The following is a 223,482-nucleotide window of genomic DNA, read 5'->3' as shown; positions in this document are numbered from 1 at the left end:
CTGCTGGCGCGTCACTACGGCCTGGCCCTGGTTGCAGTCCTTGGCGTCAGCGCCGTGGCGGCGGCCTGTGGTGGTTGGCGAGTGGCGCGTATCCAGGCTTCTGAAGGAATCAGAGATGTATAAGTTACTGGGCGCCTGTGTGGCGCTGAGCTTGGCGTCGATGGCGTGGGCCGATGAGGCCAGCGACAAACTCGACAACCCCAAACCGCTGCCGGACGACGTCAGCCTGCCGCTGCCCTGCGAAGGCAACATGGTGTTCCGCTATGCCTACGTGCTGGCCCAGGGCACCTTGGATGACCGTGAGATCAGCCTCGGCTACCCCTTCGCCGAAGGTGAGGCGGGCTATCAGCAGTCGTTTATTTCCGGCTACCGCCGCGACTTCATCAACGGCCAGTTCACCCTCAAGGATTTGCCCAAAGACTGGAACAAAGTCATCGCGCCCTTGATGCCGAAGACCGACGCGAAAACCCCGCTCAAGCCGATGCTGTACTTCATCGGCAAGTACGAAGTGACCGCACGCCAGTACGCCCAGGTGATGTCCCAGGCGCAGTCGTTGGCCAGCGGCGAGCCGGCCCCGGCCTGCGATTTGCCCACCGGCATGGCCGCGCGTTTGCCCAAGGTGAAACTGTCGCGCTTTGAAGCCGAGCGCTTCTCGGCGGTGTACAGCGCCTGGCTGATGAAATACCACCGTGACTTGCTGCCGGTAAGCGGCCGTGGCTCCTCGGCGGAAGACGGTGGCCTGGGCTTTGTGCGCCTGCCCACCGAAGTGGAATGGGAATACGCCGCGCGCGGTGGCCAGGCAGTTAGCCGCCAGGACCTGGAAGGGCGCCTGTTCCCACGGCGCGTCGAAGGCAGCGAAAGCGACGGCCCGCTGGCGGATTACGCGGTATTCAACCAGGTTGCCGGCGGCACTGGCCAGGCCGCGCGCCTGATGCCCATCGGCACCAAACTGCCCAACCCGATCGGCATGTTCGACGTGATCGGCAATGCGGCGGAAATGGTCCAGGAATCCTTCCAGCTGGTGCATGCCGGGCGTCGCCAGGGCACCTACGGTGGCTTTGTGGTCAAGGGCGGCAATTACCTGGAAGGCGAGGGTACGCTGTTCACCGGCATGCGCCGCGAGTACCCGCTGTTCGCCGCTGACGGCACCGAGCAAAGCAACGAGACCACCGGTTTTCGCGTGGCGGTGGGGGCGTTGTCGGCGCCGCGCTCGCGTTACAAGGAGCTGTTCGCCCAGTGGCAAAAAGAGGGCCGCCTGGCCTCGTTGACCGACGCGATTGACGATGCCCAGGACCCGACCAAGCGCCTGGACAGCATTATCTCGGCCAGCGTCGATCCCAAGCTGCAAGCCGAACTGGGGCTGGTCAACGAAGAGCTCAAGCGCAACGTCTCGCTGATCGCCCAGCAACGCGAAGAGGCGGCGGGCAACCTGATCCAGTCGGCCGCGTTGGTGGCCGAGACCATCAGCAACTACAACATTCGCCTGACCAACCTGCAGAAGAGTCGCCAGCAGGCCTTGGACAACAAGGACACGGCCAGCGCCCAGCTGTTTGCCACGGCCATCGACAATGGGCGTAGCGCGCTTGATGGCGCGGTGGCGATCTACATCGACAACCTGGCCACCGGCACGCGCTACACCGATGCGGTTATCCAGGCGCAGTTTCAACGTATCAAGGAAGAGTTGGATCGCAAGCCAGTGCTCGGTAAAAGCCTGGTGACGCGCGCGACACTGTTCGTTCGCCATGTCGGCAACTACCGCAAGCAACAGCGGGCCGACCCGGCAACGATATTGAAGGAATTGCTCGCAGCGAGCGGTCAGCGGTCTTGACCGCTGGTTGTATGGCGAGCTTGGAAGGGACTCAGGCGGCGGTGGGCCGTGCTGGGCAAGTCAAACTTAAAAGAGAACACACCTATGCTTTTTTCCCGTAAGGCGGTTTCCAAGCGTCACCTGCTGCTGATCGCAGCCGGTTTTAGCACCGTGTTGACTGGTTGCGCCACGTCGCCGGCCTCCAAGGTCGCGTCAAGCACCAAGGTCGAGTACTACCCGAACTGCTACGAGCCGGTGCAGCACTTGCGCGCAACCGATTCGAACATGACCAAGTCGGTTGTGACCGGTGCGGCCCTCGGCGCGGCCGGCGGTGCTCTGTTGGGTGCCCTGACCGGCGACTCCGAAAAGCGCGGCCGTAACGCCGCTATCGGTGCAGCGGGCGGCGCCCTGGCCGGCGGCGCAGCGGGTTACTACACCGAGCGTCAGAAGCAGATCACGGATGACAACCAGCGCATCGCGTCCTACTCCACTGACTTCAACAAAAGCGCTTCCGACATCGACCGGAGCACCGCCTACGCCAAGGCGTCCCAGCAGTGCTATCAGAGCGCGTTCACCAAGCTGGTGACCGATCGTAAAGCCAAGACCGTCAACGACACCGAAGGCCGCAAGCGCCTGGCGGAAATCGTTGCAGGCTTGAAGGAATCCAATGACCTGATCGTTGCGGTCAACGGTAAAGCCAGCGAAGACCTGAACAACTACACCCAGGCCTACGAGAAAGACCTGCAGCAAGTCGGTGTGCAGCGCAACGACGTGGTAACCGTTGCCCAGGCAGACGTGACGCCGCCAGTCGTGCCGGCCAAGAAGGGCAAGACGCCGGCAAAAGTTGCGAAGAAGCCGGTATTGCCAACCGTGCCGAAAGAAGCGGTGACCACCGAGAAGAGCATCCAGACCGTCCAGGCCAAGCAAGCTGAAAGCAAGCAGGTCGCCAGCGCCGGTAAAGCACAGATCGAAGGCACTTGCCGCGATCCAAACCTCGCCGACTGGGCGCCGGTGCCTTGCCCTAACGTTTAAGTAACATGTTGCTATAAGCGTTAAACGCTAACCGATCTCCTGCTAAAGCACGAGATCGGTGGCGTTCCTTCTGCAAATCGTTACACTGCTGCGGCCACTTAATAAATACACCGAGGCCGTGTGCATGAAATTTCGTCTTCTGCTGTGGGTGCTTGGCCTGATGATGGGCAAAGCCAGCCGCACCAACCCCGCTTTCCAGCAACAACTGGGTGACAAAGACCTGGCGTTCCAGTTGCAGACCCTCGACGGCAAGGTTGCCCGTCACTTCATCGTCAAAGACCAGCGCATCACCAGCCGTTCAGGGGTTCACCCTGCACCGGCATTTGCCATTGCTTTCAAAGATGCGGCCTACGGCTTCGCCACGATGCAGGCGAAGAACAAGCAACTGGCGTTCATGACGGGGATTCAGGACAAGTCGATCCAGATCAAGGGCAACCCGGCGCTGGTGATCTGGTTCCAGGGGCTGACCAAGTATTTGAAGCCGAAGAAAAAGAAGAAGGCCTGAAGGGTTTCTTCAGGGGTACCGAGATGAATTCATCGCAGGCAAGCCAGCTCTCACAGTTGACTGCATTCCAGGGTTGGAACTCGGTCAACTGTGGGAGCTGGCTTGCCTGCGATAGCGGTTTATCAGGCGACGGTGTCAGCCCTGGCTGAACTGCGATGCCAGCTCACGCAACAGCACCTCGGCATCCAACACCTTGCCGACCACTTCTTCAGCCTTGTCACGGCTCAAGCCCAGACGCTCAAGCAGCGCATCCGGAATCGCCTCATCCGGCCCGGAGCCAATGCCACGGCTGCGCAACAAGCGCACAGCCAAACACACCAGATTCGGATATTCAGCATATTGCCCGTCATAGGTCGGGTCGTGCTGGAAGCGCAGGGCGGTGGACAGCTCGTCCGGCATGTCCCAATAGCGCATCAACCAGGCGCCGATCTGCTCGCGGCTGATGCCCAGCAAGTGTTGCTCGACATAGCTGTGGCACAGGTGCGGGTTGACCTCGAGGTGGCGGCAGATCAGCGAAAAGTGCGGTGGAAACACATGGGCCAGCAGCAGATAACCGAAGTTGTGCAGCAAGCCGGCCAGGTAAGTCAGGCCGGCTTCCGGGCGCTGGGCGCGGGGCATGGCGCGCGTCAGGCCTTCGATTACGGCGGCGGTGTAGATCGACTGGTGCCAGTACGGCGTGGCCTGGTGCGGGTGGTCTTTCGGCAGGCTCAGGGTTTTGCCCAAGGCCAGGCCCAGTGCCAGGTTGATCACCAGATCAAAGCCGAGCACGCGCACAATGGCGTCTTCCACTGAACGAATCTTGCCTGGCGACGCGTAGTACGGCGACGCCGCCCAGCTCACCACTTGGGCGGCCAAGGCCGGGTCGGTCTCGACTACGCCGGTGATGTCATCGATGGTGGCGTTGGGGTCGACACGTAGCTTGATAATCTTCTGCGCCGTGTCGGCCAGTGGTGGAATCTCGATAGTTGCTTCCAGGCGCTGCTGGATTCGGCGAGCGGTGAAGGCCTGCATCGCCTGGGTGATTTCCTCGCGGTCATCATTGGGGCGGTCGAGGTTGGGGCGGATGTTACTCAACGGTTCGCCGAAGTGCCCGGCGCTGGCCTTGGTGAGCATGGTCTTGAAGTCGCCGCTGGCGATCTCCAGCAGCAGCCCGGCTTCGCCTGAGTGCACCAGCAGGCTTGGCTCGCTGAGCAGGCTGCCTTCGTACAGGCAAGGCGAGCTGGTCAGTGCCGGCAGGCCGGGCAGCAGGTTCAGATCATGCTTGGCCAACATGCGCTCGATGCGGTCCGGCGACACGGCTATGAGGCGGCGGCCGGTCAGTTCGGCGAGACGGCTGAGGTCAAGCAACTGGCTTTGCGGGAACAACACCATGAGCGCGCCAACGGCGTCTTCCAGCAACACTGCCTGGACTTTTTGCGCGGGATTCAGGCCAGGCTGTTCGACAACCTCCGTGTAAGGGATGGCGAGCTTTGCGAGCAGAGCCCGAATGACCGGCGGGGCGGTCAGTGGGGCTGTGGCGAGGGCGACTTCTGACATGGCCTGATCCAATTTCTTACAGTCATCGAAGTATAACCAGCTTGATACAACTGTTGGTTGGATAAGTGAGTCAGGCGTCACACTTGGCCGTATTGCTGCCCATGCCTGAGCCAACGATCGAGCAACGGGCTGACGTGATCCGGCCAGCGTTCAAGCAGTGCTTGCGCCGCATCACGCACGGCGGGCAAGAGGTCGGCGTCGCGCATCAGGTCGGCGACCTTGAATTGCAGCAGGCCGGTCTGGCGGGTGCCGAGCATTTCGCCGGGGCCGCGCAGTTCAAGGTCTTTTTCGGCGATGATAAAACCGTCGTTGGTTTCGCGCATGATGCCCAGGCGCTGACGGCCGATCTGTGACAGCGGCGGGTGGTAGAGCAGCACGCAGTGGCTGGCGGCGCTGCCCCGGCCAACGCGGCCGCGTAACTGGTGCAGTTGGGCGAGGCCCAGGCGCTCGGGGTTTTCGATAATCATCAGGCTGGCGTTGGGCACGTCCACACCGACCTCGATCACGGTGGTGGCCACCAGCAGTTGCAGGTTGCCGGCCTTGAATTCGGCCATCACGGCGGCTTTTTCCGCTGGCTTCATGCGGCCGTGGATCAGCCCGACCTTGAGCTCGCCCAAGGCACTGGTGAGGTCTTCATAGGTGGTTTCGGCGGCCTGGCAGGTCAGTTCTTCGGACTCTTCAATCAGCGTGCATACCCAGTAGGCCTGACGCCCTTCGGCGCATGCGCCGCGCACGCGCTCAATCACTTCCACACGCCGCGTGTCGGTGACCAGCACGGTGTTGACCGGCGTGCGGCCCGGCGGCAGCTCATCCAGAATTGACGTGTCGAGATCGGCGTAGGCACTCATGGCCAGCGTGCGCGGGATCGGCGTGGCGGTCATGATCAGTTGATGCGGGTTCATGCGCCCGCCCACACCTTTCTGGCGCAATGCCAGGCGCTGCTGCACGCCGAAACGATGCTGTTCGTCGATAATCACCAGTGCGAGGTTCTTGAACTGCACTTCGTCCTGGAACAACGCGTGGGTGCCCACCACCATCGGTGCACCACCGGCGATCTGTTCCAGTGCCGCCGCGCGGACCTTGCCCTTGAGCTTGCCCGCCAGCCACGCCACTTCCAGGCCCAGCGGTTCGAGCCAGCGCTTGAAGGTGATGAAATGTTGTTCGGCGAGAATCTCGGTGGGCGCCATCAGCGCCACTTGGTAACCGGCTTCCAATGCTTGCAAGGCGGCGAGGGCGGCGACCACGGTCTTGCCCGCGCCCACATCGCCCTGGATCAGCCGCAGCATCGGTTCGTGCTGGCTGAGGTCATAGGCAATTTCATTGCCCACACGTTGCTGGGCGCCCGTTGGCGCAAAGCCGAGGTTGGCCAGGTATTGCGCCGGCAGGCGCGTGGCCTTGGGCATCGCGGGGGCGCGCAGCGAACGCATGCTCTCGCGCAGGCGTTGCTGAGACAGCTGGTGGGTCAGCAGTTCTTCGAAGGCCAGGCGGTGTTGTGCCCAATGATGACCGAGCGCGAGTTCGTCGACATCAGCATCGGCTGGCGGGTTGTGCAGGTAGCGAATCGCATCGTCCAGCGGCGCCAGTTGATAGTCGCGGGCCAGTTCCAGAGGCAGCCAGTCGGGCAGGCTTTTCGGGCCGAGCAGGGTCAGGGTCTGCATGCACAGTTGGCGCAGGCGTTGCTGTGTCAGGCCTTCGGTCAGCGGGTAGATCGGCGTGAGCGTGGTATCGACCGGAGGCGGCTCGTCGCCGGTGATAGCGCGGTACTCCGGGTGATAGATTTCCAGGCCCGAGGCGCCAGGCCGGGCTTCACCGTAACAGCGCACGCGGGTGCCACGCTTGAGGCCTTCCTTTTGTGCATTGCTGAAGTGATAGAAGCGCAGGCTCAGCCCGCCGGTACCGTCCTGCAGCCGTACGACCAGACTGCGGCGCTTGCCCATTACCACATCGGCACCGCTGACGGTGCCTTCAACCACGGCGTCCTGCCCCGGGCGCAACTGGCCGATGGGCACCACACGTGTGCGGTCCTGATAACGCAGGGGCAGGTGAAACAGCACGTCCTGGAGGTTCTCCAGGCCGACCTTGGCCAACTTCTCGGCCATGGCTTCACCGACACCTTTGAGTGCCGTCACCGACACTCGCGACAGCTCAGTCATACGCTTGCTTAGCTCGCAGCAGGCGGCTTGGCCACCGAGCACAGGCGGATCGAGTCGGCGAGGATCTCAATGGCCTTGGGCCGCGGGAAGCTGGCACGCCAGGCAATGGCCACGGTACGGAACGGCACGGGCGGCGTGAGTGGGCGCACAGCGATCACGCCAGGGGCGTAGTGATGGCTGTCCACTGCCGACAGCGGCAGGATCGAGATGCCCAGGCCGGAAGCCACCATGTGCCGAATGGTTTCCAGGGAGCTGGATTCCACGGTGGTGTGCTTGGCGCCGTCGTTGCCCTTGGCCAGGGTCGGGCAGGCTTCCAGTACCTGGTCGCGGAAGCAGTGGCCTTCACCGAGCAGCAGCAAGCTCTTGTCGTTGAGCAGGCCGGCGTCGATGGTGTCTTTCTGTGTCCACGGGTGTGAGGCCGGCATCAATACATAGAACGGCTCGTCGTAGAGCGGCAGGGTCAACACGTCTGCCTCGTTGAACGGCAGGGCAATGATGATCGCGTCCAGCTCGCCGTTGCGCAGTTTGTCGCGCAGTACGTGAGTGAAGTTTTCTTCGATATACAGCGGCATCTGCGGCGCAACGCGGTGCAGTTGCGGGATCAGGTGCGGGAACAGGTACGGGCCGACGGTGTAGATGGCGCCGACTTTCAGCGGTGCGGTCAGCTGGTTCTTGCCGGCCTGGGCCAGCTCGCGAATGCTTTGGGCTTGTTCCAGTACCTTCTGGGCCTGGGCAACAATGCCTTCGCCCACTGGCGTGAGGCGCACGGCGCTCTTGCTGCGCTCAAAAATCAGCACACCGAGTTCGTCTTCAAGCTTTTTCACGCCCACCGACAGCGTCGGCTGGCTGACATGGCAACGCTCGGCCGCATGGCCGAAGTGCTGTTCTTGGGCGAGGGTCACGATGTAGCGTAATTCTGTAAGAGTCATAGCGGGCGTCCATGAGGTTGCGGGCCAAGCATACCGGCTGCAATCGATAGACGCACGTTATCAGACACGGTGGTGTTTACGACACCCAGTAATCGAGTGTCGTAAGTACGCGTTTAGCTCTGTGGGTACTTGAATGTAAAGGTTTCGGTGAAGGGAGACCACCACTCGGGCACACCGGTTTCTTTGTCGACATGGTGGAAGAAACCCTTGATTTGCGGGCTTTCGTAGCGCAGTACGACGGTGTAGGTGCCAGGGCCGTCCATCTTCACGTTGTTGGCGTAGTGTGCGCCGTCTTTGGCGACCATTGGCAGCAGGGTGCCAATCTCCTTGTAGTCCGGCGCGCCTTGCTTGACCAGGGAGTACGTGATGGTCAGGTACGGTACCCATTCTCCGTTGGCCAGGCCGTACTTGTTGTCGGCGGTGGCGTGGACGTCGGTTTCCAGGTGCACTGAATCCTTGCTCATGACCATGCCTGGCGGCATAGGCGCCATCTCAATGCCCACCAGATAGGACGATGCGATTTCCATGTCGTTGGCTTGTACCGGCCCGCCAATCGGGTATTCGCGGGCCTGGGCCAGGGCGGATACGGACGCAGCGCCGACGAGCACCAGCGCGGTGGCCAATGGTTTACTCAGGTATTTCATGTGGCAGCTCCTTTGGAGGGGGAACGTGAATGAATCAATCGATTACCCGTCACCAGGAGTAGCAGCGTGACCACCCAGGCAACCAGCTGAACGCCAAGCGGTCGATCGGTGTAGCCCACCAGCGCTTGCAGCGCTCTGCCGGTGAGGCTGGCATCGGAAACCAGCCAGGAGGTGTCCCAGAGCTGATAGCCCCAGGCAGGAATCAGGTCGATACCGGCCAGTATCGCGGCCGCGCGCCCGGCCATACCGGCAGCGAGCAGGGCGATCATCCAGGCGGTAATCGAGAACAGACGCTTGAGGCTGACGGCGATCAGGCCGCGATACAGCAGCCAGGAAAGCGCTGCACCGGCGATGATGCCGAGCACGCCGCCGGTCAGCATTGTGAGCGGGTCGGTCTGGGTCGAGGCGGCAATGCCATAAAGGAACAGCACGATTTCCGAGCCTTCGCGCAACACCGCCACGGTGATCACGACGGCCAATGCCCAGAGTGATTTTTCGCCACGCAGTACGGCACTGCCAGCGCTGCGCAGTTGAGTCGCCAATTCGCGACCATGGGTGGCCATCCACAGGTTGTGCCAGCCGAGCATGATGACCGCGACAATCAGAATCGCCGCGTTGAAGATTTCCTGACCGAACCCTTCCAGCGCCTGGGTGATTGCTCCGGTGAACAGGGCGAGGAGGCCTGCACCCAGCACGCCGGCGGCGATCCCGCCGCCGATAAACAGGCCGCGTCGTGCCAGGCCCTGGGTGGCGGCCATGATAATCCCGACCACAATCCCGGCTTCCAGCACTTCACGAAACACAATCAATAAACAAGCGAGCATGGCCTACTCCTTCGGCGCGACGGCGGTGACCGTGCCTTTGGCCTGGTCCGGGTGGTAGTCATCGAAAAAGGTGTAGGTGCCGGGGTGCAGCGGGCCGGCGAAAACGGTGACGGTGTTGCCGGGAACGATGATCTTCTCGAACTTCATGTCATAGCTTTCGAACTCATCGACGCTCTCGTCATGACTGGTGAGCTGGATGCGAAAACGTTCGCCTGCCGGCACCTCGATGCTTGAGGGTGTGAAGGTGTGGTTTTGAATGCCCACTGTGACCAGTCGATCCGCATGGGCGGCGACAGGTAGCGCGAGCAGGGCGAGAGTCAATCGGGCAAGGTCGGGCATGCCGAATATCCACTAATGAGAACCATTCGCGAATAATTGGCTTCGTATTGAAATGTTACAAGTGAAGATCGAGCGCACGCTTAACCTGTTCAATCTCTGTTCAGGTTTGAAGCGATGGGATTGGGAAAAGCAACCGTGGGCACCTGGAGTGCCCACGGAGAGGGTTATCGGCGACGCTTTTCGATGTTGTAAACAAACGGCGCGACGATTTCGACGCTGCCACCTTTCAACATATCGGCCGGTGGTTTGGGCAGTGGCTGGGCACGACGGATCATGTCCAGGGTCGCTCGGTCCAGGTCAGCGTTGCCGGAGCGGCCGACCAACTCGTAAGACAGCACGTTGCCTTCGGCATCGACTACAAAGCGCAGGCGGTTCAAACCTTCCTTGCCACGCTGTTGGGCGCCTGGCGGGTACTTCTTGTACTTCTGCAAGTGCGCCAGCAGGGTGCCTTCCCAGGAAGCTTTGGCCGCTACCTGTTGTGGCGATGGGCCAGGAGCTGGCTGCGCCGATTTTTCAGCCGGTGTGTTGGTCGGTGGGGTTTCGCTCGGCGGCTCCTCGGAAGGTTTTTCCTTGGGCGGCTCGGGCTTCTTCTCCACTGGCTTGGGTGGCTGAGGCTTCGGTTTGGGCTTGACCGGCTTGGGTACCTGGATTGTTGGCTTGGGCGCCTCGGCCATTTTCGGCAGGGGCAGCTCTTCCACCGGTGCCGGCGGCTGCGGCGGCGTAATCACCTTGGGCGGTGCCGGCGGCGGCGGTGCGGGCATTGGCGCCAAGTCGATGACCATGGCGGCCGGTGGCAGTTGCACCGGATGTGGCGCGGACCATTGGAGCGCGATGATGATCGCGACGGCATGCACGCCCAGCACGACGGCGAGGCTGGTGCCATAACGCGTCAGTTTGTGGCGCGTCGTGATCATTTCTTGGCTGCCGTCTCAAGTCCGACCAGGCCTACCTTTAGGTAGCCGGCTGCCCGCAGGGCATCCATCACGCTCATCAGGTCGCCGTAGTCCACGCCCTTGTCGGCCTGGAAGAATATCGTCGTGTCTTTCTTGCCCTGGGTCTTGGCGTCGAGTACCGGGCCCAGGGTTTCAGTTTTGACTTCTTCTTCGCCCAGGAACAGGCGCTGGTCCGCTTTGACGCTGAGGAAAATCGGTTTTTCCGGCCGCGGCGCAGGTTTTGCGCTGGACGCGGGCAGGTCGACCTTGATGTCCACGGTGGCCAGCGGTGCCGCCACCATGAAGATGATCAGCAGCACCAGCATCACGTCGATAAACGGCGTGACGTTGATTTCGTGGTTCTCGACGAGTTCGTCGTCGCCTTGATTCAAATGCAGGCCCATGGCCGATTACCCCACTTTCACCATGTGCGGTTGCGAGCTGCGCTCGGTAGGCAGGTGATCGAGGTCGCGGCTGACCAGCAGCAGGACTTCTGCCGATGCGTCCGATACCTGGGCCTTGTAGCCGGCAATCGAACGGGCAAAGACGTTGTAGATCACCACCGCAGGAATCGCGGCAACCAGGCCCAGAGCCGTTGCCAGCAGGGCTTCGGCGATGCCGGGGGCAACGACGGCGAGGTTGGTGGTCTGGGTTTTGGCGATGCCGATGAAGCTGTTCATGATGCCCCACACGGTACCGAACAGGCCGACGAAAGGCGCGGTGGAGCCAATGGTGGCCAGTACGCCGGTGCCGCTGCTCATGTTACGGCCACAGGCTGCAACCAGCCGCTCCAGGCGGAAGCTGACGCGTTCCTTGATGCCTTCTTTTTCGCGGGTGTTGGCCGACAGGCGCATTTCTTCCAGCGCGTCCTGTACCAGCAGGTTGGCCAGGGTGCCCTTCTTGGTCGCGGTTTCGCTGGCTTGCTTGAGGGTGGTGGCCTTTTTCAAGTGGACGATTTCAGTGCGCAGGCGGCGCTTGGCGCCCAGCAGCTCGAAGCCCTTGGCGATCCAGATGGTCCAGGTAATGATCGAAGCGATGGCCAGGCCGATCATCACGGCTTTCACCACGATGTCGGCGTTTTGGTACATGCCCCATGGCGATAGGTCATGGGCCATGCCCAAGGTGTTGTCTTCTTCGAGTACCACACCGGAGTCGTCGGCAGGCGCTGGGTTTGCAGCCTGGGCAGGATCGGTGGCGACCGGCGCTGCGACAGGCGCAGTCGGGGTTGCAGGCGTGTGCTCGGCAGCAGCCGGAGTGGCTGGGGCGGTGGCATCAGCGAATGCGGCGGTCGGTGCCAGCAGTACGCTGAACAGCAGCGCAGCAATCGCACGCCAGGCGCGGGATGGGCTGTGAAGCTTGGTTGGCGAAGCGGGGTTTGTATTACGTGTCATGCTGGCCGGACCTGAGAGAGAAATGAGTGATCGTCCTGCCAGACCCTTGGAGGCCGAGGACAAATGGGGGGGTTATTATTGCAAGTAATTCTTGTTAACAAAAGTAATACAGTTACTTAATTTGTCCTTTTGCTGGCCGCTGGTCATCTCTGGCGGCTAATCTGCGCCTTTAAGAATGGAGTTTTGTGATGTCTGCGCCTTCTGTTGTAATTGCCGGTTGCGGCGATGTGGGTAGTCGGCTGGCTAGCCAATTGCTGGCCTCGGGATGGGAGGTTCATGGTCTGCGACGCGATATCTCGCGGCTTCCCGACGGTGTAATCGGCATTGCCGGCGACCTGTTCAAAAAGGATTGTCCTGACACCTGGCCGATCGGCGGGGTGGATTACCTGGTGTACTGCGCTGCTGCCACGGACCACGATGAAGCCGGCTATCGCGCGGCGTATGTGCAAGGGTTGCAGCATGTATTGGAGTGGCTGGGCGACTACGGCCAGGAACCCAAGCACCTGCTGTTTGTGTCCAGCAGCAGTGTGTACGGCCAGCAGAATGGGGAGTGGGTCGACGAAACCTCCGACACCCTGGCGAAGGGATATTCGGGCCAGGTGATGCTGGAGGCCGAGCAAGTGGCCCTCAACAGCGGTATTGCGGCGAGTATCGTGCGGTTGACCGGGATCTATGGTCCCGGCCGCGAATGGCTGTTGACCCAGGTGCGCCAAGGCTATCGCGTGGCGGTTGATCCACCTTTATATGGCAACCGGATTCATGCGGATGACGCCGCTGGCTTGCTCGCCTTTTTGTTGCGGCATGTGGAGCAGGGCGGTTCGCTGGATAAGATCTACATCGGCGTGGACGATGCGCCTGCGCCATTGGCGGAAGTCGTGGGCTGGTTGCGCGAGTACCTGGGCGTGACCGAGTGGGCGGATGACGCAAGTGTAAGGCGGGCTGGTAGCAAGCAATGCAGCAATGCCCGAGCCAAGGCGCTGGGCTGGGCGCCGACGTATCCGACCTATCGCGAGGGGTATGCAGCGATCTTGAAAGGCTAAAACGCGGTCAAAAATGTGGGAGCTGGCTTGCCTGCGATTGCGGTGTATCAGTCACATCGGCGTTGGATGTGACACCGTCATCGCAGGCAAGCCAGCTCCCACACTCAGATCTACGTGATGCTATTTATTACTTTTCAAGCAACCACTGTCGCGGGCCGGGCGTAAACGAAGGTACTTCGTCCGTATGCGCGGTATTCACCGCCTGGAAAATTTCCAGCTGCTTGCCTTTGCGCACGAAGATCCACGGGTTGCCCTGGCCGTTCAGTTGCAGCCAGATACTGTCATAGCCACCGCTCATCGAGGCGCAGTCTCCCGCCAGGCACAGCGAGTACCGGTCGACGCCTGGCAGGCCAGCGACCTTGCCGTCGGCCTGGAACTGTACCGTGGCACCGTCGCCGTTGCCGTCGGTAATCTTCCAATCGCCGCCCATATAGGCCGCATACAGCGCCCGCTCGAAGTTGGCGCCCAATGGCGCGCCCTCCGGGGCTGGGTCTTTGGCGCGGGCGAACACTTGTTCTGGCTCGTTATCGTTGGCCACTTGCAGCAGTTGTTTGCCCTTGCGCTTGAGTTCGGTGGCCGAGCTGCCGTAGAACTCGACGCTCCAGGCGCCGGATTTCTCACCCAGCAACTTGCCTTCCGCTACTTCAAAACCGTTGTAGTAGCGTGCCTGCGAAGCCTTGGTGTTGACCTCCCACTCGAGGTTCGGGCCAAAGGATTGCAGGGCTTCACGCAAAGGGCCGCCCTTGGCTGCCGCGTTGATGGCGGCCTGGTTGATCCAGGTGCCGCTCACATCCAGGTCGGCGGGGTTGCTGGCGCAGCCGCCGAGCAACAGGGCGAGCAACGAAGAGGCTACAAGCGCTTTGCGCATTACGAAATCCTTCTGAAACGAAGTCGGCGCAGCCCTTGGGGGCTGCGCCGGGTGTTTTACTCGATGACCAGAATCGCGTCCATCTCAACCTGTGCGCCTTTAGGCAAGGCAGCAACGCCGATGGCGGCGCGGGCTGGGTACGGTTGTTCGAAGTACTTGCCCATGATCTCGTTGACCTTGGCGAAATGGCTCAGGTCGGTGAGGAAGATGTTCAGCTTGACGATGTCCTTGAACGAACCGCCAGCGGCTTCGGCCACGGACTTGAGGTTTTCGAAGACTTGTACGGTTTGTGCTTCGAAGCCTTCAACCAGTTCCATGGTCTTTGGGTCCAGCGGAATCTGGCCGGACATGTAGACGGTGTTGCCCGCCTTGATCGCCTGGGAGTAAGTACCGATGGCGGCCGGGGCCTTGTCGCTGGTGATAACAGTCTTGGTCATGAGTGACTCCTTGTAAGAGAACGGCTATGCACGCATGCGGGTGATGCGGATCACTCCCGTCAGGGCGCGCAGTTTCTTGATCACGCGGGCCAGGTGCACGCGGTCGTGAACGCTGACCACCAGCTGGACCACGCTGATGCGGCCATCGCGCTCATCCATGCTGATTTTCTCGATATTGCCGTCGGCCGCGTTGACGCTGCTGGCCAGCAGGGCGATCAGGCCGCGCTGGTGCTCCAGCTCCACCCGCAGCTCGACGTTGAATTCGCCGGTGACATCCTTGGCCCACGAGAGCTGGATGCATTTTTCGGGGTTGTGACGGATTTCGCTGATATTGCGGCAGTTGTCCAGGTGCACCACCATGCCTTTGCCGGCAGACAAGTGGCCGACAATCGGGTCGCCCGGGATCGGCGTACAGCACTTGGCGTAGCTGAGCACCAGGCCTTCGGTGCCGCGAATCGCCAGCGGGCCTTCGGGGCTTGGCAGCTGTTCGCCTTCGCCGAGCAGGCGGCGGGCGACCACATAGGCCATGCGGTTGCCCAGGCCGATATCTTCCAGCAGGTCTTCGATGGTTTCCTGGCGGTACTCGTGGAGCATCGCTTGCACGCGCTCGGCCGGGATTTTTTCGAGGGCGCTGTCGAAACCGTTGAGCACCTTGTTCAGCAGGCGTTCGCCCAGGCTGATGGATTCGGAGCGGCGTTGCAGTTTGAGCGCGTGGCGGATGTGCGTCCGCGCTTTACCCGTGACCACGAAGTTGAGCCAGGCCGGGTTCGGGCGCGCGCCGGGTGCACTGACGATCTCGACCGTGGAGCCGCTTTGCAGCGGTTCGGACAGCGGCGCGAGGCGACGGTTGATCCGACAGGCAATGCAGCTGTTGCCGACGTCGGTGTGCACCGCGTAGGCAAAGTCGACCGCCGTGGAGCCTTTGGGCAGCTCCATGATCCGGCCTTTGGGCGTGAATACGTAGACCTCGTCCGGGAACAGGTCGATCTTCACGCTTTCGATAAATTCCAGGGAGTTGCCGGCACGTTGCTGCATTTCCAGCACGCCTTTGACCCACTGGCGGGCGCGGGCATGCGTGCCTTTGGGTTGCTCGTCGCCGCTGGATTTGTACAGCCAGTGGGCGGCGATCCCGTTGTTGGCCATTTCTTCCATTTCCCGCGTGCGGATCTGGATCTCGATCGGCACCCCGTGCATACCGAACAGCGTGGTATGCAGCGACTGATAGCCGTTGGCCTTGGGAATGGCGATGTAGTCCTTGAAGCGGCCTGGCAGGGGTTTGTACAAATTGTGTACAGCGCCCAGCACGCGGTAGCAGGTATCGACCTTGTCGACGATGATCCGGAACGCATACACGTCCATGATCTCGTTGAAGGCCCGGCGCTTGCCGCGCATCTTCTTGTAGATGCCGTAGATGTGTTTCTGCCGGCCGCTGACGTCGCCTTCAATCTCGTCGATCGCCAGGCAATGGCTCAGCGACTCTTCGATCTTGTTGACGATTTCCTTGCGGTTGCCACGGGCGCGCTTGACCGCCTGGTAGATGCGCGCCGAACGCATGGGGTGCATGGCCTTGAAGCCGAGGTCTTCGAATTCGATACGGATGGTATGCATGCCCAGCCGGTTGGCGATGGGCGCGTAGATTTCCAGGGTTTCCTTGGCGATGCGCCGGCGTTTTTCACCGGACAGCACTTCCAGTGTGCGCATGTTGTGCAGCCGGTCGGCCAGCTTGACCAGAATGACCCGAATGTCGCGGGCCATGGCCATGGCCATCTTCTGGAAGTTTTCTGCCTGGGCTTCGGCCTTGGTCTCGAAGTTCATCTGGGTCAGTTTGCTGACCCCGTCGACCAACTCGGCCACGGTTTCGCCAAATTGCGCGCTGAGCGCTTCCTTGGCGATGCCGGTGTCTTCAATCACGTCATGCAGCATCGCAGCCATCAGGCTCTGATGGTCCATGTGCATGTCGGCCAGAATATTTGCCACTGCAAGAGGATGCGTGACATACGCCTCGCCGCTACGGCGGCGTTGGCCGTCGTGGGCTTGCTCGGCGTAGAAATACGCTCGGCGGACCAGGTTGACCTGGTCTGGGCCGAGGTAGGCCGATAAGCGATCGGCGAGGGCGTCTATGCTCGGCAAAGTGTTAACTCCTGCCGTTGGCTGTGACCCCGCGCCGTGCTACGTCGACCAGGCATAGGCTTAGACGGCCTCGTTGGACTCGTCCTCGAACGCTGCAAACAGCGGTTCGTCTTCAACGATTTCGGCGTTGGCGATGAACTCGTAGCTCATCAGGCCTTCAGCGATTTCACGCAGGGCTACAACGGTAGGCTTGTCGTTTTCCCACTGGACCAGGGGCTCTTTGCCGCCAGTGGCCAATTGACGGGCACGCTTGGTAGAGAGCATGACCAGCTCAAAGCGGTTATCCACGTGTTCTAGGCAGTCTTCAACGGTTACGCGGGCCATGGTATTCCTCGGAGCGAATGCAAGATGCGCGCTGCCCGGTTGGGCGAGCGGACTAAACAGTTTAAAAAATCACCAGCGTTTAGGGAAGCGCTGATTTTTCGCAGGCCCTCGCAAAACCGCTACAAGTGCCAATGTAAAGCCCTTGCAGCGGTTTTGGGAAGAGCCAATCAACCGAGCAGTTCGGCCAGTAATTTACCGAAACGCTGTTGTTGGCGCTTCTGCTGGAGCTGATTGGTGCGGAAAATCGCCTTCAAATCGTCCAGGGCGTGCGCAAAATCGTCGTTGATGATCAGGTAGTCGTAGTCGACGTAGTGGCTCATTTCGCTGACGGCCTCACGCATGCGGCCTTCGATGATCTCGTCGCTGTCCTGGCCACGGTTGGTCAGACGCTGATGCAACGCTTCCAGCGACGGCGGGAGGATGAAGATCGAGCGCGCCTTGGGCATCAACTGACGCACTTGCTCGGCGCCTTGCCAGTCGATTTCCAGGATCAGGTCGTGGCCTTCGTCCAGGGTCTGCTGCAAATGGCTTTGCGAAGTGCCGTAGAGGTTGCCGAAGACTTCGGCACGCTCAAGGAAGTCGCCGTGTTCGATCATCTTCACGAACTCGGTGCGCTCGACGAAGTGATAGTGCACGCCGTTTACTTCACCCGGGCGCATGGCGCGGGTGGTGTGCGAGACCGAGATGCGGATGTGCTCGTCAGCGTCGGTCAGGGCCTTGACCAGGCTGCTCTTGCCCGCGCCCGAAGGGGCGGAAATGATGTAAAGGGTGCCGGTGCTGTGGGTCATGGAGGTTGCCTTACTCAATATTCTGTACTTGTTCGCGCATCTGCTCGATCAACACCTTGAGGTTGACCGCGGCCGTGGTGCTGCGCGGATCAAACGCCTTGGAGCCCAGTGTATTGGCTTCGCGGTTGAGTTCCTGCATCAGGAAGTCCAGGCGCCGACCGGCGGCACCGGCGGACTTGAGCACGCGGCGCACTTCGAGGATGTGGGTGCTCAGGCGGTCGAGCTCTTCGGCCACGTCACTCTTCTGTGCCAGCAGGACCATTTCCTGCTCCAGGCGCACCGGGTCGAGGTCGGCCTTCATGTCAGTAAAGCGGTCGAGGACCTTCTGGCGTTGGGTGGCGAGCATCTGCGGCACCAGCTCGCGCAGGGTGACTACGTCGGCTTCAATCGAGGTCAGGCGCTCATTGATCAGGCGGGCCAGTTCGGCGCCTTCACGCTCGCGCCCGGCCTTGAGCTCCTTCAAACCCTGCGTGAACAGGGCGAGGGCTTCGGCGTTGAGGGCTTGCGGGTCGGCGGCGTCGGCCACGAGTACACCGGGCCAGGCCAGTACTTCCAGAGGGTTGAGTGCGGCGGGCTGCTTGATCAGGCTGGCGATGGTTTCGGCGGCGGCAACCAGTTGCGCGGCGCGGTCGCGGTCAACTTGCAGTGGCTTGCCGGTGGTTTCCTCGGTAAAGCGCAGGGTGCATTCCAGCTTGCCACGGGAGATGCCCTGGCGCAGCGCTTCACGCACGGCGCCTTCGAGGTCGCGGAAGGACTCCGGCAGGCGCAGGTGCGGCTCCAGGTAACGGCTGTTGACCGAGCGCAGTTCCCAGCTCAGGGTGCCTTGGACGCCGGCTTTTTCGACGCGGGCGAAGGCGGTCATGCTGTGCACCATGGAGGTACCTCGCGATGCAGTCCCACAAATGCGGACTGATGGGTAAATTGAAGCCGACAGGCTGCGAAGGCGCAGGATTGTAGCGCAGTGGGGCGAGCGCGCCCAAACAATGGGCAATAGGCTAGCCATTCGTAACCGAATTTTTTAGAAGTGCCCCGAATCGGTTCGCGGCTCTATAATGCTCGGCAGTTTTTCGTCCTCCGTACAGGTATCCCCTATGAAACGTCCAAGTGGTCGCGCTGCCGATCAGCTCCGCTCGATCCGCATCACCCGCAACTACACCAAACACGCCGAGGGATCTGTACTGGTCGAGTTTGGCGATACCAAGGTTATCTGCACCGTCAGCGTCGAAAACGGCGTGCCGCGTTTCCTCAAGGGCCAGGGCCAGGGTTGGTTGACTGCCGAGTACGGCATGCTGCCGCGCGCCACCGGCGAGCGTAACCAGCGTGAAGCCAGCCGCGGCAAGCAAGGCGGCCGTACTCTGGAAATCCAGCGTCTGATCGGTCGCTCCCTGCGTGCCGCCCTGGACATGTCCAAGCTGGGCGACGTCACCCTGTACGTCGATTGCGACGTGATCCAGGCTGACGGTGGCACCCGTACCGCGTCCATCACCGGCGCCATGGTGGCCCTGGTCGATGCACTGAAAGTGATCAAGAAACGCGGCGGCCTTAAGGGCGGCGACCCGCTCAAGCAGATGATTGCTGCGGTGTCGGTCGGCATGTACCAGGGCGAGCCTGTGCTGGACCTGGACTACCTGGAAGACTCGGCTGCCGAGACCGACCTGAACGTGGTGATGACCAGCACCGGTGGTTTCATCGAAGTGCAGGGCACCGCCGAAGGCGCGCCATTCCAGCCGGCCGACCTGAACGCCATGCTGGCCCTGGCCCAGAAAGGCATGACCGAAATTTTCGAGCTGCAGAACGCCGCACTGGCTGACTGAGTCGGCTTCAAGGAGAAACGCCATGAATGACAGCCAACTACCCGTGCCTACGCCTTCCTACGAAGTCCGTCAGGGAGCCATGTTGTGTCATTTGGCGGCGTTTCTGGGGTTTGTGTTCCCCTTCGGCAGCGTCGTAGGGCCGCTGATCCTGTGGCAGATGAAAAAGGAAGTGGACCCGTTCATTGATGATCAGGGCAAGGAAGCCTTGAATTTCCAGATCACTGTGGCCATCGCCTGGATGGCTTGCATCGTGCTGGCTTTCGCGGTCATCGGTTTTTTCCTGATGTTTGCGCTGGCAATCGCCACCATCGTGCTGACGATCATCGGTGCGATCAAAGCCAACAAAGGGATTGCCTATCGCTATCCCTTGACCTGGCGCGTGGTCAAATAACGCGGGTTCAGCCGACAGGCATCCACAAAAAAACCGACAGCGATGTCGGTTTTTTTGTGCCTGGGAAAAGACCTCAGATGGTCAGTGTCCAGTCGTAGTCCACGATCAGTGGTGCGTGCTGCGAAAAGCGTGGCTGGCGCGGCAGACGTGCGCTGCGAACAAACCGGCGCAGACCTGGGGTCAGCAACTGGTAGTCGAAACGCCAACCCAGGTTGAGCATCTCAGCCTGTTCGTTATCTGGCCACCAGCTGTACTGGTCGCCTTCACGGCTGACTTCGCGCAGGGCATCAACATAGCCCATGTTGCCGACAATCTCGTCCATCCAGGCACGTTCTGGTGCCAGGAAACCCGGGGATTGCTGGCTGTCGCGCCAATTCTTGATATCCAGCTTCTGTTGCGCCACGTACAGCGAGCCACAGTAAATGTACTCGCGACGTTTGCGTCGCTGTTTATCCAGATAACGGGCGAAATCGTCCATTAGCTTGAACTTCTGGTTCAAGTCTTCATCGCCGTTCTGCCCCGAAGGGAGCAGCAAGGTCGCGATGCTGACCTTGTCGAAATCGGCTTGCAGGTAGCGCCCGTAGCGGTCGGCTGTCTCGAAGCCGAGGCCGCTGATGACCGCCTTGGGTTGCAACCGCGAGTACAAAGCCACACCACCTTGGGTGGGCACTTCGGCATCGCAGGCATAAAGGAAGTAGCCATCCAGTTGGAAGGCTGGGTCGTCCAGTTCAAAGGCGGAGGCGCGGGTGTCCTGCAGGCAGATGACGTCGGCATTCTGTGCTTGCAGCCAACTGAGCAAACCACGCTCGACTGCAGCCTGAATACCATTGACGTTCACACTGATGATCCGCATAAATGGCCCCAAAAATCGCGTGCGTGTATGATACACGCCGTCTACCTAATTAGCTAAATCCGTGGTATCTGAGGCTTTTTTCATGCAGGCGTATCAACGCGATTTCATTCGTTTTGCCATCGATCGCGGCGTTTTGCGCTTCGGTGAGTTCACTCTGAAGTCCGGGCGCACCAGCCCCTACTTCTTCAATGCCGGCTTGTTCAACTCGGGTTCGGCCCTGGCTCAGCTGGGTCGTTTCTACGCGGCGGCCATCGTTGAAAGCGGTATTTCCTTCGACGTATTGTTTGGTCCGGCCTACAAGGGCATCCCGCTGGCGGCCGCGACTGCCGTGGCGTTGGCTGAACATCATGGGCTTGATCTGCCGTGGTGCTTCAACCGCAAAGAGGCCAAGGCCCATGGCGAAGGCGGCAGCCTGGTGGGTGCTCCGCTTAAAGGCGACGTGCTGATTATCGACGACGTGATCACTGCCGGCACCGCGATCCGTGAAGTGATGCAGATCATCGCTTCCCAGGAGGGCGCCAAGGCGGCTGGCGTGCTGATCGCCCTGAATCGCCAGGAGCGCGGCAACGGTGAGTTGTCGGCAATCCAGGAAGTGGAGCGTGATTTCGGCATTCCGGTGGTGAGCATCGTATCGTTGAACCAGGTGTTGCAGTTCCTGGAAGATGACCCGCAGCTCAAGCAGCATTTGCCGGCGGTCAAGGCGTACCGCGAGCAGTTCGGCGTCTGAGACGGCGGCCCATGCAGGCTAGTGTGGGAGCTGGCTTGCCTGCGATAGCATCACCTCGGTACTACTGAATCACCGAGGTCCTGCATCGCAGGCAAGCCAGCTCCCACCAAAAAGGCCCCGCTCAATCTGATTGAGCGGGGCCTTTTCGTTTGCAGCGTTTAAGGGCGCTTGCGATTGCTGATCAGCGTACCCACACCGGTATCTGTGAAGATTTCCAGCAGGATCGCATTCGGTACCCGGCCATCCAGGATCAGCGAGCTGCCGACGCCGCCTTGCACTGCTTCCAGCGCGCAACGAATCTTCGGCAGCATGCCGCCGTAGATCGTTCCGTCGGCGATCAGCTCGTCCACCTGTTGGGTCGTCAGGCCGGTCAACACCTTGCCTTCCTTGTCCATCAGGCCGGCGATGTTGGTCAGCAGCATCAGCTTTTCAGCTTTCAGCGCCTCGGCCACCTTGCCGGCCACCAGGTCGGCGTTGATGTTGTAGGACTCACCGTTGGCACCCACGCCGATCGGCGCGATCACCGGGATGAAGTCGCCTCTGACCAGCAGGTTCAGCAGGTCGGTGTTGATCCCGATGACTTCGCCTACCTGGCCGATGTCGATGATTTCCGGCTGGGTCATTTCCGGCGTCTGACGGGTAACGGTCAGTTTTTTCGCGCGAATCAGCTCCGCGTCCTTGCCGGTCAGGCCGATGGCGCTGCCGCCATGACGGTTGATCAGGTTGACGATGTCCTTGTTCACCTGGCCGCCGAGGACCATCTCCACCACGTCCATGGTCTGCGCGTCCGTGACGCGCATGCCATCAATGAAGTGACTCTCGATCGACAAGCGCTTGAGCAAATCGCCGATTTGCGGGCCGCCGCCGTGCACAACTACCGGGTTGATCCCGACAGCTTTCATCAACACGATGTCGCGGGCAAAGCCGGTTTTCAGCTCCTCGCTTTCCATGGCATTGCCGCCGTACTTGATCACCAGCGTCTTGCCGACGTAGCGTCGAATGTAAGGCAACGCTTCGGACAGGACCTTGGCAGTATTGGCAGCGGCTTCGCGTTCGAGGGTCATTCAGGGCTCCGGTAAAAAATCAGAACGGTAATTGGAGATCAGGGGCAACACGTTTCAACTGGGCGTGGAACACGTCCTTGATGCGCTGCAACTCAGCCTCGGTATCCGCCTCGAAGCGCAGGACCAGCACCGGTGTGGTGTTGGACGCGCGAACCAGGCCCCAGCCTTTGGCGTAATCGACTCGCACACCATCAATGGTGGTCAGGTTGGCGCCTTCACCCCATTGCGCATCGTGCAGTGCGTCAATGATGCTGAATTTGCTCTCCTCGGTCACATGGATATTGATCTCTGGCGTAGAAATATCATTCGGGAAGGTCTGAAACAGCTCCTGCGCCGTGGATTTTTCCTTGCTGAGGATCTCCAGCAGACGGGCGGCGCTGTAAATGCCGTCGTCAAACCCGAACCAGCGCTCCTTGAAGAACACGTGGCCGCTCATTTCGCCGGCCAATAGCGCACCGGTTTCCTTCATTTTCTTTTTGATCAACGAGTGACCGGTCTTCCACATTAGTGGGCGGCCCCCGTATTCCTTGATCAGCGGGGTGAGGCGGCGGGTGCATTTCACGTCGAAGATGATTTCGGCATTCGGATTGCGCGCCACCACGTCACGGGCGAACAGCATCAGCAGGCGGTCTGCGAAGACGTTCTCGCCGGTGTTGGTCACCACGCCGACGCGATCGCCGTCACCGTCGAAGGCCAGGCCCACGTCGGCACCGGTTTCCTTGACCTTGGCGATCAGGTCCACCAGGTTTTCAGGTTTGCCCGGGTCCGGGTGGTGGTTGGGGAAGTTGCCGTCAACGTCGCAGAACAGCGGGATGATTTCGCAGTTCAGGGCTTCGAGCAACTGCGGGGCGATCACGCCGGCTGCGCCGTTGCCACAGTCCACTACCACTTTCAGGCGGCGTGCGAGTTTGACGTCGCCGGTGATTTGGTCGGAGTAGCGTTGAAGGATGTCGACTTGGGTAATGCTGCCTTTACCGCTGGTCAGGTCGTTGTTCTTCAGGCGGTTGTGCAGGGCCTGGATCTGTTCGTTGGCCAGGGTGTCGCCGGCGATGACGATCTTGAAGCCGTTGTAGTCCGACGGGTTATGGCTGCCGGTGAGCATCACCCCGGACTTGCCGGCCAGTACGTTGGCGGCGTAGTACAGCGCAGGCGTTGGCACCAGGCCGACGTCGCTGACGTGGCAGCCGCTGTCGGCCAGGCCCTGGATCAGCTGTTCCACCAGCTCCGGGCCGGACAAGCGGCCGTCACGGCCTACCGAAACATTGGGCTCGCCCTGGGCCAGGCTCTGGGAGCCAATGGCGCGACCGATCCAGTAGGCGGTTTCGGCGGTCAAGGTCTTGGGCACCACGCCACGAATGTCGTAGGCGCGAAAGATGCTGTCGGGGAATGTCGGGGCTACTCGGGCTGCGGTACTCATCGCGGGGGGAAACTCCATCTGAAGGGGGCAAGGCTGGCCTTAAAGTGGCTGACCGGCAGGCTCAAACTGAAGGGTAAGACGGCGTTTTCGGCAGAGAGTTCGTGGTGTAAAAGTGCCATCGGAGTGCTGGCTCCGTTTGGTCTGTCGCGTAACCTTTTGATTTTGTTGTAGAAATCTCGCTGAATAAATCCGCGCATTCTTCATCCTGAATAGCCATGCGGTGGCGTCTTGCCGGACAACTGCGTCCGGCAAGATTCAGCTTAGTCAGTGGCTGCCGGAATGCCCAAAACCACCTGCGTCGCGTTGAGTCTCGTCGAACTCCTGTACCAGTTCGAAGTGCGCCTGTACCACCGGCACCAGCACCAATTGGGCGATGCGCTCGCCGACGGCGATGTTGAACGCGGTGTTGCCACGGTTCCAGCACGACACCATCAGTTCGCCCTGGTAATCCGAGTCGATCAGGCCCACAAGGTTGCCCAGCACGATGCCGTGTTTGTGGCCCAGGCCGGAGCGCGGCAGGATCAACGCCGCCAGGCCAGGGTCGCCGACGTAGATCGACAGGCCGGTAGGGATGAGGAGGGTCTGGCCCGGCTCAAGGACCGTGTCCTGCTTGAGCATGGCGCGCAGGTCCAGGCCGGCGGAGCCCGGTGTGGCGTAGGCCGGCAGCGGGAATTCGTTGCCGATGCGTGGGTCGAGGATCTTGGCTTGCAAAGCGTGCATGTAAATTAAACCTGGTTCAGCCGTTGGGCGATAAATGAGATCAGTTGGCGGGCAATCTTGCCTTTGCTGGTCTGGGCGAAAACGGTGGCGTGCAACTCGCGGTCGATCACGCTGATAGCATTTTCCTCACTGTTGAAGCCGATGCTCGGGTTTGCGACATCATTGGCAACGATCAGGTCGAGGTTTTTGTCTTTCAATTTGCGTGCGGCATAGTCGAGCAGGTGCTCGGTCTCGGCCGCGAAGCCGATACTGAATGGCCGGTCCGGGCGGGTGGCGATGGTCGCCAGAATGTCCGGGTTGCGCACCATTTGCAGGAGCAGGCCGTCGCCGCTTGTAGGGTCTTTCTTAAGCTTTTGCGGGGCGACGACTTCCGGGCGGTAGTCTGCAACCGCTGCCGAGGCGATAAACAGGTCGCAGGGAATGGCTGCTTCACAGGCCGCCAACATGTCCCTGGCGCTGACTACGTCGATTCGCGTGACGCGATCGGGGGTTGGCAAGTGCACCGGACCGGTGATGAGGGTGACGCGTGCGCCTGCCTCAACCGCGGCTTCGGCCAAGGCAAAGCCCATTTTTCCTGAGCTATGGTTGGTGATGTAACGCACCGGGTCGATGTTTTCCTGGGTCGGGCCAGCGGTGATCAGTACATGTTTGCCGGTGAGTGCCAGGTGCTGGAAGCACTCTGCGGCGCACTGCGCCAGGTCGGTGGCTTCGAGCATGCGGCCCATGCCCACATCGCCGCAGGCCTGGCTGCCGGAGGCCGGGCCGAACACTTTGAGGCCACGGCTTTGCAGGAGCTGGGTGTTGGCCTGGGTGGCCGGGTCGCGCCACATGGCCTGGTTCATGGCCGGAGCGATGGCGACGGTAGCGTCGGTGGCCAGTACCAGTGTGGTCAGCAGGTCATCGGCAATGCCTTGGGCCAGGCGCGCGATCAGGTCGGCAGTGGCTGGGGCGATCAGCACCAGGTCAGCCCATTTGGCCAGCTCGATATGGCCCATGGCGGCTTCGGCCGCCGGGTCCAGCAGGTCCAGGTGAACCGGGTGGCCGGACAGGGCTTGCATGGTCAGTGGGGTGATGAACTCACTGCCACCGCGTGTCATGACCACGCGCACTTCGGCGCCTTGGTCCAGGAGCCTGCGAACCAGCTCTGCGCTCTTGTAGGCGGCAATGCCGCCGCCGACGCCGAGAACGATGCGTTTCCGATACAGACGCTGCATTGGTTTGCCTTTCCAGTTCAGTGATGCCAGTTCAGTGACGCCTGCGATGCCCCCTCCCCAGGTGAAATCGCACGCAAAAAAGAGGGCTTAAGATAACACAGCGACCGTCGGGCAACAGCGGCGCACATGCACACGGAGGTGGGATGAGTATTCGCGATTGGCCTGTGGCTGAACGTCCACGGGAGAAACTTTTGGAGTGGGGCGCGGCGAGTCTGTCCGATGCCGAGTTGTTGGCAATCTTCCTGCGCACTGGGGTTTCGGGCAGAAGTGCGGTGGATCTGGCGCGCCATCTCTTGGCGCAATTCGGCGGCCTTCGACCGTTGTTGGAGGCCAGCCAGACGCTGTTCATCCAGCATTTGGGGTTGGGGCCGGCGAAGTTTGCACAGTTGCAGGCGGTGCTGGAAATGTCTCGGCGCCACCTGGCCGAGCGCCTGCGTAGCGATTCGGTATTGGAGAGTCCGCTGGCCGTGCGTGACTACCTCAAGGCGCTCTTACGTCATGAGCCCCACGAGATCTTCGGCTGCCTGTTTCTCGACTCAAAACATCGGGTGCTGGGCTTCGAGGCGTTGTTTGAGGGCACCATCGACACCGCCATCGTTTACCCCCGCCAGGTGGTCAAGCGTGCGCTTGCATACAACGCGGCAGCGTTGATCCTGTGCCATAACCATCCATCAGGGAGTGTCGAGCCGAGTGCGGCTGATCGAAAATTAACCAAGTTGCTGCAAAAGGCGTTGGAAGTCGTGGATGTGCGGGTGCTGGATCACATCATTGTGGGCGACGGTGACCCGCTGTCGATGGCGGAATATGGGTGGATGTAGCCCCGCCCCATTAGGGCGGGGCAGGTTTTCAAGGCTTGACGCTGACCTTGGAGAAGTCCTGACGTCCAAACGGGCTCACCTGGTATCCCTTGACATTCTTGCGCGCCAGAGCGAACGCCGTAGGGTGCGCAAGCGGTAGCCATAAAGCCTGCTGCTGGATCTGTGCCTGGGCCTGTTGATACAGCTTGCTGCGCACACCTTGCTCGCTGGTGGTCTTGCCGGCGCTGATCAGTTTGTCCAGGGTTGGGTCGCAGTAGCGGGCGAAGTTGGTGCCGGATTTCACTGCCGCGCAGGAGAATTGCGGGGTCAGGAAGTTATCCGGGTCGCCGTTATCGCCGGCCCAACCCATGAACAGCAGGTCATGCTCACCGGCTTTGGCGCGGCGAATCAGCTCGCCCCACTCGATCACACGGATCTCTGCCTGGATGCCGATTTTGGCGAGGTCCGCCTGCAACAGCTGTGCGCCCAGGTTAGGGTTGGGGTTCAGCAGGCTTCCGGTGGGTCGAGTCCAGAGGGTGGTCTTGAAACCATTCTTGAGGCCGGCCCGGTCCAACAGCGCCTTGGCTTTGGCGATGTCCTGTGGATAACCCGGCAAGTCCTTGGCATAGCTCCAGGTATTTGGTGGGTAAATGCCATTGGCTAGTTCGGCGGTGCCTTCAAATACGGCTTTCAGGTAGCTGTTCTTGTCGAAGGCCAGGTTGATCGCCTGCCGCACTTCGGGCTTGTCCAGCGGCGGGTGCTGGCTATTGATCGCAACGAATGCGGTCATGAAGGCTGGTGTTTTTTCTACTTTGAGCGCGGGATCTTTCTCTGCTTCACCCACATCCAGCGGCTTGGGCGACAGCGCGATCTGGCACTCATCACGGTGCAGTTTCTGCAGGCGCACGTTGGCATCCGGCGTAATGGCGAAGAGCAAGTTATCCACAGCCGGTTTGCCGGCGAAGTAATCCGGGTTGGCTTTGTAACGCACGACAGCATCTTTCTGGAAACGCACAAAAACGAACGGTCCGGTGCCGATCGGTTGGCTGTTGAGCTTTTCGGGCGTACCGGCCTTGAGCAGTTTATCGGCGTACTCGGCCGGGTAGATCGAGGCAAAGCCCATGCTGAGAGCGGCGAGGAAGGTCGAGTCGGCGTGATCGAGGGTGAAGCGCACGGTCAGCGGGTCGAGGGCGTCGATCTTCTTGACCAGCGTCGGCAGTTGCAGAGACTGCGCATGCGGGAAGCCGCTCTGGGCGATCTTGTGCCACGGGTTGGCGGGGTCGAGCATGCGTTCAAAGCTGAAGCGCACGTCTTCGGCGGTCAGGGTGCGGCTCGGGGTGAAATAGTCGGTACGGTGGAATTTAACCCCCGGGTGCAGCTTGAAGGTATAGGTCAGGCCATCCGGCGACACTTCCCAGCTGTCTGCGAGGCTCGGCACCAGCTTGCCGCTGACGGCGTCGTAGTCCACCAGGCGATTCATCAGTACATCGGCCGAGGCATTGGTGGTGGTCAGGGAGTTGTACTGCACCACATCGAACCCTTCGGGGCTGGCCTCGGTGCAAACGCTCAAACTGGTGGCGGCTTGGGCCAGCGGCGCGATAAATAGAGGGGCTAGCAATAGCGGTAGGGCAGCGAGGCGCATATTCGGTTTCCTTTGCAGATCGAAGGCCCATCTGCGAGTGCAGTCTGGAAAAAGCCTACCGTAGTGGTCTGTTTGATAAATGACTAGCCCATTTTTGCCTGTGCTTTTGGCGCAAATGCTGTTTTGATGGCGCCTCAGCGCGTTTCGCCGTGCACTTCATTGTGCCTGCGGGGCGCTGTAAATCATTCTGTGCGACGAGCGGTCGGCTGTTACAGCGGCCCCTCCTGGCAACGGTTCAGGCGTCTGTCGCCAAGATTTATGCCGGTAAAAACACACGGGCTGTTGTTGCACTAGGGTCTTTCTGGTATAAAGCAGCGCTCTTTTCTAGGGGCCCGGTTCCTTCGCTAGTAGGTGTAGCCGGTAAGACCCTAAAGAAACGCGGCGCCTGGCGCCAAATGACTGAGAGATTAAGCGGCCAACCCATGCCGGGTTGGGCATGTGGTTTTAGAGGGCTGAGGCATGTCGAGAGTCTGTCAAGTTACCGGTAAGGGTCCGGTGACTGGGAATAACATTTCCCACGCAAATAACAAAACCCGTCGTCGTTTCCTGCCGAACCTGCAGCATCACCGCTTCTGGGTTGAAGAAGAGAAACGTTTTGTTCGCCTGCGTGTATCTGCCAAAGGCATGCGTATCATCGACAAGCGTGGCATCACTGTCGTGCTGGCCGAAATCCGCGCCGCTGGCAAGATCTAAGGAGCTTTATCATGCGTGAATTGATTCGAATGATCTCTAGCGCCGGTACTGGTCACTTCTACACTACCGACAAGAACAAGCGTACTACCCCGGACAAGCTCGAAAAGAAAATGTTCGACCCGCGCGTTCGCAAGCACGTGATCTACAAAGAAGGCAAAATCAAGTAATTGATTTTCTTCCTTGTGAAAAAAAGCCCGTATCTCACGATGCGGGCTTTTTTTTGCCTGTGATTTCTTGATCAGGCTTTCTGTTCGAACACCACGTAGATCTTGCGGCACGGCTCCAGCACTTCCCAGGTGCCGCTGAACCCGGCGGGGATCACGAAGCGGTCGCCGGCGCGCAAAGTCTTGGCGTTGCCGTCGGCATCCCGCAACACGGAAACACCCTGCACAATCTCGCAGTACTCATGCTCCGTGTAATTGACCTTCCACTGTCCGACTTCACCTTCCCACACGCCCGCGCTCATCTGGCCGCACGGACTGTTGTAGTGGTTGTAGATGGTTTGTTCGGGATCGCCCTTGAGGATTTTCTCGGCGGCCGGACGGTAGCGGTCTGGGGCGGTGTTGGCTTGGCTGAAGTCGACGATGTCCTGGATGCTCATGTGCGTGTCCCGTCTGGCCTGGGGTTGGTGAGCCCAAAGTCTATGTTTATTAAAATGAACATCGCAAGGGCGTTTACCGCCGTTATGTCAAATATATTGAAACATCCCCAGCCGCTGGTTTAGGGTGGCAGCTGCCTTGAGCCGAACAGCAGGCTGGCCGGGCAAGAATTCTTTGAGGCTGCCGGGGGACATCACCTGGCCCTTGTATTCAATAAGAGGAGGACACTCGCATGACCACCCTGACCCGTGCCGACTGGGAACAACGCGCCAAGGACCTGAAAATCGAAGGCCGCGCCTATATCAATGGCGAGTACACCGCCGCTGTTTCCGGTGACACGTTCGAATGCATCAGCCCGGTCGATGGCCGCCTGCTGGCCACCGTTGCGAGCTGTGACGTCGCCGACGCCCAGCGTGCCGTCGAGAATGCCCGCGCCACGTTCAACTCCGGTGTCTGGTCGCGCCTGGCGCCAGCCAAACGCAAATCCACCATGATCCGTTTCGCCGCGTTGCTCAAGGCCAATGCCGAAGAGCTCGCGCTGCTTGAAACCCTGGACATGGGCAAGCCGATCACCGACTCCCTGGAAATTGACGTGCCTGGCGCAGCCAATGCGCTCAGCTGGAGCGGCGAGGCTATCGACAAGATCTACGACGAAGTTGCCGCCACCCCGCATGATCAACTGGGTCTGGTGACCCGCGAGCCGGTCGGTGTTGTCGGCGCGATCGTGCCGTGGAACTTCCCGTTGATGATGGCCTGCTGGAAACTCGGCCCGGCGCTGTCCACCGGTAACTCGGTGATCCTCAAGCCGTCTGAGAAATCCCCGCTGACCGCCATCCGAATCGCGGCTTTGGCCGTTGAGGCCGGTATTCCAAAAGGCGTGCTCAACGTGCTGCCGGGCTACGGCCACACCGTGGGCAACGCGTTGGCGCTGCACATGGACGTCGACACCTTGGTGTTCACCGGTTCCACCAAGATTGCCAAGCAACTGTTGATTCGCTCCGGCGAGTCGAACATGAAGCGCGTGTGGCTGGAAGCCGGCGGCAAGAGCCCGAACATCGTGTTTGCCGATGCGCCGGATTTGCAAGCCGCTGCCGAATCCGCCGCTGGCGCCATCGCCTTCAACCAGGGCGAAGTGTGCACCGCCGGTTCGCGCCTGCTGGTGGAGCGTTCGATCAAGGACACCTTCCTGCCGCTGGTGATTGAGGCCCTCAAGGGCTGGAAGCCGGGCAACCCGCTGGACCCGGCGACCAACGTCGGCGCACTGGTGGACACCCAGCAGATGAACACCGTGCTGTCGTACATCGAAGCCGGCCACGCCGACGGCGCCAAACTGGTCTCGGGCGGCAAGCGCACGCTGGAAGAAACCGGCGGTACCTACGTGGAACCGACGATTTTTGACGGTGTGACCAACGCCATGAAGATCGCTCAGGAAGAGATTTTTGGCCCCGTCCTGTCGGTAATCACCTTCGACAGTGCCGAAGAAGCCATCGCCATCGCCAACGACACCCAATACGGCCTGGCCGCAGCGGTATGGACGGCGGACATCTCCAAGGCGCACCTGACCGCCAAGGCCCTGCGCGCCGGTAGCGTGTGGGTCAACCAATACGATGGTGGTGACATGACCGCGCCATTTGGTGGCTTCAAGCAGTCGGGTAACGGTCGCGACAAGTCGCTGCATGCGTTCGACAAGTACACCGAGTTGAAGTCGACCTGGATCAAGCTGTAAGCAACACCGCTGATCCCCTGTAGGAGCAAGCTTGTGAGTGAGCTGGCTGCCTGCGATAGCAGCGCCAAGGTGTGACGGACACACCGAAGCATCGGCTATCGCGGGCAAGCCCGGCTCCCACATAAGCTCGCTCCTACAGTTCGTTTGCAACCTCGGAAATTATCCACAGGAGCGTGGAAATGCGTTGGGCGACTTATTTCGCCGTCCTGGCTTCGGTACTCAGCGTCGGCCTGGCCCTGGGCGTCAGCATGCCGCTGGTGTCCCTGCGCCTCGAAGGCTGGGGCTACGGCAGTTTCGCCATTGGTGTGATGGCAGCCATGCCGGCCTTCGGCGTGCTGCTGGGGGCGAAGGTCTCCAGTCGCATGGCCTCATGGCTCGGCACCGCCAACCTGATGCGTCTGTGCCTGTGGGCCGGCGCGGTGTCCATCGGGTTGCTGGCCGTCCTGCCCAGCTATCCGGTGTGGCTGGTGCTGCGACTGATGATCGGGGTGATCCTGACCATCGTGTTTATCCTCGGCGAAAGCTGGATCAACCAGTTGGTGGTGGAGCAGTGGCGTGGCCGATTGGTGGCGCTGTATGGCTGCAGCTATGCCTTGAGTCAACTGTCAGGCCCGCTGCTGTTGGGCGTGCTGGGCACCGACCATGACTACGGTTTCTGGGTGGGCGTGGGCCTGCTGATGGTCGCGCCGCTGCTGTTGCTGGGGCGTTCCGGCGCGCCAACGGCCGATTCCTTCAGTGTCACCTTCGGCGATCTATGGCGTTTTTGCCTGAGCCTGCCCGCGATTGCCTGGGCGGTGGCGTTATTCGCTGCGTTCGAGGCGATGATTCTGACGCTGCTGCCGGTGTATTGCCTGCAACAAGGCTTTACCGCCGAGATCGCCTTGGCCATGGTCAGCACGGTGGTGGTTGGCGATGCGCTGCTGCAATTGCCCATCGGCGCGTTGGCTGACTACCTGCCGAGACGCACGCTGTTCTTGAGTTGTGCGGTGCTGTTGCTGGTCTCGAGCCTGGCGATTCCGCTGCTGTTGCACACGCCGCTGATCTGGCCGGTGTGGGTGATCTTCGGCGCCAGCGCCGGCGGGTTGTTCACGTTGTCGCTGATCCTGATCGGCGAGCGCTATCGCGACGACGCGCTGGTACGCGCCAACGCTCACGTGGCGCAGTTGTGGGGCATCGGTTGCCTGATCGGGCCGCTGGTGGCCGGTGCGGGCAGCCAGTGGATCAGTGGGCATGCATTGCCGTTGTTGATGGCTGCCGGCGCGCTGGGGCTGGTGGTTTTGTTGCTGCGTCAGGGCGCATTTGGCGTTGCGCAGCCCGCCTGATTTTAAACGGGATCAAATGTGTACGGGCTTGCTCGCGAATACGGTGTGTCAGTTAACGGAAATATTGACTGACCCACCGCATTCGCGAGCAAGCCCGCTCCCACACGGGATCTTCATTGTTCCTAGAGCATGCGTTCCAATCCGACTGAGGTGGCGAACCAGGCATTAAACCTGCGCCACCAGCTGCCGGGTTCACGGCTCAGCGTGTGCAATTGGCCATTGTCCTCGGTCACCCATACCACCTGGCCGTCCTGCAATTTCGCCTGGTAGCTCAAGGCTGGCGACATGCCTTGCAGTGCTAGGTTGCGTACGTGCTCCGCCAGCTCGGGGCTGTCCACCAGCACGCCGACCTCGGTGTTCCACAGCACCGAGCGCGGGTCGAAGTTGAACGAGCCAATAAACGACTTCTCCCGATCAAAGATCATCGCCTTGCTGTGCAGGCTCGAGTCCGAGCCGTGGAAGGCGCCCCGGCGAAACAGGTGCGGGCCGCTGCCGCCGCTTGGGTCGCCGGGCTGGCGGCGCAGCTCGTAGAGTTTCACGCCGTGTTCCAGCAAAGCCTTGCGATAAGGCGCGTAGCCGCCATGCACGGCCGGCACGTCCGTGGCCTCCAGAGAATTGGTCAGCAGGCTTACCGACACGCCTGCATCGGCACGGCCGGTGAGGTACACCAGCCCGGGCTGCCCGGGTACGAAATACGCCGAGATCATTATCAGCTCACGGCTGACGCCGTTCAGCTCCGGCGCCAGTTGGGTAGTGAGCAGCAAGCGGGGGTCTGGGTCAGCTTCGGCCAACACCTTGCTCGGCGCATCCCACAATGCCTGGTTCCACGCCCAGATCAGCTCGCGGCGCCAGATGTCCATGCGCGGCTGGGTCTGGTAGGTGCGCAAGCGGTTGTACAGCGCGTGGTTCTGCTGACGAGATTCGGCCAGCGAGTCTTGCAGGCGCACGCGTGCGGCGGCCAGGTCGCCTTTGGACGGGCTGTTTGAAACAAAGTCATCAATCGGTTTGCTCAGCGCGCTGTTCCAGTACTGATCAAAGCTGTGTCCGAGCTGCTCAGCCACCGGGCCGACGCTGAGCATGTCGATATCGGTGAAGTTCAGGTTCGGCTCGGCGTCGAAATACTCGTCACCCAGGTTGCGCCCGCCAACAATGGCCACACTGTTATCCGCCAGCCACAGCTTGTTGTGCATGCGCCGGTGTTGGAGCGACAGGTTGAACAACCGCCCCATGGCCCGCGTCACGCCGGTACTGCGGCCAAGGTGCAATGGGTTGAACAGGCGAACCTGGATCTGTGGGTGGGCGGCGAGGGTCGCGATGACGTGGTCGAGGCCGTCGCTGGTGGTGTCGTCCAGCAGGATGCGGATGCGCACGCCACGGTCGGCGGCTTTGAGCAGTTCATCCACCAGCATGCGGGTGCTGATGCCGTCGTGCACGATGTAGTACTGCAGGTCGAGGCTGCTTTGGGCATTGCGGATCAATTCGGCGCGGGCCATGAAGGCTTCGCTGCTATTGGGCAGCAGGCGAAAGCCTGAGCGTCCCTGATATGGCGCGGCCTGGGCCTGGATCGAGCGGCCGAATGACGATTGCGCAGCGGGCAGCGCATCGCTGGGCGTGCGCGGTGCATTGACCGTCGCGCAGCCGCTCAGGGCCACGGCGCCCAGCAGGAAAAACGGTAAAAGCCGTCGAATCATCAAGGGCGCTGCTTCCACGTCAGGGCAATTGTCGGCATATGACGGCTAATTCCTGCGAAAGGTCAGTCTGCAGTCTCGGCGAGCATTTTTATCGCCGCAGCGCCGACCTTGCGCACCGCTTCTTCGATCTGCGGGGTTGGCTTGGCAGCGTAATTCATGCGCAGGCAGTTCCGGTACTTGCCGGAAGCGGAAAAGATACTTCCCACGGCCACCTGTACGCCTTGTTCCACCAGCATGCGATTGAGCTTGAGGGTGTCGAAACCTTCAGGCAGCTCGACCCACAGCATGAAACTGCCCTGTGGCCGGCTCGCCCGTGTACCCGCCGGGAAATAGCGACTGACCCAATCGAACATTAAGTCGCGATTGCGCTGGTATTGTGCGCGCATCCGCCGCAAATGCGGTTCGAAGTGGCCGTTTTTGAGGAATTCGGCAATGGCGATTTGCGGCTGTGTCGCCGTGGAGCCAGTGCTGATGTATTTCATGTGCAGCACCCGCTCCAGGTAGCGGCCCGGTGCAACCCAGCCGATGCGCAAACCGGGCGCCAGGGTTTTCGAGAACGAGCTGCAAAGGAGTACGCGGCCATCTTCGTCAAAGGACTTGATCGTGCGCGGGCGCGGGTAGCTGTAGGCCAGTTCGCCATACACGTCGTCTTCGATGATCGCCACATCAAAGCGTTGGGCCAGGGTCAGCAGCGCGCGTTTGCGGGCTTCCGGCATGATGTAGCCCAAGGGGTTGTTGCAGTTTGGTGTCAGCTGGATGACCTTGATCGGCCACTGTTCCAGGGCCAATTCCAGTGCTTCGAGGCTGATGCCGGTGAGCGGGTCTGTTGGTATTTCCAGGGCCTTCATACCCAGGCCCTTAAGGGTTTGCATGGCACCGTGGAAGCTTGGCGAGTCGACTGCGACGATATCCCCAGGTTCGCAAATGGCATGAATACTGGCGGACAGCGCTTCATGGCAGCCCGTAGTGATGACGATATCTTCGGCGTTGAGTTGGCAGCCGGAATCCAGAGACAGACGGGCGATCTGCTCGCGCAATTCCATACAGCCAAAGATGTTGTCGTAATACAGTCCGGGCATATCCTGGCGACGACTGATCCTTGCAAGACTGCGCAGCAGGGGTTTCAGGGTAGGCGACAATACATCCGGCATGCCTCTGCCCATCTGTATGACATCTTTGCGGGGGACTGCGCGAATCAGTTCCAGTACCTGGTCCCACTGGGAGATTTCTACCGGTCGCTGCGCCGGGCGGCCGACCTCGGGCAGGGCCGGCAGCTCGCGCCCGGCGGGCACAAAGTAGCCGGATTTGGGCTTGGGCATCGCCAGGCCGTTATCTTCCAGCAGGCGATAGGCCTGTTGAACGGTGCTCAGGCTGACCCCGTGTTCCACACTCAAGGCCCTTACGGAAGGCAAGCGATCGCCGGGGCGATAGAAGCCCTGCTCTATGCGAGTGCCCAGCACTTCGGCGAGATTGACGTAGAGAGTCATGGCGGTCGCTCCCGGGGGACCATTACAGATACACAGAAAATACAGGATTCAGCCACCTGAAGGCAGCATCTGTATTGATTTAATAAGAGTGGGTTGAATCTGTAATGGTTTTGCTCGCGCGCTCAAGCTAGTCACTCATGGCAACAGGCAAATGAGGGGCAGCAAAATGAGCGGCATGAGCGATGTGCGGTTGGCATTACACGGTCAGGAGTTGGAAGCGGGGCAGGAGCGGGCGATGTCGACGCCCACCTGCGGCCGCTGGAGTCTTTTCTGGCACCGTCGCCACACGCGCAAGGCCCTGCTGAGCCTGACTCACGAGCAACTGCTCGACATAGGGCTCAGCGCCGAGCAGGCGCGCCATGAAGGTTTGAAACCGTTTTGGCGTGACTGATTACACCCATTCTTTGAATCGGTGCCAAAGCATCCCCAGTGCCAGCAGCGGCGAGCGCAGATGCTTGCCGCCGGGGAAGGTGATGTGCGGCACCTGGGCGAACAAATCGAAACGTCCCTGCTGCTGGCCACTGATGGCTTCTGCCAGCAGCTTGCCGGCCAGGTGCGTGGCGTTGAGGCCGTGCCCCGCGTAGGCCTGGGCGTAATACACGTTGGGTTGATCGGCCAATCGGCCGATCTGCGGCAGACGGTTGGCGCCGATGCCGATCATGCCGCCCCACTGGTAGTCGATCTTTACGTCAGCCAGTTGTGGGAACACCTTGAGCATCTTTGGGCGCATATAGGCGCCGATATCCTGAGGATCGCGTCCGGAATAGTGGCAGGCACCGCCGAACAACAGGCGGTTGTCGGCACTGAGCCGGAAGTAATCCACCGTCACCCGTTGATCACAGACGGCCATGTTCTGCGGCAGCAGGCTGGCGGCCTGGGCCGCACTCAACGGTTCGGTGGCAATGATGTAGCTGCCGGCGGGCAGCACTTTGCCGCTTAACTGTGGATTCAAACCATTGAGGTAGGCATTGCAGGCCAGCACCAGGGTCTTGGCGCGGACGTTGCCAAGGGCTGTGTGCACGTTGACCTGGGGGCCGTAGTCGATGCGTGTAACTTCGGACTGCTCAAACAGCTTCACGCCCAGCTGCTGCGCGGCGGCCGCTTCGCCGAGTGCCAGGTTCAGCGGGTGCAAATGGCCGGAGCCCATGTCGATCATCCCGCCGACATAACGATCGGAACCGATCACGCTGCTCATTTCGTTGGCTTGCAGCAGGCGCACCTCATGGCGATAGCCCAGGCTGCGCAGTTCTTCAGCGTCTTCGGCGAAGCCTTGAAGATGGTCAGGTTGGTTGGCCAGGTCGCAGTAACCCCAGGTCAGGTCGCAGGGGATTTGATAGCGCTCGACGCGCTCGCGCACGATCTCCACGGCTTCCAGGCCCATCAGCTTCATCTGGCGCACGCCGTCGGTGCCAATCACGTTGGCGAACTGCTCCAGGCCATGGCCGACGCCGCGAATCAACTGGCCGCCATTGCGGCCGCTGGCGCCCCAGCCGATCTTGCGCGCCTCCAGCAACACCACGCTATAACCGCGCTCGGCCAGCTCCAGCGCCGTGTTAAGCCCTGAATAGCCCCCGCCGATCACGCAGACATCGGCGCTCACTTCGCCCGCCAGCGCCGGGTAATCGGGTTGCGGCACGCTGCTGGCGGCGTAGTAGGAAGTGGTGTGCCGGGCGCTGGCAGTCATGGGGAGCATCCCTGTTTGGAAAATTTGACGCAGGATACAGCGGTCGGACGAAGCTGTCTCATCAGTGCTTTTTGCGGCAGAATCCACGCCTATTCGCCGTTCGGTACGTGTTTCGATGAGTTGCAACAGTCAGAAAATCAGCGCGCTGCGCCGACAGATTCCTTCGTTCGAGTGTGTCCCCGGTTGCCACGACTGCTGTGGGCCGGTGACGACCTCGCCCGAGGAAATGTCGCGCCTGCCACGTAAGACTGCTGCCGAGCAGGACGCGGCCATGGACGAGCTGAACTGTGTGCACCTTGGGCCGAATGGCTGCACGGTGTATGACGAGCGTCCGCTGATCTGCCGCCTGTTCGGTACCACAAAGACCTTGCCGTGCCCCAACGGGCGCGGGCCGGTGGAACTGATTCATCCACGGGTCGAAAAGCAGATCCACGACTACATGGCCAGCACCCGGCAAGTGCTGGTCTAGCGGATGTACTCGGTCAAAAATGACTGAGTCGGGTCCGTTAATCCGGGATCGGCAAGTTAAGGCTCTCTTTCACTTCTTCCATCACGATATAGCTCTTGGATTCGCGCACGTGGGGCAGTTTGAGCAGGATATCGCCAAGCAGTTTGCGGTACGACGCCATCTCGGAAATCCGTGCCTTCACCAGGTAGTCAAAGTCGCCTGAGACCAGATGGCACTCCAGCACATGGGGCAGTTTCAGTACGGCGCGGCGGAACTCTTCAAAGGTGTCGCCGGACTTGTAATCGAGGCTGATCTCGACAAATACCAGCAAACTTCCCTTCAAATGCTGCGGGTTCAGCCGCGCGTTGTACCCCATGATGATTCCTTCACGCTCCAGGCGGCGAACCCGCTCAGTGCACGGCGTGGTCGACAGCCCGACCTTTTCCCCCAACTCGGTGAACGAAATGCGCCCGTCGGTTTGCAGGATGCGCAGGATATTGCGGTCGATCTTGTCCAGCTCCCGTTTGGTCTGGGTGTTGGTACGCATAGGGGATACGCCTCTGTGAAAAGGGTTTTTGCCGAGAATTGTCGCCAAATATAGGCATTTATATAGTGAAATGCACTGGTGATTGCTTTTTATACTGCGCCCATCATTGCTCGAATAACACACGTCAGCGGCTAAGCCCGTGATGAGGATATAAAAATGCGCGTTCTGGTCTTGGGTAGCGGCGTCATTGGTGTGACCAGTGCGTACTATTTGGCGCGGGCCGGCTTCGAAGTCGTTGTGGTCGACCGTCAGCCCGCCGCTGCCATGGAAACCAGTTTCGCCAACGCCGGCCAGGTATCCCCGGGTTATGCCTCGCCATGGGCCGCACCGGGCGTGCCGCTCAAGGCGATCAAATGGCTGCTGCAACGCCACGCACCGTTGGCGATCAAAGCCACTGCCGATATCGATCAATACCTGTGGATGGCGCAGATGCTGCGCAACTGCACCACCAGCCGCTATGCCGTGAACAAGGAGCGCATGGTTCGCCTGTCCGAGTACAGCCGCGACTGCCTCGACGAGCTGCGCGCCGAGACCGGCATCGCCTATGAAGGCCGCAGCCTCGGTACGACCCAGCTGTTCCGCACCCAGGCCCAACTCGATGGTGCGGCCAAGGACATCGCCGTATTGAAAGAGTCCGGTGTGCCGTTCGAACTGCTTGACCGCGCCGGTATCGCCCGCGTTGAGCCGGCCCTGGCCAGCGTCACCGACATCCTCGCCGGTGCCCTGCGCCTGCCGAACGACCAGACTGGCGACTGCCAGATGTTCACCACGCGCCTGGTGGACATGTGCAAGCAGTTGGGCGTGGAGTTTCGCTTTGAACAGGACATCCAGCGCCTCGACTACGCGGGTGACCGCGTCAACGGCGTGTGGATCGACGGCAAGCTTGAAACCGCCGACCGCTACGTACTGGCCCTCGGCAGTTATTCGCCGAAGTTACTCAAGCCGCTGGGGATCAAGGCACCGGTGTACCCGCTCAAGGGTTACTCGCTGACCGTGCCGATCACCAACCCGGCGATGGCGCCGACGTCGACCATTCTCGACGAGACCTACAAGGTCGCGATCACCCGTTTCGACAACCGCATCCGCGTCGGCGGCATGGCTGAGATAGCCGGTTTTGACCTGTCGCTGAACCCACGTCGACGCGAAACCCTGGAGATGATCGTCAACGACCTTTATCCTCAGGGCGGTGATTTGACCGAAGCCACTTTCTGGACCGGCCTGCGCCCGACCACACCCGACGGCACGCCGATTGTCGGTGCTACCCCGTTCAAGAACCTGTTCCTGAATACCGGCCACGGCACCCTCGGCTGGACCATGGCCTGTGGCTCTGGTCGTTTGCTGGCCGATCTGATGGCAAAGAAAACGCCGCAGATCAGCGCCGAAGGCCTCGATATTTCCCGTTACGGCAACCATCAGGAGTCCGCAAAACATGTCCATCCAGCGCCAGCTCACCAATGAGCGCATGAGCCACATCGTTGTTCACAGCGGTACCGTGTATCTGGCAGGGCAAGTCGGCGACGACATGAGTGCCGGGATTGAACAGCAGACCCGTGAAACCCTGGCCAATATCGAGCGGTTGCTGGACTTGGCCGGCACCGACAAAACCAAGCTGCTGTCGGTGACGATTTACCTGAAAGACATCGACGCCGACTTCGCCGGCATGAACGCGGTGTGGGACAAATGGCTGCCCAAAGGCGTCGCCCCAGCCCGTGCCACGGTTGAAGCCAAGCTGTGTGAACCGGAAATTTTGGTAGAGCTGTCTGTCGTCGCTGCGCTGCCTTAAACCAACATCCCTCTCCCGGCACCGACGCTGTTGGTCGGTGCCGGTTTTTTCTTCACTCTGCCGCCTAGAAGCCTGCCGCCATGCGTCCTGCCCGTGCCCTGATTGACCTCCAAGCCCTGCGCCATAACTATCAACTGGCCCGTGAAGTCACGGGGGCCAAAGCCCTCGCCGTGGTCAAGGCCGATGCCTATGGCCATGGTGCCGTGCGCGTGGCCCAGGCGCTGGAGGCCGAGGCCGACGGTTTCGCTGTGGCGTGTATCGAGGAAGGGCTGGAGCTGCGTGCCGCTGGCATTCGTGCGCCGGTATTGCTGCTGGAAGGTTTTTTCGAGGCTGACGAGCTGCCGTTGATCATCGAGCACGATTTTTGGTGCGTGGTGCATTCGCTGTGGCAGTTGGAAGCGATCGAGCAAGCCCGGTTGAGCAAGCCGCTGACCATCTGGCTCAAGCTGGATTCGGGCATGCACCGTGTTGGCCTGCATCCCAAGGATTATCACGAGGCCTACCAACGCCTGCTGGCCAGCGGCAAAGTGGCGAAAATCGTACTGATGAGCCATTTCGCCCGTGCCGATGAACTCGATTGTGTACGCAGCGATGAACAGGTGGAGGTGTTTGAAGCGGCACGCCAAGGCCTGTCGGCCGAAGTCAGTCTGCGCAATTCGCCGTCGGTGATGGGGTGGGCGAACGTGGCCAGCGACTGGGTACGCCCGGGCATCATGCTCTACGGCGCCACGCCGTTTGGTGAAGAGCAGGCCATCGCCGCGCGCTTGCAGCCGGTAATGACCCTGGAATCGAAAGTCATCTGCGTGCGCGAACTGCCGGCTGGCGAACCGGTGGGCTACGGCGCCAAGTTCATCACGTCGAAGCCGATGCGCATTGGCGTGGTTGCCATGGGTTATGCCGATGGCTACCCGCGTCACGCGCCGACCGGCACGCCGGTGCTGGTGGCGGGGCAACGCAGCCAATTGCTGGGCCGCGTGTCCATGGACATGCTGTGTGTCGACCTTACCGACGTGCCTCAGGCCGGCCTCGGCTCCACCGTAGAGCTGTGGGGTAAGAATATCCTCGCCAGCGACGTTGCGGCCGCCGCCGAGACCATCCCCTACCAGATCTTCTGCAACCTGCGCCGCGTGCCAAGGCTCTATTCCGGGGCTTGAACGCCGCCTACGAGTAGAGCTGGCCGGGATTTAGGCCCAAGTGTTGTAAATACTGAACGCTGTCGCCATGATAACGCTCAATTACAACAAAGCCTGAATCCTAGGAGGCTCCTGCATTGGACGTCGGCGAACGACTGCAATCCATCCGTAAACTGAAGGGTCTTTCCCAGCGCGAGCTCGCCAAGCGCGCGGGTGTCACCAACAGCACCATTTCGATGATCGAAAAAAACAGTGTCAGCCCTTCGATCAGCTCCTTGCGCAAGGTGCTGGGCGGCATCCCCATGTCCATGGTCGAGTTCTTTTCCGAGGAGATCCTCCAGGAAATACCGACCCAGATCGTCTATAAAGCCAATGAGCTGATCGACATCTCTGACGGCGCCGTCACCATGAAACTCGTCGGCCGTGCGCACCCGAGCCGAGCGATTGCGTTTCTCAACGAAATCTACCCCCCGGGTGCCGATACAGGCGAAGAAATGCTCACCCACGAAGGTGAGGAAACCGGGATTCTGGTGGAAGGCCGCCTGGAATTGGTGGTCGGTCTTGAAACTTTTGTGCTCGAAGCTGGCGATAGCTACTACTTTGAAAGCACCAAGCCTCATCGTTTTCGCAACCCGTTCGATGTGCCGGCGCGACTAATCAGCGCAGCCACACCCGCGAACTTCTGACAGAAGAGGCGTCCTGCCAGCGTTGCAGAGACACCCGTAGCTGTATCCGCGAAGCTGAATCTCCCTTTATTTAATAGGGTTGTTTCAGCCGGGCGGGCTAACCGTTATACTTTCGCCGCCTGCGAAACCGTGGCCGCAGGCGTGAATAGCCACCATTGAGGGTGAACGCGTGAACCTAATTATGAAAATGCTGGCTGCACCAGCAACCGTACTGGCCCTATGGGCTGTCAGCGCTCAAGCTGCGACCAATGATGAAATTGCCAAGCGCCTGGAGCCTGTCGGCCAAGTCTGTGTTCAGGGCCAGGAATGCAAAGGGATGGAAGTGGCGGTGGCAGTGGGCGGCGGTGGCGGTGCGAAAACGCCGGACGACGTGATCGCCAAGCATTGCAATGCGTGCCATGGCACCGGGTTGCTGGGCGCGCCGAAAATCGGTGACACCGCAGCCTGGAAAGACCGCGCCGACCACCAGGGCGGCCTCGACGGCCTGCTGGCCAAGGCGATCACCGGTTTGAACGCCATGCCGCCAAAAGGCACATGCGCCGATTGCTCGGATGACGAGCTTAAAGGTGCAATCGAGAAGATGTCTGGATTGAAGTAAAAAGTTAAGCATTTACAAAAGGTTAGCCCGCAAAGTGGGCTAACCTTTGGATAACAAGAGCGCTGTCGCATATTTTAAAGTACCAGTGTCGCCAGTAGCCCTACGGCTCCAAGAATGAATCCGATGAGTGCCCCGCGCCCCGGTAGTTCCTTTAGCATCGCATAAATGACGATGGGTTCTAATATAAGCAGCAGTGTGAGTGACGCCACTGTCACGATCCATATATTCCCTGTGCCTTGGTAACCTAACCAATAAGCGAATATCAGGCTTATGCCGGCAATGCATATGAGTAAAATAGGTTTTAAAAAAAGTTCAGGGTTTTCTATAACTCGTCCAGAAAGTTTTGAGGCATACACTTCACTATAGATAGTTAGGATTTCGCCAAACACCATGAGCACCATGGAGGCTATTAAATAGTGACTGTTTTTCATTTTTTATCTCTAGTTAGGATGTCTAGTATTTCACTCGCGGCAGCGTCCGCATAATCACTGTTGCCTAGAAGAAAGTGTGGCCCGTCATGATCGAGCAAGAAGGTATTTCTGTAAGGGGTACTTTCAAGTTGAATAATACGGTTTAAGGTTTTTTCAATCAGCTCTAGACAAGATGAGTGGTTGTTTCTTAATAATTTTATAGCGTTTGCGAAATGGGTTGCTTCATCGGCGATTAAGTTACCAATCCATGTGTCGAAGCCCGAGTGCCCAAACTGATTATAGAACGTATCTTTCTTGTATGTTTTAACTGAAATGTATTCATCGTACGCAAACACAGTAAGTAAGCTTAATTCGTTTGATAAAATTTCTTCAAAGGGTTTAAAGTCGCTGTTTCTTGATTTTAAATTGTCCAAGAGGGTTTCTTCGTCTGTATTAAATATCAAACGATTCAGTTCTATAAAGCCGTCGGCATGATTTTTTTCATCTAAAAACCATAAGTCTAAATATTGCACGAAGTAGGGGGAAAACTCAGAGCGTCTCGGATAAAGGTAGTGGTACAGGTTTATCGCGTCGTACTCAGAGACTAAGTCGGCCAAAAAGAAATCCTCGTATTCTGGGTCAATACCTGGATTGACCCAATCGCTATTGGCGATTTCTTTGAATAGCGCTCTAGAGCTCCAATGACGCTTATTGAGGAAGGGAGGTTTCATTTTTTGCTCCGTTTGATGTGTGAGTGTCATGGCTCAATTTTTTGATGATGGTTGGGATTATTGATTCTTGTATTTCTTTTTTAGTGATTGGATAATCAAGCGTGTTGTGGTCTAACACGAAGGTTCCTGTATATTCTGTTTTTTCAAAATCTAATGTGAAAAGCTCTTTAAGTATGGACGGGGCTTCTTGCAGCCTGTTCGGGAATAGCTGTTTAGCTTGTTCTATGAAAAAGAAAAAATGCTTAGCTTCATCTCTTTTGATTTTTCTGATCCAGACTGACAATTGCGAGGAACTAAAGGTGTCGTAATTTTTTATGCTGCGCTGATAGACGTGCGTCGTGATTATCTCGTCATACGCAAGCAAGATGAGAAGTTTAAGTGGGTCCTGCATAAAGGGGGTTAGGCTGTTGAAGTCGGATTGTCTTGTTTCAACTTCCATTGCTACAACGTCAAGCGGAATTCCTGTATAGGCTGAATAAATCAGAGAGAAGCCATACGCGTGATCGATTTCATCTCTAAGCCAAGGCTTTAAGATATTTGCCGATTCAGAGATGCAAGCTGGATTCTGATCAGCGATATGCCAATAAAGCCTCCTTGCATCGTATTCGGTAATTATTGAGTCGAAGAAAATTTCTTTCCAGGTAGCCTTCTCTGCCTTGCTAAGCGTTACCGGAGGAAAGCAAAAATCCTTGAGAATTGAAGACGCATTGCTTGATTTTTTCGGCGTATTAGAGGTGCTCTGCATGTTATTCATGATAGCGGCCTTTTGGTAAAGTTATTTTTCAGGTAGACGGCTTCATACTAAAAAGTTACTGAAAGACAGCGTGTGGTCGACATCCGATGGTTTCCAGTCTGTCTGTTGACTGACGATGGGTTCCCAATAGTTAACAGTGATATCGTATACGTAACGCCAATCCAAGTTTTCGGATTCTATGACGCCAGCGTTTGGAAAGTATTCTGCCCATTTCATGCCGCCAATTATGCTGGAGGCAACTTGTAAGCTTGTCGCACTGTTGTAGTTGGCCATTTTCCTGGCTTTACCAATTGATAGATTTGACCCTAACCAGAAGGCGCGGAACTTTTTGCTGATTAGGAAAACGCCAAGCTCATCTATTCCCGAAATAATTTCGTCTTTCAAAATCGTTTTTTTGATTTTTTCTGATTGCTCACTCTGACCCAAAAGTTGCATTGAATCGAGTGTCTGATCACAAGGTTCATACGCATAGTAAACAGTTGGGCGGTAGGTAGGATTCTCGGGGTCGCCTAAAGTCAAATATTCAGCAATTGACAGTGCTTCGTTGTGGGTTAGTAAATAGGCAGAAAATTCCAAATAGTTAGGTGACCAGCTTTTAACTCTAACGTTACACCCTTGCTCTAGCATTTCTAGTGCATATCCATTTTTTCTTGCGCCGTAAGGAATTTCTGTTTCGTGTGTGCCCCAGCCCAATTCTGCTGCTTGCAGGCATTCGGTAATAAGACCGTCCACAGACCATGTGGAGACGAAGTTTAGGGGGGCGCGGGCTGATGCACTGACTTGCGAGTCATGCTCGGAGATTTGTATAACTTGTATTTCAAGGATGTTGGCAAGCGCTGCCCATTCAATCTGGTTTTTCGGTTCTGCTACTATGTTGTTTGCTGCGGCCATTTCTACTAAAGCTTTCTTTAATAAAATTGAGATGAAGCCAGGATTTGCGCCATGGGCGACAACAGCGGTTGGGCCAGTCGTTTTCTGTTGATACGTTTTCATTACCTCGCGAAGCTGATAGTTTGTGGTTAGCGTCTGGTATTTTTCGTCTTTGTAGGCCCACGGCTCTATACAGGTGTCTAGATAAAGTGAGTCATACTTTTGAGCCAGCTCTAAAAGCTCCAGGCTTGAGACAGATACTGCGAGGTTCACTAAAAAAGTATTTCCGTTTAAGTACGGTGAGAGTATAGGTTTGAAGTTTTCAGCGGTTATGACTTTTTCTTCCAGGGTGGCTGAAAATTCGGTGGTAATTTCGATAAGGCTCTCGTTTAGGTGTTTCTCAAAAATTGTCACGTTCACTCCATTGTAATGCCTTGATAATAGTGGGAGCAGGCCTTGTGCGACGCTTCCGAAACCGATAATTATTATATGGTTAATGTTTTTCATTGCGCTTCCTTGGGTATTTGTATTCGTTAGGTGTATAGCCTTTTGAAGATGGTTTCATACTGAAATCGATATTAGTGCGTGGATATAATTTGTGTTTTGATCTTGTCCTAAATGAACGTAGGGCTTTTATTCAATGAGTCGTAAGGCTTTTCTTTGGTCGTGATCTCGGGTTAAACCTTTATGATATGTTTCTGTTTTAATTAGGCTTTTATTTGGCAGTTTCTTCATGCGCACAGGGATGGGCTTATCAAATTGATTGCTGTTCATTGCAGCAAAGACCCGGCAAGCTCGGTCCAACCCCTAATCATGGAATGTCAGGAGGGTCGGATGGTGCAGTTGTGTTCAATCGAGCAAGCAGTTGACGACGTACTGGCGCGTTTGCCGGCGCATATCCACATGGGCATGCCCTTGGGCCTGGGCAAGCCGAATCTGTTCGTCAATGCGCTGTACCGGCGCGTCGCCAAGTTGCCGGAGCGGGCGCTGACCATCTACACCGCGCTGGCCCTGGGTCGACCAACGATGGGCGATGGCTTGCAAAAACGCTTTCTCGAGCCTTTTATCGAGCGGGTGTTCGGCGATTACCCCGAGCTGGATTTCCTCGCCGACCTGCACAAGGACAGCTTGCCGGCCAATATCCGCGTGCAGCAGTTCTTCATGCAGCCCGGCAGCCTGCTCCACAGTGCATCGGCGCAGCAGGATTATGTCAGCAGCAATTACAGCCACGCGGCACGAGATATCAACGCTGCCGGCCTGAATCTGGTGGCGCAGCTGGTGGCCAGCAGCACCGAGCATCCGGATCGCCTGAGTTTGAGCTGCAACCCCGATATCACGCTCGACCTGTTGCCCATGATCGAGAAGCGCCGCGAGGCAGGGGAAACCATTCTGATCGTTGGCCAAGTGCATAGCGACTTACCCTACATGCCGGGCGACGCCGAATGGGGCATGGGCGAATTCGACTACCTGATCGACGAAAAGGACAGCACTACGCTGTTCTCCACTCCGAATATGCCTGTGGGCTTCCAGGACCATTTTATCGGCCTGCACGCCAGCACTCTGGTGCGCGATGGCGGCACCTTGCAGATCGGTATCGGCTCCATGGGTGATGCGCTGACCGCCGCCTTGCTGGCGCGCCAAGCCGATAACGAAGCCTATCGGCTGCTGCTGACCGACCTCGATGTGTACCAGTGGGCGCCCTTGATCAGCCACGAAGGCGGCGTCGCGCCCTTTGCCCGTGGCCTTTATGGCTGCAGCGAAATGTTCGTCAACGGCCTGCTGGTACTGGCCGATGCCGGCATTATCCGACGCAAGGTCTACCCGGATGTGGCGACGCAGCAGCAAGCCAACGCCGGCACCCTGGATGACGCAGCCCAACCTGACGGCATTTCGATCCATGGCGGCTTCTTCCTCGGGCCGCGCAGTTTTTACCAGCGCTTGCAGGAAATGACTCACGCCAAGCGCCTCGAATTCAACATGACCCGTATCAGTTACATCAACGAGCTCTACGGCCAGGAAGAACTCAAGCGCCTGCAGCGCCTGGATGCGCGGTTTATTAACAGCGCAATCATGGTGACGTTGCTTGGGGCAGGTGTAGCGGACCAGTTGGAGGACGGCCGTGTACTCAGCGGCGTCGGCGGACAGTACAACTTTGTTGCCCAGGGCCATGCGTTGGAAGGTGCACGTTCGATATTGATCCTGCGCAGCTGGCGCGAGTCGGCGGGGGAGGTCAGTTCCAACATTGTTTGGGAGTACGGCCACTGCACCATTCCTCGACACCTGCGCGATATCGTCATCACCGAGTACGGGATTGCCGATTTGCGTGGGCAGACGGATGCCAAAGTGATCGAGGCGCTGCTGAATATCACCGACTCGCGCTTTCAGGATGACTTGATCGAACAGGCGCAGAAGGCCGGCAAGTTACCCAAGGACTTCCAGCTGGACCCGCGCTTTGCCGACAATACACCGGAGCGCCTCAAGGGCATTCAGGCACGGCATCGCCGGTTGTTTCCGGAGTACCCGCTGGGCACTGACTTCACGGATGAGGAAAAGGATCTGTTGCGGGCGTTGAACTGGCTCAAGAGCAAATTCAAGCTGACGGAGATTCTGGAGTTGGGCAAAGCGGCGCTGGATGCACCGGAGCCGGAGGCATTTCCCAAGCATCTGGAGCGGATGCAGTTGGATAAGCCGGTAGGGCTGAAAGAGGACCTCTATCAGCGTTTATTGCTCGCCGGCCTACAGGCCACCGCGCACTGACAGCCCAACGCAAAACCCAATGTGGGAGCGGGCTTGCTCGCGAAAGCGGTGTATCAGTCGACTTATACATTGACTGTCACACCGCATTCGCGAGCAAGCCCGCTCCCATATGTTTAACCGCGTTCAGGCAGCGATTATTCGATAAAGGTCACAACGCCACCCGCCAGCGACTTCACACGCGCCAGCGACTCAACTCGATAACCCTGCGCATCCAGTTCCGCACGGCCACCCTGGAACGACTTCTCGATCACAATCCCCAAGCCCGCAACGGTTGCGCCCGCTTGCTTGATGATGGAAATCAGCGCCTGGGATGCCTTGCCATTGGCCAGGAAATCATCGATGACCAGCACGCGGTCGCTGCTGGTCAGGTGGCGCGGGGAGATCGCGACAGTGCTTTCCACCTTCTTGGTGAAGGAGTACACGGTCGCCGACAGCAGGTTTTCCGTCAGGGTCAGGGATTGCTGCTTGCGGGCGAAAATCACCGGCACACCGAGGTTCAGGCCAGTCATGATCGCCGGTGCGATGCCCGAGGCTTCGATGGTGACAATCTTGGTGATGCCCGAATCCTTGAAGCGCGCGGCGAATTCGTCGCCGATGAGCTTCATCAGCGCCGGGTCGATCTGGTGGTTCAGAAAGGCGTCGACCTTGAGTACCTGATCGGAAAGCACGATGCCTTCTTCGCGAATTTTCTTGTGCAGTGCTTCCACGGAAAGCTTCCTCTAATGGCGCGGTGTGCGCCGAAAGTAGATTAAAAAGTAGTCGATTTTAGCGCTTTAACATCGCGCGTATATCCGCCAAGGCGGTGTTGCCGCGAACGGCCTTCACCTCGGTCGGGGTGTCGTCATTGCCTTCCCAGGCCAGGTCATCCGGCGGTAGCTCGTCAAGGAACCGGCTGGGGGCACAATCGATGATTTCGCCGTACTGCTTGCGCTTGGCGGCAAACGTGAAGGCCAGGGTCTGACGCGCGCGGGTAATGCCCACGTAGGCCAGGCGCCGTTCTTCTTCGATAGTGTCGGCTTCGATACTGGAGCGGTGCGGGAGGATTTCCTCTTCCATGCCCATGATGAACACGTAGGGGAATTCCAGGCCCTTGGACGCATGCAAGGTCATCATCTGCACGCCTTCGGCACCGTCTTCCTCTTCTTGCTGGCGTTCGAGCATGTCGCGCAACACCAGTTTGCCGATGGCGTCTTCGACGGTCATCTCGCCGTCTTCGTCTTTTTCCAGGGTGTTCTTCAGCGCTTCGATCAGGAACCAGACGTTGCCCATGCGGTAATCCGCAGCCTTGTCGCTGGAACTGTTGGTGCGCAGCCAATTTTCATAGTCGATGTCCATGACCATGCTGCGCAAGGCACTGATCGGGTCTTCGCCGGCGCACTGTTCGCGCACCTTGTCCATGAAGCGCTTGAAGCGTGACAGGCGATCGGTGAAGCGCGTATCCAGGTGCTCGCCCAGGCCGATTTCGTCGGTGGCGGCGTACATCGAGATCTTGCGTTCGGTGGCGTAGTTGCCGAGCTTTTCCAGGGTGGTGGAGCCGATTTCACGGCGCGGCACGTTGATCACCCGCAGGAAGGCGTTGTCGTCATCCGGGTTCACGATCAAGCGGAAGTAGGCCATCAGGTCTTTTACTTCCTGGCGTCCGAAAAAGCTGTTGCCACCAGAAAGCCGATAGGGAATCTGGTGATGCTGCAGCTTCAGCTCGATCAGCTTGGCCTGGTAGTTGCCGCGATACAGGATCGCAAAGTCGCTGTAGGGCCGATCGGTACGCAGGTGCAGTGTCAGCAATTCGACCGCTACGCGCTCGGCTTCGGCGTCTTCGTTGCGGCAACGGATCACGCGAATCTCGTCGCCATGGCCCATCTCGCTCCACAGTTGCTTTTCAAACTCGTGGGGGTTGTTGGAGATGAGTACGTTGGCGCAACGCAGGATGCGGCTGGTGGAGCGATAGTTCTGCTCCAGCATCACCACTTTCAGGGACGGGTAGTCGTCCTTGAGCAACATCAGGTTTTCCGGCCGCGCGCCGCGCCAGGCGTAAATCGACTGGTCATCGTCGCCTACCACGGTGAATTGGTTGCGCTTGCCGATCAGCATTTTCACCAGCAGGTACTGGCTGGCGTTGGTGTCCTGGTATTCGTCCACCAGCAGGTAGCGAACTTTGTTCTGCCATTTTTCGAGGATGTCGGCGTGTTCCTCGAACAGCTTTACCGGCAGCAGGATCAGGTCGTCAAAGTCCACCGCGTTGAACGCCTTGAGCGTGCGCTGGTAGTGGGTGTAGACGATGGCGGCGGTCTGTTCCTTGGGGTTGCGCGCGTTTTCCAGGGCCTGGGGCGGCAGGATCAGGTCGTTTTTCCAGGCGCCGATCATGTTCTTGATCTCATCCACGCCGTCGTCGCCTGCATATTCCTTTTGCATGATGTCGGTCATCAGCGACTTCACATCGGTTTCGTCGAAGATCGAGAAACCTGGCTTGTAGCCAAGCCGCGCATGCTCCTTGCGGATGATGTTCAGCCCCAGGTTGTGGAAGGTACACACCGTGAGGCCGCGGCCTTCGCCGCCCTTGAGCAGCGTGCCGACACGCTCCTTCATTTCGCGCGCCGCCTTGTTGGTAAAGGTCATGGCGACGATGTACTGGGCACGGATGCCGCAGTTCTGGATCAGGTGCGCGATCTTGCGGGTGATCACGCTGGTCTTGCCGGAACCGGCACCGGCGAGCACCAATAGAGGGCCGCCGACGTAGTTCACGGCTTCTTGCTGCCGGGGATTGAGTCGGGACATACAGAATTCAGGGAGTCGTTGTTCAAAAGGGCGGGCATTTTAACAGGCTCGCAGGATTCTGCTCTGACAGAACGACAGTGTGACGTACCACTCGATCTAAATTTGCCGGTTTTGATACTTTGCCGCAGGATGTGGAGGCTTTTACGGCTAAGGTTGCGGCTAAACCTTACAGCCAGCGCATTTGATAACCCTTATCATTGGTGATTATCAGGCAGCGCGTCATAATGCCCGCCGCCACCACACTTTTGCAGAGTCTAGGGAGCTAGCTTGTCTACGCCTGTCGAACCCTTGCGTTTGCTGCTACTGGCCGATGAGCCAGCGTGGGCAGCGTTGTTGCGCGAGTGCCTGGCGCCGATGGGCGAAGGGGCTGTGCTGATCAGTGCGCCCAACTGGGACTCGGTGAGTCGTCTATTCGATGACGACCACACCGCCGTGCTGTTGACCACGCCCCACTTGCAACCCGGTGCCGGGCGCTGCAACTTGCCGTGCGTGTTGTTGCTGGAGCAGGAGCCGTTGGTTGCGCCGCTGGGTGTCAGCGATTGGCTGATCCGTAGTGTCCTGGATTCCGACACATTGCGCCGGTGCTTGCGCCACGTGCGTGAGCGGGGCGTGCTGGAAAACACCTTGCAGCGCCTGGCCGAGCAGGACCCGCTCACCGGCATCGCCAATCGACAGGGTTTCCAGACCTTGCTGGCGGCGCGATTGGTTGAGAACGAAGGCCGCGGTTTGGCCCTTGGCCACCTCGACCTCGACAACTTCCGTCACGCCAACGACGCCTTGGGCCATCAGGCGGGCGATCGGTTGATCCTGCAGGTGGTCTCGCGGCTCAAGAGCCAACTCGAAGCCGGTGACCAACTGGCGCGGCTGGGCAGCGACGAATTCGCCTTGCTGATTGATACCCGGCGCGCGCCTCAGCGCGCCGAATGGATGGCCGAACGTATTACCGAAGCCATGGCCGAGCCCTACTGGGTAGACGGCGAAAGCCTGTTGATCGGTTGCAGCCTGGGTGTGGCACATGCCCGCGCGCGCGCCGGTGCCGACCCGTTGATGTGGCACGCGCACATCGCCATGCAGCAAGCCAAAAGCACTCAAGGCTGCACCTTTCATATCTTCAACGAACGCATCAACCGCAATGCACGCAGCCTGGCTGACCTGGAAAGTGAACTGCGCCGCGCGCTGCGCCGTGACGAACTGGAACTGCACTACCAGCCGCGCCTGGACCTGGACGACGGGCACATCGTCGGCCTTGAAGCGCTGGTGCGCTGGCGCCACGGCGAACGAGGCCTGTTGCCGCCCAGCGAATTTGTCCCCTTGGCTGAACAGAGCGGTCTGATCGTACCGCTGGGTTACTGGGTCATCTCCCGGGCCCTGCGCGACATGCAAGACCTGCGCGAGCGCGGCCTGCCGCCGCTGCACATGGCGGTCAACCTGTCGTTTCGTCAATTCCAGGACAGCCAATTGCTCTCGACCCTCAGCCGGCTCATTGCCGAGCGTGGTGTGGAAGCGCAGTGGCTGGAGTTTGAGCTCACCGAAACCGCCGTGATGCGCCGCAGTGATCTGGTCAAGCAGACTATGGATGCCCTCGGCCGCCTAGGCGTGAGGTTTTCCCTGGATGACTTCGGCACCGGTTTTTCGTCGTTCGTGCACCTCAACAGCCTGCCGATTGCCTTGTTGAAGATCGACAAGAGCTTTGTCGGCGGTATGGAAGAGCGTGAAGAAAACCGCAAGCTGGTGCACGCCATGATTAACCTGGCCCACAACCTCAACCTGGAAGTGGTGGCCGAAGGCGTGGAAACGCCCGAGCAGCTTGCGCTGTTGAGGTTGTTTGGTTGCGACCAGGCCCAGGGTTACCTGATCAGCAAGCCGTTACCGTTGCCGGAGTTGGTGGAATACCTGACGTTCGGCAAGGGTGAGCAGGCGCTTTTGGGCTGAGTATTCGAGTGTTGTAAACCCAATCAAATCTGGGAGCTGGCTTGCCTGCGGTGGCATCACCTGGTTATGCCTGACACACCGAGGTGCCTGTATCGCAGGCAAGCCTGCTCCCACATTGACCGAGTACATCCTCTAGTCGGGTTGCATAGCCTGGAATTGCGTGTCTATTTGCGGCTCCCGGCGAATCATCCTCTCCATCTTCGCTTCAAACGCCCAAGTCAGGCTGATGGCCGCGCAGGCAAGGCCCAGTGCCAGGCCCCACCACACGCCAGTCGGTCCCCAGCCCAGGGTGAACGCCATCAGCCATGCCGATGGAGCGCCGATCAGCCAATAGCAGCCCAAGCCCACCAGGAAGGTGGTCTTGGCGTCTTTCAGCCCACGGATGCAGCCCATGGCGATGGTCTGCACGCCGTCGAACAATTCGAACCAGGCCGCTACGGCCAGCAGGCTGACAGCGAGGACGATCACGTCGTGGAAGGCCGGGTCGTTATGGTCGAGGAATAGCCCGATAAGCGGATCGGAAAACAGCCACAGCACCGCCGCAAATCCCAACATCACCGCCGCGCCAAATCCGATGCCGACCCTCCCGGCCATGCGCGCATTCAGCAACTGCCCGGCGCCGTAATGCTGGCCGATACGCATGGTGATCGCGTACGACATGCCCGCCGGCACCATGAACGCTACCGAGACAATTTGCAGGGCAATCTGATGCGCCGCCAATTGCGTACTGCCCATGGTGCCCATGCACAACGCCGCGAAAGCAAACAGCCCGACTTCCACCGCATAGGTGCCGCCAATCGGCAATCCCAGGCGCCACAGCTCGCGCAAATACTGGGTGTTGAGGCGCAGCAGGCCGGTGCCGAGCGGGTAGGCCGCGTAGGTCCGGTTGCTGCGGATGTACCACATCAGCGCCAGGGCCATGCTGTTGGCAACGATGGCCGTGACCAAGCCGATGCCCATCAAGCCCAATTTGGGCAGGCCGAACATGCCCTCTATCAGCGCGTGGTTGAGGAAGTAGTTAAGCACTGTGCCGCACAGGCTGATCACCATCACCGGGGTGGCCTTGCCGATGGCGCTGGTGAAACCACGCAGGGCCATGAAGCTCAGGTAGCCGGGCAGGGCGAACGGCAGGATGGTCAGGAATTGCCCCGCCGCGTGCACGTTGGTTTCGGTCTGGCCAAACATCAACAATAGGGGCTTGAGGTTCCATAGGAGTAAGCCGGCTACCAAGGCCATCAGCCAGGCCAGCCATAGCCCGGCCTGGGTCAGGCGAGTAGCGCCTTCGATGTCGCCCGCACCATGACGAATAGCGACAAGGGTGCCCACGGCGGCGATTACGCCGATGCAAAAAATCGCCACGAACGAATAGCTCGCGGCGCCGAGGCCACCACCGGCCAAGGCTTCGGGGCTAAGGCGGGCCATCATCAGGGTGTCTGTCAGCACCATCAGCATGTGTGCCAACTGTGAGGCAATCAACGGCCCCGACAGCCGCAGAATGGCCCAGAGTTCGGTACGTACCGGATGCTGCATGATCATCACGCTCAAAAAGTCGGAGGGTTGAGGAAGGGTTGATTCTCGGCGCTTTGAGCGCATTGCACAAAACGATAAATGCGATCGTTTGCATGATTAAAACTCATGCCTAAGTGATTCTGGTAGGGTTTCGATATTGCGCTGTCGGAGCTTTCCCAATGTCTCGTCGCCTTCCTCCGCTTTATGCCCTGCGGGCCTTTGAAGCCGCGTCCCGGCATAACTCGTTCACCCGTGCGGCGCTGGAGCTGTCGATCACTCAAAGTGCCGTCAGCCGACATATCCGCACGCTCGAAGAGCATTTCGCCTGCCGCCTGTTCCAGCGCAGCGGCCGAAACCTGCAACTCACCGAAGCGGCGCGCCTGCTGCTGCCCGGAGTACGTGAGGGCTTCGCTGCGCTGGAGCGGGCCTGCCATACCCTGAATGCCGAAGACGACATCCTGCGCATGAAAGCGCCGTCCACCTTGACCATGCGCTGGCTGCTGGCGCGGCTCAGCCGCTTTCGTGCGTTGCAGCCCGGCAACGAAGTGCAACTCACGAGTGCGTGGATGAGCGTGGATGAAGTGGACTTCAACCAAGAGCCTTTTGATTGCGCGGTCCTGTTGAGCTACGGGCATTTCCCGGCAGACTGGGAGGCCTGTTACCTGTTCCCTGAACTGCTGATCCCGGTGGGCGCACCCAACCTGCTGGCCGATGGGCCTTGGGATGTTAATCGCTTGGCGTCCGCTGAGCTGCTGCACCCTACGCCCGACCGCCGCGACTGGCGCAACTGGCTGGAGCGCATGGGGTTGTCGTCGCAGGTGTCGCTCAAGGGTGGGCAAGTGTTCGACACCCTCGAACTGGGCATGATCGCCGCGGCGCGAGGGTACGGGGTGTCGATGGGCGATCTGCTGATGGTGGCTGAAGACGTCGCCCAAGGGCGATTGAGCCTGCCGTGGCCGACCGCCGTGGCCAGTGGGGAAAATTACTACCTGGTGTGGCCGAAAACCCGTCCCGGTGGTGAGCGCTTGCGCCGTTTGGCGGAGTTTCTGCAAGGGGAAGTCAACGCCATGGAGTTGCCCCGGGTTGAACGTCTGGATTGACGCGCTATCGAGCGTCCGTGCAATCGTTTGCGCGATATCCCGGTGAATCGCTCAAGTATTGCCCGTGCCCGCCGAAGAAGGTGTGTTGAAGCCTTCGTGCACCAACGTTTCCCACCAGATAATTTGCCGAGCAGCGCTATGAGATCAGGATGATCCTGGCCTCGGCCAGGAGCTGTCATGTCTCAACCTCGCGCTCGGATCGCCTCTCAGTTAGGCCTCGCCTTGGCCGTAATTTTGGCTGTCGTTATTAGCGGCAGTACTGTTTTCGCCTTGCGTTCCCTCGACTCCGCCAACCTTGACACGCGCGAGGAACACCTGGCCAGCGAGGCGCGCCTGCTCGCTGACCAACTCAACACCTTCCACAGCACCTTGCGCGAGAGTACCCAGCGTTTGAGCGGGCTGTTTGAAAAGCGCTTTGGCGCGGGGTTGAGTGTGCGTGGCGAACAGCCGGTAGCAGTGGCCGGTGTGCAGACCCCGAGCCTGTTCCTGGGCAGCGACCTGTTGAACAACGATTTCGATGAGGTCGATGAGTTCAAGGACACTTCCGGCGGCGTGGCCACGGTGTTTGTGCGCAGCGGCGAAGACTTTATCCGCGTCAGCACCTCCCTGACCAAACAGGATGGCAGCCGCGCCATCGGTACGGCCCTTGACCACCAGCATCCGGCCTATCAACGCCTGCTGGCCGGGCAGAGTTATGTCGGCCGGGCTGTGTTGTTCGACCGCTCCTACATGACCCAGTACACGCCGGTGCGGGATGCGGCTGGCAAGGTGATCGCCGTGCTGTTTGTCGGCTTCGACTACACCGACGCCCAGAACGCTCAGTTCGACAACCTCAAGCGCTTCCGTATCGGCCAGACGGGTTCCCTGGCCTTATTGGACGAACAGAAACACTGGCTGGTGCCGCCGGCAGGTGTGCAGGCGCTGGACCAGGCGATCCCGGTGATGCTCGACCTGGCCAAAAAGCCAGGCAAAGGCCTCTTCTGGAGTGACAAAAACGAAGACTTCTACAGCGTCTCGGTGCCGTTTGAAGGCGGCCGGTGGGCGGTGGTGGCGAGCATGCCGAAGTCCGAAATCCGCGCGGTGACCTGGGCGGTGGGCATTCGGCTGGTGATTGGCAGTGTGCTGGCAATGTTGTTCGCTGTGGGCGCTGCGGTCTGGCTGTTGCGCAGTAAATTGCAGCCCCTGAGCGACCTGGTGCGCCAAGCCGAAGCCCTCGGTGCGGGTGATTTGAGTGCGCGCCTCAATGTGTCCAGCCATGACGAAATCGGCCAACTGGCCCGCAGCTTCAACCAGATGGGCGAAGCGCTGTCGACCATGGTTTCGCATATTCGCAAGGCGGCCGAGGAGGTCAACAGCCGAGCCCAGGCGTTGTCTGGCCTGTCTGGCGGTGCCTATGAAGGCATGGAGCAGCAGTCTGGCGAGATCACCAGTATGGCCGGCGCAGTGGAGGAGTTCAGCGCGACCTCGCTGAACATCGCAGACAACATGGGTAACACCGAGCGACTGGCCCAGGAAAACGCCCAACAGACGCGTATCGGCCGCACCTCGATGCAAGAGGCGTCGTCGTCCCTGGAGCATATCGCTGCGGCGCTGAACAGCACGGCCACCGTAATCAATACCCTTGGCCAGCGCTCCCAGGAAATTGGCGGGATCGTCGGCGTCATCACCTCGATCGCCGAGCAAACCAACCTGCTGGCGCTCAACGCCGCCATCGAAGCCGCGCGTGCCGGTGAGCAAGGCCGAGGTTTTGCCGTGGTTGCCGACGAAGTGCGCAACCTGGCTTCGCGCACCCGTCAGGCCACCGACGAAATTTCCGGCATGATCCAAAGCATCCAGCAGGAAACCGGTAACGCCATCAGCACCATGGAGCACGGCAACGTGTTGATGCAGGAAGGCCTGTCGCGCAATGCTGACGTGGCGTCGGCCCTGGCGCGGATCGACGAGCAAAGCCGCTCGGCGGGCCAGCAGTTTGCCGCGATCACCACCGCGACCCAGGAGCAGAGCAGCACGGCAAACGTGCTCAGCAGCAACCTGCAAAGCATTGCGCTGGCCAACAGCGAGCAGCGTGAAGTGGTGTCGAACCTGGCCATTACCGCCAGGGAACTGGAAACCCTGGCGGCTGGCTTGCGGCATGAGGTGGATCGGTTTCGTTGAGGCCTAGCGGTCGCCGAGGCCCGGGTCCACACGCTTGCCGATATCCTTGAGGCGCGCGAGCTGATCGACCATCCCCGGCGCCTCGTCCAGGCTGCTGACGAAGGTCCACAGGTAAGTCATGACCGCGTACACGTGGCCGGCCTTGACCGCAGGCGACAGGGCCAGCTGGCTGATCGCGACGACAAATAGCAGGGCGGCCAGCGTACCGATAAACAGGAACGCGGCCGCCTCGCGGTCTGACAGCCAGATCCGCAGGCGCGACAGCACGTGATAGTGGCGCTGCAAGGTTTGCGCGCCGACCTTTTCCACCAGACCGATTTCCTTCTCCAAGCGGTCATTCAAGCGCTCATGCAGCTGCTGATTGCGCCGGGCGAAGCGTGGCAGCAAGGTGGTGCACAACAGCAGTGCGCCCAGACACGCCAGGCCGATCCACGGTTCGATCACCAGCAACATCACTGCCGCACCGACGATGGACACCAGCGCCGTCGCGATGATCGGCACGTGTTTTTCGAAGAAGTCGACAAAGTCCCGTGCCAATACCACCCGCGCCGCTGCCCTTGAAGTGCTGTGGTTTTGCAGGCGCTGGTTGAGAATGACCGGCACCGCGAGGTCAGCGTAGATCCGCGTGAAGGTGCGGGTGTCCAACGCGCGGCGCGCCGCCCCGACCACCCAAAACGCCAGGACCACGGCGGCGTAAAACAATGCACTGCCGGCATCGCCGCGGATGATCGAGTCCACTGCAAACCCGGCAAACAGCGGGTAGGCCAGCAGTAGCGCGTTCTCAAGTGCAACCAGCGATAGCGTGCAAAACAACTTGCCAGGGTAGGCCCGGGCAATTGCTTTGAGGGTCTGGCTGGCGGACTGTTGGCCAATTTTCTTGCTTTCTTCGATCAGAATTTGCGGAGTGACGGATGACATAGGTGCACCAATGGGGTGATAGACGCTATTATTGAGCGACTGCTCAAGTATCCTTGAGCGATCGCTCAAAAAGCAAGCGCCACTCATCTACCGGCGCCCGAAGGAATTACCCATGTCGCGTATCGACCGTAAAGACCAGATCATCGCCGCCGCCCTGGAGCTGTTTCGCAGCAAGGGGTTTGCCGATGTGTCCACCCGCGACCTGGCCGAGCATGCCGGCCTGTCCCGCAGCCACGTCTACCACTACTTCAGCGACTGGAATGAGCTGCGCCGCGAAGCCTTTGTGCGTTTTGCCAATGAACAATTGGATGAGGTCCGCGGCCCGCTGGCGGGCGTGCCGCCGCTTGAGGCGCTGGTCGGGTTCTTGCGCGATTGCCTGCCGTGCACCGCCGACGCTGGCTGGGCGCTGTGGCTGGATGCGTGGGACGAGGCGATGCATGACCCGCAGATGGCTCAGGCGTATCTGGTGATCAATGCTCAATGGCAAGGCATGCTTGCCGAGGTGATCGAGCAAGGTGTCGCTGAAGGCGTTTTTCGCTGTGATTCGCCCCAACGCGCTGCCCGGCAGATCTTTGCCTTGGCGATGGGCTATGCCGATGACCTGATGCTTAAGCCATCCACCGAATCGGCCGAAGCGGTGCTGGATGAGGTCATGGAAGTGGCGAGGCTGCTATTGGATTTCCCCAAGGCGCATTAACCAACTGCCGCAGGGCGGTACTGCAGCGCCTCCGCCAAATGATGGCGGGCGATGTGCTCTACCTGTTCAAGGTCGGCCAGGGTCCGCGCCACCTTAAGCAACCGATGAGCTGCGCGCAGGGACAATGTCAGCCGTTCGCAGGCGCTTTCCAGCCAGCTCTCATCGGCTTTCGCCAGTCGACAGTGCTTGCGTAACCCTGGCAGGTCCAGAAAAGCATTGGCGCAGCCTTGACGTCGTTGCTGGCGCTCGCGGGCCTCGGCAACCTCTGCTGACGCCTTCGCCGTGTTATCGCCGTCCTGTTGGGTGGGGTTCAGCGCGGTCGTTTCCCGGGCGACGGTTACGTGCAAGTCGATGCGGTCCAGCAATGGCCCGGAGAGTTTGTTGCGATAGCGCTGGATCTGCTCCGGCGTACAGCGGCAACGCCCGCTGGGGTCGCCCAGATAGCCGCAAGGGCAGGGGTTCATGGCGGCCACCAATTGAAACCGCGCGGGGAAACTCACCCGGTCACGGGCGCGGGAAATCACGATATGCCCTGACTCGAATGGTAGGGGGCTACTCTATACATTTTTTTAGCAATGGATTTTTGCTCCTGATTGGACTGAGAATGGCACTTTGCCAACAGGAGGTTGTATGGGATTTCTATCAAAGGCTGGGAGCATTGCATTCGGGATCGCCGTTTTTCTAGGACTGCTGGCTTTACCGTTCTTATTTTTTGCAGGTATAACCAGAGCTTACGAACAAATAATTCCGCCGTTAATATCAGTAGGATGGATATGCATAGGGTTGATTTTGTTTGTGTTGTTGCCACTTTCAATCTTTAAAAGACTTCGGGTTTTTAGTGGTGCAACGATATACATATTTTCATATGTTTTCGGCCTCCTGAGTTTTCTCATTAGCCTTTTGACTACATGGTTCCTATGGGGTGGTTTCTGGGCGATTCTTGGCATGGTATTGCTTGGGGGAGCAGTAGTGCCATTTGCATTATTAGCCAGTGCATTCAAAGGGATGTGGACATTGTTTTTTATAGTCGTCGGTCTTCTGGTAATTACTTGGGGGGCTCGCATCGTTGGAATGTTAATCGCTGAAAGTGGTGCAAATCATAAGCATAGATAAGTAAGGTCATTTTGAAAGCTTGAACTTGTTCAAGTTAGAAAAATGAGCAGATTATTGCATTGATTAAGGTCTAACCCTATTTGACTAATAAGGTTCGACCTTAAATTTATTTTCATTTTGCTATTGACAGTGGTTTTCATTGATTTTAAGCCAAGAAACGGACGTCCAAGAAAATGGAAACTCAAGAAACTACATAAAAAATTCATAAAAACAAATGCGTTTTTTTTGTGCATTAACGGAAACAGGCCAAAAACAGCGTATTTTTGCGTGTAGATATTAATATACGAGGATGACGGTGAGTCCTCTAAAAACGGCAAAATAACGAGTTTAAAATTTTCGAAAGTTTTGCTACAAAAAGATGTTATTTAAAATGCGTGATTACGAAGCGTAATTAGTTGCATAGGTGTCTTACTACTCCCGTCCTAATAAACCACTTAAATTTCGGGTGTTTCGAGTGTCTTAGCGATGTAATCACGTAGAGGTGTGAGTGTGTAGGTAGGTGTAGGTAGGTGTAGGTGTAGGTGTAGGTGTGTGTGTGGGTGTGTAGGTACGTACGTGTGTGTGATATCTTTTTAATTCCAGCCTTGCCCTTCGCTTTTATTCTTACCAGAATAAAGCTCGGGCAAAGCTGGTCTTCCTATCTTCAATAACTGAAAACAGTTGAGCTTTGCCCGATTACGCTTGTTTTAGCTCGGGGTTTAAATCTGTGATACTCAGTTTAAACTTTGAACACTTGATGGCTATATCAACACCATATTGGAACCCTGTTCAACATATTTCTATGGCTGGCGGGTTGAGAAATTTCCAATATCCCCATTCTATTTCTCTTAGGCTATGCAACGGAACAATCACCTGAATTTCCAACATTGCTTACATGTGTTAATACTGAAATTTATTATTAGGATTTGATTTTTACGGCAGGAGAGACTTGAAAGGTTAAAATTATATGCTATAACTTTAATTACAAGTTGAAACTGCCGTTAACAGTATCAACGCCGAAGCCTTAATGCTAATCACATTAGGGCTTCACCTTTTAATGTTGTAACATTTTGTTGGATAAAGTCAAATCGCGGCTTTTTTCTTACCATCCAGAGTCGCTTTTTTATTTAGAAATTAGCAGCAGGCTAATAAAAAAACAGAATTAAAAATTCTGTTTGTCTTGTATCTACACTTAAAAGATTACGTCCTTATTCTGGCTAACCTGTTTGATTTTCTATCTAAAAAACCGCCTTCAAATTTAACAGGGATGTCATTTTTATGAAGTTCAGCTTCTTGTATATCAAGATATTCATTGATTAACTTTTGACCTTCTGGCGAAGGCAGTTCTTTATGAATTAGCTTTAATTCATTATTAACGTTATCTAGTTGCGATTGATTTGGTTTGGTAGTTTCGTAGCGTATGCTGCGATGAATACAAGCTTCAACGAAGTTTCGGACGGATTTAAAAGCGTCGCTAAGCTTCTCGTAATAAGTTCTTTTGTCTTCGATGAGAACATCAAGCTCTTTTATTTCATCAGTCTTTGAGCTTATTGAAGTGACTAAATCATTTTCGGTTTTTCTCATTGCGTTGATATTGCTATCAATGACAATAGCTTCTTTTTTACCATCATCTATTCTTGAATAAAGTTCTTTGTTGTCGCCTGATAATTTTTCATTTTCTTGCTTGTAAATTTTACTAAGGCCCAAAACTCTTTTGAGGTCTTTATCAAGCTTGGCTTGGTTTTCGGCTTTTTCTTTTAATGTGATTTCAAGAGCTGCAAGCTCGTCCATGCTTTTATTCATTGAATTGAATGCTCTAAACATCTTTGGTTTAGAGGCGTCAGCATTGATTAACTTCCTTCTTGTTTTTTTATCTTCTGTTTCAGGTAATATATCAACTTGAAAATCATAACCCTTTTTAACAAGCTCTTTATTGACAAACGCATATATCATTCTCTGATAGGCTTCTCCTAATGTCTGAGCGTCGGAAAATGTTCTACCTTTAATTTCAGGGTTTCCTTCACTTTTTAAAAAGTTATTGACCATTTTAAATTCATCATTGATTAAGTCATATTTTCCTGTTTTTTTGTTTTTCCCATCTATGAATATATGTGGGTGAACTCCTAAGTTTTCATCATGTCGATTGGTGATTTCATCACCATGAAAAACGATTAATTTAACTGGGTAATCAGGCAGACGCTCTTTGTAAAAGTTATTGATTATATTCATGTAATCAGTAGGCTTTACATTGTCCACGCATTGGTTGAACGGGAATTTCCAGAACGCTTCTTGAATAACAGTTTTTTTCAAACTGAAATCATCATCCGATTTATTCAATTCGATAGATTTGTTTTTTAATTCTATGTAGTTGTTGACACAAGAAATCTTTTGCTTCTTGCGTTGAATATTCATTTTGTCAATAACATTTGAACAATCAATATCGACAGCTTCTGGGTTGTGAAGCAAGGCTTGAAGAAACGATGTTAATTCACTATCTTCATTTTTTTTGATAAGTGCTTTTAATTTATAAGCGTATTTTGACAGCTCACAATTAACTTCGGATAATTGCCCATTATTTTGTTTTTGCTCAGTGAGTGGGGCATATATGGATTTGAACATTTCCTTTCGGTCATCAATCGAAAGTTTATCCATTCTTGTGAGCTTGTTATTGAAAAAAACAATGTTCTTTTCAATAAGGTCTTTGTTAAATTCAAGGTCGTTTTTTTGAACAATCCTTAAAGAATGTTCAAGTGATGATTTAAGTTGATTGATTCCGGGGGTTTTCTTAACACGGTTACCACTGGTGAAATTTAATCTTTTCCAGATCATACTTTTGGTTTTGGACATCTTGCTCCTGATCGATGTTCACCGGGTAGGTGAACTGAGTTGGCTTTGTCACTCAGAAGGCCCATAAGGCCGCTGGTGACTGCGTAAGACTACGACCCAAAGGGTGAGGAATCTTCGCAAAGTGTTCTACAAGAGAAATTAGAGCCATTGCAAATATGGTGAGAATTTTCTTGTTGAGCAGTAGGTGTTGCCTTTGCTTTTGTTTCTGTCCTGCCGACTAGGCACCAGTGGTCATTTCGCAAGCGTAGCGGCTTTCACGAAGTGAAAGTGTGAAATTACCATCAACTGGTTGATAAATACTCATACTTTCAGTAATTGAGTTATTTAACTACAAGTTACCATGTATTATTTTATTTTCAAGCGAGAACAAAAAAGGCCACCTGATTAGGCAGCCTACTTTGATTGTGATGGATTTAATTAAAGTATTCGTTGAGATTGTTGATGCCAAACTCTTTAAGTGGATTGTGTAGACTGAACTGTTTAGCTATGCGGTCAATTTCAAAACCATTCTGGAAAATCTTAGCAAATAAAGTTCTTGTGGTTTTGTCGAAGTTGAATTTGAAAGTGATGTCATTAGCAACAAAGAATTGATTTATTTTTAAGCGGCCATCTTCTGTTTTATACAAAAGAATTATGTCGTTTTCCGAGTAAATTTTTATAGTGGTTTTCTTGATGTTTATTTGTGTTTGTAGTTCTGCAAGGTTTTGTTCAATATCGTTGATGTTTGCCTCTGTTTTGCTAACTACCTCTAAGAATTCTTTCGGGATGACTCCGCTAGTGAAACCAGCAAAAGACTTCATTAGGTTGTCTCTATAACTTTTTTGTTCAAGCAAAAGGTTGTTCAGCTCCACAATTTTCTTGTTGTCTTTGGTTTGGCTCTCTCTGTTTGACAGGAGCTTGATTAATAATTCTCTGAAATTCTCTACCCGTTCCTCTTCATCAATGTCTTCTTGTGTTGGGAGACGATAAATCATCCCGCTTTCACGAGTTATCCATTCATATTGACGCTCAGGGTTTGGGTCTTCGTTCTGCCATGGGTGAACGTCGAAGTCTTCATTTGTTGTTGACTGATATATGAGTTCAAGAAATAACCCAAATGCCAAGTCAAAACGAAAGCGTGGTTGGTCGCATCCATTTTTTAATTCTTTGCGTGTGTAGCATTGAAAATACGGATAAACGACGCCCTTTGGGTTTGTTTGTTTTTCAAACAGCATAGAAGCACCACAACAACCGCATTTGATGCTGTGGCGGAAAATATTCAAGCTGCCTACACTTTGGTTGCCGTAGTTCTTTCTGTGTGCTCTGTTCTTCATCGCTGCTATTGCTTCATCAAATAGCTCATATGAAACGATTTGTGGGTAATAGTTTTCAATATATCGCTCAAAGACTTTCTTTTTGTTTTCGTCCCGTCGTTGTGCCATGTATGCACCGAGCACATATTTCGTGTCTATAAGATGTTTTATATTTCTATTTGACCATTGGCGTTTTGAATATGCATTCAGCTTTTTGATTGATAGCGAAACGCCGACATATTTCAAGCTTTCAAAAAAATCTCTTATCTCCTGAGCTTCATCTTCATTGATTTCAAAACAGTTAAGTTCTGGATTGTGGCGAATGCCATAGGGAGGATTATGAGCGTTAAAAATGACCTTTTCATCTTCGGCTAACTTCTTGGCCCTATTCCATGCAGATTTTCTACGAATTGATTTTGTGTTGCTTTCTTCGTATGCTCGCTTTGCAATAACACTTAGAAGTATATCTTGTTGTAAGTCATCGATACGGTTTGTGGCGTTCGGTTTTTCATATCGTTGACCATCAATCGTGGTTATTAAGATAACGCCTTTTTCAAGTATGCCGTTGACCAGCTCTTTTGCTTGTAGAAGTCTTTGGCGACTAAGCCGGTCAATGCTTTCAACGAATATATAATCTCCCTCCCTGATATGCATATCGCTAATCATATCAATGAGTTCTTTAAGTTTTCCTTTACGCTTGTTGCTTCCATCATGTGCAGATATGCCCGTATCTGAGTATATATTCTCGGGCGGTAACTCAATACCTTGTTGCTTTGTAATGGCTTGGATCGACGCCATCTGACGATCTACCGAGTCTCTACCGGCTTCGCCTTGTGCTTTTGATGAGTAGCGTATGTAGGCGTAAGCGGTAGGCATTCCGGGCTTCCTGTGACGTTTGGAAAAGTGTGAGAATACCACTTACCAGTCTCCAGTAGCTCGCGCAGCACCTCCAGCACTTTGCGATCAAACTCCGGCAACTCATCCAGAAACAGCACGCCATGGTGGGCGAGGGTGATTTCCCCGGGTTGTGGTTTTGAACCCCCGCCGACCAGCGCCGGCCCGGAAGCGGAGTGGTGCGGCTGGCGAAACGGGCGGTGCGGCCAATGGCTCAGCGGCGCCGGGCTGACCACTGACTGAATTGCGGCGACTTCCAGGGCTTCCTGCTCACTCAGTGGCGGCAGCAGCCCAGGCAGCCGACTGGCGAGCAATGTCTTGCCGGTGCCGGGTGGCCCGCTGAATAGCAGGTTATGCGCGCCCGCCGCCGCGATCAGCAAAGCGCGCTTGGCTGCCAGTTGCCCCTGCACTTCGCTCAGGTCCGGATAGGGTTTGTTCAGGTACAGCAGCCCGTCGGACTTATAGGGCTCAATCGGCACATGCCCGTTCAGGTGCGCCACCACCTGCAGCAGGTGGTCTACCGCAATCACCTTCAACCCCGACGCCAGGCACGCTTCCTCGGCATTGGCCCGAGGCACTATCACGGTGCGCCCGGCCTTGCGCGCCGCCAGCGCGGCGGGCAGCACGCCTTTGACCGCGCGCACCTCACCGGACAGCGCCAACTCACCCAGGCACTCCACGTCGTCCAGCATCAACGCCGGCACTTGCATGCTGGCCGCCAGAATCCCCAGGGCAATCGCCAAATCAAAACGCCCGCCGTCCTTGGGCAGGTCGGCAGGCGCGAGGTTGAGGGTGATGCGGCGGGCCGGGTATTGCAGCGCTGAGTTAAGGATGGCGCTGCGCACGCGGTCCTTGCTTTCCTTGACGGCAGTTTCCGGCAGGCCTACCAGCGTCAGGGAGGGCAGGCCGTTGGCCATATGCACTTCAACGCTGACGGCAGGGGCTTCGACGCCAATCTGGGCGCGGCTGTGGACGATGGCGAGGGACATGCTCGTTCCTTGAAGAGAGGGCCGCTTCCTGCGGTTTTTCAAGGGTAGACGAGGGGGTGGAGAGCGAGGCGGGAGAGGTTTTACAGAACGTATCCAGCGTCGGTCGCAGCGCTTTATGTGGGAGCTGGCTTGCCTGCGATAGCATCACCTCAGTGCAACTGATACACCGAAGCGCCTGCATCGCAGGCAAGCCAGCTCCCACACTGACCGCGTTTACTCAGTGGGCGGCGTCAACCTGGCTTCCAACTCCGCCACCTTCGCCTCCAGGCTCTCCAACCGCGCACGTGTGCGGGCCAGTACGACCATCTGGCTGTCAAACTCTTCCCGGCTCACCAGGTCGAGCTTGCTGAAGCCGCTTTGCAGCAACGCTTTGAACTGGCTTTCGATTTCGTTGCGGGGCAGCGGGGTGTCGCCGCTGAACAGGCGAGAGGCGTGGCCGCTCAGGGCGTCGAGGAGGTCTTTGGGCGCGAGCATGGGAAATATTCCGGAAAACTGTTGGCGGGCAGTGTATCACGCAGCGTCTATAGTCCTTTCACGGCCACAGACGCACGCTTTTCGCGCAGGGGGCCGGGCGGCTACGCACTGTTTTTGTGCGCATTGGCGTCGCCATACAGCCCCGCAGGTGGGCATAAGTGGGCAACGGACTGATTTCAGTGGTTTTTACGGAGCTGGCAAGCTTTCTGCTTAGACGATCATGACCCATGCACTGATGCAGTCGCTGTGACGAATGCAGTGCGCCGACGGATCAGGGGTACAGGTTTCGTCACCAGTGGTTCGCTGGCGTCGCAACGGCAAATGCCGAGGCGACGACGCGTTACAAAGCCAGGCACTGCGCTTAGACTTGAGACGGGTTTGTTTTCCTGGGGCAAGTCCACCAATTCGGGAGAGAGTTTTCATGAAGCTAGTCACTGCCATCATCAAGCCGTTCAAGTTGGACGATGTACGCGAGTCGTTGTCCGAGATCGGCGTGCAGGGCATTACCGTTACTGAGGTCAAGGGCTTCGGTCGGCAGAAGGGTCATACCGAGCTGTATCGTGGCGCGGAATACGTGGTCGATTTTCTGCCGAAGGTGAAGATTGATGTCGCCATTGACGACAAGGATCTTGACCGTGTTATCGAGGCGATAACCAAGGCGGCCAACACCGGCAAGATCGGTGACGGCAAGATCTTCGTGGTCAATCTGGAACAGGCTATTCGCATCCGTACCGGCGAAACCGATACCGACGCAATCTAAGCCGCCAAACCCCCAACGCCCCAGGAGAAAACAATATGACTCTGCGTAAATTCGCAGGGCTAGGAGCCCTGTTGTCCCTCGTAATGCCGGCCTTGGCATTGGCGGCGGACCCAGTCCCTGCTCCAGTCCTCAATTCCGGCGACACGGCGTGGATGCTTACGTCCACCGCGCTGGTGCTGTTCATGACCATTCCAGGCCTGGCGCTGTTCTACGGCGGCATGGTTCGCTCCAAAAACATTCTTTCCGTGATGATGCAGTGCTTCGCCATCACCGGTTTGATCACTATCTTGTGGTTCGTTTACGGCTACAGCATGGCGTTCGACACCACCGGTATGGAAGCAGGCGTCGTCAACCTCAACTCGTTCGTGGGCGGCCTGTCCAAACTGTTCCTGTCGGGTGTGACTCCGGCGAGCATTACCGGCCCTGCGGCGCTGTTCCCTGAGGCGGTGTTCGTCACCTTCCAGATGACGTTCGCCATCATTACGCCTGCGCTGATCGTCGGTGCTTTCGCTGAGCGTATGAAGTTCTCCGCGATGCTGATTTTCATGGGTGTCTGGTTCACCCTGGTCTACGCACCGATCGCCCACATGGTGTGGGGCGGTCCGGGTTCGTTGCTGGGCGACTGGGGCGTGCTGGACTTCGCGGGCGGCACCGTGGTGCACATCAACGCCGGTGTGGCTGGCTTGGTGGCGTGCCTGGTACTCGGCAAGCGTAAAGGCTTCCCGACCACGCCAATGGCACCCCACAACCTCGGTTACACCCTGGTCGGTGCAGCCATGTTGTGGGTTGGCTGGTTCGGCTTCAACGCAGGTTCTGCCGCTGCGGCCAACGGCACTGCCGGTATGGCGATGCTGGTCACCCAGATTGCTACCGCGGCTGCGGCGCTGGGCTGGATGTTCGCCGAGTGGGTCACCCACGGTAAGCCAAGTGCACTGGGCATCGCCTCGGGTGTAGTGGCCGGCCTGGTTGCAATCACCCCGGCTGCCGGCACCGTGGGCCCGATGGGCGCCCTGGTCATCGGCCTGGCGGCTGGCGTGGTGTGCTTCTTCTGCGCCACTACCCTGAAACGCAAACTGGGCTACGACGACTCCCTGGATGCCTTCGGCGTGCACGGTATCGGCGGTATCCTCGGCGCGATCCTGACCGGCGTATTCGCTGCCCCTTCGCTGGGCGGCTTCAACGCGGCGACCACTGACATCGCGGCGCAAGTCTGGATCCAGTGCAAAGGCGTCGGCTTCACCGTGATCTACACGGCCATCGTGACCTTCATTATCCTCAAGGTACTGGATGCGGTCATGGGCCTGCGGGTCACCGACGAAGAAGAGGCTGTCGGCCTCGATCTGGCGCAACACAACGAACGCGGTTACAACTTGTAAGTACGCGAAAAAAAGATGCCCGGCTTGCCGGGCATTTTTTTGCCTGGGGTTTGTCAGTGATAGGAAGCTGTACCGGTTTTTGCGCAGAGTTTGTGATGGGGCGCACACGGTACTTTTCACCGTGCAAAAGTCTTACATGCATGTAGGCGTATTCGGCACTTTGTTTTTTCCCTGAGCGCGCTAGAATGCGCGCCGATGGGCGGAGAACTGTATGTGGCAACAGACCCTGATTACCCTCCGGGCCAAGCCCAGGGGCTTTCACCTGGTAACGGATGAGTTGCTTGCCGGCTTGCCTGAATTGAAGGCTTGTCGCGTAGGCCTGTTGCATCTGTGGCTGCAGCACACCTCGGCCTCGTTGACCATCAACGAGAATGCCGACCCGGCGGTTCGCCGTGACTTCGAACGTTTTTTCAACTCGCTGGTGCCGCAAGGGCGTGCAGGGTTCGAACACAACGACGAAGGTCCGGATGATCTGCCGGCGCACTTCAAAGCCAGTCTCCTGGGCTGCCAGCTGAGTTTGCCGGTCAAGGCCGGCCGCTTGGCAATGGGGACCTGGCAAGGTGTTTATCTGGGCGAGCACCGTGATCATGGCGGCGCTCGTAAAGTCCTCGCCACGTTGCACGGTGATGGGGCATAAGCCACTGGTGATCCGGTGGATGTTGATTTTTTCCGGCGAACTCGACAGCGAGTGAGGCTGGGCTATAACTAATCTGCTTTTCGCAAGTCATGAGGTAGAACATGAGCGACGATGATCTGGAAAACGACGACCTTGAAGTAGGTGACGACGACGAGACCGAAGAAGGTCTTGAAGCGGCAGCTGAAGACGTTGCTGACGACGACGGTGGCGATGATGCACCTGCCCCGGCGGCCAAGGGCAAAGCCAAGGCAGCTGTTTCGGTAGACGAACTGCCGAGCGTTGAAGCCAAGAACAAAGAGCGCGATGCGCTGGCCCGTGCGATGGAAGAATTCCTCGCTAAAGGCGGCAAAGTGCAGGAAGTCGAGGCCAACGTGGTGGCAGATCCACCGAAAAAGCCGGATAACAAGTACGGCAGTCGACCTATCTGAGGTCACTCACCTGCTTATAAGAAAAAGCCCGCCGTCGCTGCGGGCTTTTTCATGCCTGTAATAAATCCTGCAGGTCACCACAAGACAAACGTGGGAGCGGGCTTGCTCGCGAAAGCGGCCTGTCAGTTGCTGATGGGCTGACTGATACACCGCATTCGCGAGCAGGCCCGCTCCCACATTTTGATTCTCAGTGTTGCCGCTATAGCGTTACTGCCAACTGCGAAGCAACGGCGGCAACTCGTTTAAGCTACGAATTTCCGCATCCGGGCGCTTATCCGCTTCCCACGCCTTGCCCGTCGGGTTGAACCACACGGCACGAAGCCCCGCCTGCTGCGCCCCGGCGATGTCATCGCCAGGATGATCGCCAATATGTACTGCTTGATGGGCGTCCACGCCGCCGCGTTGCAGCGCCTCTTGAAACAGGCGCGCATCAGGCTTTGCGATACCGATATCTTCGGCGCGCAGGGCAAAGTGAAAGTAATCCGCCAGGCCTACACGCTGCACGTCGGCATTGCCGTTGGTGATAACCCCCAGCAGGAAGTGCTGGCGCAGGGCTTGCAACATGGGTTCGGCTTCGGGAAACACCGTGAGTTGGTGGCGTGCGTGAATGAATGCTTCAAAGCACACGTCGGCCATCTGCGTGGCTTCAGGTTGTGGATAACCGGCTTCTTCAAAGGCGTGCATCAGCACCCGATGGCGCAGCACGCTGATCCGATTTTTGAGTTCAGGATGGCGCTCCAGTACCTGCTGGCGAAGGCTCGCGAAGTGCTCGAGTGGCAAATCGCCGACCTTGGAAGCATGGGTCGCCAACCATTCACGCATCGACGCTTCGGCGCTGATGATGACGGGTACGTTGTCCCAGAGCGTGTCGTCCAGGTCGAAGGTGATCAGCTTGATACTCATGAGTCGCCGCCCTTGATGCGTTTGGCCCGTGGATGGGCACTGTCGTACACCGTAGCCAGGTGCTGGAAGTCGAGGTGGGTGTAGATCTGCGTGGTCTTGATGTCGGAGTGGCCCAGCAGTTCCTGCACAGCGCGCAAGTCTTGGGACGACTCCAGCATATGGCTGGCAAAGGAATGCCGCAGCATGTGTGGGTGCAGGTTTTGCCCCAGCTCACGCTCGCCGGCTGCCTTGACCCGCAATTGAATCGCGCGTGGCCCCAGGCGGCGGCCTTGTTGGCTGACAAACACGGCATCGTCCGCCGGGTGGGTCAGAAGGCGCAGCGGTAGCCACAGCTGCAAGGCTTCGCGGGCCTTCCTGCCCACCGGCAGTACACGGGTTTTGCTGCCTTTGCCGAGCACCTGCACCAGGCCGTCCGCCAAGTCCAACTGATCGAGGTTCAGGCCGGTCAGCTCCGACAGGCGCAAGCCTGAGGAATAGAACAGCTCAAGGATCGCCTGATCGCGGTGGGCGAGGAAGTCATCTTCCACCGCCCCATCGAGCAATTGCAGCGCGCGGTCGGTGTCCAGGGTCTTGGGCAGGCGCCGCTCACCCTTGGGCGGGGCCAGGCCATTGGCCGGGTCGTGGTCGCACAGGCCTTCGCGGTTGAGGTAATGATAGAGGCCGCGCACCGCCGACAGCAGGCGGGACAGGCTGCGCGAGGATTGGCCTTGCTGGTGCAGGCGCGCGATCAGGCTGCGCAGTCTCTGGATATCCAGGGCCTTCCAGCTGGCGATCTGTTGCTTTTCGCAGTACGCCAGGACCTTGTTCAAGTCCCGTCGGTAGGCTTCCAGGGTATGGGGCGACACCTGGCGCTCGTTGCGCAGGTGAGCGCAGTAAGCGTCCAGTTGCCTGTCCATGGCTAGCGCACCGCGCGCAAGGCAGTGGTAAAGCGCGGCAGGACCCGGCCCAGCACTTCAGCGATGTAGGTCAGAAACAGCGTGCCCACCGAGCTTTTGTAGTGCTGAGGATCACGACTGGCGATGGCCAATACACCGTGCAGGCCTTGATGGCTGAGAGCAACCACGGCAGTGGAGCCGATCTGCTTGCGCTGTTCAGCGCCAAACAGGAAATCCAGTTCGTGCTCGCGCAGGGTGCCGCTGATGGTCTTGCCTTCGGAGAGCAGGCCGCCGATAGCCGTCTGTGCTTCGCCGCCGCTGACCCAGCGACCCACCGGCATCGGGTTGTCGCTGAACAGAATCAGGCTGACAAACGGCACCTGGAAGTCCTGGCGCAGGCTGTCTTCCACGGCAATGACCGTTTCTTCGAGGCTGGTGGCATCCATCAGGGTAAGAATCAGGCGACGGGTCTTGTCGAAAAGACGATCGTTGTCGCGGGCCACGTCCATCAGGTGCGAGAGCTTGTGGCGCATTTCGATATTGCGCTCGCGCAGGATCTTCATCTGCCGCTCCACCAGCGACACGGTATCGCCGCGCTGGTGGGGAATGCGCAGGGCGGGCAGCAGTTCTTCATGTTCGACGAAGAAGTCCGGATTAGCCTCAAGGTACGCCGCGACAGCAGCGGCCTCCAGACTTTCGCTCGGGGACGTTTCGGCGGGTACTTGAGGCTTATCGGTCATTAGCTTGGCTCACTCATAGACGGACCTGTCCTTCGTATACGCGCGAGGCCGGCCCGGTCATCATCACCGGGTGGCCAGGGCCTGCCCATTCGATGGACAAGCGTCCGCCGGGCAGGTCGATCAGCAGTGGCGAATCCATCCACCCCTGGCTGATCGCGGCGACGGCGGCGGCGCAAGCACCGGTGCCGCACGCCTGGGTTTCGCCGGCACCGCGTTCCCATACACGCAGTTGCGCGCGGGAACGGTCGATCACCTGCAGAAAGCCCACATTGACCCGTCCCGGAAAGCGCGGGTGATGCTCGATCTTCGGCCCCAGTTCATGCACTGGGGCGTTATTGATGTCGTTGACCCGCAGTACCGCGTGGGGGTTGCCCATCGACACGGCAGCGATATCCACCGTCTTGCCATCAACGTCCAGCGCGTAACGCGTGGCCTGCTCGGTGGCCTGAAACGGTATATCCGCCGGCACCAGGCGTGGTTCACCCATGTTGACGCTGATCTGGCCGTCGCTGCGAATATCCAGCTCGATCACACCGCTCTTGGTCTCGACGCGAATCTGCCGCTTGGCGGTCAGGCGTTTGTCCAGCACAAAGCGGGCGAAGCAGCGCGCGCCGTTGCCGCACTGTTCCACTTCGGAACCGTCGGAGTTGAAGATCCGGTAACGGAAATCCACCTCCGGGTTGCTTGGCGCCTCAACGATCAGCAATTGGTCGAAGCCGATACCGGTGTGACGGTCGCCCCATTGTTTAGCGTGCTTGGGCAGGATATGCGCGTGCTGGCTGACCAGGTCGAGAACCATGAAATCATTGCCCAGCCCGTGCATCTTGGTAAAACGCAGCAGCATGGCTTACTCCGGCAGCAGGCTTTCGCCAGCATACAACTCGGCTACCGTCTCGCGGCGACGCACTTCAAACGCTTGATCACCGTCCACCAGCACCTCGGCGGCACGGCCGCGAGTGTTGTAGTTGGAGCTCATGACAAACCCGTAGGCACCGGCCGAATGCACAGCCAGCAGGTCGCCTTCTTCCAGGGCCAGTTGACGATCCTTGGCCAGGAAGTCGCCGGTCTCGCAGATCGGGCCGACGATGTCGTAGTTGCGACCTTCGCCAGTACGTGGCTTGACCGCAGTCACATCCATCCAGGCCTGATAGAGCGCCGGGCGAATAAGGTCGTTCATCGCCGCGTCGACGATGGCGAAATCCTTGTACTCGGTGTGCTTGAGGTATTCGACCTGGGTCAGCAGTACGCTGGCATTGGCGACGATATAACGGCCCGGCTCGAACATCAGGGTCAGGCCGCGGCCTTCGGTGCGCTCGCGCACGGCCTGGATGTAGTCGGCGATCTGTGGTGGCTCTTCATCGCGATAACGCACGCCTACACCACCACCGAGGTCGATGTGTTGCAGGTAGATGCCGCACTCGCCAAGGCGCTCGGTCAGCGCCAGCAGACGGTCGAGGGCGTCCAGGAACGGTGGCAGGGTGGTCAGTTGCGAGCCGATATGGCAGTCGACGCCCAGCACTTCCAGGTTCGGCAATTGCGCGGCACGGATGTACACGTCCTCGGCGTCGGCAATGGCGATGCCGAACTTGTTCTCTTTGAGACCGGTGGAAATGTACGGGTGAGTGCCGGCATCGACGTCCGGGTTGACGCGCAGGGAGATCGGCGCGCGAACGCCCATCTCGGCAGCGACGACCTGCAGGCGCTCCAGCTCGTCGGTGGACTCGACGTTGAAGCAATGCACGCCGACTTCGAGGGCGCGGCGCATGTCTTCGCGGCTTTTGCCGACGCCGGAAAACACGATCTTGTCCGGCGTGCCACCGGCAGCCAGTACCCGTTCCAGCTCACCACGGGAGACGATGTCGAAACCAGCGCCCAAGCGCGCCAGGACATTCAGTACACCCAGGTTGGAGTTGGCCTTGACGGCGTAGCACACCAGGCTCGGCGTGCCTTCCAGAGCGTCGGTAAAGCTACGGTATTGGGCTTCGATGTGCGCACGGGAGTACACATAGGTCGGGGTGCCAAAGCGCTCGGCAATCGCGGACAGCGCCACGCCTTCCGCGAACAGCTCGCCGTCCCGGTAGTTAAAAGCGTCCATGAGTTTCCCTTAATAGGTGTCGTGCTTGTGCGCTTTGGACTGCGACGTTTGCGCCTGGTCATTTGGGTCTTTGCTGTCATCGGGCAGGTACAGCGGACCTTTTTGACCACAGGCACTAACGAGGCAAGCGACCGCGACGAGCGCAGCAAGGGAAGAGATCAGGCGCTTCATGGCGAAATCCTTGAATATGCATTAATTGCGCCCGAGTATACCGACCACCCGCCAGCTTGCCTATGCGCCGGAATACCCGTCCGGCGGGGGTTTGCCGAGATAGTTGGGAAGCAGGCTACGATGGTCGCGGATATTTCATACTGTCATCGGTAATGAACTCGGTATCCTTTGCAATCAGCGGGGCTCGCCCGTATCGTGCGGCGCTTGAGCAAAACCAGACACTTTTGAGGTTGCCACAATGAGTTTGACCGAAGCCCGTTTTCACGACCTGGTGGATTCGACCCAGCAGGCGCTGGAAGATATTTTCGACGACAGCGGCCTGGACGTGGACCTGGAAAACTCGGCCGGCGTGCTGACGGTCAAGTTTGAAAACGGCACCCAACTGATCTTCAGTCGCCAGGAACCGCTGCGCCAGTTGTGGCTGGCAGCCCGCTCGGGTGGTTTTCACTTCGACTACGATGAAGAGGAAAATCGCTGGGCGCACGACACCACTGACGAGCTGCTGAGCGAAATGCTTGCTCGCCTCACGAAAGAACAGTCCGGCGCCGACTTGGACTTCGACGAGATTTGATCGTGACCCAGCCTGCACCTGTACGCCCGCCCAAGCCGCTGTTCAGCAATGTCAGCCCGGCGGTGCCGTCACCTTGTATCAGTTTGTGTCGCCTGGACGAGCAAAAAGTCTGCCTCGGCTGCTTCCGCCATGTGGAAGACATCCGTGAATGGCGCTCTGCCGACGACGCACGGCGCCGCGTGATCTGTGCCGAGGCAGAGCAGCGCCGGGAGCGCGCTTGAGGCCGTCTTGTTTATTTGTGACGCTGTGGTAGTGTCCGGCTACACCTCAAATCATCGAGGTCCGTGAGAACCCCGCCTTTTCCTGGCGGGGTTTTGCTTTTTTGTGCAGAAAAAAGGAGTCTGCCTGAATCATGACCACCGCACCTTCCATCATCCTCACCCGTCTTGACGTGCAGCGTCTGGAGCAACTGATCGACCGCTTGGGCGATGAGTTTCCCGGCGTCGAAGCGTTGCAAGCCGAACTCGACCGCGCAGAAACAGTCGGCCACGATGAAGTGTCGGGAGACGTCGTGACTATGAACTCCCGTGTCCATTGCCGTGAAGAAAGCAGTGGCAAGGAGCGTCACCTGACCTTGGTTTATCCCAAGGATGCGAATGCCGACGAAGGCAAGATTTCGATTCTGGCTCCGGTCGGCAGCGCCTTGCTGGGCCTGCAGGTCGGTCAGCACATCGACTGGCCAGCACCCGGTGGCAAGACCCTCAAGCTTGAATTGCTCAGCGTTGAAGGCCAGCCCAAAGATGGCGGCGCCTTCCCTCTCTAAACCTGGTTCAACGCCTTGTTGAGCGACAGCTCCAGCTCGGCCTTGTAGCGCAGATACAAGTTGCTCGGGCTTTGCACATCACCGAGCAGGCCCGACAGGTCCAGGTCGGTGATGTAGCAGCGGTAGCGCTCGGTCTCCCGACGCTGCCCGACGATTTGCTGGGCGACCACCGCAAACAACTGGTCGCCAAACTCCAGTTCGCAAAACTCCCGCTGATTGCAGTACAGGGTGATACCCACCTGGCCGTGCGCCGCTTTGCCGATAATCGCCTGCACGTCATAAAACGGCTTATTGGCCGGGTTTTGAGGGGCCGGCCGCGGCTCGATGCTGCGGGCGCGATTGCTGCCGGACGGCAACAGTTGGTAATACAGAGTTTGCACTTCACCCAGCGTCTGTTGCGTATCCAGCGGCGATAACGCTTCACGGCGGTAGATGATCGATTGCAGAAAGCGCTGCAACGGCGCCAGCAGGCTTTGTTCGTCATGAAATGGCAGGCGCTGCTGCCACAGCGCGTTGAACTCATCCAGCACATACAACTCGGCGAAGCCTTCATTGACGCGGTAGAACACCTGTACACAATTGGCCTGGCCCATGGGCAACAGCAGCGCCAGATCGTGGTCTTCCAGGGCCATGGCGTCCAGGTGCAGCGGGCTGTAGCTGGCCAGTTCTTCGCTGAGGTACGCGATCAGCGCGTCCTGGGTCGGCAGCGACACATGGGTGGCCTGGCCCGGGGTCAGCTCCATCACGTGATAGTGCTGCTGCACTTGCAGGAGGTAGCGGTGATTGGACTGACCCAGCAGGAGGCTCTGCGCCGTATCGAAGATTTCTTCCACGCGCTGGGCAATGAACTGCGCACGGTTGTGACAGAAGCAGCGCACCCGCAGCCGTGGCAAATGGTCCGGCGGCAGTTGGTTGAGGTAGTCACGCAAGCAGTCGAGCAACGCGTGGGGGCCGTCATAGCGGCTGACCATCACCTCGTTCCAACTGTTGAGCGTCACCTGATCCAGGGTCAGTACCAGGTTGTCGCGCACGCCGGCATAGCTCAAGGAGTCGGTACGCTCGGTGGTCATCAGGATATTCAGGTCGCGATGATGCTTGAGCGGGTCAACGCCGACGTTGATCAGCAACAACACGTCTTCGGGCACGGCCGAGCGCAACAGGCGATCTTCATCGACGCTGGTCAACGGCAGGCCGATGGTCTGTTGCAGGCTGCCCAACAGGTTGAACAGCTCGAATTCGGTCATGTCACTGACGCCCGGGTGCAGCGCCAGGCGCGTGCTGCTGTCGATCACGCCGTTGCGGTGGCACCAGGTGAGCATTTCCAGCAGGTCGCGGCTGCGCTTGATCGGCGCGAAGTGCTCCCATTCCAGTGCCGTAAGGTTGCCGTTGTACAGGCCCCAGTGGTGCTGGCCGGGCTCCTTGCGGTTGGGCGATTGCACCAGGGTCAGGGTGTCTTCGGCCAGGTCCGGGGCGATGCCGGGGTTGATGAACTCGACCTTGCCGGCCTTGCGCTCAAACGCCGCATACAAGCGCCGGCCCAGCACGTTGAGGTCGCGCTTGTTAATCAGGCTGACGGTCTGCTCGGTGCGAGCGAACTGGGTGAGAAAGCGGTAGCTGTAATTCAGCTCATTGACCAGCGCACGGCGTTCGGAGGCGACCTGGCGCACTTTCCACTGGCTGCGACTGTCCAGCAGAGCCAGTTGGCGCTGGTCCCAACCCCATTCATGGGCCAGGCGTTCCATTAATAGGCGCTGCCAACTGGTGCTGCGTTGGCCGGCGCTGAGCTTGCGGTTGACCTTCAGGTACAGCGCGCGTCTTACCAACTCCAGGCGTTCGGGCTCGTTACGCACCTTGAGGTGTTCCTCGATGCGGCGGTAGACCACGATATACGGGTCCAACTCATCCAGATCCATCTGATTGGCGAATACCGAGCGTTTGAAGCGCAGGCTCAGGCAATGCACGTTCGGGTGTTCGTTGGCGTAAACCTCAGTCAGCAGTAACTTGAGCACCGATTTGTAGGGCGACTCGATGCCTTTGAACAGTTGCCACAGCCCGGCGCCAATGAATTCGCCGGGGGGGATGTGGGCCAGGTGACCGAGGTCGAGGGTTTCATCGGCGCGGATAAAGCGCTTGGAAATTAGTGCGTGAGTGAACTCGGCGTAGCGACGTTCTTCGTAGACCGGCACCAGCCACCAGATGGGTGTGCGCCCGGCGAGCCAGATGGCGGTGCGGTAGAACTCATCCAGCAGCAGGTAATGCTGAGTGGTGCCGCAATCATCGGAGCTCAGTTGCGTGTCGCGTTCACCCAGCACAAAGCGCGTCGGCTCGATCAGGAAAAAATGCGCCTCTGCCCCCATGGTCAAGGCCCAGGCTTCCAGCAACTGGCACTTTTTGCGCAGCTCAGCCAGCTCGTTTTCGCCCAGGTCGGGCGCGTGGCATACCCACACGTCCATATCGCTTTGGTCTGCCTGAGCCAGGGTGCCGAGGCTGCCCATCAGAAACAGGCCGTGGATCGGCCGTGGCGGGTTGCCGTGGCGTGCCTTGTAAGAGAACGAGCGGGTCAGGCGCTGGGCTTCGGCGAGCGCTTGGGCGTTAGGTTCGAAGTTCGACAGCCCGGCCGGCGTGCTGCCCGAGACATAACCGGGCAGCAGCGGATGATTGACGTGAAAAAACAGCGGCAGCAGGGTCAGCACGCTTTGTTGGCGTGGCGTCAGCCCCTCGACGGCCCGGGCCATGCGGCCTTCATTGAGGGCCATGAAGCGCGCGCGCAGTTGAGCCAGCACCTTGCGGTCGATGCCTTCGTCCAGGTCGGGGCGGATCTCATGGGTGCGGGTCATGTAGAACTCGGTGGCTCGCAGGGCCCGACATGGGCGGCCGTGTAGGAGTTTACAGCCAGTAGCGTAGGAGTTTTAGAGGGAAATTGTTTTTGACGTCAGAATTTTGAGCGCTGGACAGCAGCGCCCTCGGAATCCGCAAAGGGCGGACTCCATGGGCGGTAACAGGTGTCAGGCGGCTTCTTTGGTCGAGGCAGTGGTCAGAATGGTCAACAGGGTTTGGGCCTGCTCGGCAGCGTCCCGGCCAAGGCTGGTCAGGTAGCCCCCGTCCGGCTGGTCGATCAGTTTTTTCTCGAACAGGCGTTTGGCGGCGGCGATGGCGGAGGGTGCGGCGGTCTGGTGGACTTTTAGACCTTCCTGGGAGCTGCCCAGGTTGAAGAGTGCAAGGATTTCCAGTTCGGCAACCAACTCAGGGGTATACGACATAAGGACTCCAGACTTTCTAAGAATTTATTAGAGGCTAGCAGGGCATAAGGTGAACGCACTTTGCCGGGCTGTCCAGTGAGAAAGTCGTGGGTCTTGATATGGCGCACCTTTGTGGTGAGCAAGCCTGCTGCTTCGCCACCAAGGTGCTCGATTCAGTCGTTTTCCGGTGGCAATTCCGGCAGCGCCCGCAGCGCTGTTTCGTACCATTCGGTATTGAATGCGCGGTCTTCGTCCAACATCTTGTCGATTTCCACGGCCAATACGTGAGCCATGAGGTTCAGAATCTCTTCGCGTTCGTAACCCACCAGCGTGAGCTTATTCAAAGTGGCTTTGGCGGCAGGCGGATTGTCGCTTTCGATCTGGTTTTCGATGGCTTGGACCAGTGTGCTCTCGGTGAACTCTTCTTCGTCGCTGTCGATATCGGTCGGCTCGCTCATGGCAGGCTCCTCAAGGAAAGGGCGCCAGTCTACCTCCATTCAAGCAGGTGATGCTGCTGGTCAGGTCGGGCGCGACGTTCTATAACTTCTGCAGCCAACCCCACACCCGGCCTGGAGGCATTCGCAATGCTCAAGCTTTACGGATTTTCGGTCAGTAACTACTACAACATGGTCAAGCTGGCGCTGATGGAGAAGGGCCTGCCGTTTGAAGAAGTACCGTTTTACCCGAGCCAGACGCCCGAGGCGCTTGCCGTCAGCCCCCGTGGCAAAGTGCCGATTCTTGGCGTGAAACAGGGATTTATCAACGAAACCAGCGTGATCCTCGAATACATCGAGCAGACCCAGGAGGGCCGTTCGTTGCTGCCGGCCGACCCGTTTCAACGCGCCCAAGTGCTGGCGTTCTGCAGGGAAATCGAGCTGTATATCGAGCTGCCCGCGCGCGCGTGTTTCGCCGAGGCGTTCTTCGGTATGCCGGTGCCGGATGCGATCAAGGAAAAATCCAAGGCCGAGTTGCTGTTGGGGATCGCTTCTTTAGGTCGACACGGTAAGTTCGCGCCATACGTGGCGGGGGAGAGCTTTACGATTGCCGATCTGTATTTCATGTACAGCGTGAACCTCGCCTGTGGCGTGGGCGAGAAGCTGTTTGGCCTGGATTTGCTGGCTGAGTTGCCGGCGGCCAAAGCGCTGCTGGAGCGATTGCATGCCATGCCCAACGCGCAGAAGGTGGCGGCGGACAGAGAAGCCGCGATGCCGGCGTTTATGGCGATGATTGCGGCGAAGAAATAGCGAGTTGGCGCCTGCGGTGACGCCTTCGCGAGCAAGCCCGCTCCCACATTCGACTGCATCCCAGAGGTGGAACTCGGTCAATAGTGGAAGCGGGCTTGCTCGTGAAGCTTTTAGCGGCTGGCCAGCAGTTCCTGGCCGCGCGCTACGGCTGCCTTGACCTGCGCCGGTGCAGTGCCGCCTACGTGGTTACGGGCATTCACCGAGCCTTCCAGGGTCAGCACCGCAAATACGTCCTGCTCGATCTGGTCGCTGAAACGACGCAGTTCTTCCAGGCTCATTTCCGCCAGGTCCTTGCCGGTGTCCACACCGTATTTGACGGCATGGCCGACGATTTCGTGGCAGTCCCGGAACGGCAGGCCGCGGCGCACCAGGTAATCCGCCAGGTCGGTCGCAGTAGAGAAACCGCGCAAGGCCGCCTCACGCATGATCGCGTGCTTGGGCTTGATTGCGGGGATCATGTCGGCAAACGCACGCAGCGAGTCGCGCAAGGTGTCGGCAGCGTCGAACAGCGGCTCTTTGTCTTCCTGATTGTCCTTGTTGTAGGCCAGCGGCTGGCCCTTCATCAGGGTCAGCAAGCCCATCAGTGCGCCGAATACACGGCCGCTCTTGCCACGCACCAACTCCGGCACGTCGGGGTTTTTCTTTTGCGGCATGATCGAGCTGCCCGTGCAGAAGCGATCCGGCAGGTCGATGAATTGGAATTGCGCGCTGGTCCACAGCACCAGCTCTTCGGAGAAACGCGACAGGTGCATCATCGCGATGCTGGCGGCAGCGCAGAATTCGATGGCGAAGTCGCGGTCCGATACGCCATCCAGGGAGTTGCCGCCCACGGCGTCAAAACCCAGCAGTTGAGCGGTGTACTCGCGGTCGATCGGGTAAGTGGTGCCCGCCAGCGCGGCGCTGCCCAATGGCATGCGGTTGGCGCGTTTACGGCAATCCACCAGGCGCTCGTAGTCGCGGCTGAGCATTTCGAACCAGGCCAGCAGGTGGTGGCCGAAGGTCACTGGCTGTGCGGTTTGCAGGTGGGTGAAGCCGGGCATGATGGTGTCCGACTCACGCTCGGCCTGCTCCAGCAAACCTTTTTGCAGGCGCGTGATTTCGGCCAGGATCAGGTCGATTTCGTCGCGCAGCCACAGGCGAATATCGGTCGCCACCTGGTCGTTACGGCTGCGACCGGTGTGCAGTTTTTTGCCGGTCACACCGATACGATCGGTGAGGCGGGCCTCGATGTTCATGTGCACGTCTTCCAGGTCGACGCGCCAGTCGAACGTGCCGGCCTCGATCTCACCGCGAATGGTAGTCAGGCCGTCGATGATGCTGTCGCGCTCGGCGTCGGTCAGCACGCCGACCTTGGCCAGCATCGTGGCGTGGGCGATCGAGCCCATGATGTCGTGGCGGTACAGGCGCTGGTCGAAGGTGACGGAGGCGGTGAAGCGGGCGACGAAGGCGTCGACGGGTTCACTGAAGCGGCCGCCCCAGGACTGGTTGGTCTTGTCGGTGCTCATGGATTCGCTCGTGATCTGCTTAAAAGAGGCGTGGAGGTGTGCCGCCGATAATAACAGGGTTGCCCGTGGAGGCGGTGCTGCGGGTGGTCGGCATTTTTATTTGTACGAAGGATGGCTAAGTGCCTTGCCGCCGAACGCATCCGGGACGAGACTGGAGGTAGGCGTTAATTGAAACGATATTTGACGATCGAGCAATATCGTCTCAGCAAGCGTCTACAGTTGCACTGATAGAGCATGAATGCACCAAAGTCGGGTGATGTGGTCATAGCCCAGACTATCCATTAAAAAAGGGGGGTATTCGGATTGTGTATCAGCAAACCCTACGGCGATGCCCAGAGGCAGCAGGTTTTGGGCGCAACTGAACAGGTCCGGGTAAATTTGGGTGCCGCTCTCGGGGCACTTTTTGCCGCTCGCGCTAGTCTTAGCGTGGATCGCTGTGACGCAAGTCACCGCACCTGTCTACGCTATCCTTGTGCGAGACTCACGCAGGAATCCAGCGCAATATGAATGTCCTGATCGTTGATGACGAACCCCAAGCCCGCGAGCGACTGAGCCGTTTGGTCAATGAGCTCGAGGGTTATAAAGTCCTTGAACCGAGCGCCACCAGTGGCGAGGAGGCGTTGACGCTGATCGACAGCCTCAAGCCTGACGTGGTGCTGCTCGATATCCGCTTGCCGGGCCTCGATGGCCTGCAAGTCGCCGCCCGCCTGAGTGAGCGAGAATCGCCGCCGGCCGTGGTGTTATGTGCAGCCCAGGAAGAGTTTTCTACGGAAACGCTGGAAGCCAGCGGTGTCAGTTTTCTCGCCAAGCCGGTAACCGGCGAAGCGTTGCTCAAGGCCCTGAAAAAGGCCGAGCGCCCAAACCGCCTTCAACTGGCTGCGCTGACCCAGCCGGCTGCCCAGAGTGGCAATGGGCCTCGCAGCCATATCAGCGCGCGAACCCGCAAAGGCATCGAGCTGATTCCTCTGGGCCAGGTGGTCTACTTTATCGCTGATCACAAGTACGTGACCCTGCGCCACGAGACGGGCGAAGTATTGCTCGATGAGCCGCTCAAGGCGTTGGAGGATGAGTTTGGCGACCGCTTCGTGCGCATTCACCGCAACGCGCTGGTGGCCCGCGAGCGAATAGAACGTTTGCAACGCACGCCACTGGGGCATTTTCAGCTGTTCCTGAAAGGGCTCAATGGCGATGCCTTGATCGTCAGCCGACGTCATGTCGCCGGTGTGCGCAAGATGATGCAGCAGCTTTAGCCCAAGGGCTTTGGCGAGGTCTGCCTTCCTTATCCCGGTGCGATGCGGCCAGGGAGGCCCCGCACTTGCTGATTCAAATCAAAGCGTGTTTGCCTGAGCTGTTATTATCTGCCGTATCTATTCAGTACGGATTGATCCATGTCCTCTCGCGAAATCCGCATCGCCACCCGTAAAAGCGCCTTGGCCTTGTGGCAGGCCGAATACGTCAAAGCACGCCTTGAGCTGGCCCACCCGGGCCTCAAAGTGTCCCTGGTGCCCATGGTCAGTCGCGGCGACAAGCTGCTCGACTCGCCACTGTCGAAGATCGGCGGCAAGGGCTTGTTCGTCAAAGAGCTGGAAACCGCACTGCTGGAAAACGAAGCCGACATCGCCGTGCATTCGATGAAAGACGTGCCGATGGACTTCCCTGAAGGCCTCGGCCTGTATTGCATCTGCGAACGTGAAGACCCGCGCGATGCCTTCGTTTCCAACACCTACGCGTCGTTGGATGATTTGCCACTGGGCAGCGTCGTCGGCACCTCCAGCCTGCGTCGTCAGGCGCAGTTGCTGACTCGTCGCCCGGATCTGCAGATCCGTTTCCTGCGCGGCAACGTCAACACGCGCCTGGCCAAGCTGGATGCCGGTGACTATGACGCGATCATCCTCGCGGCGGCTGGATTGATCCGCCTCGGTTTCGAAGACCGTATCACCTCGGCCATCAGCGTCGAAGACAGCTTGCCTGCAGGCGGGCAGGGTGCTGTGGGCATCGAATGTCGCACCGCCGACACTGGAATTCACGCCTTGCTCAAACCCCTGGACCACCCTGACACCGAAGTGCGTGTCACCGCCGAGCGCGCGCTGAACAAGCACCTCAACGGTGGCTGCCAGGTGCCGATTGCCTGCTACGCCGTGCTTGAGGGTGAAAACCTTTGGCTGCGTGGCCTGGTAGGAGATCCTGAAGGCGGCAACCTGCTCACCGCCGAGGTGCGCGGGCCACAGCGTGACGCGACCGCCTTGGGTATCCAGGTCGCTGAAGAGCTGCTGGGCAAGGGCGCCGGCGCCATTCTGCAAAAAGTCTACGGCGAGGCCGGCCCGCAGTGACTGGCTGGCGTGTGCTGCTGACGCGGCCTGCCGAAGAGTCGGCTGCCCTGGCGGCATCGCTGTCCGAAGCCGGTATTTTCAGCAGCAGCCTGCCTTTGCTGGACATCGAAGCCTTGCCCGTGACGCCTGAACAACAGTCTGTCTTGCATGACCTGGGCCGTTATTGCGCGGTGATTGTGGTCAGCAAGCCGGCCGCACGCCTTGCTGTACAGCAGTTGAATCAGCCTTGGCCGCAGTTGCCGTGGTTCAGCGTCGGGGCTGCCACCGCGCAGGTACTGGCCGATCACGGACTCAGCGTTCACTATCCGCCTACCAGGGATGACAGCGAGGCCTTGCTTGAATTGCCCGCCTTGCGCGAGGCTATCGCACAGCCCGGTGCCCGAGTGCTGATCCTGCGTGGCGAGGGTGGGCGAGAGCTGCTGGCTGAGCGTTTGCGTGAGCAAGGTGCTAGTGTCGATTATCTGGAGTTGTATCGCCGCTTCCTTCCGGCCTACGAGGCCGGGGTGTTGACGCAGCGCATCCAGTTGGAACGCTTGAACGGCCTGGTGGTCAGCAGTGGGCAGGGTTTTTTGCACCTGCAAGCCCTGGCCGGCCTCGATTGGCCGAAGGTGGCGCAGCTGCCGTTGTTCGTGCCCAGCCCGCGCGTTTATGAAATGGCGCGGGCCGCTGGCGCAGAAAAAGTTGTGGATTGTCGCGGCGCGAGTGCCGCGGCTTTGTTAGTGGCGTTGCGCAGCGCTGCCTCGTGAGGCATGCGGCGCCCACTCTCTGATACGCAAAGGACGGATACGTGAGCGAAACAGCCTTGCCTAAAGATGAAGCCCAGCCAGCACTTGATGCGCAGGTTGCACCGGCCACCGCGCCACGCCGTGGCAATGGCCTGGCTATTGTGGCCCTGTTGCTCGGTGCCGCAGGTGTTGCCGCCGGCGGTTGGGGGATTTGGCAGGTCCGTGCCCTGCAAGCCAGCAGCCAGCAACAGCTGGGCCAGGTGCAGACCCTCGATGACCAATCCCAATCACTCAAGCAGAGTCAGCAGCAACTGGCTGCACGCCTGGCACAATTGCCAGCAGCCGATGAGCTGGAGGAGCGCCGCCGCCTCGTCGCCCAGTTGCAGGGTGATCAGCAGCGCTTGAGCCAGCGTCTGGAAACCGTGCTGGGTGCCAGCCGCCAGGACTGGCGCCTGGCCGAAGCCGAGCACTTGATCCGTCTGGCCAGCTTGCGCCTGTCTGCCCTGCAGGACATCAACAGTGCTCAATCGCTGGTCCAGGGCGCTGACGAAATTCTCCGCGAGCAGAGCGATCCAGGCGCCTACGCCGCCCGTGAGCAATTGGCCAAAAGCCTTACCGCCTTGCGCAGCACTGAGCAACCTGACCGCACCGGGCTTTTCCTGCAACTGGCAGCCTTGCGTGACCAGGTCGTGCAACTGGCGGCTATTGCCCCTGAATATCAACTCACCGAGCCCTCTTCCGAGGGGCGCCCGACGACCGACACGGAAAGCCGCCTGCACCAGTGGTGGGAGCAGATATCTCGCTACTTCCGCATCGACTTCAACCCGGATGACAACATTCGTCCGTTGCTGGCCGGTCAAGGTTTGAACCAGGTACGCCTGGCACTGAGCCTCGCCCTGGAGCAAGCACAATGGGCAGCGCTCAACGGCGAAACGGCGGTGTACAGCCGCTCCTTGGGTGAAGCCCGCAGCGTGCTGCAGGACAACTTCAACCAGGACAACCCGCAGAGCAAAGCGATGCTGGCACGTATTGGCGAGCTCGAGCCCAAGGCTGTTTCCGTGGCGACCCCTGACCTGGCCGCCAGCCTGGCGGCTGTGCAGGCTTATCTTGAGCGCCGCCATCTGTCTGCCGGTGAAGCCAAGGCGGCGGCCACGCCGGCCACCCAGGAGTAGAGCCGATGAAGCGTTTCTATGTGATCCTGGTACTGGCGATTGCGATTGCCTTGGCACTGGGCGTGGGTATTTCGAAACACACCGGCTACGTGCTGATTACCTATCCTCATCTGCTGCATTACGAGTCGAGCCTGTGGGCCACGCTGGTGGCAGTGTTTGCCGTCGGCCTGGCGATCTACCTGGTTCGTGTGCTGCTGAGCCTGCTCACCACCTCCGGTGGCGTAGTCAACCCGTGGTCGCGACGTAACCGCAGCCGCCGCATACAGATTGCGATTGAGCAAGGTCAGTTGGACCTCGCCGAGGGCCGCTGGGCCAGCGCCGAGCGCCACCTGCACCGTGCCGCCGAAGCCGAGCGCCAGCCCTTGCTGTATTACCTTGGGGCTGCACGTGCCGCCAATGAGCAGGGCCGTTATGAAGAGTCCGACGGTTTGCTGGAGCGCGCCATGGAGCGCCAGCCTCAGGCGGAACTTGCTGTCGCCTTGAGCCACGCGCAGTTGCAGATGGATCGCGGCGATACGGAAGGGGCTCTGGTGACCTTGCAGGCGATGTACGAGCGTCATCCCCATAACGCACAGGTTTTGCGCCAGTTGCAGCGCTTGCATCAGCAGCGAGGCGATTGGCCTTCGGTGATTCGCTTGTTGCCGGAACTGCGCAAGGACAAAGTGCTTCCCGCCACAGAACTGGCGGAGCTTGAGCGCCGCGCATGGGGCGAGAACCTTGGCCTTGCCGTGCAGCGTGAAGAGCAAGGTGAAGCGGGCTTGCAATCTTTGGAGCGTGCCTGGGAGCAACTGACTTCAGCCCAGCGCCAGGAGCCACAACTGGTCTTGGCCTACGCTGAGCAACTGCGTCGGCTGGGTGCTGATGCCAAGGCTGAGGAAGTGCTGCGCGGCGCCATCAAGCGCGGCTATGACAGCCATCTGATCCGGCTTTATGGGTTGCTGCGCGGCAGCGACCCAGGCCGACAGCTGAAGTTTGCTGAAGGTTGGCTCAAGGACCATCCGGGTGACGCCAGCCTGCTGCTGACCCTGGGCCGCCTTTGTCTGCAAAACAGCTTGTGGGGCAAGGCGCGGGACTATTTGGAAAGCAGTCTGCAGGTACAGCGAAATCCCGAAGCCTGCGCTGAGCTGGCACGTTTACTGGCCCAGTTGGGTGACACCGAGCGCAGTAACCAATTGTTCCAGGAAGGCTTGGGTCTGTTGGACAGCCGGTTGCTGGCATCACCGCTGCCTGTGCCCGCGCGGGTTTGAAGTAGGAAAGAGTGCGAGGGTTGGCTCGGAAGCTTCTTAGGGCCAACCCTTCTTTATCGTGTAAAGGCTGGGTCTAAAGCGCGATGTAGCAAATTCCTACCGCTAACAGCTTGAAGTCATCCAGCTTCTGACGGGATATCCCCAGGCTCTCGCGGAATTGTCTGCTCTATCGCGTATTGAAAGGGATCAGGCCTTTACTCTACCGTAACGACCTGTCTCTTGCGGTACGGATAACAATGTCTTTGGCCCCTTCACGCTCCTTCTTTCTCCTGGCGTTCATGGCGGGTGCGCTGACGTTGGGTGCGTCTTTTTATCTCGAGTTCGGCGCGCTGTTGCGCCCTTGCTTCCTTTGCCAGGTGCAACGCATCTTTCTGGCCGCCTTTACCCTGATCAATCTGGTTGCCGTGATTCACGGCCCAAGACGCTCTGCGGCTTACCTTTACGGGTTGGCCAGCATGGGTTGTGCGTTGCTTGGCGCTATTACTGCTGTGCGCCAGGTACTGCTACAAAATGCTGCACTGGAGCAGGCCAGCGATTGCTGGCCCAGTCTGCAATACATGATTGAGAACCTGTCGCTTTGGCAAGCACTGCAATTGACGGTCAGAGGCACCGTCGATTGTGTGGAGCTCAACTGGACGCTGTTCGACCTGAGCCTGCCGGAGTGGAGCTTGTTGTTCTTCGTGGCGATGCTGGCCATGGGCATCATGCAGTTTTCACGGCTGCTACTGGGCAGTCGTTTGGACCTTGCGAGGTATTGAAGGCCAATGGCAGTTTGTAGGATGGGATTAAACACTTGTATGAACTTTCTCTCCTGCGTACCTTGAAGCCATAGTCATGCGGGCATAATCTGGCCCGCACGCATTACTGAAACCGTTTGTCAGATGCGGCCTTGTCCGGCTGCCGCTTTTATCCTTGAAGTGTTGCGCGGGCACAGAGCGGCAGCGCCCCCTATAGGGAAGAGAGATCACCATGCTGGAAAGTTGTCAGAATGCTCAGGAACGCTGGGGTGGGGTGCACAAGCTGATCGACAGCTGGTTGAAGGCACGTCACGAACTGGTTCGGGCCTTTGATGCTCTTGGCGCCAAGCCCGAAGCATTGGCTGAGAATCGCGAGTCGCTGCAAGATTTCTGCGGTGTACTGGTGGACTATGTGTCTACCGGCCATTTCGAGATTTACGAGCAACTGACCGGCGAGGCGAAAGCGTTTAACGATGAGCGTGGCCTGGAACTGGCCGAGACTATTTACCCGCGCATCGATGTCATCACCGAAAAGCTGCTGGCCTTTAACGACCTGTGTGATGCCGGTGAGTGTGTTGCTGAAAAATTTAAAGAGTTGGGTGGACTGCTCCACGAGCGTTTCGAGCTGGAAGACTGCTTGATCGAAGTGTTGCACAACGCCCATAAGGAAGAGTCTGTCGCGCAGGTTTGATCCTGGGTGATACGTAAAAAACGGTGCGCATGGCGCACCGTTTTTTATTGGGTCAGTGGCGAGTACCGAGCAACTCGATCTCAAATACCAGCGGCGTATACGGCGGTATCAACTCGCCGGCACCGTCGGCGCCATAGGCCTGGGCCGATGGAATCACCAGGCGCCATTTTGCGCCTGTCGGCATCTGTTGGAGTGCTTTGCTCCAGCCGCTGATCACGCTGTCCAGACGAAACCATTGGGGCTGTGTGCTCTGATCGAAGACCGTCCCGTCGGGCAGTTTTCCGGTGTATTTCACCTGCACCTCATCACTGGCCAACGGCTTGCTGCCAGTGCCCGGCTTCAACTCGGTGAGCAGGATGCCATCCGACAATTCACGCACGCCGCTTGCCGTTTTTTCCTGGGTTAAAAATTGCTGTTCGGCAGCGAGCGCTTTTTCGCTTTTTGGAACCTCGGCGTCGGCCGCACTCTGTGCTTCGTGTTGGGCGAGGATCTGTTCGATACGTGCATCGTCCAGCGCCAGTGGTTTGCCTTGGTAGGCTTGCTTGAGGCCGTCAACCAGTGCTTGGATCTGCAGGTCGGGGACTTCCTGGCGCAAGCGCTCGCCGAGGCTTGCGCCCAAGCTGTACGCGAGATCGTGCGGGTCTTGGGCAGTGCTGCCTGACGGCGATTGCTCACCCGCATTGGCCGCGCCAATCGCCAAGCCAAGCACTAAAAAAAGGTAACGCGACATGGGGAGTCTCCCGCCGAAAGTGCGACGGATTATGCCAGCCTGAGTGCGTAAAAAGTGCCGTGGTTTTTTGTTATATCGATAAGAATTTTCTCACCGTGCAACGCAAGGCAAACGATACTGTCAACATGCCCTAGCGGCGGTAAGAGCAGAGGGCTAGTATGAGCCGCACCCACGTCAGCCAGGAGGTAAACCATGTCGGCCAAACAGAAGCCTGTAAATACCCCGTTGCACTTACTCCAACAACTTTCGGGCAGCCTGCTCGAACATCTGGAAAGCGCGTGTTCCCAAGCCTTGGCTGATGCAGAAAAACTGCTCGCCAAACTGGAAAAACAACGCGGTAAAGCGCAAGAGAAGCTGCACAAGTCCCGCACCAAACTGCAAGACGCCGCTACTGCCGGCAAGGCCAAGGCACAAGCCAAAGCCAAAGACGCTGTTAAAGAACTTGAGGACTTGCTGGACGCCCTCAAGGATCGCCAAGCTGAAACCCGCACCTACATTTCTCAACTCAAACGCGATGCTCAGGAAAGCCTGAAACTGGCCCAGGGCGTTGGTCGTGTGAAAGAAGCTGTGGCAAAAGTGCTGGGCGCTCGTACACCCGCAAAAGCTGTTGCGTCGAAGGCTTCGGCTAAGACAGCGGCCAAGCCAGCGGCTAAAACCGCTGCTGCGAAACCAGCCGCCAAGCCAGCGGCTAAAACCGCTGCTGCGAAACCGGCCGCCAAGCCAGCGGCTAAAACCGCTGCTGCAAAACCAGCCGCCAAGCCAGCGGCTAAAACCGCTGCTGCGAAACCGGCCGCCAAGCCAGCTGCTAAAACCGCGGCTGCGAAACCGGCCGCCAAGCCAGCTGCTAAAACCGCGGCTGCGAAACCGGCCGCCAAGCCAGCTGCTAAAACCGCTGCTGCGAAACCAGCCGCCAAGCCAGCTGCTAAAACCGCTGCTGCAAAACCGGCCGCCAAGCCAGCTGCTAAAACCGCTGCTGCAAAACCAGCCGCCAAGCCAGCTGCTAAAACTGCTGCTGCGAAACCAGCCGCCAAACCAGCTGCTAAAACCGCTGCTGCGAAACCAGCCGCCAAGCCAGCTGTTAAAACCGCTGCTGCGAAACCAGCCGCCAAGCCAGCTGCCAAACCGGCTGCTGCGAAACCAGCTGCCAAGCCAGTAGCTAAAACCACGGCTGCAAAACCAGCCGCCAAGCCAGCCGCCAAACCTGCTGCTGCGAAACCAGCACTGGCCAAGCCTGCTACCCCGGCAGCTTCGTCTGCTACGCCGGCAGCGTCCGCCGCTCCAACGGCATCGGCCAGCAGCACTTCTGCACCGGTAGCGCCAAGCACCACCCCAACCAGCGCTTCCTAAGCGCCGGTGGCCGCGACGCGCAGTTGCTGCAGCGCGTCGCGGTCAAGGTTGGCGGTTCCGGCCGCCAGACCTTCAAGCCACCCCAGTTGATCCCCTTCTTCAGTCGGCCATGCCTGCGTCAACACTTCCAGGCGTGCCAACAACTCCCGTTCGGCTTCCAGCTCCAGGGCTTTGACCCGCTCGCGTAACGCCGCCAAAGGTAAATCCTGTTGCGCCATGGCTCGCCATTGCGCGCGCATCTGTCGCAACGGTTCGACCACATTTTTCTGCCACGGCAGGGCAACCTGCTGCAGCGCCTGAATACGCTCGGGCTCAAGCGCCACGCCGCGCCGCTCCAGCCAGGCGGCGCAGAGCAACAGGCACACATCCGCGCCTTGATCCTGCAAGCGCAGGCAAGCGGCTTCAACGCCCGGCCGGGCGTAAGTCGAGAGGGCAAAGCTCCACAGGTCAGCGCACATATTCACACCCAAGCCAGCGAGCGACGAAGCTGGTAGACTCCGCCGCCATTATGATCCGACTTCAAAGCCTAACATTACAGCGTGGCCCGCAACGTCTTCTCGAAGACGCCGAGCTGACCCTGCACGCCGGTCACAAAGCCGGCCTGATCGGTGCCAACGGTGCCGGCAAATCCACGTTGTTCGCCCTGTTGCTGGGTGAGCTGACCCCGGATTCCGGGGACTGCTTGCTGCCGGCCGACTGGCGCATCGCCCATATGCGCCAGGAGATCGACACCCTGGACCGCATTGCGATCGACTACGTGCTCGATGGCGACCTGCGCCTGCGCCAGGTGCAACACGACCTGGCCGAGGCCGAGAAAACCCAGGACGGCGCGGCTCAGGCCCGCCTGCACTCGGAACTCGACAGTGCCGATGGCTATACCGCCGACGCCCGCGCCCGCAAGATGCTTGCCGGTCTTGGCTTTACCAATGAGCAGATGGACCGCCCGGTCGCCGACTTCTCCGGTGGTTGGCGCATGCGCCTGAACCTGGCTCAGGCGCTGATGTGCCCGTCGGATTTGTTACTGCTCGACGAACCGACCAACCACTTGGACCTCGATGCGATCCTGTGGCTGGAAGATTTCCTCAAGAGCTACCCAGGTACTTTGCTGCTGATTTCCCACGACCGGGATTTCCTCGATGCCGTGGTCGACAACATCGCCCACGTCGAACAGAAGAAAATCACCCTCTATCGTGGCGGCTACACCGCGTTCGAACGCGCGCGTGCCGAGCGTCTGGCCCAGCAGCAGCAGGCTTTCGAGAAGCAGCAGGCGCAACGCGCGCACATGGAAAGCTACATCGCCCGGTTCAAGGCCCAGGCCACCAAGGCCCGTCAGGCCCAGAGCCGGATCAAGGCCCTGGAGCGAATGGAGGAACTGTCGGCGGCCCACGTCGATTCGCCGTTCGACTTCGTATTTCGTGAGTCGGTGAAGATCTCCAGCCCGTTGCTGGACCTTTCGGATGCGCGCCTGGGTTATGGCGACAAAACCATTCTGGAGAAGGTCAAGCTGCAGCTCACGCCGGGCGCACGTATCGGTTTGCTCGGCCCTAATGGCGCCGGCAAGTCGACACTGATCAAGAACCTGTCGGGTGAACTGCAACCGCTGGCCGGCCGCCTGACCCGTGGCGAGAACCTGGTGGTGGGCTATTTTGCTCAGCATCAACTGGACTCCCTCGATTCCAAGGCCAGCCCGTTGCTGCACCTGCAGCGTCTGGCGCCGACCGAGCGTGAGCAAACCCTGCGCGACTTCCTCGGTGGCTTCGACTTCCGTGGCGCGCGCATCGATGAGCCGGTATTGAATTTCTCCGGTGGCGAAAAGGCGCGTCTGGCCCTGGCATTGATCGCCTGGGACCGACCGAACCTGCTGTTGCTCGACGAACCCACCAACCACCTGGACCTGGAAATGCGACTGGCGTTGACCATGGCCCTGCAGGAGTTCAGTGGCGCGGTACTGGTGGTGTCTCACGATCGCCACTTGCTCAAGAGCACCACCGACAACTTCCTGCTGGTGGCTGACGGCAAAGTCGAAGAGTTCGACGGTGACCTGGATGATTACGCACGCTGGCTGACGGATTACCGTCTGCGTAACTCGCCGGTCAGCAACACGCCGGTCAACCCGGACAAAACCGACAAAAAAGCCCAGCGTCAGGCCGCCGCCGCACTGCGTCAGCAGTTGGCGCCGCACAAGCGTGAAGCCGACAAGCTGGAAGCCGAGCTGGGCAAGGTGCATGAGCGCCTGGCCAAGATCGAAACCAGCCTGGGCGACAGCGCCGTCTACGAGGCGGCGCGCAAGGACGAGCTGCGCGACCTGCTGGCCGAACAGGCCAAGCTCAAGGTGCGTGAAGGGCAGTTGGAGGAAACCTGGATGGAAGCCCTCGAGCTGCTGGAAAGCTTGCAAGCGGAGCTGGAGGCGCTGTCCTGATGGAGGCGCTGCAACTGCCGTTACCGACGCAATGGGTGGAGCCGGCCTGGATCGGCGTGCAAATCCTGCTGATTCTGCTGGCTGGTTATCTCACCCAGCGTTTTGTTGCCAAAGGTCTCACCCGTCTGGGTGAGCGCTACCCGTTCCCACCGCAACTGCTGATGCCTCTGCGCGGCGGCCTGCGCTGGCTGATCATGGGCAGTGCGTTGATTTTCGTGCTGGGCCGTCTGGGCGTGTCCGCCACGGTGTTGTGGACGGCACTCTCAGGGTTTGTCGCGGTTGCCGCTGTGGCGTTCTTCGCCATGTGGTCGGTACTGTCCAACCTGCTGTGCGCTATATTGATTTTCACCGTCGGGCCGTTCCGCCTCGGTGATATCGTCGAGTTGGTGGACACTGTCGATAAGCCGGGCGTGAAGGGTCGGGTAGTGGCGATCAACCTGCTCTACACCACGTTGATCGAAGTGGAAGATGCCGGTACCGACAGCGCGATGGTACAAGTGCCTAACAGCTTGTTCTTCCAGCGCTCCGTGCGGCGTTGGCCCGGCACTCACGTGTTCCCGGGCGACCGCTAGCGCTCAGATCTTTTAAAAATCTATAGCCAGCCTTCGGTCGGCGGAGTTAGCTTAAGGCCTGACGGCAAACTCCCTTCTGAGGTGTGTAATGGCACTCGACACATGGCTGGCCTTTTTCCTGGCCAGTTGGATCATCTCCCTTTCCCCCGGTGCCGGCGCAATCGCGTCGATGTCCAGCGGCTTGCAATACGGTTTCCTGCGCGGTTACTGGAATGCCATTGGCCTGCAACTGGGCCTGGCGATGCAGATTGCCGTGGTGGCGGGCGGGCTGGGTGCCATTCTTGCGGCGTCTTCCACTGCGTTCTATGCGATCAAATGGTTTGGTGTGGCGTACCTGGTGTACCTGGCCATCAAGCAATGGCGTGCCCTGCCCATGGACATGAGCGAGGACGCGGCGATACGCCCGATCGGTAAGCCGATGGCGATGATGTTCCGTGGGTTCCTGGTCAACGCCAGCAATCCCAAGGCTCTGGTGTTCATGCTGGCGGTGCTGCCGCAGTTCGTGAACCCGCAGGCGCCTTTGCTGATCCAGTACCTGATCCTGGGCGCGACCATGATCAGCGTCGATATGATTGTGATGGCGGGTTATACGGGGTTGGCGTCGAAAGTCTTGCGTGTGTTGCGCACGCCCAAGCAGCAAAAGCGCATGAACCGCACGTTTGCCGGGTTATTCGTGGGGGCTGCAGGGTTCTTGGCCAGCTTGCATCGCGCAACGGCGTAACTGAACAAACGGGATTAAAACTGTGGGAGCGGGCTTGCCCGCGAATGCGCTATGTCAGTCAACAGAAAGAGTGGCTGATTCACTGTATTCGCGAGCAAGCCCGCTCCCACATTGGTTATGTGCTGGCTTTGAAGTGGGGGCTCAGCGCAGAATCTTTGGCGCTTCATCCCTTGGCAGGTTATTGCGCAACGCAGGCTTGCCCGGGTCTTGATACCCGCCGCCCAACTGTTCCGCCAACTGCCTGGCTACATCCTCACCCAAGGCTTTCGAGACTTCCTTCACCACACGTGGCCGGTTCAGGCTGACGCGCACATCGCGGCTGTTCACCAGCTTGGTGTCCTGGCCTTCACCCATGGCGGTAAATGCCGAGGTGATCTCGAAGGTGCGGGTGTTGATCAGGCTGAAGTCGGCCACCAACGTCAGGCCCAGCACCGCCGAATAGCTGTTGGTGTGGTCCAGGGCATTGATGTCCTGGGTGAAGTCGATGTCCGACAGTGTGCCGAACAGCACGTAGTCAGCACCCTTGAAGTTACCGGCCTTGATGCGCTTGATCACGTCATAGACGTCGCCCTTGGCGTCGGCGGTGTAGGGCGTTCCCTGTACCAGTTGGAACTGGTGCGACTTGAGGATTTCGCCCTTGATGTCACCGCTGAATTTACGCAGCTCGGTCTGTTCGATGTAGCTGGTACGGCTCTCGTACTCACTGTAGTTCGACGCACCGCTGGCCTGATACGCGCTGGCCTGGAAGTTATTGCTGGCCGACACCGCGTGGATGTACTCCTCGACCCGCGCCTCGTAGGCCAGGTCGGTTACCGCGATCTTAGGGGCGGCCGAGGCGCCAAAGGCGCACAGCAGGCCGATCATGCCGATCCATGCACGCATTGCTTAGCGCTCCGTGGTTTTGCGGATTTCTTTCTCGTCCATCCATTCGGCCAGGCCGCTCTCGACGTCGATCAGCTGCAGGCTGAATTTGTAGAACACGTCCTTGTAGTCCGAGCTGCGCTTGACGATGGAACTGATGGAGCCTTCCAGGCGGTACTTGGCGGCAACCATGTTGCCGGTCTTGCTCACCGTGGATTTTTTGTACAGGCCGCTCTGGTTCTGCAGCTTGAGCTGGTCGACCTGGCTTTGCATTTCAGTGTTGTCGCTGGCGAAGCGCGCGGTGCCGGTTTTCATCAACTGGGTCTTGATCGACGTGGTGATCTCGCGGGTATCGATGTACTCGCTGGTCTTGTTCTTCACGTCATACACCTGCACCACCGGACGGCCTTGCAGAATGCCGGACTGCGCCAGAGAGCGGGTCATGCTTTCAGCGATCATCTGCAGGTCGGTGGAACCGAACTCGTTGGTCACCAACTCCACGGCCTTGGTGTCGCCGTAGCTGATGTTCTTGCCGCCGAGTACCGGCGAGGTGTTGGAGCAACCGCTGGCCAGCAGGGCGACCACGGCGAGGAACGAGAAGCGTACGAACATGGGGAAGTCTCTCTGAAACAGGCTTTTTAGTTGAAGAGCAGGGGCGCGACTCAAGGCGTCTTCACTTCAAGACGGAAGTCCGCGGCCTGGGGCAAATTGGCAATGGCGGGCAGGAAGGTCGCCTGGTTGGCGTACAGGTTCAGCACTTTCCAGGTTTCTTCATCGCCCACAGGGAAACCGTCGGCGCCCAGCCAGGCGAAGCGGTAATACATCATCTGGTTGCTGCTGGTGATGTTGCTCAGCTGCACTTTGGCCGTGAGGAAGCCGTTTTCGCGGGCAACGCGAATGGCACCGACGGCGATGCCTTTGAATTTACCCATCACCACGATTTTGCTGGCGGCGCTGCCGGGTTCCGGTGGCGGTGGGGTGGCGCAGCCGGCGAGCAGGATCAGCGCGAGGGCGCCGAGGATGAAATGACGCATAACGTGCTCCTTAAGGTTGTTTGAGGGCGATGGCCTGAGCGGAAGTGCCTGGCACCACATGCGCGGCAAGGCCACCGGCGAAAACCTGGTTGCCGACCACACGCAGAGTGATCACTTGATAGCGCTGGTCGGCCTTGACCGTCACCAGCGTCCCGCCCAAGGCGTTGGGCAGGCTGACTTGGTGTTCGCCATGCTTGAGGCGCAGGCGCGTCACTTGGGTCATGTCCGGCAGGGTGCGCCAGGTGCGGGTGTCAGCACCTTCGGTCACCGCCGAGGCGATGCCCAGCACCAGGCCTGCCATGGGGTTGGTCTTGTTCAGGTTGTTTTGCGTCACGCCACGGCTGACTGCACGCACGGTGGTGCGCAGGATGATCCCAGGCATGTCGTCACGCAGGGCGCGGCGGGACATGGCGGTGGTGCTATTGAGTGCCGTGAGGTTCTGCTGCTTGCCGTCGACGCCGATCTGGCTGAAGGTCGCGGTCGAGGTGTCTGCCTTGATCACCGGGAATGACAGTGGGGTGATGACCAGGTGGCCGTCGATCGGGATCGGCAGCGGTAGGCGGATCGAGTCACGCGCCGGTGCCAGGCCACTCTGCACCACGATCAGCACGTCGGTCTCGTCGGCGCCGACCCTTGATTTGTCCAGGTCCATCAGCGCTTGCTCCAGCAGCGGCGTGTTGGGGCGCAACTCGGCAGCCTTGCGATAACCCGGTGCGGCCAGGTCTTTCTCTCCCAGGGCTTCGTAGACAAAGCCTGCCAGGTAATGGCTGAACGCACTCTGGTAGCTGTTCTTCAGGCCGACCACATCCGGCGCATCCAGTGCTTCAATCGGGTAGCCACGCAGGTCTTTGATCTGAGTGGTTACGCCCTGGCGCTCGGCCTCGTTTTCGCGCTTGAGGTATTCCTTGTCGCGCAGGTCGGCGATAACGGCTTCGCGCTCGTGGGTCTTCTTGATTTCGGTGCGGGCGCCGTCGAAGTCATTCACGGCCAGCAGGTTCAGGGCCATTTGAGTGGTCAGCATGACCTTTTCGTAGTCGTAGCCTTCGTAGCGGCGCACCTTGTCGTTGACCAGGAAACTGCCGAACTGGGCGAGGTACTTTTCGCTGTCGAACTTGACCGACTCTTCCCACTTGTAGACCTGCAGGTCGGCACTGCGCCAGGCGGTCTGGCTGCCGGTGAGGTCACCTTTGGCGCGCAACAGCTCACCCTTTTCGAAGAAGTAGAGCAGGTCCTTGTCTTCGCCGGTGTTGTTCTTTTCCAGCAGGGTCAGGGCGCCATCGACGTTACCGGTGGCCAACTGCTGGTTAGTGGCTTGCAGCTCAGTGTCGTAGCTGCGAAACATCGAACAACCGGAAAGCAAGGTAACCGCCGCAAGCGTGAGCGGGGTCAAGGCGCGAAATGCCATGCAAACTTCTTCCTTGAAAGTGATAAGCAGGTGTGCAAATTCCTCATAAAAACGAGGAAATAAATACCCTTTAGAAATAACAGGGCGCGGCATTATAGGCGCCATTACTGGCAAAACAATGGCTTTTTGTTACGCCTTAATGCGGTGAGTGCCATCAATCCGTTAGTGGTATTCCAAGCGCCAGATCACGAACGCCTTGAGTCAGAGCCTTTAAAGTTAAACAATGTGTTACTTCGTATTTACCTTTGAGATTCATTCATGATTGCCCCCTTCCGTTTTCTCGCCTGGCTGGTGCTGCCGGCCCTGATGTCGTGCAGCTTCAATCTGCTGGCCGCGACTGCCGAGGGCGCCCCACAAGCCCTGCATTTGCTGGATTACATTGGCGCTGACTACCCACCGACGGTGGAGGCGGGCAAGGTTATCGATGAATCTGAATATCGCGAACAACTGGAGTTTCTCGGCGTGTTGCAGGGCCTGGTGACTGAGCTGCCGGAAAGGCCGGAGCGCGCGGAGTTGGTCAAGGGCGTCGACGAATTGTTAGCGGCTGTGACCGCCCACCAGGACGGCGCGGCTGTCGCTCGCCTGGCCCGGCAGTTGGGTGCCAAGTTGGCGGTGGCCTATGAAGTCAGCCAGGCGCCGGTCATCACGCCCGACCCCGCACGTGGCGCACCGCTCTACGCCCAGCATTGCTCGGTTTGCCACGGCACTGCCGGCGCGGGTGATGGTCCGGCCAGTACGGGGATGACGCCGCCACCTGCCAACCTGCGAGATGCCGTGCGTCTGGACCGCCTGAGCCTCTATGCGATCTACAACACCCTCGGCCTGGGCGTTGAAGGCACTGACATGCCGTCCTTCGCCGATCAACTGGATGACCGTCAGCGCTGGGACCTGGCCACTTACATCGCCGGCTTCACAGCGGACCCGGCTGCGGCAAAAAGTGAACAGCCCTTCAACCTCGCCGACCTGGCACGCCAGACGCCTAATGAAGTGCTGGCCGCAAACGGTCCAGGCGCCGCCGCGACCTTCCGTGCCCAGCGCGCACAACCGCCACAGGTCAAGCGTGGCCCGGCGCAGTTGCTCGACTACACCGCCGCCACCCTGGACAAGAGTCTCGCCGCATTCCGTAGCGGTGAGCACGAGCAGGCTTATGACCTGTCGGTAGCCGCTTACCTTGAGGGCTTCGAGCTGGTGGAAAGCTCTCTGGATAACGTTGACGCCAACGTGCGCAAGGACACCGAGAAAGCCCTGATGGCCTACCGGCAGTCATTGCAGGACGGCCTGCCGATCGAGCAAGTGCAGCAGCGTCTGGACGTTGCCAAAGGCAAGCTCACCGAGTCCGCCGGTTTGTTGGGCAGCGATGGCTTGAGCTGGTCGTTGAGCTATATCTCCGGGCTGTTGATTCTGTTGCGTGAAGGCCTGGAAGCCATCCTGGTGCTGGCGGCGATCCTGGCGTTCCTGCGTAACACCGGCCAGCAATCGGCGGTGCGCAGTGTGAACGTCGGCTGGGGCCTGGCGCTACTGGCCGGTCTGGCGACGTGGGCGTTGGCGGCGTATGTGATTGACGTCAGCGGTGCCCAGCGCGAATTGCTGGAAGGTTGCACGGCGCTGTTCGCCAGTGTGATGGTGCTGTGGCTTGGCGTGTGGATGCATGATCGGCGTCATGCAGCAGCCTGGCAGGATTACATCAAGAGCAGCCTGGTCGGCGGCGGAGGGCGCTTTGGTTTTGCGCTGCTGGCGTTTTTCTCGGTGTACCGTGAGCTGTTCGAAGTGATCCTGTTCTACGAAACCCTGTGGCTGCAAGCCGGCCCGGCCGGGCACAACGCAGTGCTGGCGGGTGGTGCTACGGCGCTGGTGCTGTTGGTGGGTTTGGCGTGGGTGATCCTGCGGGGTTCGGCGAAGCTGCCGTTGGCGCTGTTCTTCGGCATCAACGCGGCGTTGCTGTGTGCGCTGTCGGTGGTGTTCGCCGGGCATGGCGTGAAGGCGTTGCAGGAAGCGGGCATCTTCGGTACGCGGCCGGTGGCGTTTTTTGACTTCGACTGGTTGGGCATCCATGCCGATGCGTACTCGTTGAGTGCGCAGGCTTTGGCGATCCTGGCGATTGTGGTGCTTTACGGCCGCAGCCGTCTGGCCGAAAAACAGCGTGTGGTGGCCTGATCGTGCGCGTCTGGATTGATGCGGACGCCTGTCCGCGCGCGGCCAAGGACCAAGTGGTGAAGTTCGCCCTCAAGCGCCAATTCGACGTGGTGCTGGTCGCGGGGCAGAGCCAGATCAAGCCGAGCTTTGCCTGTGTGAAGCTGATCGTAGTACCCAGCGGCCCGGATGCGGCGGATGACTACCTGGTGGAGCACGCGGTGCCCGGCGAGCTGGTGATCTGCAGCGATGTGCCCTTGGCCGACCGTTTGGTGAAGAAGGGTGTCACCGCCCTCGACCCACGGGGCAAGGAATTCAGCCCGGCGAACATGAGTGAACGGCTGGCGGTGCGCAACCTGTTCACTGATCTGCGCGAACAAGGCCAAATGGGCGGCGGCCCACCGCCCCATGGGGAAAAGGACAAGCAGGCGTTCGCCAACGCGCTGGACAGGATACTGACCAAGTTGATGCGCCCGTCCTGACCTGGTTGTAAGCAAGGCTTTTTGTGGCGAGCGGGGCAAGCCCGCTCGCCACCGTTAAGTGTTCGACTGTCTGTTCAATCGTTCTCGTGGGTCAATTCCAGCACGCGATCCACGAGTTTGTTGATGCCCGACGCCACCTCACTGATGCTTTTGCCGAGCATGTAGGCAGGGGTGCTCACCAGCTTGCGCGCCTTGTCCTCGACAATATCCTCCACCGCGCACTCGCGGTGGGTGGCACCCATTTTATCGAGGGCGGCGGCGGTGGCGGCATCGTTGCCGATGGTGCAGGTGACGCCGGGGCCATAGATCTTCGCGGCCAGGGCCGGCGAGATGCAGATCAGCCCGACCGGTTTGCCCGCTTCGGCAAAGGCTTCGGCCAGCGCCAGAACCTGCGGGTTGATGCTGCAACCGGCGCCTTCCACGGCAAAGGTCGAGAGGTTCTTCGCCGCGCCAAAACCGCCGGGCACGATCAGTGCGTCGAAGTCTTCGGCGTTGGCCTCACGGATGTCCTTCACCTCACCCCGGGCGATACGCGCCGACTCCACCAGCACATTGCGCGATTCGGGCATCTCTTCGCCGGTGAGGTGGTTGATCACGTGATGTTGCGCGATATCGGGTGCAAAACATTGGACCTGAGCACCACGCTGGTCCAGGCGCAGCAAAGTGATGACGCTTTCGTGGATCTCTGCGCCGTCGTACACGCCACAGCCGGAAAGGATCACTGCAATCTTTTTGCTCATGAGTATTTCTCCCTATTTCGTGGCGTTAAATGTCTACTAATTTGTCACCTGTTGCCAATGGGATCTGGCGTTGCTACACCTAATCTTGATGTAACAAAAATAGACCGGACTAGCCCATGGACTTCGTGCCTTACGCGGTACCGTTTTTCATTGCCTTGATCGTGGTTGAGCTGCTGGCCGACCACTGGCGCGGCGAGCGCAACTATCGGGTGGCGGATGCCATCAACAGCCTCAGCACCGGTGTGCTGTCCACGACTACGGGGCTGTTGACCAAGGGCGTGGGGTTGCTGACCTACGCGTTCGCGCTCAAGCATTTGGCACTGATCGAACTGTCGGCCCAGAGTGTCTGGACCTGGGTGTTCGCCTTTGTGTTTTATGACTTCTGCTACTACTGGCTGCATCGCTGCGGGCATGAGCGCAACATCCTGTGGGCCGCGCACTCGGTGCATCACCAGAGCGAGGACTACAACCTCACCACCGCCCTGCGCCAGACCAGCACCGGCTTTCTGTTGAGCTGGATCTTTTACTTGCCGTTGGCCGTGCTGGGCGTGCCGCTGGTGGTGTTTATCAGCGTGGCCTCGCTCAATCTTCTGTATCAATTCTGGGTGCACACCCGGCATGTGCCCAAGCTCGGCTGGTTCGAGTGGTTCTTTGTGACACCGTCCAATCATCGGGCCCACCATGCACAGAATGCTCTCTACATGGATCGCAACTACGGCGGGGTGTTCATTATTTGGGATCGGCTGTTCGGCAGCTTCCAGGAAGAAGACGACAACGAGCCGGTGATTTTTGGCGTGACCACGCCCTTGGCCAGCTGGAACCCGCTATGGGCCAACCTGCAGTTTTATGCGCAGCTGTGGAGTGATGCACGACGTACCGAAAAATGGTGGGACAAGCTGCGCATCTGGTTCATGCGCACTGGCTGGCGCCCGGCGGACGTGAAGGCCAAATACCCGATGGCCAAACCCGATTTGAGCCAGTTCCGCAAATTTGAAGTGCCGTTGGATGCGCGCCAGCAGGTCTATATCGCGCTGCAATTTGCCGCGTATGTGGGCTTCGGCAGCTATTTGATGAACTTCGGCGAGGGGCTGCCCACGGCGGCGCTGATCCTGGGCTGGAGTGCGGTGGCGGTGGGGTTATTTACGTTGGGCGTAGCCCTGGAGAATCGCCCGTGGGCGCTGAAAGCCGAGCTGGTACGCCTGGGGCTGAATGTGCCACTGGTGTGGCTGGCGCCGCTGGTCGGGTTATGGCCGGCCAGCAGTTTGGGCTGGCTGGGTTTGGTGAGTTACAGCTTGCTCAGCGTGATCGGCCTCTACTGTTGCAGAAGCCGGCTTACTCGGTGGGTGTCTTAGGCGTTTCGACGGGGGCCGGCTCGGCGGCGAGCCGGGCCTTTGCATCCTCGCAGGCCTGGCGGGCAATGCGGGCGTTCTTGAAGCGGCGGCGCAACCACAGGCCAAAGCCCAACAGCACCAAGGCGCCCAGCACCCACAGCTCGTATTTCTTGACGCTGCCGAGCATGCCTTCCAGCACCGCGCCGAAGTGGTAAGCCGCAGCGCCCAAGGCTGCCGCCCAGACTGCAGCGCCAATCCCGTTAAGAATCAGGTAGCGCACCGGCGGGTAGCCTGACAAACCAATCGCCACGGGCATCACGGTGCGCAAGCCGTAGACAAACCGGAAGCTCAGCACCCAGATGTCCGGATGCTTACGGATATGTTCCAGGGCCTTGTCGCCCATCAATTGCCAGCGCGGCTTGCGCGCCAACAGTTTGCGGCCGTGCTTGCGCCCCAGGAAGTACCACAGCTGGTCGCCGGCGTAGCTGCCAAAGAAGGCAACGACCACCACCAGGTTGATATCCATGTATCCACGGAACGCCAGGAAGCCTGCGAGAACCAAAATGGTCTCGCCTTCGAAGAACGTGCCCAGGAAGAGAGCAAAGTAGCCGAAGTCATGCAGAAATTGTTGAAGCATGGTCTGGGGTGCTGGCGAAATGAACGCGCAGCCTACGCCTTCGTGAACATTCATGAAAGTATCGAGATGTGTCACGAAGTGAAAAATTCCTACATAAACGACGAATGCGACTGCAGGTCGCATCGATAAGCACAACTGTCATTCCTTCGTCATAATGGCCGCTTATAACTGCAACGCTCGCCCGTAAACGCGGGCTCAGGAGTCTGTCGTGAGCTTTACCCCTGCCAATCGCCTGTTCCCCGCCACCCGCCTGCGTCGCAATCGCCGTGATGATTTTTCTCGCCGTCTGGTGCGTGAAAACGTGCTGACGACGAACGATCTGATTTTGCCGGTGTTTGTGCTGGACGGTGAAAATCGCCGGGAAGCGGTGGCGTCGATGCCGGGTGTGGAGCGCTTGACCATTGATCTGCTGCTTGAAGAAGCGGCGAATTGGGTTGAACTGGGGATTCCGGCGCTGGCGCTGTTTCCCGTGACACCCTCCGAACTCAAGTCGCTCGACGCTGCCGAAGCCTGGAACCCGCAAGGGATCGCCCAGCGCGCCACCCGCGCCTTGCGCGAGCGTTTCCCGCAGCTGGGTGTGATCACCGACGTGGCGCTGGACCCGTTCACCACCCACGGCCAGGATGGCATTCTTGACGAAGACGGCTATGTTCAGAACGACATTACCGTCGATGCACTGGTCAAGCAGGCGTTGTCCCACGCGGCAGCGGGTGCCCAGGTCGTGGCGCCGTCGGACATGATGGACGGCCGCATCCAGGCGATTCGCGAAGCCCTGGAACTGGCTGGCCACGTCAATGTGCGGATCATGGCCTATTCGGCCAAGTACGCCAGCGCCTATTACGGCCCGTTCCGCGACGCGGTGGGTTCGGCGCTGAACCTGGGCAAGGCCAACAAGGCCTCCTATCAGATGGACCCGGCCAACAGCCATGAAGCCCTGCACGAAGTGGCGGCCGACCTGGCCGAAGGTGCCGATATGGTGATGGTCAAACCCGGGATGCCGTACCTGGACATCCTTTACCGGGTCAAAGAGGAATTCAAGGTGCCGACCTTTGTCTATCAGGTCAGCGGTGAATACGCCATGCACATGGCCGCGATCCAGAATGGTTGGTTGAGTGAAGGGGTGATCCTTGAATCCCTGACAGCCTTTAAACGTGCCGGCGCTGATGGCATTCTGACCTACTTCGCCGCCCGCGCTGCCCAATTGCTTAGAGAGCAACAATAGCCCTCACAGGAACACTCGATGAATACCGAAGGACTCTCAGAAGTTGCCGTAAAAGACGCTCACCCGGTGGTGGAACAAGTCACCGAGACCCCGCCCGAGCTGGAGCCTGCTCCGCCTGCCGTGGTGCCCGAAGCCCCAGCGCCGGCCCCGGTGGCGGCGGTGACCAACCTGGATGACAGCAGCCTGTACATCCACCGCGAGCTGTCACAACTGCAATTCAACATCCGCGTGCTGGAGCAGGCGCTGGACGAGTCCTATCCGCTGCTGGAGCGGCTCAAGTTCCTGCTGATTTTTTCCAGCAACCTGGACGAGTTCTTTGAGATTCGCGTCGCGGGCCTCAAGAAGCAAATTACCTTCGCCCGCGAACAAGCCGGTGCCGACGGCCTGCAGCCGCATCAGGCCCTGGCGCGTATCAGTGAGCTGGTGCATGGCCACGTGGACCGCCAATACGCGATCCTCAACGACATTCTGTTGCCCGAGCTGGAAAAACATCAGGTCCGCTTCATCCGTCGCCGTCACTGGACCGCCAAGATCAAGACATGGGTGCGTCGCTACTTCCGTGACGAGATTTCACCGATCATCACCCCGATCGGCCTCGACCCTACTCACCCGTTCCCGCTGCTGGTGAACAAGAGCCTGAACTTCATCGTTGAACTGGAAGGTATCGACGCCTTTGGTCGCGATTCTGGCCTGGCGATCATCCCGGCACCGCGTCTGTTGCCACGGATCATCAAGGTACCGGAAGAGGTGGGGGGCGCTGGCGACAATTATGTATTCCTCTCGTCAATGATCCACGCGCATGCCGATGACCTGTTCCAGGGCATGAAGGTAAAAGGTTGCTACCAGTTCCGCCTGACCCGTAACGCCGACCTGGCGCTGGACTCCGAAGACGTCGAAGACTTGGCCCGTGCCCTGCGCGGCGAACTGTTCTCGCGCCGATACGGTGATGCGGTGCGCCTGGAAGTGGCTGATACTTGCCCGAAACACCTGTCGGACTACCTGCTCAAGCAGTTCAACCTGGCCGAGTCCGAGTTGTACCAGGTCAATGGCCCGGTGAACCTGACGCGCCTGTTCAGCATCACCGGCCTGGACAGCCATCCGGAGTTGCAATACACGCCGTTCACGCCGCAGATCCCGAAACTGCTGCAAAACAGCGAGAACATCTTCAGTGTGGTGAGCAAGCAGGACATTCTGCTGCTGCACCCGTTCGAGTCCTTTACTCCAGTGGTCGACCTGCTGCGCCAGGCCGCCAAGGACCCGCATGTATTGGCCGTGCGCCAGACGTTGTACCGCTCCGGCGCAAACTCGGAAATCGTCGATGCGCTGGTAGACGCTGCGCGTAACGGTAAGGAAGTCACCGCGGTGATCGAGCTGCGTGCGCGGTTCGATGAAGAGTCCAACCTGCAACTGGCCAGCCGCCTGCAAGCGGCCGGTGCGGTGGTGATCTACGGCGTGGTGGGCTTCAAAACCCACGCCAAGATGATGCTGATCCTGCGCCGTGAAGCCGGCGAGATTGTGCGCTACGCTCACTTGGGCACCGGCAACTACCACGCCGGCAACGCCAAGCTCTACACCGACTACAGCCTGCTGACTTCCGACGACGCCTTGTGTGAAGACGTCGGCAAGTTGTTCAGCCAGTTGATCGGCATGGGCAAAACCTTGCGCATGAAGAAGCTGCTGCACGCGCCGTTCACCCTGAAGAAGGGCATGCTCGACATGATTGCCCGGGAGACCCAGTTCGCCCTCGACGGCAAACCGGCGCACATCATTGCCAAGTTCAACTCGCTGACTGATCCAAAGATCATCCGCGCGCTGTACAAGGCCAGCCAGTCCGGTGTGCGCATCGACCTGGTGGTGCGTGGCATGTGCTGCCTGCGCCCGGGCATTGTCGGGGTCTCGCATAACATCCATGTGCGCTCGATCATCGGCCGCTTCCTGGAGCACACGCGGGTGTTCTACTTCCTCAACGGTGGCGAGGAGCAGATGTTCCTTTCCAGCGCGGACTGGATGGAACGCAACCTCGACAAGCGTGTGGAGACCTGCTTCCCGGTGGAAGGCAAGAAGTTGATCATGCGGGTCAAGAAGGAGCTGGAAAGCTACCTCACCGACAACACACACAGCTGGAGCCTGCAGTCGGACGGCCGTTACGTGCGCAACACGCCGACCGGCAATCAGAACCCGCGCAGCGCGCAGGCGACGTTGCTGGAGAAGCTGGGCAGCCCGATTCTGGCGGTGAATTAATAGCCAATACGGACTAACAATGTGGGAGGGGGCTTGCTCCCGATTGCAGTGGGTCAGTTGATGAACAGGTCAACTGACACTCCGCTATCGGGAGCAAGCCCCCTCCCACATTTGTTTTGCAGGGTGCTTTAGTGCAGGTTCAGGCTGAACCCCACCCGTGTCAGCCACTCCGCTTCCTGGGCAAAGTCCGCCTGGGTCAGCTGGTTTTCATCCAGCCAGCCTTTCGGGAATACCACGTCGAGGCTGTCGCCCCGGGCGCGCAGGGTGACCTGAGGCATTTCCTGAGTGCCACGGATGTGGTGGAACAGGATCGCAAAGCGCAGCAGCACGCACAGGCGAATCAGCTTGATGCCTTCATCGCCGAATTCGGCAAACTTGTCCTTTGGAATGTTACGTCGATGGCCGCGCACCAGCAGCGCGAGCATCTGTTGGTCTTCGCGGGAGAAACCGGCGAGGTCCGAGTGCTCGATCAGGTAGGCGCCATGTTTGTGGTAATGGTAGTGGGCGATGTCCAGGCCCACTTCATGCACTTTGGCTGCCCAGCCGAGCAGTTCGCGCCAGACGCCGTCTTCCAGGTCCCAGTCCTCGGCCACCTGGTCGAAGGCGTGCAGGGCTTTGCGCTCCACCCGGGCCGCCTGTTCCAGATCGACGTGATAACGCTCCATCAATGAGGTAAGGGTGCGCTCACGCACGTCTTCGTGATGATGGCGGCCCAACAGGTCGTAGAGCACACCTTCGCGCAGGGCGCCATCGCAGTGGTCCATGCGTTGCAGTTCGAGCGCGTCGAAAATCGCTTCGAGAATCGCCAGGCCTGCGGGGAAGATGGTGCGGCGATCGGGCTTGATGCCATCGAAGTCGATTTTCTCGGCATCGCCCAGTTTGAAGAGCTTGCGCTTGAGCCACGCCAGGCCTTCGGCGTTGACCTCACCGGTGCCATGGCCGCCGGCTTTCAGGGCCAGGCCGATGGCGCGGATGGTACCGGACGAACCGATGGCCTCATCCCAGGTCAGGCGGTGCAGGGCGTGCTCAATGCTCATGATCTCCAGTCGCGCGGCCGTGTAGGCCTGGGCATAGCGTGCCGGGGTGATCTTGCCGTCCTTGAAATAGCGCTGGGTAAAGCTGACGCAGCCCATTTGCAGGCTCTCGCGCAGCAACGGCTCGAAACGCTGGCCGATAATGAACTCGGTACTGCCGCCGCCGATGTCCGCCACCAGGCGCTTGCCGGGAGTGTCAGCCAGGGTATGGGAGACGCCGAGGTAGATCAGGCGCGCTTCTTCACGGCCGGAGATGACTTCTACCGGGTGGCCGAGGATTTCCTCGGCGCGGCGGATAAATTCACCGCGGTTGCGCGCTTCACGCAGGGCGTTGGTACCGACGATTCGCACGGCGCCCAAAGGCATGCCATTGATCAGCTGGGCAAAGCGCTTGAGGCAGTCGAGCCCGCGTTGCATGGATTCTTCATTGAGCTGGCGCTCGTCGTCGATCCCGGCAGCCAGTTGTACTTTTTCGCCGAGCCGTTCGAGGATGCGGATTTCGCCGTTCTGGGCCTTGGCCACGACCATGTGAAAGCTGTTGGAGCCCAGGTCGATGGCGGCGATCAGGGACAGATTCTTGGCTTGGGATTGCGGCATGGTTTGGGGGTCTCGGTCGATAACCTCACCATCGTGCCACGATCGACCGCTGGCGCCAACGCGTTGTGCTTCAGTAATTTTCCTGAGGCTGTCTGTGGGGAATTCCTTTAGGAAATGTAGGGCGGTTTTATAAGTGTGCGCTGAATAAGACCCTTGATGTTGTAGCGTGTTTTAATCAGGTGCTGCGCACGTGCCATTTATGACTTTCCCTACAGTCAGTGATTTGATGTCGCCTTCATTCTTTTGTTCAGGACTACATTGTCGGTGGCTTAAAGTGATGCTTTATTTTTATCATTCCCACAATTATTGATGTGTTGTCTGATTCTTTAACGAAGTGTCAAAGCGACACACTGTTATCCGGCAATTCTGCCTGGGTGGCATTTATTTATCGTTGTACATGTCCCGGAAGATAAGTCGTTGGGCGATGGAGTCGCCAAGACACAAATAAAGAACACCTGATAACTTCTTTTAGTGACAGGATGAACATGAAAAAAATTGTTGGATTGACTCTTGGTATTGCGTGCCTGGCTGCGGCCTTAACTGTACAGGCGACTACCAATACCAGTGCCCAACTGGTCGTCAGGGGTACGATTACACCGGCAGCCTGCAACCTCAGCCTGGCCGGCAGCGGTATCATCGACTATGGCACGATTCGTTCGGGCGAATTGTCCCAGACGGCGTTCAATCCGCGCGAAGAGAAGACCACTTCCCTGATCGTCAATTGTGGCGCGACCCCTGCCCGGTTCGGCATCACCTTTACCGATCTGCAAGCGGGCAACAAAGTGACGGGTATCCTGGGTGCAGGCTTTACTGAAGCGCAGAACTTTGGTTTGGGGGCTGTAGGAACCCGTCGCACCGGTGGCTATTCGGTCACCCTCAGGGACCTGCGTTCGTCCGGCGTGGTGCTGCATCCGATCATGCGTATCGGTGCTGGCGCCTGGAATAACAGCGATGGCAAAGTTGCTCAATCGCCCACCCAATACTCGTGGCGCAATGGCGCAGCCTTTACACCCGCCGCGGTTAACCAATTGACGGGCACGCTCGCAGTGAAGGCTGTCATCAACCGAGCTCGGGACCTGGACCTGAGTCGAGATGTCTCTATTGATGGGCGCGCCACGCTTGTATTGAGTTACATCTAAGTAACGGAAAACAGCCAGCCAAGAAACTCATTATTTCTGGTTGGCTGTTTTTCTGTGGGCGCTTGACGGTCAATGGTCAACTTTATTAGTGGCGGGGAATATAGAGTGCGTGGTTTTTTAATAATAAGCAGTGCGTTATTGCGGGGTGCAAGCATTTGCCTTTTGTTTGCCACTGTTGCTGTGGCGGACGGTATGTATCCGGAAACAACGGTGGTGGTGCTTTATGAGGAAGACGGCGAAGCCACAATAAATATCAAGAATACCGATGCCGGGCCAGCGCTGCTTCATTCAGTCGTGGAAAACGTGCCGGAGGACCTGGAGCCGCTATTGATTGTGACGCCGCCCATCGCTCGTGTGGAGGCGGGCGAAACGCAACTGGTGCGGTTCATCGCCACCTTGAAGGAGCCGCTTAAGACCCAACGACTCAAGCGAGTGTCCTTCGAAGGTATTCCCCAGGCGCGCGCGGTGGATGGTGCGACCATCGGTATCACCCTTCGACAGAATTTGCCGCTGATCCTGCACCCACAAGGCTTGCCTCGGCACCATACGCCTTGGGAGTTGCTGAAGTGGAAGCGGGCGGGCGAGCGCCTCACTGTCCATAACGACAGTGCCTATGTCGTGCGCCTGGCGCCGGATGTGAAAGTGTTTCCAAAAGGCTTTCTGGCTACATTGCCACGCACCTACCTACTGCCGGGTGAAGTGCTGACGGCAGAGCTCGACAGCCCCTTGGGCAATGCGGCTGAGGTCGAGATACAGCCGGCTACGGTTTATGGGTTTACGGTAGACAACTACCGGGCTCCGATCGTAACCGATGGGGCTTGACTGACTCATGTCGAACCCTTCGAGTAATAGCATCGCGGCGTCTTTTTGGCCCTGCAGACCTACGCTTATCATGGGGTTTGCGACCCTGTGGAGTCTGCCCGGCCTGGTGTCGGCGATGGAGCTCGGGGAGGGTTTCGACCTCGCGTCACTGACAGCCCACGGCATCGACCCGAAGGTCTCCGACTACTTTCGCAACGCGGCGCGCTTTCGCGAAGGCGTCCAGGTGGTGGGGTTGCGGGTCAATGGGAACCCGCTTGGGCTGGTGGATGCACGGTTCGATCACGAGGGCCGCTTATGCTTCACCCGCGGGTTGCTGGAGAAAGCAGGATTAGTGACGCCCGGCGCGATCATTGAGGAAGGTGCTACGCCCGACCAGTCTTGCCATGACTTCTTCGGGGCATTCCCCACGACCATGGTCAAGTTGCGTCCCGGCACGGACGAGGTGACGCTGGTGGTGCCCACCCAATCGTTGCGTGATCCCCAGTGGGACGCCGGGCATTTTTCCAAAGGCGGGACCGCGGCGTTGTTCAACTATGACGTGCTGGGTTTCGACAGCCGTTCGCGCAGCGGGCCCAGCCGGTTCGTTTCGGCCTATACCGAGGCAGGCTTTAACCTTGAGGATTGGATTGTTCGCAGCCGTCAATTCTATGTGTCCGATAATGGCAAGGCCCGTACCGAGCATCTATATGCCTATGCACAGCGGGACATTGCCGAGTTGCAATCGACTTTCCAGATGGGGCAGATTTCCAGTAATAACCCGCTGTTTGGTGGCGTCCAGTTATCTGGCCTGCAGTTTTTCCCCGATGGTCAATCACGTGTCGCTGCGGGCAGTAACAATGCCGTGGTCGAAGGGCTTGCCCAGAGCCCGTCACGCATAGAAGTTCGCCAGTCCGGCGTGTTGATTCACAGCACGCTGGTGCCTGAAGGTCCCTTCCGGCTGACGGGGTTGCCCTTGCTCAATGGCACCAGTGACCTGGAGGTCAGCGTGATCGACGTACGGGGCGCCAGGCGTAGCTTTGTGGTGCCCGCGGCCTCGTTTGCGGGGACTGTCCCGGCGGCGCCCGGTTACTATTTTTCTGTTGGCAAGCTGCGCAAGAATGCGGATGAAGAGGGGCCGTCACCGGTGGTCGCCATGGGGAGCGGCACTTGGGGTTTGGGGAGCAACTCGTCTGCGGGCTTTGGCTTATTGAGTACGGATGAGTACTGGTCGGCAGGTGGCACCCTGAGCAGTGTGTTTTTCCAGCGAGTTTCTGTGGCGGCGCGTCAAAACCTTTCTCGAGACGGCAAACGTGCAGTATCCGGGTCGCGCAGCAGCGTGTCGGTCACCAGCCCGGTATACGCCACTATCGACGTCAACCTCAGCGCAACCACCCAAACCCAGGGGTATCGTGAGGTACTTGAAGCCGGCCGGTCGTACGGGGTCGATGAATTGGGTTCGCGCTTCAAAAACCAATACACAGCAAGCGTGAGCTGGGCCGAACCCACGCTGGGCGTATTTTCTGCGGGCTATACCCGCAGTTCTCAATTTGACGGGCGAACGACCGAGCATGTGTCGGCCTCCTGGAACAAGTCATTCAGCCACGCCGATGTAACGCTGATTGCGGATTCGCAGGTGGGCGGTACTCGAATGGGCCGTGACGCCACGCTTGCCGGCAGGCGACATGAGAGCGCTCTGGAGAATGACCTGTCCTTGCGTCTGCAGGTCAGCGTGCCGCTGGGACGGGATCGCCGGGTAAACAGCTATGCCAGCCGTCGCGGGGGCCGGTTCACCGCTGGCACAGCGCTTAGCGAGCGGGTCAACGAGTCTGTGAATTACGAAGTGGGGGTCGAGCGCGATATCAATGCCCGAGAACAATCGATTCGCGGCAATGTGGACCTGTTGCCACGTTATACCCGCGTTGGCCTGGGTGTCAGCCATGATCCCCAGGGCACCAGCTATACGGGGCAGTTGCAGGGCGGCGTGGTGGCTCACGAGGGTGGGCTGACGTTTTCACCGTATACCGTGCAGGACACGTTCGGCATCGTCTCGGTAGGGGGTATCGGCGCTGCAAAAGTCCAGACGCCCCAAGGCCCTGTCTGGACTGACTACCGCGGGCAAGCGGTGATCTCAGGCTTGCCGGCCTACACCAACAGCCGAGTCGAGGTGCAAACCCAGTCCTTGCCCAAGCGCGTCGACCTGAAAAACGGCACCCAGATGCTCACAGCAGGCCGTGGGTCCTTCAATGCCGTGAATTTCGATGTGGTGAAAGTGCGCCGCGTGTTGCTTACCGCGAATGACCAGCACGGCCGGCCATTACCTCAAGGCGCCTCGGTATTCGGCAAGGGTGATCGCTTCCTGACCAACGTGGTGGGTGAGGGCATGATTTTTCTCAACGACGTCGAGGAGGCGCAAAGCCTGCGGGTTTCATTGCCGGACTCTTCCACCTGCCTGTTGCGGATTGATCTTGAGACCCAGCCAGACAATGACAAATTTTATGAAACCATTTCGGCGGTGTGCCATGGCCGTTAAGTTTGAAACATGGCCGTTGGTGTTGCTCTGCACGGTATTGGCGGCGCCTGAGGTCCTGGCCGAAAACTGTCGGCTCTCGGTGAGCCAGCCGCGCATTGACTATGGCGCCATCCGCAGGGAGGCGCTCGTTGCAAAAACCTCCATGGTGCTGGGTACGCGCTCGTTGCGCGTGAACGTCATTTGCACTGAGCCTGCGGCCATGGCGTTGCGTTTTATCGGTGTTGCAGCAGACCGGCAGGGGTTTGTGTTTGGTCGGCAGGGGCGTTTTCGCTTGAGCCTCAAACACGCCCAGGTGGATGGGCGTGCTGTCGAATGGTGGGCGGCTACGCACTTGCCCGGCGAGCCTGCCAGCGGGCAGTTGCTGCCCGGCCAGACCTTGGTGGCGCGGGCGGCAGGGGTGCCGGTAGCAGGCCGCCGACTGACAGCCCAGGTTGATATCGACACCGAACTGCCCGCTGAGGCCTTGGAGGTACGTGACGAGACGCACCTTGAGGGGCAAGGCAGTTTCGAATTGATCAGCCCGGTTGTTCCACCGAGCCGATGAAATTGGCGAGCTCGGGTGTCTTGGGGTTGGCGAACAACGTTTTGGGGTCGCCTACTTCATGCACCTTGCCTTGGTGCATAAACACCAGTTTGTCCCCGACTTCCCGGGCAAAACGCATTTCGTGGGTCACCATGATCAAGGTCATGCCGTCCTTGGCCAGTTGGCGCACGACGCTGAGCACTTCATTGACCAGTTCCGGGTCCAGGGCGGAGGTGATTTCGTCGCACAGCAGCACTTTGGGCGACATGGCCAATGCGCGCGCAATGGCGACCCGTTGCTGCTGACCGCCGGACAGGCGATCAGGGAAGGCGTCGAACTTCTCCCCCAGCCCGACCCGCTCCAGCATCTGCCTGGCAAGCTGTGCGGCTTTGGCCTTGGGCACTTTCTGCACCACTTGCGGTGCGAGCATGACGTTTTCGCCCACGGTCAGGTGCGGGAACAGGTTGAACTGCTGGAACACCATGCCGACTTTCTGCCGCAGGCTGCGCAGGTCGGCACGGGCGGCGTCGAGGTATTCGCCATCGACTTCGATCACGCCGTCGTTGATGGATTCCAGGCCATTGAGGGTACGCAGCAAGGTGGATTTACCCGAGCCGCTGCGGCCGATGATCGCCACCACCTGGCCTTCTTCAACGGTCAGGTCGATGCCCTTGAGTACATGGTGATCGCCGTAATACTTATGCAGGGCGGAAATTCTAAGCAGAGGCATGCAGTCTCCTTTTCAGGTAGCGCGCACTGAGGGACAAGGGGTAGCAGAGCAGGAAGTAACCGAGGGCCACCAAGCCATAGACCATAAAGGGCTCGAAGGTGGCATTGGCGAGCATGCCGCCGGTTTTGGTCAGTTCGGTAAAACCGATGATCGAGGTCACGGCGGTGCCTTTGACCACTTGCACCGAGAAGCCAACCGTCGGCGCTACGGCAATCCGCAGCGCTTGGGGCAGGATTACGTAACGCAGTTGTTCAAGCGGGTTAAGGGCCAGGCTGGCCGACGCTTCCCACTGCCCGTGGGCGATGGACTCGACGCAGCCGCGCCAGATCTCGGCCAGGTAGGCACTGGTAAACAAAGTCAGGGCAATTGCCGCTGCCAGCCAGGGCGAGATATCCACCCCCAGCAGGGCAATGCCGAAAAACACCAGAAATAACTGCATCAGCAGCGGCGTGCCCTGAAACAGTTCGATATAGGTGCGCGCGACATTGCGCGGGAAGGCTTTGCGGCTGATGCGCATCGTCATCACCAGCAAACCGATCAGGCCGCCGCCGACAAACGCCACCAGCGACAGCAACAGGGTCCATTGCAGGCCAACAGCCAGGTTGCGCACGATGTCCCAGAACGAAAAATCACTCATCGGCTGTTCCTCATCACAAACCGTCGGCCAATCCAGTTGAGCAACTGGCGAATCATCAGCGCCATACACAGGTACACCAGGGTGGTCAGGGCGTAGGTTTCAAAGGCGCGGAAGTTGCGCGACTGAATGAAGTTGGCGGCAAAGCTCAGCTCCTCGGTGGCGATTTGCGAACACACCGCCGAACCCAGCATCACGATGATGATTTGGCTGCTCAGGGCCGGCCACACCTTGCCCAGAGCGGGCAGCAGCACCACATGACGGAACGCTTCAAAACGCGTCATCGCTAATGCTGCTGCCGCTTCCAGCTGGCCACGAGGGATGGCCTGGATGCCGGCGCGGATGATCTCGGTGGAGTAAGCCCCCAGGTTGATTACCATCGCCAGCACGGCGGCTTGCCACTCGGTGATTTTCAGCCCCAGTGACGGCAAACCGAAGAAGATGAAAAACAACTGCACCAGAAACGGCGTGTTGCGGATCAACTCGACATACACGCCGAAGAACCAGGCAAAGGGCTGGATCTTCCACGCCCGCACCACGGCACCGACGGTGCCCAGGGCAACCCCCAGAATCGCGCCGATGGCCGTCAGTTCAAGCGTGAACAAGGCGCCGCGCAACAGCAGGTCGGTATTGGCCAGTACGGGCATAAAGTCGAATTGATAGGCCATGAATCAGCTCCGTCGCGTCAAAGATCGGCGGGCAGCGGCTCTTTGAGCCACTGCATCGCGTTCTTTTCCAGGCTGCCGTCGGCCTTGGCCGCCACCAGGATCTGGTTAACCTTCTCCAGCAGTGCCGGTTCGTTCTTGTTCACGCCCACGTACACCGGCGAGTCCTTGAGTTTCACTTTCAGTGCCGGTACGCGTTTGGGGTTGCGCTCGCTGATCGCCACCATCACCACGTTGCCGCTGGCAATCAGGTCGACCTGGCCGGCCAGGTAGGCGGCGATGGTCGAATTGTTGTCTTCGAAACGCTTGATGGTCGCTTCCTTGGGCGCAACGGCGGTCAGCTCGATGTCTTCGATGGCGCCGCGCGTCACGCTGATGGTTTTGCCTTTGAGGTCGTCGGTGGTGCTGATGGCCGCGTCAGGCGGACCGAACACAGCCAGGTAGAACGGCGCGTACGCCTTGGAGAAATCGATGACCTTTTCCCGCTCGGGGTTCTTGCCCAGGCTGGAAATCACCAGGTCGACCTTGCCGGTGGTGAGGAACGGGATGCGGTTGGTGCTGTTGACCGGGGTCAACTCCAGCTTGACCTTGAGCTGGTCGGCCAGCAGCTTGGCGGTGTCGATGTCCAGGCCGCGGGGTTTCATGTCAGGGCCGACCGAACCGAACGGCGGGAAGTCTTGAGGGACGGCGACCTTCAGGGTGCCACGGGCGACGATATCGTCCAGACCATTGGCCTGGGCGGGTGCCTGGCTCAGCATCAGGCTGGCAAACAGGGCAGTGAGCAGGGCGCTGTAGCGCTTGGTCATGGCAACTCTCCGAAAAGGGCGAAGGGATTTTCTGACTTTGCTCAGTGCACAGCCCATGCCATCACCCCTCGGATCGCCTGCAACGCCGGAATTTGTTGAGGTTCGGTGGTCTTACTGGTCTGAACAGTGATGACGCTTTTCGCACCTTTTTCGAGCGTCGACAAAACCCCGCGAGCCCCTTTGGGGCGTGGCTTGCCGACAGCCGCGAATAGCTTTACAACTAGCCGCTCAGTTGTCTGGAACCTTGAGTTTTTTATGAATTCCATTGCCCAAGCCGTACCGGAAGCGGCCCTGCAGGCCATCCGCAAACTGATCAAGGAACAGGGCTTCGCAGCGGGCGATGCATTGCCGTCCCAGCGCGACCTGGCGGTGCAATTGGGCGTGAGTCGGGCGTCGTTGCGCGAGGCGTTGTCGTCTTTGAGTGCCTTGGGTGTGGTCAGTGTGCAGCCGGGCAAAGGCGTCTTTGTGCAGGCGGCGGAAGACCCTCCGGGGTTTGCCTGGCCTTTTGCGGCTCAGGCCTCGCCGCTGGATATCTTCCAGTTGCGCTATGCCCTGGAGGGATTTGCAGCGGGGTTGGCCGCGGTGACGCTGACCCTCGATGAGTTGGACGGCCTGCAGGACAATGTCGAGGCAATGCGCAAGGTACTCAAGGCCGGCGACTTTGAAACCGCGGCCCGACTGGACTTCGAATTTCATCAGCGGATCCTGTTGGCCAGCGGTAATCAGGCGATGGTGAGCATTCTGAGTGCCAGCGCGGAGGTGTTCCTGGAGAGTCAGAAACTACCGTTCATCCGACCGGAACGGGCCATGGAGACCTGGCAGGAACACCGCAAGATCCTGCGTGCACTGGCCCGGCGCTCCAGTGCGGTGGCGCAGAAAACCATGCAGGAGCACGTACGCAATGCGGCGTTGCGCACGGGCATAGCGTTCGTGACTCCCGTGACGCCGTGAGTTGGGCTATACCCAAACTCATGCATCACCATAGCAAGAGTCAATCAGAGGCGGCTTCCTGAACGAGAGAAGGGCGGCTATGATGGGCAACGTTTTTTTTGCTTACAATCCGGAGACATCCATGAGCAACGATCTTATCAAGCACGTCACCGACGCGACCTTTGAGGCCGAAGTACTCAAGGCTGCTGGCCCGGTGCTGGTTGACTACTGGGCTGAATGGTGCGGCCCTTGCAAAATGATCGCTCCTGTCCTGGACGACATTGCAACGACCTACGAAGGCAAACTGACCATTGCCAAGCTGAACATCGATGACAACCAGGAAACCCCGGCCAAGCACGGCGTGCGCGGTATTCCAACGCTGATGCTGTTCAAGAACGGCAACGTCGAGGCCACTAAAGTGGGCGCGCTGTCGAAGTCGCAACTGCAAGCTTTCCTCGACGCGAACATCTAAGCGTCGTCAAAAAAGCCCCGCAAATCGCGGGGCTTTTTCGTGAAACAGGGCTAGACGCTCCGAAATTCAGGTGGTACATTCGGCCCCGCACTGGTTTCTCCACTGCCCCCTGCAAGCCGTCGCCGACGCATTCCTTTTCGATTAGTACGCGATCCTGTCGCCTTCTCTGCGGCGCGGCCTCATTAAGCCAAAAGCTTAATTTCCCCCCTCCATAAATGATTACGTCATTCCTATATGAATCTGACTGAACTCAAGCAAAAGCCGATTACCGACCTGCTCCAATTGGCCGAAGAAATGGGCATAGAAAATATGGCCCGTTCGCGCAAGCAGGACGTGATTTTCTCCCTGCTCAAAAAGCACGCGAAAAGCGGCGAGGAAATCTCCGGTGATGGCGTGCTGGAGATTCTCCAGGACGGCTTCGGCTTCCTCCGCTCTGCAGACGCTTCCTATCTCGCCGGCCCAGACGACATCTATGTCTCGCCGAGCCAGATCCGTCGCTTCAACTTGCGCACCGGTGACACCATCGTTGGCAAGATCCGCCCTCCAAAGGAAGGCGAGCGTTATTTCGCCCTGCTCAAGGTCGACACGATCAACTTCGATCGTCCCGAGAACGCGAAAAACAAGATTCTCTTCGAGAACCTGACCCCGCTGTTCCCGACCGTGCGCATGAAGATGGAAGCCGGTAACGGTTCCACCGAAGACTTGACCGGTCGTGTTATCGACCTGTGCGCCCCGATCGGTAAAGGCCAGCGCGGCCTGATCGTCGCCCCGCCGAAAGCCGGTAAGACCATCATGCTGCAGAACATTGCAGCGAACATCGCACGTAACAACCCGGAAGTTCACCTGATCGTGCTGCTGATCGATGAGCGTCCGGAAGAAGTAACCGAAATGCAGCGCACCGTGCGCGGCGAAGTGGTTGCCTCGACGTTCGATGAGCCGCCAACCCGCCACGTGCAGGTTGCCGAAATGGTGATCGAGAAGGCCAAGCGCCTGGTCGAACACAAGAAAGACGTGGTGATCCTGCTCGACTCCATCACCCGTCTGGCCCGTGCCTACAACACCGTGATCCCGAGCTCCGGCAAGGTACTCACCGGTGGTGTCGATGCCCACGCCCTGGAGAAACCGAAGCGTTTCTTCGGCGCCGCGCGGAACATCGAAGAAGGCGGCTCGCTGACCATTATCGCCACCGCGCTGGTTGAAACCGGCTCGAAGATGGACGAAGTGATCTACGAAGAGTTCAAGGGTACCGGCAACATGGAACTGCCTCTGGACCGCCGTATCGCGGAAAAGCGTGTGTTCCCTGCGATCAACATCAACCGTTCCGGCACCCGCCGCGAAGAGTTGCTGACCGCCGACGACGAACTGCAGCGCATGTGGATCTTGCGCAAGCTGCTGCACCCGATGGACGAAGTAGCCGCCATCGAGTTCCTGATCGACAAGCTGAAAACCACCAAGACCAACGACGAGTTCTTCCTGTCGATGAAGCGTAAGTAATACGACGTTTCAGGTCTAAAAAATGGCGCCCTTTGTGGCGCCATTTTTTTGCATCGAAAAAGAGAGATTTGTGCGCTAATAGTGTCAGTTAAGAAACAAAAAGGTGGGTGCGGCTACGCTCACCTCCATCCGAATCAGGCTGATCGACGATTTATGACCGCTCTTGCTTACCGAAGGGACATTGATGGCTTGCGCGCCATCGCTGTCCTGGCTGTTGTGCTGTTCCATTTTGGAGTACCTGGCGTTACTGGCGGTTTTGTCGGCGTTGACGTGTTCTTCGTGATTTCAGGGTTCCTGATCACCTCGATCATCTGGCGCGAGCGTCAGGCCGGGCATTTCAGTTTTGTGGATTTTTGGGCCAGGCGGGCCAGGCGTATCCTGCCGGCGTTGATTGTGATGATGTCCGCATCATTGGCCGTCGGCTGGTTTTTGATGGCGCCCAAAGACTATTCAGAGCTGGGGCGGTCGATACACAACCAGGTGATTTTCATCTCCAATCTGTTCTTCATGCGTCAGGACGGTTACTTCGACACGGCCTCCGACATGAAGCCCATGTTGCACACCTGGTCGCTATCGGTTGAAGAGCAGTTCTACATCGCCTTTCCACTCTTGCTGGCGTTGCTGTCGAGCCGGCTGAAGCAATGGCGCGGCGCCTTGTTTGTGTTGCTGCTGGTGTCATTTGCGGCGAGCTTATGGGCCGTGTCTCGGGAACCGGACAAGGCTTTCTTCCTGCTGCCCATGCGAGCCTGGGAATTGTTGGCGGGTTCGATGCTGGCCGTCATGCCGGCGCGGGCTCGGCGGGCAAGCCCGATGCTGGCGCAAGCCGTCAGCGTGCTCAGCCTCGGCCTGATTATGGCGGCGGTATTTGGTTACGACGACAGCACCGCCTTCCCAGGGGCTGCCGCTTTGTTGCCGGTATTGGGTGTGGTGGGGCTGATTTGGGCCAACGGCCAGCAACCGACGTGGGTAGGGCGGCTGCTGGGCAGTCGTGTGTTGGTGGGCATTGGGCTGATTTCCTATTCCTGGTACCTGTGGCATTGGCCGGTGCTGGTGTTTGGCAAGTACGCCAGTATCTTTGGCCTGTCGCCCTGGGAGCTTGTGGCTCTGTTCGTCGTGAGCCTGGTGCTGGGTTATGCATCCTGGCGGTTTGTCGAAGGGCCGTTCCGTGAGCGGCGCTTGCTGGCAGGTCGCAGGTCGATTCTGGTAGCGGGTTTCCTTGGGCTTGCCAGCCTGGGCCTGGTCGGCAAAAGCCTGGTCTGGTCGGATGGTTTTGCATCGCGGCTGCCGCCCCAGGCGTTGCAATTTGCCAAGGCGCATACCTGGAGCCCCACACTCATGAGTTGCCTGTCGGACGATAAGAAAGACCCGCACCGTGAGCTGTGCCATTTTGGTCCACAGGCGAGCTCGGCTCGGGCAATGGTCTGGGGCGACAGCCATGCCTCGGCCCTGATTCCGGCATTGAATGACGGGGCGAGCAAGTACGACTTCAGCATCACCCAGGCCGGTTATGCCGGCTGCCTGCCTTTTTACAGGAAGGAAAACACGCCAGGTTGCAGTGCGTTCAACGAACGCGTGACCCAGTTGTTGAGCCAGGAACACTTCAGCGATGTGGTGTTGGTCGCCCGCTGGAGCCTCTACGTTTATGGCCAGCACTCCGGCGATACGGGCGCTTCGATTCATGATCCTGAGACGGGCAAGTATGACCGTGCTACCGCTGAGCACTTGTTCTCCGAGGGTTTGAGGGCGTTGGTGCAGCAACTCCGTGCCGGCGGCCATCGGGTCTGGTTGGTCAAGGAGGTGCCGCTGCAGGATTTCAATGTGCCTTATCGACTCAGCCGCTTGGCGATGTTAGGTCGCCCGACCGACCGAGAAGGCTTGCCACTGGCCGAACACGTCCAGCGACAGGCCTATATCAGCAGCGTTTTTGAGCAAATCGCCGCGGCTGACCCGGGAGTCCAGCTCCTGGACCCTGCGCCGGCGCTGTGTGCTGCAAACGGTTGGTGTCGGGTCGAACTGGGTGGCCAGTCGCTGTATACCGATGACAACCACCTTTCAAGCGTGGGCACGCGGTATGTAGAAGGGTTCCTTGAGCCCTTCTTCCGCAGCTTGCGCAATGCATCCGTTGAGTCGGATGTGAGTCGCAATGACGTGCAATAAGCTGCCAGCGCTCGTAAGAGCAGGTAGGATGTACGCCTATTTTACGGGTGGCATGGTTAATGAAATTCAAGGATCTTCGGGATTTCGTGCAGCAACTTGAGCAGCGCGGAGAGTTGAAACGTATCCAGGTGCCGATTTCCCCGGTGCTGGAAATGACTGAGATTTGCGACCGTACCTTGCGTAACAAGGGCCCGGCGCTGCTTTTCGAAAACCCGACCGGCTTTGATATCCCGGTGCTCGGCAACCTGTTCGGCACCCCCGACCGCGTGGCCTTTGGCATGGGGGCCGAGTCTGTCAGCGAACTGCGCGAGATCGGTAAGCTGCTGGCCTTCCTCAAGGAGCCCGAGCCACCCAAGGGCTTGAAGGATGCCTGGTCGAAGCTGCCGATCTTCCGCAAGATCATTGCCATGGCGCCCAAAGTCGTCAAGGACGCGGTGTGCCAGGAAGTGGTCATCGAGGGTGATGATGTTGACCTCGCCATGCTGCCGGTGCAGACCTGTTGGCCCGGCGATGTCGGCCCGCTGATTACCTGGGGCCTGACTGTCACCAAAGGCCCGAATAAAGATCGTCAGAACCTGGGCATCTACCGTCAGCAAGTGATCGGCCGCAACAAAGTGATCATGCGTTGGCTAAGCCACCGTGGCGGCGCCCTGGACTTCCGTGAGTGGTGCGAAAAACATCCCGGCAAGCCGTTCCCGGTCTCCGTGGCCCTGGGCGCCGACCCGGCGACCATCCTCGGCGCAGTGACCCCGGTGCCCGATAGCCTGTCCGAATACGCCTTTGCCGGCCTGCTGCGTGGCAATCGCACTGAGCTGGTGAAGTGCCGTGGGAATGATCTGCAAGTGCCGGCCACCGCTGAAATCATCCTGGAAGGGGTGATTCATCCGGGCGAAATGGCCGATGAAGGCCCTTATGGCGACCACACCGGCTATTACAACGAAGTCGACAGCTTCCCGGTGTTCACCGTCGAGCGCATCACCCACCGGATCAAGCCGATCTACCACAGCACCTACACCGGCCGGCCGCCGGATGAGCCGGCTATTCTCGGTGTGGCGCTGAACGAAGTGTTCGTACCGATCCTGCAAAAGCAGTTTCCTGAGATCACCGACTTCTACCTGCCGCCCGAAGGCTGCTCGTACCGCATGGCCATCGTCACCATGAAGAAGTCGTACCCAGGCCATGCCAAGCGGGTAATGCTCGGTGTGTGGTCGTTTTTACGACAGTTCATGTACACCAAGTTCGTTATTGTCACCGACGACGACATCAATGCCCGGGACTGGAACGACGTGATCTGGGCCATTACCACGCGCATGGACCCCAAGCGCGACACGGTAATGATCGATAACACGCCGATCGACTACCTGGACTTTGCTTCGCCGGTATCGGGCCTGGGCTCGAAGATGGGCCTGGATGCCACGCACAAATGGCCGGGTGAAACCACCCGCGAGTGGGGCCGGGTGATCGTCAAGGATGAAGCCGTGACCGCGCGCGTCGATGCGATCTGGAAAGAATTGGGAATAGATTGATGCGTGTAACCCTGCAACCTTCCGGCGCGGTACTGGACCTGGTCCCTGGCGAACGAATCCTCGAAGGCGCACGCCGCCTGGGCTACGAGTGCCCGCAGGCCTGCCGCAACGGCGTGTGCCATGTGTGTGCCGCGCTGCTGGTGGAAGGGCGGGTGCAGCAAGCCGGTGAAGTGCGCGATCACGGTGAGTTCTACACCTGCATCGCCGAACCGCTGGAAGATTGCGTTGTGCTGTGGGATGGCGTGTTGGCGCCGGGAGAGTTGCCGTTGCGCAAGTTGTCGTGCCAATTGAGTGAGTGTGTGGAAGTCGGTGGCGATGTGTGGCGCGTGCGCCTGCGCGCGCCGGCCGGTAAGGCGGTGCGTTACCACGCCGGGCAATACCTGATGATCGAACGGGACAACGGCGAGAAGTCGGCGTTTTCGCTGGCCTCGGCGCCCCACGCCGGGCGCGAGTTGGAGTTGCATGTGCTGGCCCGCGAGGACAGCGCTCGCAACCTGCTCGAGCAGTTGCAACGCGACCGGATGGCGCGCATTGAACTGCCGTTTGGCGATACCCATCTGGCCGAATTGCCGGACGGTCCGCTGGTGCTGATCGCTGCGGGTACGGGCATGGCGCAGATGCACAGCCTGATCGAGCATTGCCGCGCCTCGGGCTTCAAGCACCCGGTGCACCTGTATTGGGGCGTGCGACGTCCGGAAGACTTCTACGAGATCGAACACTGGGCGCAATGGCAGCAACTGCCGAACCTGTTCCTGCACAAAGTGGTCAGCGACCTGTGCGGTTGGGAAGGGCGCTGCGGGCTGCTGCATGAAGCCGTCTGTGAAGACATCAGCGACCTCAAGTCTGTGCATGTCTACGCCAGTGGTTCGCCGGCGATGATCTACGGCACCCTGGATGCATTGGTCGAGGCCGGCATGGATGCGCACCAGATGCGTGCCGATGTGTTTGCCTACGCGCCGCGCCCTTGAAGCCTTGAGCTGAACTATTGTGGGAGCTGGCAAGCCAGCTCCCACATAGGTATGCAGCGTTCTTAGAAACGAACGCCTGCCGTCAGCATCGCGGCATTGAAGCCCAGTAACACCAGTTCGCTGGTCACCGGGCCGAAGTGAACCCCCACAGACGGAATGATCGCCGGTGCCACGCCGTAACGGTTGAGCGGGATTTTGTCCCGATACTTGCCGCTGTAGCCCTGAAGCGCGCCTGCGGTCACCTTCACGTAAAACGGCGAATCGACAATATCGTAGCGCTTGCCTGCGTACACGTAGTACGAACGCTGGCTGAACGAGTTGCGAAACGTCGCCCCGCCATACACCAACCCCGACGCCTCGTTGCGCTCCAGGTTGATCAAATCCTGATGGTTATTGTGCTGTGGGTCCGGTGAAAAGTGCCGGGTGTAGACGCTTGTCTGGGCGTACCAGAAGCCTTTGTCGTTTTCGGTGACAGCCTCAGAGGCCAGGGCGCTGGCGGCTTGTGCCAACAGCAGCAGGCCGCAATAAAAGTATTTCATGGTTCGACCTCGATAGTCGTTCGGATGGGCGGCTAATGTGGGGTCGCTAAACGTTGGCAGTTTGGCGGTTAACGTCCTGCATGGCCTGAACCTGCGCTGAAAGCTTGGTCGCCTATGCTTATTCATTTACGGTATTACTGATGTAGGAAAAATCTCATTAAGATATAAGGAACGGACTACCGACTATCTGCCAATAACCACTAACGGACCGCCACCGCCCACCAGCCGGATCGATCGTACGAACCAGAGCATTGAAGTTCTGATTGTTGATTCTTAGGGGAGCGGTATGGGGAGCTATAAGAAACACACGCTGTACACAGCGATTTTGTCGGCAAATTTGCTGACCGCTGTGGGATTCAATCCAGTCCTTGCGAGCGAAACAGCTACCGCCGACGCACCAAAACTCGACACCGTGATCGTCACCGGCACTCGCGCCCAAGAGCGCACCGCCAGTGCTTCGTTGTCGCCCATCGACGTGATCTCCGGCGATACCCTGCGCAGCACCGGCTCCGATGAGCTGGGTGCGGTGTTGGCGCGCCTGATTCCGTCGATCAACTTCCCGCGCCCCAGCCTGGTGGATGGCGCCGAACTGGTGCGCCCTGCGCAGTTGCGCGGTTTGTCGCCGGACCAAGTGTTAGTGCTGGTCAACGGCAAACGCCGCCACACCAGTGCATTCGTCAACCTCGGCGGGGCCGTGGGTCGTGGCTCGGCCCCGGCGGACTTGAATGCCATCCCGCTGTCGGCCGTCGACCATATCGAAGTGCTGCGTGACGGTGCGTCGGCGCGCTATGGCTCTGACGCGATTGCCGGGGTGATCAACGTGATCCTCAAGCACGACGACCATGGCGGCTCGATTTCGACCAAGTTCGGCGAGTACAAAAAGGGTGACGGTATCCAGCGCAATGTCAGCGGCAATACCGGCCTGGCCTTGGGCGACAACGGCTTTATCAACCTTTCGGCCGAAGGCGCCGACAACGATTACACCAACCGCGCCGGGGATGATTTGCGCCCTGGCAGCATCGGCTCCACCACTTACGGGCAGCGGGTGTTCCGTCAGGGTGAGCCGGCCACCAATGAAGGCAAATTGCAGTTCAACTCCGAGTATTCCTTCAGCGACGGGCTCGAGTTCTACACCTTTGGCGGTTACAGCAAACGCCGCGGTGAAACGGCGGCGTTCTACCGGGCAAGCAATGCGTCCAATAACATTGCGGCGCTCAACCCCAATGGCTACCTGCCGTTGATCAAGGGCAACCTGGAAGACAGCTCATTGGTCGTCGGTTTGCGTGGCTTGCTGGCTTACGACTGGCACTACGACCTGTCGGCCAACTACGGCAAAAATCAGTATGAGCTGAGTACCGACACCATCAACACCTCACTGGGCCTGGCCACGCCGCGAAAGTTCGACAATGGCACGCTGAGCAACGAGCAGAAACAAGTCAGCCTGGACCTGTCCCGTGAGTTCGACGTGGGCTTCCTGCCTTACCCGGTGTCGGTGGCCTTTGGCGGCGAATACCTGCACCAGGGTTATGAAATCGAAGCGGGCGACCCGGCGTCCTACTACCAGACCGGCAGCTCAGGCCTGGGTGGTTTCCGTGATGCCGATGCCGGCAGCAGTTCACGGCATAACTGGGCCCAGTACCTGGACCTGGAAACCAACTTCACCGAAAAACTCAGTGCTTCGGCCGCCGTGCGCCATGAGGACTACAGCGACTTCGGCTCCAATGTCAGCGGCTCGTTGTCGGCCCGCTATGACTTCACCCCGCAAGTGGCCCTGCGTGGCAGCATCTCCAACGGCTTTCGGGCGCCGTCTCTGGCCCAGCAGAACTTTGCCTACACCTCGTCACAGTTGATCGGCAGCACCATTCAGGAGGCCGGCACCTTCCCGGCCAACAGCAAGGTGGCCCGCTTGCTGGGCGCCGAAGACCTGAAAGCCGAGAAGTCGCGTAACTACAGCCTTGGCCTGGTGCTTGAACCTGCCGATGACCTGACCGTGACACTCGACGTGTACCGCATCGACATCCGCGACCGCATCAGCCTGTCGTCCAACCTCAATCTCAACCCGGCCACCATTGCCTACCTGCAAGCCAACGGTGTCGGCAACATCAACTACACCAGTGCCCGCTATTTCACCAACGCCACCGACACCAGTACCGACGGCGTCGATCTGGTGGCCAACTATCGTTACCAGTTCGATAATGGCATCCGCTGGAACAGCACGGTTGGCTACAACTACAACCACACCAAGGTCACGGACGTGAAGGCCAACCCGGCCATTCTGGACAGTCTGGGCGCCAATCTGGTGCGGGTGGACCGCCGCGAGCGTATCGGTTTACTCGGCGACACCACACCTCAGCACAAATTGAGCCTGGGTAACGATTTCACCTACGGCCGCTGGGCACTGCACAGCAATCTGGTGCGCTACGGCGAATTCACCAGTTACCAGGCGGACAACATCAACGACCAGACCTTCAAGGCTGCCTGGGTACTGGACCTGTCGGCGGACTACAAGCTGAAGAACTGGACCTTCACCCTGGGCGGCGACAACGTCACCGATAAATACCCGGAGAAGGTCAATGCCTACGCCAGCAGCGGCGGCAACCTCGCCTATAGCACTTTTTCGCCATACGGTTACAGCGGCGCGTTCTATTACGGTAAAGTTGCTTACAATTGGTAATAGCTTCTCGTAGCAACATTCTGTAGTGGCAAAGGAGACCTAAGCGATCCGCCATGACCGTTATTGAAACCGATCTTTTGCAATTGGCTTACCCTCCGCGGCTCGATCTGGGGCCGCAACTTACTCACGAGCAATTGATGAGCTCAATGCAGGCCACGATGGCCAAGCATAAGGGTGGGCCGGTCTGGCTATTCGCTTATGGTTCGCTGATCTGGCGTCCCGAATGCTCGTCGACCCAGCGCATGCGCGCGCGGGTTCACGGTTATCACCGTGGCCTGTACCTGTGGTCACACGAGCATCGGGGGACGCCGGAGCTGCCGGGGTTGGTGTTTGGCCTGGATCGTGGGGGTTCTTGCAGCGGTTTTGCCTACCGCTTGCCGGAAGACCAGCTTGAGGCTTCTCTTTATGCCTTGTGGCAGCGCGAGATGCCTTACCCCTCGTATCGGCCGCACTGGCTCAGCTGCCGTCTGGAAGATGGCAGTCAGGTACAGGCGTTGGGATTCGTGTTGGAGCGGCACTTGCCCAGCTATGCCGGCAACCTGCCCGATATCGTGCTCAATCACGTGTTGGAAAGTGCTTGCGGGCGTTACGGCACGACGCGCGATTACGTCGAGCAGACCGTTAACGCCCTGCGTAGCCACGCCATGCCAGATAAGAATCTGGAGGCGCGGCTCAAGCGTTGTGCTAAGGATTTTTCCGGCGATTAACGCGCCGTGCTGACGCTATTGGTGTGCCACAGCGTTGGGATCAGGAACGCGATCGCCAACAGGCAGGCGCCCACCAGCAACACAAAGCCACCGTCCCAGCCGAAATGGTCCACGGTGTAGCCCATGGCCGCACTCGCGGCCACCGAACCACCCAGGTAACCGAACAAGCCCGTGAAGCCTGCAGCGGTGCCCGCGGCTTTTTTCGGTGCCAGCTCCAGCGCCTGCAGACCGATCAGCATCACCGGGCCGTAGATCAGGAAGCCGATAGAGAACAGCGCAATCATGTCGACCATTGGGTTGCCTGGCGGGTTGAGCCAGTAAACCAGGGTCGCCACGGTGACCAAGGCCATGAACACGATGCCGGTCAGGCCTCGGTTGCCACGGAAGATCTTGTCCGACATCCAGCCGCACAGCAGCGTGCCCGGAATGCCCGCCCACTCGTAGAAGAAATACGCCCACGAGGTTTTATCCACGTCGAAGTGCTTGGCTTCCTTAAGGTAAGTCGGCGCCCAGTCCAATACGCCGTAGCGCAGCAGGTAGACGAAGACGTTGGCGAAGGCGATGTACCACAGCATTTTGTTGCGCAGCACGTACTTGACGAAGATTTCCTTGGCGCTGAATTCGTCTTCGTGGCTGGCGTCGTAGCCTTCCGGGTAATCGTTCTTGTATTGCTCGATAGGCGGCAGGCCGACCGATTGCGGGGTGTCGCGCATGGTGATGAAGGCAAACGCCGCCACCGCCAATGCCACGGTCGCCGGCACATAGAACGCGGCATGCCAGTCGTTGAACCAAGCCATGCCCAGCAGGAACAGCGGGCCGATCAGGCCTCCGCCGACGTTATGCGCCACGTTCCACACAGACACCACGCCACCGCGTTCTTTCTGCGACCACCAGTGCACCATGGTCCGTCCACTTGGCGGCCAGCCCATGCCCTGGGCCCAGCCGTTGATGAACAGCAAAATGAACATCATGGTCACGCTGGACGTTGCCCAAGGTGCGAAACCGAAAATGAACATCACGCCCGCCGATATCAGCAGGCCGAAGGGCAGGAAATAGCGCGGGTTAGAGCGGTCGGACACCAGGCCCATGAGGAATTTGGACAGTCCGTAGGCAATCGCAATCGCCGACATCGCCAGGCCCAGCTCACCACGGGTGTAACCCTCGTCGATCAAGTACGGCATGGCCAGCGAGAAGTTTTTGCGCAGCAGGTAGTACCCGGCGTAACCGAAGAAAATACCCGCGAAGATCTGCCAGCGCAGTCGTCGGTAGGTACTGTCTATTTTTTCTTCAGGCAGGGGCGCCTGGTGTGCGGCAGGACGGAAGAAAGCAAACATTCAAGAGCTCCAAATTTCTTGTTTTGACTGCGGATGCGAATGTTACAGTTTCGTTACCGAAAATAGCATCGCCTCTTATCTGCAAACACAGGAAATCCGAGCGATTGCATGTTCTCTTACGAACATGTCGCTAATGGATAAGTATGGGCCGTAATCAGCTTCTTCGAAGCACTGGAGATCAAAATGTGGGAGCTGGCTTGCCTGCGATTGCGGTCTGTCAGCTGCATTTGTTGGAGCTGACCCACCGCAATCGCAGGCAAGCCAGCGCCCACATTGACCGCGTTTCAAATCATTATCGGATCTGAACGACGACCTTACCCACCGCCTTGCGCTGCCCCAGGTCGTTGATCGCGTGGGCAGCCTGTTCCAGCGGATACACCTGCGACACCAACGGCTTCAATTTGCCCTCGGCGTACCAAGTGAACAACTGCTGGAAGTTCGCCGCATTGTCCTGCGGCTGGCGCTGCGCGAACGAGCCCCAGAACACCCCCACCACGGACGCACCCTTGAGCAGCGCCAGGTTCACCGGCAGCTCGGGAATGCGCCCGCTGGCAAAGCCCACCACCAACAAACGGCCGTTCCAGGCGATACCACGAACAGCTTGGTCAAACAGATCGCCGCCTACCGGGTCGTAGATCACATCGACACCGTTGCCGTCGGTCAGGCGCTTGATTTCGTCCTTAAGGTTGGCTTCGCTGTAGTTGATCAATTCGTCCGCGCCGGCGGCCTTGGCTACGGCCAGTTTGTCCGCACTGCTGGCGGCGGCGATTACCCGGGCGCCCATGGCTTTACCGATTTCCACGGCAGCCAGGCCCACGCCACCCGAGGCACCGAGTACCAACAGGGTTTCGCCGGGTTGCAGGTTGGCCCTTTGTTTCAAGGCGTGCATCGAAGTGCCGTAGGTCATGCTGAAGGCCGCGGCGGTGTTGAAATCCATGCTCGGCGGGATCGGCAGCACGTTGTAGCCCGGCACGGCGACCTGCTCGGCAAAGCTGCCCCAGCCGGTCAGGGCCATGACCCGGTCGCCGACTTTCAAGTGGCTGAGTTTTTCACCGACTTCACTGACCACGCCGGCCGCTTCGCCACCCGGCGAGAATGGGAAAGGCGGCTTGAACTGGTATTTGCCCTCGATGATCAGGGTGTCCGGGAAATTGACCCCGGCCGCGTGCACGTCCAACAGGATTTCGTTCTTCTTGATCGCCGGGCTGGCGATCTCTTCCAGCACCAGGGTTTCGGCGGGGCCGAAGGCTTTGCACAGCACAGCTTTCATCGGACTATTCCTTTTGGCGTCGTGGCCGATAAGTGTAGGAGGGTACGCCCGTGGGTCAACGAGCATGCCCGGGCCTGATAAGTCGCCATAAGCTTGTGCTCAGCCTTGCTAGCGTTATGCTACCGGGCAATCGAATTTGAGGAATGAACTGTGAAAGCGTGGATCCTGTTGATGCTCGCCCTGACCTTGCCGATGGCAGCCCAGGCCGAAGAAGCGAAAGAAGGCGAGGCGCCCAAGGTCAGCTATTACAGTCTGAACCCGCCCTTCGTGGGCAATTACGGCCTGGATGGCACAACGAAACTCAAGGTGTTCAAGGCCGACATCGCCTTGCGAGTGACTGGCCCCGAAGCCCTTGCCGCGGTCAAGGCCAACGAGCCATTGATTCGTAACCAGATGGTTGCGCTGTTCACCCAGCAGACCAACGAAGCCATGAGTACGGTCGAAGGCAAAGAAAAACTGCGCCAGGAAGCCTTGAAGCAAACCCAGCAAGTCATGAACGACGAAACCGGCAAGCCGGTGGTGGAAGACCTGTTGTTCAACAACTTGATCATCCAGTAACGGTTCCTTGTGGCGAGCGGGCTTGCCCCGCGTTGGGTGGCGAAGCCGCCCCAAAACCATACGCCTCGGTACACCTGAAACAATGTGGTGAATCTGGATGGGGCTGCTGCGCAGCCCAACGTGGGGCAAGCCCGCTCGCCACAGTTAAGAAGCCAGGCTTTTGCGAAACCTGGCCAACGCCACCGCAAAAAACACCAGGCCAATCGCCGCCAGCGCCAGCAAGTCCGGCCACACCACACTCACGCCCGCATCCCGGAACAGAATCGCTGCGCTCAGGCTCACAAAGTGCGTCGACGGCGAGCCCTGCATCACCCACTGTAGCCACTCGGGCATGCTGTCCAGCGGCGTGCTGCCACCGGACAGCAACAGCATTGGGATGATCACCGGAATTGCCAGCAAACCGAATTGCGGCGTCGAGCGAGCGAGGGTGGCGAGGAAGATCCCCAGTGCGGTACTCGCAAACAGATACAGTGCCGTCACAAACAGGAACAGGCTCATGGACCCGGCCAGCGGCACGCCGAGCAAGCCTTTGACCACCAGCTCCAGGGACAGCCAGGTGCACAGCACCACCACCAGCATGTTGCTCCAGATTTTCGCCAGCATGATTTCCAGTGCGGTCAGCGGCAGTACCAATAAATGATCAAGCGTGCCGTGCTCGCGCTCGCGCAGCAGCGCGGTGCCGGTCAGCACGATGGCCAGGATGGTGATGTTGTTGACGATCTGGATCACCGCCAGGAACCAGCCGCCTTCCAGGTTGGTGTTGAACAGCGCCCGGGTGGTCAGCAGCGCGGGTAACGTCTGACTGGCATTGGCCTGGCCGCTGTAGCTCAGCAGCTCACGCTGGAAAATCCTGCCGATGTAGCCTGCGCCCATGAACGCCTGGCTCATCGCCGTGGCATCGACGTTCACCTGCACGCCCGGTTGCCGCCCGGCCAACACGTCGGCCTGGAAATTTGCCGGCACGTTGATCACGAAGGTGTACTCGCCGCTGTCCATGACCTTATCCAGTTGGTCATAGGCCAGCGGCGCGGGTGGTTGAAACTCCGGCGGTTGCAATGCTTCGGCCATCTGCCGGGACAGCGCGCTGTGGTCTTCATCGACAAAGGCCACGCTGGCGTTGTGCACGCCAATTACCGAGCCGGCGGCGGGCATGTAGATCGCGACAGTAAAGGCGTAGGCCAGAAACAGCAGCAACACGCTGTCATGGCGCAGGCTGGTGAGTTCCTTGATACCCAGGCGCAGGATGTGAGCGAGCTTGTGCATCAGGCCTCCTGCTTCTTGAGCATGATCAAACTCAGCCCGGTGAACCCGACAAAAAAACCGAACAGCGCCAGGCACTGCGGCCACAACTGGCGCAGGTCAAGAGCCTTGGTAAAGGTGCCCACCGCGATATCCAGAAAGTGCCCGGCGGGAAACAACGTGCCCATCAGTGCGGCCGCGCCTTCCAGGGACGAGCGCGGCACGATCAACCCTGAGAACTGGATGGTCGGCAGGCTGGTGATGATCATGGTGCCGAGGATCGCCGCAATTTGAGTGCGGGTGAACGCTGAGATCAGCAGGCCCATGCTCGTTGTGGCCAGCACATACAGCAGGCCGCCAAATGCCAGGGTCAACCCGCTGCCTTTAAACGGTACACCGAACAGCCAGCGGTTCATCGCCACCAGCAGCGCCAGGTTGACCAGGCTCACGGCCAGGTAGGGGGCCTGTTTGCCCAGCAGGAATTCCAGGCGGGTCAGGGGCGTGGCATAGAAGTTGGTGATCGAGCCCAGCTCTTTCTCGCGCACGATGCCCAGCGCGGTGAGCATCGCAGGGATAAACGCCAGGATCAGCGCCATCACGCCCGGGCCGATGGCATTCACGCTGACCACGTCCTGGTTATAGCGAAAGCGCGTTTCGAGCTTGGCGGTGGCTGGGGCGTTCAAGGGCAGGCTGCTCAGCGCGGCCAGTTGCTGGAGGTTGCCCAGGTGCACGGCTTCAACATAGTTGCGGCTGGTCTCCGCGCGAAACGGCATGCCGCCGTCGAGCCACGCGGCTACCGTGGGTTGGCGACCGGCGTAGAGGTCGCGGCCAAAGCCGGGCGGGATTTCCAGCGCCAGTTTGATTTCCGAACGCTGCAGGCGACGGTGCAATTCATTGGCGTCGCGGATGGGCGCTTGTTCGGCGAAGTAGCGCGAACTGCGAAAGGCTTCCAGGTAGGCACGGCTCTGCGGCGTCTGGTCCTGGTCGTAGACGGCGAAGGCGAGGTTTTCCACGTCCAGGGAAATCCCGTAGCCGAAGATCACCATCATGAACATCGCCCCCAGCAGGGCGAAGGCCATGCGCACTTTATCGCGCAGCAGCTCCTTGCCTTCGCGGCCCGCCACGGCCAATAGCCGAGCCAGGCTGAAACCGTGTTTGCTGACGGGCGCTGCGCCGGTATCGCTGACGGTTGCGCTCGGCGCGGCAGGTTCCGGTTCGCCTTGTGCCTGCTCCAGGCAGGTGACGAACGCAGCTTCGAGGGTGTCGCCATGGAATTGCGTTTGCAGTGCGTCGGGCGTGTCGCAGGCGAGCACCTTGCCCGCGTGCATCAGGGAGATGCGGTCGCAGCGTTGGGCCTCGTTCATAAAGTGGGTGGACAGGAAGATCGTCACACCTTGTTCGCGGGACAGCTCGATCAGCAATCGCCAGAAATCATCCCGCGCTGCCGGGTCGACGCCCGAGGTGGGCTCATCGAGGATCAGCACTTCCGGGCGATGCAGCACCGCCACGGCCAATGACAGGCGTTGGCGCAGGCCCAGCGGCAACTCGCCGGACGGCTGCTCGGCTACATCACTGAGGTCGACGCGCTTGATCAGCTCGTCGATCCGCGGGCCGGCATCGGCCTTGGGCAAGTCGAACAGTTGCGCGTGCAGCACCAGGTTCTGGCGCACGCTGAGTTCGCCGTACAACGAAAAACTTTGCGACATGAAACCCACGCGCTTGCGGGTCGCCAGGTCCTTGGCATTCACCGGGTTGCCGAGCAGCGTGGCGCTGCCTTCGGTGGCCGGCATCAGCCCGGTGAGGACTTTCATGGTGGTGGTCTTGCCGCAACCGTTAGAGCCCAGGAAGCCGAAAATCTCACCTCGGCCGATGGCGAAGCTGACTTTATCCACCGCGGTGAAATCACCAAAACGCAGCGTCAGGTCGTGGGCTTCGATGGCGATATCGGTGTTATCGCTGTTACGCGGCGGAATCACCAGCGGCTGATTGTTGTGGGCACTGTCGCCCTGGAAGTGGGTAAAGGCCTCATCCAGCTTGCCGCTGGGTGTCGCGGCCGCCAATTCGCTGCTGAGGCCGTCGGCGATCAGTTTGCCGCGATCCAGCATCAGGCAGTGTTCGAACTGCTCGGCTTCTTCCATGTAGGCCGTGGCCACCAGCAGCGTCAGCTGCGGGCGTTCGTGGCGTACGGTTTCGACCAACTCCCAAAAGCGTCGGCGCGACAGTGGGTCGACGCCGGTGGTGGGCTCGTCGAGGATCAGCAGGTCCGGGTCGTGGATCAGCGCGCAGCACAGGCCGAGTTTCTGCTTCATGCCACCGGACAGCTTGCCGGCCGGGCGCTCGGCGAAGCGCGCGAGGTCGGTGGCCAGCAGCAGGTTGTGCATGCGCTGCTCGCAATCGGCTTTTGACAAACCGAACAGTGTGGCGAAGAAACGGATGTTCTCGCTGATGGACAGTTCGGGGTACAGGTTGCCGCCCAGGCCTTGGGGCATGAAGGCGATGCGTGGGTACAGGCTGTTGCGGTGGTGGCGGTCTTCGATAGAGCCACCGAGCACTTCCAGTTGCCCCGCCTGAAGCTTTTTAACTCCGGCGATCAGCCCCAGCAGGCTCGATTTGCCCGCGCCATCCGGGCCGATCAAGCCGCAGCGTGTGCCGGCGGGCAGGCTGAAGGCGATATCGACGAGTGCCTGTTGCTTGCCGTAGCGGTGGTTGATCCCCGTGGCGTGCAGCGCCAGGTCGGTCATTGCAGGTTGGCCGGCCAGTCGATATCAGCCGTGCGCACGTAGCCGGCGCCGGGCATGCCCGGCTTGGCTTGCGGTACGGCGCTGGGTTGAGTCAGCCGCAGCTTGACGCGGAACACCAGCTTCTGACGCTCGTCGCGGGTCTCGACCTCCTTGGGCGTGAACTGCGATTTGTCGGCGACAAAGCTGATTTTCGCCGGCAGCGGTTGCTGGGGCAGGGCGTCGAGCAGGATGCGCGCGTCACTGCCGACGGTCAGACGACCGGTGATGGACGCGGGCAGGTACAGGTTCATGTACTGATCATTGGGATCAATCAGCAACAAAACTCGGCCACCCGCGCCGAGCACTTCGCCAGGCTCGGCCAGGCGTAACTGGATGATGCCGTCGATGGGCGCACGCAGGCTGCTGTCGTCGATTTCGCTGGTGAGCTGGGCCACTTGAGCCTGGGCCGCACCAATGGCGGCTTTCACCGCATTGACCTGAGCTTGCGCGGCAACCACGGCGGCGTTGCCGGTGTTCTGACGCGCTTGCTGCTGGTCGATCAACTGGCTGCTGGCGAAGCCGCGCTTATACAGTTCCTGGGTGCGCCTGAGTTCCTGGCTGGCCAGCAGTTGTTCACTCTGGCGCAGTTGCACGTTGGCTTCGGCGGCGGCGAAGTTTTCCTTGGCGCGCAGCACTTCGGCTTCGGCCTGGGCGCGCTGGGCTTCGAGAGTGCGGGTGTCCATGCGCGCCAGCAATTGGCCTTTGAGCACCTTGTCGCCTTCGTCCACGCGCACTTCGGCCAGGCGCCCGGGGATCTTGGCGGCGATCTGCACTTCGGTGGATTCCAGGCGACCATTGCCCATGCTCAAGCCTTCTGGCAGGCGGTCTTGGGTGGATCGCCAGTAACCGAAGCCGCCGGCACCCAGCAACAGGGCGATCAGGGCAATAGCGAAAAGGCGCGACATATGGCGGTTCGTAGACATGGCTGCATCCTGCGGCATTAGCGTCCCAGTGTGACCGGTTTACCCCGGGAGGGTGTTGATATCGGTCAGTTAAAGCAAATTGAGGATCGTGGCCCACTGCTCAGGCGTGACCGCCATGACCGAAAGCCGGCTGCCCTTTTGCACCAGCGGCAGTTCGGCGAGGGCGGTTTGCTGTTTCAGGTAACCCAGGCCCAGCACCTTGGGGAAGGTTTTAACGTGTGCCACGTTGATCGCGCTCCACGGGTTTTTCTCCGGGCTGGCCTTTGCATCGAAATAGTGGCTGTCCGGTTCCAGCGCAGTGGGGTCGGGGTAGGCCGCTTCGATGATTTTGCCGATGCCGGCAATGCCGGGCTCGGGGCAGCTGGAGTGGTAGAAGAAAAACTCATCACCGACCGCCATGGCTCGCAGGAAGTTGCGCGCCTGGTAGTTGCGAACCCCGTCCCAGCGGGCTTCGCCGAGCTTTTCCAGGCCGTTGATGGAAAGTTCGTCGGGCTCGGATTTCATCAGCCAGTAGGCCATTTTTGGGCTCCTGAAAAAGGCATTGGATAAGTTGTCAGGCAATTCCATGACAAACCGACAGTCGGTTGGCGTCAAGGTTTGCGTGTTGGTTCGCGTTACCGCAGAATGCCCGCTTTTAAGCTTGACGCAGCTGCAACGGACTACTTTGGAACGTTGTTGTCATCGTGTACGAGGTGCCTGAAGGGGGGCAATCGATGCAACGTAAACCGGATTTACTATGGATTTTGGTTATTTTGTTTGGTCTGGGCGTCGTGACCACCGGGTATGCCCAGAGCTTGTGGTCGAACAAGACCGATGCACCCATTGAACTGGCTCAGCAGCAGCCGCAACCGTTCAAGCGTTAACACTTTTTCAAGGCGTCGCTGACTCCAGCGACGTTTCTGCGACATACCACTGCTTATCGGTGACGGTGCCCGCCAGTGGCACGTCCCAGCTTGCCTGCGCCAGGCGCTCGACTTTCTGACATTCGTGGGCCAGCCCCAGCAGCGTCGGCTTGCGCCAGCTTTGGCGCCTGGCGAGGTAGGCCAGGCTGCGGTCATAAAACCCGCCGCCCATGCCCAGGCGCCCACCCACATCATCGAACCCCACCAGCGGCAGCAGCACGAGATCGAGTGCCCATACCGGGCGCTGGCGATTGGCATTCACGCGCGGCTCAAGAATGCGAAAGCGATTGGGCAACAACTTATCCCCAGGCCGCACACGCTGGAACACCATCTTGGTTCGCGGCCAGGCACTGAGCACCGGCAGGTAAGTGGCCTTGCCCCGGCGCTGAGCGGCGCGCAGCAGCAAGCGCGGATCGATTTCGCCGTCCGTCGGTAGATACAAAGAGATATGTCTGGCCCGGCGAAACAGCGGTTGCTGTGCCAGTTGCCGATACAGGCCTTGGGCTGCCTTACGCTGTTCGCTCGGCGTCAGCTCGCGGCGGGCCTTGCGCAACATGCGTCGAAGTTGCGGGCGGGAAAGCGGCGCAGGTTCGGTCATGGTTTTTCGGCTCATAAAACAATGCCAGTCCTGGGACTGGCATTGAGTTTGGGAATTCAGGCTCCCCGACAGAGCCGCTGTCGACTTAGCCCTTGAACCCGAAAGTTCAAGGTGGAAGATGCAGTAGGCTTTAAGGCTTTCCGTCTAGCGGACATGCACACCAGCCCAACGTGCAACTTCCAGGGTAGTGCGAATCGGCTCAGGGACATCGCCGACTGGCAAACACGCCAGGGAGTGGGGCGAGTATACCTTAAACAGACTTGGCAATCAGCCCTTGGGTGCGTCTGAATCGGTGGAAAGCACCAGATCCACGCGTTCCAGCAGGTCACGCACTTGCTCGCGCGTTGAGCCGTTGGCCTGAACGTCAGGCCGTTCCTGCTTATGCAGCAGATCGTGGGTAATGTTCAGCGCAGCCATCACGGCGATGCGGTCGGCACCGATGACTTTGCCGCTGCTGCGGATTTCACGCATTTTGCCGTCCAGGTAGCGGGCAGCACTTACCAGGTTGCTGCGTTCTTCCTGGGGGCAGATGATCGAATATTCTTTGTCGAGGATCTGCACGGTAACGCTATTGCTTGAACTCATGAGTCTTGCTCCAGGGCCTTCAGGCGCGAAATCATCGATTCGACCTTACGCCGGGCGATTTCGTTTTTTTCAATGAGGTGAGCGCGTTCCTCGCGCCAGGTCTTTTCCTGAGCTAATAGGAGTCCGTTTTGACTCTTAAGTTGCTCGACCCGATCAATTAGCAACTCGAGTCTGGCCATCAGCGCTTGCAGTTCGGTGTCTTCCATTGGGTTCCACTGGATTTGTCTGATGAATGGCAACTGCAGGATAAACGATCTGACGCCCTCGATAGTCTTGGTACGTCTGCCGGTGCTAGGATACAGCGCTTCATTCTAGACATTGCGCCGTCTGGCGCCTAGCTCACCATGCCTATTCAGAACTCCCCGTACGACGCTTTTTCCAAACTGCTGAGCTCCAGCGGTCATCCTTGCTCGCCTGCCGAACTGCACGGCGTGTTGTTGGGCCGCAGCTGCACGGGTGTTGGCTTCGATGCCGACAACTGGCTGGCTGATGTGGCCGAGCTGCTGGAAACCGAACCGACCGAGAACGTGCGTAACGCGCTGATCGGCCTGCAAGAGATGGTCAAGGGCGAGCTGACCGGTGATGACGTCACCGTAGTCCTGCTGTTGCCGACCGACGACGCGCCACTCACCGAACGCGCTGCGGCGCTGGGCCAATGGTGCCAGGGTTTCCTCCACGGCTTCGGCGTGAACGCCGGCGGCCTGGAACTGAGCACCGATGCCAAGGAAGTGTTGCAAGACTTGGCGGCCATCTCCCAGGTGCAAGATGCCCTGGAAGAGTCCGAAGACGGCGAAGGCGACTACATGGAAGTGATGGAATACCTGCGCGTCGCGCCGCTGCTGCTGTTCACCGAGACCAAAAAATCCGCTGAGCCCGCTGCACCCAAGCCTTCGCTGCATTAAGAAAGGAAGCCCATCTGCCCATGATCCATATCCCGAAAGCGGAATACACCCGTCGCCGCAAGGCGCTCATGGCGCAGATGGAACCCAACAGCATCGCGATTCTGCCGGCCGCTGCCGTGGCCATTCGCAATCGTGATGTCGAGCACGTCTACCGCCAGGACAGCGACTTCCAGTACCTGAGCGGTTTTCCCGAACCCGAAGCGGTGATCGTGCTGATGCCCGGTCGCCAGCATGGTGAGTACGTGCTGTTCTGCCGCGAACGCAACGCCGAACGCGAATTGTGGGACGGCCTGCGCGCCGGCACCGAAGGCGCGATCCGTGACTTTGGCGCCGACGATGCATTCCCCATCACCGACATCGACGACATCCTGCCCGGCCTGATTGAAGGCCGTGACCGGGTGTACTCGGCCATGGGCAGCAACGCCGAGTTCGACCGGCATGTGATGGAGTGGATCAACGTGATCCGCTCTAAAGCGCACCTGGGCGCCCAGCCGCCGAACGAATTTGTTGCCCTGGATCATCTGCTCCACGACATGCGCCTGTATAAATCGGCGGCAGAAGTGAAAGTAATGCGCGAGGCCGCGCGAATTTCCTGTGCGGCCCACGTGAAGGCCATGCAGGCCAGCCGCGCGGGGTTGTATGAATTCAGCCTGGAAGCCGAGCTGGATTACGAATTTCGCAAGGGCGGCGCGAAAATGCCGGCCTATGGCTCCATCGTCGCCGCCGGGCGCAACAGCTGCATCCTGCATTACCAGCAGAATGACGCGGTGCTCAAGGACGGCGACCTGGTGCTGATCGACGCCGGTTGCGAGATTGACTGCTACGCCAGCGACATCACCCGTACCTGGCCGGTCAACGGCAGGTTTTCGCCCGAGCAAAAAGCGATTTACGAGATTGTGCTGGCATCCCAGGAAGCTGCCTTTGCCGAAATTGCGCCGAACAAACACTGGAACCAGGCCCATGAAGCGACGGTAAAAGTCATCACTGCCGGGCTGGTGAAGCTGGGTCTGTTGCAGGGCGATGTCGACGAGTTGATCGCCAGCGAAGCCTACCGTGCGTTTTATATGCACCGCGCCGGCCACTGGCTGGGCATGGATGTCCACGATGTGGGCGAGTACAAAGTCGGCGGCGAATGGCGGGTGCTGGAAGTCGGCATGGCGTTGACCGTGGAACCCGGCATCTATATTTCGCCGGACAACCAGAACGTAGCAAAGAAATGGCGTGGCATTGGCGTGCGCATCGAGGACGACGTGGTGGTGACCAAACAAGGCTGTGAAATTCTGACCGGCGGCGTGCCCAAGACGGTTGTCGAGATCGAAGCGCTGATGGCGGCTGCCCGATGAGCCGGGTCAACCTGGCAATAATCGGCGGTGGCCTGGTGGGTGCCAGTCTCGCGCTGGCGTTGCAGGCAGGCGCCAAGGCGCGTGGTTGGAACATCGTGCTGATCGAACCCTTTGCGCCGGGTGACAATTACCAGCCGAGCTACGATGCGCGTTCTTCGGCGTTGTCTTACGGCGCTCGTCAGATTTATCAGCGGTTGGGCCTGTGGCAAGCCATCTCCCGCCGCGCCGAGCCGATCAAGCAGATTCATGTGTCGGACCGTGGGCGCTTCTCCACTGCGCGGTTATCCGCGATGGAGGAAGGCCTGCCTGCCCTCGGTTACGTGGTGGAAAACGCCTGGCTCGGCCAATGCCTGTGGCAAGGTTTGGACAAAGAAGTGGTGAGCTGGCGCTGCCCGGCGGAAGTCACGCGCATGGAGCCGTTGCCCGACGGCTATCGCCTGACCCTCAATGATGAAACCGTGTTGGAGTGCGACCTTGCGGTGCTGGCCGATGGTGGCCGCTCCGGTTTGCGCGAGCAATTAGGCATCGGTGTAAAAACACGCCCGTACAACCAGAGTGCGCTGATCGCCAACATCACCCCAAGCGAGGCACACAACGGCGAAGCCTTCGAGCGCTTCACCGATGAAGGCCCGATGGCCTTGCTGCCGCTGCCGGACAATCGCTGCGCGCTGGTCTGGACGCGCATCGGCATGGACGCCCAGCGCCTGGCCAACCTTGATGAGCGCAGTTTCTTGAGCGAACTGCAGGGCGTGTTCGGCTACCGCCTGGGTACCCTGAAGCAAGTGGGCGCTCGTCATTTGTATCCGCTGACCCTGGTGGAAGCGGAAGAACAAGTACGCTCCCACCTGGCGGTCCTCGGCAATGCGGCCCACAGCCTGCACCCGATTGCCGGGCAGGGGTTCAACCTGTCCCTGCGCGATGCGACTGCCTTGGCCGAAGCCTTGCTGGCCGGGCCGGCGGTGCCGGGTGACCTGGCGACGTTGCAAGGTTATCGCGAGCGCCAGCGCCTGGATCAGAAGCTCACGGTGGGTTTCTCCGATCAAGTCACGCGCCTGTTTGGCAGCGCTCAACCCTTGGTAGCCATGGGCCGCAATATGGGCCTGCTGGGCCTGGACCTGCTGCCGCCGGCCAAACGCTGGTTCGCCCGCCAGGCCATGGGCTTGGGTACGCGCCCCGATGCGTAAGTGGTTGATCGAACGCTTGGGTAAAGCGCGGCTATTGCGTTGGGTCATGACCCTTTATCCGCCCTATCTGGGGGCGGGGATAAGCGTGCAGCACATGAGCGCCGACTTTCGTCACGTCAAAGTTCGCATGGGCCTGGGCTGGTACAACCGTAATTACGTCGGCACGCAATTTGGCGGCAGCCTGTATTCCATGGTCGACCCGTTCTACATGTTGCTGTTGATGGAGAACCTGGGTCGCGACTACATCGTCTGGGACAAGGCCGCGAGTATCGATTTCATCTCGCCGGGCAAAGGCCCGGTGTATGCCGAGTTTTCCATCGACGAGGCCTTGCTGGACGAGATTCGCCGACAGACCGAAGGGGGTGAGAAGTACTTGCCCCAGCTTCAGGTGCAGATTCATGACGGCTCCGGCACCTTGGTGGCGCGGGTCGACAAAACCCTTTACGTGCGGCGCAAGCCGCCAGCGAGACAGGCTTAAAGCATGGACATGCGCGCAGATGTGCTGATTGTCGGGGCCGGAATGGTCGGGAGCGCCTTGGCGCTGGCGTTGCAGGGCAGTGGCCTGCAAGTGCTGCTGCTCGATGGCAGCCCGCTGAGCGTCAAGCCGTTCGACCGTGACGCGGCCTTCGAGCCCCGCGTGAGCGCCTTGTCGGGCGCCAGCCAGCGCATCCTCGAGCGCTTGGGCGTGTGGGACGGCATCGTGTCGCGGCGCGCCAGCCCTTACGGTGAGATGCAGGTGTGGGACGGCAGCGGCACTGGGCACATCCACTTTTCGGCGGCCAGCGTGCATGCCGAAGTGCTGGGGCATATCGTCGAGAACCGTGTGGTTCAGGACGCGTTGCTTGATCGCCTGCACGATTGCGACCTGGGCTTGCTGGCCAATGCGCGCCTGGAGCAGATGCGTCGCTCCGGTGATGACTGGCTGCTGACGTTGGCCGATGGCCGCAAATTGCGTGCACCGCTGGTGGTTGCCGCCGACGGTGCCCACTCCGCCGTGCGCCGCCTGACCGGCACCGCGACGCGTGAATGGGATTACCTGCACAACGCCATCGTCACCAGCGTGCGCAGCAGCCAGACTCACCAGCGCACGGCGTGGCAACGCTTTACCGATACCGGCCCGCTGGCATTTTTGCCGCTGGTGCGCGACGGGCAAGAAGATTGGTGCTCAATCGTCTGGTCGACCACACCTGCTGAATCCGAACGCCTGATGGCGCTGGATGACGACAGCTTCTGCCGTGAACTGGAGCGTGCCTTTGAAGGGCGGCTCGGTACGGTGATCAGCGCCGACCCACGTGTGTGCGTGCCGTTGCGCCAACGTCACGCCAAACGTTATGTGTCTGAAGGACTGGCGCTGATCGGTGATGCGGCGCACGTGATCCACCCGTTGGCGGGGCAGGGCGTGAACCTGGGTTTTCTCGATGCAGCGGTGCTGGCCGAAGTGTTGTTGGCCGCTACCGAGCGCGGCGAGCGCCTGGCCGATGTGAAGGTGCTGAGCCGCTACGAGCGTCGACGCATGCCGCATAACCTGGCGTTGATGGCGGCGATGGAAGGCTTTGAGCGCTTGTTCCAGGCCGATCAACTGCCTTTACGCTGGCTGCGCAACGCCGGGTTGAAAATGGTCGACCAGATGCCCGAAGCCAAAGCGGTTTTTGTACGTCAGGCCCTGGGGTTGACGGGATATCTGCCGGAGCTGGCCAAGCCCTGACTTGAAATGCAGTCCCTGTGGGAGCCGGGCTTGCCCGCGATGAGGCCATCAGCGCTCGCGCAAATCCGGCTGTGCAACATCTGGTAACTCCTCCATCGAGCGCTACCAAATGTGAGTCCTTATCATTTGCCCTCTTTTTGCAAATGAGAGACCGCACCCATGTTGGCACCCAAGCGCCTCCTGACTGCCCTGGCACTCACCCTTATCGGCAGCACCACCGTGCAGGCAGCCGACGAAGTCGTGGTCTACTCCTCGCGCATCGACGAACTGATCAAGCCGGTGTTCGACGCCTACACCCAGAAAACCGGGGTGCAGGTGAAGTTCATCACCGACAAGGAAGCCCCGCTGATGCAGCGGATCAAGGCCGAAGGCGAAAACGCCACGGCTGACCTGCTGCTGACCGTCGACGCCGGCAACCTCTGGCAGGCCGAGCAGATGGGCATCCTGCAGCCGTTCACCTCTGAAGTGATCAATAAGAACATTCCCCTGCAATACCGCGCTTCCAGCCACGCGTGGACGGGTCTTAGCCTGCGCGCGCGGACCATCGCCTATTCCACTGACCGGGTAAAACCGGGCGACTTGACCACTTACGAAGCCCTGGCCGACAAGCAGTGGGAAGGTCGACTGTGCCTGCGCACCGCGAAAAAGGTCTACAACCAGTCGCTGACTGCCACCCTGATCGAAACCCATGGCGCGGCCAGGACCGAAGAAATCGTCAAGGGCTGGGTCAGCAACCTGTCCACCGACGTGTTCTCCGATGACATCGCAGTGCTTGAAGCCATCAACGCCGGGCAGTGCGACGTGGGTATCGTCAACACCTACTACTATGGCCGCCTGCACAAGCAAAAGCCGGACCTGGCGGTGAAGCTGTTCTGGCCGAACCAGGGCGACCGTGGCGTGCACGTGAACCTGTCGGGCATTGGCCTGACCAAGCATGCGCCGCACCCGGAGGCTGCCAAGGCCTTGGTGGAGTGGATGACCACGGCTGAGGCGCAGAAGATTTTTGCCGATGTGAACCAGGAGTTCCCGGCTAACCCCGCCGTGCCGCCGTCAGCGGAAGTGGCGACCTGGGGCAAGTTCATCGCCGATACCTTGCCGGTGGAAGTGGCGGGCAAGCGCCAGGCTGAAGCCATTCGCTTGATGGACCGCGCTGGCTGGAACTAAATTTTTAGAACGCCGCCGATCAAAATGTGGGAGCTGGCTTGCCTGCGATAGCCTCACCGAGGAGTGACTGACACACCCAGGTGCCTGCATCGCAGGCAAGCCAGCTCCCACATTGGTTAGCGACGACTTCAAAACCTTCATTTTCCCGAGAGTTTTCCTTGGCCCACCCCGCCCAACGCCGCTGGTACCTGCCGGTCTTCACCGTCGCCGCTCTGGTACTGCTGCCGCTGAGCGTGCTGTTGCTGTCCTGGCAAAGCATCGACACGCAGATCTGGTCGCACTTGTGGGAAACCCAGATGCCACGTCTGCTGGGCAACACGCTGACCCTGGTGCTGGGCGTCGGCGTTGGTGTGACGCTGCTCGGCGTGAGCCTGGCCTGGCTGACCAGCCTCTGCGAATTTCCCGGGCGGCGCTGGCTCGACTGGGCCCTGATGCTGCCTTTCGCTATTCCTGCCTACGTGCTGGCCTTCGTGTTTGTCGGCCTGCTCGATTTCGCAGGGCCGGTCCAAACCCTGCTGCGTGAATGGTTGGGCAGCGGTCTACGCCTGCCGCGCGTGCGCTCCACTGGCGGTGTGATCATCGTGTTGGTGCTGGTGTTCTACCCCTACGTCTATCTTCTGGCGCGCACCGCGTTTTTGGCTCAGGGCAAAGGCTTGATGGAGGCGGCGCGAGTGCTCGGCCAATCGCCCTGGCAAGCGTTCTGGCGCGTGGCGCTGCCCATGGCACGTCCGGCGATTGGCGCTGGCGTAGCGTTGGCGTTGATGGAGACCCTGGCAGATTTCGGCGCAGTCTCGGTATTCAACTTCGACACCTTTACCACCGCCATCTACAAGACGTGGTACGGCTTTTTCAGCCTTTCCAGCGCCGCCCAACTCGCCAGCCTGTTGCTGCTGGTGGTAATGCTGGTGCTCTACGGCGAACGACGTGCCCGAGGTGCCAGCCGCGCAGGCAATGAGCGGCCACGCGGCAAGGCGCTGTATCACCTGCGCGGGTTCAAGGCCGCAGCTGCCAGTGGTTGGTGTGGTTTGGTGTTTGCCTGTGCCTTTGTTATCCCGATGCTGCAACTGGTCGCCTGGTTCTGGCAGCGGGGTCGGTTCGATCTGGATGAGCGTTATACCGGCTTGATCGTTCACACCCTCTACCTGGGCGGCATCGCGGCCCTGATCACGGTCAGCGTTGCGTTGATATTGGCCTTTGCCAACCGTCTGGCGCCGACGCGCGCGATTCGCTCCGGAATCAGCCTGGCCAATGTCGGCTATGCCTTGCCGGGCTCTGTGCTGGCGGTGTCGATCATGCTGGCGTTCAGCTACCTGGACCGTGAGCTGGTAGTGCCGTTGTCAGGTTGGCTCGGCGGCGCTGGCAAGCCTTTGTTGCTTGGCAGCCTGTCGGCGCTGGTCCTGGCGTATCTGGTGCGTTTTCTGGCGGTGGCCTACGGGCCGCTGGAAAACAGCCTGGCGCGAATCCGGCCGTCTTTACCGGAAGCGGCGCGCAGCCTCGGCGTAAGTGGGCCACGACTGTTTTGCAAAGTGTATCTGCCGCTATTGCTGCCGGGGACATTGAGCGCGGCGCTGCTGGTGTTCGTCGATGTGCTCAAGGAAATGCCTGCGACCCTGCTGATGCGCCCGTTTGGCTGGGACACCCTGGCGGTACGGATCTTTGAAATGACCAGTGAAGGGGAATGGGCGCGGGCGTCGTTGCCGGCACTGACACTGGTGTTGGTGGGCCTGTTGCCGGTGATCGGCCTGATCCGACGCTCTGCACGACAAATCGGTTAGGTGCCAGTCCTACGGCTTGCGGCTACAATGCGCGGCATTCGGTGCGCTCCGTCTTTCGGGGCGAGTCGCTAAATGTCGCTGCAGGCCTGGTAATACAAGGTGTTCAGCGCACATGGCAACTCTGCGCATCTTCGCCAAGCCCGGAAGGAGAAACCCATGGGACAGCGTACGCCTCTGTATGACCTGCATCTCGCCCTCGGCGCGAAAATGGTCGATTTTGGCGGTTGGGATATGCCTCTGCATTACGGCTCGCAAGTTGAAGAGCACCATCAGGTGCGACGCGACTGCGGGGTGTTCGATGTATCTCATATGACCGTGATTGATGTCACAGGCCTTCAGGCCAAGGAATGGCTCCAGCACCTGCTGGCCAATGATGTCGATCGTTTGCATGGCTGCGGCCGTGCGCTTTACAGCGCCATGCTCAATGAGCAGGGCGGCGTGGTGGACGACATGATCGTCTACCGCACCGAGACGGGCTACCGGCTGGTGGTCAACGCCGCCACCCGTGACCAGGATATGGCCTGGATGCAGGCACAGTTGGGCAACTACTCGGTGCAACTGCATGAGCGGTCCGAGTTGGCGATGCTTGCCATTCAAGGGCCGCATGCCCGGCAGAAAATCGCCGAGTTGGTCACCCAGTCTCGCGGCACGCTGATCCATCAGCTCAAGCCGTTTGAAGGCCAGGTCGACGGCGATTGGTTTATCGCCCGCACGGGTTATACCGGTGAAGATGGCCTGGAAATTGTCCTGCCTGCCGCCCAGGCACCGGGTTTTTTCAACGATCTGGTCGGTGCCGGTATTTCACCCATTGGCCTTGGCGCCCGCGATACCCTGCGCCTGGAAGCCGGCATGAATCTGTATGGCCAGGATATTCACCAGGATGTTTCGCCCCTGGCGGCCAATATGGCCTGGAGTATTGCCTGGGAGCCTGCCGATCGCCAATTCATCGGCCGTGCCGCCCTCGAGGCGGAAAAGGCTGGCGGAGTGCGATTCAAATTGGTCGGGCTGGTGCTGGAGGAGCGTGGGGTTTTACGTGCTCACCAAGTGGTTCGTATCGCCAATGTTGGCGAAGGAGAGATCACCAGTGGTAGTTTCTCTCCTACGCTGAGCAAATCCATTGCGCTGGCGCGTGTGCCGACGGCCACTGCCGATCGGGCCGAAGTGGAAATCCGCGGTAAGTGGTACCCGGTTCGAGTGGTCAAACCGACCTTCGTGCGCCATGGCAAAACCTTGATCTAACTATTTCCGGCAGGCCAAAGGCCGCTGACATTTAATCTTGAGGACACAGACTATGAGCGATATCCCTGCCGACCTGCGTTTTGCCGAAAGTCACGAATGGGCCCGTCTGGAAGCTGACGGCACTGTGACCGTCGGGATCTCCGATCATGCCCAGGAAGCGTTGGGTGATGTGGTGTTCGTTGAGCTGACCGAAGTCGGCAGCGTGTTTGAGGCGACTCAGCAGGCGGGTGTGGTTGAATCGGTGAAAGCCGCTTCGGATATCTACTCGCCGATTGCTGGCGAAGTGATCGCGGTGAACGATGCCTTGAGCGGCGAGCCTGAGCTGTTGAACTCCGACCCGTACGGCGCCTGGATCTTCAAACTCAAGCCAAGCAACCCGGCTGATCTGGAAAAACTGCTGGATGCCGCCGGCTACAAAGCCGCCATCGGCGAGTAAACGCGAGCAGTTGGAACAGCACAAATCAATGTGGGAGCTGGCTTGCCTGCGATGCAGACGCCTCGGTGTAGCGGTTACACCGTGGTGATGCCATCGCAGGCAAGCCAGCTCCCACAGTTGATTGCGGATAGCTGGCAGTTTGTTTTCAGCTCGCTTTCAGTACCGCTTTAACCGCAGCGACCGACCGCTCCACGTCCGCTTCTGTCATCGCCGTGAACATCGGCAACGACACGATCAAACGCCCAACACGCTCCGACACCGGGAACATGCCTTCCTTGAACCCCTGCGCCCGATAAAGGCTCAGCAGGTGGATCGGCGGGTAGTGATAGCCAATGCCGACGCCGTGGGCCTGCATTTGCTCCATGAAGGTCGCGCGCGCGGGCAGGCCATCCTGACGCTCCGGCAGTACCAGCTGGAACAGGTGCCAGTTGCTGTTTTCGAAATCCGCCGGCGGAAGTTGCGCGCCGTACGTCTCTTCAAAGTCACTGCCGAAGCACTTGAAGTAGTGCCGTGCCAGGTTCTGGCGATGGGCAGTGATCTTCTCGATATGGGCAAACTGCCCCAGGCCGATGGCTGCGGCAATGTCGGTCATGTTGAACTTGCCGCCCAACACATCTACGTCCAGGCCGTCGAAGCCGGTACGGGTAACGCCCTGCAGGCGATATTTTTCTGCCAGGCGCGCTTCCTCGGCGTTGTTCAACACCAGGCAACCCCCTTCGGAAGACGTGATGTTCTTGTTCGCCTGGAAGCTGAACGACACGAAGTCGCCCGTAGCGCCGATACGCTTGCCATTCCAGCTGGAACCCAACGCTTGGGCGGCGTCTTCGACGATACGCAGGTTGTACTTGTTGGCCAGTGCATACAGCATCGGCATATCCAGGGGCAGGCCCGCCAGGTACACCGGGATGATCGCCTTGGTACGTGGGGTGATCGCTGCTTCCACCTGGGCCAGGTCGATATTGCGGGTGACCGGGTCGATATCGGCAAATACCGGCGTGGCGCCCACTTCCAGAATGACGTTGGCGGTGGCGACCCAGGAGATCGGAGTGGTGATGACTTCATCCCCAGGGCCGATCCCGGCGATGCGCAGGGCAATCTCCATGGTGCAGGTGCCGGAGTTGAAGGTGCGTACCGGACGGCCGCCAAAGTATTCCGACAGTTGTGCTTCGAACGCCTGCACTTTTGGCCCGCTGGTGATCCAGCCTGAGCGCAGTACGTCGCCGACCGCCGAGATGGTGGCTTCATCAATGGTAGGTTTGGAAAACGGCAGAAAGGGCTGTTGGCTCATAACGACGAAGGCATCCGTTTCAGATAGGCGATAAGTAATAGACGTATCAGTACCGCATAGTTGCACGGTTCGACTGAATATAGCCTGTCATGCGTGAATGAATCGTCATGTTACGGACAAAAAAATGCCGCTTGGGAAAGCGGCATTCTTTGTAGGGCGCTGTTACTCGGTCACAGCGTTTTTCGCGAGGATAGCGTTGGCCAAATCCATATCGGTGGCCTTGAGGCCAGGGTTGTCAGCGCGCACTTTTTGCATGGCGGCTTCCAGGTACGGGCCGCGGATGCCGCCGTCGCTGGCAACAAAGCTGCCTGCGTCGTCTTGGGCGGCGACCACCAGCTTGTGGTCCTTGAAGGTCAGGTACGTCGAGCCGGTAGTGGCGCCCGATGAGATGACGTTGCGCCAGAAACTGTCGGCCATGGCTGAACCGACAGGAAGGGAAAGCACAGCGAGGGTTGCGACAGCATATTTGAGACGCATGATGGGTGACTCCGACTGGGTTATCTGAACAGTTTGATTGTAGTTAGCCCAACCGAGTTCCATCACTGACTAAACAGTTTCGACCTGTAAAACCACGCCTTCCTGACCAATGACACGTACTTGAGCGCCTACGGGGCTGTCCGGGCCAGTCACTATCCACACGCCATCGCCGACTTTTATCTTGCCCCGGCCATCGACGATCGCCTGATGCACCAAAAATGTGCGACCGATCAACTCCGAGCCGCGCATGTTCAGCCCCGGCTGGTCGCTGACCTTGGCGCTGCTGCGCTGGCGTTTCCACCAATACACGGCTGTCAGGATCGACAAAACAGCGAATAGCAGCAGCTGCCACTCCAGCCCAAGCGGTGGGACCAGAAACTTGATCACACCTACGGCAGCGGCGGCAATCCCCATCCACAGCAGGTAGCCACCGGCGCCGAATACTTCAAGAATCAACAGCACTGTACCCAGTGCCAACCAATCCCAGAACGACAGATGCTGCAGGAAATCCCACATGGCGACTGCCTCAGCCTTTCTTGTTGTCGAAGGTTGCCTTGACGATTTCGCCGATGCCACCGACTGCGCCAATCACCTGGCTGGCTTCCAACGGCATCAGGATGACTTTGCTGTTGTTGGCCGAAGCCAGCTTGCCCAAGGCATCAATGTATTTTTGCGCAACGAAGTAGTTAACCGCCTGCACGTTCCCCGAAGCGATTGCCTCGGAAACCACTTGTGTGGCGCGGGCTTCGGCTTCGGCCTGACGCTCGCGGGCTTCGGACTCCAGGAAAGCCGCCTGACGGCTACCCTCGGCCTCAAGGATCTGCGCCTGCTTCTTGCCTTCGGCAGTCAGGATCGCCGATGCGCGCAGGCCTTCGGCCTCCAGAATCTGCGCACGCTTGATCCGCTCGGCTTTCATCTGGCCGGACATGGCGGCCATCAGGTCGGCAGGCGGGCTGATGTCCTTGATCTCGATCCGGGTAATCTTGATGCCCCACGGTGCCGTGGCTTCATCCACGGTACGCAGCAGTTTCTCGTTGATGCCGTCACGCTGGCTCAACATCGCATCCAGTTCCATGGAGCCGAGCACGGTGCGGATATTGGTTTGCAGCAAGTTACGGATAGCATGCTCGAGGTTGTTGACCTCGTAGGCGGCCTGGGCCGTGTTGACCACCTGGAAGAAGCACACGGCGTCGATCTGCACGGTGGCGTTATCGGCGGTGATGACTTCCTGAGGCGGGATATCCAGCACGCTTTCCATCACGTTCATCTTGCGACCAATACGGTCCATGATCGGAATGATGATGTTGAGGCCGGGTTTGAGGGTGTTGGTGTAGCGACCGAAGCGCTCGACGGTCCATTGGTAGCCCTGGGGCACCACTTTAAAACCCATGAACAGGATGGCTACGGCCAAACCCACGAATAGAAGCAGTACGGTTCCGATCTGCATAGCGATTCCCTATCTGATGGTGTCAGTGAAACGATGTGCGACCGAGTGTAACGGTCTGGTCACGGATAAGGACGGTTTCACGGCGCAACAACCCAATCATTTGTATCTGAATCCCCAGGCGTTACCCGCAATACTTCTGCCAGGGTTGTCAGCCCTGCGTTCACTTTATCGATACCGGCCATTCGCAGGCTGCGCATGCCTTGCCCGAGTGATGCACGGCGTAGAGCCTGCACATCGGCGCCGGGGGTGATCAGCGCCTTGAGCGTCTCGTCCATCACCATGATTTCGTAGAGCCCGGCTCGGCCTCGATAACCGCTGTCACGACACTCCCCGCAGCCGGTAGCTTCGTGGACAGGTTCCTGCGTATTCACCGCGCGTTTACAGTGAGGGCACAAAAGCCTTACCAAACGCTGTGCCATCACCCCTATCAGCGTAGCTTTGATCAAATAATGAGCAATACCCAGTTCCTGCAAACGACTGACGGCGCTGGGAGCATCGTTGGTGTGGAGGGTCGATAGCACCAGATGCCCGGTCAGTGCGGCCTGGATCGCCATCTCTGCCGTTTCCTGGTCGCGAATCTCACCGATCATGATGATGTCCGGGTCTTGGCGCAGCAGCGCGCGGATACCGCTGGCGAATGTCAGGTCGATGTTGTGTTGCACTTGCATCTGGTTGAAGGCGGGCTCAATCATTTCGATCGGATCTTCCACCGTGCACAGGTTGACCTCGCGGGTCGCCAGTTGCTTGAGCGTGGTGTAGAGGGTACTGGTCTTGCCAGAGCCGGTAGGCCCGGTAACCAGGATGATGCCGTTGGCCTGACGGGTCATGGCGTGCCAACGTTGTTGGTCCTCGACGGATAAACCCAACTGGTCAAAAGCCTTGATCAGCACCTGTGGGTCGAAAATACGCATCACCAGTTTTTCGCCAAACGCGGTCGGCAGGGTTGAAAGGCGCAGTTCCACCTCGACGCCCTCCGGGCTTTTGGTCTTGACCCGGCCGTCCTGGGGTTTGCGCTTCTGCGCGACATTCATCCGGCCCAGGCTTTTCAGGCGGCTGACCACCGCCATCGTGACCTGAGGCGGAAATTGATACACGTCGTGCAACAGCCCATCGATGCGAAAACGCACCCGGCCCTGGTCGCGACAAGGTTCGATATGGATATCGCTGGCCCGTTGGCCGAAGGCGTACTGCAACAGCCAGTCGACGATATTGACGATATGCGCGTCATTGGCATCTGGCTCCTGCTCGCTGGCGCCGAGGTTGAGCAGTTCGAAATTGCCGGCCACCGCCACCTTTTGATCAGCGCCGCTGACGGACTGGGCCAGCCGGTAGAACTCGCCAATACAGCGTTGAATGTCCTTGGGGTTGGCGACCACGCGCTTGATCGAGCGTTTCAGCACCTGCGCCAGCCCAGCTTCCCATCCGCTGACATGGGGCTGGGCGCTGGCGACGGTGACGGTTTGCGCATCCACGGCCACCGCAAGGATCGCGTGGCGCTGCGCGAAGGCGTGGGACATCAAGGGCACTACCGTCGCCACGTCGATCTTGAGCGGGTCTATGCGCAAATAAGGCTGCCCGACATGCCGGGCCAGCCATTGGGTCAGTGTTTCCAGGCAAAGCCCTTCAGCTGCGATGCATTCAAGAGGGTGCAGTGAGGAAGGCGTCGTCGATAACCTGTGCGCCACATCCGCTGTAATCAGCTGTTGCTCGACCAATGCGGGCAGCAATTGATGCAGTTCCAATCGGTGATCGTGCAAGGCAGCGGGCATGGACATTTCCTGGGCAGTGTCGGGCGTAATTCCAGGCTAGCCAGTCTCTGAACATCCACCTCCCAGTGTGTATTGCAGGCTTTTACAGACTGGCTGCCGTCAGCGCCTGAGGCCGCAGGGAGTCGGCCCGCCACACTTCCAGCGAGCACACGCTGATCAGGTTTCTAATCTTTTCACCGATCACCTGGGCGCGATGCCAGCTCAAACCGTCCATCACGATGTCAATGCTCAGCAGGTCGTCTTCCCGGTTCACATTGACCTGGTGCGGCGTCAGGAACTGCAATGCGAAGTAGTTGAGCACCCGGCACAGCACATCCGGTTCGGCCTCGGCGACGATCTGATAATGCGCCTGGCAATGGGCGCTGTTGACGGCCCACGCATCGACGCGGGCAGAGGGCGGTGTGGTTTCGACGACGTGCATGCTGACTCTCCAGATTCGACTGGAGAAATTTTTACATTCGCTACGGGAGATTTCTTATCTAAGATGGAGCTGATTTGCGATTTATTGAATAAATCAATTCGAGATAAGCGTCATAACAGGTATTTCTATGCACAGTGAGTTGGACGCCTACGACCGCCGTATCCTGGCCCTGTTGCAAGAGGACGCTTCACTGTCCAGCGCGCAGATCGCCGAGCAGGTGGGCCTGTCGCAGTCGCCGTGCTGGCGGCGTATTCAACGGCTCAAGGAAGACGGCGTGATTCGCGGGCAGGTGACGCTGCTCGACCGCAAGAAGATCGGTCTCAACACGCAGATTTTTGCCGAAGTAAAACTCAACGCCCACGGCCGATCCAACTTCACAGAGTTCACCGAAGCGATTCGTGGGTTTCCGGAAGTGTTGGAGTGTTACGTGCTGATGGGGGCGGTGGATTTTCTGCTGCGCATCGTCACCTCTGACATCGAGGCGTACGAGCGGTTTTTCTTCGAGAAGCTGTCGATGGTGCCGGGGATTCAGGAGGTCAACTCGATCGTGGCTTTATCCGAGATCAAGTCCACTACCAGCCTGCCTGTATTGCGCTGACAGGGCCTGCCTCATCGCGGGCAAGCCCGCTCCCACAGGGACTTATGTACACAGTCCAATGTGGGAGCGGGCTTGCCCGCGATTGCGGTATTACAGGCGCAGCAACGTTTTCCAGGCACGGTTCTGATACACCGCAATTGCCTGATGCATGCGCGCATCCAGCGATTCGTCGGTGATCAACTGGTTCGCCAGTTGCGCCAGCTTGTTCAGCTCGCCGTACAAACGGTCCAGTTCCGGGATGTCTACCACCTGGCGCGCGTGGTGCAGCCAGGCCTGGATGCGCTCGATGCGCGGCAGTTGCTCGGCCAGGTCTTCCGGTTGTTGCTGGTAGCGCGGCAGTTGCAGGGCGACGGCATCGTCAGCCAGCAGGCGCGGTAGCCAGTTGGTGATTTGCGCGGCGCCCTGACGGTTGCCACGCACGTTGCGGTCGGTGGTCCAGGTGCGGGCCAGCAGCCAGCGCGAGGTGTTCAGCGAGAACAAGCCCCAGCGCACGTCTTCCAGTTCTTCAGCGAATTGTTCCGGCGCGGCTTTGCGAATGTCTTCGTCGTCATCACCGGCCTGGACCAGTGGGCGCCAGTCTTCCAGCAACGCATCCAGCGAGCTGCGCAGCTCACTGGTGGATTGACGCGGAGCGGCCTGGCCGAGGCTGCCGATCAGGGCGCGCAGTTCGCCGAGGTTGTCGACCCAGTCCTGCAGCAGGCGCCAGTGGCCATTGAAACGGTATTGTTCGGCCAGGCGCTGGCTGCTGCCCAGCAGGTGCCACATGATGGCGGCGAAGGCGTCGTCCAACGGCATTTCGGCGTGGATCTGCGGCGCCGGCAGGCTCAGCGAGTAGCTGTTGGCGTCGTACAAGCGGTAGCCACGCTCGGCTTTGCTGATATCGCAGGGCATCAGCGCCAGGGTGGCGGCCAGCTCGGCGGCGAGTTCCAGCAGGGCAGCCGGTTCACCTTCGCGCAGTTCCAGTTCCAGCTCGCAGATTTCTTCTTTCTGCTTGCCCACGACCACGTGGCCCAGGTCCAGGGCGGCTTCGATGACCACCTTGGCCTTGCCACGGCCCCAGGCGATTTCAGCGCGCTCACGCACGAAATCGGTGGTGAAGATCGGCTTGAGGGTCTTTTTGTCCAGCTCGGCCAGTTGCTCGGGCCAGCACTCGCCGTCGAGTTTCTTCACGTCGAGCTTGGCCTTGGGCAGGTCCCAGTTGAACTCGTTGCGTTCCGACAAGCCAGCGACGCTCTGGCCACGGGTCTTGAGGGTCTGGATGATTTCATCACCGTCCTTGCGCAGGCGCAGGGCGACTTTGGCCTGGGCCAGGTCGCGCTCGGGGGTGTCGAAATACTGGTTCATCAACTCACGGCGTTCCCAGCCACTTTTGTTGCGTTTTTTCAGTAGCGGGTGCTCACGCAGCGCGGCGAGTGTTTCGCGGCTGACGCGGAGCTTGATTTCGGTTTCTTTCTGCATGGCCGGAAAATCCAGGATCGGGAGCGCAGCCGGGGAAAAGTGTGGCTGCCAAGGTCGTGCAGTGTACAGGACTGAGCCCGGCAACGCGCCGCAACGGTTTATTGTGTCGTGCAGATGGTTCTATAGTGGGGCTCATCCGGGAAGTTGAGAGGCCGCGCATGCCGTTACCGTCCATGAAAGAGCAATTCGCCGCGTTGATTGCCGCCCCGTCTGTCAGTTGCACCCAAGCGTCTCTCGACCAGACCAACCGCCCGGTGATCGACCTGCTCGCCAGTTGGCTCGGCGACCTGGGTTTCGCCATCGATATCCAGCAAGTCAGCCCCGGCAAGTTCAACCTGCTGGCCAGTTTCGGCAGCGGTCCTGGCGGCCTGGTGCTGGCAGGTCATAGTGATACCGTTCCCTACGACGCTACGCTGTGGAAAACCGACCCGCTCAAACTGACGGAAGTTGATGGCCGCTGGGTAGGATTGGGCAGCTGCGACATGAAGGGCTTTTTCGCACTGGCCATTGAAGCGGTGTTGCCATTGCTGGATCAGCCGTTCAAGCAACCGTTGTTGATCCTCGCCACCTGCGACGAAGAAAGCTCCATGTCCGGCGCCCGTGCGCTCGCCGAGGCCGGGCGCCCGTTGGGACGCGCGGCGGTGATCGGTGAGCCGACGGGCCTCAAGCCCATCCGCCTGCATAAAGGCGTGATGATGGAGCGCATCGACATCCTCGGCCGTAGCGGCCATTCGTCGGACCCAAGTCTGGGCCACAGCGCCCTCGAGGCCATGCACGACGCCATTGGCGAACTGCGTGGCCTGCGCCTGGCCTGGCAGCGTGAGTACCGCAACCCGCAATTCAGCGTACCGCAACCGACCATGAACTTCGGTTGCATCCACGGCGGCGACAATCCCAACCGCATTTGCGGTCAATGTTCCCTCGAGTTCGACCTGCGGCCCTTGCCGGGCATGGACCCGCAAGTGCTGCGCGATGCCATCCGGCAGAAGCTCGAACCCTTGGCCGAGCGCCACAAAGTCAAGATCGACTACGCGCCGCTCTTCCCCGAAGTGCCGCCGTTCGAGCAGGCCGAAGACGCCGAGCTGGTGCGGGTTGCGGAACGATTGACGGGGCATCGTGCCGAAGCAGTAGCGTTCGGCACCGAAGCGCCTTATCTTCAGCGCCTTGGTTGTGAAACCCTGGTGCTTGGCCCTGGTGATATTGCGTGTGCCCACCAGCCGGGCGAGTACCTCGAAATGTCACGCTTGACGCCTACAGTGCGTCTATTGCGGGAACTGATCGAACATTACTGCCTTAAACCTGCATAAATTAACCCCTGCCCATTCGTACATAAGGAGAGCGAGCGTGTCGCCAAGCCTGTTCCGACGATAACCATCAGCCCGCTGTGCGCTTTCACGATTCATCCTTTTTTGGCTGCTTTTTATTACAGGCCCAGGTGTTATGCCCGAATACGTCAATTGGCTTCGTCACGCTTCGCCTTACATCAACGCCCACCGCGACTGCACCTTTGTGGTCATGCTGCCCGGCGATGGTGTGGAACATCCGAACTTCGGCAATATCGTCCACGACCTGGTGCTGCTTCACAGCCTCGGCGTGCGGCTGGTGCTGGTCCACGGTTCGCGCCCACAAATCGAAACGCGCCTTGAGGCGCGTGGCCTGACGCCGGCTTACCACGAAGGCTTGCGCATCACCGATGCCGCGACGCTGGAGTGTGTGATCGACGCGGTCGGCCACCTGCGTATTGCTATCGAGGCGCGCCTGTCCATGGACATGGCCTCGTCGCCGATGCAAGGCTCGCGCCTGCGGGTGGCCAGCGGCAACCTGGTTACCGCGCGGCCGATCGGTGTGCTGGAAGGCGTGGATTACCACCACACTGGCGAAGTGCGCCGGGTCGACCGCAAGGGCATCAACCGTCTGTTGGACGAGCGCTCCATCGTGCTGCTGTCGCCGTTGGGTTACTCGCCCACCGGGGAAATCTTCAACCTGGCCTGCGAAGACGTCGCCACCCGCGCCGCCATCGACCTGGGCGCCGACAAGCTGCTGCTGTTTGGCGCCGACCTGGGCCTGATCGACGAACAGGGTCGCCTGGTCCGTGAGTTGCGCCCGCAGCAAGTACCGGCGCACCTGCAACGCCTGGGCAACAACTATCAGGCTGAACTGCTGGACGCCGCCGCCGAAGCCTGCCGTGGCGGGGTAGGGCGCAGCCATATCGTGAGCTACGCCGAAGACGGCGCGTTGCTCACCGAGCTGTTTACCCGGGACGGCGGCGGTACGCTGGTGGCCCAGGAGCAATTTGAACTGGTACGCGAAGCGGCGATTGAAGATGTCGGTGGTTTGCTCGACCTGATCAGCCCGCTGGAAGAGCAGGGCATCCTGGTACGGCGTTCGCGCGAAGTGCTGGAGCGTGAGATCGAGCAGTTCAGTGTGGTCGAGCGCGAAGGCATGATCATCGCCTGTGCGGCGCTGTATCAAATCGCAGACTCGGATGCCGGTGAGTTGGCATGCCTGGCGGTGAACCCGGAATACCGCCACGGCGCGCGCGGTGATGTGTTGCTGGAGCGAATCGAGACCCGAGCCCGAGCGCAGGGTTTGAAGACGCTGTTTGTTCTCACCACCCGAACCGCCCACTGGTTCCGTGAGCGTGGGTTTGTGCCGAGCAGTGTGGATCGCCTGCCTTCGGCGCGGGCCTCGCTCTACAACTATCAGCGTAATTCGAAGATTTTCGAGAAGGCCCTCTAAACCTGATCTTCCTGCCTGATAAAGAGCTGGCTCATGGGGGAGCTGGCTTGCCTGCGATAGCATCACCTCGGTTTATCTGAACTACCGAGTCGCCAGCATCGCCGGCAAGCCAGCTCCCACATTTGACTGCCTTACGGGTTGACGAATTTTTCGGTCACGAATGCCGAATAGTCCGGCAACACCGCTTCAACCTTCCCCTGTTCCTTCAAAAACTTCGCCGTCTCTCCAATCGCCTTCGCCGTGCCCCCTTTAAGCAGGGCATCGGTTTGCTGCGCCTGCGCATCCGGGAAAGTGGTGCCGGCCAACAGCTCAGGAATATCGGTGGCATTCGAACCTGTCAATTTGGCGATTTTCTGCACCGGTTCGGAGTCCACCGTCCAGCCGTCTTTATGGGCGGCATAGTCAGCGAAAGAGTCCAGCGTGACCTTGGCAAACTTGGCCACTACGTCAGGATGTTTTTCCGCGAAATCCTTGCGTGCCACCCACACTTCGAACGTCGGCGCTCCCCACTGGCCCACTTGGGCCGCATCTGTCAGGGTTTTTCCGGTCTTGCGGATCTCGCCCAGGGCCGGTGACCACACGAAGGCGCCGTCGATATCACCACGTTTCCACGCGGCGGCAATTTCCGCAGGCTGCAGGTTCACCACTTTGACTTTCCGGGTGTCCAGGCCCCAGTGCTTCAGCGCGCCGAGCAGGCTGTAATGAGAGGTTGAGACGAAGGGGGTGGCGATGGTTTTGCCGATCAGATCCTCTGGTTTGTTGATGCCGCTGCCATTACGCACCACCAACGCTTCAGAAGCATTGATCTGCGCCGATACCATAAAGGCTACGATCGGTAGATTGCGTGAAGCCGCCGCTGCTAGAGGGCTGGAACCCAGGTTACCGATTTGTACATCGCCGGATGCGATAGCCGTGACGACTTCCGGCCCACTGTTGAATCGGCGCCAGGCAATCTTCTCGCCAATGGCCTTTTCATAGAGGCCATCGGCCTGTGGGACTTTGCTGGGGTCGATGCCGGTTTGATAGCCGATGGTTAAATCGGCCGCTTGGACACCAAAAGAAATTATTAGTGACACAAAAACTGTAACAAATTGACGGGAGGATGTGCCTTTGGCCATGATGGCGTCGCCTTTTTGATCGTGGGTGACGTATGCAACAGTACGGCAACACTAATCGATCTAAAAAAAGGCTAGTAAATACCATTTAGGAATTAGCTTATGGAGCAGGTGGTCTATGCTGACCGGCTTGCTGCATGGAAAGCCTTATTCCTGAATCGTATGAAAAAGAATGAAACAATTCTTTTTGGGTGTATGAAAAACTCATTACCCTGCAGGGACCAAATCAACTGCGGTTAGACGAAGGTAGTAGACATACAAAGTTACGATTGACTTGGTAGTCACTATCTGGCGCTAATCGCGCATCTGTGGATCTAGGGCGTCAGACCCGAGACCTAAGAAATACAAAAATTAGAAATGAGAGGAGCGGTACATGAAGAAGTCAACATTGGCGTTGGCCGTGGCTGTCGCTGCGATTGCCCAACAGGCAAACTCCGCCGGTTTCATCGAAGACAGCAAGGCCACTCTGGGTCTGCGTAACTTTTACATCAACACTGACAACCGCGATGGCGCTCCTACTGCGAGCAGCCGTAGCAAGAACGCTGAATGGGGCCAAGGCTTCGACCTGCGTTTCATCTCGGGTTTTACCCAAGGTACCGTTCAGTTTGGTGTTGACGCTATCGGCCTGTACGGCATGCGTCTGGACTCCAGCCGCGATAACCACGGCAACTACAGCGGCACCGCTTCGGGCGGCACTGTGTTCCCAAGCGACGGCAACAAAGCCGTCAGCGATTTCGCCAGCCTGGGCGTGACCGGTAAGGTCAAGATCTCCCAGACCGTAGCGAAAATTGGCACCCTGCAGCCAAACAACCCGGTGATCAAGACCAACGATGGTCGCCTGTTGCCTCAGACCTTCCAGGGCGGCGAGATCGTTTCTAACGAAATCAAAGACTTGACCCTGACTGCTGGTCAGATCGAGTCGGCCAAGGGCCGTAACTCGAGCAACAACGAAAACCTGTCGATTGCTGGCGCTAACAAAAGCTCCAACTACGACACCGGCAAATTCAGCAACAAGTTCTACTACGCTGGTGCTGACTACAAAATCACCAAGGATCTGACCGCTTCGTACTACTTCGGCGAGCTGAAAGATTTTTACTCCCAGAACTTCCTGGGCTTGGTACACAACTGGGCAATCGGCCCAGGCGTGCTGAAAAGTGACCTGCGTTACTACCGCAGCCGCGACAACGGCGCAAATGGCAACACTGCCGGCTACTACACCTCGGGTTACTACACCGACGGTGCCAAGCCTGTTACCGCTGGCAAGGTTGACAACGACCTCTACAGCTACCTGGGTCTGTACTCGATTAATGGCCACACCTTTGGTGGCGGTTATCAGTACACCAATGGCGACAGTGACTTCCCTTGGCTGAACCAAGGCGACGGTTCGTCGAACAGCACCACGACCGACATGCAAATCCAGAAGTTCGCCCGTGCCGGCGAGCGCACCTGGCAAGCTCGTTACGCGTATGACTTCGCCAAAATCGGCGTGCCTGGCCTGACCGCTGGTATTGTTTACCTCAAAGGTACCAATATCCAGACCACCGCTGGCGACAAGTCTGAGTGGGAACGCGATATCACCCTGGCTTACGTTGTTCCACAAGGCCCGCTGAAAAACCTCGGCGTGGCTTGGAAGAACGCAATGTGGCGTACCGACGTTGCTACCCGCGATCAAGACGAAAACCGTCTGATCGTCAGCTACTCGATCCCGCTGTTGTAAGCGTGTAAAACCTTGCCCGGCGCAATGCCGGGCAGGGTACTTTTACTGTTCAAGTCGGGCTCAACCCCCGCAAGCCCTTCCTGAATCCCCTCTCTTTACAGCGTCTCAAGGCCTTCTCGAACCTTGAAACGGATGTTGATCCTTGCCCGTTGCCAAGTCCAATGAACAGATTTTTAATATTCTTTTATCGTCTAGATAAAGCGATATTTATTCTTTTTAAATAATCTCTAACCCATGCACAGTAGGTTCCATAAGCACTCACCAGGAGCTACATCATGAGCCTAAGATTGGGCGACATCGCCCCCGACTTCGAACAGGATTCCAGCGCCGGCAAGATTCGTTTCCATGAGTGGCTGGGCGATAGCTGGGGCGTGCTGTTTTCCCATCCGGCGGACTTCACTCCGGTGTGCACCACCGAGTTGGGCTTTACCGCCAAGCTCAAGGACGAATTCGCCAAGCGCGGCGTCAAGGCTATCGCGCTGTCGGTAGACCCGGTGGACTCGCACCACAAGTGGATTGAAGACATCAACGAAACCCAGAACACGGTCGTTAACTTCCCGATCCTGGCGGATGCCGATCGCAAGGTGTCGGACCTGTACGACCTGATCCACCCGAACGCCAGTGACACCCTCACCGTGCGCTCCTTGTTCGTGATCGACCCGAACAAGAAGGTTCGCCTGACGATTACCTACCCGGCCAGCACTGGCCGCAACTTCCACGAAATCCTGCGGGTTATCGACTCGCTGCAGCTGACCGACAGCCACAAGGTCGCCACGCCCGCCAACTGGCAGGACGGCGATGAAGTGGTGATCGTGCCGTCGCTCAAGGACGAGGAAGAGATCAAGCAACGCTTTCCGAAAGGTTATCGCGCGGTGAAGCCGTATCTGCGGCTTACCCCACAGCCGAATCGCTGAGGCTGAAACCGCTATCGCGGGCAAGCCCGCTCCCACAGGGGAATGCGGTCAACTGTGGGAGCCGGGCTTGCCCGCGATAGCAGACTTCAAATGGACACAGGTTTCAAGTTGTAGACCGTCTCACACAGCAGGGGTTTTCAGGCCGTTTCGACGGCCTTTTTTTTCGTCTGAAGATTTATAAATCCCATATATTTTTAGGGAATAAACAAATGAAAAAATAAGATTTATAGATATATAAATCAGCTGATATGGTCTGTCCATCTTGGCGCCACCGCACACAGCGACCCGCCGACACTTGCTCAAGGAATACCTGCATGTTGGTCGTAACACTTGGAGGCAGTCCCAGCCAGCGTTCCCGCTCCGGGGTCTTGCTGGAAAAAACCCGTCAGTGGCTGCAAGACAAAGGCGTGGAAGTCGTGAGTTATCAGATACGGGACTTCCCGGCCGAAGACTTGCTGCACGCCCGCTTCGACAGCCCCAAAGTTATCGATCTGTTGCAGCAAGTCGCCAACGCCGACGGCCTGGTCATCGCCACGCCGGTGTACAAGGCCTCGTTCTCGGGCGCGCTGAAAACCGTGCTCGATCTGCTGCCTGAGCGCGCCCTGGCTCACAAGATCGTCTTACCGATGGCCACCGGCGGCAGCATCGCCCACATGCTGGCGGTGGACTACGCCTTGAAGCCGGTGTTGTCGGCCCTCAAAGCCCAAGAGTTGCTCCACGGCATCTTTGCCGAAGACAGCCAGATCGCTTACGGCGAAGGCAGTGCCCAGGCGCAACTGGTGCCGGTGCTTGAACAGCGTTTGCACGAGGCCCTGGAGACGCTCTATAGCGCCATGGCCCGTCGCCCAAAACCCCTTGATCCCAATGTGTTGAATGACCGTTTATTGAGTGCTCGCTGGAGCATTTAAGTCTTACCGGATTGTGTAGTACTCACCTTACTCAGCCGCCAACGGCCAAGCAGGTGCAGCCAACCCCCTAATCGCATTTTTTGGAGAGAGCGCCATGCGCACTGTCATCTTGCGTCGTGGTCTGGTCGCACTGTTTGCTGCGGCTGTGTCCTTCGGCGCCATGGTTCAAGCCCACGCCGCCGAAACCCTGCGGATCGGTTATCAGAAGTACGGCACCCTCGTGTTGCTCAAGGCCAAGGGCACCCTGGAAAAACGCCTGGCCGCCCAGGGCGTGCAGGTGCAGTGGACGGAATTCCCCGGTGGCCCGCAACTGCTCGAAGGCCTGAACGTCGGTTCCATCGACTTCGGCGTCACCGGCGAAACCCCGCCGGTATTCGCCCAGGCCGCCGGCGCCGATCTGCTTTATGTCGCCTACGAACCGCCAGCACCGACCAGTGAAGCGATCCTGGTGCCCAAAGACTCGACGATCAAGTCCGTGGCCGAGCTCAAGGGCAAGAAAATCGTGCTCAACAAAGGCTCCAACGTGCACTACCTGCTGGTACGCGCCCTGGAGGATGCCGGCCTGAAATACACCGACGTGCACACCGTGTTCCTGCCGCCCGCCGATGCCCGCGCCGCGTTCGAGCGAGGCAGCGTAGACGCCTGGGTGATCTGGGACCCGTACCAGGCCGCCGCCGAGAAACAACTGCAAGCGCGCACCCTGCGTGACGGCACCGGCATCGCCGACAACCACCAGTTCTACCTGGCCACCAAACCTTACGCCACACAGCACCCGGATGTGATCAAGGCGCTGGTGGAAGAAGTGCGTGCGGTAGGCGAGTGGTCCAAAGCCAACCCGCAGGAAGTCACGGAACAAGTCGCACCGCTGCTCGGCCTGCCCGCTGACATCACCCTGACCTCGGTGAAACGCCAAGGCTACGGCGCATTGTTCCTGACCCCGGAAGTGGTCGCCGCCCAGCAGAAAATCGCCGACAGCTTCTACCAGCTCAAATTGATCCCCAAACCCTTGAGCATCAAGGACGTGATCTGGACGCCACCCGCCGCCGTTGCCAAAGCGCCGTAATTCGACTTCTTCAGGAGACAACTCCATGAGCCTCAATATTTTCTGGTTCCTGCCTACCCACGGCGACGGCCATTACCTGGGTACCGCCGAAGGCGCTCGCGCCGTCGACCATGGTTACCTGCAACAAGTGGCACAGGCGGCCGACCGCCTGGGTTTCGGCGGGGTGTTGATCCCGACCGGCCGCTCCTGCGAAGACTCGTGGCTGGTGGCCGCCTCGCTGATCCCGGTGACCCAGCGTCTGAAATTCCTTGTCGCCCTGCGCCCCGGGATCATTTCCCCGACGGTGGCTGCGCGTCAGGCGGCGACCCTGGACCGCCTGTCCGGTGGCCGTGCGCTGTTTAACCTGGTGACCGGTGGTGATCCGGAAGAGCTGGCCGGCGACGGTTTGTTCCTCAGCCACGAAGAGCGCTATCAGGCCTCCGTGGAATTCACCCGCATCTGGCGTCGCGTGCTGGAAGGTGAAACCGTGGATTACGACGGTGAACACATCAGCGTCAAAGGCGCCAAATTGCTCTACCCGCCGATCCAGCAGCCGCGTCCGCCGCTGTACTTCGGCGGCTCCTCCGAAGCCGCCCAGGACCTGGCCGCTGAACAAGTGGAAATGGTGCTGACCTGGGGCGAGCCTCCGGCCGCTGTCGCTGAAAAAATCGAACAGGTGCGGGCCAAGGCCGCGAAACTTGGGCGCACGGTGCGCTTCGGTATTCGCCTGCATGTGATCGTGCGTGAAACCAACGATGAGGCGTGGAAAGCTGCGGACAAACTGATCTCCCACTTGGACGACGAGACCATCGCCCGTGCCCAGGCCTCCCTCGCGCGCTTCGATTCCGTCGGCCAGCAACGCATGGCGGCCTTACACGGCGGTAACCGTGACAACCTCGAAGTCAGCCCCAACCTGTGGGCCGGTGTCGGCCTGGTACGCGGTGGTGCGGGTACTGCGCTGGTGGGTGATGGCCCAACCGTTGCGGCACGTGTCAATGAATACGCTGCGCTGGGCATCGATACCTTCATCTTCTCCGGTTATCCACACCTGGAAGAGTCGTACCGCGTGGCTGAGCTGTTGTTCCCGCACCTGGACATCGAACGTCCCGAGTTGCCGAAAAGCGCCGGTTACGTCAGCCCGTTCGGCGAGATGGTCGCCAACGACATCCTTCCCAAAGCTGCGTCGCAGAGCTGAGGCGCCGTCATGAACGTTGAAAAATTAAGCCATCGCGTCGCGCCCTGGGTGCTGCCGATCTTGTTGCTGGCGGTGTGGCAGTTGTCGGTGTCGGCGGGTTGGTTGTCGACACGCATTCTGCCGGCGCCGAGTGCGGTGATCGAAGCCGGGGTTAACCTGGTGCGCAGCGGCGAAATCTGGACGCACTTGGCCATCAGCGGCTGGCGTGCCGGCCTGGGCTTTGTGATCGGTGGCAGCATCGGCCTGGCCCTGGGCTTTATCACCGGCCTGTCGAAATGGGGCGAGCGCCTGTTGGACAGCTCCGTGCAGATGATCCGCAACGTGCCACACCTGGCGCTGATTCCGCTGGTGATCCTGTGGTTCGGCATTGACGAGACCGCGAAGATTTTCCTGGTCGCCCTCGGCACGCTGTTCCCGATCTACCTGAACACGTATCACGGCATTCGCAACGTCGACCCGGCGCTGGTGGAAATGGCGCGCAGCTACGGCTTGTCCGGCTTCAGCTTGTTCCGTCAGGTGATCCTGCCGGGCGCATTGCCTTCGATTCTGGTGGGCGTGCGTTTTGCGCTGGGCTTTATGTGGTTGACGCTGATCGTGGCGGAAACCATCTCGGCCAGCTCCGGCATTGGTTACCTGGCGATGAACGCCCGTGAATTCCTGCAAACCGACGTGGTGGTATTGGCCATCGTCATGTACGCCATCCTCGGCAAGCTCGCCGACCTGGCTGCTCGCGGCCTGGAACGTGTGTGGCTGCGCTGGCATCCGGCTTACCAAGTGAATAAAGGAGGTGCGGCATGACCGCTCAACAACCTCCACGCCTGCTCAAGGGTATCCCGCTGGCGGTGCGCAAATTGCGCAAGGCCTTTGGTGCGCGGGAAGTGCTCAAGGACATCGACCTGCACATCCCCGCTGGGCAGTTTGTGGCCGTGGTCGGTCGCAGTGGGTGTGGCAAAAGTACCTTGCTGCGCCTGCTGGCCGGCCTGGACAAAGCCAGCGGCGGCGAACTGTTGGCCGGCTCCGCACCGCTGAGCGAAGCGATTGAGGACACGCGGTTGATGTTCCAGGAAGCGCGCCTGCTGCCGTGGAAAAAGATCATCGACAACGTGGGGCTGGGTCTCAAAGGTAACTGGCGCCCCAAAGCGCTGGATGCGCTGGAGGCGGTCGGCCTGGCCGAGCGTGCGAATGAGTGGCCGGCGGCGTTGTCCGGTGGCCAGAAGCAGCGGGTGGCCTTGGCGCGTGCGCTGATTCACCAACCGCGCCTGCTGCTGCTGGATGAGCCTTTGGGGGCGCTGGACGCCCTGACGCGCATCGAGATGCAGCAACTGATCGAAAACCTGTGGCAGAAGCACGGCTTCACCGTGTTGCTGGTGACCCACGATGTCAGCGAGGCCGTGGCGATTGCCGACCGGGTAATCCTGATCGAAGACGGTGAAGTCGGCCTCGACCTGATTGTCGATCTGCCGCGACCCCGTGCCCGTGGGTCGCATCGCCTGGCAGCGCTGGAAGCCGAAGTGCTTAACCGTGTGCTGTCGCTGCCCGGCACGCCGCCGGAACCCGAACCTGTTTCACCGCTGCCGACGCAATTGCGTTGGGCGCAATAACTCACTTGTCCCTCGAAGGAAGAACACCATGACTATTAAAGCCATCAACGTGCGTAACCAGTTCAAAGGCACTATCAAGGAAATCGTAGAAGGCGACGTGCTGTCGGAAATCGACGTGCAGACGGCGTCCGGTATCGTGACGTCTGTCATCACCACCCGCGCGGTCAAAGAGCTGGAGTTGGTGATTGGCAGCGAAGTGATTGCCTTCGTTAAGTCCACCGAGGTGTCGATCGCCAAGTTGTGATCGGGATTTGCGGTGCTTTTAAGGCCGCTTTCGCGAGCAAGCCCGCTCCCACATTTGACTGTATTCACAGAGCAAAATGTGGGAGCGGGCTTGCCCGCGATGGCGCCTGCCCAGGCAATGCATCAATCAGCCAGTCACCGCCCGCTTTGGCAAGTACGCCGGCAAATAAAGCCCCACATACGCATCAAAAACCCGCATCCCTTCTTCCGCCATGCGCGGCGTAATCTGCCCATGCTGATGCACCGAGCGCGCATAGACGCGGTCGCTCAGTTCCAGCGCCAAGGCGAACACATCCACATCCTCAGGCAGCGTCGGCACTTCGAAGTGGCGGTTGAACACGGCCAGCATCAAATCCCCCAACTCCAGATCATGCTGGCGGTCGGCCTGGGTCACTTCGGTGAGCCCATGCTGAGCCAGGATCAACTGGCGCGCGGCGGCGTCGTGCTCGTAGACCGTGAGCATGCGCTGTTCGACGATGCAGGACAGATCGCGCCAGTGCTTGAGTGCAGCATGCTCGATAGGCGCCTGGATGGCTGCGCGGAATGCCGCATGCACATCGGCGGTCAACGCTTCCAGTAGCGCCGGCACGCTGGCGAAAAAGTGATACACCGACGACGGTGGAATCTGTGCCCGTTCCGCCACGCTGTAGATCGACAAACTGGCCACGCCTTCGGTCGCCAGCAACGTGCGGGCGGCATCAAGGATCGCATCGATCCTGGCCTGGCTGCGGGCGCGGGGTTTGCGAGGGGCGGCAGGGCGGGTGGTCATGGAAGTCTCCTACAAGGCAGCGGGCATTGTATGAGCAGGAACCGGTGTTGTCTGCCAAGGCGCCATCGGGAGCAAGCCCCTCCCACAGTTGACTGAGTTCCAACCTTGAAATGCAGTCAAGTGTGGGAGCGGGCTTGCTCCCGATGAGGCCGACTCGGTCAACCGGAAGAAACCCATAAAAAAACGCCACAGACCAAAGGCCGGAGGCGTTTTTCAGTACAACCACTGCTTACACGGTATGCAGGTACCAGTTGTACTCAAGGTCGGAGATGGAGTGTTCGAACTCTTCCAGCTCACTTTCCTTACAGGCGACGAAGATATCGATGTATTTAGGATCGATGTACTTGGCCATCACCTCGCTGTCGTCCAACTCGCGCAGGGCATCGCGCAGGTTGTTCGGCAGGCTCTGTTCGTTCTGCTCGTAGCTGTTGCCTTCCACTGGAGCGCCAGGCTCGATCTTGTTGGTCAGACCGTGGTGCACGCCTGCCAGGACCGAAGCCATCAGCAGGTAAGGGTTGGCGTCGGCGCCGGCCACGCGGTGTTCGATACGTACGGCATCCGAGGAGCCCGTGGGTACGCGAATCGCCACAGTGCGGTTGTCCAGGCCCCAGCACGGCGAGTTCGGCACGTAGAACTGTGCGCCGAAACGACGGTAGGAGTTGACGTTGGGGCACAGGAACGCCATTTGGGCGGGTAGGGTCTCGAGCACACCGCCGATCGCGTGACGCAATGCGGCGTTCTGCTCGGGATCCTCGCTGGCAAAGATGTTCTTGCCGTCCTTGTCCAGGATCGAAATGTGTACGTGCAAACCATTGCCTGCCTGGCCTGGGTAAGGCTTGGCCATGAAGGTGGTGTCCATCTCATGGTCGTAGGCGATGTTCTTGATCAGGCGCTTGAGCAGTACGGCGTAATCGCAAGCCTTGATCGGGTCGGCCACGTGGTGCAGGTTCACTTCGAACTGCGCCGGGGCACTTTCCTTGACGATGGCGTCAGCCGGGATGCCTTGCTCTTTGGCACCTTCCAGGATGTCCTGGAGGCAGTCGACGTATTCGTCGAGGTCGTCGATCAGGTAGACCTGTGTCGAGTGCGGGCGTTTGCCGGAGATCGGCGAGCGGGGCGGTTGTGGGCGGCCGTTCACGTTCTCCTGGTCGATCAGGTAGAACTCAAGCTCGAAGGCAGCGCAGATGGTCAGACCGAGGTCGTCAAACTTGCTGACAACTTGGCGGAGCACTTCGCGAGGATCGGCGAAGAAAGGTTCACCTTCAAGTTCGTGCATGGTCATCAGCAGTTGCGCGGTTGGGCGCTTTTGCCACGGCTCATTGCACAGGGTGTCAGGGATCGGATAACAGATTCGGTCAGCATCACCGATGTCCAGACCCAGGCCAGTGCTTTCCACTGTCGAGCCATTGATATCCAGGGCAAATAAAGAGGCAGGCAGGTTAATGCCCTTCTCGTAAACCTTGTGGAGGCTGGTGCGTTCGATGCGCTTGCCGCGCACCACACCATTCATATCCGCAATTAGAAGGTCTACGTACAGAACCTCAGGATGATCCTTAAGGAACGCGTTCGCTTCGTTAAGCTGAACGGCACGCGGGGGTACCGACATGATGCAACACCTTTGTTGTTAAAAATATCAATCATTGATCTTTTCTGGTTTCAGTCAACCCGAACGGCTTGCCGAAGTCAAGCGAGGCCTTTTTTGCCCTAAAAAAGCGCCTTGAGGCCTTTTTTGGGGCTTTTTGGGGCGCTTTTTTGGGTTTGAAGGCCTTGGGACTAGCAGGCTTGAGCGGGCCGTGTTGTATTTTTTACGGGGGTGTTGTGTAAAAAAATGAACAAGGCTAAGCTCGATTCAAACCCATAACAGCAATAATACCGGGGTGCTTCATGTCTCGCCTGCCGTTAATCGGCGTCACCGCCTGCTCCAAACAGGTCGGTCTGCATGCTTATCACATCAGTGGCGACAAATACGTCCGTGCAGTGGCCATCGCTGCCAAGGGCTTGCCATTGATCATTCCATCCTTGGGCGACCTGCTCGACCCGGCCAATATTCTTGACGGCCTGGATGGCATTCTATTTACCGGCTCCCCCTCCAATATCGAACCCTTTCTCTACGACGGTCCGGCCAGCGCGCCCGGGACTGCTCATGATTCTGCACGGGACCAGACCACGCTGCCGTTGCTGCGTGCCGCGATTGCAGCAGGCGTGCCGGTGCTGGGCATCTGCCGTGGGTTCCAGGAAATGAACGTGGCGTTGGGTGGCAGCCTGCACCAGAAGGTTCATGAAGTGCCGGGCATGATGGATCACCGCGAAGACGACACCCAGCCGCTGGAGATTCAGTACGGCCCGGCGCACGCCGTGGCGATTGCCCCGCATGGCGTCCTGGCAAGCCTGGGGTTGCCGCAGACCATTCAGGTCAACTCGATTCACGGCCAGGGCGTTGATCGCCTGGCGCCGGGGCTGCAGGTCGAAGCCACTGCGCCGGATGGGTTGATCGAAGCTTTTTCTTACACCGCGGGCAAGGCTTTTGCTTTAGGAGTGCAATGGCACCCCGAATGGCAGGTAAGCTCTAACCCGCACTATCTCGCGATCTTCCAGGCCTTTGGCTCGGCCTGTCGAACGCGGGCGATGCAACGCGACGCGGATGCTGCGTCAAACAACGCCTGACCTTTAATGGATGTCAGGAAACACAGCCCAGAGGCATTTATGAGTAACAACCTCGACCAGCTCACCGATTGGTTGAAAGACCACAAGATCACAGAAGTCGAATGCATGATTGGCGACCTCACCGGCATCACCCGGGGCAAGATCTCGCCGACCAACAAGTTCATCGCCGAAAAAGGCATGCGCCTGCCCGAGAGCGTTCTGTTGCAGACCGTGACCGGCGACTATGTCGAAGACGACATCTATTACGAATTGCTCGACCCGGCCGACATCGACATGATCTGCCGTCCCGACCAGAACGCCGTATTCCTGGTGCCCTGGGCCATCGAGCCTACCGCCCAGGTGATTCACGACACCTACGACAAGCAAGGCAACCCGATCGAGCTGTCGCCGCGCAATGTGCTCAAGAAAGTCCTCCAGCTCTACGCCAACCGAGGCTGGCAGCCGATCGTGGCGCCGGAAATGGAGTTCTACCTGACCAAACGCTGCGAAGACCCGGACTTCCCGCTGCAACCGCCGATCGGCCGTTCCGGGCGCCCGGAGACCGGTCGCCAGTCCTTCTCTATAGAAGCGGCCAACGAGTTCGACCCGTTGTTCGAAGACGTCTACGACTGGTGTGAACTCCAGGAGCTTGACCTCGACACCCTGATCCACGAGGACGGCACCGCGCAGATGGAAATCAACTTCCGTCATGGCGATGCGCTGTCCCTGGCCGACCAGATCCTGGTGTTCAAGCGCACCATGCGTGAGGCCGCGCTCAAGCACAACGTAGCCGCCACCTTCATGGCCAAGCCCATGACCGGCGAGCCCGGCAGCGCGATGCACTTGCACCAGAGCATCATCGACATCGCCACCGGCAAGAACGTCTTCTCTAATGAAGACGGGACCATGAGCCAGCTGTTCCTCAATCACATTGGCGGCCTGCAGAAATTCATCCCTGAATTGCTGCCGCTGTTTGCGCCGAACGTGAACTCGTTCCGCCGCTTCCTGCCCGACACCTCGGCGCCGGTGAACGTGGAGTGGGGCGAAGAAAACCGCACCGTCGGCCTGCGCGTACCGGATGCCGGCCCGCAGAACCGTCGCGTGGAAAACCGCCTGCCGGGCGCCGACGCCAATCCGTACCTGGCGATTGCCGCCAGCTTGCTGTGCGGCTACATCGGTATGGTCGAAGGCCATAACCCGAGCGCGCCGGTGGTGGGCCGAGGTTACGAGCGCCGCAACCTGCGCCTGCCGTTGACCATCGAAGACGCCCTGGAGCGTATGGAAAACAGCAAGACCATCGAAAAATATTTGGGTCAAAAATTCATCACAGGCTACGTCGCGGTCAAGCGGGCCGAGCATGAAAACTTCAAGCGCGTGATCAGTTCGTGGGAGCGGGAATTCCTGCTCTTCGCCGTCTGATGCGTCGGGCGCGCCTTGGGATTGGCGCGCCCACACCTGAAAAGTCTAGGAGATTGGTATGTCCAGCAACAACCCGCAAACCCGTGAATGGCAAGCCTTGAGCAATGATCACCACCTGGCGCCGTTCAGCGACTTCAAGCAATTGAAAGTGAAAGGCCCACGGATTATCACCAAAGCCCACGGCGTTTACCTGTGGGACAGCGAAGGCAACAAGATCCTCGACGGCATGGCCGGCCTGTGGTGCGTGGCGATCGGTTACGGTCGCGACGAACTGGCTGACGCCGCCGCCAAGCAGATGAAAGAGCTGCCGTACTACAACCTGTTCTTCCAGACCGCTCACCCACCGGTGCTGGAACTGGCCAAGGTGATTTCCGAGATCGCACCGGCCGGCATGAACCACGTGTTCTTCACCGGCTCAGGCTCGGAAGGCAACGACACCATGTTGCGCATGGTCCGCCACTACTGGGCGATCAAGGGCCAGCCGAACAAGAAGATCATCATCAGCCGCAAGAATGGCTATCACGGCTCCACCGTGGCCGGCGCCAGCCTGGGCGGCATGACGTACATGCATGAACAGGGCGACTTGCCGATCCCGGGCATCACCCACATTGCTCAGCCGTACTGGTATGGCGAAGGCGGCGACATGAGCCCGGAAGAGTTCGGGGTATGGGCCGCCAACCAGCTGGAAGAGAAGATCCTGGAACTGGGCGTGGACAACGTCGGTGCCTTTATTGCCGAGCCGATCCAGGGTGCCGGTGGCGTGATCGTGCCGCCAGAGACCTACTGGCCGCGCATCAAGGAAATCCTCGCCAAGTACGACATCCTGTTCGTCGCCGATGAAGTGATCTGCGGTTTCGGCCGTACCGGTGAATGGTTCGGCAGCGACTTCTACGGCCTCAAGCCACACATGATGACCATCGCCAAGGGCCTGACCTCGGGTTACATCCCTATGGGTGGCCTGATCGTGCACGACGACGTGGTTGCCGTGCTCAATGAAGGCGGTGATTTCAACCACGGCTTCACCTATTCCGGTCACCCGGTGGCGGCAGCGGTAGCCCTGGAAAACATCCGGATTCTGCGCGATGAAAAAATCGTTAACCGTGTGCACGAAGAAACGGCACCGTATTTGCAGAAACGTCTGAGGGAACTGGCTGATCACCCGTTGGTGGGTGAAGTTCGCGGTGTCGGCATGCTCGGGGCGATTGAGCTGGTGCAGGACAAGGCCACGCGCAAACGTTACGAAGGCCGTGGTGTGGGCATGATCTGCCGCACGTTCTGCTTCGAGAATGGCCTGATCATGCGCGCCGTGGGCGACACTATGATCATTTCGCCTCCGCTGGTGATCAGCAAGGCGGAAATCGACGAGCTGGTGACCAAGGCTCGCCAGTGCCTGGACCTGACTTTGGCGGCATTGCAAGGCTAAGTGCTAGGCTCAGTGCGCTGCGGCTTCGGGCGCTGCGTCTGGGCAGTTACAAAAACGCAGTAATAAAGGGGGCTTTGGTTGAAAGCCGGCCCCTGAACTTGCCAGACTGTCGCCGTGTTTTGTTGCCCTTTGGAAGGGTCGTGAGACGACTAAAGAACGTGGCCCAAAAAAGAAAAAATTGGAGCATCACCAAATGAAGGCATTAGGTTTGAAGAACGCTGGCAAGACCCTCCTCGCGTTGTCCCTGATGGGCGCAATGGCGGGCGCGGCCCAGGCAGACGATAAAGTGCTGCACGTCTACAACTGGTCCGACTACATTGCACCGGACACCATCGCCAACTTTGAAAAAGAGTCGGGCATTAAAGTGGTGTACGACGTTTTCGACAGCAACGAGACCCTGGAAGCCAAGTTGCTGGCAGGCAAGTCCGGTTACGACATCGTCGTTCCGTCGAACAACTTCCTCGCCAAGCAGATCAAGGCCGGTGTCTATCAGGAGCTGGACAAGTCCAAGCTGTCCAACTACGCCAACCTGAACAAATCCCTGCTTAAAGCCGTGTCGGTCAGCGACCCGGACAACAAGCACGCTTTCCCGTACATGTGGGGCTCGATCGGCATCGGTTACAACCCGGAGAAGGTCAAGGCTGCGCTGGGCGTGGACAAGATCGACTCGTGGGACGTGCTGATGAAGCCGGAAAACATCGCCAAGCTGAAAAGCTGCGGCGTGAGCTTCCTCGACTCGCCAACCGAAATGCTGCCGGTGGCGCTGCATTACCTGGGCCTGCCGACCGACACCCAGAAAAAAGCTGACCTCAAGCAAGCCGAGGACCTGTTCCTCAAGCTGCGCCCATCGATCGGCTATTTCCACTCGTCCAAGTACATCTCGGACCTGGCCAACGGCAACATCTGCGTGGCCGTGGGCTACTCCGGGGACATCCAGCAAGCCAAGTCCCGCGCGGCTGAAGCCGGTGGCAAGGTCAAGGTTGCCTACGACATTCCGAAAGAAGGCGCCGGTAGCTTCTATGACATGGTCGCCATCCCTAAAGATGCCGAAAACGTCGATGCTGCCTACAAGTTCATGAACTACCTGCTCAAGCCGGAAGTCATGGCCGCTATCACCAACAGCGTCCGCTTCCCGAACGGTAACGAGAAAGCCACCGCACTGGTCGACAAAGACATCACCAGCGACCCGGGCATTTACCCGCCAGCGGATGTGCAGGCCAAGCTCTACGCCATTGCTGACTTGCCGGCTGCGACTCAGCGTGAAATGACGCGCAGCTGGACCAAAATCAAATCGGGCAAATAAGCCTTTGAACCGTGGGGGCGGCGAACCGCCGCTCCCACAAATTAAATGACAGAAAGCTTTGCCGGATCGGTTTATCGAGGGTAAGTTGCGCGCCGGTTTTGTTGCCGGGCAACAACTTCGGGCCCAACTATTTAAGAGGACCTCCACTTGCCAATTTCTTTATTTCGCAAAGCCTTGCTGGTGGGTGCAGGTATCACGCTGGCTGTCAGCGTGCAGGCCGCGCCGACGGTGCATATTTATAACTGGTCGGACTACATCGGCGCCGACACCCTGGCCAACTTTGAAAAGGCCAGCGGCATCAAGCCGGTGTATGACGTGTTTGATTCCAACGAAACCCTGGAAGGCAAGTTGCTCGCCGGGCGTACCGGTTATGACGTGGTCGTGCCGTCCAACCACTTCCTCGGCAAGCAAATCAAAGCCGGGGCGTTTCAGAAGCTCGACAAGTCGTTGCTGACTAACTATTCCAATCTGGACCCGGCGCTGCTCAAGCGTCTGGAAAAGAACGACCCGGGTAACCAATACGCCGTGCCGTATCTGTGGGGCACCAACGGCATTGGTTACAACGTCGAAAAAGTCAAAGAAGTGCTGGGCGTCGACCATATCGATTCCTGGGCCGTGCTGTTCGAGCCGGAAAACATGAAGAAGCTGGCCACTTGCGGGGTCTCGTTCATGGACTCGGCGGATGAAATGCTGCCGGCGGTGCTCAACTACATGGGCCTGAACCCTAACAGTACCAACCCTGAAGACTACAAGAAGGCCGAAGAGAAGCTGCTCAAAGTGCGGCCCTACGTGACCTATTTCCATTCTTCCAAATACATCTCTGACCTGGCCAACGGCAACATCTGCGTGGCGGCAGGTTTCTCCGGTGATGTGTTCCAGGCCAAGGCTCGCGCAAGCGAGGCAGGCAAAGGCGTGAACATCGCCTACGCGATTCCGAAAGAAGGCGGCAACCTCTGGTTTGACGTGCTGGCGATCCCCAAGGATGCGACCAACGTCAAAGAGGCTCACGCCTTCATCAACTATTTACTGCAACCTGAGGTGATCGCTCAGGTCAGTGATTACGTCGGTTACGCCAACCCTAACCCCGGGGCGGACAAACTGATGAAGCAATCGATACGCACTGACGCAGCGGTTTACCCACCGCAGGCGGTTCTCGACCGGACGTTCGTCAACTTCGAGCTACCCCCGAAAGTGCAGCGTTTAATGACCCGTAGCTGGACCAAGGTCAAAACGGGCAAGTAAGGCTTAAAGCTCAAACTATCCAAGGTTTCGCCCGTATTGGGCGAACCTCAAATTTTGTTGGGAGTTTCGTAAATGGCAGTTGCCTCCGGCGCCTATAAGAAAGCCCTCGAGGGCGACCAGACACCGAAAAAGGTGCTGGTCAAAATCGACCGGGTCACGAAGAAGTTCGACGAGACGATCGCCGTGGACGATGTGTCCCTGGAAATCAAGAAAGGCGAGATCTTCGCCTTGCTCGGCGGATCGGGTTCGGGCAAATCCACCTTGCTGCGCATGCTCGCAGGCTTCGAGCGCCCAACGGAAGGTCGCATTTACCTCGATGGTGTGGACATCACCGATATGCCGCCCTACGAGCGGCCGATCAACATGATGTTCCAGTCCTACGCCTTGTTCCCGCACATGACCGTGGCGCAGAACATTGCGTTCGGCCTGCAACAGGACAAGATCCCCAAGGCTGAAGTCGACGCCCGCGTGGCCGAGATGCTCAAGCTGGTGCAGATGAGCCAGTACGCCAAGCGCAAGCCGCACCAGTTGTCCGGTGGCCAGCGTCAGCGTGTGGCCTTGGCGCGTTCCCTGGCCAAGCGCCCGAAACTGCTGCTGCTCGACGAGCCGATGGGCGCACTCGACAAGAAGCTGCGTTCGCAGATGCAACTGGAACTGGTAGAGATCATCGAGCGCGTGGGCGTGACCTGCGTGATGGTGACACACGACCAGGAAGAGGCCATGACCATGGCCGAGCGCATCGCGATCATGCACCTGGGCTGGATCGCCCAGATCGGCAGCCCGATCGACATCTACGAAACGCCTACCAGCCGTCTGGTGTGCGAGTTCATCGGCAACGTGAACATTTTCGACACCCAGGTGGTGGATGACGCGGAAGGCCACGCGGTGCTCAAGTGCCCGGACCTGGACCGTGACATCTACGTGGGCTATGGCATCGCCACCTCGGTGGAAGACAAGTCGGTGACCTACGCCATCCGCCCGGAAAAGCTGTTGGTTACCACCGAAATGCCGACCTGCGAGCACAACTGGTCCAGCGGCAAGGTGCATGACATCGCCTACTTGGGCGGCCACTCGGTGTTCTACGTGGAACTGCCGAGCGGCAAGCTGGTGCAGTCCTTCGTCGCCAATGCCGAACGCCGTGGCCAGCGCCCAACCTGGGGTGACCAGGTGTACGTGTGGTGGGAAGACGACAGCGGCGTGGTACTTCGCTCATGAACATGAAGAAGTTCAAACGCCAGCTGCAACGAATAACACCCGGTGGCCGGCATGTGGTCATCGGGATCCCTTTCCTCTGGCTGTTCCTGTTTTTCGCACTGCCGTTCTTCATCGTCTTGAAGATCAGCTTTGCCGAAGCCGACGTGGCGATCCCGCCTTACACCGAGATCTACACCTTCGTTGAGCAAAAGCTGCAATTGGTGCTCAACCTGGGCAACTACGCGATGCTCGGCGACGACGAGTTGTACATCGCCGCGTACCTGGGCTCGCTGAAGATGGCGTTTTTCAGCACGATTCTGTGCCTGTTGATCGGCTACCCGATGGCCTATGCCATTGCCAGCGCGCGTAAAGAAATGCAGACCGTGCTGGTGCTGCTGATCATGATGCCGACCTGGACCGCGATCCTGATCCGCGTGTATGCGTGGATGGGCATCCTCAGCAACAACGGGTTGCTCAATAGCTTCCTGATGTCCATCGGCTTGATCAATGAGCCGCTGCAGATCCTCAACACCAACATCGCGGTGTACATCGGCGTGGTCTATTCGTACCTGCCGTTCATGATCCTGCCGCTGTACGCCAACCTGGTCAAACACGACCAGAGCCTGCTGGAAGCCGCGTCCGACCTGGGCTCGAGCACCTTCAACAGCTTCTGGAAAATCACTGTGCCGCTGTCCAAGAACGGCATCATCGCCGGCTGCATGCTGGTCTTCATTCCGGTAGTGGGCGAGTTCGTGATCCCGGAACTGCTCGGCGGTCCGGAAACCCTGATGATCGGTAAAGTGTTGTGGCAAGAATTCTTCAACAACCGTGACTGGCCTGTGGCCTCTGCCCTGGCGGTGGTGATGCTGGCGATCCTGATCGTGCCGATCATCCTGTTCAACCGCAGCCAAGCCAAAGAGATGGAGGGCAAGATATGAAGCGCGTCAGTTTCTCAAGCTTCATGCTGGTAGCGGGGTTGTTGTTCATCTACCTGCCGATGCTGATCCTGGTGATCTACTCGTTCAACGAATCCAAACTGGTGACGGTGTGGGGCGGTTGGTCGATCAAGTGGTACGTGGGCCTGCTGGACAACACCCAGTTGATGGGCTCGGTGGCGCGCTCCCTGGAAATCGCCTGCTACACGGCGGTGGCTGCGGTGGCGCTGGGTACGCTGGCAGCTTTCGTGCTGACGCGCATCAGCCAGTTCAAGGGCCGCACGCTGTTCGGCGGCCTGGTGACGGCGCCGTTGGTGATGCCCGAAGTGATCACCGGTCTGTCGCTGTTGCTGCTGTTCGTGGCCATGGCGCAGATGATCGGCTGGCCCCAGGAACGTGGCATCGTCACCATCTGGATCGCCCACACCACGTTCTGTGCCGCGTATGTGGCAGTGGTGGTGTCGGCGCGCTTGCGTGAGCTGGACCTGTCGATTGAAGAAGCGGCAATGGACCTGGGCGCGCGGCCGTGGAAGGTGTTCTTCCTGATCACTATCCCGATGATCGCGCCGTCGTTGGCGGCGGGCGGCATGATGTCGTTCGCGCTGTCCCTGGATGACCTGGTACTTGCCAGCTTCGTGTCGGGCCCGGGTTCAACCACCTTGCCGATGGAAGTGTTCTCGGCGGTACGTCTTGGGGTTAAACCCGAGATCAACGCCGTGGCCAGCCTGATTCTGCTGGCGGTGTCGCTGGTGACCTTCCTGGTGTGGTTCTTCAGCCGCCGTGCGGAAGAGATGCGCAAGAAGGCGATTCAACAAGCCATCGAAGAAGCGGCGGCGGATGGCTGGCAGCAGCCGGACAAGCGCCGGGCGCCTGCACCGGTCTAACTGCCGGAGTGGGTTAAAAATGTGGGAGCTGGCTTGCCTGCGATGGCGGTGTGTCAGTCGACAGATAAGTCGATTGACATGGCCTCATCGCAGGCAAGCCAGCTCCCACAGTCGTTTTGCAGTGTTTGTAAAATTGGGTTTCAGGCAGCCCACGGCGACTTGCGAATCACCTCCACAAAATTCATCGGCTGGAACCTCGGCTCCTGATCCACCAGCACGTCGGTCTTCACGTTGCCAAACGTGGTCTGCGGGCGATGGCGCAAGCCGTCGGCAAACGCGCAGATGATGCACTCCTTGAATCCTTCACCGCGTGGGTGTGCATGCACCACGGCTTCGCGCTGCTCGTGGGTAAACGCGGCGTAGTCCATGCCCAGCACGTCCATCTCGACACCAGCAGTTACCAGCGCCACGGTCGGGCGCAGATGCTGCGGCACGCCCGGCGTGGTGTGCAGGGCGATGGACAGCCACACTTGCTCGATGTCGTCATCGCTCAGGCCGTAAGGCTTGAGGAAGTCGGCGGCGGCGTTGGCGCCGTCCACTTCGAAACGCTCGTTGTCGCTGCGGTGGCCTTGCACCAGGCCCAGATCATGGAACATTGCGCCGACGTAAAGCAGCTCCGGGTTGTAGGCCAGTTGCTTGCGTTCACCGCTCAAGGCACCGAACAGGAACACCCGTCGGGAGTGGTGGTAGAGCAGGTCGGACTCGACGTCGCGGATGTATTCGGTGGTGGCCTTGGCCAGGGCGCTGTCCGGGATCTGGATGCCGGCGATGGGGGTACTCATGGTCGTTCTCCTCAACAAAGCGCCGGGGGGTGGCGCCGATGAGTCCAGTCTGGTCGCGCGCCCGCGACGGGGCCATCGCAGCGAGGGTGCGATCCCGGCCAATGTGCCGCCACATCGTGCCATGGATGTACTCGGGCAAATGTGGGAGCTGGCTTGCCTGCGATAGCATCACCTCGGTATACCTGATACACCGCAGTGTCTGCATCGCAGGCAAGCCAGCTCCCACAGGGTTTCGTGTTCGCCAGATATAAGGTTTCGCCATGCATAGAACCATCGCCATCCTGATCTTCCCCGGCGTCCAGTCACTGGACGTGACCGGCCCCATGGATGTGTTCTGCGAGGCCAACCGTTTTCTACCGACCGAAGACCACTACCAGCTTGAAGTGATCGGCCTGGGCCACGGCACGATGGCCGCTTCCAACGGTTTGTCGTTGCAGGCCCACCGGCATTACAGCGAAGCCTTGAGCGCCTACGATCTGTTGCTGGTCGCCGGAGGCCCGCAATTGCCCTTCGAAGATTTCGGTGCCCCGTTTGATGATTGGCTGCGCGGTGCAGCCGAAAGAGCCCAACGCTTCGGTTCGATCTGCAACGGCGCTTTCATGCTGGCGCGCGCCGGCTTACTCGATGGAAAAACCGTCACCACTCATTGGAACGATGCCGCTGATCTGGCGCGTCTGTGCCCCTCGGCCCAGGTAGATGCTGACCGCCTCTACGTGCAGGACGGCAACCTCTACACCTCGGCCGGGGTGACGGCAGGTATCGATTTGTCGCTGTACCTCCTGGCCCAGGACCATGGCCCGGAAGTAGCGTTGAGCGTGGCCAAGCGCCTGGTGGTATTCACCCAGCGTTCGGGCGGGCAGTCACAGTTCAGCCCGTTCCTCACACCTCATGCAGAGTCCACCTCGGCGGTGGCGTTGGTGCAGTTGTATGTGCTGGCGAATCTGACCGGGGATTTGACCATTGCCGACCTGGCCAAGGCGGCCAATATGAGCGCGCGCAATTTCTCCCGGGTGTTTGCCCGTGAAGCACGCATAACCCCGGCGGAGTTTGTCGAGCGGGCGCGGGTGGATGCGGCGCGGGTGATGCTCGAAAGCAGCCCTGCGCCGCTCAAGACCGTGGCCTATCAATGCGGGTTTCGCGATGCCCAGCACATGCGCAGTGTCTTCAACCGCCGGCTGGGCGTAACGCCGCAACAATTCAGGCTCAACTTTGCGGCACCGGTTTGAGTGTGTCGTAGGCTTCCAGGGCGCGCAGTGAGTAGATATATGCCGCGCCCGCGTTCAGGGAAATTGCGGTGGCCAGGGTCGCGGCCACTTCTTCGCGGGTCGCGCCGGCTTTGATCGCCGCATCCGCATGCACGCCGATGCAGCCGTCACAGCGCGTGGTGATGGCCACGGCGATGGAAATCAGCTCACGGGTCTTGGCGTCGAGCACGTTGTTTTCCTCGGCAGCCTCGCCCAACGCCATGTACGCTTTGACCATCTTCGGGTTGCTCTTGCCCAGCGCGCCAAAGGCTTTCTTTACGGTAGGCAGCAAGTCGGACCAGTTATTGAACATTGCGGTAACTCCTGAACAGGTTGGGTGTGAAGCTAGTCTGTGCTGTTCGGGGTTGGGGGCATTGTTCAATCCGCTCATCTTTTTGACCGATGTTCGCAAATGAATTCGATCGACACCCTTATCACGCTGGCCAACCTGCGCGGCAGCCTGGATTTGCGTTGCCAGTTCCAGGGCGACTGGGCGCTGGATCACGCGCCGGAGAATTTGGGCGTGGCGCCGTATCACATTGTGCTCAGCGGCACCTGCCGCGCCGAGTTGACGGGCGGGCAGCACGTAACGCTGGGGGAGGGCGATATCCTGCTGATGCCCGGTGGCGCCACCCATTTGTTGCGCAGTCCAGGTTCACGCATTCAGCCGATGCCTCCGACGGTGATTGAGGGCGGTTTACTTCCGGTCCATCGCCTGGGTGGCGAACGGGTGGACTTGGACATGCTCTGCGGCAGCTTTCACTACAACCGGCAGTCGTTGTTGTTTGCCGCGTTGCCGGAGTATCTGGTGGTGTCCAGTCGGCAGTGGCAGGGCGATGGGCAATTGGCTGCGTTGATTGCTTTGTTGCGCAGCGAAGCGGATGGGCAGCAACTGGGCGCCCGCTCGTTTATCGATGCACTGTCGTCGGCCTTGTTCACCCTGATCCTGCGCACCTGGCTGACCCTTCAGGCGCCGGTGGCCGGCACCTTCGCCTTGCTCGCCGACAAGCGCCTGAGCAAGGCCTGGCAGGCGATGCTGGCCGAGCCCGGCCATGAGTGGACCATCGACAACCTGGCCTTGGTTGCGACGATGTCGCGAGCGACCTTCATGCGTGCCTTTGTGAAGGTGGCGGGTGTATCCCCGTGGGTGCTGCTGACCCAGTTGCGTATGGAGTTGGCGTTCAATCTGCTGCGCCAGTCACGCCTGAGCCTGATGGATATCGCCGCCCAGGTGGGTTACCAGTCGCAGGCTGCGTTCAGCAAGAAGTTCAAGGAAACCTACGGCGAGGCGCCGGGGCGGATGCGGGCTCGTTAGTCGCTACAACACAAAGCAAATGTGGGAGCGGGCTTGCTCGCGAATGCGGTGTGCCAGTCGATACATCTGGTGACTGATACTCCGCATTCGCGAGCAAGCCCGCTCCCACATTGACCGCATTCTTCCAGCACTATTTTCTCGCAGGCAACAGCTTCAGCGTGCCACGGGTATTCGCCGTCACTTCTTCATCACTGAAATGCGCCTGCTCGTACCCACCCTCGATATAGGTTTCCGCCTGGTCGCCATAGTGCCGGTCAAACGGCACACCGCTTTGCCCTACCGGGTTGATGGTCAAAGCGTGGGCCGGGTCGGCGAAGTCGATCAATCGACGGGTCGATGGGCCATAAGTGACCGGCCAGGGCGCGGGGCCGATCATCGCCGACTGGTTGTTTGGCACTTCGTGGGTGCCGGGCGCCGGGAACGGGCCCACGTTGAAGACCTTGTCCAGTGGCTTCTGCATGCCTAACGGGTGGCCGTGGGTCAGGGTGTGGGCCTTGCCCCACTGCCATTGCGTCGGGTCATCGCCGAAGGTGGCTTTGAGGTGAGCCAGGCTGTTGTCCCAGGCGAGTTTGACGGTGTCGGCGCGCTTGCCGTTCCACCAGGGCGAGTCCGGCGAGGCGGCCAGGCGTGGCAGCGCGGCGTCGATCACCCGAGTACCGAGCAGGGTTTTAAACAGGGCGTCGCCCAGTTTTGGGTGGAAGGCCGCGTCGGTGAGGTTAAACAGGAACTGGTTGAAGAGTGTGGCGCTGGTGGAGTCCAGCGGGTAGTCGCCTTTCCAGGCGGCCAATTGTTCCACCAGTTTCAACTGCGCCGGGTCCTTGACCACGTCACGCAGCACCGGCAACAGCGGTGCCAGCAAGCGTGGGCCGTAGGCGGTGGTCGTGCCCAGTTGCAAGGCTTGGCTGTTGTTCACGTCCCACTTCACGCTTTTGTCGCTCAACTGCGTGTTCAATTGCTGGCCACGGTCGGCCAGGTTGTAGTAACCGGGGATTTCCATGCCGGTGGGTGATGCCGGCTGGGCATTGGCCGACACCACATAACCCCGCGCCGGGTTTTCTTCCTGGGGGTTGGCGCTGAAAGGGTAGAAGCCCAGCTTGTCGGCCTGGGCGGTGCTGCCGTCGAGAATGAACGCCGGGTTGACCCCGGCCGGGCGGATCGGCAATTGCGCCGCCGCCCACCAGCCGATATCACCCTTGGCATTTGCCCATACGATATTCAGGCCCGGTGCAGAAACCTTGGCCGCCGCGGCGCGCACCTTGGCCAGGGTATCGGCGCGGTTGAGCTGGTAGAAACCTTCGAGGATCGGATTCTCGGTATCGAGGAATGCCCACCACATGGCAATCGGCGTGTTGCCGGCATTCTCGCCGAGTACATCATTGATGATCGGGCCGTGGGGCGACTGGCGCAGAGTGAGGGTCACCGGTGCCTGGCCCTTCACCGCGATCTGTTGCTCGCTGCTGGTCATGTTGACCCATTGGCCGTGGTACCAGACCTGGTTGGGGTTGTCGGGGTTGACCTTTTCGGCGATCAGGTCGAGGTCATCGTTCTGGAACATGGTCAGGCTCCAGCCGAAATCCAGGTTGTGCCCCAGGAACGCCACCGGCACCAGCGCGTTGTGATAGCCGTAGAGCTCAAAGCCCGGTGCAGAGAGCTGCGCTTCGTACCACACCGACGGTACCGAGAAACGGATATGCGGGTCGCCCGCCAGCAAGGGCTTGCCGCTCTTGGTGCGGCTGCCGCTGATAGCCCAGGCGTTGCTGCCTTCGAACTGAGGCAAGCCATTCTCGGCCAAGGCCCTGTCGCTCAAGGAGGCAAGCGCGCCGAGCGTCTGCCAATCACTGGCGGCCAGGTTAAGCGCGCCTTTGGGCTGCCAGTCGAGGTCGAAGACTTTCAGGTAGTCGCCGCCCAATTGGTCGCGTATGTAAGTCAGCAGCGGCTCGGTACGAAACGCGGCGGCAAAGCTGTAGGCCATGTACCCGGCGACGCTGATGGTGTCCTCAGCGGTAAACCGCCGCTTGGGGATGCCCAGCACGTCAAACTCCACTGGGCTGGCGTGGCTGTCCTGAAATTGGTTGATCCCGTCCAGGTAGGCTTGCAAGGCCTTCCAGGCCGGCGAATCGTGGTCCATGTGTTCCACGTAACTCAAGGCGCGTTCGCGAATGCGCAGGCTGCGGAACAGCTTGTCGGTCTCGAGCATCTTCGGGCCCAGTATCTCGGCCAGTTCGCCACGGGCCAGGCGCCGCATGATCTCCATCTGGAACAGCCGGTCCTGTGCATGCACATAGCCGAGGGCGCGGTACAGGTCGGTCTCGTTCTCGGCGCGCAGGTGCGGCACGCCCCGGTCGTCATAGCGCACGGTGACCGCGCCTTGCAGGTTGGCGAGTGTTTCGGTGCCCTGGCGGGTGGGTTGCTTGCTGTAGACATACCAGCCGGCGCCGGCCATGAGGGCGGCAATCAGGATAGCGAGCACGGTCAGGCTGCGTTTCATGGACGGTCCTTGAGTCATTCACCTTGAAGGTCAACGGAGTCTAATAGGTTTGGCGAGGGCTGAGGGAAATGCTGATATCGCGCACGATGCGCCGCTGTGACAGCCGAGGTTCAAGTGTTGAGCACCCTGAATACGCTACTATTGCGCCCGTCATCTTTGAGCTTCTTTCCATGACTTGCGCCCCGCAACCCATTCCAGACTCCAGCCGCTCCGAGGTTGCCTATGCGTGCTGCCTGGAAGCGCAGTCGCTGATCAGCCGCTTTTTGCAGCACCCGCCAGTGGGCTTCGATGCTCGTCTGTCCGACCAGGGCCTGCCGTATTTCTTTACGCCCTTCGACCTGTTGACCACCGCCGACGATGCATTCGAAAAGCGTGTTCGCAGCTGGCCCGGGTATCGTTTCTGGAATGCCTGGCTGCGTGTCGACAGTTGTTTTGTGGGGACCACGGTCAGTGAATATTCACCACTGCCCCAAGACGTGTCGCCTCAGGACCTCGCGCAGTGGTTGCAAGAGGCGTGCGCGCCACAGCGCAAGCTCACCATCGTCAAAGACGTGCCGTGCGACTCACCGCTGCTCAGCGAGGCGGATAACCGCTACGCGCAAGCCTTGATCGATGAGTGCACCCGGCGCGGTTTCATCAGCCTCGAGGGGCAGGCGCTGGCTTACGTGCCGATCAACTTTGCCACGGTCGATGAGTACCTGGCGCGCTTGTCCCACAGCCGTCGCCGCAATATCCGACGCAAACTGCGCAGCCGTGAGGCGTTGCGCGTGGAAGTCCTAGACACCGGTGATGCGCGCTTCAACGATGACGCCTGGCTCACGCAGTTGTACGGGTTGTACAAGGCGGTGTACGACCAGAGCGAGATCCATTTTGACCTGCTCACCCCTGAATTTTTCAGCAGCCTTCTGCGGGACGCCGGCAGCAACGGGCGCGTATTCTGCTATTGGCACTGCGACGAACTGATCGGCTACAACCTGTGCTACGTGGAGGGCGACAAGCTGCTCGACAAGTACATCGGCCTTAGCTACCCGCTGGCGCTGGAGTTCAACCTGTATTTCGTCAGTTGGTTTGTGAACCTTGAGTATGCGCTGGCCAATGGGCTGAAATTTTATGTGGCGGGTTGGACCGACCCGCAGGTCAAGGCCAGCCTGGGCGCCGACTTTACCTTTACCCGCCATCTGGTCTGGGTGCGTAACCCGCTGTTGCGCAAGCTGGGCAACCGGTTCCGTCATCACTTTGAAAGTGATACCCAATGGCATCAGGAGCACACCTCATGAGCCAGGCCCGACCGCCGCTGATTCTCGATTTCGACAGTGCCGTCAGTGACATTCCCGGCGCGATTACGTTGCCGTTGCAGGCCTGGCAGGAAAAAATCCGTTTCGGCTGCCGCTGGGCACAATTCAAAGAGCTGGAAACCGCCCTGCACGCACAAATGCCCAGCGATTACGGCTGTGTATTTACCGGCAGCGGTGATTATCACCACCTCAGCCAGCTGTTGTTGAATCGTCTGCCGACGCAGCAGAAGTTCCAGCTGATCATCTGCGACAACCATCCCGATAACATGCGCTACCCGTTCGGTATCCATTGCGGCTCCTGGGTCTACTGGGCCAGCCGCTTACCGCAGGTCGAGCATGTGCATGTGTTGGGCATCGGTTCGCAGGATATTGGCCTGGGCCACGCGTGGGAGAATCACTGGTCGCCGCTGCTCAAGCGCAAGTTGACCTACTGGAACGTCAACGTCGACACGCGCTGGATGAACTGGATCGGCGCCGGGCGCAGTAATCGTGCCTTCAGCAATGCAGATGCGCTGATGCGCGCGTTCCTGGCACAGTTTGACCGTTCACTGCCGGTGTACCTGTCCATCGATAAAGATGTGCTGAGCCCGGAAGTGGTGAACACCAACTGGGATCAGGGCGAATTCCTGGAGCAGCATCTGAACGACCTGATCAGTGCCTGCCAGGGCCAGATCATCGGCGCGGACATCACTGGCGATGTGTCGGCCTACCACTATGAAAGCAAGTTCAAACGTTGGTTGAGTGCGTCCGATGGCCAGGAAGAACTGCCTGAGGCCCAGGTGCAGATCTGGCAACAGCAGCAGAACGAGCTGAACAGCCGCCTGGTGGCGCGTATCAACGAAGGCTGGCGACGATAGCCTTGAGTTGCTTGAGTATCTGTTCGAAGTGTTCGTCCGTCAGCCAATGGCTGTTACTGATCGACAGTGTGCGGGTCGCGAACGCCTGGGCTTGGCTGATATCGCCGCCAGGCTGCAGCAGCGGGGCCACGTCGGGGTAGTCCGGCAATGTGTGGATAAACAGGCGGGTCACGCCCAGCCCCGAGGTCCACAACTGCGCCATCGCCGCATCCCGGGCCTGTGCAGACGGCATCATCACCATCAGAAAGGGCCAGGTGCCTTGTTGGCCTGGTCTGTCCATAACGACCGAGACGCCGGGCAAGGCATTCAAGCGAGCTGCACGGCGCAAGGCCCGGGCGCGGCCTTGCTGCAAGTAATTGGGCAGGCGAGCCAGTGCGGCGGCGCCGACCTTCTGGCGATAGCCGCCCAGGCGGTGCAACGGGATGTCATTCACCGAAAAGTCGTCGCCCACGGCACTCACTTCATCGCCCTGTTCCAGCGCTTTGCGCAACGGCTTGCCATACACGTAGTGCAAGCCGCGCGGTTGGTAAAGCAGCGCGTAACCCCACAACTCGGCGCTGCGTTGCAACTCCCAGCGCAGGCTGAAAGGCAGGTCCTGTGCGCATTGGCGGTGCAGCGCCTGATGCAACACCGGGTCGCGGCTGAACAGCACGCCGCCTTCGGCCGTCGTCAGGCCCTTGCCCAGCGCCATGCTGAAAAATCCCACATCACCTTTGATCCCGACGCTGCGGCCGTCGTCGAGTGCGCCCATGGCTTGGGCCGCGTCTTCGATGACCACAGCGCCGACAGCATCGGCAATACGTTTGGCGGTATCGACGTCCGCGACGCGCCCGGCCAGATGGGTGACCACCACGGCCAGCGTGCTGTCGTCACACAGGTGTTTCAGTTGCTGTTCGTCCAGGTCAATGCTGCCTGGCTGCAAATCGCAGGGTACGACGCGCAACGGCGGGCAGTAATGGGCGGCCAACGCCACCAGCGGGCAGGTGTAGGCCGGCACGATCAGCCGGGTGCGGCCGGGCATGCGTTGCTGCAAGACCCGCAGGGCGATGATCAGGGCGGCGGTGCCGGAGCAGGGCAGCGCCGGCAGTGGAATCGAGAACTGGCGGGCCAGAGACTGGGCCAAGTCGCCCGAAAGGTTCAGCAAATCCCGCCAGCTTAAGGGCAGGCCAGCGGTGGGCGGGATTTCCCTGGTCATGACGCCAGTGGCTGCGAAGGTTCGGCCTCGACAGTTTTGCTCTCTTTGTCTTCACTGCGTGCGAGACAGAGAATGCCTGCGATGATCAATGCGCCGCCGATGATTTTTGGCCAGGTCAGGGTGTCATCGAACAACCAGACAGAGATCAGCGTCACGCTGATCAACTCCAAATGGGACGCCGCAAACGCGGGCCCCACCGGTGCGTACTTGAGCAACGTCATCCAGGTGAAGAACGCGCCGATGTAGCCCACGAAGGCGCCGTAGATCCACGGTGCGCCAAACACGCGCACCAACCAGGCGGTATCCATCGTCAGTGGTTCGGCATGCACCGAGGCGAATTTGAAACTGACCTGCGCCAACGTGTCAAAAATGATCAGCGCCAGAAAGCCCAGGATATAGAACCGTTTCATTATTCAAACCCCACAACGGTCACGCCACAGGCGATCAGCATGATGCCGATCAACCGCCATTTGGTCAGGCTTTCCTTGAACAGGAAACGCCCGGCAATCATGATCACCACAATATTGATCGAGCCTAGCATCACGCCGACCGACAACGGCACCAGCGTGAGAAACGCCAGCCACAACACGAATTCGAAGACGTAGCAGATCACGCCAAGCCAGATCCAGGGGCGCTTGAGCATGTGCTTCCAGTGGGCCATGCCGTCATGCTCGGCGCTGGCAGAGGCGGCGGCTTTGAAAGCCAACTGGCCGGACGTATCCACGATAACGTTGAGCATCCAGAGGATGATGGTTAGCTGGCTCATGTGTTCCTATGCTTACAATCTCACCGAAAACGTACGATACAGCAGCCTGCCGCTCGGGTGATTGGAGTTTGCCGGTCGAACAGCCTCCGTTCAGTTTGATGCCTTGCTCCACTCGCAATAGCAGCCTACCGCCAGAGTATGGGTCGCATCGACTTCGCGCCCGGCCTCAAGGGCTTTCAAAATCGGCTCGATAAAGCTGTTGCTGGAATTACACGTCAGCCCTTCGCTGTACGGTCCGAAATACGCGAGCTTGCCAGTGCGATCCCAAATCCCGACAGCCGGGGTGGCGGGCACCTGATCGGCGCCGGCCAGGTTATTGAGGGTTTTCATCTTGCGCAGGTTGTCGGGCAGTTGGCCGTGGCTGCCGGCTTTTTGCAGGGCATAGAACTCGACGCCTTGGGGCGCGTATTGCTCGATGAGCTCGCCCAGGTGTTGCTGGTTGCCGACGTTGCACGGGCAGGCCGGGTCCCAGAAGTGCACCAGGCGAATCGGGCCTGGGCCTGCGAGTTCGGCGGGCAGGCGCAGGGCGTCGCCGGAGAACACGGCCGTGTGTTCGCTGAACGCGCGCAGGTAGCGGCCCTGGAACCAGTCATACGCCGCCCACAGCACGCCGGTGCAGATGATCAGGATCAGGCTGGCGAACAGGGCGGAACGGTAGGGCTGTCGCATTCAGAACTATCCTCGAAGGTCGCGTAGCTTGCCATGCTTGCCCTGACAGATGAATATCGCTGCTCGATATTCATCTTCACCGTCAGTCTGGAACCCTTTATGCCTGTCAGTTTTGACCCCGATCATCTGCGCGAAAGCTTGCGACCACTCGTGGATGCGCAACCGCTCAGCGCCGAGGCGCGGGTCTACCAGCGTTTCTATGGGCTGGATTTATCTGCGCGCAAAGTGCCGGCGTTGAGCCGTCTAGGGCGTTTCGACGTGGATGGCTTTGAGGTGGTTGCCCAGGTGTGGTGGCCGCCACAGCCTGTGGCGACGATGTTTATGTTCCACGGCTTCTACGACCATATGGGCCTGTACCGCAACGCGGTGGATTGGGCCCTGGACCAAGGGTTTGTGGTGATTGCCTGCGACCTGCCGGGGCATGGCCTGTCCAGCGGCGCACGTGCCAGCATCGATGATTTTTCGGTGTATCAGGACGTGGTGCAGGCTTTGTTCGCCCAGGCCAAGGCGCTGCAACTGCCGCAACCCTGGCACCTGTTCGGGCAAAGCACCGGCGGTGCGGTGGTGGTGGACCATTTGCTCAATCACGGCGCCGACAGCCCGGCCCAGGGCAAGACATTTCTGTTGTCGCCTTTGGTGCGGCCGCGTGCGTGGGGTTGGTCGCAGGTCAGTTATTACCTGCTGCGGCCGTTCGTCAAAGGCATTGCGCGGCGGTTCAGCGAGAACACCAACGACCCCAAATTCAAGCCGTTCCTGGAAGCTGACCCCCTGCAGCCACGCCAACTGCCTACCGCCTGGGTGGGTGCGCTGGCGCGTTGGATCAAACGTATCGAAGCCGCACCGCGCAGCCCACGGCGGCCGGTGATCGTGCAGGGCGAGGAAGACATGACGGTGGATTGGCAGCACAACCTGCAGGTGCTGCGCAGCAAGTTCGATCGGCCCGAAGTGCTGATGCTGCCGCGGGGCAGGCATCACTTGGCGAATGAGATTCCCGAGATTCGCCAGGAATACTTCCGGTATTTGACGGACCATCTGAAGTAACACGGACCCACATTGGTTACTGCGCCAGGCTGGAAGTGCTTTGACCAACGGCAAGACCAGCGCGAATGGCTGCAAGAGCTGCCTTGTAATACGCCCTACCTTGCGGCGACTCCGCAAACGTGGCGAATTCTTCCAGCTCCGGGTCGGACAAATCCCGATAGACGTACAGCAGCGTGTTATTCAGGTCGTTGCCGATCTGTTGCATTAAACGCTCGCGCTGACCATTGAGCATGCCCTGGGCCTGGCCGCCACCCAGCAGGCCAGGAATCATCTGGCTCAAGCTGTCGGCTGCAACCCCGGCAATCGCCAGGCTGACTTCCGCCCCCGCTTCACGGGCGGGCAGGGCCTGGGCCAGATGCCCGATGATCAGGCTGCGGGTGGAGTCGGCCTCGATGTGTGGCAGGCCTTGCGCATTTTTTGCCAACTGGTCGCGGCGGGTGGCGAGCAACTCGGCGGCGACAATCTTGCGGCCCAGCGGCGATTGGAAAAACGCCAGGGCAGGTTTCGGGTCCGCCAGGTTTTTGCGCAGTTGCGCTTCGGCACGCTGGTCCATGGCCTGGGCCGCAAAACGTGTGTTGCTGTTGTCCACCAACGCCTGGTACACCGCCGGTGGCAGGCTGTTGCGGTAGCGCTGTTGGGCTGCACTGAGGGCGTCATTGAAATGCGCACGTTGATCGGCCCAGCCGGCGACCTTGTATAACTGGTCATGGCCGTCTGCCCAAGCGGGCAAAACGCAGAACATCAGCATGGAAAAAAACAAACGACGCATAGGGACTCCTGTCAGTCGGCCACTATTGTCCGTGTCGGGCGTAGGATTTGTCGAGAAATCCTATCAGTCACCTGACTAAAGTGTGTTCAGACGCTCGGCGGCTCTGTCGGATTTACAGGCGTATGGATACTATGCGCGCCATGCAAATACCCCTCGATCATCCCCTGCTGCAACGCATCGTCGACGACCTGGCCGAAAAAGGTTGGTCGCAGCAGAACGGCTTCCTGCCCCAGGCTCTGACCCTGGAACTGGCGGCTGAGTGCCGTAAACGTGCAGCCGAGGGTGAATTGGCCCCCGCAGCGGTAGGGCGTGGCCCGGCCCAGGAAATTCGCGAGGGGATTCGCGGTGACCATATCCAGTGGCTGGAAGAGGGTGATGCCGCCGTCTGCGAGACTTACATGGGCTTGATGGACAGTCTGCGCCAGGCGATGAATCGTGGTCTGTTCCTGGGCCTGGAGGATTTCGAAAGCCACTTCGCGATGTATCCGCCGGGTGCGTTTTACCTCAAGCATGTGGACCGTTTTCGCGACGACGACCGGCGTATGGTCTCGGCGGTGGTTTACTTGAATGACGCTTGGCTGCCTGAGCAGGGTGGCCAGTTGCGCATGTACCTCAAGGACGGCGTGGAATACGATGTGGTGCCCACCGGCGGCAGCCTGGTGGTGTTCCTGTCCGGCGATGTGCCCCATGAAGTCCTGCCCGCTACGCGTGAACGCTTGTCCCTGACCGGCTGGTTTCGCCGGCGGGGTAACGAGCCGTTTTAAGTATGGAAAAGATTCTGATCAGCCGCTGCCTGCTCGGGCACAAGGTGCGTTACGACGGTGGTGCCAGCGGCCCGTTCGATCAATTGGCGGCCTGGCAGGCGCAAGGGCGCGTGGTTGCGATCTGCCCGGAAGTCTCGGGCGGTTTGCCTACGCCTCGGCCCTCTGCCGAGATCCCGGGCGGGCAGGGTGTCGATGTGTGGGAAGGCCGCGCTCAGGTGCTGACCGCTGAGGGAGAGGACTTCAGCGCCGCCTTTCTCGATGGCGCCCGACAGGCCTTGGCGTTGGTGCAACGCCATGACATCCGCATTGCCGTTCTCAAGGCCAATAGCCCGTCTTGCGGCAACCTGCTGACCTATGACGGCACCTTCACCGGCGTGAAGGTCAGCGGCGAAGGCGTGACGGCGGCATTGCTCAAACGCCATGGGGTGCTGGTGTTCAGTGAGCTTGAGCTGGCCGAAGCGGCAGCTGCCCTGTGCGATAGCGATGGCTCAGCACCTGATGTGTGACTGACACACCGCTATCGCAGGCAAGCCAGCTCCCACATTGACCGAGTATTTATTCGCCTTTTGTGTTGCCCTCAAACCACTTCTGCGTCAGCGCCTTCAAGCGGCCATCGGCCTTCACGTGCTGCAACGCCTTGTCCAGGCTGGTCTTGAATGCCGGGTTGCCCTTCTGGAAGGGAATCGCCAGTTCCGGCTTTTCACGATAAGGCTCACTGAAATCGAACCGATCACGCAGCTCGGCAGTCATAGCGATATGATTGATGGCCACGTCGTACTTGCCGGTTTCAACGCCTGACAGCAGGTCGGTGTCATCGGTGGTGATAAACGAGGGACGCACGTCCATTTCCTTCGCCAGTTGCTCACCGAGTTCCACTTCAAAACCGGTGAGCTTGTCGCCGTCCTTGAAGTTGAATGGCGGTGTGTTGGCCTCCACGGCGATGCGCAGTTCGCCGCGATCAAACACATCATCAATCAGTTCGGCGTGAGCCAAAGGGCTCAGAAGGGGCAGCAAAAGTACAAGGCCAGGCGAAAAGCGCATGGTCGCTCCTAAAGAATTCGTCTGTGCGAGGCGCCTTTCAGCATCGCTTTGCTAAGGTGTTGAGTGCCTTGGACAGCAATTTGTCGCGAAGTTGTGATAACCCAACAGATTTCCTGGAAAAACTGGAGAAGCGAATGAAAGCTCTATTGTCCCGTGCAACCCTGGCTAGCCTCTTGCTGGGTGCTTCGATGCTGGCGACCGCCGCTGACGGTATTCCGCGCAGTGCTCCACCCGAAGGCGCCAAAGTCTTTATCGTGTCGCCTAAAGATGGCGCCACCGTCGATAAAACCTTCACCGTCAAATTCGGCATGGAAGGCCTGAAGCTGGCCCCGGCCACCAGCCAGGACCCGGGCACCGGCCACCACCACCTGCTGATCGACCAAAAAGAGCTGCCGGACGCCAGCGTGCCGATCCCGGCTACCGACACCGTGATCCACTACGGCAAGGCCCAGACTGAAACCGAGCTGACGCTCACTCCGGGCAAGCACACGCTGCAACTCGTCGCCGGCGACAAACTGCACATGCAGTTCAACCCGACTGTAGCCTCAAAAGTCATCACGGTTAACGTCAAGTAAGATTTGTTCAGATGTAAAAAAGGGAGCCCCGAGGGGCTCCCTTTTTTGTGCTGCGGTTGAAACCTTAGAACAACACGCGGCTACGAATCGTGCCGTTGATGTGTTGCAGCTTCTCTTGCGCCAGGTCCGAGTACTCGGCGTCTACGTCGATTACCACGTAGCCGACTTTCTCGTTGGTCTGCAGGAACTGACCGGAAATGTTGATGCCGTTTTCCGCGAAGACCTTGTTGATCTCCATCATCACGCCAGGGATGTTCTGGTGGATGTGCAGCAAACGGTGCTTGCCAGGGTGAGCCGGCAGGGCCACTTCCGGGAAGTTGACCGAGGACACCGACGTACCGTTGTCGCTGTACTTGACCAGTTTCTCCGACACTTCCAGGCCGATGTTGGCTTGGGCTTCAGCGGTGGAGCCGCCGATGTGCGGGGTCAGGATCACGTTGTCCAGGCCACGCAGCGGGCTTTCGAAGATGTCGTCGTTGGAGCGTGGCTCCACCGGGAACACGTCGATCGCGGCGCCGATCAGGTGCTTGTCCTTGATCGCGTCAGCCAGGGCGTCCAGCTCGACCACGGTGCCGCGTGCAGCGTTGATCAGGATGCCGCCTTTCTTGATCGCGCGGATTTCCTTCTCGCCGATCATCCACTGGGTCTCAGCGGTTTCCGGAACGTGCAGGGTGACGATGTCGGACATACCCAGCAGCTCAGTCAGGCTCGACACCTGAGTGGCGTTGCCCAGCGGCAGTTTGGTCAGGGTGTCGTAGAAGAACACCTGCATGCCCAGGCCTTCGGCCAGCACCGACAACTGCGTGCCGATCGAGCCGTAACCGACGATACCCAGCTTTTTGCCGCGAATTTCGAAGGAGTTGGCCGCGCTCTTGATCCAGCCGCCACGGTGGCAGGAAGCGTTCTTCTCAGGGATGCCGCGCAACAGCAGGATAGCCTCGGCCAGCACCAGCTCCGCAACGGAACGGGTGTTGGAGTACGGTGCGTTGAACACCGCGATGCCGCGCTCGCGCGCTGCGTTGAGGTCGACCTGGTTGGTGCCGATGCAGAAACAGCCGACAGCCACCAACTTCTTGGCGTGGTCGAAGATCTCTTCGGTCAGCTGAGTGCGGGAGCGAATGCCGATAAAGTGCGCGTCGGCGATCTTTTCCTTTAACTGGGCTTCCGGCAGAGAACTGGTGATGTACTCAATGCTGGAGTACCCAGCGGCTTTCAGTACGTCGACAGCCGATGGGTGGACGCCTTCCAGAAGAAGGAACTTGATCTTGCTCTTATCGAGAGAAGTCTTGCTCATCTGCGTAAACCTGTATCCCGGAGAAAAATGGCAGGGAATCGAGCAGTTAGTGCCATGAACCAGTGCACAAGAGCTGACCCGGACGGCAGGAAAGCCGTCACCGCAGAAACGCCCTTGGGCTCTGTCCTGCGGGGGCGGTATGCTAGCATACGCGCCCCGCTAAACACCTATTCCTGCGACGTGAAGCGTTCTCAGGATGACCATGAATTGTTCGAGAGTTCTGTCGATGACCCATCCTGCCCTGATTGATGAGCTAAAGACCCTGGTTGAGCCCGGCAAAGTGCTGACCGATGCAGACTCCCTGGAGGCTTACGGCAAGGATTGGACCAAGCACTTCGCCCCGGCTCCGGTCGCCATCGTCTTCCCGAAGACCACCGAACAGGTGCAGGCCATCGTCCGTTGGGCCAATGAACGCAAGGTGGCACTGGTGCCGTCCGGCGGTCGTACTGGCTTGTCGGCCGCCGCCGTTGCCGCCAATGGCGAGGTGGTGGTGTCGTTCGACTACATGAACCAGATCCTCGACGTGAACCTCACCGACCGCACCGCCAGGTGCCAGCCGGGCGTGGTCACCAAGCAATTGCAGAACGTCGCCGAAGAAAAAGGCCTGTACTACCCGGTGGACTTCGCGTCGTCCGGTTCGAGCCAGATTGGCGGCAATATCGGCACCAATGCCGGCGGGATCAAAGTGATTCGCTACGGCATGACCCGCAACTGGGTTGCCGGCATGAAAGTCGTCACCGGCAAAGGTGACGTACTGGAGCTGAACCGCGACCTGATCAAGAACGCCACCGGTTACGACATGCGCCAGCTGTTTATCGGCGCCGAAGGTACGTTGGGTTTTGTGGTGGAAGCCACCATGCGCCTGGACCGTGCGCCGAAAAACCTTACCGCCATGGTGCTCGGCACCACTGACTTCGACTCGATCATGCCGGTGCTGCACGCGTTCCAGAGCAAGCTGGACCTGACCGCCTTCGAGTTCTTCTCCGACAAGGCGCTGGCCAAAGTCATGGGCCGTGGCGATGTACCGGCGCCGTTCGAAACCGAGTGCCCGTTCTACGCGCTGCTGGAATTTGAAGCCACCACCGAAGAGGTTGCCAACCACGCCCTGGAAACCTTCGAGCACTGCGTCGAGCAGGGCTGGGTGCTGGACGGCGTGATGAGCCAGAGCGAAACCCAGCTGCACAACCTGTGGAAACTGCGCGAGTACATCTCCGAGACCATTTCCCACTGGACGCCGTACAAGAACGACATCTCGGTGACCGTCTCCAAGGTCCCGGCGTTCTTGAAGGAAATTGACGCGATCGTCGGCGAACATTACCCGGACTTCGAAATTGTCTGGTTCGGCCACATTGGCGACGGCAACCTGCACCTGAACATCCTCAAGCCGGAAAACCTGAGCAAAGACGAGTTCTTCGCCAAGTGCGCCACGGTGAACAAGTGGGTGTTCGAGACCGTCGAGAAGTACAACGGCTCGATCTCCGCCGAACACGGCGTGGGCATGACCAAGCGCGATTACCTGACCTACAGCCGCTCGCCGGTTGAAATCGAATACATGAAGGCAGTGAAAGCGGTGTTCGACCCTAACGGGATCATGAACCCTGGCAAGATCTTCGCTGTTTAACCGCCCTGAAGGAGTCGTTTCATGAGCTACCAGCACAAGTACGTCGACGGCACCAACATCCACTTTCCCCTGGGTAAAGTGGTGTGCATCGGGCGTAACTACGCCGAACATGCCAAGGAACTGGACAACCCGGTACCGACCGAGCCCTTGCTGTTCATCAAGCCGGGCAGTTGTGTGGTAGCACTGGAAGGCGGTTTCGCCATCCCGACCGAGCGCGGTTCGGTGCACTACGAAGCGGAAATCGCGGTACTGATCGGCAAACCCTTGTCGACCAAGCCAAGCCGTGAAGAAGTGCTGGACGCCATCTCCGGCTTCGCCCCGGCACTGGATTTGACCCTGCGCGACAAGCAGGCCGAGCTGAAAGCCAAGGGCCTGCCGTGGGAAATCGCCAAGTCGTTTGACGGCGCCGCGGTGATTGCACCGTTTGTGGTGAGCAGCACCTTTGCGGACGTGACCGACATCGGCATTCGCCTGACCATCAACGGCGAAGTGCGCCAGGACGGCAACAGCTCGCAGATGCTCAACCCGATCATCCCGATGATCCAGCACATGGCCGGCTGCTTCTCGCTGCAGGCGGGTGACGTGATTCTCACCGGCACCCCGGCCGGTGTGGGCCCGTTAAATGTGGGCGATGAGCTGGTGTTGGAGCTGGCGGGCGTGAGCCGCTTTGAAAGCAGCGTTCGCTAAGAACCAGGCCAAACGCGGTCAAAAATGTGGGAGCGGGCTTGCTCGCGAATGCGGTGTACCAGTCAAAACATTCGGTGACTGACACTCCGCATTCGCGAGCAAGCCCGCTCCCACATTTGATTGCGTACATCAGCAGAATCGGAGGGTTTTGCATTTTTTTCACACACCATCCGGATAATCCCCTGCCTCGTGCGCGCGGGCCCGTTGATCCTGTGCTATCACCTAAAGCTGACTTTCTGGAAAAGCGCTCAATGGCCGTGCTCCTGCCTTCCGTTAAATCCAAACCCCGTTCACGTTTTGCCCTGCGCTGGTATTCCTGGCTATTTCTGGCCGGGGTGATTGTGTATGGCGTTGTCTGGGCGATGCATTGGGATGATCGCGGCGTGCTGTGGGTGGCGGAGCGCTTTGAAACGCCGGCTGAACGACAAGCGAGCGTGTGGCTGCCGGACTACCGTGCGGTTATCGACGCCAAATTGCTGCCCGGTATGGAGAAGGACGAGGCTTCGGACGTTTCCTATAACCCGCAGACCAAAACCCTGTTTTCCGTCATGGGCAAAAACCCGTTCCTCGTTGAGCTGAGCCTGCAAGGCGATGTGCTGCGCAAAATGCCGCTCAACGGCTGGAACAACCCGGAAGGTGTGACAGTCATGGAGAACGGCCTGATGGCCATTGTCGATGAACGCATGCACACCCTGACCGTGGTCAACGTTGACGCCAGCACCCAGCAACTGAATTTCGCCGACTTCAAGACTTACGACCTGGGCCCGTCCAAGGATCAGAACAAAGCCTTTGAAGGCGTGACCTGGGACAAGCGTAACCAGCAAATCGTACTCGGCGAAGAGCGCCCGCCGGCGCTGTTCACCTGGAAAAGCGATGGCAGCACCCTGACCGGCGACAAGCGAAAGATCGCCAGCACCGCGCTGGACATGCGCAACATCTCGGCTCTGGCCGTCGACCCGCGCACCGGGCACTTGCTGGTGTTGTCGGCCGACTCCCACCTGCTGCTGGAGTTGGATGAGAAGGGCGAGCAAGTCAGCTTCATCACCTTGCTTGGCGGCTTCAACGGCCTCAAGCACACCATTCCCCGGGCGGAAGGCGTGACCATGGACGAGAACGGCACGTTGTATATGGTCAGTGAACCGAACCTGTTCTATCGCTTCGAAAAGCAAAAATAACCGACGATTGCGTCGGTTACTGCTCTATAAGCGGCATTCACCAGACACCCGGCAGCGTTTAAGTTTAAATTCAGAAGGGCGTGATATTTATTCGCCACTTTTTGTCTTTGAGCTTGCCTGATGCGTCGACTTGCCCGCCCCAAACCTGCGTTTTTTATCGTGATGCTGCTCGCCCTGGTTGCCGCCGGGGTGGTCGCACAGCACTTTCGCTTGTTTGAGCGTGGCTGGTTCAATTTCCAGGCATGGCGCCAACCTGCGGACGAGCGCTCCATTGGCCTGGGTGATTACCGCGTCAGCCTGCAAGCCAAAGTTATCGACGGTCTCGACGATAACGTCTCGGCCCTCACCTATGACCCGGTGCGCAAAAGCCTGTTTACGGTCACCAATAAAAACGCCGAGCTGGTCGAGCTGTCCCTGGACGGCAAGATCCTGCGGCGGATTCCTCTGCTGGGGTTTGGCGATGCGGAGGCGGTGGAGTTCATCAGCGATAACATCTATGTCATCAGCGATGAGAGCCAGCAGCGACTGATCAAGGTGCATGTGAATGACGACACCCAATTTCTCGACGCCGCCGATGCGGAGCAGATGACGCTGGGTGTGCACATCGGTGGTAACAACGGCTTCGAGGGCCTGGCGTACGACTCGGTGGGCAAGCGTCTGTTTGTGGCCAAGGAGCGCGACCCGATGCTGATCTATGAGATCCACGGGTTTCCCCATTTCAAACCGGAAAAAACCTACTCGGTGCACGTGATCAACAACCCCAAGCGCGATGCCGGGCTGTTTGTGCGCGACCTGTCGAGCTTGCAATACGACGAGCGCAGCGGCCATCTGCTGGCGCTGTCGGATGAATCGTTCCTGGTGCTGGAACTGGGTATTGATGGTCGCCCGTTGAGCAGTCTTTCTCTGCTCAACGGCCGCCATGGCCTTGAAAAGCGTGTGCCTCAGGCCGAAGGGATCGCCATGGATGACGAGGGCTCGCTGTATGTGGTCAGCGAGCCGAACCTGTTCTACGTGTTCAAAAAGCCCTGATCAAAAATCCATTTCACGCACAGCGAATGGTCGGCATAGACGCCCAGCTGCGGGATGATCGCCAATTGGCCGCCGACTAGTGCGCGGCAAAGCTTTTGTCCACTGAGCCCCGTTTGGCGGGAGATGGCGTGGCATGGCGCACGATGTCGGAGGGGGATGCTGCGAAAAGGAGCGTTTTTGTTACATCGATCTTTTAATCGATGGGATCAACTGTGGGAGCTGGCTTGCCTGCGATAGCCTCGCCTCGGTTCTAATGATACACCGAGGCGTTTGCACCGCAGGCAAGCCAGCTCCCACAGGAAGCACAGCCGTGAGTGTCAGGCCTTGAGGGTTTTCACACCTTCAGGAGTACCCAGCAGCAGCACATCAGCCGGGCGCGCCGCGAACAAACCGTTGGTGACCACGCCGACGATCGCATTGATCTGGGATTCCAGCTCCACCGGGTTGGTGATCTGCATGTTGTACACGTCGATGATGATGTTGCCGTTGTCGGTCAACACGCCTTCGCGGTACACCGGGTCGCCGCCCAGTTTCACCAGCTCACGGGCGACGTGGCTGCGGGCCATCGGGATGACTTCCACCGGCAGCGGGAACGCGCCGAGTACCGGCACCAGCTTGCTGGCGTCGGCGATGCAGATAAAGGTCTTGGCCACGGCCGCGACGATCTTCTCGCGGGTCAGGGCTGCGCCGCCGCCTTTGATCAGGTTCAGGTGTTCGTCGCTTTCATCGGCGCCGTCCACGTAGAACTCCAGGTCGCTCACGGTGTTGAGCTCGTACACTGGAATGCCATGGCCCTTGAGGCGCGCGGCGGTGGCTTCGGAGCTGGCCACGGCGCCGTCGAACGCGCCCTTGTGCTGGGCCAGCGCATCGATAAAGCAGTTGGCGGTGGAGCCGGTGCCGACACCGACGATGCTTTTGTCGTCGAGTTTAGGAAGGATTAAATCGACGGCGGCCTGGGCCACTGCCTGTTTGAGTTGATCCTGGGTCATGCGGGCTCCGGAACGGGCGGGGAGTTATCGAGGGCGGCGAGTATAACCCAACAAAACCTCGGGATTCGTGTGGTCGCCCGGCCAAAAGCCGGGTTAGACTCCTTGGCCCTGCCCAACCCGCTCAGTGATGCCTGCCGATGCTTGAACAGTACGTCAAAAAGATCCTCACCTCGCGCGTTTACGACGTTGCCGTAGAAACCCCATTGCAGACCGCTCGCCAGCTCTCCGAGCGGCTGGGCAACAAGGTCTGGCTCAAGCGTGAAGACTTGCAGCCGGTGTTCTCGTTCAAGATTCGCGGCGCCTACAACAAGCTGACCCAACTGAGCGCCGAAGAACGCGCGCGCGGCGTGGTCACCGCTTCTGCGGGCAACCACGCCCAGGGCCTGGCCCTGGCGGCCAAGGTGTTGGGGGTCAAAGCCACCATCGTGATGCCCAAGACCACGCCGGAGATCAAGGTCGAAGGCGTGCGTTCGCGTGGCGGCAAAGTGGTGCTGCACGGTGATTCCTTCCCGGAAGCCCTGGCCTACTCGCTGAAACTGGTCGACGAAAAAGGCTACGTTTACATTCACCCTTACGATGATCCACACACCATTGCCGGGCAGGGCACCGTGGCGATGGAAATCCTGCGCCAGCACCCGGGGCCTCTGGACGCGATTTTTGTGCCGGTGGGCGGCGGCGGGCTGATCGCCGGTATCGCGGCGTACGTGAAATACCTGCGCCCGGAGATCAAGATCATCGGCGTCGAGCCGGACGACTCCAACTGCCTGCAAGCCGCCATGGCCGCGGGCGAGCGCGTGATCTTGCCGACCGTCGGCATTTTTGCCGATGGCGTGGCGGTGGCGCAGATCGGCCAGCACACGTTCGACATCTGCAAAGACTATGTGGATGAAGTGATTACCGTCAGCACCGATGAAATCTGTGCGGCGATCAAGGATATCTACGACGACACCCGCTCCATCACTGAGCCGGCGGGTGCATTGGGTGTGGCGGGGATCAAGAAGTACGTGGAGACCCGTGGCGTGACCGGGCAAACCCTGGTGGCCATCGACTCCGGCGCCAACGTCAACTTCGACCGCCTGCGTCACGTAGCCGAGCGCGCCGAGCTGGGTGAAGGCCGCGAAGCCATCATCGCCGTGACCATCCCCGAGAAGCCAGGCAGCTTCAAGGCGTTCTGCGAAGCGGTGGGCAAGCGCCAGATCACCGAATTCAACTACCGCTACCACTCCGGGCGTGAGGCGCACATCTTCGTCGGCGTGCAGACGCACCCCGAAAACGACCCGCGCAGCGCGTTGATCGCCAGCCTGACCAGCCAGGGCTTCCCGGTGCTGGACCTGACCGAGAACGAACTGGCCAAGTTGCACATCCGCCATATGGTCGGCGGCCACGCGGCTAAAGTCAGCGATGAACTGGTGTTTCGTTTCGAATTCCCGGAGCGCCCGGGCGCGCTGTTCAACTTTCTTAACAAATTGGGTGGGCGCTGGAACATCTCGATGTTCCACTATCGCAACCACGGCGCGGCCGACGGCCGTGTGGTCGCAGGCCTGCAAGTACCGGCAGACGAGCGTCACCTGGTGCCGGCCGCGTTGGCACAAATCGGCTACCCGTATTGGGATGAAAGCGAAAACCCGGCTTACCAGCTGTTCCTCGGTTGAGCGACTACGCTGACTGAGCGGCCTATAAGGAATCGAGACCATGGAAACGCTGACCACCCTCAAGGTTATCCACATCACCGCCACCGTGTTGCTGCTGCTCAGCGGCCTCGGCCTGGCGGTACTGGCCTGGCGTAAACGCAGCGCCGGCCCGGCTGTTACCGTGCAACGCCCTTGGGTGTTCGTGTGGTTGTTGATGGGGATAAGCCTTGTCAGCATGCCGTTTACCGGCTGGTGGCTGGTGCACTTGATCGGCTGGCCGCTGGGGCAAACCTGGATTCTGGGTTCCAGCATCCTCTACACCGTGGCAGCGCTGGCCTGGTTCTGGCTGGTGGCACGGCTTAATCGCCTGCGCAAAGGCGAAGGCGGCAACCTGAATTTCACCCTGGTGCTGGCGGTAGTCAGCCTGGTGGGGTTTGTGGCAATTGCCGGTTTGATGGGCGCCAAGCCGGTTTAAAGGATCTTCATGAACGTTCTTTTGGTCGGCGCCACAGGGTTTGTAGGCGGCCACCTGTTGCGTGCCTTGCAGCAAGCGGGGCACCGCGTGATCGCGACGTGTCGCGAGCCTCGCAGTCAGAATGGGCCGGGGGTAGAGTGGCGGTCGCTGGATTTGAGCCGGTTGGCGATCGACCCCGAGTGCTTTGTTTTTCCTGAATCTGTTGATTTATTGATCAATGCGGCGGGCCTGCTGAGCGTGGATGCAGCGCAGTTGAGCCGTGTCCAGGATCAGGGCGCCCGCGTGCTGTTTGATCTGGCGGCCCGGCGCGGTGTGCGGGTGTTGCAGATTTCTGCCCTGGGGGCCTCGGCGCACTCCGATGTGCCGTTCCTGGCCAGCAAAGGCTCGGCGGATGATTATCTGCTAAGCCTGGGCAAAACGAGTGTCGTGCTGCGGCCTTCATTGGTGGTGGGCGCAGGCAGCGCCAGCAGTGCGTGGTTGGCCGGGCTTTCGCCTTGGCCGTTGATTCCGTTGCTGGACCTCAACGCCCACCTGCAACCCGTGCACATCGATGACGTGGTCGGTGCGGTGCTGGCGCTGCTGCGGCAGTGGCCGGCCGAATCAATGGTGCTCCCGTTGGTGGGCCCTGAGCCGATGCGGCTGTCCGAAGTCGTTGACCACTTGCGTGCCGCCCAGGGCTGGGGCGCGGGCCGATACGTGCAAGTGCCGTTGCTGGGTTTGGGCGGTTGGCTGGGAGACCGCCTGGGTTGGCGGGCGTTGAATCGACAAAGTATCGCGCTGGCGCAACAGGACAATGTGGCCGACCCCGAGGTGCTGGCCTCGGTGTGCGGCTATACAGCCGCGCCGCTGGCCTCGCGGCTGCGGGATTGGCCGACGGCAACAGTGAGTAGTCAACGCACTGTCCGCCCGCTGATGCTGGCGGTGATGGTGCTGATCTGGCTGGGCACCGCAATGGTCTGCCTTGGCCCGGGTTATGACTGGGGCCTGCGCATCCTGGCCGAGGCGGGCGTGCAAGGCGCTTGGGCGACGTTGGCCGTGATCGCCGGGGCCGTGTGTGATGGCCTGTTGGGCTTGGGGTTACTGGTCACGCGTTGGCGCAGGCAGACACTGATCCTGCAATTGTTGTTGATGGCCGGGTATACCGTGGTTATCAGCATAATCCTGCCCCATTACTGGTTTGATCCCTACGCGGCCGTCGCCAAAAACCTGGTACTCATGGTGGCTACTCTTTGGCTTCTTTGGACTGAACCCCGGCGATGAGCGCTTACCTGCTGCTGAAAACCTTGCATATCCTGTCGTCGACCATTCTGTTCGGGTTGGGCGCAGGCTCGGCTTACTACGCTTTGCGCGCCTGGCGCAGCGGCAAGGTTGAAGTGATCGCCGTGACCTTCAAGCACCTGGTGTTCGCCGACTGGGCGTTTACCGCGACCACGGCGGTGCTCCAGCCCTTGAGCGGGGTCGGCTTGATGCATTTGGCGGGCTGGTCGATGCAGCAGAGCTGGCTGCAATGGACCGTCGGCCTGTATTGCCTGGCGGGGATTTGCTGGCTGCCGGTGGTGTGGTTGCAGATTCGTGTGCACAAGATGGCGGAGCAGGCGTTGCGCGACGGCACGGCGATGCCGCTCAAGGCGACAACCTATATGCGTTGGTGGTTTGGCCTGGGCTGGCCGGCGTTTCTGGCATTTGTGGCGATTTTCTATTTGATGGTGGCTAAGCCGATGTAAGGCTTGGGACCGAGTCGACTTCATTCGCGAGCAAGCACGCGCCCACATTCGAGCCGGTTCCTTCAGAGGGAGCACGGTCACAATGTGGGAGCGGGCTTGCTCGCGAAGGCGTTATCAGCCGCGCAGGCTAATCACCGGCCAGCCACGCTTCTGGGCCTCAGCCCGAAGATTCGGGTCCGGGTCCACCGCCACCGGATGGGTCACCTGCTCCAGCAACGGCAAGTCATTCATCGAATCGCTGTAGAAGTAGCTGTCTTGCAGGCTATGCCCGGTTTCTTCCAGCCAACGATTCAAGCGCGTCACCTTGCCCTCGCGAAAGCACGGCACATCGGTGCTGCGCCCGGTGTAGCGGCCATTTTCCATCTCGCACTCGGTGGCGATCAGGGTTTCAACCCCCAGGCGCGCGGCAATCGGTGCGGTGACGAAGCGGTTGGTCGCGGTGATGATCACCAGCTTGTCGCCGGCGGCACGGTGCTTGGCCAGCAGCTCCACGGCCTGCGGCAGCATGATCGGCTCGATGCAGTCACGCATATAGTCGTTGTGCCATTCGTCCAGCTGGGCCATCTCGGTGCGGCCGAGGATTTCCAGGCAGAAGTTAAGGTAAGCGGCGTTATCCAGCTTGCCGGCCAGGTAATCCTGGTAAAACTCATCGTTGCGCGCCTTGTAGGCCACCGCGTCGAGAATTCCGCGTTCGCAGAGGTAATCGCCCCAGGCGTGATCGCTGTCACCGCCCAGAAGCGTGTTGTCCAAGTCGAATAAAGCCAGGCGCATTGCAGTTACTCGCTGAAAAGTCTGTAAAAAGGCGTCCAGAATACGGTCTTTTCACAAGAGTGCACATAAGGTAAGAAGCCTCGTTGCCGCTGGATCAACCTTTGTGGAACAATGCGGCGACATGCGTTTGCGAGGTTGTTGCCGTGATCGACCCCGATGGTTTCCGTCCTAATGTCGGGATTATTCTTACGAATGATGCCGGACAGGTGCTATGGGCTCGCCGAATCAACCAAGATGCCTGGCAGTTTCCTCAAGGCGGAATCAACCCCGACGAAACCCCTGAAGACGCCTTGTACCGTGAGTTGAATGAAGAAGTCGGCCTTGAGCGCGAAGATGTGCAAATTCTGGCCTGTACTCGCGGCTGGTTGCGCTATCGTTTGCCGCAACGCCTGGTGCGTACGCACAGCCAACCGCTGTGCATCGGCCAGAAGCAGAAATGGTTTCTCCTGCGCCTGATCTCCAACGAGCAGCGGGTGCGGATGGATTTGACCGGTAAACCGGAGTTCGATGGCTGGCGCTGGGTCAGCTATTGGTACCCGTTGGGCCAGGTGGTGACATTCAAGCGCGAGGTTTATCGTCGCGCTCTCAAAGAGCTTGCCCCGCGCCTTTTAGCGCGCGACTGACGACGGAGTTCGACCCCGAGCCATGCTCAATACGCTGCGCAAGATCGTCCAGGAAGTTAACTCCGCCAAGGATCTCAAGGCGGCGTTGGGGATTATTGTGTTGCGCGTCAAGGAAGCCATGGGCAGCCAGGTCTGCTCGGTTTACCTGCTGGACCCCGAGACCAACCGTTTTGTGCTGATGGCCACGGAGGGCTTGAACAAGCGCTCCATCGGCAAAGTCAGCATGGCGCCCAATGAAGGTCTGGTGGGCCTGGTGGGGACGCGTGAAGAACCCCTCAACCTCGAAAACGCGGCCGATCACCCGCGTTACCGCTACTTTGCCGAAACCGGTGAAGAGCGTTACGCCTCGTTCCTCGGCGCACCGATCATTCACCACCGCCGCGTTGTCGGCGTGTTGGTCATTCAGCAAAAAGAACGCCGCCAGTTCGACGAAGGTGAAGAAGCCTTCCTCGTGACCATGAGTGCGCAGTTGGCCGGGGTTATCGCCCATGCCGAAGCCACCGGCTCGATTCGCGGCCTGGGTCGCCAGGGCAAGGGCATCCAGGAAGCCAAGTTCGTCGGCGTACCGGGTTCTCCGGGCGCTGCCGTCGGCACCGCGGTGGTCATGCTGCCACCGGCCGACCTCGATGTGGTGCCGGACAAGACCGTCAACGACATTGACGCTGAAATCAAACTGTTCAAGACCGCCCTGGAAGGCGTGCGCGCGGATATGCGCAACCTGTCGACCAAGCTGGCCACGCAACTGCGCCCCGAAGAGCGCGCGCTGTTCGACGTGTACCAGATGATGCTCGACGACGCGTCGCTGGGTAATGAAGTCAAAACCGTGATCAAGACCGGCCAGTGGGCCCAGGGCGCGTTGCGCCAGGTGGTCACCGATCACGTCAACCGTTTCGAACTGATGGACGACGCCTACCTGCGCGAGCGTGCCTCGGATGTGCGTGACCTGGGTCGCCGTCTGCTGGCCTACCTGCAGGAAGACCGCACCACCAACCTGGTCTACCCCGATAACACCATTTTGATCAGTGAAGAACTGACCGCCACGATGCTCGGCGAAGTGCCGGAAGGCAAACTGGTGGGCCTGGTCTCGGTATTGGGTTCGGGTAACTCCCACGTCGCGATCCTGGCTCGGGCCATGGGCATCCCGACGGTGATGGGCCTGGTGGACCTGCCGTATTCCAAGGTCGACGGCATCGACATGATCGTCGATGGGCATCGCGGTGAAGTCTTTACCAACCCCAGCGAGCTGTTGCGCAAGCAATACGCCGAAGTGGTGGAAGAAGAGAAACAGCTGGCGCTGGGCCTCGATTCGCTGCGCGAGCTGCCGTGCGTGACCCTCGATGGCCACCGCGTGCCGCTGTTGGTCAATACTGGCCTGCTTGCTGATGTGGCCCGCGCACAACAACGTGGCGCCGAAGGGGTCGGGCTGTACCGCACCGAAGTGCCGTTCATGATCAACCAGCGTTTCCCGAGTGAAAAGGAGCAGCTCGCGATCTATCGCGAGCAACTGTCCGCCTTCCACCCGTTACCGGTGACGATGCGCAGCCTGGACATCGGCGGCGATAAGTCACTGTCCTATTTCCCGATCAAGGAAGACAACCCCTTCCTTGGCTGGCGCGGCATTCGTGTAACCCTTGATCACCCTGAAATTTTCCTCGTCCAGACCCGCGCCATGCTCAAGGCCAGCGAAGGCCTGAACAACCTGCGCATTCTGTTGCCGATGATCTCCGGCACCCATGAGCTGGAAGAAGCACTGCACCTGATCCACCGTGCCTGGGGCGAAGTACGCGACGAAGGCGCCGACGTACCGATGCCGCCGATTGGCGTGATGATCGAAATCCCGGCGGCGGTGTACCAGGCTAAAGAACTGGCGCGGCAAGTGGACTTCCTCTCGGTCGGTTCCAACGACCTGACCCAATACCTGCTGGCCGTGGACCGCAACAACCCACGGGTGGCCGACCTCTACGACTACCTGCACCCGGCGGTACTGCAAGCCTTGCAGCACGTGGTGCGCGACGCCCATGCCGAAGGCAAGCCGGTGAGCATTTGCGGTGAAATGGCCGGCGACCCGGCGGCAGCGGTGCTGCTGATGGCGATGGGCTTTGACAGCCTGTCGATGAACGCCACCAACTTGCCGAAGGTGAAGTGGTTGCTGCGCCAGGTAAACCTGAGCATGGCCAAGGAGTTGCTGGCTGAGTTGATGACCATCGACAACCCGCAAGTTATCCACAGCTCGCTTCAGCTGGCGCTGAAGAATTTGGGGCTGACGCGGATGATCAACCCGGCCTCGGCAAAAACGCTCTAAATCGAGGTGCGACCATCGCGGGCAAGCCCGGCTCCCACAGAAGAATGCATTGCAACTGTGGGAGCTGGCTTGCCTGCGATGGCGTCAGCGCCAAGCGCCATCAGATATTGAGTTCTACCTCGCCAAGCCGGCCACCATGTGGCCCGAAACTGCGCTCCACCATCCGCCGCGTGCCGTCGGCATTCACAATCAACGCCGTACTTGCCCGCGTCCCATAACTGGGGCTGGCGATAAACACGCTCGACAACAAACTCTCCGTCGCCAACCCCACGCCGGTATCCGGCAAGTCGGCAAACGGCGCGGTCTGCGGGTCGCTCAATATCCCCAGTAAGGCTTGCGGGTCGGGGTTCTCCAGTAACTCACTCAGCGCCGCCTTGGCCTTGATCAACTTCGGCCAGGGCGTATCCAGCCCGGCATTGGATAAGCCATAAACCCCCGCCTTCAACTGCGTCGGTTCGGTCTCATTGGCGTTGTAATGCCACAGCTCATCGCGTGTGCCCACCAATAGATTAAAACCGGCATATTCAATCGAACGGCCGTTAACGTCGGCCAAATACTGATCAATGGGCAGCGAACCGCTTAAAAAGCGTGCCACCAACTCTCCGCGCGACGTACGCGCCGGTGGTTGGTGCGGATCGCGGATATTGGTCAGGGCGGCAAAACGCCCGTCGGCGTTGACCCCAAGCCAAGTGCCACCCGCTTCCTGGTCGCGGCCGGCATAGATGTCAGGCGCATCGGGCCATTGGCCCAGCGGCAGACTGGGCCGGGCGTAGAATTCATCGCGGTTGGCCGCGACGATCAGCGGCAGGGCGTGGCCCGGCCGCCAGGCGAAAACGATCAGGCACATAAGGCGTTTCCTTTGTGTTTTGCCCACTCTACCCACACAAGGGCGGGCGTTCCATCGTATCGAAGTTGGGTCGCACGCCTTCCATCCGTTAACATGCCAGGCTGTTCAGTGTGTGCGAACTTCTTAATTTGAAATTGCGGCTATAACGCAGGCTTAATCGCACACCGGCATGGTCCGGTGCGCCATGACTAATGATTTAACGAGGAGTCGCAATGCTGCCTTACCCGCAGATCGACCCGGTGGCCTTGGCCATCGGTCCGCTGAAAATCCACTGGTACGGGTTGATGTACCTGATCGGCATCGGCGGTGCCTGGCTGCTGGCTTCCCGGCGCCTGAACCGTTTCGACCCCACCTGGACCAAGGAGAAACTCTCCGACATGGTGTTCTGGATGTCGATGGGGGTGATTGTCGGCGGACGCCTCGGGTATGTGCTGTTCTACGATCTGCCGGCCTACATCGCCAACCCGACGCTGATTTTCGAAGTGTGGAAGGGCGGCATGGCATTCCACGGCGGCTTTGTCGGCGTAATGATCGCTGCCTGGTGGTTCGGTCGTCGCAACGGTAAGTCATTCTTCCAGCTGATGGACTTCGTCGCGCCGTTCGTGCCGATTGGCCTGGGCGCCGGGCGTATCGGTAACTTCATCAACGCCGAGTTGTGGGGCAAGCCGAGCGACGTGCCGTGGGCCATGGTGTTCCCGCCGTTCAGCGACCCGGCGCAATTGCCGCGCCACCCGTCGCAGCTCTACCAGTTCGCCCTGGAAGGTGTGGCACTGTTCCTCATTCTGTACATCTTCTCGCGCAAGCCACGTCCAACCATGGCCGTGTCGGGGATGTTCGCGTTGTTCTACGGGATCTTCCGTTTCATCGTCGAGTTCGTGCGCGTGCCGGATGCACAACTGGGCTACCTGGCGTGGGGCTGGCTGACCATGGGCCAGATCCTCAGCTTGCCGATGATCCTGGCGGGCCTGGGCCTGCTGTGGTGGGCGTACAACCGTCCGCAGCCTATCAAGAACGCCACGCTTTAAATTCGAATGCCGAGGCTCTTCCGTGAAGGATGAGCCTCCTCGGCTTCAACGATACGGGTAATAACATGAAGCAATATCTCGAACTACTGAACGACGTCGTGACCAATGGATTGACCAAGGGCGATCGCACCGGCACCGGCACCAAAGCCGTATTTGCCCGTCAGTATCGGCATAACTTGGCCGACGGCTTCCCGCTGCTGACCACCAAGAAGCTTCATTTCAAAAGTATCGCCAACGAGTTGATCTGGATGTTGAGCGGCAACACCAACATCAAGTGGCTCAACGAAAATGGCGTGAAAATCTGGGACGAGTGGGCCACCGAAGACGGCGACCTGGGCCCGGTGTACGGCGAGCAGTGGACCGCCTGGCCGACCAAGGACGGCGGCAAGATCAACCAGATCGACTACATGGTTCACACCCTCAAAACCAACCCCAACAGCCGCCGCATCCTGTTTCATGGCTGGAACGTCGAGTACCTGCCCGACGAAACCAAGAGCCCGCAGGAAAACGCGCGCAACGGCAAGCAAGCCTTGCCGCCGTGCCACCTGCTGTACCAGGCGTTCGTGCATGACGGTCATCTGTCGATGCAGTTGTATATCCGCAGCTCCGACGTCTTCCTCGGCCTGCCGTACAACACGGCCGCGTTGGCCTTGCTGACCCACATGCTGGCCCAGCAATGCGACTTGATCCCTCACGAGATCATCGTCACCACCGGCGACACCCACGCTTACAGCAACCATATGGAACAGATCCGCACCCAGCTGGCACGTACGCCGAAAAAGCTGCCGGAACTGGTGATCAAGCGCAAACCTGCGTCGATCTATGACTACAAGTTTGAAGACTTTGAAATTGTTGGCTACGACGCCGACCCGAGCATCAAGGCCGACGTGGCTATCTGATTACTGTCTCGGTCAACAAAATGTGGGAGCTGGCTTGCCTGCGATGACATCGCTGCGGTGTAACTGACACACCGGGGTGCATGCATCGCAGGCAAGCCAGCTCCCACATTTGGATTGTGTTTCACCCCTCAGGTATCAGTGCCCGTGGCTCCTGCCCACGTGCGAAGGCTCAGCCTCGCTGGCCGCCACACTCCCGCTGACTTCCAGCCGCTGCAAAATCCCGCACTGATCCAGATCCGGCCCACCGCCGCATCGTTGGCGCAGGTCCAGCAATTGCACCTGCAATGCGAGCAGCCCATCGATCCGTGCCTTTACGTGGTGGATATGCTCGTCAATCAACGCATTCACGCTTTCGCACTGGTCCCGTGGGCTGTCGCGTAGCCCCAGCAGGCTGCGGATTTCCTCGAGCGTCATGTCCAGGCTGCGGCAATTGCGGATAAAGATCAGCCGTTCGGTGTGCGCCTGGGTGTAGACGCGGTAATTGGCGTCGGTGCGCGCCGGCGGCGGCAACAGGCCTTCTTTCTCGTAATACCGGATGGTTTCCACCTGACAGTCGGTCAGTTTGGCCAATTCGCCGATCTTCATCGCAGCAATCTCCAAATGGGTGCTTGACCCTATAGTGGCTACAGGGTCTTTACTTGGCAACAGGCACCTTTACGGACGCGACGAAATGAGCGACTCCATCCACACCCCCAAAAAGCATGATCACTCGCATGGTCATGATCATAAGCACGATCATGACCACGATCACGGCGCCAAACTGACGCCCGTCAAAAAGCACGACCACGCCAGCCATGGCGACTCCTGCTGTGCAAGCAAGGCCGCGCCTGCCGTGGTCACGCTGAGCGAAGCGCCGACCGCCGGCTCGCGCCTGAGCACCTTTCGCATCGAAGCCATGGACTGCCCTACCGAGCAGACGCTGATCCAGAACAAACTGGGCAAGCTCGCCGGTGTGCAGCAGCTGGAATTCAACCTGATCAACCGCATTCTCGGCGTCACCCATGACTTGCCGAGCACGGCGCCGATCGTCGACGCCATCAAGTCCCTCGGTATGCAAGCCGATCCTATTGAAGAAGGCACCCTGGCCGCTGCGCCGCCGGCCAAGAAACACTGGTGGCCGCTTGCAGTCTCCGGTGTCGGCGCGTTGGGTGCCGAGGTGCTGCATTTCACCGGTGTCGCACCGACCTGGGTGATTGCTTTGGTGGCGTTGGTGTCGATCCTCAGCGGCGGCCTCACCACCTACAAAAAGGGCTGGATCGCGCTTAAAAACCTTAACTTGAACATCAACGCGCTGATGAGCATCGCGGTGACGGGCGCGATCCTGATCGGTCAGTGGCCTGAAGCAGCGATGGTGATGTTCCTGTTTACGGTGGCCGAGTTGATCGAAGCCAAGTCCCTGGACCGTGCGCGCAATGCCATCAGCGGCTTGATGCAGATGACCCCGGAACAGGCCACGGTGCAACAGGCTGATGGCTCATGGTTGGAACAAGAGGTCAAAAGCATCGATCTTGGCGCCATCGTACGAGTAAAGCCCGGCGAGCGCATTGGCCTGGACGGCGAAGTCACAGCCGGCCAATCCACCATCGACCAGGCACCGATCACCGGTGAAAGCCTGCCGATTGAAAAGACTGTGGGCGATAAAGTCTTCGCCGGCACCATCAACCAAGCCGGTTCCCTGGAGTACAAGGTCACCGCGGCGGCGAACAATTCCACCCTGGCGCGCATCATTCACGCCGTCGAACAAGCCCAAGGCGCGCGGGCACCGACCCAGCGTTTTGTCGACAGCTTCGCCAAGGTCTACACCCCGGCAGTGTTCCTGTTTGCCTTGGGCGTGGCGGTGATTCCACCGCTGTTCATGGCTGGCGTGTGGTTCGACTGGATCTACCGCGCGCTGGTCCTGCTGGTGGTTGCCTGCCCTTGCGCCTTGGTGATCTCCACCCCGGTGACCATCGTCAGCGGCCTGGCGGCGGCGGCGCGCAAAGGCATCCTGATCAAGGGTGGCGTGTACCTGGAAGGCGGTTACAAGCTCGATTACCTGGCCCTCGACAAGACCGGCACCATTACCCACGGTAAACCGGTGCAAACCGACTATTTGCCGCTGTTCCCCAATGTCGCAGACAGCGCGCCGGCGCTGGCGGCCAGCTTGGCCGGGCGTTCCGACCACCCGGTGTCGCTGGCGATTGCCAACGCAGCTGTGGATAAAAACCTGCCGAGCCACGTTGTGGATAACTTTGAGGCCCTGGCCGGTCGCGGTGTGCGCGGCGACATCAACGGCGAAACCTACCACCTGGGCAACCACCGCCTGGTGGAAGACTTGGGCCTGTGCTCGCCTGAGCTGGAAGAAAAGCTCTTCGCCTTGGAAAAACAAGGCAAGTCGGTGGTGCTGTTGCTCGACAAATCCGGCCCGCTGGCGCTGTTCGCCGTGGCCGACACCGTCAAAGACAGCAGCCGCGAAGCCATCCAGCAGTTGCACGAACTGGGCATCAAGACCTTGATGCTCACCGGCGACAACACCCATACCGCCCAGGCGATTGCGGCTCAGGTCGGCATCGACCAGGCCCAGGGCGACCTGTTGCCCACCGACAAACTGCAAGCCATCGAAACCCTCTACGGCCAGGGCCGCCGGGTGGGCATGGTCGGTGACGGGATCAACGACGCCCCGGCCCTGGCGCGCGCCGAGATCGGTTTTGCCATGGCCGCAGCCGGCACCGACACCGCGATTGAAACCGCTGACGTGGCGCTGATGGACGATGATTTGCGCAAGATCCCGGCTTTCATTCGGCTCTCCAGGCAAACGTCGAGTATCCTCAAGCAGAACATCGCCCTGGCGTTGGTGATCAAGGCGATCTTCCTCGCGGTCACTTTCCTCGGCATGGCCACCATGTGGATGGCGGTATTCGCCGACATGGGCGTGAGCCTGCTGGTGGTGTTCAATGGCCTGCGCCTGTTGCGCAAATAGACGATGAGAGGGTGGCGTGCTGAGTGCCGAGTTGAAGGCGTTTTTTATGGTCGCCCGCCTGGGCAGCATTACCCAGGCGGCGAAAAAACTCGGCCTGAGCCAGCCCACCGTCACCACCCAGATTCGTAACCTGGAAAGCCAATACGGCGTTGAGCTGTTCTACCGAGGCGGCCGCCGCCTCACCGTCAGCGATGAAGGTGCGCGGCTGCTGCCAATGGTCAAGACGCTGTTGCAGCAGGAAGCCGATATCGAGTTTTTCCTGCGCAACAGCGGCCAGGTCCAGGGTGCCTTGAGGATTGCCGCGACGGCGCCGTATTACATTCTCGACCTGGTCAAAGCCTTTCGTGAGCGCCTGCCCCACGTGGAGGTGTCGGTGGAAATCGGCAACTCCCAGCAGGTGCTCGAAGCGTTGGATGATTACCGCGTCGATGTCGCCGCATCCTCGCAACTGCTGGAAGACCCTCGTCTGATCCGTCGCGTACTCGGCACCGATCCTTTGGTGCTGGCGGTGCATCGCAATCACCCTCTGGCCACCCTCGATCATGTACCGCTCAGTGCGTTGGCCGGGCACACGCTGTTGATGCGTGAGGCGGGTTCCACCACGCGCAGGTTGACCGAAGAAATGTTACAAGGCGCGGGTGTGAGTTACGGACCACTGCTGGAAATCGGCAGCCGTGAGTCGATTCGCGAGGCCGTGCTGCGCAACATCGGTATCAGTATCATCGCCCGCCAGGAAGTGCCCCATGACCCACAGTTGCGCGTGCTGACCATCGAGAACGCGCCGCAGATTCCTGAGTATTTGTACTGCCTCAAGGAAAGAAAAGGGGCTCGCCTGCCTGCTGCGTTTCTCGGGTTGGCGCAGGAAATGTCGCCGCTCTGAAATAGGTTTGGTGGCCTTCGAATCGCCATCGCAGGCAAGCCAGCTCCCACCTTCGACCGAGTTCCAACATGAGAATGCGGTCAAAATGTGGGAGCGGGCTTGCCCGCGATGGCGTCCTCCCAGACAACTCATTCCTCAAGTCCTACACAAATCCACCAATACCACTATCACTCCCTTTTGCCTTCCTGCCACATCAAGGACGCATTGTCTCCCTAGCATGGCCTTCATCAGTTTGATGAGGTGCCTCCATGAACACAGCCCTGACCAACCCCGGTGCGCCGATGAAGGTGCGCGGTATCCAGAAACGCTTCGGCGCCTTTACTGCGCTGGATAATGTGTCGCTGGACGTCGCGGCCGGTGAGCTGGTGTGCCTGCTGGGCCCGTCCGGTTGCGGCAAAACCACTTTGCTGCGTTGCATCGCCGGTCTGGAACGCCAGGACAGCGGCGAGCTTTACCTTGGCCAACGGGATGTTTCCTTGCTGCCACCTCAGGCGCGGGATTACGGGATATTGTTCCAGTCCTACGCGTTGTTTCCCAACCTGACCGTCGAAGCGAATATCGGCTACGGCCTCACCGGCAGCGGCCGCGATGAAGTGCGCAAGCGTGTCGGCCAGATGCTCGAGCTGGTTGGCCTGCTGGGCAGCGAAAAGAAATACCCCGGCCAACTCTCTGGCGGCCAACAACAACGCGTCGCCCTGGCCCGTGCCCTGGCGCCAGCACCCTCCTTGCTGCTGTTGGACGAACCGATGTCGGCGCTCGACGCCCGTGTCCGCGAGCACTTGTGCACCGAGTTGCGCCAACTGCAACGGCGCCTGGGGATCACCACCCTGATGGTCACCCATAACCAGGACGAAGCCATGTTGATGGCCGACCGCATCGCCGTGATGAACAACGGCAAGGTCGAGCAATACGCCACGCCCCAGGAAATCTACGACCGACCGGCCACACCGTTCGTGGCGGAGTTCGTCGGCCAGGGCAACTGGCTGCCGTTCAGTCGCAACAGCGACAGCCATGCCCAGGTCGGCGGTATGAACATGCGCCTGGACGATAACGCCAGCAAGGCCAAGTCCGGCCGCTTGTTCTGTCGCCCGGAAGCCATCAGCGTGAACCCGCCGGTGCATGAAGAAAACCTGTTCCCGGCGAAGGTCCGCGAGATCACCTTTCTTGGTAATCGCTGCCGCATGAGCTTTGAACTGGAACAATTACCTGGCCATCCGCTGCTGGCCGAACTGGCCCCCGAAGCCATGCCGCGCCTCGGCGTCCAGGACATCTGGGTGGCCTTGCCGCCACGCAGCCTGCAGGTGTTTGCCTGAGATGGCCGCTGATATGACGCTGCCGATACCCGACAACCTGGCTCGTCAGGTTTCCCGCGCCGAACTGGGCGACCGCATTTTTGTGCTCGGCGGCAAAGTGCTCTGGTTGTGCCTGTTGGGCGTGGCGGTACTGATGCCATTACTGGCGATCTTCTGGCGTGGCTTCAGCAGTGAAGCCGGGCAGGGCGGTGGGTGGGTCGCGGCGCGCGAGCTGGTCACCAGTGACAACTTCCACTGGCTGCTGGGCAATAGCTTGAAGGTTTCCCTCAGCGTGGCGGCCATCGTCGTACCGTTGGCCTACCTGTTTGCTTACGCATTGCAGCGCACGCTGATCCCCGGCAAGGCCATCTGGCGTGGCATATCACTGCTGCCGCTGATGGCGCCGTCCATGCTGCCGGGGATTGCGCTGGTGTATCTGTTCGGCAACCAGGGCATATTGCGCGGGCTGCTTTCGGAGAATATCTACGGTTTCTGGGGCATTGTTCTCGGCGAAGTGATCTACACCTTCCCACACGCTTTGATGATTCTGCTGTCGGCACTCTCGCTGGCAGATGCGCGTTTGTTCGACGCGGCGTCGAGTATGGGCGCAAGTCCTGCCCGGGCGTTTCGCAGCATCACCTGGCCGGCCACGCGCCAGGCCGTATTCGCTGCGTTTTGCCTGGTATTCACCCTGACCATCACCGACTTCGGCGTGCCCGTGGTGGTCGGCGGCGATTATCAGGTGCTGGCGCTGGAGGCCTACAAAGCGGTGGTCGGCCAGCAGCAGTTCGGTCGTGGTGCGTTGATCGGCATGGTATTGCTGCTGCCGGCGCTGTTCAGCTTTGGGGTCGACGCCTGGTTGCGCCGTCGGCATGGCGACTCCATGAGTGGCCGTGCTCAGGTGTTCCAACCAACGCCATCGCCGCAGCGCGATGGGTGCTACCTGGCCATTGTGCTGCTGATCTGCGCCGTGTTGATGCTGGTGTTCGGCATGGCGGTGTATTCCTCACTGGTGAAGTTCTGGCCGTACAACCTGTCGCTGTCGCTCAACCACTACCAATTCGAAGACACGGCCGGTGGCGGTTGGCTGGCCTATCGCAACAGCCTGACCATGGCCCTGTGCACGGCGCTGATCGGTAGCGTGTTGATCTTCACCGGCGCCTACCTGATGGAAAAGACCAAGGGCCAGAAAGGCCTGAACCTGGCGCTGCGCATGCTCAGCTTTGTGCCGATGGCCGTGCCGGGCCTGGTGCTCGGCCTGGGCTACGTGTTCTTTTTCAACCTCAACGGCAACCCGCTGCATGTGTTCTACGGAACCATGACCCTGCTGGTGGTGTGCACCATTGCGCACTATTTGACCACTGCGCAGATGACCGCGACCACGGCGCTGCGTCAGCTGGACGCCGAGTTCGAAGCCGCCGCGCTGTCGCTCAAGGCGCCGCTGTACCGCCACTATTTGCGCGTCACCGTACCGATCTGCCTGCCGGCGTTGCTGGACATCGTGCGCTACCTGTTTGTGTCGGCGATGACCACCGTGTCCGCCGCGATCTTCCTCTACAGCCCCGACACCCTTCTTGCCGCCGTCGCCGTGTTGAACATGGACGATGCCGGCAACGTAGGCGGCGCCGCGGCCATGTCCACCCTGATCCTGTTCACCTCAGGCAGCGTCTCGCTGCTGCTGGCGTGGGCTTCACGTGGCGCGTTGCGCCGTTCCCAAGCCTGGCGCCAGACCGCGCCCGGCCAATAATCCCTGAAGGAGGTGTTCCATGTTCAAGCCCCTGGCTCTGGCCGCTGCTCTACTCAGCGCATTCAGCCTGAATGCCTTTGCCGCCAAAACCGAGTTGACGGTGTACACGGCCCTCGAAGCCGAGCAGTTGAAGACCTATAAACAGGCTTTCGAAAAGGCCAACCCGGACGTCGAGATCAAATGGGTACGCGACTCCACCGGCATCATCACCGCCAAGCTGCTGGCCGAGAAAGATCGCCCGCAAGCCGACGTGGTGTGGGGCCTGGCCGCGTCGAGCCTGGCGATCCTCGACCAGCAAGGCATGCTGGCTAACTACGCGCCCAAGGACTTGGACAAGATCGGTAAGCACTACCGCGACGCCGCTAACCCACCGGCCTGGGTCGGCATGGACGTGTGGGCTGCGACCATCTGCTTCAACACTGTCGAAGCCGAGAAGCAAGGCCTGACCAAGCCGGTGAGCTGGCAAGACCTGACCAAGCCTGAGTACAAGGGCAAGATCGTGATGCCGAACCCGGCGTCGTCCGGCACCGGCTTCCTGGATGTGAGTGCCTGGCTGCAGACCTTTGGTGAGAAACAGGGCTGGCAGTACATGGACGACCTGCACCAGAACATCGGCCAGTACGTTCACTCCGGGTCCAAGCCGTGCAAGCTGGCGGCTTCCGGTGAATTCCCGATTGGCATTTCCTTCGAATACCCGGCCGTCCAACTGAAACGCCAGGGCGCGCCGCTGGACATCATCCTGCCCAAGGAAGGCCTGGGCTGGGACATTGAAGCGACGGCCGTGATCAAGGGCACCGCTCACGCCGAGGCGGCTAAAAAGCTCGCTGACTTCTCCGCCAGCACGGCGGCGATGGACCTGTACAAAGACAACTTCGCTGTCCTCGCCCAGCCTGGTATCGCCAAGCCGCAGACCGAATTGCCCGCTGACTACGAGCAACGCCTGATCAAGAACGACTTCGCCTGGGCCTCTAAAAACCGCGACAGCATCCTGACCGAATGGCGCAAGCGCTATGACGGCAAGTCGGAGAAGGTGGCGGGTCAGTAAGGTTTTCGTTAGGGCTGATGGCCCTGTCGCAGGCAAGCCAACTCCCACAGTTGGAATGCATTCCAATGTGGGAGCTGGCTTGCCTGCGATAGCGGTCCCAAATTCAGGACTTCACTCTATGACACAACACAGCGATCTGCTGATCATCGGCGCCGGCATCCTCGGCCTGTCCCACGCTTATGCGGCCGCCAGGCGCGGGCTCAAGGTCAAGGTGTTCGAGCGCAGCGCTACGCCGTTGGGCGCTTCGGTGCGTAACTTCGGCCAGGCGCTGGTCACCGGCCAACCACCGGGGCCGATGCTCGACCTGGCCCGTGAAAGTCGCGATATCTGGGCGCAATGGGCACAAGTGGCGGGTGTGCAGCTCAAGCGCAACGGCTCGTACCTGTTTGCCCGCACCGAAGCCGAAGAGCATCTGTTGGAAGCATTCCGCGCCAGTCGCGCCCAGGAACACGGCTACAACGTCGAGCTGCTGCAAGGCGCGGCGATGAAGGATCTATATGGCGGTCAGTTCCGTCATCACCGCGCAGCGCTGCATGGTAAAGACGATCAGCAGCTGTATTCCCGCGAGGCGATTCCGGCACTGATCAACTACCTGAGCCAGCATTTGAGCGTGGAGTTTCATTTCTCCACCCTGGTGCGCGACGTTGAGCCCGGCCACGTGCACACCACGGCCGGCAGCTTTCTTGGCGAGCAGGTCATTGTGTGTTCCGGCCATGACTACCAAACCTTGCTGGCGGAACCGATCGCCGAACTCAACCCGAGTATCTGCCGCCTGCAAATGCTGCGTGCCCGGCCTGCGGCCAACCTCAACCTGCAACACGCGTTGCTCACAGGCTTGAGTTGCGTGCATTACGGCGCCTTCGCCGACCTGCCCGAAGCCGCGCCGGTGCACGCGCAAATCCTGCGTGAAGCACCACACTTGCATGAACACGGCATTCATCTGCTGATCAGCCCGACGCCCCATGGCGAGCTGATTATCGGCGACTCCCATGACTACGGCAGCGATGCGTCGCCGTTCAGCGCCGAGCAGGTCGATGACTGGCTGATCGAGTTGGCCGAGCAGACGCTGGGCTGCAAGGTGCAAGTAGTGGAGCGCTGGCAAGGTGTTTACGGCTCACGCGGGCCCGCCCCGTTTTCATTCCTGCGTGCGGCACCCGGCGTGAGCGCGGCACTGATGCACACCGGCGTGGGCATGAGCGTGGGGCCGGCGATGGCCGAGCGAAATATCACAACCCTGTGGGGGGCGGCATGATGACCCCGGAACAGGCGATTACCGAAGTCTTTGGCGTGTACGAGCAGCACGGCACGGCGGATTACATCGGCGAACCGGTGTCGCAGCTCGAACATATGTCCCAAACCGCGCAACAGGCGATGGCCGAAGGGTTTGATGATGAAGTGGTGCTGGCGGCGTTCTTCCACGATATCGGGCACCTGTGCGGACAGGGTGGCGAAAACATGAGCGGTTATGGGGTGGTCAGTCATGAGCGGCTGGGCGCGGATTACTTGCGCCGCGCAGGCTTCAGTGAGCGCCTGGTCAAACTGGTGGAATACCACGTGCAAGCCAAGCGCTATCTGACCTTCAGCCAGCCGGGCTATTACGCCCGCTTGAGCGAAGCCAGTCGCCGCACGTTGGGGTACCAGGGCGGCATGATGAGCGCCGAAGAGGCCCAGGCCTTCGAACAGGACCCGCTGTGTGCTGTTAGTTTGCGCATGCGCCATTGGGATGAACAGGCCAAGCAAATATCCATACCGGTGCTTGATCTTGAAGTGCTCAAGGCCAAAGCTCGGCAACTGCTCGCGGCTTAGGTTTCATCCAGACGCTGGGCCAGGGCTTCGACGTGTTCCTGGCGCTCTGCCTGGCTCAGCTTGGGGTGAAGGTTCAGGGATGACCATTGCGGATGAGCGCGGGCCTTGTGCAGCGCGTCCGGTAACTTGCCTTCGCGCCAGGTTTTATCCTGGGGCGTATCGACCTTGATGCTGTGCATGGCCGCATGGCCGCGCAGGTTCAGGGCCTTGAGCAACTGGCGTTGGCGCAAGGCCAAAAGGCGCAGCACGCTGTCGTCGACGGTCAGTTCGCGTTGGCCCTTAATCTTGCCCAGCAGGCGGCTGCCATAGCCGCGTGCGGTTTGCAGGGCACCACCGGCAATCGCACCGGCCAGGGCGGCGGCGCCAAGCGTCAAGCCTCCGACCAGCAGGTCCACACCCGCCCCGGCAGCCGCACCTGCGGCGATTCCGCCACCGACGCGCACGCCGAGTTGCTTGAGGGTTTCCGGGTTGAACAGGTCATCGCCCCAGCGGCCGTCCAGCAACGGCAAGTCGCTGGCGGCGGCATCTTGTGGGCGGAAACCAAACAGTTTGAGCAGCGCTTCCACGCATTTTTGTTCGCGTTGGCGTACGGCTTTGCGCAGGTCACTGATGGCTTGCTGTTCATCGGCAGTGACCACGCTGCGTCGGCACGCGGCGCAGTCAATCAACAGCTCGGCGATCAGCCGTGCGGCGCTTTGCTGGCGGGCCTGGCGTTGGGCTTGCTGGTCCTGGATCAGCCGTTCCAACTGCCCCCGCGACTTCTCCAGGAGCAGGGCCAGGCTTTCATAAAGACGACGCTCGCCATCTTCCGGTGGCGCCACACTGTCGAAACGCACCAGCGCATGCAGGCCAAGGCGGGCCAGGGCTGCGCGCCAGTCCGGCTCGCGGTGGTCGCTGCTGCTGACGAAGTTGAGCACCGGCAGCAACGGCTTGCCGCAACTGGCCAGCACTTGCAGCTCGTCGCGGTACTTGGCCAGCACCGGCTCGCGGGCGTCGATCACATACAGGCCGGCGTCCGAGGCCAGCAGTTGGCGCAGCACTTTGGCTTCCTGTTCGAAACGCTGGCGCGCTTCGCTGCCTTCCAGGAAACGCGCCAGGCGGGCCGGGCCGTCAAGGCGTTCGCCGGGGCGATCCAGGCGTTCCAGATAGTCGAGCAGGGCGATGGCGTCTTCCAGGCCGGGCGTGTCGTATAGCTCCAGCAAGGCCTCGCCATCCACCGATAACCGTGCGCCTTCGACATGCCGCGTGGTGCTGGGCCGATGGGAGACTTCGCCAAAGCCGACATCGCGGGTCAACGTACGCAGCAGTGAGGTCTTGCCGACATTGGTGTGGCCGACCACTGCGAGTTTCAGCGGTTTAGTCATGACCGGTCTCCAGCCAGTTCAGCGGCGCGCAGTCGGCGAAGGGCAGCTCCAGTTGTTGCAGCGCTGCGTGCCAATCGCCCAGGCGCTCGGCGTCCAGTGCCTGGCCGGGCGGAGCTTGCAGCAGCCACACACGGGTGGCGGCGGCGCTGCGTGCCAGCTCGGCGATCAGCGCCAGGCTGCCACGGTCGGGCGAGCGCCGTGGGTCGCAAGCGATAGCCAGGCGCGCGGGCGGGAAGCGGGTGAGTTGTTCCAGCAGTTTGTTGCGCGATTCGCGGGTGTCGAGGATGCCGGCGTTTTTCACGCTGGCCGGCAGTTTGGGCGGCCAGGGGTGCTGATCGTCGAGTTCGATGGCGACCAGCAGCGCGCCGTCGCTCTCCAGTTCACTGACGCCTCCTGTGACGTGGTGCAGCTGTTCGGGCGCGGCGTCGTTGACGCCCAGTCGTTCACTGCTGGGCATCAGGCGTTCGCGCAGTTGGCTGTAGCCGGGCAGGTTGAGGTCCAGGCGCAAGGCGGCGCGCCCGCGTTTCCAGCGCCACAGGCAGAGTAACGCGAGGATCAATCTGGGCAGCAGGCCGTAAACCAGCAACACCCCGACCAGCCAGGCGGCCCAGGCTTGGCGAGCGCTTTCGATGTTCAGGGCGGAATCGCCGCTGGCGCGGATCATCTCGACCGTCGGCACATTGAAGCCCAACAGCGCGGGAAGGCTGCCAAGGGCTTGGGTCACGGCGACAAAAGTGTCGGCGCCGAGGATGGTGGTTTCCCACACAAAACCATAGCGTCGGGTGGCGAGCAGTGTCAGCAAAATCACCATGGCGCTGAGCAATGCCAGCAACCACAGGCTGTTGACCAGCATGCCGACCGCCCAGCGATTGAGTTTCTGGCGCTGTAACAACAGCAGCAACGCCGGCGCCAGTTGCGCGGCCTTGGCATCACGCGCGAGTTTTTCGCTGAGCCACAACCACAGGCGGCCGAGGCTGGCGCTGTGTTCGCCGGCAAACAGCAGGCCCAGGGCCCAACTGATTAACAGGATCAGATTCAAGCCGAGCAGGCTGCCCAGGGCCCAGAACACATTCACCGGCGTCACACCATTGCCCAATGCAGCAAACGCCAGACCGGCGCCACTGATCACCGCGACCACCGCCAGCAGCACCAGCGCCAAACGGGCGCCTTGCAGCCAGCGGGTGAGGGCGGCGATCAAACCATCGCGCTCGGCCAAATGCAGGGCGCGCTGTTGGATGCGCGTCGGCAGGTCGCCGCCGGCCGCGCGGGCCAGGCGGTTGGCTTCCAGGTCCTCCAGCGGGCCGGCGTGTTCTTCACGCAAGCGCACGGTTTCCGTCAGCCAGAGTTTGTGCAAGGGGTTCAGTGCAGTCACGCGCCGTCCTGTTGTGTTCGTGAGCCTGGAGCATAACCGCTCCGGGGCTGTTTAGTGCACGCTGCGCGTGGCTGGGGGCTCTGGTATTCTCGTCGCCATGAAAAAAACTCTCCCTTTAAGCCTGATCGCAGCCCTCGGTGAAAACCGTGTGATCGGCGTCGACAACAGCATGCCCTGGCATTTGCCGGGGGATTTCAAATACTTCAAGGCCACCACGCTTGGCAAGCCGATCATCATGGGGCGCAAGACCTGGGATTCGCTGGGCCGACCGTTGCCGGGGCGCTTGAACATCGTGGTCAGCCGTCAGACCGACTTGGTGCTCGAAGGTGCGGAAGTTTTTCCGTCTCTCGACGCGGCGGTTGAGCGGGCCGAGGCCTGGGCGCTGGCGCAGGGCGTGGACGAGCTGATGCTGATCGGCGGTGCGCAGCTGTATGCGCAGGGGCTGGAACAGGCAGATCGCTTGTATCTGACCCGGGTTGCGCTGAGCCCGGAAGGGGATGCGTGGTTTCCCGAGTTTGATAAGCAG

The 223,482-nt window shown here is 59.5% G+C and carries 215 protein-coding genes, 1 other RNA gene and 3 pseudogenes (2 of these 219 running past the window's edge); 120 read left to right on the top strand and 99 right to left on the bottom strand.

Annotation, left to right across the window (positions count from 1 at the left end):
* From ACI77D_RS08780 to ACI77D_RS08765, 4 genes are all read left to right on the top strand, one after another.
* On the top strand, positions 1 to 123 hold the final stretch of the coding sequence (locus ACI77D_RS08780; RefSeq protein WP_407016396.1) for an ABC transporter permease. 1,062 nt of this gene lie to the left of the window's left edge; 123 of the gene's 1,185 nt are visible here — the last part of the coding sequence; its start codon lies off the left edge, out of view; its stop codon occupies positions 121 to 123.
* Positions 116 to 1,828 (top strand): SUMF1/EgtB/PvdO family nonheme iron enzyme, encoded by a 1,713-nt coding sequence (locus ACI77D_RS08775; RefSeq protein WP_128589688.1) that lies wholly within the window; start codon positions 116 to 118, stop codon positions 1,826 to 1,828. The genes ACI77D_RS08780 and ACI77D_RS08775 overlap by 8 nt, the downstream gene beginning before the upstream one ends.
* A gap of 84 nt (positions 1,829 to 1,912) precedes the next feature.
* The gene (gene tagQ / locus ACI77D_RS08770; RefSeq protein WP_128589686.1) at positions 1,913 to 2,839 is read left to right on the top strand and encodes a type VI secretion system-associated lipoprotein TagQ; all 927 of its coding nucleotides are present in this window, start codon (positions 1,913 to 1,915) and stop codon (positions 2,837 to 2,839) included.
* A gap of 124 nt (positions 2,840 to 2,963) precedes the next feature.
* Positions 2,964 to 3,344, top strand: coding sequence for a hypothetical protein (locus ACI77D_RS08765; protein WP_053258816.1), 381 nt, complete (start codon positions 2,964 to 2,966; stop codon positions 3,342 to 3,344).
* Between the two features lie 135 nt (positions 3,345 to 3,479).
* Here ACI77D_RS08765 and ACI77D_RS08760 read toward each other — a convergent pair whose 3' ends face one another.
* The 9 genes from ACI77D_RS08760 to exbB form a co-directional block, all read right to left on the bottom strand.
* On the bottom strand, positions 3,480 to 4,880 hold the full coding sequence (locus tag ACI77D_RS08760; RefSeq protein WP_407016395.1) for an aminoacyl-tRNA deacylase and HDOD domain-containing protein: 1,401 nt from the start codon (positions 4,878 to 4,880) through the stop codon (positions 3,480 to 3,482).
* A 77-nt stretch (positions 4,881 to 4,957) separates the two neighbouring features.
* Complete coding sequence (gene recG, locus ACI77D_RS08755; RefSeq protein ID WP_221295902.1) at positions 4,958 to 7,033, bottom strand: ATP-dependent DNA helicase RecG; 2,076 nt, start codon at positions 7,031 to 7,033, stop codon at positions 4,958 to 4,960.
* An 8-nt stretch (positions 7,034 to 7,041) separates the two neighbouring features.
* Positions 7,042 to 7,962 carry a LysR substrate-binding domain-containing protein gene (locus ACI77D_RS08750; protein WP_407016394.1) on the bottom strand — a complete coding sequence of 307 codons (921 nt, stop codon included), beginning with the start codon at positions 7,960 to 7,962 and terminating at the stop codon, positions 7,042 to 7,044.
* A gap of 113 nt (positions 7,963 to 8,075) precedes the next feature.
* Entirely contained in the window at positions 8,076 to 8,606 is a 531-nt protein-coding gene (locus ACI77D_RS08745) for an iron transporter (RefSeq protein ID WP_064454732.1), read from the bottom strand.
* Positions 8,603 to 9,430 carry an FTR1 family protein gene (locus tag ACI77D_RS08740; RefSeq protein ID WP_128589680.1) on the bottom strand — a complete coding sequence of 276 codons (828 nt, stop codon included), beginning with the start codon at positions 9,428 to 9,430 and terminating at the stop codon, positions 8,603 to 8,605. Before ACI77D_RS08740 ends, ACI77D_RS08745 begins: the two co-directional genes overlap by 4 nt.
* A gap of 3 nt (positions 9,431 to 9,433) precedes the next feature.
* Positions 9,434 to 9,769, bottom strand: coding sequence for a cupredoxin domain-containing protein (locus tag ACI77D_RS08735; protein ID WP_064454730.1), 336 nt, complete (start codon positions 9,767 to 9,769; stop codon positions 9,434 to 9,436).
* 164 nt (positions 9,770 to 9,933) lie between these two features.
* Positions 9,934 to 10,683: an energy transducer TonB gene (locus ACI77D_RS08730; protein WP_064454729.1), complete on the bottom strand. Its 750-nt coding sequence runs from the start codon at positions 10,681 to 10,683 to the stop codon at positions 9,934 to 9,936.
* The gene (gene exbD / locus ACI77D_RS08725; protein WP_017526806.1) at positions 10,680 to 11,105 is read right to left on the bottom strand and encodes a TonB system transport protein ExbD; all 426 of its coding nucleotides are present in this window, start codon (positions 11,103 to 11,105) and stop codon (positions 10,680 to 10,682) included. Before exbD ends, ACI77D_RS08730 begins: the two co-directional genes overlap by 4 nt.
* Before the next feature lie 6 nt (positions 11,106 to 11,111).
* A complete protein-coding gene (exbB, locus tag ACI77D_RS08720; protein WP_064454728.1) occupies positions 11,112 to 12,092 on the bottom strand; it encodes a tonB-system energizer ExbB in 981 nt (326 codons plus the stop codon).
* Between the two features lie 188 nt (positions 12,093 to 12,280).
* On the opposite strand from exbB, the gene ACI77D_RS08715 reads away from it, so the two are divergent.
* Positions 12,281 to 13,132, top strand: coding sequence for an SDR family oxidoreductase (locus tag ACI77D_RS08715; RefSeq protein ID WP_064454727.1), 852 nt, complete (start codon positions 12,281 to 12,283; stop codon positions 13,130 to 13,132).
* A 127-nt stretch (positions 13,133 to 13,259) separates the two neighbouring features.
* Here the strand turns inward: ACI77D_RS08715 and ACI77D_RS08710 are convergent, their stop codons facing one another.
* The 6 genes from ACI77D_RS08710 to ACI77D_RS08685 all read right to left on the bottom strand — a co-directional run bounded on the left by ACI77D_RS08710 (position 13,260) and on the right by ACI77D_RS08685 (position 18,553).
* On the bottom strand, positions 13,260 to 14,000 hold the full coding sequence (locus tag ACI77D_RS08710; RefSeq protein ID WP_064454726.1) for a hypothetical protein: 741 nt from the start codon (positions 13,998 to 14,000) through the stop codon (positions 13,260 to 13,262).
* 56 nt (positions 14,001 to 14,056) lie between these two features.
* Positions 14,057 to 14,437 carry a RidA family protein gene (locus ACI77D_RS08705; RefSeq protein WP_003176922.1) on the bottom strand — a complete coding sequence of 127 codons (381 nt, stop codon included), beginning with the start codon at positions 14,435 to 14,437 and terminating at the stop codon, positions 14,057 to 14,059.
* A 24-nt stretch (positions 14,438 to 14,461) separates the two neighbouring features.
* Positions 14,462 to 16,567: a bifunctional GTP diphosphokinase/guanosine-3',5'-bis pyrophosphate 3'-pyrophosphohydrolase gene (gene spoT / locus ACI77D_RS08700; protein WP_407016393.1), complete on the bottom strand. Its 2,106-nt coding sequence runs from the start codon at positions 16,565 to 16,567 to the stop codon at positions 14,462 to 14,464.
* A gap of 60 nt (positions 16,568 to 16,627) precedes the next feature.
* A complete protein-coding gene (gene rpoZ / locus ACI77D_RS08695) occupies positions 16,628 to 16,891 on the bottom strand; it encodes a DNA-directed RNA polymerase subunit omega (protein ID WP_003176920.1) in 264 nt (87 codons plus the stop codon).
* Positions 16,892 to 17,058: 167 nt separating this feature from the next.
* Entirely contained in the window at positions 17,059 to 17,679 is a 621-nt protein-coding gene (gene gmk, locus ACI77D_RS08690) for a guanylate kinase (protein ID WP_065931902.1), read from the bottom strand.
* 10 nt (positions 17,680 to 17,689) lie between these two features.
* On the bottom strand, positions 17,690 to 18,553 hold the full coding sequence (locus ACI77D_RS08685) for a YicC/YloC family endoribonuclease (protein ID WP_221295901.1): 864 nt from the start codon (positions 18,551 to 18,553) through the stop codon (positions 17,690 to 17,692).
* 217 nt (positions 18,554 to 18,770) lie between these two features.
* Between ACI77D_RS08685 and rph the strand changes: the two genes are divergently transcribed.
* Entirely contained in the window at positions 18,771 to 19,493 is a 723-nt protein-coding gene (rph, locus tag ACI77D_RS08680) for a ribonuclease PH (protein WP_003213280.1), read from the top strand.
* Positions 19,494 to 19,515: 22 nt separating this feature from the next.
* The gene (locus ACI77D_RS08675; RefSeq protein ID WP_064454724.1) at positions 19,516 to 19,884 is read left to right on the top strand and encodes a DUF4870 domain-containing protein; all 369 of its coding nucleotides are present in this window, start codon (positions 19,516 to 19,518) and stop codon (positions 19,882 to 19,884) included.
* A gap of 73 nt (positions 19,885 to 19,957) precedes the next feature.
* Here the strand turns inward: ACI77D_RS08675 and ACI77D_RS08670 are convergent, their stop codons facing one another.
* Entirely contained in the window at positions 19,958 to 20,737 is a 780-nt protein-coding gene (locus tag ACI77D_RS08670; RefSeq protein WP_003195493.1) for an exodeoxyribonuclease III, read from the bottom strand.
* Between the two features lie 82 nt (positions 20,738 to 20,819).
* On the opposite strand from ACI77D_RS08670, the gene pyrE reads away from it, so the two are divergent.
* Positions 20,820 to 21,464 (top strand): orotate phosphoribosyltransferase, encoded by a 645-nt coding sequence (gene pyrE, locus ACI77D_RS08665; RefSeq protein ID WP_053258663.1) that lies wholly within the window; start codon positions 20,820 to 20,822, stop codon positions 21,462 to 21,464.
* 158 nt (positions 21,465 to 21,622) lie between these two features.
* On the opposite strand, the gene argB is transcribed toward pyrE, so the two are convergent.
* From argB to coaBC, 4 genes and pseudogenes are all read right to left on the bottom strand, one after another.
* Positions 21,623 to 22,528, bottom strand: a complete 906-nt coding sequence (gene argB, locus ACI77D_RS08660) for an acetylglutamate kinase (protein WP_064454723.1) — start codon at positions 22,526 to 22,528, stop codon at positions 21,623 to 21,625.
* 19 nt (positions 22,529 to 22,547) lie between these two features.
* Positions 22,548 to 23,969: pseudogene (locus ACI77D_RS08655) on the bottom strand (phosphomannomutase/phosphoglucomutase); the annotation flags it as partial.
* Positions 23,970 to 24,209: 240 nt separating this feature from the next.
* On the bottom strand, positions 24,210 to 24,665 hold the full coding sequence (gene dut / locus ACI77D_RS08650; protein WP_407016392.1) for a dUTP diphosphatase: 456 nt from the start codon (positions 24,663 to 24,665) through the stop codon (positions 24,210 to 24,212).
* Between the two features lie 5 nt (positions 24,666 to 24,670).
* The gene (gene coaBC, locus ACI77D_RS08645; protein ID WP_407016391.1) at positions 24,671 to 25,879 is read right to left on the bottom strand and encodes a bifunctional phosphopantothenoylcysteine decarboxylase/phosphopantothenate--cysteine ligase CoaBC; all 1,209 of its coding nucleotides are present in this window, start codon (positions 25,877 to 25,879) and stop codon (positions 24,671 to 24,673) included.
* 143 nt (positions 25,880 to 26,022) lie between these two features.
* Between coaBC and radC the strand changes: the two genes are divergently transcribed.
* The gene (gene radC / locus ACI77D_RS08640; RefSeq protein ID WP_064454719.1) at positions 26,023 to 26,697 is read left to right on the top strand and encodes a DNA repair protein RadC; all 675 of its coding nucleotides are present in this window, start codon (positions 26,023 to 26,025) and stop codon (positions 26,695 to 26,697) included.
* 28 nt (positions 26,698 to 26,725) lie between these two features.
* Here radC and ACI77D_RS08635 read toward each other — a convergent pair whose 3' ends face one another.
* The gene (locus ACI77D_RS08635) at positions 26,726 to 28,318 is read right to left on the bottom strand and encodes an ABC transporter substrate-binding protein (RefSeq protein WP_407016390.1); all 1,593 of its coding nucleotides are present in this window, start codon (positions 28,316 to 28,318) and stop codon (positions 26,726 to 26,728) included.
* 459 nt (positions 28,319 to 28,777) lie between these two features.
* On the opposite strand from ACI77D_RS08635, the gene rpmB reads away from it, so the two are divergent.
* Together rpmB and rpmG are read left to right on the top strand one after the other, a co-directional pair.
* Entirely contained in the window at positions 28,778 to 29,011 is a 234-nt protein-coding gene (rpmB, locus tag ACI77D_RS08630) for a 50S ribosomal protein L28 (RefSeq protein ID WP_003176907.1), read from the top strand.
* An 11-nt stretch (positions 29,012 to 29,022) separates the two neighbouring features.
* Positions 29,023 to 29,178: a 50S ribosomal protein L33 gene (gene rpmG / locus ACI77D_RS08625; RefSeq protein ID WP_003176906.1), complete on the top strand. Its 156-nt coding sequence runs from the start codon at positions 29,023 to 29,025 to the stop codon at positions 29,176 to 29,178.
* 71 nt (positions 29,179 to 29,249) lie between these two features.
* On the opposite strand, the gene ACI77D_RS08620 is transcribed toward rpmG, so the two are convergent.
* Complete coding sequence (locus tag ACI77D_RS08620; RefSeq protein ID WP_110620468.1) at positions 29,250 to 29,612, bottom strand: cupin domain-containing protein; 363 nt, start codon at positions 29,610 to 29,612, stop codon at positions 29,250 to 29,252.
* A gap of 230 nt (positions 29,613 to 29,842) precedes the next feature.
* Here ACI77D_RS08620 and ACI77D_RS08615 point away from each other — a divergent pair, with 230 nt between their 5' ends.
* Positions 29,843 to 31,336: an aldehyde dehydrogenase gene (locus ACI77D_RS08615; protein WP_407016389.1), complete on the top strand. Its 1,494-nt coding sequence runs from the start codon at positions 29,843 to 29,845 to the stop codon at positions 31,334 to 31,336.
* Positions 31,337 to 31,515: 179 nt separating this feature from the next.
* A complete protein-coding gene (locus ACI77D_RS08610) occupies positions 31,516 to 32,658 on the top strand; it encodes an MFS transporter (protein WP_262666562.1) in 1,143 nt (380 codons plus the stop codon).
* A 122-nt stretch (positions 32,659 to 32,780) separates the two neighbouring features.
* On the opposite strand, the gene ACI77D_RS08605 is transcribed toward ACI77D_RS08610, so the two are convergent.
* Complete coding sequence (locus ACI77D_RS08605; RefSeq protein WP_407016388.1) at positions 32,781 to 34,349, bottom strand: phospholipase D family protein; 1,569 nt, start codon at positions 34,347 to 34,349, stop codon at positions 32,781 to 32,783.
* 62 nt (positions 34,350 to 34,411) lie between these two features.
* Positions 34,412 to 35,836 carry a PLP-dependent aminotransferase family protein gene (locus ACI77D_RS08600; RefSeq protein ID WP_407016387.1) on the bottom strand — a complete coding sequence of 475 codons (1,425 nt, stop codon included), beginning with the start codon at positions 35,834 to 35,836 and terminating at the stop codon, positions 34,412 to 34,414.
* Positions 35,837 to 36,002: 166 nt separating this feature from the next.
* Here ACI77D_RS08600 and ACI77D_RS08595 point away from each other — a divergent pair, with 166 nt between their 5' ends.
* Complete coding sequence (locus ACI77D_RS08595) at positions 36,003 to 36,227, top strand: DUF1127 domain-containing protein (RefSeq protein ID WP_064454713.1); 225 nt, start codon at positions 36,003 to 36,005, stop codon at positions 36,225 to 36,227.
* Here the strand turns inward: ACI77D_RS08595 and ACI77D_RS08590 are convergent, their stop codons facing one another.
* The gene (locus tag ACI77D_RS08590) at positions 36,228 to 37,520 is read right to left on the bottom strand and encodes an FAD-binding oxidoreductase (RefSeq protein ID WP_221295897.1); all 1,293 of its coding nucleotides are present in this window, start codon (positions 37,518 to 37,520) and stop codon (positions 36,228 to 36,230) included. It abuts the gene before it with no gap.
* Between the two features lie 115 nt (positions 37,521 to 37,635).
* Here ACI77D_RS08590 and ACI77D_RS08585 point away from each other — a divergent pair, with 115 nt between their 5' ends.
* Positions 37,636 to 37,989 carry a YkgJ family cysteine cluster protein gene (locus ACI77D_RS08585; protein WP_053258651.1) on the top strand — a complete coding sequence of 118 codons (354 nt, stop codon included), beginning with the start codon at positions 37,636 to 37,638 and terminating at the stop codon, positions 37,987 to 37,989.
* Between the two features lie 37 nt (positions 37,990 to 38,026).
* On the opposite strand, the gene ACI77D_RS08580 is transcribed toward ACI77D_RS08585, so the two are convergent.
* Positions 38,027 to 38,515 (bottom strand): Lrp/AsnC ligand binding domain-containing protein, encoded by a 489-nt coding sequence (locus ACI77D_RS08580; RefSeq protein ID WP_003176896.1) that lies wholly within the window; start codon positions 38,513 to 38,515, stop codon positions 38,027 to 38,029.
* Between the two features lie 156 nt (positions 38,516 to 38,671).
* Here ACI77D_RS08580 and dadA point away from each other — a divergent pair, with 156 nt between their 5' ends.
* From dadA to ACI77D_RS08555, 5 genes are all read left to right on the top strand, one after another.
* A complete protein-coding gene (gene dadA / locus ACI77D_RS08575) occupies positions 38,672 to 39,973 on the top strand; it encodes a D-amino acid dehydrogenase (protein ID WP_064454711.1) in 1,302 nt (433 codons plus the stop codon).
* A complete protein-coding gene (locus tag ACI77D_RS08570) occupies positions 39,945 to 40,298 on the top strand; it encodes a RidA family protein (protein WP_064454710.1) in 354 nt (117 codons plus the stop codon). Before dadA ends, ACI77D_RS08570 begins: the two co-directional genes overlap by 29 nt.
* An 80-nt stretch (positions 40,299 to 40,378) precedes the next feature.
* On the top strand, positions 40,379 to 41,452 hold the full coding sequence (gene alr / locus ACI77D_RS08565; RefSeq protein WP_262666559.1) for an alanine racemase: 1,074 nt from the start codon (positions 40,379 to 40,381) through the stop codon (positions 41,450 to 41,452).
* A 116-nt stretch (positions 41,453 to 41,568) separates the two neighbouring features.
* Positions 41,569 to 42,117 (top strand): cupin domain-containing protein, encoded by a 549-nt coding sequence (locus tag ACI77D_RS08560; protein WP_003176893.1) that lies wholly within the window; start codon positions 41,569 to 41,571, stop codon positions 42,115 to 42,117.
* Positions 42,118 to 42,298: 181 nt separating this feature from the next.
* Entirely contained in the window at positions 42,299 to 42,715 is a 417-nt protein-coding gene (locus tag ACI77D_RS08555) for a cytochrome c5 family protein (RefSeq protein ID WP_064454708.1), read from the top strand.
* Between the two features lie 74 nt (positions 42,716 to 42,789).
* Here ACI77D_RS08555 and ACI77D_RS08550 read toward each other — a convergent pair whose 3' ends face one another.
* The 4 genes from ACI77D_RS08550 to ACI77D_RS08535 are packed head-to-tail and all read right to left on the bottom strand — an operon-like array spanning position 42,790 to position 45,987.
* Entirely contained in the window at positions 42,790 to 43,146 is a 357-nt protein-coding gene (locus ACI77D_RS08550; protein ID WP_407016386.1) for a hypothetical protein, read from the bottom strand.
* Positions 43,143 to 43,856, bottom strand: coding sequence for a hypothetical protein (locus ACI77D_RS08545; protein ID WP_262666557.1), 714 nt, complete (start codon positions 43,854 to 43,856; stop codon positions 43,143 to 43,145). Before ACI77D_RS08545 ends, ACI77D_RS08550 begins: the two co-directional genes overlap by 4 nt.
* Entirely contained in the window at positions 43,834 to 44,610 is a 777-nt protein-coding gene (locus ACI77D_RS08540; protein ID WP_259763320.1) for a ferritin-like domain-containing protein, read from the bottom strand. Before ACI77D_RS08540 ends, ACI77D_RS08545 begins: the two co-directional genes overlap by 23 nt.
* A 42-nt stretch (positions 44,611 to 44,652) precedes the next feature.
* Positions 44,653 to 45,987, bottom strand: coding sequence for a saccharopine dehydrogenase C-terminal domain-containing protein (locus tag ACI77D_RS08535; RefSeq protein WP_407016385.1), 1,335 nt, complete (start codon positions 45,985 to 45,987; stop codon positions 44,653 to 44,655).
* A 327-nt stretch (positions 45,988 to 46,314) separates the two neighbouring features.
* On the opposite strand from ACI77D_RS08535, the gene ACI77D_RS08530 reads away from it, so the two are divergent.
* Positions 46,315 to 48,237, top strand: coding sequence for an acetyl-CoA hydrolase/transferase C-terminal domain-containing protein (locus tag ACI77D_RS08530; protein WP_262666552.1), 1,923 nt, complete (start codon positions 46,315 to 46,317; stop codon positions 48,235 to 48,237).
* 134 nt (positions 48,238 to 48,371) lie between these two features.
* On the opposite strand, the gene ACI77D_RS08525 is transcribed toward ACI77D_RS08530, so the two are convergent.
* Both ACI77D_RS08525 and rep read right to left on the bottom strand, forming a co-directional pair.
* Positions 48,372 to 48,944: a xanthine phosphoribosyltransferase gene (locus ACI77D_RS08525; protein WP_053258645.1), complete on the bottom strand. Its 573-nt coding sequence runs from the start codon at positions 48,942 to 48,944 to the stop codon at positions 48,372 to 48,374.
* Positions 48,945 to 49,002: 58 nt separating this feature from the next.
* Entirely contained in the window at positions 49,003 to 51,012 is a 2,010-nt protein-coding gene (gene rep, locus ACI77D_RS08520) for a DNA helicase Rep (protein WP_017737724.1), read from the bottom strand.
* Between the two features lie 267 nt (positions 51,013 to 51,279).
* Here rep and ACI77D_RS08515 point away from each other — a divergent pair, with 267 nt between their 5' ends.
* Complete coding sequence (locus tag ACI77D_RS08515; RefSeq protein WP_064454705.1) at positions 51,280 to 52,944, top strand: bifunctional diguanylate cyclase/phosphodiesterase; 1,665 nt, start codon at positions 51,280 to 51,282, stop codon at positions 52,942 to 52,944.
* A gap of 132 nt (positions 52,945 to 53,076) precedes the next feature.
* Here the strand turns inward: ACI77D_RS08515 and ACI77D_RS08510 are convergent, their stop codons facing one another.
* Positions 53,077 to 54,480: a NorM family multidrug efflux MATE transporter gene (locus ACI77D_RS08510; RefSeq protein ID WP_221295893.1), complete on the bottom strand. Its 1,404-nt coding sequence runs from the start codon at positions 54,478 to 54,480 to the stop codon at positions 53,077 to 53,079.
* 152 nt (positions 54,481 to 54,632) lie between these two features.
* Here ACI77D_RS08510 and ACI77D_RS08505 point away from each other — a divergent pair, with 152 nt between their 5' ends.
* Together ACI77D_RS08505 and ACI77D_RS08500 are read left to right on the top strand one after the other, a co-directional pair.
* Positions 54,633 to 55,553, top strand: a complete 921-nt coding sequence (locus tag ACI77D_RS08505) for a LysR substrate-binding domain-containing protein (RefSeq protein ID WP_221295892.1) — start codon at positions 54,633 to 54,635, stop codon at positions 55,551 to 55,553.
* Positions 55,554 to 55,730: 177 nt separating this feature from the next.
* Positions 55,731 to 57,707 carry a methyl-accepting chemotaxis protein gene (locus ACI77D_RS08500; protein ID WP_407016384.1) on the top strand — a complete coding sequence of 659 codons (1,977 nt, stop codon included), beginning with the start codon at positions 55,731 to 55,733 and terminating at the stop codon, positions 57,705 to 57,707.
* Positions 57,708 to 57,710: 3 nt separating this feature from the next.
* On the opposite strand, the gene ACI77D_RS08495 is transcribed toward ACI77D_RS08500, so the two are convergent.
* The gene (locus tag ACI77D_RS08495; RefSeq protein ID WP_064454701.1) at positions 57,711 to 58,625 is read right to left on the bottom strand and encodes an ABC transporter six-transmembrane domain-containing protein; all 915 of its coding nucleotides are present in this window, start codon (positions 58,623 to 58,625) and stop codon (positions 57,711 to 57,713) included.
* A gap of 112 nt (positions 58,626 to 58,737) precedes the next feature.
* On the opposite strand from ACI77D_RS08495, the gene ACI77D_RS08490 reads away from it, so the two are divergent.
* A complete protein-coding gene (locus tag ACI77D_RS08490; RefSeq protein WP_064454700.1) occupies positions 58,738 to 59,322 on the top strand; it encodes a TetR/AcrR family transcriptional regulator in 585 nt (194 codons plus the stop codon).
* Here the strand turns inward: ACI77D_RS08490 and ACI77D_RS08485 are convergent.
* A pseudogene (locus ACI77D_RS08485) lies at positions 59,319 to 59,867 on the bottom strand (ATP-binding protein); the annotation flags it as partial. The gene ACI77D_RS08490 and the pseudogene ACI77D_RS08485 overlap by 4 nt on opposite strands.
* Before the next feature lie 85 nt (positions 59,868 to 59,952).
* Here ACI77D_RS08485 and ACI77D_RS08480 point away from each other — a divergent pair.
* Complete coding sequence (locus tag ACI77D_RS08480) at positions 59,953 to 60,435, top strand: hypothetical protein (protein ID WP_407016383.1); 483 nt, start codon at positions 59,953 to 59,955, stop codon at positions 60,433 to 60,435.
* Positions 60,436 to 61,614: 1,179 nt separating this feature from the next.
* Here ACI77D_RS08480 and ACI77D_RS08475 read toward each other — a convergent pair.
* From ACI77D_RS08475 to ACI77D_RS08460, 4 genes and pseudogenes are all read right to left on the bottom strand, one after another.
* The gene (locus ACI77D_RS08475) at positions 61,615 to 63,261 is read right to left on the bottom strand and encodes a hypothetical protein (protein WP_407016382.1); all 1,647 of its coding nucleotides are present in this window, start codon (positions 63,259 to 63,261) and stop codon (positions 61,615 to 61,617) included.
* A gap of 413 nt (positions 63,262 to 63,674) precedes the next feature.
* Entirely contained in the window at positions 63,675 to 65,429 is a 1,755-nt protein-coding gene (locus tag ACI77D_RS08470) for a recombinase family protein (RefSeq protein ID WP_407016381.1), read from the bottom strand.
* A gap of 41 nt (positions 65,430 to 65,470) precedes the next feature.
* Positions 65,471 to 66,436 (bottom strand): annotated as a pseudogene (locus ACI77D_RS08465) (YifB family Mg chelatase-like AAA ATPase); the annotation flags it as partial.
* Positions 66,437 to 66,649: 213 nt separating this feature from the next.
* On the bottom strand, positions 66,650 to 66,910 hold the full coding sequence (locus ACI77D_RS08460) for an accessory factor UbiK family protein (protein ID WP_025856328.1): 261 nt from the start codon (positions 66,908 to 66,910) through the stop codon (positions 66,650 to 66,652).
* A gap of 421 nt (positions 66,911 to 67,331) precedes the next feature.
* Here ACI77D_RS08460 and glnK point away from each other — a divergent pair, with 421 nt between their 5' ends.
* The 4 genes from glnK (at position 67,332) to sutA (ending at position 70,111) form a co-directional block, all read left to right on the top strand.
* Positions 67,332 to 67,670 carry a P-II family nitrogen regulator gene (gene glnK / locus ACI77D_RS08455; protein ID WP_002555808.1) on the top strand — a complete coding sequence of 113 codons (339 nt, stop codon included), beginning with the start codon at positions 67,332 to 67,334 and terminating at the stop codon, positions 67,668 to 67,670.
* Positions 67,671 to 67,705: 35 nt separating this feature from the next.
* On the top strand, positions 67,706 to 69,046 hold the full coding sequence (locus tag ACI77D_RS08450) for an ammonium transporter (protein ID WP_064454698.1): 1,341 nt from the start codon (positions 67,706 to 67,708) through the stop codon (positions 69,044 to 69,046).
* Positions 69,047 to 69,257: 211 nt separating this feature from the next.
* Positions 69,258 to 69,683 carry a secondary thiamine-phosphate synthase enzyme YjbQ gene (locus tag ACI77D_RS08445; protein ID WP_017845176.1) on the top strand — a complete coding sequence of 142 codons (426 nt, stop codon included), beginning with the start codon at positions 69,258 to 69,260 and terminating at the stop codon, positions 69,681 to 69,683.
* 101 nt (positions 69,684 to 69,784) lie between these two features.
* Positions 69,785 to 70,111 carry a transcriptional regulator SutA gene (gene sutA, locus ACI77D_RS08440; protein WP_064454697.1) on the top strand — a complete coding sequence of 109 codons (327 nt, stop codon included), beginning with the start codon at positions 69,785 to 69,787 and terminating at the stop codon, positions 70,109 to 70,111.
* 207 nt (positions 70,112 to 70,318) lie between these two features.
* Here the strand turns inward: sutA and ACI77D_RS08435 are convergent, their stop codons facing one another.
* From ACI77D_RS08435 to ACI77D_RS08410, 6 genes are read right to left on the bottom strand one after another with little or no spacing between them, the layout of a single operon-like run.
* Complete coding sequence (locus ACI77D_RS08435; RefSeq protein ID WP_064454696.1) at positions 70,319 to 71,014, bottom strand: HAD family hydrolase; 696 nt, start codon at positions 71,012 to 71,014, stop codon at positions 70,319 to 70,321.
* Positions 71,011 to 71,910, bottom strand: a complete 900-nt coding sequence (gene xerC, locus ACI77D_RS08430; RefSeq protein WP_407016380.1) for a tyrosine recombinase XerC — start codon at positions 71,908 to 71,910, stop codon at positions 71,011 to 71,013. The genes ACI77D_RS08435 and xerC overlap by 4 nt, the downstream gene beginning before the upstream one ends.
* 2 nt (positions 71,911 to 71,912) lie before the next feature.
* On the bottom strand, positions 71,913 to 72,629 hold the full coding sequence (locus ACI77D_RS08425; RefSeq protein ID WP_064454694.1) for a DUF484 family protein: 717 nt from the start codon (positions 72,627 to 72,629) through the stop codon (positions 71,913 to 71,915).
* Between the two features lie 13 nt (positions 72,630 to 72,642).
* Positions 72,643 to 73,473, bottom strand: coding sequence for a diaminopimelate epimerase (gene dapF / locus ACI77D_RS08420; protein WP_407016379.1), 831 nt, complete (start codon positions 73,471 to 73,473; stop codon positions 72,643 to 72,645).
* A 3-nt stretch (positions 73,474 to 73,476) separates the two neighbouring features.
* Positions 73,477 to 74,724, bottom strand: a complete 1,248-nt coding sequence (lysA, locus tag ACI77D_RS08415; protein WP_064454692.1) for a diaminopimelate decarboxylase — start codon at positions 74,722 to 74,724, stop codon at positions 73,477 to 73,479.
* A gap of 9 nt (positions 74,725 to 74,733) precedes the next feature.
* Complete coding sequence (locus tag ACI77D_RS08410) at positions 74,734 to 74,895, bottom strand: lipoprotein (RefSeq protein WP_074851643.1); 162 nt, start codon at positions 74,893 to 74,895, stop codon at positions 74,734 to 74,736.
* Positions 74,896 to 75,133: 238 nt separating this feature from the next.
* Here ACI77D_RS08410 and cyaY point away from each other — a divergent pair, with 238 nt between their 5' ends.
* The 3 genes from cyaY (at position 75,134) to rnk (ending at position 76,229) form a co-directional block, all read left to right on the top strand.
* The gene (cyaY, locus tag ACI77D_RS08405; protein WP_064454691.1) at positions 75,134 to 75,466 is read left to right on the top strand and encodes an iron donor protein CyaY; all 333 of its coding nucleotides are present in this window, start codon (positions 75,134 to 75,136) and stop codon (positions 75,464 to 75,466) included.
* Between the two features lie 2 nt (positions 75,467 to 75,468).
* Complete coding sequence (locus tag ACI77D_RS08400; RefSeq protein WP_064455025.1) at positions 75,469 to 75,687, top strand: DUF1289 domain-containing protein; 219 nt, start codon at positions 75,469 to 75,471, stop codon at positions 75,685 to 75,687.
* Positions 75,688 to 75,818: 131 nt separating this feature from the next.
* Complete coding sequence (gene rnk, locus ACI77D_RS08395) at positions 75,819 to 76,229, top strand: nucleoside diphosphate kinase regulator (RefSeq protein ID WP_053258626.1); 411 nt, start codon at positions 75,819 to 75,821, stop codon at positions 76,227 to 76,229.
* Here rnk and ACI77D_RS08390 read toward each other — a convergent pair.
* The 3 genes from ACI77D_RS08390 to ACI77D_RS08380 all read right to left on the bottom strand — a co-directional run bounded on the left by ACI77D_RS08390 (position 76,226) and on the right by ACI77D_RS08380 (position 79,926).
* Positions 76,226 to 79,066: a class I adenylate cyclase gene (locus ACI77D_RS08390; protein WP_407016377.1), complete on the bottom strand. Its 2,841-nt coding sequence runs from the start codon at positions 79,064 to 79,066 to the stop codon at positions 76,226 to 76,228. The genes rnk and ACI77D_RS08390 overlap by 4 nt on opposite strands.
* A 168-nt stretch (positions 79,067 to 79,234) precedes the next feature.
* Positions 79,235 to 79,489 (bottom strand): TIGR02647 family protein, encoded by a 255-nt coding sequence (locus ACI77D_RS08385; protein ID WP_053258624.1) that lies wholly within the window; start codon positions 79,487 to 79,489, stop codon positions 79,235 to 79,237.
* Positions 79,490 to 79,641: 152 nt separating this feature from the next.
* A complete protein-coding gene (locus tag ACI77D_RS08380; protein ID WP_064454689.1) occupies positions 79,642 to 79,926 on the bottom strand; it encodes a hypothetical protein in 285 nt (94 codons plus the stop codon).
* Between the two features lie 126 nt (positions 79,927 to 80,052).
* Here ACI77D_RS08380 and ACI77D_RS08375 point away from each other — a divergent pair, with 126 nt between their 5' ends.
* Positions 80,053 to 80,712, top strand: a complete 660-nt coding sequence (locus ACI77D_RS08375; RefSeq protein ID WP_064454688.1) for a glutathione S-transferase family protein — start codon at positions 80,053 to 80,055, stop codon at positions 80,710 to 80,712.
* A 110-nt stretch (positions 80,713 to 80,822) separates the two neighbouring features.
* On the opposite strand, the gene argH is transcribed toward ACI77D_RS08375, so the two are convergent.
* Complete coding sequence (gene argH, locus ACI77D_RS08370; RefSeq protein WP_407016376.1) at positions 80,823 to 82,217, bottom strand: argininosuccinate lyase; 1,395 nt, start codon at positions 82,215 to 82,217, stop codon at positions 80,823 to 80,825.
* Positions 82,218 to 82,720: 503 nt separating this feature from the next.
* Between argH and ACI77D_RS08365 the strand changes: the two genes are divergently transcribed.
* From ACI77D_RS08365 to ACI77D_RS08335, 7 genes are all read left to right on the top strand, one after another.
* Positions 82,721 to 83,467 carry a LytTR family DNA-binding domain-containing protein gene (locus ACI77D_RS08365; RefSeq protein ID WP_064454686.1) on the top strand — a complete coding sequence of 249 codons (747 nt, stop codon included), beginning with the start codon at positions 82,721 to 82,723 and terminating at the stop codon, positions 83,465 to 83,467.
* Positions 83,468 to 83,605: 138 nt separating this feature from the next.
* Positions 83,606 to 84,547 (top strand): hydroxymethylbilane synthase, encoded by a 942-nt coding sequence (gene hemC, locus ACI77D_RS08360; protein WP_262666540.1) that lies wholly within the window; start codon positions 83,606 to 83,608, stop codon positions 84,545 to 84,547.
* A complete protein-coding gene (locus tag ACI77D_RS08355) occupies positions 84,544 to 85,293 on the top strand; it encodes a uroporphyrinogen-III synthase (RefSeq protein WP_407016375.1) in 750 nt (249 codons plus the stop codon). Before hemC ends, ACI77D_RS08355 begins: the two co-directional genes overlap by 4 nt.
* A 41-nt stretch (positions 85,294 to 85,334) precedes the next feature.
* Positions 85,335 to 86,444, top strand: a complete 1,110-nt coding sequence (locus tag ACI77D_RS08350; RefSeq protein ID WP_407016374.1) for a uroporphyrinogen-III C-methyltransferase — start codon at positions 85,335 to 85,337, stop codon at positions 86,442 to 86,444.
* A gap of 5 nt (positions 86,445 to 86,449) precedes the next feature.
* Complete coding sequence (locus ACI77D_RS08345) at positions 86,450 to 87,691, top strand: heme biosynthesis protein HemY (RefSeq protein WP_064454682.1); 1,242 nt, start codon at positions 86,450 to 86,452, stop codon at positions 87,689 to 87,691.
* A gap of 236 nt (positions 87,692 to 87,927) precedes the next feature.
* Complete coding sequence (locus ACI77D_RS08340; protein ID WP_064454681.1) at positions 87,928 to 88,449, top strand: disulfide bond formation protein B; 522 nt, start codon at positions 87,928 to 87,930, stop codon at positions 88,447 to 88,449.
* Positions 88,450 to 88,660: 211 nt separating this feature from the next.
* The gene (locus ACI77D_RS08335; RefSeq protein ID WP_064454680.1) at positions 88,661 to 89,119 is read left to right on the top strand and encodes an Rsd/AlgQ family anti-sigma factor; all 459 of its coding nucleotides are present in this window, start codon (positions 88,661 to 88,663) and stop codon (positions 89,117 to 89,119) included.
* 52 nt (positions 89,120 to 89,171) lie between these two features.
* Here the strand turns inward: ACI77D_RS08335 and ACI77D_RS08330 are convergent, their stop codons facing one another.
* The gene (locus ACI77D_RS08330) at positions 89,172 to 89,849 is read right to left on the bottom strand and encodes an FKBP-type peptidyl-prolyl cis-trans isomerase (RefSeq protein WP_064454679.1); all 678 of its coding nucleotides are present in this window, start codon (positions 89,847 to 89,849) and stop codon (positions 89,172 to 89,174) included.
* Positions 89,850 to 90,041: 192 nt separating this feature from the next.
* Here ACI77D_RS08330 and ACI77D_RS08325 point away from each other — a divergent pair, with 192 nt between their 5' ends.
* Positions 90,042 to 91,196 carry an AlgP family protein gene (locus tag ACI77D_RS08325; RefSeq protein ID WP_407016373.1) on the top strand — a complete coding sequence of 385 codons (1,155 nt, stop codon included), beginning with the start codon at positions 90,042 to 90,044 and terminating at the stop codon, positions 91,194 to 91,196.
* Here ACI77D_RS08325 and ACI77D_RS08320 read toward each other — a convergent pair.
* On the bottom strand, positions 91,193 to 91,654 hold the full coding sequence (locus ACI77D_RS08320; protein ID WP_407016372.1) for a TIGR02444 family protein: 462 nt from the start codon (positions 91,652 to 91,654) through the stop codon (positions 91,193 to 91,195). The two genes, ACI77D_RS08325 and ACI77D_RS08320, sit on opposite strands and share 4 nt — an antisense overlap.
* Positions 91,655 to 91,704: 50 nt before the next feature.
* Between ACI77D_RS08320 and ACI77D_RS08315 the strand changes: the two genes are divergently transcribed.
* The 3 genes from ACI77D_RS08315 to ACI77D_RS08305 all read left to right on the top strand — a co-directional run bounded on the left by ACI77D_RS08315 (position 91,705) and on the right by ACI77D_RS08305 (position 94,908).
* Positions 91,705 to 93,615 (top strand): ATP-binding cassette domain-containing protein, encoded by a 1,911-nt coding sequence (locus ACI77D_RS08315; RefSeq protein ID WP_064454676.1) that lies wholly within the window; start codon positions 91,705 to 91,707, stop codon positions 93,613 to 93,615.
* Positions 93,615 to 94,187 carry a mechanosensitive ion channel family protein gene (locus ACI77D_RS08310; RefSeq protein ID WP_064454675.1) on the top strand — a complete coding sequence of 191 codons (573 nt, stop codon included), beginning with the start codon at positions 93,615 to 93,617 and terminating at the stop codon, positions 94,185 to 94,187. Before ACI77D_RS08315 ends, ACI77D_RS08310 begins: the two co-directional genes overlap by 1 nt.
* An 88-nt stretch (positions 94,188 to 94,275) precedes the next feature.
* Positions 94,276 to 94,908: a LysE family transporter gene (locus ACI77D_RS08305; protein WP_407016371.1), complete on the top strand. Its 633-nt coding sequence runs from the start codon at positions 94,276 to 94,278 to the stop codon at positions 94,906 to 94,908.
* A gap of 141 nt (positions 94,909 to 95,049) precedes the next feature.
* Here ACI77D_RS08305 and ACI77D_RS08300 read toward each other — a convergent pair whose 3' ends face one another.
* Genes ACI77D_RS08300 through ACI77D_RS08285 form a run of 4 tightly spaced genes read right to left on the bottom strand, consistent with a single transcriptional unit; the run spans position 95,050 to position 98,208 of the window.
* Positions 95,050 to 95,790, bottom strand: a complete 741-nt coding sequence (locus ACI77D_RS08300; protein WP_053258607.1) for a hypothetical protein — start codon at positions 95,788 to 95,790, stop codon at positions 95,050 to 95,052.
* Between the two features lie 3 nt (positions 95,791 to 95,793).
* Positions 95,794 to 96,381, bottom strand: coding sequence for a penicillin-binding protein activator LpoB (gene lpoB, locus ACI77D_RS08295; RefSeq protein ID WP_064454673.1), 588 nt, complete (start codon positions 96,379 to 96,381; stop codon positions 95,794 to 95,796).
* Between the two features lie 50 nt (positions 96,382 to 96,431).
* Positions 96,432 to 96,803, bottom strand: coding sequence for a YcfL family protein (locus tag ACI77D_RS08290; protein WP_003214024.1), 372 nt, complete (start codon positions 96,801 to 96,803; stop codon positions 96,432 to 96,434).
* A 10-nt stretch (positions 96,804 to 96,813) separates the two neighbouring features.
* The gene (locus tag ACI77D_RS08285; RefSeq protein ID WP_262666537.1) at positions 96,814 to 98,208 is read right to left on the bottom strand and encodes a COG3014 family protein; all 1,395 of its coding nucleotides are present in this window, start codon (positions 98,206 to 98,208) and stop codon (positions 96,814 to 96,816) included.
* 258 nt (positions 98,209 to 98,466) lie between these two features.
* Between ACI77D_RS08285 and ACI77D_RS08280 the strand changes: the two genes are divergently transcribed.
* Both ACI77D_RS08280 and ACI77D_RS08275 read left to right on the top strand, forming a co-directional pair.
* On the top strand, positions 98,467 to 100,362 hold the full coding sequence (locus tag ACI77D_RS08280; RefSeq protein WP_221295883.1) for an FTR1 family protein: 1,896 nt from the start codon (positions 98,467 to 98,469) through the stop codon (positions 100,360 to 100,362).
* Between the two features lie 2 nt (positions 100,363 to 100,364).
* Positions 100,365 to 100,820 carry a YaiI/YqxD family protein gene (locus ACI77D_RS08275; RefSeq protein ID WP_221295882.1) on the top strand — a complete coding sequence of 152 codons (456 nt, stop codon included), beginning with the start codon at positions 100,365 to 100,367 and terminating at the stop codon, positions 100,818 to 100,820.
* 74 nt (positions 100,821 to 100,894) lie between these two features.
* On the opposite strand, the gene elbB is transcribed toward ACI77D_RS08275, so the two are convergent.
* Positions 100,895 to 101,560, bottom strand: coding sequence for an isoprenoid biosynthesis glyoxalase ElbB (gene elbB / locus ACI77D_RS08270; RefSeq protein WP_064454669.1), 666 nt, complete (start codon positions 101,558 to 101,560; stop codon positions 100,895 to 100,897).
* A 116-nt stretch (positions 101,561 to 101,676) separates the two neighbouring features.
* Between elbB and ACI77D_RS08265 the strand changes: the two genes are divergently transcribed.
* Positions 101,677 to 102,912, top strand: a complete 1,236-nt coding sequence (locus ACI77D_RS08265) for a sterol desaturase family protein (protein ID WP_064454668.1) — start codon at positions 101,677 to 101,679, stop codon at positions 102,910 to 102,912.
* Here the strand turns inward: ACI77D_RS08265 and ACI77D_RS08260 are convergent.
* Positions 102,893 to 103,528 (bottom strand): DedA family protein, encoded by a 636-nt coding sequence (locus ACI77D_RS08260; protein ID WP_064455024.1) that lies wholly within the window; start codon positions 103,526 to 103,528, stop codon positions 102,893 to 102,895. The genes ACI77D_RS08265 and ACI77D_RS08260 overlap by 20 nt on opposite strands.
* Before the next feature lie 208 nt (positions 103,529 to 103,736).
* Here ACI77D_RS08260 and hemB point away from each other — a divergent pair, with 208 nt between their 5' ends.
* Together hemB and ppk1 are read left to right on the top strand one after the other, a co-directional pair.
* Entirely contained in the window at positions 103,737 to 104,750 is a 1,014-nt protein-coding gene (hemB, locus tag ACI77D_RS08255) for a porphobilinogen synthase (RefSeq protein WP_064454667.1), read from the top strand.
* 18 nt (positions 104,751 to 104,768) lie between these two features.
* Positions 104,769 to 106,991, top strand: a complete 2,223-nt coding sequence (gene ppk1 / locus ACI77D_RS08250; protein ID WP_064454666.1) for a polyphosphate kinase 1 — start codon at positions 104,769 to 104,771, stop codon at positions 106,989 to 106,991.
* A gap of 128 nt (positions 106,992 to 107,119) precedes the next feature.
* On the opposite strand, the gene ppx is transcribed toward ppk1, so the two are convergent.
* The gene (gene ppx, locus ACI77D_RS08245) at positions 107,120 to 108,622 is read right to left on the bottom strand and encodes an exopolyphosphatase (RefSeq protein WP_064454665.1); all 1,503 of its coding nucleotides are present in this window, start codon (positions 108,620 to 108,622) and stop codon (positions 107,120 to 107,122) included.
* Between the two features lie 485 nt (positions 108,623 to 109,107).
* Here ppx and ACI77D_RS08240 point away from each other — a divergent pair, with 485 nt between their 5' ends.
* The 4 genes from ACI77D_RS08240 to ACI77D_RS08225 all read left to right on the top strand — a co-directional run bounded on the left by ACI77D_RS08240 (position 109,108) and on the right by ACI77D_RS08225 (position 113,636).
* Positions 109,108 to 109,761, top strand: a complete 654-nt coding sequence (locus tag ACI77D_RS08240; RefSeq protein ID WP_064454664.1) for a DUF1120 domain-containing protein — start codon at positions 109,108 to 109,110, stop codon at positions 109,759 to 109,761.
* Between the two features lie 72 nt (positions 109,762 to 109,833).
* Entirely contained in the window at positions 109,834 to 110,583 is a 750-nt protein-coding gene (locus ACI77D_RS08235) for a fimbria/pilus chaperone family protein (protein WP_082895964.1), read from the top strand.
* Between the two features lie 70 nt (positions 110,584 to 110,653).
* Positions 110,654 to 113,092, top strand: coding sequence for a fimbria/pilus outer membrane usher protein (locus ACI77D_RS08230; protein WP_407016370.1), 2,439 nt, complete (start codon positions 110,654 to 110,656; stop codon positions 113,090 to 113,092).
* The gene (locus tag ACI77D_RS08225) at positions 113,082 to 113,636 is read left to right on the top strand and encodes a hypothetical protein (protein WP_221295878.1); all 555 of its coding nucleotides are present in this window, start codon (positions 113,082 to 113,084) and stop codon (positions 113,634 to 113,636) included. The genes ACI77D_RS08230 and ACI77D_RS08225 overlap by 11 nt, the downstream gene beginning before the upstream one ends.
* Here ACI77D_RS08225 and ACI77D_RS08220 read toward each other — a convergent pair.
* Genes ACI77D_RS08220 through ACI77D_RS08205 form a run of 4 tightly spaced genes read right to left on the bottom strand, consistent with a single transcriptional unit; the run spans position 113,608 to position 116,450 of the window.
* Positions 113,608 to 114,345 carry an amino acid ABC transporter ATP-binding protein gene (locus tag ACI77D_RS08220; RefSeq protein WP_064454660.1) on the bottom strand — a complete coding sequence of 246 codons (738 nt, stop codon included), beginning with the start codon at positions 114,343 to 114,345 and terminating at the stop codon, positions 113,608 to 113,610. The two genes, ACI77D_RS08225 and ACI77D_RS08220, sit on opposite strands and share 29 nt — an antisense overlap.
* Entirely contained in the window at positions 114,332 to 114,982 is a 651-nt protein-coding gene (locus ACI77D_RS08215; protein WP_407016369.1) for an amino acid ABC transporter permease, read from the bottom strand. The genes ACI77D_RS08220 and ACI77D_RS08215 overlap by 14 nt, the downstream gene beginning before the upstream one ends.
* Positions 114,979 to 115,647 (bottom strand): amino acid ABC transporter permease, encoded by a 669-nt coding sequence (locus tag ACI77D_RS08210; protein WP_064454658.1) that lies wholly within the window; start codon positions 115,645 to 115,647, stop codon positions 114,979 to 114,981. The genes ACI77D_RS08215 and ACI77D_RS08210 overlap by 4 nt, the downstream gene beginning before the upstream one ends.
* Before the next feature lie 17 nt (positions 115,648 to 115,664).
* Positions 115,665 to 116,450: a transporter substrate-binding domain-containing protein gene (locus tag ACI77D_RS08205; RefSeq protein ID WP_064454657.1), complete on the bottom strand. Its 786-nt coding sequence runs from the start codon at positions 116,448 to 116,450 to the stop codon at positions 115,665 to 115,667.
* 255 nt (positions 116,451 to 116,705) lie between these two features.
* Here ACI77D_RS08205 and ACI77D_RS08200 point away from each other — a divergent pair, with 255 nt between their 5' ends.
* The 6 genes from ACI77D_RS08200 (at position 116,706) to ACI77D_RS08175 (ending at position 123,997) form a co-directional block, all read left to right on the top strand.
* Complete coding sequence (locus ACI77D_RS08200; protein WP_064454656.1) at positions 116,706 to 117,401, top strand: FadR/GntR family transcriptional regulator; 696 nt, start codon at positions 116,706 to 116,708, stop codon at positions 117,399 to 117,401.
* 121 nt (positions 117,402 to 117,522) lie between these two features.
* Complete coding sequence (gene trxA, locus ACI77D_RS08195) at positions 117,523 to 117,852, top strand: thioredoxin TrxA (protein WP_015886460.1); 330 nt, start codon at positions 117,523 to 117,525, stop codon at positions 117,850 to 117,852.
* A 234-nt stretch (positions 117,853 to 118,086) separates the two neighbouring features.
* A complete protein-coding gene (rho, locus tag ACI77D_RS08190; RefSeq protein WP_003176825.1) occupies positions 118,087 to 119,346 on the top strand; it encodes a transcription termination factor Rho in 1,260 nt (419 codons plus the stop codon).
* A 153-nt stretch (positions 119,347 to 119,499) separates the two neighbouring features.
* Complete coding sequence (locus ACI77D_RS08185) at positions 119,500 to 121,503, top strand: acyltransferase family protein (RefSeq protein WP_407016368.1); 2,004 nt, start codon at positions 119,500 to 119,502, stop codon at positions 121,501 to 121,503.
* 59 nt (positions 121,504 to 121,562) lie between these two features.
* Complete coding sequence (gene ubiD / locus ACI77D_RS08180) at positions 121,563 to 123,029, top strand: 4-hydroxy-3-polyprenylbenzoate decarboxylase (RefSeq protein WP_053258591.1); 1,467 nt, start codon at positions 121,563 to 121,565, stop codon at positions 123,027 to 123,029.
* On the top strand, positions 123,029 to 123,997 hold the full coding sequence (locus tag ACI77D_RS08175; protein ID WP_064454654.1) for a CDP-6-deoxy-delta-3,4-glucoseen reductase: 969 nt from the start codon (positions 123,029 to 123,031) through the stop codon (positions 123,995 to 123,997). Before ubiD ends, ACI77D_RS08175 begins: the two co-directional genes overlap by 1 nt.
* Before the next feature lie 62 nt (positions 123,998 to 124,059).
* On the opposite strand, the gene ACI77D_RS08170 is transcribed toward ACI77D_RS08175, so the two are convergent.
* On the bottom strand, positions 124,060 to 124,536 hold the full coding sequence (locus ACI77D_RS08170) for a hypothetical protein (protein WP_064454653.1): 477 nt from the start codon (positions 124,534 to 124,536) through the stop codon (positions 124,060 to 124,062).
* A 286-nt stretch (positions 124,537 to 124,822) separates the two neighbouring features.
* Between ACI77D_RS08170 and ACI77D_RS08165 the strand changes: the two genes are divergently transcribed.
* Both ACI77D_RS08165 and ACI77D_RS08160 read left to right on the top strand, forming a co-directional pair.
* The gene (locus ACI77D_RS08165; protein WP_221295876.1) at positions 124,823 to 127,210 is read left to right on the top strand and encodes a TonB-dependent siderophore receptor; all 2,388 of its coding nucleotides are present in this window, start codon (positions 124,823 to 124,825) and stop codon (positions 127,208 to 127,210) included.
* A gap of 53 nt (positions 127,211 to 127,263) precedes the next feature.
* Complete coding sequence (locus ACI77D_RS08160) at positions 127,264 to 127,917, top strand: gamma-glutamylcyclotransferase (RefSeq protein ID WP_262666528.1); 654 nt, start codon at positions 127,264 to 127,266, stop codon at positions 127,915 to 127,917.
* On the opposite strand, the gene glpT is transcribed toward ACI77D_RS08160, so the two are convergent.
* On the bottom strand, positions 127,914 to 129,251 hold the full coding sequence (gene glpT / locus ACI77D_RS08155) for a glycerol-3-phosphate transporter (protein WP_064454650.1): 1,338 nt from the start codon (positions 129,249 to 129,251) through the stop codon (positions 127,914 to 127,916). The two genes, ACI77D_RS08160 and glpT, sit on opposite strands and share 4 nt — an antisense overlap.
* Positions 129,252 to 129,543: 292 nt before the next feature.
* Positions 129,544 to 130,521, bottom strand: a complete 978-nt coding sequence (locus tag ACI77D_RS08150) for an NADPH:quinone oxidoreductase family protein (protein ID WP_064454649.1) — start codon at positions 130,519 to 130,521, stop codon at positions 129,544 to 129,546.
* A gap of 150 nt (positions 130,522 to 130,671) precedes the next feature.
* Here ACI77D_RS08150 and ACI77D_RS08145 point away from each other — a divergent pair, with 150 nt between their 5' ends.
* Positions 130,672 to 131,079: a flagellar basal body-associated protein FliL gene (locus ACI77D_RS08145; RefSeq protein ID WP_064454648.1), complete on the top strand. Its 408-nt coding sequence runs from the start codon at positions 130,672 to 130,674 to the stop codon at positions 131,077 to 131,079.
* Positions 131,080 to 131,223: 144 nt separating this feature from the next.
* Here ACI77D_RS08145 and ACI77D_RS08140 read toward each other — a convergent pair whose 3' ends face one another.
* The 4 genes from ACI77D_RS08140 to ACI77D_RS08125 form a co-directional block, all read right to left on the bottom strand.
* Positions 131,224 to 132,342, bottom strand: coding sequence for an ABC transporter permease (locus ACI77D_RS08140; RefSeq protein ID WP_407016366.1), 1,119 nt, complete (start codon positions 132,340 to 132,342; stop codon positions 131,224 to 131,226).
* On the bottom strand, positions 132,342 to 135,059 hold the full coding sequence (rbbA, locus tag ACI77D_RS08135; RefSeq protein ID WP_221295873.1) for a ribosome-associated ATPase/putative transporter RbbA: 2,718 nt from the start codon (positions 135,057 to 135,059) through the stop codon (positions 132,342 to 132,344). Before rbbA ends, ACI77D_RS08140 begins: the two co-directional genes overlap by 1 nt.
* A complete protein-coding gene (locus tag ACI77D_RS08130) occupies positions 135,056 to 136,021 on the bottom strand; it encodes an HlyD family efflux transporter periplasmic adaptor subunit (RefSeq protein WP_221295872.1) in 966 nt (321 codons plus the stop codon). The genes rbbA and ACI77D_RS08130 overlap by 4 nt, the downstream gene beginning before the upstream one ends.
* A gap of 69 nt (positions 136,022 to 136,090) precedes the next feature.
* The gene (locus ACI77D_RS08125; RefSeq protein ID WP_064454644.1) at positions 136,091 to 136,540 is read right to left on the bottom strand and encodes an EVE domain-containing protein; all 450 of its coding nucleotides are present in this window, start codon (positions 136,538 to 136,540) and stop codon (positions 136,091 to 136,093) included.
* A 194-nt stretch (positions 136,541 to 136,734) separates the two neighbouring features.
* Here ACI77D_RS08125 and ACI77D_RS08120 point away from each other — a divergent pair, with 194 nt between their 5' ends.
* Positions 136,735 to 136,884: a hypothetical protein gene (locus tag ACI77D_RS08120; RefSeq protein WP_167353713.1), complete on the top strand. Its 150-nt coding sequence runs from the start codon at positions 136,735 to 136,737 to the stop codon at positions 136,882 to 136,884.
* A 7-nt stretch (positions 136,885 to 136,891) separates the two neighbouring features.
* On the opposite strand, the gene ACI77D_RS08115 is transcribed toward ACI77D_RS08120, so the two are convergent.
* The 4 genes from ACI77D_RS08115 to ACI77D_RS08100 form a co-directional block, all read right to left on the bottom strand.
* Positions 136,892 to 137,521: a 5-formyltetrahydrofolate cyclo-ligase gene (locus ACI77D_RS08115; protein WP_262668063.1), complete on the bottom strand. Its 630-nt coding sequence runs from the start codon at positions 137,519 to 137,521 to the stop codon at positions 136,892 to 136,894.
* A gap of 58 nt (positions 137,522 to 137,579) precedes the next feature.
* Positions 137,580 to 137,758, bottom strand: a non-coding RNA gene (ssrS, locus tag ACI77D_RS08110) — 6S RNA.
* A gap of 30 nt (positions 137,759 to 137,788) precedes the next feature.
* Positions 137,789 to 138,106, bottom strand: coding sequence for a cell division protein ZapA (locus tag ACI77D_RS08105; protein ID WP_064454642.1), 318 nt, complete (start codon positions 138,104 to 138,106; stop codon positions 137,789 to 137,791).
* A complete protein-coding gene (locus tag ACI77D_RS08100) occupies positions 138,103 to 138,312 on the bottom strand; it encodes a TIGR02449 family protein (RefSeq protein ID WP_064454641.1) in 210 nt (69 codons plus the stop codon). Before ACI77D_RS08100 ends, ACI77D_RS08105 begins: the two co-directional genes overlap by 4 nt.
* 138 nt (positions 138,313 to 138,450) lie before the next feature.
* Between ACI77D_RS08100 and ACI77D_RS08095 the strand changes: the two genes are divergently transcribed.
* The 9 genes from ACI77D_RS08095 to gcvH all read left to right on the top strand — a co-directional run bounded on the left by ACI77D_RS08095 (position 138,451) and on the right by gcvH (position 147,854).
* Complete coding sequence (locus ACI77D_RS08095; RefSeq protein WP_017135268.1) at positions 138,451 to 139,008, top strand: YecA family protein; 558 nt, start codon at positions 138,451 to 138,453, stop codon at positions 139,006 to 139,008.
* Positions 139,009 to 139,028: 20 nt separating this feature from the next.
* Positions 139,029 to 140,351 (top strand): Xaa-Pro aminopeptidase, encoded by a 1,323-nt coding sequence (pepP, locus tag ACI77D_RS08090; protein ID WP_064454640.1) that lies wholly within the window; start codon positions 139,029 to 139,031, stop codon positions 140,349 to 140,351.
* The gene (ubiH, locus tag ACI77D_RS08085; protein WP_407016365.1) at positions 140,348 to 141,535 is read left to right on the top strand and encodes a 2-octaprenyl-6-methoxyphenyl hydroxylase; all 1,188 of its coding nucleotides are present in this window, start codon (positions 140,348 to 140,350) and stop codon (positions 141,533 to 141,535) included. Before pepP ends, ubiH begins: the two co-directional genes overlap by 4 nt.
* On the top strand, positions 141,528 to 142,013 hold the full coding sequence (locus ACI77D_RS08080; RefSeq protein ID WP_221295870.1) for a DUF4442 domain-containing protein: 486 nt from the start codon (positions 141,528 to 141,530) through the stop codon (positions 142,011 to 142,013). The genes ubiH and ACI77D_RS08080 overlap by 8 nt, the downstream gene beginning before the upstream one ends.
* Before the next feature lie 9 nt (positions 142,014 to 142,022).
* Positions 142,023 to 143,240 (top strand): 2-octaprenyl-3-methyl-6-methoxy-1,4-benzoquinol hydroxylase, encoded by a 1,218-nt coding sequence (locus ACI77D_RS08075; protein ID WP_407016408.1) that lies wholly within the window; start codon positions 142,023 to 142,025, stop codon positions 143,238 to 143,240.
* A 159-nt stretch (positions 143,241 to 143,399) separates the two neighbouring features.
* On the top strand, positions 143,400 to 144,404 hold the full coding sequence (locus ACI77D_RS08070) for an extracellular solute-binding protein (RefSeq protein WP_064454636.1): 1,005 nt from the start codon (positions 143,400 to 143,402) through the stop codon (positions 144,402 to 144,404).
* 158 nt (positions 144,405 to 144,562) lie between these two features.
* Positions 144,563 to 146,179, top strand: coding sequence for an ABC transporter permease (locus ACI77D_RS08065; protein WP_407016364.1), 1,617 nt, complete (start codon positions 144,563 to 144,565; stop codon positions 146,177 to 146,179).
* Between the two features lie 156 nt (positions 146,180 to 146,335).
* Complete coding sequence (gene gcvT / locus ACI77D_RS08060) at positions 146,336 to 147,418, top strand: glycine cleavage system aminomethyltransferase GcvT (protein ID WP_064454634.1); 1,083 nt, start codon at positions 146,336 to 146,338, stop codon at positions 147,416 to 147,418.
* Between the two features lie 52 nt (positions 147,419 to 147,470).
* A complete protein-coding gene (gene gcvH / locus ACI77D_RS08055; protein ID WP_064454633.1) occupies positions 147,471 to 147,854 on the top strand; it encodes a glycine cleavage system protein GcvH in 384 nt (127 codons plus the stop codon).
* A 145-nt stretch (positions 147,855 to 147,999) separates the two neighbouring features.
* Here the strand turns inward: gcvH and ACI77D_RS08050 are convergent, their stop codons facing one another.
* The 6 genes from ACI77D_RS08050 to ACI77D_RS08025 all read right to left on the bottom strand — a co-directional run bounded on the left by ACI77D_RS08050 (position 148,000) and on the right by ACI77D_RS08025 (position 153,256).
* Entirely contained in the window at positions 148,000 to 149,142 is a 1,143-nt protein-coding gene (locus tag ACI77D_RS08050) for a DegT/DnrJ/EryC1/StrS aminotransferase family protein (RefSeq protein ID WP_064454632.1), read from the bottom strand.
* Between the two features lie 162 nt (positions 149,143 to 149,304).
* Positions 149,305 to 149,619, bottom strand: coding sequence for a DUF2388 domain-containing protein (locus ACI77D_RS08045; RefSeq protein ID WP_064454631.1), 315 nt, complete (start codon positions 149,617 to 149,619; stop codon positions 149,305 to 149,307).
* Between the two features lie 69 nt (positions 149,620 to 149,688).
* Positions 149,689 to 150,135 (bottom strand): NfeD family protein, encoded by a 447-nt coding sequence (locus ACI77D_RS08040; protein ID WP_064454630.1) that lies wholly within the window; start codon positions 150,133 to 150,135, stop codon positions 149,689 to 149,691.
* Between the two features lie 10 nt (positions 150,136 to 150,145).
* Complete coding sequence (locus ACI77D_RS08035; protein WP_053258568.1) at positions 150,146 to 151,066, bottom strand: SPFH domain-containing protein; 921 nt, start codon at positions 151,064 to 151,066, stop codon at positions 150,146 to 150,148.
* Positions 151,067 to 151,143: 77 nt separating this feature from the next.
* Positions 151,144 to 152,835: a GspE/PulE family protein gene (locus ACI77D_RS08030; RefSeq protein WP_407016363.1), complete on the bottom strand. Its 1,692-nt coding sequence runs from the start codon at positions 152,833 to 152,835 to the stop codon at positions 151,144 to 151,146.
* Positions 152,836 to 152,917: 82 nt separating this feature from the next.
* Positions 152,918 to 153,256 (bottom strand): hypothetical protein, encoded by a 339-nt coding sequence (locus ACI77D_RS08025; protein ID WP_407016362.1) that lies wholly within the window; start codon positions 153,254 to 153,256, stop codon positions 152,918 to 152,920.
* 127 nt (positions 153,257 to 153,383) lie between these two features.
* Here ACI77D_RS08025 and ACI77D_RS08020 point away from each other — a divergent pair, with 127 nt between their 5' ends.
* Positions 153,384 to 153,854 carry an Lrp/AsnC family transcriptional regulator gene (locus ACI77D_RS08020; protein ID WP_407016361.1) on the top strand — a complete coding sequence of 157 codons (471 nt, stop codon included), beginning with the start codon at positions 153,384 to 153,386 and terminating at the stop codon, positions 153,852 to 153,854.
* 90 nt (positions 153,855 to 153,944) lie between these two features.
* Here ACI77D_RS08020 and ACI77D_RS08015 read toward each other — a convergent pair whose 3' ends face one another.
* Positions 153,945 to 155,312 (bottom strand): inorganic triphosphatase, encoded by a 1,368-nt coding sequence (locus tag ACI77D_RS08015; RefSeq protein ID WP_064454627.1) that lies wholly within the window; start codon positions 155,310 to 155,312, stop codon positions 153,945 to 153,947.
* Positions 155,313 to 155,470: 158 nt separating this feature from the next.
* On the opposite strand from ACI77D_RS08015, the gene argE reads away from it, so the two are divergent.
* Together argE and argA are read left to right on the top strand one after the other, a co-directional pair.
* Positions 155,471 to 156,619 carry an acetylornithine deacetylase gene (argE, locus tag ACI77D_RS08010; protein ID WP_407016359.1) on the top strand — a complete coding sequence of 383 codons (1,149 nt, stop codon included), beginning with the start codon at positions 155,471 to 155,473 and terminating at the stop codon, positions 156,617 to 156,619.
* 133 nt (positions 156,620 to 156,752) lie between these two features.
* Positions 156,753 to 158,051 carry an amino-acid N-acetyltransferase gene (argA, locus tag ACI77D_RS08005; RefSeq protein WP_064454625.1) on the top strand — a complete coding sequence of 433 codons (1,299 nt, stop codon included), beginning with the start codon at positions 156,753 to 156,755 and terminating at the stop codon, positions 158,049 to 158,051.
* A 131-nt stretch (positions 158,052 to 158,182) separates the two neighbouring features.
* Here the strand turns inward: argA and tauA are convergent, their stop codons facing one another.
* Complete coding sequence (gene tauA / locus ACI77D_RS08000) at positions 158,183 to 159,169, bottom strand: taurine ABC transporter substrate-binding protein (RefSeq protein ID WP_407016358.1); 987 nt, start codon at positions 159,167 to 159,169, stop codon at positions 158,183 to 158,185.
* Positions 159,170 to 159,539: 370 nt separating this feature from the next.
* Between tauA and ACI77D_RS07995 the strand changes: the two genes are divergently transcribed.
* The 8 genes from ACI77D_RS07995 (at position 159,540) to ACI77D_RS07960 (ending at position 166,787) form a co-directional block, all read left to right on the top strand.
* Positions 159,540 to 160,883, top strand: coding sequence for an OprD family porin (locus ACI77D_RS07995; RefSeq protein WP_064454623.1), 1,344 nt, complete (start codon positions 159,540 to 159,542; stop codon positions 160,881 to 160,883).
* A gap of 275 nt (positions 160,884 to 161,158) precedes the next feature.
* Positions 161,159 to 161,797, top strand: coding sequence for a peroxiredoxin (locus ACI77D_RS07990; RefSeq protein ID WP_064454622.1), 639 nt, complete (start codon positions 161,159 to 161,161; stop codon positions 161,795 to 161,797).
* A 314-nt stretch (positions 161,798 to 162,111) separates the two neighbouring features.
* Entirely contained in the window at positions 162,112 to 162,705 is a 594-nt protein-coding gene (gene ssuE / locus ACI77D_RS07985) for an NADPH-dependent FMN reductase (RefSeq protein WP_053258559.1), read from the top strand.
* A 94-nt stretch (positions 162,706 to 162,799) separates the two neighbouring features.
* Positions 162,800 to 163,768, top strand: a complete 969-nt coding sequence (locus tag ACI77D_RS07980) for a sulfonate ABC transporter substrate-binding protein (protein ID WP_064454621.1) — start codon at positions 162,800 to 162,802, stop codon at positions 163,766 to 163,768.
* A 25-nt stretch (positions 163,769 to 163,793) separates the two neighbouring features.
* Complete coding sequence (ssuD, locus tag ACI77D_RS07975; protein ID WP_064454620.1) at positions 163,794 to 164,942, top strand: FMNH2-dependent alkanesulfonate monooxygenase; 1,149 nt, start codon at positions 163,794 to 163,796, stop codon at positions 164,940 to 164,942.
* Between the two features lie 9 nt (positions 164,943 to 164,951).
* Complete coding sequence (gene ssuC / locus ACI77D_RS07970) at positions 164,952 to 165,740, top strand: aliphatic sulfonate ABC transporter permease SsuC (RefSeq protein WP_064454619.1); 789 nt, start codon at positions 164,952 to 164,954, stop codon at positions 165,738 to 165,740.
* Positions 165,737 to 166,543 carry an aliphatic sulfonates ABC transporter ATP-binding protein gene (gene ssuB / locus ACI77D_RS07965; RefSeq protein WP_064454618.1) on the top strand — a complete coding sequence of 269 codons (807 nt, stop codon included), beginning with the start codon at positions 165,737 to 165,739 and terminating at the stop codon, positions 166,541 to 166,543. The genes ssuC and ssuB overlap by 4 nt, the downstream gene beginning before the upstream one ends.
* 28 nt (positions 166,544 to 166,571) lie before the next feature.
* Entirely contained in the window at positions 166,572 to 166,787 is a 216-nt protein-coding gene (locus tag ACI77D_RS07960; protein WP_407016357.1) for a molybdopterin-binding protein, read from the top strand.
* Between the two features lie 126 nt (positions 166,788 to 166,913).
* Here ACI77D_RS07960 and ACI77D_RS07955 read toward each other — a convergent pair whose 3' ends face one another.
* Together ACI77D_RS07955 and ACI77D_RS07950 are read right to left on the bottom strand one after the other, a co-directional pair.
* Positions 166,914 to 167,555 (bottom strand): TetR/AcrR family transcriptional regulator, encoded by a 642-nt coding sequence (locus ACI77D_RS07955; RefSeq protein WP_221295864.1) that lies wholly within the window; start codon positions 167,553 to 167,555, stop codon positions 166,914 to 166,916.
* Between the two features lie 229 nt (positions 167,556 to 167,784).
* A complete protein-coding gene (locus ACI77D_RS07950; protein ID WP_003213894.1) occupies positions 167,785 to 169,161 on the bottom strand; it encodes a glutamine synthetase family protein in 1,377 nt (458 codons plus the stop codon).
* Between the two features lie 278 nt (positions 169,162 to 169,439).
* On the opposite strand from ACI77D_RS07950, the gene ACI77D_RS07945 reads away from it, so the two are divergent.
* The 8 genes from ACI77D_RS07945 (at position 169,440) to ACI77D_RS07910 (ending at position 178,598) form a co-directional block, all read left to right on the top strand.
* Positions 169,440 to 170,219 carry a gamma-glutamyl-gamma-aminobutyrate hydrolase family protein gene (locus ACI77D_RS07945; protein WP_064454616.1) on the top strand — a complete coding sequence of 260 codons (780 nt, stop codon included), beginning with the start codon at positions 169,440 to 169,442 and terminating at the stop codon, positions 170,217 to 170,219.
* A 39-nt stretch (positions 170,220 to 170,258) separates the two neighbouring features.
* Positions 170,259 to 171,617 (top strand): glutamine synthetase family protein, encoded by a 1,359-nt coding sequence (locus tag ACI77D_RS07940; protein WP_064454615.1) that lies wholly within the window; start codon positions 170,259 to 170,261, stop codon positions 171,615 to 171,617.
* A 58-nt stretch (positions 171,618 to 171,675) separates the two neighbouring features.
* A complete protein-coding gene (locus ACI77D_RS07935; protein ID WP_064454614.1) occupies positions 171,676 to 173,040 on the top strand; it encodes an aspartate aminotransferase family protein in 1,365 nt (454 codons plus the stop codon).
* A 208-nt stretch (positions 173,041 to 173,248) separates the two neighbouring features.
* Positions 173,249 to 174,343: a polyamine ABC transporter substrate-binding protein gene (locus ACI77D_RS07930; protein WP_053258811.1), complete on the top strand. Its 1,095-nt coding sequence runs from the start codon at positions 173,249 to 173,251 to the stop codon at positions 174,341 to 174,343.
* Between the two features lie 147 nt (positions 174,344 to 174,490).
* On the top strand, positions 174,491 to 175,585 hold the full coding sequence (locus ACI77D_RS07925) for a polyamine ABC transporter substrate-binding protein (protein WP_064454613.1): 1,095 nt from the start codon (positions 174,491 to 174,493) through the stop codon (positions 175,583 to 175,585).
* A 72-nt stretch (positions 175,586 to 175,657) separates the two neighbouring features.
* Positions 175,658 to 176,800, top strand: coding sequence for an ABC transporter ATP-binding protein (locus ACI77D_RS07920; RefSeq protein WP_003195240.1), 1,143 nt, complete (start codon positions 175,658 to 175,660; stop codon positions 176,798 to 176,800).
* A complete protein-coding gene (locus tag ACI77D_RS07915) occupies positions 176,797 to 177,717 on the top strand; it encodes an ABC transporter permease subunit (RefSeq protein ID WP_064454612.1) in 921 nt (306 codons plus the stop codon). Before ACI77D_RS07920 ends, ACI77D_RS07915 begins: the two co-directional genes overlap by 4 nt.
* Positions 177,714 to 178,598, top strand: a complete 885-nt coding sequence (locus tag ACI77D_RS07910; RefSeq protein ID WP_015886412.1) for an ABC transporter permease subunit — start codon at positions 177,714 to 177,716, stop codon at positions 178,596 to 178,598. The genes ACI77D_RS07915 and ACI77D_RS07910 overlap by 4 nt, the downstream gene beginning before the upstream one ends.
* Before the next feature lie 140 nt (positions 178,599 to 178,738).
* Here ACI77D_RS07910 and ACI77D_RS07905 read toward each other — a convergent pair whose 3' ends face one another.
* A complete protein-coding gene (locus ACI77D_RS07905; RefSeq protein ID WP_407016356.1) occupies positions 178,739 to 179,380 on the bottom strand; it encodes an HD domain-containing protein in 642 nt (213 codons plus the stop codon).
* A gap of 260 nt (positions 179,381 to 179,640) precedes the next feature.
* On the opposite strand from ACI77D_RS07905, the gene ACI77D_RS07900 reads away from it, so the two are divergent.
* Complete coding sequence (locus ACI77D_RS07900) at positions 179,641 to 180,606, top strand: GlxA family transcriptional regulator (RefSeq protein ID WP_064454610.1); 966 nt, start codon at positions 179,641 to 179,643, stop codon at positions 180,604 to 180,606.
* Here ACI77D_RS07900 and ACI77D_RS07895 read toward each other — a convergent pair.
* Positions 180,584 to 180,937, bottom strand: a complete 354-nt coding sequence (locus ACI77D_RS07895) for a carboxymuconolactone decarboxylase family protein (protein ID WP_034110071.1) — start codon at positions 180,935 to 180,937, stop codon at positions 180,584 to 180,586. The two genes, ACI77D_RS07900 and ACI77D_RS07895, sit on opposite strands and share 23 nt — an antisense overlap.
* A gap of 99 nt (positions 180,938 to 181,036) precedes the next feature.
* Between ACI77D_RS07895 and ACI77D_RS07890 the strand changes: the two genes are divergently transcribed.
* Positions 181,037 to 181,939 carry an AraC family transcriptional regulator gene (locus ACI77D_RS07890; protein ID WP_407016355.1) on the top strand — a complete coding sequence of 301 codons (903 nt, stop codon included), beginning with the start codon at positions 181,037 to 181,039 and terminating at the stop codon, positions 181,937 to 181,939.
* 130 nt (positions 181,940 to 182,069) lie between these two features.
* Here the strand turns inward: ACI77D_RS07890 and ACI77D_RS07885 are convergent, their stop codons facing one another.
* The gene (locus ACI77D_RS07885) at positions 182,070 to 184,427 is read right to left on the bottom strand and encodes a penicillin acylase family protein (protein ID WP_407016354.1); all 2,358 of its coding nucleotides are present in this window, start codon (positions 184,425 to 184,427) and stop codon (positions 182,070 to 182,072) included.
* Positions 184,428 to 184,597: 170 nt separating this feature from the next.
* Between ACI77D_RS07885 and ACI77D_RS07880 the strand changes: the two genes are divergently transcribed.
* Together ACI77D_RS07880 and ACI77D_RS07875 are read left to right on the top strand one after the other, a co-directional pair.
* Positions 184,598 to 185,704, top strand: coding sequence for a GNAT family N-acetyltransferase (locus ACI77D_RS07880; protein WP_262666514.1), 1,107 nt, complete (start codon positions 184,598 to 184,600; stop codon positions 185,702 to 185,704).
* The gene (locus ACI77D_RS07875; RefSeq protein ID WP_064454607.1) at positions 185,701 to 186,579 is read left to right on the top strand and encodes a hypothetical protein; all 879 of its coding nucleotides are present in this window, start codon (positions 185,701 to 185,703) and stop codon (positions 186,577 to 186,579) included. Before ACI77D_RS07880 ends, ACI77D_RS07875 begins: the two co-directional genes overlap by 4 nt.
* Here ACI77D_RS07875 and ACI77D_RS07870 read toward each other — a convergent pair.
* The 4 genes from ACI77D_RS07870 to ACI77D_RS07855 all read right to left on the bottom strand — a co-directional run bounded on the left by ACI77D_RS07870 (position 186,557) and on the right by ACI77D_RS07855 (position 189,209).
* Positions 186,557 to 187,774 carry a DegT/DnrJ/EryC1/StrS family aminotransferase gene (locus tag ACI77D_RS07870; RefSeq protein ID WP_407016353.1) on the bottom strand — a complete coding sequence of 406 codons (1,218 nt, stop codon included), beginning with the start codon at positions 187,772 to 187,774 and terminating at the stop codon, positions 186,557 to 186,559. The genes ACI77D_RS07875 and ACI77D_RS07870 overlap by 23 nt on opposite strands.
* On the bottom strand, positions 187,771 to 188,184 hold the full coding sequence (locus ACI77D_RS07865) for a multidrug efflux SMR transporter (protein WP_064454605.1): 414 nt from the start codon (positions 188,182 to 188,184) through the stop codon (positions 187,771 to 187,773). Before ACI77D_RS07865 ends, ACI77D_RS07870 begins: the two co-directional genes overlap by 4 nt.
* Positions 188,184 to 188,540 (bottom strand): EamA family transporter, encoded by a 357-nt coding sequence (locus ACI77D_RS07860; protein ID WP_064454604.1) that lies wholly within the window; start codon positions 188,538 to 188,540, stop codon positions 188,184 to 188,186. The genes ACI77D_RS07865 and ACI77D_RS07860 overlap by 1 nt, the downstream gene beginning before the upstream one ends.
* Positions 188,541 to 188,630: 90 nt before the next feature.
* On the bottom strand, positions 188,631 to 189,209 hold the full coding sequence (locus ACI77D_RS07855; RefSeq protein ID WP_064454603.1) for a DUF6436 domain-containing protein: 579 nt from the start codon (positions 189,207 to 189,209) through the stop codon (positions 188,631 to 188,633).
* 99 nt (positions 189,210 to 189,308) lie between these two features.
* Between ACI77D_RS07855 and ACI77D_RS07850 the strand changes: the two genes are divergently transcribed.
* A complete protein-coding gene (locus ACI77D_RS07850; protein ID WP_221296156.1) occupies positions 189,309 to 190,250 on the top strand; it encodes an alpha/beta hydrolase in 942 nt (313 codons plus the stop codon).
* A gap of 16 nt (positions 190,251 to 190,266) precedes the next feature.
* Here ACI77D_RS07850 and ACI77D_RS07845 read toward each other — a convergent pair whose 3' ends face one another.
* A complete protein-coding gene (locus ACI77D_RS07845) occupies positions 190,267 to 191,019 on the bottom strand; it encodes a DUF2059 domain-containing protein (protein ID WP_407016352.1) in 753 nt (250 codons plus the stop codon).
* 131 nt (positions 191,020 to 191,150) lie between these two features.
* Between ACI77D_RS07845 and ACI77D_RS07840 the strand changes: the two genes are divergently transcribed.
* Together ACI77D_RS07840 and ACI77D_RS07835 are read left to right on the top strand one after the other, a co-directional pair.
* Positions 191,151 to 191,783, top strand: coding sequence for a 2OG-Fe(II) oxygenase (locus tag ACI77D_RS07840; RefSeq protein WP_064454600.1), 633 nt, complete (start codon positions 191,151 to 191,153; stop codon positions 191,781 to 191,783).
* A gap of 2 nt (positions 191,784 to 191,785) precedes the next feature.
* A complete protein-coding gene (locus tag ACI77D_RS07835; RefSeq protein WP_064454599.1) occupies positions 191,786 to 192,289 on the top strand; it encodes a DUF523 domain-containing protein in 504 nt (167 codons plus the stop codon).
* 49 nt (positions 192,290 to 192,338) lie between these two features.
* Here the strand turns inward: ACI77D_RS07835 and ACI77D_RS07830 are convergent, their stop codons facing one another.
* A complete protein-coding gene (locus ACI77D_RS07830) occupies positions 192,339 to 192,824 on the bottom strand; it encodes a transporter substrate-binding domain-containing protein (RefSeq protein ID WP_064454598.1) in 486 nt (161 codons plus the stop codon).
* 134 nt (positions 192,825 to 192,958) lie between these two features.
* On the opposite strand from ACI77D_RS07830, the gene ACI77D_RS07825 reads away from it, so the two are divergent.
* On the top strand, positions 192,959 to 193,399 hold the full coding sequence (locus tag ACI77D_RS07825; RefSeq protein ID WP_017139512.1) for a DUF4399 domain-containing protein: 441 nt from the start codon (positions 192,959 to 192,961) through the stop codon (positions 193,397 to 193,399).
* Between the two features lie 64 nt (positions 193,400 to 193,463).
* Here ACI77D_RS07825 and serA read toward each other — a convergent pair whose 3' ends face one another.
* Complete coding sequence (serA, locus tag ACI77D_RS07820) at positions 193,464 to 194,693, bottom strand: phosphoglycerate dehydrogenase (protein WP_010167810.1); 1,230 nt, start codon at positions 194,691 to 194,693, stop codon at positions 193,464 to 193,466.
* A 226-nt stretch (positions 194,694 to 194,919) separates the two neighbouring features.
* Between serA and ACI77D_RS07815 the strand changes: the two genes are divergently transcribed.
* From ACI77D_RS07815 to ACI77D_RS07800, 4 genes are all read left to right on the top strand, one after another.
* Positions 194,920 to 196,314, top strand: a complete 1,395-nt coding sequence (locus ACI77D_RS07815) for an FAD-binding oxidoreductase (protein ID WP_064454597.1) — start codon at positions 194,920 to 194,922, stop codon at positions 196,312 to 196,314.
* A 21-nt stretch (positions 196,315 to 196,335) separates the two neighbouring features.
* Positions 196,336 to 197,001, top strand: coding sequence for a fumarylacetoacetate hydrolase family protein (locus ACI77D_RS07810; protein WP_064454596.1), 666 nt, complete (start codon positions 196,336 to 196,338; stop codon positions 196,999 to 197,001).
* Positions 197,002 to 197,252: 251 nt separating this feature from the next.
* On the top strand, positions 197,253 to 198,176 hold the full coding sequence (locus tag ACI77D_RS07805) for an SdiA-regulated domain-containing protein (protein WP_407016351.1): 924 nt from the start codon (positions 197,253 to 197,255) through the stop codon (positions 198,174 to 198,176).
* 120 nt (positions 198,177 to 198,296) lie between these two features.
* A complete protein-coding gene (locus ACI77D_RS07800) occupies positions 198,297 to 199,205 on the top strand; it encodes an SdiA-regulated domain-containing protein (RefSeq protein ID WP_262666505.1) in 909 nt (302 codons plus the stop codon).
* Positions 199,206 to 199,522: 317 nt separating this feature from the next.
* On the opposite strand, the gene rpiA is transcribed toward ACI77D_RS07800, so the two are convergent.
* Positions 199,523 to 200,194 (bottom strand): ribose-5-phosphate isomerase RpiA, encoded by a 672-nt coding sequence (gene rpiA / locus ACI77D_RS07795; RefSeq protein WP_064454593.1) that lies wholly within the window; start codon positions 200,192 to 200,194, stop codon positions 199,523 to 199,525.
* A 137-nt stretch (positions 200,195 to 200,331) separates the two neighbouring features.
* On the opposite strand from rpiA, the gene ilvA reads away from it, so the two are divergent.
* The 4 genes from ilvA to ACI77D_RS07775 are packed head-to-tail and all read left to right on the top strand — an operon-like array spanning position 200,332 to position 204,024.
* Positions 200,332 to 201,846 (top strand): threonine ammonia-lyase, biosynthetic, encoded by a 1,515-nt coding sequence (gene ilvA / locus ACI77D_RS07790; RefSeq protein WP_053258525.1) that lies wholly within the window; start codon positions 200,332 to 200,334, stop codon positions 201,844 to 201,846.
* Positions 201,847 to 201,886: 40 nt separating this feature from the next.
* On the top strand, positions 201,887 to 202,300 hold the full coding sequence (locus ACI77D_RS07785) for a DUF2269 family protein (RefSeq protein ID WP_064454592.1): 414 nt from the start codon (positions 201,887 to 201,889) through the stop codon (positions 202,298 to 202,300).
* A gap of 9 nt (positions 202,301 to 202,309) precedes the next feature.
* Positions 202,310 to 203,560, top strand: coding sequence for an SDR family oxidoreductase (locus tag ACI77D_RS07780; RefSeq protein ID WP_407016350.1), 1,251 nt, complete (start codon positions 202,310 to 202,312; stop codon positions 203,558 to 203,560).
* Positions 203,557 to 204,024 (top strand): DUF2269 domain-containing protein, encoded by a 468-nt coding sequence (locus tag ACI77D_RS07775; RefSeq protein ID WP_064454590.1) that lies wholly within the window; start codon positions 203,557 to 203,559, stop codon positions 204,022 to 204,024. Before ACI77D_RS07780 ends, ACI77D_RS07775 begins: the two co-directional genes overlap by 4 nt.
* A gap of 114 nt (positions 204,025 to 204,138) precedes the next feature.
* On the opposite strand, the gene ACI77D_RS07770 is transcribed toward ACI77D_RS07775, so the two are convergent.
* Positions 204,139 to 204,795 carry an HAD family phosphatase gene (locus ACI77D_RS07770; protein WP_064454589.1) on the bottom strand — a complete coding sequence of 219 codons (657 nt, stop codon included), beginning with the start codon at positions 204,793 to 204,795 and terminating at the stop codon, positions 204,139 to 204,141.
* A 143-nt stretch (positions 204,796 to 204,938) separates the two neighbouring features.
* Here ACI77D_RS07770 and ACI77D_RS07765 point away from each other — a divergent pair, with 143 nt between their 5' ends.
* Together ACI77D_RS07765 and ptsP are read left to right on the top strand one after the other, a co-directional pair.
* Positions 204,939 to 205,418 (top strand): RNA pyrophosphohydrolase, encoded by a 480-nt coding sequence (locus ACI77D_RS07765; RefSeq protein WP_003176750.1) that lies wholly within the window; start codon positions 204,939 to 204,941, stop codon positions 205,416 to 205,418.
* Positions 205,419 to 205,440: 22 nt separating this feature from the next.
* Entirely contained in the window at positions 205,441 to 207,720 is a 2,280-nt protein-coding gene (gene ptsP, locus ACI77D_RS07760; protein ID WP_064454588.1) for a phosphoenolpyruvate--protein phosphotransferase, read from the top strand.
* A gap of 100 nt (positions 207,721 to 207,820) precedes the next feature.
* Here ptsP and ACI77D_RS07755 read toward each other — a convergent pair whose 3' ends face one another.
* Positions 207,821 to 208,567, bottom strand: coding sequence for an NRDE family protein (locus ACI77D_RS07755; RefSeq protein ID WP_407016349.1), 747 nt, complete (start codon positions 208,565 to 208,567; stop codon positions 207,821 to 207,823).
* Between the two features lie 212 nt (positions 208,568 to 208,779).
* Here ACI77D_RS07755 and lgt point away from each other — a divergent pair, with 212 nt between their 5' ends.
* Together lgt and ACI77D_RS07745 are read left to right on the top strand one after the other, a co-directional pair.
* A complete protein-coding gene (gene lgt, locus ACI77D_RS07750; protein ID WP_064454586.1) occupies positions 208,780 to 209,592 on the top strand; it encodes a prolipoprotein diacylglyceryl transferase in 813 nt (270 codons plus the stop codon).
* 65 nt (positions 209,593 to 209,657) lie between these two features.
* The gene (locus ACI77D_RS07745; protein ID WP_053258517.1) at positions 209,658 to 210,491 is read left to right on the top strand and encodes a thymidylate synthase; all 834 of its coding nucleotides are present in this window, start codon (positions 209,658 to 209,660) and stop codon (positions 210,489 to 210,491) included.
* A gap of 135 nt (positions 210,492 to 210,626) precedes the next feature.
* On the opposite strand, the gene cadR is transcribed toward ACI77D_RS07745, so the two are convergent.
* Positions 210,627 to 211,076 carry a Cd(II)/Pb(II)-responsive transcriptional regulator gene (gene cadR / locus ACI77D_RS07740; RefSeq protein ID WP_064454585.1) on the bottom strand — a complete coding sequence of 150 codons (450 nt, stop codon included), beginning with the start codon at positions 211,074 to 211,076 and terminating at the stop codon, positions 210,627 to 210,629.
* A gap of 85 nt (positions 211,077 to 211,161) precedes the next feature.
* On the opposite strand from cadR, the gene ACI77D_RS07735 reads away from it, so the two are divergent.
* From ACI77D_RS07735 to ACI77D_RS07705, 7 genes are all read left to right on the top strand, one after another.
* On the top strand, positions 211,162 to 213,450 hold the full coding sequence (locus ACI77D_RS07735; RefSeq protein WP_407016348.1) for a heavy metal translocating P-type ATPase: 2,289 nt from the start codon (positions 211,162 to 211,164) through the stop codon (positions 213,448 to 213,450).
* Between the two features lie 16 nt (positions 213,451 to 213,466).
* Positions 213,467 to 214,330, top strand: a complete 864-nt coding sequence (locus ACI77D_RS07730; protein ID WP_064454583.1) for a LysR family transcriptional regulator — start codon at positions 213,467 to 213,469, stop codon at positions 214,328 to 214,330.
* Positions 214,331 to 214,578: 248 nt separating this feature from the next.
* A complete protein-coding gene (locus tag ACI77D_RS07725; RefSeq protein ID WP_064454582.1) occupies positions 214,579 to 215,643 on the top strand; it encodes a putative 2-aminoethylphosphonate ABC transporter ATP-binding protein in 1,065 nt (354 codons plus the stop codon).
* A gap of 1 nt (position 215,644) precedes the next feature.
* A complete protein-coding gene (locus ACI77D_RS07720) occupies positions 215,645 to 217,369 on the top strand; it encodes a putative 2-aminoethylphosphonate ABC transporter permease subunit (protein ID WP_407016347.1) in 1,725 nt (574 codons plus the stop codon).
* 19 nt (positions 217,370 to 217,388) lie between these two features.
* Complete coding sequence (locus ACI77D_RS07715; RefSeq protein ID WP_064454580.1) at positions 217,389 to 218,414, top strand: putative 2-aminoethylphosphonate ABC transporter substrate-binding protein; 1,026 nt, start codon at positions 217,389 to 217,391, stop codon at positions 218,412 to 218,414.
* A 118-nt stretch (positions 218,415 to 218,532) separates the two neighbouring features.
* Positions 218,533 to 219,666, top strand: a complete 1,134-nt coding sequence (locus tag ACI77D_RS07710) for a TIGR03364 family FAD-dependent oxidoreductase (protein WP_407016346.1) — start codon at positions 218,533 to 218,535, stop codon at positions 219,664 to 219,666.
* Positions 219,666 to 220,220, top strand: coding sequence for a phosphonate degradation HD-domain oxygenase (locus ACI77D_RS07705; RefSeq protein WP_221296155.1), 555 nt, complete (start codon positions 219,666 to 219,668; stop codon positions 220,218 to 220,220). The genes ACI77D_RS07710 and ACI77D_RS07705 overlap by 1 nt, the downstream gene beginning before the upstream one ends.
* On the opposite strand, the gene ACI77D_RS07700 is transcribed toward ACI77D_RS07705, so the two are convergent.
* Positions 220,217 to 221,584: a DUF3482 domain-containing protein gene (locus ACI77D_RS07700; protein WP_221295845.1), complete on the bottom strand. Its 1,368-nt coding sequence runs from the start codon at positions 221,582 to 221,584 to the stop codon at positions 220,217 to 220,219. The genes ACI77D_RS07705 and ACI77D_RS07700 overlap by 4 nt on opposite strands.
* Complete coding sequence (locus ACI77D_RS07695) at positions 221,577 to 222,956, bottom strand: DUF2868 domain-containing protein (protein ID WP_407016345.1); 1,380 nt, start codon at positions 222,954 to 222,956, stop codon at positions 221,577 to 221,579. Before ACI77D_RS07695 ends, ACI77D_RS07700 begins: the two co-directional genes overlap by 8 nt.
* Before the next feature lie 97 nt (positions 222,957 to 223,053).
* Between ACI77D_RS07695 and ACI77D_RS07690 the strand changes: the two genes are divergently transcribed.
* Positions 223,054 to 223,482 carry the 5' portion of a dihydrofolate reductase gene (locus tag ACI77D_RS07690; protein ID WP_221295844.1) on the top strand. 90 nt of this gene lie beyond the right edge of the window, so only the first 429 of its 519 coding nucleotides appear in the window; the start codon lies at positions 223,054 to 223,056; its stop codon lies beyond the right edge, outside the window.

It is taken from the genome of Pseudomonas sp. O39, from assembly GCF_045447295.1.
Classification (GTDB): domain Bacteria; phylum Pseudomonadota; class Gammaproteobacteria; order Pseudomonadales; family Pseudomonadaceae; genus Aquipseudomonas; species Aquipseudomonas antarctica_A.
Note: the sequence above shows the minus strand (reverse complement) of the source record. Positions and strands in the feature narration are given on the sequence as shown.

Bases quoted from the DNA above. Each gene is read 5' to 3' on its own strand.
- ACI77D_RS08615 (WP_407016389.1), top strand. From the start codon at position 29,843: ATGACCACCCTGACCCGTGCCGACTGGGAACAACGCGCCAAGGACCTG.
- ACI77D_RS08610 (WP_262666562.1), top strand. From the start codon at position 31,516: ATGCGTTGGGCGACTTATTTCGCCGTCCTGGCTTCGGTACTCAGCGTC.
- ACI77D_RS08030 (WP_407016363.1), bottom strand. From the start codon at position 152,835: ATGCCCGCTGCCTTGCACGATCACCGATTGGAACTGCATCAATTGCTG.
- ACI77D_RS08115 (WP_262668063.1), bottom strand. From the start codon at position 137,521: ATGACCGAACCTGCGCCGCTTTCCCGCCCGCAACTTCGACGCATGTTG.
- ACI77D_RS07800 (WP_262666505.1), top strand. From the start codon at position 198,297: ATGCGTCGACTTGCCCGCCCCAAACCTGCGTTTTTTATCGTGATGCTG.
- ACI77D_RS08260 (WP_064455024.1), bottom strand. From the start codon at position 103,528: ATGCTTCAACAATTTCTGCATGACTTCGGCTACTTTGCTCTCTTCCTG.
- ACI77D_RS08225 (WP_221295878.1), top strand. From the start codon at position 113,082: ATGGCCGTTAAGTTTGAAACATGGCCGTTGGTGTTGCTCTGCACGGTA.
- ilvA (WP_053258525.1), top strand. From the start codon at position 200,332: ATGCTTGAACAGTACGTCAAAAAGATCCTCACCTCGCGCGTTTACGAC.
- exbD (WP_017526806.1), bottom strand. From the start codon at position 11,105: ATGGGCCTGCATTTGAATCAAGGCGACGACGAACTCGTCGAGAACCAC.
- ACI77D_RS08385 (WP_053258624.1), bottom strand. From the start codon at position 79,489: ATGTCGTATACCCCTGAGTTGGTTGCCGAACTGGAAATCCTTGCACTC.
- ACI77D_RS07890 (WP_407016355.1), top strand. From the start codon at position 181,037: ATGAATTCGATCGACACCCTTATCACGCTGGCCAACCTGCGCGGCAGC.
- ACI77D_RS08320 (WP_407016372.1), bottom strand. From the start codon at position 91,654: ATGTGCGCTGACCTGTGGAGCTTTGCCCTCTCGACTTACGCCCGGCCG.
- ACI77D_RS07710 (WP_407016346.1), top strand. From the start codon at position 218,533: ATGACACAACACAGCGATCTGCTGATCATCGGCGCCGGCATCCTCGGC.
- ACI77D_RS08635 (WP_407016390.1), bottom strand. From the start codon at position 28,318: ATGCGCCTCGCTGCCCTACCGCTATTGCTAGCCCCTCTATTTATCGCG.
- ACI77D_RS08315 (WP_064454676.1), top strand. From the start codon at position 91,705: ATGATCCGACTTCAAAGCCTAACATTACAGCGTGGCCCGCAACGTCTT.
- ACI77D_RS08205 (WP_064454657.1), bottom strand. From the start codon at position 116,450: ATGACCAAGCGCTACAGCGCCCTGCTCACTGCCCTGTTTGCCAGCCTG.
- ACI77D_RS08215 (WP_407016369.1), bottom strand. From the start codon at position 114,982: ATGAGTGATTTTTCGTTCTGGGACATCGTGCGCAACCTGGCTGTTGGC.
- ACI77D_RS08475 (WP_407016382.1), bottom strand. From the start codon at position 63,261: ATGTCCAAAACCAAAAGTATGATCTGGAAAAGATTAAATTTCACCAGT.
- sutA (WP_064454697.1), top strand. From the start codon at position 69,785: ATGAGCGACGATGATCTGGAAAACGACGACCTTGAAGTAGGTGACGAC.
- ACI77D_RS07980 (WP_064454621.1), top strand. From the start codon at position 162,800: ATGCGCACTGTCATCTTGCGTCGTGGTCTGGTCGCACTGTTTGCTGCG.
- ACI77D_RS08025 (WP_407016362.1), bottom strand. From the start codon at position 153,256: ATGCACGTCGTCGAAACCACACCGCCCTCTGCCCGCGTCGATGCGTGG.
- ACI77D_RS08750 (WP_407016394.1), bottom strand. From the start codon at position 7,962: ATGACTCTTACAGAATTACGCTACATCGTGACCCTCGCCCAAGAACAG.
- argE (WP_407016359.1), top strand. From the start codon at position 155,471: ATGCCGTTACCGTCCATGAAAGAGCAATTCGCCGCGTTGATTGCCGCC.
- ACI77D_RS08500 (WP_407016384.1), top strand. From the start codon at position 55,731: ATGTCTCAACCTCGCGCTCGGATCGCCTCTCAGTTAGGCCTCGCCTTG.
- ACI77D_RS07720 (WP_407016347.1), top strand. From the start codon at position 215,645: ATGGCCGCTGATATGACGCTGCCGATACCCGACAACCTGGCTCGTCAG.
- rho (WP_003176825.1), top strand. From the start codon at position 118,087: ATGAATCTGACTGAACTCAAGCAAAAGCCGATTACCGACCTGCTCCAA.
- ACI77D_RS08150 (WP_064454649.1), bottom strand. From the start codon at position 130,521: ATGAAAGCTGTGCTGTGCAAAGCCTTCGGCCCCGCCGAAACCCTGGTG.
- ACI77D_RS08570 (WP_064454710.1), top strand. From the start codon at position 39,945: ATGTCCATCCAGCGCCAGCTCACCAATGAGCGCATGAGCCACATCGTT.
- ubiH (WP_407016365.1), top strand. From the start codon at position 140,348: ATGAGCCGGGTCAACCTGGCAATAATCGGCGGTGGCCTGGTGGGTGCC.
- ACI77D_RS08775 (WP_128589688.1), top strand. From the start codon at position 116: ATGTATAAGTTACTGGGCGCCTGTGTGGCGCTGAGCTTGGCGTCGATG.
- ACI77D_RS07835 (WP_064454599.1), top strand. From the start codon at position 191,786: ATGGAAAAGATTCTGATCAGCCGCTGCCTGCTCGGGCACAAGGTGCGT.
- ACI77D_RS08280 (WP_221295883.1), top strand. From the start codon at position 98,467: ATGATTGCCCCCTTCCGTTTTCTCGCCTGGCTGGTGCTGCCGGCCCTG.
- ACI77D_RS08735 (WP_064454730.1), bottom strand. From the start codon at position 9,769: ATGCCCGACCTTGCCCGATTGACTCTCGCCCTGCTCGCGCTACCTGTC.
- ACI77D_RS08685 (WP_221295901.1), bottom strand. From the start codon at position 18,553: ATGGTGCACAGCATGACCGCCTTCGCCCGCGTCGAAAAAGCCGGCGTC.
- ACI77D_RS07960 (WP_407016357.1), top strand. From the start codon at position 166,572: ATGACTATTAAAGCCATCAACGTGCGTAACCAGTTCAAAGGCACTATC.
- elbB (WP_064454669.1), bottom strand. From the start codon at position 101,560: ATGAGCAAAAAGATTGCAGTGATCCTTTCCGGCTGTGGCGTGTACGAC.
- argH (WP_407016376.1), bottom strand. From the start codon at position 82,217: ATGAGCACCGACAAGACCAACCAGTCCTGGGGCGGCCGCTTCAGTGAA.
- ACI77D_RS08210 (WP_064454658.1), bottom strand. From the start codon at position 115,647: ATGGCCTATCAATTCGACTTTATGCCCGTACTGGCCAATACCGACCTG.
- alr (WP_262666559.1), top strand. From the start codon at position 40,379: ATGCGTCCTGCCCGTGCCCTGATTGACCTCCAAGCCCTGCGCCATAAC.
- ACI77D_RS08105 (WP_064454642.1), bottom strand. From the start codon at position 138,106: ATGAGTTCAAGCAATAGCGTTACCGTGCAGATCCTCGACAAAGAATAT.
- ACI77D_RS08710 (WP_064454726.1), bottom strand. From the start codon at position 14,000: ATGCGCAAAGCGCTTGTAGCCTCTTCGTTGCTCGCCCTGTTGCTCGGC.
- ACI77D_RS08675 (WP_064454724.1), top strand. From the start codon at position 19,516: ATGAATGACAGCCAACTACCCGTGCCTACGCCTTCCTACGAAGTCCGT.
- ACI77D_RS08040 (WP_064454630.1), bottom strand. From the start codon at position 150,135: ATGTGGGATTTCCTGCAGCATCTGTCGTTCTGGGATTGGTTGGCACTG.
- ACI77D_RS08290 (WP_003214024.1), bottom strand. From the start codon at position 96,803: ATGCGTCATTTCATCCTCGGCGCCCTCGCGCTGATCCTGCTCGCCGGC.
- ppx (WP_064454665.1), bottom strand. From the start codon at position 108,622: ATGCCGCAATCCCAAGCCAAGAATCTGTCCCTGATCGCCGCCATCGAC.
- ACI77D_RS08095 (WP_017135268.1), top strand. From the start codon at position 138,451: ATGCCTATTCAGAACTCCCCGTACGACGCTTTTTCCAAACTGCTGAGC.
- ACI77D_RS08580 (WP_003176896.1), bottom strand. From the start codon at position 38,515: ATGCGTACCAACACCCAGACCAAACGGGAGCTGGACAAGATCGACCGC.
- ACI77D_RS08450 (WP_064454698.1), top strand. From the start codon at position 67,706: ATGACTCTGCGTAAATTCGCAGGGCTAGGAGCCCTGTTGTCCCTCGTA.
- ACI77D_RS08545 (WP_262666557.1), bottom strand. From the start codon at position 43,856: ATGAAACCTCCCTTCCTCAATAAGCGTCATTGGAGCTCTAGAGCGCTA.
- pyrE (WP_053258663.1), top strand. From the start codon at position 20,820: ATGCAGGCGTATCAACGCGATTTCATTCGTTTTGCCATCGATCGCGGC.
- lysA (WP_064454692.1), bottom strand. From the start codon at position 74,724: ATGGACGCTTTTAACTACCGGGACGGCGAGCTGTTCGCGGAAGGCGTG.
- ACI77D_RS07805 (WP_407016351.1), top strand. From the start codon at position 197,253: ATGGCCGTGCTCCTGCCTTCCGTTAAATCCAAACCCCGTTCACGTTTT.
- glpT (WP_064454650.1), bottom strand. From the start codon at position 129,251: ATGTTTGCTTTCTTCCGTCCTGCCGCACACCAGGCGCCCCTGCCTGAA.
- dut (WP_407016392.1), bottom strand. From the start codon at position 24,665: ATGCACGCTTTGCAAGCCAAGATCCTCGACCCACGCATCGGCAACGAA.
- ACI77D_RS08585 (WP_053258651.1), top strand. From the start codon at position 37,636: ATGAGTTGCAACAGTCAGAAAATCAGCGCGCTGCGCCGACAGATTCCT.
- ACI77D_RS08530 (WP_262666552.1), top strand. From the start codon at position 46,315: ATGGTGCAGTTGTGTTCAATCGAGCAAGCAGTTGACGACGTACTGGCG.
- lpoB (WP_064454673.1), bottom strand. From the start codon at position 96,381: ATGTTCGTACGCTTCTCGTTCCTCGCCGTGGTCGCCCTGCTGGCCAGC.
- ACI77D_RS08510 (WP_221295893.1), bottom strand. From the start codon at position 54,480: ATGATCATGCAGCATCCGGTACGTACCGAACTCTGGGCCATTCTGCGG.
- ACI77D_RS08345 (WP_064454682.1), top strand. From the start codon at position 86,450: ATGAAGCGTTTCTATGTGATCCTGGTACTGGCGATTGCGATTGCCTTG.
- cyaY (WP_064454691.1), top strand. From the start codon at position 75,134: ATGAGTTTGACCGAAGCCCGTTTTCACGACCTGGTGGATTCGACCCAG.
- dapF (WP_407016379.1), bottom strand. From the start codon at position 73,473: ATGCTGCTGCGTTTTACCAAGATGCACGGGCTGGGCAATGATTTCATG.
- ACI77D_RS08200 (WP_064454656.1), top strand. From the start codon at position 116,706: ATGAATTCCATTGCCCAAGCCGTACCGGAAGCGGCCCTGCAGGCCATC.
- ssuE (WP_053258559.1), top strand. From the start codon at position 162,112: ATGTTGGTCGTAACACTTGGAGGCAGTCCCAGCCAGCGTTCCCGCTCC.
- ACI77D_RS08185 (WP_407016368.1), top strand. From the start codon at position 119,500: ATGACCGCTCTTGCTTACCGAAGGGACATTGATGGCTTGCGCGCCATC.
- ACI77D_RS08305 (WP_407016371.1), top strand. From the start codon at position 94,276: ATGGCACTCGACACATGGCTGGCCTTTTTCCTGGCCAGTTGGATCATC.
- ACI77D_RS08435 (WP_064454696.1), bottom strand. From the start codon at position 71,014: ATGAGTATCAAGCTGATCACCTTCGACCTGGACGACACGCTCTGGGAC.
- ACI77D_RS07945 (WP_064454616.1), top strand. From the start codon at position 169,440: ATGTCTCGCCTGCCGTTAATCGGCGTCACCGCCTGCTCCAAACAGGTC.
- ACI77D_RS08375 (WP_064454688.1), top strand. From the start codon at position 80,053: ATGCTCAAGCTTTACGGATTTTCGGTCAGTAACTACTACAACATGGTC.
- gcvT (WP_064454634.1), top strand. From the start codon at position 146,336: ATGGGACAGCGTACGCCTCTGTATGACCTGCATCTCGCCCTCGGCGCG.
- ACI77D_RS07770 (WP_064454589.1), bottom strand. From the start codon at position 204,795: ATGCGCCTGGCTTTATTCGACTTGGACAACACGCTTCTGGGCGGTGAC.
- ACI77D_RS07870 (WP_407016353.1), bottom strand. From the start codon at position 187,774: ATGACCAGGGAAATCCCGCCCACCGCTGGCCTGCCCTTAAGCTGGCGG.
- ACI77D_RS07905 (WP_407016356.1), bottom strand. From the start codon at position 179,380: ATGAGTACCCCCATCGCCGGCATCCAGATCCCGGACAGCGCCCTGGCC.
- rpmG (WP_003176906.1), top strand. From the start codon at position 29,023: ATGCGTGAATTGATTCGAATGATCTCTAGCGCCGGTACTGGTCACTTC.
- ACI77D_RS08170 (WP_064454653.1), bottom strand. From the start codon at position 124,536: ATGAAATACTTTTATTGCGGCCTGCTGCTGTTGGCACAAGCCGCCAGC.
- ACI77D_RS08550 (WP_407016386.1), bottom strand. From the start codon at position 43,146: ATGAAAAACAGTCACTATTTAATAGCCTCCATGGTGCTCATGGTGTTT.
- ACI77D_RS08495 (WP_064454701.1), bottom strand. From the start codon at position 58,625: ATGTCATCCGTCACTCCGCAAATTCTGATCGAAGAAAGCAAGAAAATT.
- rep (WP_017737724.1), bottom strand. From the start codon at position 51,012: ATGTCCCGACTCAATCCCCGGCAGCAAGAAGCCGTGAACTACGTCGGC.
- rph (WP_003213280.1), top strand. From the start codon at position 18,771: ATGAAACGTCCAAGTGGTCGCGCTGCCGATCAGCTCCGCTCGATCCGC.
- ACI77D_RS07780 (WP_407016350.1), top strand. From the start codon at position 202,310: ATGAACGTTCTTTTGGTCGGCGCCACAGGGTTTGTAGGCGGCCACCTG.
- ACI77D_RS07990 (WP_064454622.1), top strand. From the start codon at position 161,159: ATGAGCCTAAGATTGGGCGACATCGCCCCCGACTTCGAACAGGATTCC.
- gcvH (WP_064454633.1), top strand. From the start codon at position 147,471: ATGAGCGATATCCCTGCCGACCTGCGTTTTGCCGAAAGTCACGAATGG.
- ACI77D_RS07705 (WP_221296155.1), top strand. From the start codon at position 219,666: ATGACCCCGGAACAGGCGATTACCGAAGTCTTTGGCGTGTACGAGCAG.
- ACI77D_RS08335 (WP_064454680.1), top strand. From the start codon at position 88,661: ATGCTGGAAAGTTGTCAGAATGCTCAGGAACGCTGGGGTGGGGTGCAC.
- ACI77D_RS08595 (WP_064454713.1), top strand. From the start codon at position 36,003: ATGAGCGGCATGAGCGATGTGCGGTTGGCATTACACGGTCAGGAGTTG.
- ACI77D_RS08380 (WP_064454689.1), bottom strand. From the start codon at position 79,926: ATGAGCGAGCCGACCGATATCGACAGCGACGAAGAAGAGTTCACCGAG.
- ACI77D_RS07830 (WP_064454598.1), bottom strand. From the start codon at position 192,824: ATGCGCTTTTCGCCTGGCCTTGTACTTTTGCTGCCCCTTCTGAGCCCT.
- rnk (WP_053258626.1), top strand. From the start codon at position 75,819: ATGACCACCGCACCTTCCATCATCCTCACCCGTCTTGACGTGCAGCGT.
- ACI77D_RS07940 (WP_064454615.1), top strand. From the start codon at position 170,259: ATGAGTAACAACCTCGACCAGCTCACCGATTGGTTGAAAGACCACAAG.
- ACI77D_RS08425 (WP_064454694.1), bottom strand. From the start codon at position 72,629: ATGACCGATAAGCCTCAAGTACCCGCCGAAACGTCCCCGAGCGAAAGT.
- ACI77D_RS08330 (WP_064454679.1), bottom strand. From the start codon at position 89,849: ATGTCGCGTTACCTTTTTTTAGTGCTTGGCTTGGCGATTGGCGCGGCC.
- ACI77D_RS07915 (WP_064454612.1), top strand. From the start codon at position 176,797: ATGAACATGAAGAAGTTCAAACGCCAGCTGCAACGAATAACACCCGGT.
- ACI77D_RS08740 (WP_128589680.1), bottom strand. From the start codon at position 9,430: ATGCTCGCTTGTTTATTGATTGTGTTTCGTGAAGTGCTGGAAGCCGGG.
- dadA (WP_064454711.1), top strand. From the start codon at position 38,672: ATGCGCGTTCTGGTCTTGGGTAGCGGCGTCATTGGTGTGACCAGTGCG.
- ACI77D_RS07840 (WP_064454600.1), top strand. From the start codon at position 191,151: ATGCGCGCCATGCAAATACCCCTCGATCATCCCCTGCTGCAACGCATC.
- ACI77D_RS08540 (WP_259763320.1), bottom strand. From the start codon at position 44,610: ATGAATAACATGCAGAGCACCTCTAATACGCCGAAAAAATCAAGCAAT.
- ACI77D_RS08670 (WP_003195493.1), bottom strand. From the start codon at position 20,737: ATGCGGATCATCAGTGTGAACGTCAATGGTATTCAGGCTGCAGTCGAG.
- ACI77D_RS07725 (WP_064454582.1), top strand. From the start codon at position 214,579: ATGAACACAGCCCTGACCAACCCCGGTGCGCCGATGAAGGTGCGCGGT.
- ACI77D_RS08535 (WP_407016385.1), bottom strand. From the start codon at position 45,987: ATGAAAAACATTAACCATATAATAATTATCGGTTTCGGAAGCGTCGCA.
- ACI77D_RS07995 (WP_064454623.1), top strand. From the start codon at position 159,540: ATGAAGAAGTCAACATTGGCGTTGGCCGTGGCTGTCGCTGCGATTGCC.
- ACI77D_RS07865 (WP_064454605.1), bottom strand. From the start codon at position 188,184: ATGAAACGGTTCTATATCCTGGGCTTTCTGGCGCTGATCATTTTTGAC.
- exbB (WP_064454728.1), bottom strand. From the start codon at position 12,092: ATGACACGTAATACAAACCCCGCTTCGCCAACCAAGCTTCACAGCCCA.
- xerC (WP_407016380.1), bottom strand. From the start codon at position 71,910: ATGGACAGGCAACTGGACGCTTACTGCGCTCACCTGCGCAACGAGCGC.
- ACI77D_RS07955 (WP_221295864.1), bottom strand. From the start codon at position 167,555: ATGACCACCCGCCCTGCCGCCCCTCGCAAACCCCGCGCCCGCAGCCAG.
- ACI77D_RS08765 (WP_053258816.1), top strand. From the start codon at position 2,964: ATGAAATTTCGTCTTCTGCTGTGGGTGCTTGGCCTGATGATGGGCAAA.
- ACI77D_RS07880 (WP_262666514.1), top strand. From the start codon at position 184,598: ATGACTTGCGCCCCGCAACCCATTCCAGACTCCAGCCGCTCCGAGGTT.
- ACI77D_RS08125 (WP_064454644.1), bottom strand. From the start codon at position 136,540: ATGGCCTACTGGCTGATGAAATCCGAGCCCGACGAACTTTCCATCAAC.
- ACI77D_RS08235 (WP_082895964.1), top strand. From the start codon at position 109,834: ATGGTCAACTTTATTAGTGGCGGGGAATATAGAGTGCGTGGTTTTTTA.
- ACI77D_RS08470 (WP_407016381.1), bottom strand. From the start codon at position 65,429: ATGCCTACCGCTTACGCCTACATACGCTACTCATCAAAAGCACAAGGC.
- cadR (WP_064454585.1), bottom strand. From the start codon at position 211,076: ATGAAGATCGGCGAATTGGCCAAACTGACCGACTGTCAGGTGGAAACC.
- ACI77D_RS08070 (WP_064454636.1), top strand. From the start codon at position 143,400: ATGTTGGCACCCAAGCGCCTCCTGACTGCCCTGGCACTCACCCTTATC.
- ACI77D_RS07775 (WP_064454590.1), top strand. From the start codon at position 203,557: ATGAGCGCTTACCTGCTGCTGAAAACCTTGCATATCCTGTCGTCGACC.
- ACI77D_RS08015 (WP_064454627.1), bottom strand. From the start codon at position 155,312: ATGCAGAAAGAAACCGAAATCAAGCTCCGCGTCAGCCGCGAAACACTC.
- tagQ (WP_128589686.1), top strand. From the start codon at position 1,913: ATGCTTTTTTCCCGTAAGGCGGTTTCCAAGCGTCACCTGCTGCTGATC.
- ACI77D_RS08050 (WP_064454632.1), bottom strand. From the start codon at position 149,142: ATGAGCCAACAGCCCTTTCTGCCGTTTTCCAAACCTACCATTGATGAA.
- rpmB (WP_003176907.1), top strand. From the start codon at position 28,778: ATGTCGAGAGTCTGTCAAGTTACCGGTAAGGGTCCGGTGACTGGGAAT.
- ACI77D_RS08460 (WP_025856328.1), bottom strand. From the start codon at position 66,910: ATGCTCGCGCCCAAAGACCTCCTCGACGCCCTGAGCGGCCACGCCTCT.
- ACI77D_RS07950 (WP_003213894.1), bottom strand. From the start codon at position 169,161: ATGTCGGTACCCCCGCGTGCCGTTCAGCTTAACGAAGCGAACGCGTTC.
- ACI77D_RS08035 (WP_053258568.1), bottom strand. From the start codon at position 151,066: ATGCAGATCGGAACCGTACTGCTTCTATTCGTGGGTTTGGCCGTAGCC.
- ACI77D_RS07810 (WP_064454596.1), top strand. From the start codon at position 196,336: ATGAGCTACCAGCACAAGTACGTCGACGGCACCAACATCCACTTTCCC.
- tauA (WP_407016358.1), bottom strand. From the start codon at position 159,169: ATGGCCAAAGGCACATCCTCCCGTCAATTTGTTACAGTTTTTGTGTCA.
- ACI77D_RS07935 (WP_064454614.1), top strand. From the start codon at position 171,676: ATGTCCAGCAACAACCCGCAAACCCGTGAATGGCAAGCCTTGAGCAAT.
- ACI77D_RS08605 (WP_407016388.1), bottom strand. From the start codon at position 34,349: ATGATTCGACGGCTTTTACCGTTTTTCCTGCTGGGCGCCGTGGCCCTG.
- argB (WP_064454723.1), bottom strand. From the start codon at position 22,528: ATGACCCTCGAACGCGAAGCCGCTGCCAATACTGCCAAGGTCCTGTCC.
- glnK (WP_002555808.1), top strand. From the start codon at position 67,332: ATGAAGCTAGTCACTGCCATCATCAAGCCGTTCAAGTTGGACGATGTA.
- ACI77D_RS08340 (WP_064454681.1), top strand. From the start codon at position 87,928: ATGTCTTTGGCCCCTTCACGCTCCTTCTTTCTCCTGGCGTTCATGGCG.
- ACI77D_RS08505 (WP_221295892.1), top strand. From the start codon at position 54,633: ATGTCTCGTCGCCTTCCTCCGCTTTATGCCCTGCGGGCCTTTGAAGCC.
- ACI77D_RS08715 (WP_064454727.1), top strand. From the start codon at position 12,281: ATGTCTGCGCCTTCTGTTGTAATTGCCGGTTGCGGCGATGTGGGTAGT.
- ACI77D_RS08745 (WP_064454732.1), bottom strand. From the start codon at position 8,606: ATGAAATACCTGAGTAAACCATTGGCCACCGCGCTGGTGCTCGTCGGC.
- ACI77D_RS08760 (WP_407016395.1), bottom strand. From the start codon at position 4,880: ATGTCAGAAGTCGCCCTCGCCACAGCCCCACTGACCGCCCCGCCGGTC.
- ACI77D_RS08365 (WP_064454686.1), top strand. From the start codon at position 82,721: ATGAATGTCCTGATCGTTGATGACGAACCCCAAGCCCGCGAGCGACTG.
- ACI77D_RS08590 (WP_221295897.1), bottom strand. From the start codon at position 37,520: ATGACTGCCAGCGCCCGGCACACCACTTCCTACTACGCCGCCAGCAGC.
- ACI77D_RS08390 (WP_407016377.1), bottom strand. From the start codon at position 79,066: ATGACCCGCACCCATGAGATCCGCCCCGACCTGGACGAAGGCATCGAC.
- serA (WP_010167810.1), bottom strand. From the start codon at position 194,693: ATGAGCAAGACTTCTCTCGATAAGAGCAAGATCAAGTTCCTTCTTCTG.
- hemC (WP_262666540.1), top strand. From the start codon at position 83,606: ATGTCCTCTCGCGAAATCCGCATCGCCACCCGTAAAAGCGCCTTGGCC.
- coaBC (WP_407016391.1), bottom strand. From the start codon at position 25,879: ATGCAGCGTCTGTATCGGAAACGCATCGTTCTCGGCGTCGGCGGCGGC.
- ACI77D_RS08600 (WP_407016387.1), bottom strand. From the start codon at position 35,836: ATGACTCTCTACGTCAATCTCGCCGAAGTGCTGGGCACTCGCATAGAG.
- ACI77D_RS08045 (WP_064454631.1), bottom strand. From the start codon at position 149,619: ATGCGTCTCAAATATGCTGTCGCAACCCTCGCTGTGCTTTCCCTTCCT.
- ACI77D_RS07715 (WP_064454580.1), top strand. From the start codon at position 217,389: ATGTTCAAGCCCCTGGCTCTGGCCGCTGCTCTACTCAGCGCATTCAGC.
- ACI77D_RS07825 (WP_017139512.1), top strand. From the start codon at position 192,959: ATGAAAGCTCTATTGTCCCGTGCAACCCTGGCTAGCCTCTTGCTGGGT.
- ACI77D_RS07785 (WP_064454592.1), top strand. From the start codon at position 201,887: ATGGAAACGCTGACCACCCTCAAGGTTATCCACATCACCGCCACCGTG.
- ACI77D_RS07700 (WP_221295845.1), bottom strand. From the start codon at position 221,584: ATGACTAAACCGCTGAAACTCGCAGTGGTCGGCCACACCAATGTCGGC.
- ACI77D_RS08300 (WP_053258607.1), bottom strand. From the start codon at position 95,790: ATGCGTGCATGGATCGGCATGATCGGCCTGCTGTGCGCCTTTGGCGCC.
- ACI77D_RS08490 (WP_064454700.1), top strand. From the start codon at position 58,738: ATGTCGCGTATCGACCGTAAAGACCAGATCATCGCCGCCGCCCTGGAG.
- ACI77D_RS07860 (WP_064454604.1), bottom strand. From the start codon at position 188,540: ATGAGCCAGCTAACCATCATCCTCTGGATGCTCAACGTTATCGTGGAT.
- ACI77D_RS08285 (WP_262666537.1), bottom strand. From the start codon at position 98,208: ATGGCATTTCGCGCCTTGACCCCGCTCACGCTTGCGGCGGTTACCTTG.
- ACI77D_RS08230 (WP_407016370.1), top strand. From the start codon at position 110,654: ATGGGGTTTGCGACCCTGTGGAGTCTGCCCGGCCTGGTGTCGGCGATG.
- ACI77D_RS08140 (WP_407016366.1), bottom strand. From the start codon at position 132,342: ATGCACAAGCTCGCTCACATCCTGCGCCTGGGTATCAAGGAACTCACC.
- ACI77D_RS07895 (WP_034110071.1), bottom strand. From the start codon at position 180,937: ATGTTCAATAACTGGTCCGACTTGCTGCCTACCGTAAAGAAAGCCTTT.
- ACI77D_RS07920 (WP_003195240.1), top strand. From the start codon at position 175,658: ATGGCAGTTGCCTCCGGCGCCTATAAGAAAGCCCTCGAGGGCGACCAG.
- ACI77D_RS08160 (WP_262666528.1), top strand. From the start codon at position 127,264: ATGACCGTTATTGAAACCGATCTTTTGCAATTGGCTTACCCTCCGCGG.
- rpiA (WP_064454593.1), bottom strand. From the start codon at position 200,194: ATGACCCAGGATCAACTCAAACAGGCAGTGGCCCAGGCCGCCGTCGAT.
- ACI77D_RS08730 (WP_064454729.1), bottom strand. From the start codon at position 10,683: ATGATCACGACGCGCCACAAACTGACGCGTTATGGCACCAGCCTCGCC.
- ACI77D_RS08240 (WP_064454664.1), top strand. From the start codon at position 109,108: ATGAAAAAAATTGTTGGATTGACTCTTGGTATTGCGTGCCTGGCTGCG.
- ACI77D_RS08130 (WP_221295872.1), bottom strand. From the start codon at position 136,021: ATGTCTACGAACCGCCATATGTCGCGCCTTTTCGCTATTGCCCTGATC.
- recG (WP_221295902.1), bottom strand. From the start codon at position 7,033: ATGACTGAGCTGTCGCGAGTGTCGGTGACGGCACTCAAAGGTGTCGGT.
- ACI77D_RS08620 (WP_110620468.1), bottom strand. From the start codon at position 29,612: ATGAGCATCCAGGACATCGTCGACTTCAGCCAAGCCAACACCGCCCCA.
- ACI77D_RS08175 (WP_064454654.1), top strand. From the start codon at position 123,029: ATGCGTGTAACCCTGCAACCTTCCGGCGCGGTACTGGACCTGGTCCCT.
- ACI77D_RS07885 (WP_407016354.1), bottom strand. From the start codon at position 184,427: ATGAAACGCAGCCTGACCGTGCTCGCTATCCTGATTGCCGCCCTCATG.
- ACI77D_RS08705 (WP_003176922.1), bottom strand. From the start codon at position 14,437: ATGACCAAGACTGTTATCACCAGCGACAAGGCCCCGGCCGCCATCGGT.
- ACI77D_RS07735 (WP_407016348.1), top strand. From the start codon at position 211,162: ATGAGCGACTCCATCCACACCCCCAAAAAGCATGATCACTCGCATGGT.
- ACI77D_RS08445 (WP_017845176.1), top strand. From the start codon at position 69,258: ATGTGGCAACAGACCCTGATTACCCTCCGGGCCAAGCCCAGGGGCTTT.
- ACI77D_RS08480 (WP_407016383.1), top strand. From the start codon at position 59,953: ATGGGATTTCTATCAAAGGCTGGGAGCATTGCATTCGGGATCGCCGTT.
- ACI77D_RS08325 (WP_407016373.1), top strand. From the start codon at position 90,042: ATGTCGGCCAAACAGAAGCCTGTAAATACCCCGTTGCACTTACTCCAA.
- argA (WP_064454625.1), top strand. From the start codon at position 156,753: ATGCCCGAATACGTCAATTGGCTTCGTCACGCTTCGCCTTACATCAAC.
- ACI77D_RS07845 (WP_407016352.1), bottom strand. From the start codon at position 191,019: ATGCGTCGTTTGTTTTTTTCCATGCTGATGTTCTGCGTTTTGCCCGCT.
- ptsP (WP_064454588.1), top strand. From the start codon at position 205,441: ATGCTCAATACGCTGCGCAAGATCGTCCAGGAAGTTAACTCCGCCAAG.
- ACI77D_RS08165 (WP_221295876.1), top strand. From the start codon at position 124,823: ATGGGGAGCTATAAGAAACACACGCTGTACACAGCGATTTTGTCGGCA.
- ACI77D_RS07815 (WP_064454597.1), top strand. From the start codon at position 194,920: ATGACCCATCCTGCCCTGATTGATGAGCTAAAGACCCTGGTTGAGCCC.
- ACI77D_RS07900 (WP_064454610.1), top strand. From the start codon at position 179,641: ATGCATAGAACCATCGCCATCCTGATCTTCCCCGGCGTCCAGTCACTG.
- ACI77D_RS08075 (WP_407016408.1), top strand. From the start codon at position 142,023: ATGCGCGCAGATGTGCTGATTGTCGGGGCCGGAATGGTCGGGAGCGCC.
- ACI77D_RS08310 (WP_064454675.1), top strand. From the start codon at position 93,615: ATGGAGGCGCTGCAACTGCCGTTACCGACGCAATGGGTGGAGCCGGCC.
- ssuD (WP_064454620.1), top strand. From the start codon at position 163,794: ATGAGCCTCAATATTTTCTGGTTCCTGCCTACCCACGGCGACGGCCAT.
- rpoZ (WP_003176920.1), bottom strand. From the start codon at position 16,891: ATGGCCCGCGTAACCGTTGAAGACTGCCTAGAACACGTGGATAACCGC.
- gmk (WP_065931902.1), bottom strand. From the start codon at position 17,679: ATGACCCACAGCACCGGCACCCTTTACATCATTTCCGCCCCTTCGGGC.
- ACI77D_RS07755 (WP_407016349.1), bottom strand. From the start codon at position 208,567: ATGTGCCTGATCGTTTTCGCCTGGCGGCCGGGCCACGCCCTGCCGCTG.
- ACI77D_RS08120 (WP_167353713.1), top strand. From the start codon at position 136,735: ATGCAACGTAAACCGGATTTACTATGGATTTTGGTTATTTTGTTTGGT.
- ssuC (WP_064454619.1), top strand. From the start codon at position 164,952: ATGAACGTTGAAAAATTAAGCCATCGCGTCGCGCCCTGGGTGCTGCCG.
- rbbA (WP_221295873.1), bottom strand. From the start codon at position 135,059: ATGACCGACCTGGCGCTGCACGCCACGGGGATCAACCACCGCTACGGC.
- ACI77D_RS08410 (WP_074851643.1), bottom strand. From the start codon at position 74,895: ATGAAGCGCCTGATCTCTTCCCTTGCTGCGCTCGTCGCGGTCGCTTGC.
- ACI77D_RS07745 (WP_053258517.1), top strand. From the start codon at position 209,658: ATGAAGCAATATCTCGAACTACTGAACGACGTCGTGACCAATGGATTG.
- ACI77D_RS08080 (WP_221295870.1), top strand. From the start codon at position 141,528: ATGCGTAAGTGGTTGATCGAACGCTTGGGTAAAGCGCGGCTATTGCGT.
- ACI77D_RS07855 (WP_064454603.1), bottom strand. From the start codon at position 189,209: ATGCGACAGCCCTACCGTTCCGCCCTGTTCGCCAGCCTGATCCTGATC.
- ACI77D_RS08100 (WP_064454641.1), bottom strand. From the start codon at position 138,312: ATGGAAGACACCGAACTGCAAGCGCTGATGGCCAGACTCGAGTTGCTA.
- ACI77D_RS08555 (WP_064454708.1), top strand. From the start codon at position 42,299: ATGAAAATGCTGGCTGCACCAGCAACCGTACTGGCCCTATGGGCTGTC.
- ssuB (WP_064454618.1), top strand. From the start codon at position 165,737: ATGACCGCTCAACAACCTCCACGCCTGCTCAAGGGTATCCCGCTGGCG.
- pepP (WP_064454640.1), top strand. From the start codon at position 139,029: ATGATCCATATCCCGAAAGCGGAATACACCCGTCGCCGCAAGGCGCTC.
- ubiD (WP_053258591.1), top strand. From the start codon at position 121,563: ATGAAATTCAAGGATCTTCGGGATTTCGTGCAGCAACTTGAGCAGCGC.
- ppk1 (WP_064454666.1), top strand. From the start codon at position 104,769: ATGAATACCGAAGGACTCTCAGAAGTTGCCGTAAAAGACGCTCACCCG.
- ACI77D_RS07875 (WP_064454607.1), top strand. From the start codon at position 185,701: ATGAGCCAGGCCCGACCGCCGCTGATTCTCGATTTCGACAGTGCCGTC.
- ACI77D_RS08265 (WP_064454668.1), top strand. From the start codon at position 101,677: ATGGACTTCGTGCCTTACGCGGTACCGTTTTTCATTGCCTTGATCGTG.
- ACI77D_RS08220 (WP_064454660.1), bottom strand. From the start codon at position 114,345: ATGCCTCTGCTTAGAATTTCCGCCCTGCATAAGTATTACGGCGATCAC.
- ACI77D_RS08020 (WP_407016361.1), top strand. From the start codon at position 153,384: ATGCACAGTGAGTTGGACGCCTACGACCGCCGTATCCTGGCCCTGTTG.
- radC (WP_064454719.1), top strand. From the start codon at position 26,023: ATGAGTATTCGCGATTGGCCTGTGGCTGAACGTCCACGGGAGAAACTT.
- ACI77D_RS07910 (WP_015886412.1), top strand. From the start codon at position 177,714: ATGAAGCGCGTCAGTTTCTCAAGCTTCATGCTGGTAGCGGGGTTGTTG.
- lgt (WP_064454586.1), top strand. From the start codon at position 208,780: ATGCTGCCTTACCCGCAGATCGACCCGGTGGCCTTGGCCATCGGTCCG.
- trxA (WP_015886460.1), top strand. From the start codon at position 117,523: ATGAGCAACGATCTTATCAAGCACGTCACCGACGCGACCTTTGAGGCC.
- ACI77D_RS07850 (WP_221296156.1), top strand. From the start codon at position 189,309: ATGCCTGTCAGTTTTGACCCCGATCATCTGCGCGAAAGCTTGCGACCA.